204 protein-coding genes, 3 tRNA genes and 3 pseudogenes (2 of these 210 cut by a window edge) are annotated in these 227539 nt (G+C 65.0%); 117 read left to right on the top strand and 93 right to left on the bottom strand.

The features are described from left to right. From CL52_RS05995 to trmJ, 21 genes are all read right to left on the bottom strand, one after another. Nucleotides 1–195 carry the 5' portion of an amidohydrolase gene (locus CL52_RS05995; RefSeq protein WP_043219097.1) on the bottom strand. It extends 600 nt beyond the left edge of the window, so only the first 195 of its 795 coding nucleotides appear in the window; it begins with the start codon at nt 193–195; the stop codon falls past the left edge of the window. Beyond that, nucleotides 183–1331, bottom strand: a complete 1149-nt coding sequence (locus CL52_RS05990) for a pyridoxal phosphate-dependent aminotransferase (RefSeq protein ID WP_043219096.1) — start codon at nt 1329–1331, stop codon at nt 183–185. The genes CL52_RS05995 and CL52_RS05990 overlap by 13 nt, the downstream gene beginning before the upstream one ends. A gap of 71 nt (nt 1332–1402) precedes the next feature. Beyond that, entirely contained in the window at nt 1403–2884 is a 1482-nt protein-coding gene (gene der, locus CL52_RS05985) for a ribosome biogenesis GTPase Der (RefSeq protein ID WP_041107158.1), read from the bottom strand. A gap of 102 nt (nt 2885–2986) precedes the next feature. After that, nucleotides 2987–4135 carry an outer membrane protein assembly factor BamB gene (bamB, locus tag CL52_RS05980; protein WP_043219095.1) on the bottom strand — a complete coding sequence of 383 codons (1149 nt, stop codon included), beginning with the start codon at nt 4133–4135 and terminating at the stop codon, nt 2987–2989. After that, the gene (locus CL52_RS05975) at nt 4135–4776 is read right to left on the bottom strand and encodes a YfgM family protein (protein WP_043219094.1); all 642 of its coding nucleotides are present in this window, start codon (nt 4774–4776) and stop codon (nt 4135–4137) included. The genes bamB and CL52_RS05975 overlap by 1 nt, the downstream gene beginning before the upstream one ends. Before the next feature lie 26 nt (nt 4777–4802). Continuing rightward, nucleotides 4803–6092 (bottom strand): histidine--tRNA ligase, encoded by a 1290-nt coding sequence (hisS, locus tag CL52_RS05970; RefSeq protein ID WP_043219092.1) that lies wholly within the window; start codon nt 6090–6092, stop codon nt 4803–4805. A 15-nt stretch (nt 6093–6107) separates the two neighbouring features. Further along, the gene (gene ispG, locus CL52_RS05965) at nt 6108–7220 is read right to left on the bottom strand and encodes a flavodoxin-dependent (E)-4-hydroxy-3-methylbut-2-enyl-diphosphate synthase (RefSeq protein ID WP_041107167.1); all 1113 of its coding nucleotides are present in this window, start codon (nt 7218–7220) and stop codon (nt 6108–6110) included. A gap of 2 nt (nt 7221–7222) precedes the next feature. After that, on the bottom strand, nt 7223–8269 hold the full coding sequence (locus CL52_RS05960; RefSeq protein ID WP_043219091.1) for a RodZ domain-containing protein: 1047 nt from the start codon (nt 8267–8269) through the stop codon (nt 7223–7225). After that, nucleotides 8266–9024: a type IV pilus biogenesis/stability protein PilW gene (gene pilW, locus CL52_RS05955; protein ID WP_043219090.1), complete on the bottom strand. Its 759-nt coding sequence runs from the start codon at nt 9022–9024 to the stop codon at nt 8266–8268. Before pilW ends, CL52_RS05960 begins: the two co-directional genes overlap by 4 nt. Nucleotides 9025–9034: 10 nt before the next feature. Next, on the bottom strand, nt 9035–10183 hold the full coding sequence (gene rlmN, locus CL52_RS05950) for a dual-specificity RNA methyltransferase RlmN (RefSeq protein ID WP_043219089.1): 1149 nt from the start codon (nt 10181–10183) through the stop codon (nt 9035–9037). Between the two features lie 19 nt (nt 10184–10202). Further along, on the bottom strand, nt 10203–10634 hold the full coding sequence (gene ndk / locus CL52_RS05945; RefSeq protein WP_041107174.1) for a nucleoside-diphosphate kinase: 432 nt from the start codon (nt 10632–10634) through the stop codon (nt 10203–10205). Between the two features lie 123 nt (nt 10635–10757). Further along, nucleotides 10758–10958: a Fe-S cluster assembly protein IscX gene (gene iscX, locus CL52_RS05940; RefSeq protein ID WP_043219088.1), complete on the bottom strand. Its 201-nt coding sequence runs from the start codon at nt 10956–10958 to the stop codon at nt 10758–10760. A 13-nt stretch (nt 10959–10971) separates the two neighbouring features. Beyond that, complete coding sequence (gene fdx / locus CL52_RS05935; RefSeq protein ID WP_043219087.1) at nt 10972–11310, bottom strand: ISC system 2Fe-2S type ferredoxin; 339 nt, start codon at nt 11308–11310, stop codon at nt 10972–10974. Nucleotides 11311–11312: 2 nt separating this feature from the next. Further along, on the bottom strand, nt 11313–13175 hold the full coding sequence (gene hscA, locus CL52_RS05930; protein ID WP_043219086.1) for a Fe-S protein assembly chaperone HscA: 1863 nt from the start codon (nt 13173–13175) through the stop codon (nt 11313–11315). A 40-nt stretch (nt 13176–13215) separates the two neighbouring features. Continuing rightward, nucleotides 13216–13737, bottom strand: coding sequence for a co-chaperone HscB (gene hscB, locus CL52_RS05925; RefSeq protein WP_043219084.1), 522 nt, complete (start codon nt 13735–13737; stop codon nt 13216–13218). A 7-nt stretch (nt 13738–13744) separates the two neighbouring features. Beyond that, the gene (gene iscA, locus CL52_RS05920) at nt 13745–14068 is read right to left on the bottom strand and encodes an iron-sulfur cluster assembly protein IscA (protein ID WP_041107183.1); all 324 of its coding nucleotides are present in this window, start codon (nt 14066–14068) and stop codon (nt 13745–13747) included. A gap of 10 nt (nt 14069–14078) precedes the next feature. Further along, nucleotides 14079–14465 (bottom strand): Fe-S cluster assembly scaffold IscU, encoded by a 387-nt coding sequence (iscU, locus tag CL52_RS05915; protein WP_041107185.1) that lies wholly within the window; start codon nt 14463–14465, stop codon nt 14079–14081. Between the two features lie 35 nt (nt 14466–14500). Further along, entirely contained in the window at nt 14501–15715 is a 1215-nt protein-coding gene (locus CL52_RS05910) for an IscS subfamily cysteine desulfurase (RefSeq protein ID WP_041107187.1), read from the bottom strand. A 30-nt stretch (nt 15716–15745) separates the two neighbouring features. Beyond that, the gene (gene iscR / locus CL52_RS05905; protein WP_041107189.1) at nt 15746–16237 is read right to left on the bottom strand and encodes a Fe-S cluster assembly transcriptional regulator IscR; all 492 of its coding nucleotides are present in this window, start codon (nt 16235–16237) and stop codon (nt 15746–15748) included. 166 nt (nt 16238–16403) lie between these two features. Further along, on the bottom strand, nt 16404–17180 hold the full coding sequence (gene cysE, locus CL52_RS05900; protein ID WP_041107567.1) for a serine O-acetyltransferase: 777 nt from the start codon (nt 17178–17180) through the stop codon (nt 16404–16406). Continuing rightward, the gene (gene trmJ, locus CL52_RS05895) at nt 17180–17956 is read right to left on the bottom strand and encodes a tRNA (cytosine(32)/uridine(32)-2'-O)-methyltransferase TrmJ (RefSeq protein ID WP_041107191.1); all 777 of its coding nucleotides are present in this window, start codon (nt 17954–17956) and stop codon (nt 17180–17182) included. The genes cysE and trmJ overlap by 1 nt, the downstream gene beginning before the upstream one ends. A 154-nt stretch (nt 17957–18110) precedes the next feature. On the opposite strand from trmJ, the gene suhB reads away from it, so the two are divergent. Continuing rightward, on the top strand, nt 18111–18926 hold the full coding sequence (gene suhB, locus CL52_RS05890) for a type III secretion system regulator SuhB (RefSeq protein WP_041107193.1): 816 nt from the start codon (nt 18111–18113) through the stop codon (nt 18924–18926). Between the two features lie 97 nt (nt 18927–19023). On the opposite strand, the gene CL52_RS05885 is transcribed toward suhB, so the two are convergent. The 6 genes from CL52_RS05885 to queA form a co-directional block, all read right to left on the bottom strand. Next, complete coding sequence (locus CL52_RS05885; protein ID WP_041107195.1) at nt 19024–19557, bottom strand: glycine zipper 2TM domain-containing protein; 534 nt, start codon at nt 19555–19557, stop codon at nt 19024–19026. 67 nt (nt 19558–19624) lie between these two features. Next, nucleotides 19625–20533 (bottom strand): protein translocase subunit SecF, encoded by a 909-nt coding sequence (secF, locus tag CL52_RS05880; protein WP_043219083.1) that lies wholly within the window; start codon nt 20531–20533, stop codon nt 19625–19627. A 12-nt stretch (nt 20534–20545) separates the two neighbouring features. Further along, complete coding sequence (gene secD, locus CL52_RS05875) at nt 20546–22414, bottom strand: protein translocase subunit SecD (RefSeq protein WP_043219082.1); 1869 nt, start codon at nt 22412–22414, stop codon at nt 20546–20548. 65 nt (nt 22415–22479) lie between these two features. Beyond that, a complete protein-coding gene (gene yajC / locus CL52_RS05870; protein WP_041107200.1) occupies nt 22480–22809 on the bottom strand; it encodes a preprotein translocase subunit YajC in 330 nt (109 codons plus the stop codon). Between the two features lie 43 nt (nt 22810–22852). Further along, nucleotides 22853–23968, bottom strand: a complete 1116-nt coding sequence (tgt, locus tag CL52_RS05865; protein WP_162483741.1) for a tRNA guanosine(34) transglycosylase Tgt — start codon at nt 23966–23968, stop codon at nt 22853–22855. Nucleotides 23969–23985: 17 nt separating this feature from the next. Further along, nucleotides 23986–25032: a tRNA preQ1(34) S-adenosylmethionine ribosyltransferase-isomerase QueA gene (gene queA / locus CL52_RS05860; RefSeq protein WP_043219081.1), complete on the bottom strand. Its 1047-nt coding sequence runs from the start codon at nt 25030–25032 to the stop codon at nt 23986–23988. Nucleotides 25033–25139: 107 nt separating this feature from the next. Here queA and CL52_RS05855 point away from each other — a divergent pair. The 3 genes from CL52_RS05855 (at nt 25140) to CL52_RS05845 (ending at nt 26490) form a co-directional block, all read left to right on the top strand. Next, nucleotides 25140–25226 (top strand) — tRNA-Leu (locus CL52_RS05855). A gap of 458 nt (nt 25227–25684) precedes the next feature. Continuing rightward, a complete protein-coding gene (locus CL52_RS05850) occupies nt 25685–25897 on the top strand; it encodes a cold-shock protein (protein ID WP_003298189.1) in 213 nt (70 codons plus the stop codon). Nucleotides 25898–25992: 95 nt separating this feature from the next. Further along, nucleotides 25993–26490 (top strand): RDD family protein, encoded by a 498-nt coding sequence (locus CL52_RS05845; protein WP_043219079.1) that lies wholly within the window; start codon nt 25993–25995, stop codon nt 26488–26490. Between the two features lie 32 nt (nt 26491–26522). Here the strand turns inward: CL52_RS05845 and lptG are convergent, their stop codons facing one another. Then, on the bottom strand, nt 26523–27584 hold the full coding sequence (lptG, locus tag CL52_RS05840; RefSeq protein WP_043219078.1) for an LPS export ABC transporter permease LptG: 1062 nt from the start codon (nt 27582–27584) through the stop codon (nt 26523–26525). Further along, nucleotides 27577–28695, bottom strand: coding sequence for an LPS export ABC transporter permease LptF (gene lptF / locus CL52_RS05835; RefSeq protein ID WP_043219076.1), 1119 nt, complete (start codon nt 28693–28695; stop codon nt 27577–27579). Before lptF ends, lptG begins: the two co-directional genes overlap by 8 nt. Nucleotides 28696–28870: 175 nt before the next feature. Here lptF and CL52_RS05830 point away from each other — a divergent pair, with 175 nt between their 5' ends. The 9 genes from CL52_RS05830 to rlmF all read left to right on the top strand — a co-directional run bounded on the left by CL52_RS05830 (nt 28871) and on the right by rlmF (nt 40388). Then, nucleotides 28871–30358, top strand: coding sequence for a leucyl aminopeptidase (locus tag CL52_RS05830; RefSeq protein WP_043219075.1), 1488 nt, complete (start codon nt 28871–28873; stop codon nt 30356–30358). 38 nt (nt 30359–30396) lie between these two features. Next, complete coding sequence (locus CL52_RS05825) at nt 30397–30816, top strand: DNA polymerase III subunit chi (RefSeq protein ID WP_043219074.1); 420 nt, start codon at nt 30397–30399, stop codon at nt 30814–30816. Between the two features lie 34 nt (nt 30817–30850). Beyond that, a complete protein-coding gene (locus CL52_RS05820) occupies nt 30851–31219 on the top strand; it encodes a hypothetical protein (RefSeq protein ID WP_043219073.1) in 369 nt (122 codons plus the stop codon). A 136-nt stretch (nt 31220–31355) separates the two neighbouring features. Further along, on the top strand, nt 31356–34190 hold the full coding sequence (locus tag CL52_RS05815) for a valine--tRNA ligase (protein WP_043219071.1): 2835 nt from the start codon (nt 31356–31358) through the stop codon (nt 34188–34190). 338 nt (nt 34191–34528) lie between these two features. Then, nucleotides 34529–35911 (top strand): sodium:proton antiporter NhaD, encoded by a 1383-nt coding sequence (gene nhaD / locus CL52_RS05810; protein ID WP_043219069.1) that lies wholly within the window; start codon nt 34529–34531, stop codon nt 35909–35911. 25 nt (nt 35912–35936) lie between these two features. Then, on the top strand, nt 35937–36233 hold the full coding sequence (locus CL52_RS05805; RefSeq protein ID WP_043219068.1) for a winged helix-turn-helix domain-containing protein: 297 nt from the start codon (nt 35937–35939) through the stop codon (nt 36231–36233). A 3-nt stretch (nt 36234–36236) separates the two neighbouring features. Next, a complete protein-coding gene (locus CL52_RS05800; RefSeq protein ID WP_043219066.1) occupies nt 36237–38063 on the top strand; it encodes an SLC13 family permease in 1827 nt (608 codons plus the stop codon). Between the two features lie 80 nt (nt 38064–38143). Beyond that, a complete protein-coding gene (locus tag CL52_RS05795) occupies nt 38144–39313 on the top strand; it encodes a YbfB/YjiJ family MFS transporter (RefSeq protein ID WP_043219063.1) in 1170 nt (389 codons plus the stop codon). A gap of 79 nt (nt 39314–39392) precedes the next feature. Then, nucleotides 39393–40388: a 23S rRNA (adenine(1618)-N(6))-methyltransferase RlmF gene (rlmF, locus tag CL52_RS05790; protein WP_043219061.1), complete on the top strand. Its 996-nt coding sequence runs from the start codon at nt 39393–39395 to the stop codon at nt 40386–40388. A gap of 3 nt (nt 40389–40391) precedes the next feature. On the opposite strand, the gene CL52_RS05785 is transcribed toward rlmF, so the two are convergent. Both CL52_RS05785 and CL52_RS05780 read right to left on the bottom strand, forming a co-directional pair. Beyond that, complete coding sequence (locus tag CL52_RS05785) at nt 40392–40583, bottom strand: hypothetical protein (protein WP_041107232.1); 192 nt, start codon at nt 40581–40583, stop codon at nt 40392–40394. Between the two features lie 262 nt (nt 40584–40845). After that, nucleotides 40846–42060, bottom strand: coding sequence for an MFS transporter (locus tag CL52_RS05780; RefSeq protein ID WP_043219060.1), 1215 nt, complete (start codon nt 42058–42060; stop codon nt 40846–40848). A gap of 121 nt (nt 42061–42181) precedes the next feature. On the opposite strand from CL52_RS05780, the gene yejK reads away from it, so the two are divergent. The 3 genes from yejK to CL52_RS05765 are packed head-to-tail and all read left to right on the top strand — an operon-like array spanning nt 42182 to nt 44920. Further along, nucleotides 42182–43189 (top strand): nucleoid-associated protein YejK, encoded by a 1008-nt coding sequence (gene yejK / locus CL52_RS05775; RefSeq protein WP_041107235.1) that lies wholly within the window; start codon nt 42182–42184, stop codon nt 43187–43189. A 7-nt stretch (nt 43190–43196) separates the two neighbouring features. Further along, complete coding sequence (locus tag CL52_RS05770; protein WP_043219059.1) at nt 43197–44018, top strand: polyphosphate kinase 2 family protein; 822 nt, start codon at nt 43197–43199, stop codon at nt 44016–44018. After that, on the top strand, nt 44015–44920 hold the full coding sequence (locus CL52_RS05765) for a DUF4344 domain-containing metallopeptidase (RefSeq protein WP_082041973.1): 906 nt from the start codon (nt 44015–44017) through the stop codon (nt 44918–44920). The genes CL52_RS05770 and CL52_RS05765 overlap by 4 nt, the downstream gene beginning before the upstream one ends. Here the strand turns inward: CL52_RS05765 and CL52_RS05760 are convergent. Both CL52_RS05760 and CL52_RS05755 read right to left on the bottom strand, forming a co-directional pair. Beyond that, nucleotides 44838–45776 (bottom strand): glutathione S-transferase family protein, encoded by a 939-nt coding sequence (locus tag CL52_RS05760; protein WP_043219057.1) that lies wholly within the window; start codon nt 45774–45776, stop codon nt 44838–44840. The two genes, CL52_RS05765 and CL52_RS05760, sit on opposite strands and share 83 nt — an antisense overlap. Nucleotides 45777–45832: 56 nt before the next feature. Next, a complete protein-coding gene (locus tag CL52_RS05755; RefSeq protein ID WP_041107241.1) occupies nt 45833–46132 on the bottom strand; it encodes a GIY-YIG nuclease family protein in 300 nt (99 codons plus the stop codon). 287 nt (nt 46133–46419) lie between these two features. Here CL52_RS05755 and mltF point away from each other — a divergent pair, with 287 nt between their 5' ends. Further along, nucleotides 46420–47880 carry a membrane-bound lytic murein transglycosylase MltF gene (gene mltF / locus CL52_RS05750; protein ID WP_041107243.1) on the top strand — a complete coding sequence of 487 codons (1461 nt, stop codon included), beginning with the start codon at nt 46420–46422 and terminating at the stop codon, nt 47878–47880. Between the two features lie 7 nt (nt 47881–47887). Here mltF and ybaK read toward each other — a convergent pair whose 3' ends face one another. After that, nucleotides 47888–48358, bottom strand: a complete 471-nt coding sequence (gene ybaK, locus CL52_RS05745) for a Cys-tRNA(Pro) deacylase (protein ID WP_041107245.1) — start codon at nt 48356–48358, stop codon at nt 47888–47890. Between the two features lie 119 nt (nt 48359–48477). Between ybaK and glpD the strand changes: the two genes are divergently transcribed. Beyond that, entirely contained in the window at nt 48478–50022 is a 1545-nt protein-coding gene (glpD, locus tag CL52_RS05740) for a glycerol-3-phosphate dehydrogenase (protein WP_043219054.1), read from the top strand. Nucleotides 50023–50035: 13 nt separating this feature from the next. Here the strand turns inward: glpD and metE are convergent, their stop codons facing one another. Then, nucleotides 50036–52342, bottom strand: a complete 2307-nt coding sequence (gene metE, locus CL52_RS05735) for a 5-methyltetrahydropteroyltriglutamate--homocysteine S-methyltransferase (RefSeq protein WP_043219053.1) — start codon at nt 52340–52342, stop codon at nt 50036–50038. Nucleotides 52343–52578: 236 nt separating this feature from the next. Between metE and metR the strand changes: the two genes are divergently transcribed. Continuing rightward, nucleotides 52579–53505 (top strand): transcriptional regulator MetR, encoded by a 927-nt coding sequence (gene metR, locus CL52_RS05730; RefSeq protein ID WP_043219052.1) that lies wholly within the window; start codon nt 52579–52581, stop codon nt 53503–53505. Between the two features lie 2 nt (nt 53506–53507). Here metR and CL52_RS05725 read toward each other — a convergent pair whose 3' ends face one another. From CL52_RS05725 to CL52_RS05715, 3 genes are all read right to left on the bottom strand, one after another. Then, on the bottom strand, nt 53508–54479 hold the full coding sequence (locus CL52_RS05725) for an SDR family oxidoreductase (RefSeq protein WP_041107253.1): 972 nt from the start codon (nt 54477–54479) through the stop codon (nt 53508–53510). A 75-nt stretch (nt 54480–54554) separates the two neighbouring features. Next, a complete protein-coding gene (locus CL52_RS05720; RefSeq protein WP_043219050.1) occupies nt 54555–55385 on the bottom strand; it encodes an aldo/keto reductase in 831 nt (276 codons plus the stop codon). A gap of 91 nt (nt 55386–55476) precedes the next feature. Beyond that, nucleotides 55477–56112 carry a LysE family translocator gene (locus CL52_RS05715; RefSeq protein ID WP_043219049.1) on the bottom strand — a complete coding sequence of 212 codons (636 nt, stop codon included), beginning with the start codon at nt 56110–56112 and terminating at the stop codon, nt 55477–55479. Between the two features lie 243 nt (nt 56113–56355). On the opposite strand from CL52_RS05715, the gene CL52_RS05710 reads away from it, so the two are divergent. The 10 genes from CL52_RS05710 to rloA3 all read left to right on the top strand — a co-directional run bounded on the left by CL52_RS05710 (nt 56356) and on the right by rloA3 (nt 63906). Beyond that, a complete protein-coding gene (locus CL52_RS05710) occupies nt 56356–57009 on the top strand; it encodes a helix-turn-helix transcriptional regulator (protein WP_043219048.1) in 654 nt (217 codons plus the stop codon). Further along, nucleotides 57006–57389, top strand: a complete 384-nt coding sequence (gene csgE, locus CL52_RS05705; protein WP_041107260.1) for a curli production assembly/transport protein CsgE — start codon at nt 57006–57008, stop codon at nt 57387–57389. Before CL52_RS05710 ends, csgE begins: the two co-directional genes overlap by 4 nt. Then, nucleotides 57386–57805, top strand: coding sequence for a curli assembly protein CsgF (locus tag CL52_RS05700; RefSeq protein WP_041107262.1), 420 nt, complete (start codon nt 57386–57388; stop codon nt 57803–57805). Before csgE ends, CL52_RS05700 begins: the two co-directional genes overlap by 4 nt. A gap of 22 nt (nt 57806–57827) precedes the next feature. Beyond that, nucleotides 57828–58664: a CsgG/HfaB family protein gene (locus CL52_RS05695; RefSeq protein ID WP_043219047.1), complete on the top strand. Its 837-nt coding sequence runs from the start codon at nt 57828–57830 to the stop codon at nt 58662–58664. Between the two features lie 257 nt (nt 58665–58921). Beyond that, nucleotides 58922–59404, top strand: coding sequence for a hypothetical protein (locus CL52_RS05690; protein WP_041107266.1), 483 nt, complete (start codon nt 58922–58924; stop codon nt 59402–59404). A 41-nt stretch (nt 59405–59445) separates the two neighbouring features. After that, the gene (locus tag CL52_RS05685; protein ID WP_043219045.1) at nt 59446–60801 is read left to right on the top strand and encodes a hypothetical protein; all 1356 of its coding nucleotides are present in this window, start codon (nt 59446–59448) and stop codon (nt 60799–60801) included. Nucleotides 60802–61158: 357 nt separating this feature from the next. Continuing rightward, nucleotides 61159–61947: an outer membrane protein OmpK gene (locus tag CL52_RS05680; RefSeq protein WP_043219044.1), complete on the top strand. Its 789-nt coding sequence runs from the start codon at nt 61159–61161 to the stop codon at nt 61945–61947. A 179-nt stretch (nt 61948–62126) separates the two neighbouring features. Beyond that, a complete protein-coding gene (locus CL52_RS05675; RefSeq protein ID WP_043219043.1) occupies nt 62127–62798 on the top strand; it encodes a TetR/AcrR family transcriptional regulator in 672 nt (223 codons plus the stop codon). 93 nt (nt 62799–62891) lie between these two features. Next, nucleotides 62892–63338: a DUF305 domain-containing protein gene (locus tag CL52_RS05670; protein WP_041107274.1), complete on the top strand. Its 447-nt coding sequence runs from the start codon at nt 62892–62894 to the stop codon at nt 63336–63338. A 55-nt stretch (nt 63339–63393) separates the two neighbouring features. After that, nucleotides 63394–63906 carry a retropepsin-like aspartic peptidase RloA3 gene (gene rloA3 / locus CL52_RS05665; RefSeq protein ID WP_234292955.1) on the top strand — a complete coding sequence of 171 codons (513 nt, stop codon included), beginning with the start codon at nt 63394–63396 and terminating at the stop codon, nt 63904–63906. Here the strand turns inward: rloA3 and CL52_RS05660 are convergent, their stop codons facing one another. After that, nucleotides 63907–64848: a class I SAM-dependent methyltransferase gene (locus CL52_RS05660; RefSeq protein ID WP_043219040.1), complete on the bottom strand. Its 942-nt coding sequence runs from the start codon at nt 64846–64848 to the stop codon at nt 63907–63909. A 164-nt stretch (nt 64849–65012) separates the two neighbouring features. On the opposite strand from CL52_RS05660, the gene CL52_RS05655 reads away from it, so the two are divergent. From CL52_RS05655 to CL52_RS21605, 13 genes are all read left to right on the top strand, one after another. Beyond that, nucleotides 65013–66221, top strand: a complete 1209-nt coding sequence (locus CL52_RS05655) for an MFS transporter (RefSeq protein ID WP_043219039.1) — start codon at nt 65013–65015, stop codon at nt 66219–66221. Between the two features lie 63 nt (nt 66222–66284). Continuing rightward, on the top strand, nt 66285–68246 hold the full coding sequence (locus tag CL52_RS05650; RefSeq protein ID WP_043219037.1) for a TonB-dependent receptor plug domain-containing protein: 1962 nt from the start codon (nt 66285–66287) through the stop codon (nt 68244–68246). 58 nt (nt 68247–68304) lie between these two features. Beyond that, complete coding sequence (locus CL52_RS05645) at nt 68305–69339, top strand: FecCD family ABC transporter permease (protein WP_102847934.1); 1035 nt, start codon at nt 68305–68307, stop codon at nt 69337–69339. A 4-nt stretch (nt 69340–69343) separates the two neighbouring features. Further along, nucleotides 69344–70390, top strand: coding sequence for a FecCD family ABC transporter permease (locus CL52_RS05640; protein WP_043219036.1), 1047 nt, complete (start codon nt 69344–69346; stop codon nt 70388–70390). Continuing rightward, nucleotides 70390–71229 carry an ABC transporter ATP-binding protein gene (locus CL52_RS05635; protein ID WP_041107286.1) on the top strand — a complete coding sequence of 280 codons (840 nt, stop codon included), beginning with the start codon at nt 70390–70392 and terminating at the stop codon, nt 71227–71229. Before CL52_RS05640 ends, CL52_RS05635 begins: the two co-directional genes overlap by 1 nt. Beyond that, complete coding sequence (locus CL52_RS05630) at nt 71226–72176, top strand: ABC transporter substrate-binding protein (protein WP_043219034.1); 951 nt, start codon at nt 71226–71228, stop codon at nt 72174–72176. Before CL52_RS05635 ends, CL52_RS05630 begins: the two co-directional genes overlap by 4 nt. A 137-nt stretch (nt 72177–72313) precedes the next feature. Beyond that, a complete protein-coding gene (locus CL52_RS05625; protein ID WP_043219033.1) occupies nt 72314–74449 on the top strand; it encodes a type VI secretion system Vgr family protein in 2136 nt (711 codons plus the stop codon). Beyond that, the gene (locus CL52_RS05620; protein WP_043219031.1) at nt 74446–75291 is read left to right on the top strand and encodes a DUF4123 domain-containing protein; all 846 of its coding nucleotides are present in this window, start codon (nt 74446–74448) and stop codon (nt 75289–75291) included. Before CL52_RS05625 ends, CL52_RS05620 begins: the two co-directional genes overlap by 4 nt. Then, nucleotides 75288–76016, top strand: a complete 729-nt coding sequence (locus CL52_RS05615) for a hypothetical protein (protein WP_043219030.1) — start codon at nt 75288–75290, stop codon at nt 76014–76016. Before CL52_RS05620 ends, CL52_RS05615 begins: the two co-directional genes overlap by 4 nt. Before the next feature lie 65 nt (nt 76017–76081). Then, on the top strand, nt 76082–76813 hold the full coding sequence (locus CL52_RS05610; RefSeq protein ID WP_043219028.1) for a hypothetical protein: 732 nt from the start codon (nt 76082–76084) through the stop codon (nt 76811–76813). 6 nt (nt 76814–76819) lie between these two features. Then, nucleotides 76820–77740, top strand: coding sequence for a hypothetical protein (locus CL52_RS20590; RefSeq protein WP_235366401.1), 921 nt, complete (start codon nt 76820–76822; stop codon nt 77738–77740). Between the two features lie 6 nt (nt 77741–77746). Beyond that, a complete protein-coding gene (locus CL52_RS20585) occupies nt 77747–78511 on the top strand; it encodes a hypothetical protein (RefSeq protein WP_074519871.1) in 765 nt (254 codons plus the stop codon). A 238-nt stretch (nt 78512–78749) separates the two neighbouring features. Beyond that, the gene (locus CL52_RS21605) at nt 78750–78875 is read left to right on the top strand and encodes a hypothetical protein (RefSeq protein WP_256363843.1); all 126 of its coding nucleotides are present in this window, start codon (nt 78750–78752) and stop codon (nt 78873–78875) included. Between the two features lie 86 nt (nt 78876–78961). On the opposite strand, the gene CL52_RS05605 is transcribed toward CL52_RS21605, so the two are convergent. The 7 genes from CL52_RS05605 to CL52_RS05575 are packed head-to-tail and all read right to left on the bottom strand — an operon-like array spanning nt 78962 to nt 92492. After that, complete coding sequence (locus CL52_RS05605) at nt 78962–80407, bottom strand: amino acid adenylation domain-containing protein (RefSeq protein WP_043219027.1); 1446 nt, start codon at nt 80405–80407, stop codon at nt 78962–78964. Beyond that, complete coding sequence (locus CL52_RS05600) at nt 80394–84947, bottom strand: non-ribosomal peptide synthetase (protein WP_043219025.1); 4554 nt, start codon at nt 84945–84947, stop codon at nt 80394–80396. Before CL52_RS05600 ends, CL52_RS05605 begins: the two co-directional genes overlap by 14 nt. An 8-nt stretch (nt 84948–84955) precedes the next feature. Next, a complete protein-coding gene (dhbA, locus tag CL52_RS05595; protein ID WP_043219024.1) occupies nt 84956–85708 on the bottom strand; it encodes a 2,3-dihydro-2,3-dihydroxybenzoate dehydrogenase in 753 nt (250 codons plus the stop codon). Between the two features lie 13 nt (nt 85709–85721). Then, entirely contained in the window at nt 85722–88823 is a 3102-nt protein-coding gene (locus CL52_RS05590) for a non-ribosomal peptide synthetase (protein WP_043219023.1), read from the bottom strand. Next, nucleotides 88820–89686: an isochorismatase family protein gene (locus tag CL52_RS05585; RefSeq protein WP_043219022.1), complete on the bottom strand. Its 867-nt coding sequence runs from the start codon at nt 89684–89686 to the stop codon at nt 88820–88822. The genes CL52_RS05590 and CL52_RS05585 overlap by 4 nt, the downstream gene beginning before the upstream one ends. A gap of 11 nt (nt 89687–89697) precedes the next feature. After that, nucleotides 89698–91323: a (2,3-dihydroxybenzoyl)adenylate synthase gene (locus tag CL52_RS05580; protein ID WP_041107311.1), complete on the bottom strand. Its 1626-nt coding sequence runs from the start codon at nt 91321–91323 to the stop codon at nt 89698–89700. Continuing rightward, nucleotides 91320–92492, bottom strand: coding sequence for an isochorismate synthase (locus CL52_RS05575; protein ID WP_235366400.1), 1173 nt, complete (start codon nt 92490–92492; stop codon nt 91320–91322). Before CL52_RS05575 ends, CL52_RS05580 begins: the two co-directional genes overlap by 4 nt. A gap of 212 nt (nt 92493–92704) precedes the next feature. On the opposite strand from CL52_RS05575, the gene CL52_RS05570 reads away from it, so the two are divergent. Continuing rightward, a complete protein-coding gene (locus CL52_RS05570) occupies nt 92705–94168 on the top strand; it encodes a sialate O-acetylesterase (protein ID WP_043219020.1) in 1464 nt (487 codons plus the stop codon). 84 nt (nt 94169–94252) lie between these two features. Here the strand turns inward: CL52_RS05570 and CL52_RS05565 are convergent, their stop codons facing one another. The 3 genes and pseudogenes from CL52_RS05565 to CL52_RS05555 all read right to left on the bottom strand — a co-directional run bounded on the left by CL52_RS05565 (nt 94253) and on the right by CL52_RS05555 (nt 97421). Further along, a complete protein-coding gene (locus tag CL52_RS05565; protein WP_235366399.1) occupies nt 94253–95242 on the bottom strand; it encodes a potassium channel family protein in 990 nt (329 codons plus the stop codon). 153 nt (nt 95243–95395) lie between these two features. Continuing rightward, entirely contained in the window at nt 95396–96097 is a 702-nt protein-coding gene (locus CL52_RS05560; RefSeq protein WP_043219018.1) for an SDR family NAD(P)-dependent oxidoreductase, read from the bottom strand. Between the two features lie 17 nt (nt 96098–96114). Beyond that, nucleotides 96115–97421, bottom strand: a pseudogene (locus tag CL52_RS05555) (ABC1 kinase family protein). 193 nt (nt 97422–97614) lie between these two features. On the opposite strand from CL52_RS05555, the gene CL52_RS05550 reads away from it, so the two are divergent. The 13 genes from CL52_RS05550 to guaD all read left to right on the top strand — a co-directional run bounded on the left by CL52_RS05550 (nt 97615) and on the right by guaD (nt 116433). After that, entirely contained in the window at nt 97615–98613 is a 999-nt protein-coding gene (locus CL52_RS05550; RefSeq protein ID WP_200889410.1) for a DMT family transporter, read from the top strand. Between the two features lie 161 nt (nt 98614–98774). Then, nucleotides 98775–99608 (top strand): class I SAM-dependent methyltransferase, encoded by an 834-nt coding sequence (locus CL52_RS05545; protein ID WP_043219017.1) that lies wholly within the window; start codon nt 98775–98777, stop codon nt 99606–99608. Nucleotides 99609–99834: 226 nt separating this feature from the next. Further along, nucleotides 99835–101382: an ABC transporter ATP-binding protein gene (locus CL52_RS05540; protein WP_043219016.1), complete on the top strand. Its 1548-nt coding sequence runs from the start codon at nt 99835–99837 to the stop codon at nt 101380–101382. Nucleotides 101383–101393: 11 nt separating this feature from the next. After that, nucleotides 101394–102491 (top strand): ABC transporter permease, encoded by a 1098-nt coding sequence (locus CL52_RS05535; protein ID WP_043219015.1) that lies wholly within the window; start codon nt 101394–101396, stop codon nt 102489–102491. 92 nt (nt 102492–102583) lie between these two features. Continuing rightward, complete coding sequence (locus CL52_RS05530) at nt 102584–103510, top strand: ABC transporter permease (protein WP_041107323.1); 927 nt, start codon at nt 102584–102586, stop codon at nt 103508–103510. A 71-nt stretch (nt 103511–103581) separates the two neighbouring features. Next, a complete protein-coding gene (locus CL52_RS05525; protein WP_043219013.1) occupies nt 103582–104262 on the top strand; it encodes an SDR family oxidoreductase in 681 nt (226 codons plus the stop codon). A 1641-nt stretch (nt 104263–105903) separates the two neighbouring features. Continuing rightward, nucleotides 105904–107259, top strand: coding sequence for an 8-oxoguanine deaminase (locus CL52_RS05520; protein WP_043219011.1), 1356 nt, complete (start codon nt 105904–105906; stop codon nt 107257–107259). Between the two features lie 569 nt (nt 107260–107828). Then, nucleotides 107829–108911: a BMP family ABC transporter substrate-binding protein gene (locus tag CL52_RS05515; RefSeq protein WP_043219010.1), complete on the top strand. Its 1083-nt coding sequence runs from the start codon at nt 107829–107831 to the stop codon at nt 108909–108911. A gap of 140 nt (nt 108912–109051) precedes the next feature. Continuing rightward, nucleotides 109052–110026, top strand: coding sequence for a 2-oxoglutarate and iron-dependent oxygenase domain-containing protein (locus CL52_RS05510; protein ID WP_043219009.1), 975 nt, complete (start codon nt 109052–109054; stop codon nt 110024–110026). A 175-nt stretch (nt 110027–110201) separates the two neighbouring features. After that, nucleotides 110202–111650 carry a xanthine dehydrogenase small subunit gene (xdhA, locus tag CL52_RS05505; protein ID WP_043219008.1) on the top strand — a complete coding sequence of 483 codons (1449 nt, stop codon included), beginning with the start codon at nt 110202–110204 and terminating at the stop codon, nt 111648–111650. Next, nucleotides 111643–114042 carry a xanthine dehydrogenase molybdopterin binding subunit gene (gene xdhB, locus CL52_RS05500; protein ID WP_043219007.1) on the top strand — a complete coding sequence of 800 codons (2400 nt, stop codon included), beginning with the start codon at nt 111643–111645 and terminating at the stop codon, nt 114040–114042. Before xdhA ends, xdhB begins: the two co-directional genes overlap by 8 nt. Before the next feature lie 100 nt (nt 114043–114142). After that, a complete protein-coding gene (xdhC, locus tag CL52_RS05495) occupies nt 114143–114991 on the top strand; it encodes a xanthine dehydrogenase accessory protein XdhC (RefSeq protein WP_043219005.1) in 849 nt (282 codons plus the stop codon). A gap of 137 nt (nt 114992–115128) precedes the next feature. After that, nucleotides 115129–116433 (top strand): guanine deaminase, encoded by a 1305-nt coding sequence (gene guaD, locus CL52_RS05490; RefSeq protein WP_043219003.1) that lies wholly within the window; start codon nt 115129–115131, stop codon nt 116431–116433. 532 nt (nt 116434–116965) lie between these two features. Here guaD and CL52_RS05485 read toward each other — a convergent pair. Continuing rightward, on the bottom strand, nt 116966–117709 hold the full coding sequence (locus CL52_RS05485; RefSeq protein WP_043219002.1) for a GntR family transcriptional regulator: 744 nt from the start codon (nt 117707–117709) through the stop codon (nt 116966–116968). A 340-nt stretch (nt 117710–118049) separates the two neighbouring features. On the opposite strand from CL52_RS05485, the gene CL52_RS05480 reads away from it, so the two are divergent. Next, nucleotides 118050–119396 carry an NCS2 family permease gene (locus tag CL52_RS05480; RefSeq protein WP_041107342.1) on the top strand — a complete coding sequence of 449 codons (1347 nt, stop codon included), beginning with the start codon at nt 118050–118052 and terminating at the stop codon, nt 119394–119396. 64 nt (nt 119397–119460) lie between these two features. Beyond that, nucleotides 119461–120087, top strand: a complete 627-nt coding sequence (locus tag CL52_RS05475; RefSeq protein WP_043219000.1) for a LysE family translocator — start codon at nt 119461–119463, stop codon at nt 120085–120087. Nucleotides 120088–120942: 855 nt separating this feature from the next. Here CL52_RS05475 and uraH (CL52_RS05470) read toward each other — a convergent pair. Beyond that, nucleotides 120943–121296, bottom strand: a complete 354-nt coding sequence (gene uraH, locus CL52_RS05470) for a hydroxyisourate hydrolase (protein ID WP_041107346.1) — start codon at nt 121294–121296, stop codon at nt 120943–120945. 293 nt (nt 121297–121589) lie between these two features. Between uraH (CL52_RS05470) and puuE the strand changes: the two genes are divergently transcribed. From puuE to CL52_RS05430, 8 genes are all read left to right on the top strand, one after another. Next, nucleotides 121590–122519: an allantoinase PuuE gene (gene puuE / locus CL52_RS05465; protein ID WP_041107348.1), complete on the top strand. Its 930-nt coding sequence runs from the start codon at nt 121590–121592 to the stop codon at nt 122517–122519. Then, nucleotides 122519–123034: a 2-oxo-4-hydroxy-4-carboxy-5-ureidoimidazoline decarboxylase gene (uraD, locus tag CL52_RS05460; protein ID WP_043218999.1), complete on the top strand. Its 516-nt coding sequence runs from the start codon at nt 122519–122521 to the stop codon at nt 123032–123034. Before puuE ends, uraD begins: the two co-directional genes overlap by 1 nt. A gap of 65 nt (nt 123035–123099) precedes the next feature. Further along, nucleotides 123100–124095, top strand: a complete 996-nt coding sequence (alc, locus tag CL52_RS05455) for an allantoicase (protein WP_043218998.1) — start codon at nt 123100–123102, stop codon at nt 124093–124095. 168 nt (nt 124096–124263) lie between these two features. Continuing rightward, the gene (locus CL52_RS05450) at nt 124264–124776 is read left to right on the top strand and encodes an ureidoglycolate lyase (RefSeq protein ID WP_043218997.1); all 513 of its coding nucleotides are present in this window, start codon (nt 124264–124266) and stop codon (nt 124774–124776) included. A gap of 83 nt (nt 124777–124859) precedes the next feature. Next, a complete protein-coding gene (locus tag CL52_RS05445; protein ID WP_041107354.1) occupies nt 124860–126089 on the top strand; it encodes a urate hydroxylase PuuD in 1230 nt (409 codons plus the stop codon). Between the two features lie 186 nt (nt 126090–126275). Then, nucleotides 126276–129029, top strand: a complete 2754-nt coding sequence (locus tag CL52_RS05440; protein WP_043218995.1) for a cation-transporting P-type ATPase — start codon at nt 126276–126278, stop codon at nt 129027–129029. 70 nt (nt 129030–129099) lie between these two features. Continuing rightward, on the top strand, nt 129100–130650 hold the full coding sequence (locus CL52_RS05435) for a cation:proton antiporter domain-containing protein (protein ID WP_041107358.1): 1551 nt from the start codon (nt 129100–129102) through the stop codon (nt 130648–130650). Between the two features lie 435 nt (nt 130651–131085). After that, a complete protein-coding gene (locus tag CL52_RS05430; protein WP_043218994.1) occupies nt 131086–131898 on the top strand; it encodes an outer membrane protein OmpK in 813 nt (270 codons plus the stop codon). A gap of 682 nt (nt 131899–132580) precedes the next feature. Here the strand turns inward: CL52_RS05430 and CL52_RS05425 are convergent. Next, nucleotides 132581–134512 (bottom strand): methyl-accepting chemotaxis protein, encoded by a 1932-nt coding sequence (locus CL52_RS05425; protein WP_043218993.1) that lies wholly within the window; start codon nt 134510–134512, stop codon nt 132581–132583. A gap of 229 nt (nt 134513–134741) precedes the next feature. On the opposite strand from CL52_RS05425, the gene CL52_RS05420 reads away from it, so the two are divergent. Continuing rightward, nucleotides 134742–135356: a TetR/AcrR family transcriptional regulator gene (locus tag CL52_RS05420; protein ID WP_041107363.1), complete on the top strand. Its 615-nt coding sequence runs from the start codon at nt 134742–134744 to the stop codon at nt 135354–135356. On the opposite strand, the gene CL52_RS05415 is transcribed toward CL52_RS05420, so the two are convergent. The 4 genes from CL52_RS05415 to CL52_RS05400 all read right to left on the bottom strand — a co-directional run bounded on the left by CL52_RS05415 (nt 135353) and on the right by CL52_RS05400 (nt 139595). Next, nucleotides 135353–136591, bottom strand: a complete 1239-nt coding sequence (locus CL52_RS05415; RefSeq protein WP_043218992.1) for a sensor domain-containing phosphodiesterase — start codon at nt 136589–136591, stop codon at nt 135353–135355. The two genes, CL52_RS05420 and CL52_RS05415, sit on opposite strands and share 4 nt — an antisense overlap. 100 nt (nt 136592–136691) lie before the next feature. Continuing rightward, nucleotides 136692–137489, bottom strand: a complete 798-nt coding sequence (gene xth, locus CL52_RS05410; RefSeq protein WP_043218991.1) for an exodeoxyribonuclease III — start codon at nt 137487–137489, stop codon at nt 136692–136694. Nucleotides 137490–137565: 76 nt separating this feature from the next. Further along, nucleotides 137566–138924 carry a heavy metal sensor histidine kinase gene (locus CL52_RS05405; RefSeq protein WP_043218990.1) on the bottom strand — a complete coding sequence of 453 codons (1359 nt, stop codon included), beginning with the start codon at nt 138922–138924 and terminating at the stop codon, nt 137566–137568. Continuing rightward, nucleotides 138921–139595 carry a heavy metal response regulator transcription factor gene (locus tag CL52_RS05400; RefSeq protein ID WP_043218989.1) on the bottom strand — a complete coding sequence of 225 codons (675 nt, stop codon included), beginning with the start codon at nt 139593–139595 and terminating at the stop codon, nt 138921–138923. Before CL52_RS05400 ends, CL52_RS05405 begins: the two co-directional genes overlap by 4 nt. Before the next feature lie 176 nt (nt 139596–139771). Between CL52_RS05400 and CL52_RS05395 the strand changes: the two genes are divergently transcribed. Then, entirely contained in the window at nt 139772–140275 is a 504-nt protein-coding gene (locus tag CL52_RS05395) for a GlcG/HbpS family heme-binding protein (RefSeq protein ID WP_043218988.1), read from the top strand. Nucleotides 140276–140291: 16 nt separating this feature from the next. Next, complete coding sequence (gene uraH / locus CL52_RS05390) at nt 140292–140702, top strand: hydroxyisourate hydrolase (protein WP_043218986.1); 411 nt, start codon at nt 140292–140294, stop codon at nt 140700–140702. A gap of 5 nt (nt 140703–140707) precedes the next feature. Here uraH (CL52_RS05390) and CL52_RS05385 read toward each other — a convergent pair whose 3' ends face one another. Next, entirely contained in the window at nt 140708–141616 is a 909-nt protein-coding gene (locus tag CL52_RS05385; protein WP_043218985.1) for a LysR family transcriptional regulator, read from the bottom strand. A gap of 198 nt (nt 141617–141814) precedes the next feature. Between CL52_RS05385 and gcl the strand changes: the two genes are divergently transcribed. From gcl to CL52_RS05355, 6 genes and pseudogenes are all read left to right on the top strand, one after another. Further along, on the top strand, nt 141815–143596 hold the full coding sequence (gene gcl, locus CL52_RS05380) for a glyoxylate carboligase (RefSeq protein WP_043218984.1): 1782 nt from the start codon (nt 141815–141817) through the stop codon (nt 143594–143596). 179 nt (nt 143597–143775) lie between these two features. Continuing rightward, nucleotides 143776–144558 carry a hydroxypyruvate isomerase gene (gene hyi, locus CL52_RS05375; RefSeq protein ID WP_043218983.1) on the top strand — a complete coding sequence of 261 codons (783 nt, stop codon included), beginning with the start codon at nt 143776–143778 and terminating at the stop codon, nt 144556–144558. A gap of 64 nt (nt 144559–144622) precedes the next feature. Further along, on the top strand, nt 144623–145513 hold the full coding sequence (locus CL52_RS05370; RefSeq protein WP_043218982.1) for a 2-hydroxy-3-oxopropionate reductase: 891 nt from the start codon (nt 144623–144625) through the stop codon (nt 145511–145513). A 331-nt stretch (nt 145514–145844) separates the two neighbouring features. Next, nucleotides 145845–147116 (top strand): glycerate kinase type-2 family protein, encoded by a 1272-nt coding sequence (locus CL52_RS05365; RefSeq protein ID WP_043218980.1) that lies wholly within the window; start codon nt 145845–145847, stop codon nt 147114–147116. A gap of 20 nt (nt 147117–147136) precedes the next feature. Beyond that, nucleotides 147137–147451, top strand: a pseudogene (locus tag CL52_RS05360) (pyruvate kinase); the annotation flags it as partial. Nucleotides 147452–147525: 74 nt separating this feature from the next. Next, nucleotides 147526–148563, top strand: coding sequence for an IS5 family transposase (locus tag CL52_RS05355; protein ID WP_043218549.1), 1038 nt, complete (start codon nt 147526–147528; stop codon nt 148561–148563). Between the two features lie 116 nt (nt 148564–148679). On the opposite strand, the pseudogene CL52_RS20580 reads toward CL52_RS05355, so the two are convergent. After that, a pseudogene (locus tag CL52_RS20580) lies at nt 148680–148868 on the bottom strand (L-serine ammonia-lyase, iron-sulfur-dependent, subunit alpha); the annotation flags it as partial. A gap of 161 nt (nt 148869–149029) precedes the next feature. Between CL52_RS20580 and CL52_RS05350 the strand changes: the two are divergent. From CL52_RS05350 to pncB, 8 genes are all read left to right on the top strand, one after another. Further along, nucleotides 149030–149650 carry a glutathione S-transferase family protein gene (locus tag CL52_RS05350; protein ID WP_043218978.1) on the top strand — a complete coding sequence of 207 codons (621 nt, stop codon included), beginning with the start codon at nt 149030–149032 and terminating at the stop codon, nt 149648–149650. Nucleotides 149651–149704: 54 nt separating this feature from the next. Continuing rightward, entirely contained in the window at nt 149705–150373 is a 669-nt protein-coding gene (locus CL52_RS05345) for a cupin domain-containing protein (RefSeq protein ID WP_043218977.1), read from the top strand. 149 nt (nt 150374–150522) lie between these two features. Continuing rightward, on the top strand, nt 150523–151089 hold the full coding sequence (locus tag CL52_RS05340; RefSeq protein WP_043222961.1) for a TetR/AcrR family transcriptional regulator: 567 nt from the start codon (nt 150523–150525) through the stop codon (nt 151087–151089). A 144-nt stretch (nt 151090–151233) separates the two neighbouring features. Further along, the gene (locus tag CL52_RS05335; protein WP_043218975.1) at nt 151234–152040 is read left to right on the top strand and encodes a dienelactone hydrolase family protein; all 807 of its coding nucleotides are present in this window, start codon (nt 151234–151236) and stop codon (nt 152038–152040) included. Between the two features lie 85 nt (nt 152041–152125). Further along, complete coding sequence (locus tag CL52_RS05330) at nt 152126–153163, top strand: IS5 family transposase (protein ID WP_043218549.1); 1038 nt, start codon at nt 152126–152128, stop codon at nt 153161–153163. A gap of 357 nt (nt 153164–153520) precedes the next feature. After that, nucleotides 153521–153697 (top strand): con-10 family general stress protein, encoded by a 177-nt coding sequence (locus CL52_RS05325; protein ID WP_041107398.1) that lies wholly within the window; start codon nt 153521–153523, stop codon nt 153695–153697. Nucleotides 153698–153851: 154 nt separating this feature from the next. Next, nucleotides 153852–154037: a hypothetical protein gene (locus CL52_RS20575; RefSeq protein ID WP_074519956.1), complete on the top strand. Its 186-nt coding sequence runs from the start codon at nt 153852–153854 to the stop codon at nt 154035–154037. Nucleotides 154038–154079: 42 nt separating this feature from the next. After that, the gene (gene pncB / locus CL52_RS05320; protein WP_043218973.1) at nt 154080–155279 is read left to right on the top strand and encodes a nicotinate phosphoribosyltransferase; all 1200 of its coding nucleotides are present in this window, start codon (nt 154080–154082) and stop codon (nt 155277–155279) included. Here pncB and CL52_RS05315 read toward each other — a convergent pair. Then, on the bottom strand, nt 155247–156452 hold the full coding sequence (locus CL52_RS05315; protein WP_052264518.1) for a GGDEF domain-containing protein: 1206 nt from the start codon (nt 156450–156452) through the stop codon (nt 155247–155249). The genes pncB and CL52_RS05315 overlap by 33 nt on opposite strands. Before the next feature lie 327 nt (nt 156453–156779). Continuing rightward, nucleotides 156780–157661 carry a hypothetical protein gene (locus tag CL52_RS05310; RefSeq protein WP_043218972.1) on the bottom strand — a complete coding sequence of 294 codons (882 nt, stop codon included), beginning with the start codon at nt 157659–157661 and terminating at the stop codon, nt 156780–156782. A 326-nt stretch (nt 157662–157987) separates the two neighbouring features. Here CL52_RS05310 and CL52_RS05305 point away from each other — a divergent pair, with 326 nt between their 5' ends. Continuing rightward, entirely contained in the window at nt 157988–158254 is a 267-nt protein-coding gene (locus CL52_RS05305) for a hypothetical protein (protein ID WP_041107403.1), read from the top strand. A 7-nt stretch (nt 158255–158261) separates the two neighbouring features. Here CL52_RS05305 and CL52_RS05300 read toward each other — a convergent pair whose 3' ends face one another. Further along, the gene (locus CL52_RS05300; protein WP_041107405.1) at nt 158262–159152 is read right to left on the bottom strand and encodes a LysR family transcriptional regulator ArgP; all 891 of its coding nucleotides are present in this window, start codon (nt 159150–159152) and stop codon (nt 158262–158264) included. A gap of 93 nt (nt 159153–159245) precedes the next feature. Between CL52_RS05300 and CL52_RS05295 the strand changes: the two genes are divergently transcribed. The 3 genes from CL52_RS05295 to CL52_RS05285 all read left to right on the top strand — a co-directional run bounded on the left by CL52_RS05295 (nt 159246) and on the right by CL52_RS05285 (nt 163094). Next, nucleotides 159246–159857: a LysE/ArgO family amino acid transporter gene (locus CL52_RS05295; RefSeq protein WP_043218969.1), complete on the top strand. Its 612-nt coding sequence runs from the start codon at nt 159246–159248 to the stop codon at nt 159855–159857. Between the two features lie 338 nt (nt 159858–160195). Further along, entirely contained in the window at nt 160196–160774 is a 579-nt protein-coding gene (locus CL52_RS05290; RefSeq protein WP_041107408.1) for a superoxide dismutase, read from the top strand. A 268-nt stretch (nt 160775–161042) separates the two neighbouring features. Beyond that, entirely contained in the window at nt 161043–163094 is a 2052-nt protein-coding gene (locus CL52_RS05285; protein WP_043218966.1) for a putative bifunctional diguanylate cyclase/phosphodiesterase, read from the top strand. Between the two features lie 4 nt (nt 163095–163098). On the opposite strand, the gene CL52_RS05280 is transcribed toward CL52_RS05285, so the two are convergent. Together CL52_RS05280 and CL52_RS05275 are read right to left on the bottom strand one after the other, a co-directional pair. Next, entirely contained in the window at nt 163099–163989 is an 891-nt protein-coding gene (locus CL52_RS05280) for a GIDE domain-containing protein (RefSeq protein WP_041107412.1), read from the bottom strand. 1 nt (nt 163990) lies between these two features. Then, nucleotides 163991–164563, bottom strand: a complete 573-nt coding sequence (locus CL52_RS05275; protein WP_043218965.1) for a LemA family protein — start codon at nt 164561–164563, stop codon at nt 163991–163993. 171 nt (nt 164564–164734) lie between these two features. Here CL52_RS05275 and CL52_RS05270 point away from each other — a divergent pair, with 171 nt between their 5' ends. The 5 genes from CL52_RS05270 to CL52_RS05250 all read left to right on the top strand — a co-directional run bounded on the left by CL52_RS05270 (nt 164735) and on the right by CL52_RS05250 (nt 171556). Continuing rightward, nucleotides 164735–166069, top strand: a complete 1335-nt coding sequence (locus tag CL52_RS05270) for an imelysin family protein (RefSeq protein ID WP_043218963.1) — start codon at nt 164735–164737, stop codon at nt 166067–166069. Nucleotides 166070–166198: 129 nt separating this feature from the next. Further along, nucleotides 166199–167617, top strand: coding sequence for a di-heme oxidoreductase family protein (locus CL52_RS05265; protein ID WP_043218961.1), 1419 nt, complete (start codon nt 166199–166201; stop codon nt 167615–167617). Nucleotides 167618–167681: 64 nt separating this feature from the next. Next, the gene (locus CL52_RS05260) at nt 167682–168758 is read left to right on the top strand and encodes an imelysin family protein (protein ID WP_043218959.1); all 1077 of its coding nucleotides are present in this window, start codon (nt 167682–167684) and stop codon (nt 168756–168758) included. 2 nt (nt 168759–168760) lie between these two features. Then, nucleotides 168761–169855, top strand: coding sequence for a DUF1513 domain-containing protein (locus tag CL52_RS05255; RefSeq protein WP_043218958.1), 1095 nt, complete (start codon nt 168761–168763; stop codon nt 169853–169855). Between the two features lie 78 nt (nt 169856–169933). After that, the gene (locus CL52_RS05250; protein ID WP_043218956.1) at nt 169934–171556 is read left to right on the top strand and encodes a methyl-accepting chemotaxis protein; all 1623 of its coding nucleotides are present in this window, start codon (nt 169934–169936) and stop codon (nt 171554–171556) included. 19 nt (nt 171557–171575) lie between these two features. Here the strand turns inward: CL52_RS05250 and CL52_RS05245 are convergent, their stop codons facing one another. The 5 genes from CL52_RS05245 to CL52_RS05225 all read right to left on the bottom strand — a co-directional run bounded on the left by CL52_RS05245 (nt 171576) and on the right by CL52_RS05225 (nt 175486). Then, on the bottom strand, nt 171576–171806 hold the full coding sequence (locus CL52_RS05245; protein WP_041107419.1) for a hypothetical protein: 231 nt from the start codon (nt 171804–171806) through the stop codon (nt 171576–171578). Nucleotides 171807–171962: 156 nt separating this feature from the next. Beyond that, nucleotides 171963–173603 carry a chaperonin GroEL gene (gene groL, locus CL52_RS05240; protein WP_041107420.1) on the bottom strand — a complete coding sequence of 547 codons (1641 nt, stop codon included), beginning with the start codon at nt 173601–173603 and terminating at the stop codon, nt 171963–171965. 48 nt (nt 173604–173651) lie between these two features. Then, complete coding sequence (locus tag CL52_RS05235) at nt 173652–173945, bottom strand: co-chaperone GroES (protein ID WP_041107421.1); 294 nt, start codon at nt 173943–173945, stop codon at nt 173652–173654. Nucleotides 173946–174189: 244 nt separating this feature from the next. Next, the gene (locus tag CL52_RS05230) at nt 174190–174648 is read right to left on the bottom strand and encodes an FxsA family protein (protein ID WP_041107422.1); all 459 of its coding nucleotides are present in this window, start codon (nt 174646–174648) and stop codon (nt 174190–174192) included. Between the two features lie 97 nt (nt 174649–174745). Further along, nucleotides 174746–175486 (bottom strand): HugZ family pyridoxamine 5'-phosphate oxidase, encoded by a 741-nt coding sequence (locus CL52_RS05225; protein ID WP_043218954.1) that lies wholly within the window; start codon nt 175484–175486, stop codon nt 174746–174748. An 87-nt stretch (nt 175487–175573) separates the two neighbouring features. On the opposite strand from CL52_RS05225, the gene CL52_RS05220 reads away from it, so the two are divergent. Next, a complete protein-coding gene (locus tag CL52_RS05220) occupies nt 175574–176332 on the top strand; it encodes an SDR family oxidoreductase (RefSeq protein ID WP_043218952.1) in 759 nt (252 codons plus the stop codon). A 73-nt stretch (nt 176333–176405) separates the two neighbouring features. On the opposite strand, the gene CL52_RS05215 is transcribed toward CL52_RS05220, so the two are convergent. Continuing rightward, nucleotides 176406–177410, bottom strand: a complete 1005-nt coding sequence (locus CL52_RS05215; RefSeq protein ID WP_043222957.1) for a DUF481 domain-containing protein — start codon at nt 177408–177410, stop codon at nt 176406–176408. A 131-nt stretch (nt 177411–177541) separates the two neighbouring features. Here CL52_RS05215 and CL52_RS05210 point away from each other — a divergent pair, with 131 nt between their 5' ends. Continuing rightward, nucleotides 177542–177901: an MGMT family protein gene (locus tag CL52_RS05210; protein ID WP_043218951.1), complete on the top strand. Its 360-nt coding sequence runs from the start codon at nt 177542–177544 to the stop codon at nt 177899–177901. Between the two features lie 38 nt (nt 177902–177939). Next, nucleotides 177940–179640: an AmpG family muropeptide MFS transporter gene (locus CL52_RS05205; protein WP_041107426.1), complete on the top strand. Its 1701-nt coding sequence runs from the start codon at nt 177940–177942 to the stop codon at nt 179638–179640. Between the two features lie 59 nt (nt 179641–179699). Here CL52_RS05205 and CL52_RS05200 read toward each other — a convergent pair whose 3' ends face one another. Together CL52_RS05200 and CL52_RS05195 are read right to left on the bottom strand one after the other, a co-directional pair. Next, nucleotides 179700–180524 (bottom strand): mechanosensitive ion channel family protein, encoded by an 825-nt coding sequence (locus tag CL52_RS05200; RefSeq protein WP_043218947.1) that lies wholly within the window; start codon nt 180522–180524, stop codon nt 179700–179702. A gap of 75 nt (nt 180525–180599) precedes the next feature. Continuing rightward, entirely contained in the window at nt 180600–181079 is a 480-nt protein-coding gene (locus CL52_RS05195; RefSeq protein ID WP_041107429.1) for a YajQ family cyclic di-GMP-binding protein, read from the bottom strand. 154 nt (nt 181080–181233) lie between these two features. On the opposite strand from CL52_RS05195, the gene CL52_RS05190 reads away from it, so the two are divergent. Genes CL52_RS05190 through CL52_RS05170 form a run of 5 tightly spaced genes read left to right on the top strand, consistent with a single transcriptional unit; the run spans nt 181234 to nt 186789 of the window. After that, nucleotides 181234–182199 (top strand): GGDEF domain-containing response regulator, encoded by a 966-nt coding sequence (locus CL52_RS05190; protein WP_041107431.1) that lies wholly within the window; start codon nt 181234–181236, stop codon nt 182197–182199. Beyond that, nucleotides 182196–183107, top strand: coding sequence for a putative 2-dehydropantoate 2-reductase (locus CL52_RS05185; RefSeq protein ID WP_043218945.1), 912 nt, complete (start codon nt 182196–182198; stop codon nt 183105–183107). The genes CL52_RS05190 and CL52_RS05185 overlap by 4 nt, the downstream gene beginning before the upstream one ends. Before the next feature lie 45 nt (nt 183108–183152). Next, nucleotides 183153–185168, top strand: coding sequence for a sensor histidine kinase (locus tag CL52_RS05180; RefSeq protein ID WP_041107435.1), 2016 nt, complete (start codon nt 183153–183155; stop codon nt 185166–185168). A gap of 12 nt (nt 185169–185180) precedes the next feature. Next, the gene (locus CL52_RS05175; protein WP_041107437.1) at nt 185181–185768 is read left to right on the top strand and encodes a cob(I)yrinic acid a,c-diamide adenosyltransferase; all 588 of its coding nucleotides are present in this window, start codon (nt 185181–185183) and stop codon (nt 185766–185768) included. A 19-nt stretch (nt 185769–185787) separates the two neighbouring features. Further along, nucleotides 185788–186789, top strand: coding sequence for an ion transporter (locus CL52_RS05170; RefSeq protein ID WP_235366397.1), 1002 nt, complete (start codon nt 185788–185790; stop codon nt 186787–186789). 2 nt (nt 186790–186791) lie between these two features. Here CL52_RS05170 and CL52_RS05165 read toward each other — a convergent pair whose 3' ends face one another. From CL52_RS05165 to secA, 7 genes are all read right to left on the bottom strand, one after another. Then, nucleotides 186792–187580 (bottom strand): alpha/beta hydrolase family protein, encoded by a 789-nt coding sequence (locus tag CL52_RS05165; RefSeq protein ID WP_043218943.1) that lies wholly within the window; start codon nt 187578–187580, stop codon nt 186792–186794. Next, nucleotides 187567–188688, bottom strand: a complete 1122-nt coding sequence (locus tag CL52_RS05160) for a DUF3182 family protein (protein WP_043218940.1) — start codon at nt 188686–188688, stop codon at nt 187567–187569. The genes CL52_RS05165 and CL52_RS05160 overlap by 14 nt, the downstream gene beginning before the upstream one ends. Nucleotides 188689–188900: 212 nt before the next feature. Beyond that, nucleotides 188901–190466 (bottom strand): alkyl hydroperoxide reductase subunit F, encoded by a 1566-nt coding sequence (ahpF, locus tag CL52_RS05155; protein ID WP_043218937.1) that lies wholly within the window; start codon nt 190464–190466, stop codon nt 188901–188903. Nucleotides 190467–190575: 109 nt separating this feature from the next. After that, a complete protein-coding gene (gene ahpC / locus CL52_RS05150) occupies nt 190576–191139 on the bottom strand; it encodes an alkyl hydroperoxide reductase subunit C (protein WP_041107447.1) in 564 nt (187 codons plus the stop codon). Between the two features lie 158 nt (nt 191140–191297). After that, nucleotides 191298–192239, bottom strand: coding sequence for a Nudix family hydrolase (locus CL52_RS05145; protein ID WP_043218936.1), 942 nt, complete (start codon nt 192237–192239; stop codon nt 191298–191300). Nucleotides 192240–192304: 65 nt separating this feature from the next. Beyond that, nucleotides 192305–193522: a bifunctional glutamate N-acetyltransferase/amino-acid acetyltransferase ArgJ gene (argJ, locus tag CL52_RS05140; protein WP_041107450.1), complete on the bottom strand. Its 1218-nt coding sequence runs from the start codon at nt 193520–193522 to the stop codon at nt 192305–192307. A gap of 112 nt (nt 193523–193634) precedes the next feature. Beyond that, the gene (secA, locus tag CL52_RS05135; protein WP_043218933.1) at nt 193635–196376 is read right to left on the bottom strand and encodes a preprotein translocase subunit SecA; all 2742 of its coding nucleotides are present in this window, start codon (nt 196374–196376) and stop codon (nt 193635–193637) included. A gap of 193 nt (nt 196377–196569) precedes the next feature. Between secA and CL52_RS05130 the strand changes: the two genes are divergently transcribed. From CL52_RS05130 to CL52_RS05115, 4 genes are all read left to right on the top strand, one after another. Next, nucleotides 196570–197025, top strand: a complete 456-nt coding sequence (locus CL52_RS05130) for a DciA family protein (RefSeq protein WP_043218932.1) — start codon at nt 196570–196572, stop codon at nt 197023–197025. Between the two features lie 62 nt (nt 197026–197087). Next, complete coding sequence (locus CL52_RS05125; protein ID WP_043218931.1) at nt 197088–197552, top strand: hypothetical protein; 465 nt, start codon at nt 197088–197090, stop codon at nt 197550–197552. Nucleotides 197553–197648: 96 nt separating this feature from the next. Next, nucleotides 197649–197906 carry a YebG family protein gene (locus CL52_RS05120; RefSeq protein ID WP_041107458.1) on the top strand — a complete coding sequence of 86 codons (258 nt, stop codon included), beginning with the start codon at nt 197649–197651 and terminating at the stop codon, nt 197904–197906. A gap of 98 nt (nt 197907–198004) precedes the next feature. Then, nucleotides 198005–198280, top strand: a complete 276-nt coding sequence (locus CL52_RS05115) for a DUF3509 domain-containing protein (protein ID WP_043218929.1) — start codon at nt 198005–198007, stop codon at nt 198278–198280. Between the two features lie 65 nt (nt 198281–198345). Here the strand turns inward: CL52_RS05115 and CL52_RS05110 are convergent, their stop codons facing one another. The 4 genes from CL52_RS05110 to CL52_RS05095 form a co-directional block, all read right to left on the bottom strand. Then, complete coding sequence (locus CL52_RS05110) at nt 198346–200967, bottom strand: LuxR C-terminal-related transcriptional regulator (RefSeq protein ID WP_041107462.1); 2622 nt, start codon at nt 200965–200967, stop codon at nt 198346–198348. Nucleotides 200968–201179: 212 nt separating this feature from the next. Then, the gene (locus tag CL52_RS05105) at nt 201180–202541 is read right to left on the bottom strand and encodes a DUF1329 domain-containing protein (RefSeq protein WP_043218927.1); all 1362 of its coding nucleotides are present in this window, start codon (nt 202539–202541) and stop codon (nt 201180–201182) included. Nucleotides 202542–202633: 92 nt separating this feature from the next. After that, nucleotides 202634–204514: a DUF1302 domain-containing protein gene (locus CL52_RS05100; RefSeq protein ID WP_043218925.1), complete on the bottom strand. Its 1881-nt coding sequence runs from the start codon at nt 204512–204514 to the stop codon at nt 202634–202636. Between the two features lie 431 nt (nt 204515–204945). Beyond that, nucleotides 204946–205503: a hypoxanthine-guanine phosphoribosyltransferase gene (locus CL52_RS05095; protein ID WP_041107468.1), complete on the bottom strand. Its 558-nt coding sequence runs from the start codon at nt 205501–205503 to the stop codon at nt 204946–204948. Nucleotides 205504–205727: 224 nt separating this feature from the next. Here CL52_RS05095 and upp point away from each other — a divergent pair, with 224 nt between their 5' ends. Next, complete coding sequence (gene upp, locus CL52_RS05090; RefSeq protein WP_041107470.1) at nt 205728–206366, top strand: uracil phosphoribosyltransferase; 639 nt, start codon at nt 205728–205730, stop codon at nt 206364–206366. Nucleotides 206367–206368: 2 nt separating this feature from the next. Then, nucleotides 206369–207628: a uracil-xanthine permease family protein gene (locus CL52_RS05085; protein ID WP_041107472.1), complete on the top strand. Its 1260-nt coding sequence runs from the start codon at nt 206369–206371 to the stop codon at nt 207626–207628. Nucleotides 207629–207679: 51 nt separating this feature from the next. On the opposite strand, the gene CL52_RS05080 is transcribed toward CL52_RS05085, so the two are convergent. The 6 genes from CL52_RS05080 to hemA form a co-directional block, all read right to left on the bottom strand. Continuing rightward, nucleotides 207680–208198, bottom strand: a complete 519-nt coding sequence (locus CL52_RS05080; protein ID WP_043218922.1) for an acyloxyacyl hydrolase — start codon at nt 208196–208198, stop codon at nt 207680–207682. Between the two features lie 75 nt (nt 208199–208273). Beyond that, on the bottom strand, nt 208274–209077 hold the full coding sequence (murI, locus tag CL52_RS05075; protein ID WP_043218921.1) for a glutamate racemase: 804 nt from the start codon (nt 209075–209077) through the stop codon (nt 208274–208276). Continuing rightward, nucleotides 209067–209822, bottom strand: a complete 756-nt coding sequence (locus tag CL52_RS05070; RefSeq protein WP_041107477.1) for a molybdopterin-synthase adenylyltransferase MoeB — start codon at nt 209820–209822, stop codon at nt 209067–209069. Before CL52_RS05070 ends, murI begins: the two co-directional genes overlap by 11 nt. Then, on the bottom strand, nt 209812–210669 hold the full coding sequence (prmC, locus tag CL52_RS05065; protein WP_043218920.1) for a peptide chain release factor N(5)-glutamine methyltransferase: 858 nt from the start codon (nt 210667–210669) through the stop codon (nt 209812–209814). The genes CL52_RS05070 and prmC overlap by 11 nt, the downstream gene beginning before the upstream one ends. Nucleotides 210670–210672: 3 nt before the next feature. After that, nucleotides 210673–211755, bottom strand: a complete 1083-nt coding sequence (gene prfA, locus CL52_RS05060; protein WP_043218918.1) for a peptide chain release factor 1 — start codon at nt 211753–211755, stop codon at nt 210673–210675. Beyond that, nucleotides 211752–213020 (bottom strand): glutamyl-tRNA reductase, encoded by a 1269-nt coding sequence (gene hemA, locus CL52_RS05055; RefSeq protein ID WP_043218916.1) that lies wholly within the window; start codon nt 213018–213020, stop codon nt 211752–211754. Before hemA ends, prfA begins: the two co-directional genes overlap by 4 nt. 183 nt (nt 213021–213203) lie before the next feature. On the opposite strand from hemA, the gene CL52_RS05050 reads away from it, so the two are divergent. The 11 genes from CL52_RS05050 to CL52_RS20570 all read left to right on the top strand — a co-directional run bounded on the left by CL52_RS05050 (nt 213204) and on the right by CL52_RS20570 (nt 222285). Continuing rightward, the gene (locus tag CL52_RS05050) at nt 213204–214934 is read left to right on the top strand and encodes a tetratricopeptide repeat protein (RefSeq protein ID WP_043218913.1); all 1731 of its coding nucleotides are present in this window, start codon (nt 213204–213206) and stop codon (nt 214932–214934) included. Nucleotides 214935–214937: 3 nt separating this feature from the next. After that, a complete protein-coding gene (gene lolB, locus CL52_RS05045) occupies nt 214938–215558 on the top strand; it encodes a lipoprotein insertase outer membrane protein LolB (RefSeq protein WP_043218909.1) in 621 nt (206 codons plus the stop codon). Next, a complete protein-coding gene (gene ispE / locus CL52_RS05040) occupies nt 215558–216421 on the top strand; it encodes a 4-(cytidine 5'-diphospho)-2-C-methyl-D-erythritol kinase (RefSeq protein ID WP_043218908.1) in 864 nt (287 codons plus the stop codon). Before lolB ends, ispE begins: the two co-directional genes overlap by 1 nt. Nucleotides 216422–216439: 18 nt before the next feature. Beyond that, nucleotides 216440–216514: transfer RNA gene (locus tag CL52_RS05035), tRNA-Gln, on the top strand. A 49-nt stretch (nt 216515–216563) separates the two neighbouring features. Then, a tRNA-Gln gene (locus tag CL52_RS05030) sits at nt 216564–216638 on the top strand. A 78-nt stretch (nt 216639–216716) separates the two neighbouring features. Next, a complete protein-coding gene (locus CL52_RS05025) occupies nt 216717–217658 on the top strand; it encodes a ribose-phosphate pyrophosphokinase (RefSeq protein ID WP_041107585.1) in 942 nt (313 codons plus the stop codon). Nucleotides 217659–217766: 108 nt separating this feature from the next. Continuing rightward, a complete protein-coding gene (locus CL52_RS05020) occupies nt 217767–218381 on the top strand; it encodes a 50S ribosomal protein L25/general stress protein Ctc (protein ID WP_041107491.1) in 615 nt (204 codons plus the stop codon). Nucleotides 218382–218412: 31 nt separating this feature from the next. Next, on the top strand, nt 218413–218997 hold the full coding sequence (pth, locus tag CL52_RS05015) for an aminoacyl-tRNA hydrolase (protein ID WP_041107494.1): 585 nt from the start codon (nt 218413–218415) through the stop codon (nt 218995–218997). Between the two features lie 24 nt (nt 218998–219021). Further along, nucleotides 219022–220122 (top strand): redox-regulated ATPase YchF, encoded by a 1101-nt coding sequence (ychF, locus tag CL52_RS05010; RefSeq protein ID WP_043218907.1) that lies wholly within the window; start codon nt 219022–219024, stop codon nt 220120–220122. 221 nt (nt 220123–220343) lie between these two features. Continuing rightward, a complete protein-coding gene (locus tag CL52_RS05005; RefSeq protein WP_043218905.1) occupies nt 220344–221540 on the top strand; it encodes a tyrosine-type recombinase/integrase in 1197 nt (398 codons plus the stop codon). Then, a complete protein-coding gene (locus CL52_RS20570) occupies nt 221518–222285 on the top strand; it encodes a hypothetical protein (RefSeq protein ID WP_185833527.1) in 768 nt (255 codons plus the stop codon). The genes CL52_RS05005 and CL52_RS20570 overlap by 23 nt, the downstream gene beginning before the upstream one ends. 16 nt (nt 222286–222301) lie before the next feature. Here the strand turns inward: CL52_RS20570 and qatD are convergent, their stop codons facing one another. The 5 genes in view from qatD to CL52_RS04980 are tightly spaced (at most 25 nt apart) and all read right to left on the bottom strand, a layout consistent with a single transcriptional unit that may run on beyond the window. Next, nucleotides 222302–223039, bottom strand: a complete 738-nt coding sequence (qatD, locus tag CL52_RS20565) for a Qat anti-phage system TatD family nuclease QatD (protein ID WP_073651910.1) — start codon at nt 223037–223039, stop codon at nt 222302–222304. Then, nucleotides 223039–224301: a Qat anti-phage system QueC-like protein QatC gene (gene qatC / locus CL52_RS04995; protein ID WP_043218901.1), complete on the bottom strand. Its 1263-nt coding sequence runs from the start codon at nt 224299–224301 to the stop codon at nt 223039–223041. Before qatC ends, qatD begins: the two co-directional genes overlap by 1 nt. Continuing rightward, on the bottom strand, nt 224298–225161 hold the full coding sequence (locus tag CL52_RS04990) for a Qat anti-phage system associated protein QatB (protein ID WP_043218899.1): 864 nt from the start codon (nt 225159–225161) through the stop codon (nt 224298–224300). The genes qatC and CL52_RS04990 overlap by 4 nt, the downstream gene beginning before the upstream one ends. Next, nucleotides 225161–227002, bottom strand: coding sequence for a KAP family P-loop NTPase fold protein (locus tag CL52_RS04985; RefSeq protein WP_043218897.1), 1842 nt, complete (start codon nt 227000–227002; stop codon nt 225161–225163). Before CL52_RS04985 ends, CL52_RS04990 begins: the two co-directional genes overlap by 1 nt. A gap of 25 nt (nt 227003–227027) precedes the next feature. After that, a protein-coding gene (locus tag CL52_RS04980; RefSeq protein WP_043218896.1) for an HsdR family type I site-specific deoxyribonuclease crosses the window boundary here: on the bottom strand, nt 227028–227539 show its end. It continues 2587 nt past the right edge of the window; the window shows 512 of its 3099 coding nt (coding positions 2588–3099); the start codon falls outside the window, past its right edge — the gene reads right to left on this strand; the stop codon is at nt 227028–227030.

Genomic DNA, 227539 nt, shown 5'->3' with positions numbered 1-227539 from the left:
CTCCGGTTCGGCCAGCGCGGCCGAATCCATCGAGAAGCCGGTGGTGAACATCTCGGGCAGGACGACCAGATCGGCGCCGCGCGCCTGCTCCAACAGCGTGGCAAAGCGCTCGCGATTGGCCTTGGCGTCCTGCCAGGCCAGTTCGGTCTGGATCAGCGCCAGTTCGAGGTCGGGCAAGTCGTTCAGATCGCGCATAGTCGTTGCGCTGCCTCACGCAGCGTCTCCTCCCGTTTGGCAAAGCAGAAGCGTACCAGTCGCAGGCCTTCCGGCGGCTGCTGGTAGAACACCGAGATGGGGATGGCTGCCACGCCGTGCTCGCGGGTCAGCCACTCAGCCATGGTGACGTCATCGAGCTCGGGGCGAATCGCCGAATAGTCGGCGAGCTGGAAATAGGTGCCCGCCGCCCGGGTGAAGGCGAAGCGCGAGCCAGCCAGCAGGTCGCAGAACAGGTCACGCTTGGCCTGGTAGAAGGCCGGCAGCTCCTGCACATGCTCGGGATGCGCCAGCATGTAATCCGCCAGGGCCCATTGCAGCGGGGTCACCCCGGTGAAGCTGACATATTGGTGGATCTTGCGCAGCTCGGCCGTGAGCGGCGCGGGTGCCACCACATAACCGGTCTTCCAGCCGGTGACGTGATACGTCTTGCCGAACGAGCTGACCACGAAAGCGCGCTGGTACAGTTCCTCGTGGCGCAGCACGCTGGCATGTTCGCGGCCGTCGAACACCAGATGCTCATAGACTTCGTCGCTGAGCAGGTAAAGATCGCGGCCACGCACCAGCGCAGCGAGGCGATCCAGGTCTTCAGTCCCGATCAGCGCGCCGCTGGGGTTGTGCGGCGTATTCAGCACGATCATCCGCGTGCGCGGGCCGATCGAGTCGGCCAGGCGCTGCCAGTCGATGGCGAAGTCCGGCAGCGCCAGCGGCAGGTGGATACAGGCGCCGCCAGCGAGGCGGACGGCCGGATCGTAGCTGTCATAGCAGGGGTCGAAGACGATGACCTCGTCGCCGGGCCTGACCACGGCCTGGATCGCACAGAAGATCGCCTGGGTCGCGCCTGGCGTGACAGTCACTTCGGTCGCGGCATCGACACGACGGCCGTACAGACGCGCGACCTTGCCGGCTATCTGCTCACGCAGCTGCGGCAAACCGGTCATTGGCGCGTACTGGTTGTGCCCGCTCATCACGTGCCGCCCGACCGCCTCACGCAGAGCGTCCGGCCCGTCAAAATCGGGGAAGCCCTGGGAGAGATTGAGCGCACCGGTCTCGGCGGCCAGCTGCGACATGGTAGTAAAGATGGTCGTGCCGACGTCCGGCAGCTTGCTGCTGATCATCCGTCAATCCAGAGGCGGGCAATGCCCGCCAGCAAGGTTGCGCGTGCGCCCGGCAACCGCCGGGCCGCCTCTCACCGCTTCTTGTCGCGGCGCTTCTTCTCGGCCTTCTTGTGGTGCGACATCAGCCGGCGCTTCTTGTTGACCTGGCGGTCGGTCAGCGTGTTCTTCTTGCCCTCGTAGGGGTTCTCGCCGCCCTTGTAGTCGATACGAATTGGCGTGCCCACCAGCTTGAGCACCCGCCGATAGGTGTTTTCAAGATAGCGGGTGTAGGACTTGGGTACCGCTTCGACCTGGTTACCGTGAATGACGATCAGCGGCGGGTTGGCTCCACCGAGGTGCGCATAGCGCAGCTTGATGCGCCGACCGTTGACCATCGGCGGCTGGTGCTCCTGAACCGCATCCTCGAGGATTTGCGTCAGCCGGCTGGTCGGCCAGCGAGTGACCGCAGACTTGAACGCGGCCTGTACCGACTTGTACAGGTGCCCGACGCCGGTCCCGTGCTTGGCGGAAATGAAATGGATGTCGGCGAAGTCGACGAAGAACAGCCGGCGCTCCAGCTCGGTCTTCACGTAGTCCTTCTCGCCCTGGTCCATGCCGTCCCACTTGTTCAGCGCGATGACCAGCGCCCGGCCGGTCTCGAGCACGAAGCCGAGCAGGTTGAGGTCGTGCTCGACCACACCTTCGCGGGCATCCATGACGAAGATCACCACGTTGGCGTCCTGGATCGCCTGCAGCGTCTTGACCACGGAGAACTTCTCCACCGCCTCGAAGATCTTGCCGCGGCGGCGCACGCCGGCGGTGTCGATCAGCGTGTACTTTTCCTCGTCGCGCTCGAAGGGGATGTAGATGCTGTCGCGCGTGGTGCCGGCCTGATCGTAGACGATCACCCGCTCCTCGCCGAGCATGCGGTTGACCAGCGTCGACTTGCCGACGTTGGGGCGGCCGACGATGGCGATCTTGATGCCTTCCTTCTCGCTTGGCCCCGGTTCCAGACGCGGACGCGGCTCGACTTCACCCGTTTCGCCTTCCAGTTCGCCTGGCGCTTCTTCACCGGCATCGTCTCGAGGAAACATGCCCAGCGCCTGCTCGAGCATCTGGCCGATGCCGCGGCCATGCGCAGCGGCAATCGGCAGTGCATCGCCCAGCCCCAGCGGACTGAACTCGGCGCGCGCGATGTCCGGGTCGACCGTGTCCACCTTGTTGGCCACCAGGAAGCAACGCTTGTTGCGCTTGCGCAGGTGCTCGGCGATCAACTGGTCGGCTGCGGTCAGGCCGGCACGTGAGTCGACCATGAACAGCACGGCGTCGGCCTCTTCGATGGCCTGCAGCGACTGCTCGGCCATCTTTGCGTCGATGCCCTCTTCATCGCCAGAGATGCCACCCGTGTCGATGACGATGTAGGTGCGCCCCTGCCATTTGGCCTCGCCGTACTGGCGATCCCGGGTCAGGCCGGCGTACTCGGCAACGATGGCGTCACGGCTCTTGGTCAGCCGGTTGAACAGGGTGGACTTGCCGACGTTCGGCCGCCCCACCAGGGCTATTACGGGAACCATGCGGCTCTCCACTACGATATTTCAGAAAACACGAAGGCCGCTGCAAGGCAGCGGCCACAAAATTCGGTGGCCGCCGTTTACCGGCGGCCAGCACTCGACCGATCAGTCGGCGCGGCGGATGGTCATTGCAACGAGCTTGCCCCCGTTACCGTAGACGTACAGCCAATCGCCATCGACCACCGGACGTGCGCGCACGCCATTGCTGTCGATCCGCTCGCGGGCCACGAAACGCCCGTCCACCTGGCTCAGCAGGTGTATGTAACCTTCCTTGTCACCCACCACCACATAACTGGAAAACACCGCCGGCGCCGACAGCTGCCGGCGGGCCAGCGATTCGTTACGCCACAGCGCGGTGGTCGAGCGTTCGTCGACACTCTCGACCGTGCCATCGGCCAGGCTCAGATAGACACTGCCATAACCCAGCGCCACGCCCGAATAAGTCGAGGCATCACGCTGCCAGAGCACGCGACCACTCTCCACATCGAGCGCCGCCGCGCGCCCCTGATAGGTGCCGACATACAGCGTACCGCCGGAAAGCAGCAGGCCGCCGTCGATGTCGACGACGCGCTCAAGCTCCGAACGGCCCTGCGGAATGGCAACGCGCTGCTCCCAGACCGGCAGCCCGCGTCGGGTATCCAGCGCAATGACCTTGCCGGTGGAGAGACCGGCAATAGCCAGCTGATTGGTCAGCAGCGGCGCTCCGGTACCGCGCAGAGTCAGCACAGCCGGCGCGCTCTCATAGCTCCAGCGCTGCGCGCCGGTGTCCATTTCCAACGCGATGAGGCGATCGTCCTGGGTTTGCACCAGCACGATGTCGCCGTTGATTGCCGGCGCCGACAGTACCTCGCTGCTGACCTTGCTGCGCCAGCGCTCCTCGCCGGTGGAAACATCCAGCGCAATCACGTCGCCGGAAAGCGTGCCCACCAGCACCAGGCCGTAGCCAGCGCCCACCGCTCCGGAAATGGATACGTCCAGGTCCTGCTTCCAGTTGACCTTGCCCGTCGTGCGATCCATCGAGACCACCAGGCCATCGACGTCGGCGGCGTAGATCTGCTCGCCGTACACCGCTGGCACCAGCAGGTTGTAGGTGTCCCCCTGCCCGTCCCCGATGCTGCGACTCCACACCTTGTCAAGCTGGATTTCGGCATCGAACTTGACCAGCTCGGCCGGCTCCGGCTCCTTGCTGCTGTTGCTGCTGCAACCGGCCGCGAATACGGCAGCCGCCAACAGCGCGGCAATCTTAAAGCGCATCACGCGTCTCCCTTGGCCAGATCGTCGAGCTTCAATTGCAGTCCGCCGATGGCACCGTCTTCGGCGGCCGCCTGCTTGGCCTTGGTGTAGGCAGCATGGGCTTCGTCGTCACGACCAAGCTGGACCAGCAGGTCGCCACGCAATTCTTCTCGGCTGGCGGCGAAACCGGTCGCCGCGTCACCATCGAGCAGGCGCAGCGCGTCCTCGGCCTTTTTCTGCGCCGCTAGCACACGAGCCAGACGCTGGCGCGCCAGCTCCTCGAGAGTTTTGTCGACCGGCTTGTCGACAACGCTACGCAGCTCGCTGGCCGCTTCATCCAGGCGCCCGCTCTCAACCGCCACCTTCGCCATGAACAGGCTGGCGAATTGCGCGTAATGGGTACCGCCGAATTCGTTCTTCAGTTCGCCTCCCAGACGCGCCACTTCGGCGGTATCCGGCTCGGCCGTTTCAAGCGCAGCGACCAGAAGCTGCTGATAAAGTGCAGACGCGGCCTCGGCTTGAGCGACCTGGCGGTTCTGCCAGGCCTGCCAGCCAAACACCAGCACGAGGGCCAGCGCACCACCGAACAGCAGCGGTTTACCGTTGCGCTGCCACCATTCCCTGATCTGCGCGAGTTGTTCTTCTTCGGTACCCGAGGTCACACCGTCACTCCTTCCATTCGCTTAGTTCAGCCCTGCTCGAGGCAGGCAGCCAGACGCTCGGGCAGAGCATCCCAGGCAATGTTCTGTTGTTCGCTGTCGTCGCGCAGCGGCTTGAACCCTACCATGCGTGACGCCAGTTCGTTCTCTCCGAGAATCAGCGCAAAACGTGCGCCGCTCTTGTCGGCCTTCTTGAACTGGCTCTTGAAGCTGCCACCGCCGGCATTGACCAGCAGGCGCAATCCGGGCAGCGCGTCGCGCAACCGCTCCGCAAGCGCCAGGGCGCTCAGCTCGGCTGCTTCGCCGAAGGCGCAGATGTAGGCGTGGGGTTCACGGCAGAGGCTCGCCGGGACCAGCTCCAGCGTCTCCAGCAGGAGCACCAGGCGCTCTACCCCCATGGCGAAACCCACACCTGGAGTCGGCCTGCCGCCGAACTGGCCGACCAGCCCGTCGTAGCGCCCGCCCGCACAGACGGTCCCCTGGGCGCCGAGCTTGTCGGTGACCCACTCGAAAACCGTACGGCCATAGTAATCCAGGCCACGCACCAGCTTGGGATTGATCTCATAGGCGATACCAACGGCGTCGAGGCGTGCCTTGAGTCCCTCGAAGTGCGCCCGCGACTCTTCGTCCAGGTAGTCGGCCAGAGTTGGCGCATCGGCCAGCAGCGCCTGGGTCTGGGCGTTCTTGCTATCGAGGATGCGCAGCGGATTGGTGCTCAGCCGGCGCTGACTGTCCTCATCCAGCTGATCGAAGCGTTGCTGCAGATAGGCGACCAGAGCATCGCGGTAACGTGCACGCGCCTCGCTGGAACCAAGACTGTTGAGCTGCAAGGTGACCGCATCGGCCATGCCGAGGCGCTGCCACAGCCTTGCCGTAAGCACGATGAGTTCGGCGTCGACATCAGGGCCGGGCTGATTGAACACCTCGACACCGATCTGGTGAAACTGGCGATAACGACCCTTCTGGGGCTTCTCGTAACGGAACATCGGCCCGGTGTACCAGAGCTTCTGGACCTGACCGCCACCGGTCATGCCATGCTCGAGTACAGCACGCACGCAGCCGGCGGTGCCTTCCGGCCGAAGGGTCAACGACTCGTCGTTGCGATCGCGAAAGGTGTACATCTCTTTGTCGACGACGTCGGTCCCTTCACCGATGCCGCGCGCGAACAGCTCGGTGTACTCGACGATCGGCAGACGGATCTCGCTGTAGCCGTACGCTTCCAGCAGCTCGGCGAAAGTGCCCTCGAGGTAACGCCAGACCGGAGTCTGGGCAGGCAGGATGTCGTTCATGCCACGAATGGCTTGCAGGGTCTTGCTCAAAGGTAATCCTTGAAATCAGCTGCGGGCGATCAGCGCCGCGTCGGCTTCCAGCTTCTCCGCGGCCTTGCGCCGGATCAGCTGCTCCAATTCGTCCACCAGGGCCTCGTTACCGAGCTTCTGGGCCGGCTTGCCATCGATGTAGACAAGGTTGTTCGGGCTGCCGCCAGTCAGGCCGACATGGGCCTCCTTCGCTTCGCCGGGCCCGTTGACCACGCAGCCAATGACCGCCACGTCCAGCGGAACCAGCAGATCGTCCAGCCGCCCTTCCAGCTCGTTCATGGTCTTGACCACGTCGAAGTTCTGCCGGGAGCAGCTCGGGCAGGCGATGAAGTTGATGCCACGCGAGCGCAAACGCAGCGACTTGAGAATGTCGAAGCCGACCTTGATCTCCTCGACCGGGTCGGCCGCCAGCGAGATGCGAATGGTGTCACCAATGCCTTCGGCGAGCAGCATGCCCAGGCCGACGGCGGATTTCACCGTACCCGAGCGCAGGCCACCGGCCTCGGTGATGCCCAGATGCAGCGGCTGTTCGATCTGCGTGGCAAGTAACCGGTAGGCTTCTACGGCCATGAACACGTCAGAGGCCTTCACGCTGACCTTGAAGTCCTGGAAGTTCAGACGGTCCAGGTGCTCCACGTGGCGCAAAGCCGATTCCACCAGCGCCGCGGGAGTCGGCTCACCGTATTTTTTCTGCAGGTCCTTTTCCAGCGAGCCCGCGTTCACACCGATACGAATCGGAATGCCCTTGTCACGTGCCGCCTCGACCACGGCACGCACGCGCTCTTCGCGGCCGATGTTGCCAGGGTTGATGCGCAGGCAATCGACGCCGAGTTCGGCCACGCGCAAGGCGATCTGGTAATCGAAGTGGATGTCCGCCACCAGAGGAACCCGAACCTGCTGCTTGATCTTGCCGAAGGCTTCGGCCGCGTCCATCGAAGGGACAGATACGCGCACGATGTCCGCGCCGGCGTCTTCCAATCGACGGATCTGCGCCACGGTGGCGTCAACGTCGCAGGTCTCGGTATTGGTCATGCTCTGCACGGAGATGGGGGCATCCCCTCCGACGGCGACATTGCCGACCCAGATCTTGCGCGACTGGCGGCGTTTGATTGGCGACTCACTATGCATCGTTACTGTCCGAGCGTGAGGCGAGCAGTCTCGCCACGAATGAACGGGCTGACGTCGACGGGGTTGCCGTTATAGGTCAATACCGCGCCACGCGCAAAGCCCAGGTGCACGTTCAACGGCGCCGTTCCGACGACGGTACGCTCGCTGCCGGCCTTGCCTACCGTGCTGAGCAACTGGCGACCGTCCGCTGCGGTCACGCGGACCCAGCAGTCAGCGACGAAGCGAAGCTCCAGACGGCCTTCACCATCCTCCAACTGTGCAGCACCGGACTGCTGCGCGCCCTCTGCTGCAGCCATTTCGGCCTGCGCCGGCGAAGCGGCTTCAGCTTGTTCAGCCGGCTGGGGGGCGACCGGCTGTGAAGGCGAATCTACCGCGGAGCTCTCGACGCTGGATGGCTCCGCCGCAGCCTCGGCGCTTGCGGCCTGTGCCTGGTCATTGGCCAGTTCCTCCACGGCGCCGGGGACAGCGAGCACTTCGGCGTCGTCCGTTGCGGGCGCAGGCGACAGAGGCAACGCGCCCTCGTCAACCTCCTGATCGTCCGGGTCTTCGAGCACATGGACCTGGGTCGTGCCGTCGGCACTCTCGACTTCGATGCGTTCCAGGGCACTTACCGGTGCTGCCGCGTCGTCACGTCCCGAACGTTCCTGCCACCAGTAGAGACTGGCGCCGACCAGCAACAGAAGAAGAAGAAAACCGAACACACGCATGACACTGCGCGAGAGACGGCCGGGCTCTTCGATGCGCCCCAGGCTCTGCACCGTGCTGCTGCCGGTGGCCTCGGTGCCGGTGTAGCGGTCGAACTCGTTGACCAGGCGATTGGGATCAAGCTCGAGCAACTTGGCGTAAGCCCGGACGTAGCCGCGGGCGAAGGTATGCCCGGGCAGGCGACCAAAGTCGCCAGCCTCGATGTGCTCGACCGACCGCGTAGGCAGGTTGAGCCGCTGGGCCACCAACTGCAGGGACCACCCTTTCTGCTCGCGAGCCACTCGCAGGGTTTCGCCCGGGTTGCCCCCCATCTGGCTCATGGGTTCGTGTTCAGGCGCACTCATCGTTGCTCCGATAGGAATTGCTTGTACTCGGATGTGCCTGGATACAGTCGTTTCAACTGCAAGGCCAGACTGGCGGCGCGATCCCGGTCACCATGGATGTTTGCCAATCGAATGCCGAGCAAAAGGCTGCGGGCGTTCTGCTCGGACAGCGCACTGAAATCATCGTAATAGCGCTTGGCCGGCACGTACTCGCCGGACTCGTAGGCAAGCATCGCCAGCTCGAGCAGAGCCCCGGGTTGGCGGCTGTCCAGTCGCAGCGAGCGGTTGAAGTACATCTCCGCCTCCTCTGGCTGCGACAACCTGAGCGCGGTCATCCCCATGTTCTGGAATACCCGCGCGCGCTCGGGATACATGTTGTCCTCGGAGGCCTGGCTGAAGCGCTCCATGGCGTCCTGGTAGCGGCCCTGCTCGAACAGAAAGCTGCCATAGTTGTTGAGGATGCGGGCATCGCGCCGGGCCGACAGCGCTTCGCGATAATGCTTGTCGGCCAGCGCGTTCTCCATCTCGGTCTGGAACACCAGCGCCAGCGCAGCATGCGCGTCAGCACTATGCGGGTCTATCTCCAGCGCCTTGCGTAGCGGGGTCTTGGCGCGGGCGGTAGCGCCCTGGCGAAGATAACCCAGGCCAAGCTGGATATAGGCGTCACGGGCCTGGCTACGGCCCTCTTCGGTTTTCAGCGGGTCGACGCTTCCCGTCGACACGCAGCCGGCCATCCAGCCGGCGAACAAAATGATCAGCGCAAGGCGCAGAGCCATCGATATCCCCTCAGGATCGATTCGAAACAGAACGCGCGGTAGCGGAGTCGTCGTGGAGTTCACGCACGGCAATGTAACGCTCGCTGCGACGCGTGCGGTCGAGTACCTGACCGACCAGCTGCCCGCAGGCGGCGTCGATATCCTCGCCACGGGTGGTACGCACGGTCACATTGTGCCCACCTTTGTGGAGGATGTCCTGGAAGCGGCGAATCGCATTGTTGCTCGGCCGCTCATATCCCGAATGAGGGAACGGATTGAATGGGATCAGATTGATCTTGCAAGGGATATCCGCGAGCAAGATGATCATCTGCTCGGCATGCTCGGGCTGATCGTTCACGCCCTTGAGCAAGGTGTACTCGATGGTCAGTACACGCTTTTCGCCCAGCCGCGAGATATAGCGCTTGCAGGCTGCCAGCAGCATGTCCAGCGGATACTTGCGATTGATCGGCACCAGCTGGTCGCGCAGCGGATCATTCGGTGCGTGGAGCGACAAGGCCAGCGAGACGTCGATCACCTTCGCCAGCTCGTCGATCATCGGCACCACGCCCGACGTGGACAAGGTGACCTTGCGCTTGGAAATGCCGTAGCCAAGGTCATCCATCATGATCTGCATGGCTGCCACGACATTGTCGAAATTGAGCAACGGCTCCCCCATTCCCATCATCACCACGTTGGTGATGGCGCGATCGATCTTCGCCGGAACGGTGCCGAAGGATTTGTTGGCAATCCAAACCTGGCCGATCACTTCGGCAGCGGTAAGGTTGCTGTTGAAGCCCTGCTTGCCGGTGGAGCAGAAGCTGCAATCCAGCGCGCAGCCGGCCTGCGAGGACACACAAAGCGTGCCGCGGCCGTTTTGCGGGATGTAGACCGTCTCAACGCAGCTGCCCGAGGCCACGCGAACCACCCACTTGCGGGTGCCATCGCTGGAAATGTCCTCACTGACGATCTCGGGCCCACGTATCTCGGCACAGGCCTTGAGCTTTTCGCGCAAGGCCTTGCCGAGGTTACTCATGGCGTCGAAATCATCGACGCCAAAATGGTGAATCCACTTCATGACCTGGCCGGCCCGGAAGCGCTTCTCGCCGATCGACTCGAAGAACTGTTCCAGTTGCAGCTGGGTCAGGCCCAGCAGATTGGTCTTGCCGGTTTCGCTAGTCATTGGATTCACCTGCGCTCACTCAGCGAATGCGATCGCACAGCTCGGTGGCGGAGAAGAAGTAAGCGATCTCGCGAGCAGCCGAGGCCTCGGAGTCGGAGCCATGCACGGCGTTCTCGTCGATGGAAACGGCGAAATCGGCGCGAATGGTGCCGGCGGCAGCTTCCTTCGGGTTGGTGGCGCCCATCAGCTCACGGTTCTTGGCGACAGCGTTCTCACCTTCCAGAACCTGAACGATGACCGGACCGGAGGTCATGAAAGCGACCAGATCCTTGAAGAAGCCGCGCTCCTTGTGCTCGGCGTAGAAGCCGGCAGCCTCGCGCTCGGACAGCTGAACCATCTTCGAAGCGACGACGCGCAGGCCGGCCTTCTCGAAACGAGTGGTGATTTCACCGATAACGTTCTTGGCGACAGCGTCCGGCTTGATGATGGAGAAGGTGCGTTGCAGGGCCATTTATGGACTCCAGAGAGATGGGTTGATGCAAATGAATAAACCCGCGAATCATACGCGGGTTCAGGTCAAAACATAAGGGCAGGCGACTGACCGACTGCGACGTCGGCGGCTGCCCTGCTCCGACTAATCGGCTTCCTCGATCCAGGCCGCCTGGATCGCCTCGAGGACTTTTTCGCCGCCGCGCTGCGGATCATCGGCGAATTCCGGGAGCGCCAGGACCCATTGATGCAGCTCGACGAAATTGGCGTAGCGAGGATCTACCTCAGGGCGCGTTTCGGCCAGCTGGATGGCGATTTCCAGCACGTCGTTCCATTTCAGACTCATCTTGCGCCCTGCCTCAGTGACCTTCGGAAACCTGATTGATGGTGTACTTGGGAATCTCGACTACCAGGTCCTTCTCGGCGACCACCGCCTGACAGGAAAGACGCGAGTGCGGCTCCAGCCCCCAGGCCTTGTCCAGCATATCGTCCTCAAGCTCGTCGGACGGCTCAAGGGAGTCGAACCCTTCGCGGACCACCACATGACAAGTGGTACAGGCACAGGACTTCTCACACGCATGCTCGATGTCGATGCCGTTGCGCAGCGCGGCATCGAGCACGGTCTCACCGGCACTGGCCTCGATGACAGCGCCCTCAGGGCAGTGATCGGCATTGGGCAGAAATACGATCTGCGGCATCATCATTCCTCGATATCGTTGAGCCGCCGGCCGGCCAGCGCCGCCTTGACGGTGGAATCCAGCCGACGCGCGGCGAAGGCATCAGTAATCTGCGTCAGGCGCCGGGTCTGCTGCTCGATCGCGGCGGCGTCCTGACTATCGAGCAGCGCACGCAACTCGGCCATCTGCGCCTCGATCGCCACGCGCTCTTCGTCATCAAGCAGGCGATCGCCGTCGGCCGCGACCGCCGCCTCGACCGCCTCGAGCAGGCGCTGGGCATCAACCTGGTGTTCACGCAGCGCTCGTGCCTGCTTGTCGCTCCCCGCACTGCGGAACGAGTCTTCGAGCATCCGCGCGATCTCGCCATCCGTCAGCCCGTACGACGGCTTGACCTGAACGCTTGCCTCGACACCCGAGGACAGCTCGCGCGCCGAGACGCTCAGCAGGCCGTCGGCATCCACCTGGAAGGTCACACGAATCTTCGCCGCCCCTGCCACCATTGGCGGAATTCCGCGCAATTCGAAACGCGCCAGGGAGCGGCAATCGGCGATCAGCTCGCGCTCACCCTGCAGCACATGGATCATCATGGCCGTCTGGCCATCCTTGTAGGTGGTGAAATCCTGCGCGCGGGCGACGGGAATCGTGGTATTGCGCGGGATGATCTTTTCCATCAGCCCGCCCATCGTTTCCAGCCCCAGGGAAAGCGGGATGACGTCCAGCAGCAGCAGCTGGTCGCCATCGCGATTGTTGCCAGCCAGCGTTTCGGCCTGAATGGCGGCGCCGATGGCCACGACCTCGTCGGGATCGATGTCGGTCAGGGGCTCGAGACCGAACAGCTCGCCGACCATGCGGCGAACATAGGGCACACGCGTCGAGCCGCCGACCATGACGACAGCGGTAACCTCTTCAAGCTCGACCCCAGAGTCGCGAACCGCACGACGACAAGCCTTGAGGCTGCGCGCCACGAACGGCTCGATCAGCGACTCGAAGGCCTGACGCGTCAGCACGCCCCGCCAATCACCATAAGCGACCTCGACGGCAGCCGAGTCGCTGAGCTGCTCCTTGGCGTCGCACGCCACCCTGAGCAAAGCCCGTTGCGCACTGGGCGGCAGATCGGAGGAACCACCTGACTGCTGCAGAATCCAGCCAGCGATCGCGTGATCGAAGTCGTCGCCACCGAGCGCGGTGTCTCCGCCGGTCGCCAGCACCTCGAAGACACCCTTGGTCAGCCTGAGGATGGAGATATCGAACGTGCCCCCACCCAGGTCGTAGATCGCAACGACGCCCTCAGCCTGACGATCGAGTCCGTAGGCGACCGCGGCGGCCGTCGGCTCATTGAGCAGACGCAGGACATTCAACCCGGCGATACGCGCGGCATCCTTGGTTGCCTGTCGCTGGGCATCATCGAAATAGGCCGGAACGGTAATGACGGCACCGACCAGGTCACCGCCAAGTGTCTGCTCGGCCCGCTGACGCAAGCTGCGAAGAATCTCGGCGGAAATCTCGACAGGACTCTTCGGCCCCTGAACCGTCTCGATGAACGGCATCTGCGACTCGCCTTCGGCAAAGCGATAAGGCAGCTGGACGCCCAATTGCTTGACGTCGGCCAATCCGCGCCCCATCAGGCGCTTGACCGAGATGATCGTGTTGAACGGATCGATGGCCGCCGCCTGACGTGCAACGGCACCGACCTCCACGCCATCAGGACGGTAACGCACCGCCGACGGCAGGATCACCTCGCCTTGCGAATCAGGCAGCGGAGCCGTGACACCGCTACGCAAGGCAGCAACCAGCGAGTTGGTGGTTCCAAGGTCGATACCGACGGCCAGCCGGCGCTGGTGCGGCTGCGGGCTCTGTCCGGGCTCAGCAATCTGAAGTAGGGCCATAGCTATCTGATGTCGGGCACGGCGACGAGCGCCGTGCGGGTTAATCGTCGAGACGCTCTTCCAGTTCGCGTACTTCCTGGGAAAGCTTGTCGAGAAACTGCATGCGTCGAACCATGCGCTCAGCGGCTTCGCGCTGGGCCGGCTCCTGCCAAAGCGCAGCGAAGCGCTCATTGAGCGCCGCCTGAGCCTGCCTGAGCTGTGCCTTGAAGGCGGCCACCCCGGCAAGGTCGGCGCTATCCTGCAGATCCTCAAGCTCTTCGCGCCATTGCATCTGCTGCATAAGAAACTCGGGATCCTGAACCGTCGTTTCCAACGGCACCTCGTGACCTTCCAACGCCAGCAGGTAGCGAGCCCGACGCGTCGGACTCTTGAGCGTCTGGAAGGCGTCGTTCAGGTTCGCCGAGCGCTCCAGTGCCTGACGCTGCTCAGCCTCGCTCGCATCGGCGAAACGATCCGGATGCATCTGTCTGGCCAGCTCGCGATAACGGGCTGCGAGTTGATCCAGGTCGAGATCGAAGGCGGGGCTGAGATCGAACAGCGCAAAATGGCAGGGTCTACCCACAGGCGCCTCAGACATTGAAGCTCTCACCGCAACCGCACTCGCCGCGCACGTTGGGGTTGTTGAACTTGAAGCCCTCGTTCAGCCCTTCACGCACGAAGTCGAGCTCGGTGCCGTCCAGATAGACCAGGCTCTTGGGGTCGATGATCACCTTCACGCCGTGACTCTCGAACACCACATCCTCCGGCGCCGCCTCGTCAACGAACTCGAGCACGTAGGCCAGACCGGAGCAGCCAGTGGTTCGCACACCCAGCCGAATACCGTCGCCCTTGCCACGCCCATCCAGGGAGCGCCGGACGTGGGATGCCGCCGCAGGCGTCATGGTGATAGCCATCGATACCTCCTCAGAGCAGACCTTTCTTCTCGCGATAGTCGCGCACGGCCGCCTTGATCGCGTCTTCTGCCAATACCGAGCAATGGATCTTCACCGGCGGCAGGGCGAGCTCTTCGGCAAGCTGAGTGTTCTTGATCAACTCGGCCTCTTCCAGGGTCTTGCCTTTCATCCACTCGGTGGCCAGGGAACTGGAGGCAATCGCCGAGCCGCAGCCGTAGGTCTTGAACTTGGCGTCTTCAATCACGCCTTGCTCGTTGACCTTGATCTGCAGGCGCATGACATCACCACACGCGGGCGCGCCGACCATACCGGTACCGATGTTGGGGTCTTCCGCATCGAACTTGCCGACGTTGCGCGGATTCTCGTAGTGGTCGATGACCTTGTCACTGTAAGCCATGGTGCAATCCTCTCTCTAAGACGCTCGCGTTCCGCTCAGTGGGCTTGCCACTGCACTTTGGAAATGTCGACGCCGTCTTTGTACATATCCCAAAGCGGCGAAAGCTCGCGGAGCTTGTTCACCGCCTCGCAAACCTTGCTTGCTGCGTAGTCGATTTCCTCTTCGGTCGTGAAGCGACCAAACGAGAAGCGAATCGAACTGTGCGCCAGCTCGTCGTTACGCCCAAGGGCGCGCAGTACATAGGAAGGCTCCAGCGACGCCGAGGTACAGGCAGAACCGGACGACACCGCAAGATCCTTGAGCGCCATGATCAGCGACTCGCCTTCGACGTAGTTGAAGCTCAGGTTGAGGTTGTGAGGCACACGGGCCGTCATGCTGCCGTTGATGTAGAGCTCTTCCAGCGCCTCGACCTTGCGCAGGAACCGATCGCGCAGGCCGCGGAGCCGCTCGTTCTCCTGTGCCATCTCCTCCTTGGCGATGCGAAAGGCCTCGCCCATGCCGACCAACTGGTGGGTCGCCAGGGTACCCGAGCGCATGCCGCGCTCATGGCCACCGCCGTGCATCTGCGCTTCGAGGCGAACACGCGGCTTGCGACGCACATACAGAGCGCCAACCCCTTTGGGCCCGTAGGTCTTGTGTGCCGAGAACGACATCAGGTCGACCTTCATCTTTTCCAGGTCGATCTCGACCTTGCCAGTGGACTGGGCCGCATCAACATGGAAGAGAATCCCGCGCGACCGGGTCAGTTCGCCGATGGCAGTGATGTCGTTGATCGTGCCGATCTCGTTGTTCACATGCATGACCGAAACCAGCACGGTGTCGTCACGCAGCGCTGCCTCGACCATCGCCGGCGTGATGATGCCGTCCTCGCCCGGCTCGATGTAGGTTACCTCGAACCCCTCTCGCTCGAGCTGGCGAGTGGTGTCCAGAACTGCCTTGTGCTCGATCTTCGTGGTAACGATGTGCTTGCCCTTGGAGGCGTAGAAGTGCGCCACACCCTTGATGGCCAGGTTATCCGACTCGGTCGCACCGGACGTCCAGACAATCTCCCGCGGATCGGCATTGACCAGCTCGGCAACCTGCCGACGCGCATTCTCCACCGCCTCTTCGGCCTTCCAGCCGAACAGGTGGGAGCGCGACGCCGGGTTACCGAAGTTACCCTCGGTGGTCAGGCATTCGACCATCTTGGCGGCGACGCGAGGATCGACCGGTGTTGTCGCGGAATAATCCAGGTAAATCGGCAACTTCATGGAGTGTCTCCTATCAGGCGAACGCCCGGCTCATTCAACGGCCGACGTTTCGATCTTATCCAGAGGCGCAGCGCCCCCGTTGGCCCGGCGCATATCTTGACGCAGGGCAACCTGCTGTACGTCTTGGCGATTGACCAGGTCCGCCAGGCTTATGCCACTCAAGAACTCATGGATCCGCTGACTGAGGTCGCACCACAGATGATGAGTGAGGCAGGTATCGCCAGAGTGGCATCCGCCCAACCCCTGGCAGCGAGTGGCATCGACAGACTCGTTGACTGCATCGATCACTTGCGCGACCTGAATGCCGGCCATGTCTCGCGACAGCTGATAACCGCCACCGGGGCCGCGGACGCTCGTCACCAGACTGCCGCGGCGCAACTTGGCGAACAACTGCTCAAGGTAGGAAAGCGAGATCCCCTGCCGCTCGGAAATATCGGCAAGGGATACCGGACCATGCTGCGCATGCAGCGCCAGATCAAGCATGGCGGTAACGGCATAACGGCCTTTAGTGGTCAATCGCATCGGCTTGCACCAGGCATCACGGTTTGGTGCGATTATGCTATTCCCGAGTATTAAGGTCAACTATAAGACCTATTACCATAGTCGGGTATTGAACGAGCCGGGCCGCTCAATCACCACTCGCCCTATGCAGGCGGCGCGCATGATAGCAGCCCAGCGCCGGCGATGCTCAAGCCGACGGACCGTTTTCCTTTGGCTGAACTTCAGCAAAATCCTCGTCACGCAGCTCCGGGAGCTCTTTGGCGCAATAGTCGCTGCCGAGGGCCTTCAGCGCACCGCACATACCCTCGAGGCGCTCCTCGACGGCCTGCATGTGATCGAGCAGCTGGCCGATGGCCCGTGAGACCGGGTCCGGCATATCGCCACTGACGCCATAGGCATCGAAGCCGATCTTCTCAGCCATGGCCTTGCGCCGTGCTTCCTGCTCGTCATCGGCCTTGGCGATAATGCGCCCGGGAATGCCGACAGCCGTCGCGCCGGCCGGAACTGCGCGCGTCACCACCGCATTGGAGCCGATCTTCGCACCGGCCCCAACCGTGAACGGACCGAGGATCTTCGCACCGGCCCCGACGATGACTCCATCCTCCAGGGTCGGGTGGCGCTTGCCCTTGTTCCAGCTGGTACCCCCCAGCGTGACCCCGTGGTAGAGCGTGACATCATCGCCGATTTCGGCCGTTTCGCCGATGACGATGCCCATACCATGGTCGATGAAGAATCGGCGCCCGATTCTTGCGCCCGGATGAATCTCGATGCCGGTCAACCAGCGCGCAAGATTGGAGGACATGCGCGCCAGCCACTTCCAGTCATGCTGCCAGAGCCAATGGGACGCGCGATGGATCCAGATGGCATGCAACCCCGGGTAACAGGTCATCACTTCGAATGCATTACGTGCCGCCGGGTCGCGATGGAATACGCTCTGGATATCTTCACGCATGCGTTCGAACATCATTCCTTTCTCCGCTTGTGCGGCTCGCCGCGGGCCGCCTTCTGTGTCTCGGTCAGGATACCGCGCAAAATGTTCATTTCCAGCTTGGTAATGCCGCTTCGGCCATAGAGCCGACGCAGCCTGGGCATGAGGTGGCGCGGCTTTTGCGGATCGAGAAAGCCAATCTCGATCAGCGTCTGCTCGAGATGCCCGAAGTAGTGCTCCAGCTCATCCACGGTCACCGGTTGCGTATCGAGCATGGCCGTCGTTTCCAGCTTTTCGCTCTTGGTAGGCCGCCCCTGGGCTGCCAGCCAAGTCATGCGCACCTCGTAGGTCAGAACCTGCACCGCTGCCGCAAGATTGAGCGAGCCGAACTCGGGATCGGACGGGATGTGCACGTGGTACTGACAGCGCTGCAGCTCCTCGTTGGTCAGCCCGGCGTACTCGCGACCGAAGACGAGCGCGACCTCCCCCCCCTGCCCCGCCTGCTCCAGACTGACCGAAGCGCACTCGCGCGGATCGAGCAACGGCCAGGGAATACGCCGGTCGCGCGCGCTGGTGCCGAGCACCAGACTGCAGCCCGCCAGAGCCTCCTCAAGCGTATCGACCACCTGGGCATTGTCGAGGATATCGGTTGCACCAGAGGCGCGGGCAATCGCATCGGAGCTCGGAAAGTCCTCTGGCTGCACGAGCACCAGGCGCGACAGCCCCATGTTCTTCATGGCGCGCGCAGCGCCGCCAATGTTGCCGGCATGACTGGTATTGACCAGCACCACTCGAATGTTGTGTAACGACACCTTCGTTCCCGCCCGAAAAAGAAGCGCTGCAGCTTACCGCAAAGCGTCGGCCTCACGCACCGCGTACCGCACCGACCACCTCGTTGGGCGCTACATGTACGGAGCCTTTCCTGATATGATTTCCGGCTTTCTTTAAACGACCAGGTAAAGTTTCATGCAGCCCATGCTGAATATCGCGCTGCGCGCCGCCCGCAGCGCTGGCGAACTGATTGTCCGTTCCACCGAGCGCCTGGACGTGATCTCGGTGAACGAGAAGGAAGCCAAGGACTACGTGAGCGAAATCGACCGCGCCGCTGAGCAGGTCATTGTCAACGCGCTGCGCAAGGCCTATCCGAACCACGGCATTCTGGCCGAAGAAGGCGGCGCGCTCGAAGGCAGCGGCGACGGCGCCGACTACCAGTGGATCATCGACCCACTCGACGGCACCACCAACTTCGTGCGCGGCGTCCCTCACTATGCAGTCAGCATCGCGTGCAAATATCGTGGCCGCCTGGAACATGCAGTGGTGCTCGACCCGGTGCGCCAGGAGGAATTCACGGCGAGCCGTGGACGTGGCGCCGCGCTGAATGGCCGCCGCCTGCGGGTCAGCTCACGCAAGAGCCTGGAAGGCGCCCTGCTGGGTACCGGCTTTCCCTTCCGCGATGGGCAGCTGGACAACCTCGACAGCTACCTCAACATGTTCCGTGCCCTGGTTGGACAGACCGCCGGCCTGCGCCGTGCCGGCGCTGCCAGCCTCGACCTGGCCTACGTGGCGGCCGGCCGCTTTGACGCCTTTTGGGAGTTCGGCCTGTCCGAGTGGGACATGGCCGCTGGTGCCCTCCTGATCCAGGAAGCAGGCGGACTCGTGAGCGACTTCGCGGGCGGCCACGAATTCCTCGAAAAGGGCCAGATCGTCGCCGGCAACGTCAAATGCTTCAAAGCTGTGCTGACGGCTATCCAGCCGCATCTCACGCCCTCAATGAAGCGCTGATCTCCATACAGAAGCGTTAGCGCAGAAACAGAAAGCCCCGGCCAAGTGACCGGGGCTTTCTGTTTACAGCAGCCTCGCCGAAGCGACCTGCCATCGATCACTGTTGTGCCAGCACCAACTGGCCATCCTTTACCGGAATCTGTGCGCCGGGCTCACGATCCATGCGGACCTGGCCCACTTTGCCATCAAGGTCATAACGGACGTTATAGCCGACGACCTTGTCGTGGCTGTCCATGACCGTATCGCAGCGCGTCTCCGTCGTGGTGTAGGTACTGTTGCGCTGCATCCGTTCCTGCACCTGGTTGCCGGCGTAACCGCCGCCTACCGCGCCCGCGACCGTGGCGATCTTCTTACCGGTGCCGCCACCGATCTGGTTACCCAGCAGGCCGCCCACCACAGCCCCGACGGCCGTACCGGCGATACGATGCTGATCCTGAACAGGCTTCTGCCGTGTAACGGTTACATCGCGACAGACTTCGCGCGGCGTTCTGACAGTTTCCTTGATTGGCTCGACCGCGAGCACCTCGGCAAACTGCGGTCCCCGATCAACCAGGCTGTAGGTGGCGAACGCACCACCTGCCGTCGCCACCACCGCGCCCAGCGCGGCACCCACCATCATCGACTTGTTCATCGCAACTTCTCCTGCGCCATATGGCGGCGCCCTGCTCGCCGCTAGGACAAGCAGGGCAGCGAGAAGTTCATGGACGCTCGTCGACTTCCTCCACCGCAGGCGGTATCAGGTCATCGCGCGTGAGCTTGAGCCAGATGAGGAACAGGCTGGCGATATAAACCGACGAATAGGTACCCGCGCCAACGCCCACCATCAACGCCAGCGAGAAACCCCACAGGTTCTCGCCACCAAAGACCATCAGCGCAAGAATTGCGAGCATGGTCGAGATCGAGGTCGCCAACGTCCGCAGCAGCGTCTGCGTCGTGGAAATGTTGATGTTGTCGATCAGCTCGGTCTTGCGCAGCACGCGAAAATTCTCGCGGATACGGTCGAACACCACGATGGTGTCGTTTAGCGAATAACCGATCACGGCCAGTACCGCGGCGAGCACGGTCAGATCGAACGTGATCTGAAACAGCGAGAACACCCCAAGCACCACGATGACATCGTGAAACAGCGATACCACCGCGCCGAAACCGAACTTCCACTGGAAGCGGAAGGCCACGTAGACCAGGATCCCAGCCAGCGCGAGCAGCATGCCGAGCCCACCCTGGTCACGCAGCTCCTCGCCAACTGCAGGCCCGACGAACTCGACCCGTTTGACCGCCACCGAGGCACCGGCATCGGCCCGCTGCAGCGCCTCGGCGACACGCTGACCAAGCAGCGGGTCATCGCCAGGCATGCGAACCAGCACATCGGTGGTCGCACCAAAGCTCTGCACGACCGCACTTCCGTAGCCAGCCTCCCCCAACTGCGCACGGACAGTGTCCAGCGCAACGGGCTGTTCGTAGCTCAGCTCGATGAGCGTGCCGCCCGTGAAGTCCAAGCCGAAATTCAGCCCTCTCGTCACCAGACTAACGAGCGAGACAATGGTCACCAGCACCGTCAGGGCGAACGCCACGTGACGAATACCCATGAAGTTGATTACGCGCTTCATCGTCACAACCCCTTAGATCCACAGCTTCTTGAGATCGCGGCCGCCATAGATCAGGTTGACCATGGCGCGCGTCACGATGACAGCGGTAAACATCGACGTGAGAATGCCCAGCGACAGCGTCACCGCGAAGCCCTTGATCGGCCCGGTTCCCATCGCGAACAGAATGGCCCCAACCAACAGGGTAGTGACGTTGCCGTCGACGATGGCCGAAAGGGCCCGATCGAAACCTTCATGGATCGCGCGCTGCACCGACATGCCATTCGCCAGCTCTTCGCGAATGCGCGAGAAGATCAGCACGTTCGCATCGACCGCCATGCCCATGGTCAGCACGATGCCGGCGATACCCGGCAGGGTGAGCGTTGCGTTGAGGATCGACATCAGCGCGGTCAGTACGATCATGTTGAACAGCAGGGCCGCCGTTGCGAGCAAGCCGAAGAACTTGTAGATCGCCACGATGAACAGCGCGACGAACAGGAAGCCCCATAGAGCCGCCTCGACGCCGAGCTCGATGTTCTCGGCGCCCAGGCTCGGGCCGATGGTGCGCTCCTCGGCGAAGTACATGGGCGCCGCCAGACCGCCGGCGCGCAACAGCAAAGCGAGCTCGGACGACTCACCCTGGCCGTCCAGACCGGTGATCCGGAACTGACTGCCGAGCGGCGACTGAATCGTTGCCAGGCTGATGATCTTCTTTTCTTCCTGGAAGGTCTCGATGCGCTTTTCCTGCTCGACGCCATCCACCACCTCGCGCACATAGCGCGTGACCGGCTTCTGCTCGATGAAGATAACCGCCATGCTGCGTCCGACGTTGTTGCGCGTCGCACGGTTCATCAGGTCACCACCGTGACCGTCGAGACGAATATTTACCTGCGGCCGGCCGTTCTCGTCATAGCTGGCCTGAGCATCGGTCACCTGGTCGCCGGTGATGATCAGGGTGCGTTCGAGATCCACCGGCGGCCGGCCCGGCTCGCGGAATTCGAAGCTCTCGGTGGACGCACGCGGCGCATCCGGCTCCGCCGCCAGGCGGAACTCGAGGTTGGCCGTCTTGCCGAGGATGCGCTTGGCTTCCGCCGTGTCCTGCACACCAGGGAGCTCGACAACGATCCGATTGGCACCCTGGCGCTGCACCAACGGCTCGGCGACGCCGAGCTCGTTGACCCGGTTGCGAACCGTAGTGAGGTTCTGCTTGATCGAGTATTCACGAATCTCGGCGAGCTTTGCCTCGGAGAGGTTGAGCGTAAGCACCTGCAGATTGTTGCGCGGCGCAACATTCATCTGGAAGTCGTTGTAGTTCTTGCGAATCAGGCCCTGCGCTTCGCTCGCGGTCGCCTCGTCAGCGAAGCCGAGCTGAATGACGCCTTTCTGGCCCGGCAGGCTGCGATAGCGCACACGCTCCTTGCGCAGCAGGCTCTTGATCTCACCCTCGTAGACATTCAGCCGGGTATCGATGGCCTTCTGCATGTCCACCTCGAGCAGGAAGTGCACCCCACCAGAGAGATCCAGCCCGAGTTTCATCGGGCTCGCCCCGAGGTTGCGCAGCCATTCGGGCGTGGTCGGGGCCAGGTTCAGGGCCACCACGAAGCTATCGCCCAGTGCGCGCCGCACGATGTCCTTGGCCGGCAGCTGATCATCCTGCTGCTGCAAGCGCAGCAGCCCCTGGCTGCCGGTCTCGGAAAGCTTGGTCGCCTTGACGACGATTCCCGCCTCGGCGAGCGCCTTGCTGGCCCGTTCCAGATCCGCAGCCTGCACGGCCTGGGCAGTGCTCGCACCAGTGATCTGGATTGCAGGATCGTCAGGGTAAAGATTGGGTGCCGAATAGATGGTGGCCACCGCAAGCACCACCAGGATCAGCAGGTATTTCCAGAGAGGATATTTGTTGAGCATGGAACAGCCCGTCTAATGACGCGGGGCGCCTTGCGCGCCCCGTCGTAGATGTTGAGTAAGTCAGCTCAGATGGCTTTCAGCGTGCCCTTGGGCAGGGTCGCGGCAACCGCCGCCTTCTGGAACTTCAACTCGACATTGTCGGAGACCTCGAGCACGACGAAGTCGTCGGCAACCTTGGTCACCTTGCCGGCGATGCCGCCGGAGGTCACTACCTCATCGCCCTTCTGCAGCCCACCGAGGAGATTCTTGTGCTCCTTGGCGCGCTTGGCCTGTGGCCGCCAGATCATCAGATAGAAGATGACCAGAAAGCCGACCAGGAACACCCACTCGAAACCGGTGCCGGCAGGTGCGGCGGCGGCCTCTTGGGCATGGGCGACGGGAATCAGAAAGCTCATGTAGCACTCCTGTTGCAGAAAGGATCTTTTCTAGTGGGATCTGTCATGCGAGCGGCGGCGTTGGCAGGCCGCGCCGGGCATAGAAGGCGTCGACAAAGGCAGCCAATGTACCCTCTTCGATGGCGCCGCGTAAACCAGCCATCAACCGCTGATAATGCCTCAGGTTGTGGATGGTGTTGAGCATGCTACCGAGCATTTCGCCGCATTTGTCCAAGTGGTGCAGATAGGCTCGCGAGAAGTGTTTGCAGGTGTAACAGTCGCATTCAGCGTCGAGTGGCGAATTGTCGTGCTTGTGCACCGAGTTGCGAATTTTCACCACACCGTTTTCGGTGAACAGATGCCCATTGCGCGCATTGCGCGTCGGCATCACGCAGTCGAACATGTCGACACCGCGCCGCACGCCTTCGACCAGGTCCTCCGGCTTACCGACGCCCATCAGATAGCGCGGCTTGTCAGCCGGCATCTGCGGCGGAAGGAAATCCAGTACCCGGATCATCTCCTCCTTGGGCTCGCCGACCGAAAGCCCGCCAATCGCCAGGCCATCGAAGCCGATCTCGCACAGCCCTTCGAGCGATCGCATGCGAAGCGACTCATGCATGCCGCCCTGGACGATGCCGAACAGCGCCGCCGAGCTATCACCATGGGCGACCTTCGAGCGCTTCGCCCAGCGCAGCGACAGCTCCATGGAGCGGCGCGCGGTCTCTTCATCCGCCGGATAGGGCGTGCACTCATCGAAGATCATCACGATGTCTGAGCCGAGATCACGCTGAACCTGCATGGATTCTTCCGGCCCCATGAACACCTTTGCGCCATCGACCGGAGAGGCGAAATAGACGCCCTCCTCCTTGATCTTGCGCATCGCGCCCAGACTGAAGACCTGAAAACCACCAGAGTCGGTCAGGATCGGGCCATTCCACTGCATGAATCCATGCAGGCTGCCATGCTCGCGAATTACATCCATCCCCGGGCGGAGCCAGAGATGGAAGGTATTGCCAAGAATGATCTGAGCGCCAATTCCCTCGACGTCGCGCGGCAACATGCCCTTGACGGTGCCATATGTGCCCACCGGCATGAACGCCGGTGTCTCCACGACCCCGCGCGGAAAGCGCAGACGGCCGCGGCGGGCCTTGCCCTCGGTGGCCAGAAGTTCGAAGGTCATGCGACAGGTACGGCTCATCAGCGATCCTCGGGGCCGCGCGCGGCAGGGTTGCGGGTTATGAACATGGCATCTCCATAACTGAAGAAGCGGTAGCCTTCGCGGACCGCCTCGGCGTAGGCGGCCATCGTCTCGCGATAACCGGCAAAGGCGGAAACCAGCATCAGCAGGGTGGACTCGGGTAGATGGAAGTTGGTCACCAACGCATCGACCACATGAAAGGGCTTGCCCGGATAGATGAAGATATCGGTCTCGCCCGCGAACGGCTGCAACTGACCTGAGCGCGCCGCAGTCTCCAGCGATCGCACACTGGTGGTGCCGACGGCAATCACCCGCCCGCCACGCGCCCGGCATTCGGCAACCGCATCGACCACTGCCTGCCCCACCTCCAGCCACTCGCTGTGCATATGGTGGTCCTCGATGCGCTCGACACGCACCGGCTGAAAGGTCCCGGCACCGACATGCAAGGTGACGTAGGCGGTTGCGACGCCTTGCTCTCGCAACGCAGCGAGCATGGCCTCGTCGAAATGGAGGCCCGCAGTGGGTGCAGCGACGGCACCGGCGCGCTGCGCGTAAACGGTCTGATAACGCTCCCGGTCGCTGCCCTCGTCGGGCCGATCTATATAAGGAGGCAGAGGCATATGACCGACGCGCTCGAGCAGCGGCAGAACGGGCTCGCTAAAGCCCAGCTCGAAAAGACTCTCCTGACGCCCCAGGACCTGCGCCTCGCCACCGCCGTCGATGAGGATGCTGGAGCCGGCCTTTGGCGACTTGCTGGCACGCACATGAGCCAGCACACGCTGCGTGTCCAGCACACGCTCTACCAGTATCTCGAGCTGGCCGCCCGTGGCCTTGCGCCCGAACAGCCGCGCCGGAATGACCCGCGTATCGTTGAACACCATCAGATCGCCCGGCCGCACATAGTCAAGCAGATCAGCAAAGCGGCGATGACTAAGGGCACCGCTCGGCCCTTCGAGAACGAGGAGACGGCTGGCGCGGCGCTCGGCAAGCGGAAAGCGAGCGATCAGCGATTCGGGAAGCTCAAAAAAGAAATCGGCGACTTGCATAACGATCGGGTTGGCAACGGGGCGCAAAGCTTAGCCGAAACGCACCGCGCTGACCACGGCAGGCGATTGACCCTGACTGGCAACGTCCCTATACTGCGCCGCCTCGTGCCTCGATGGCGGAATCGGTAGACGCAGCGGATTCAAAATCCGCCGCTGGCGACAGCGTGAGAGTTCGAGTCTCTCTCGGGGCACCATCAGATTCATGGCAGCACCGCTGCCTGGCATCAACGATCGTGGTAGATCGGGTCGAACAATCGACCCAGGCGGTCGAGTCAGTACGCCGTTCAGGCAAATGCAGTTGTAACGCGCCTCTCGAGGTTTGCGATGAGCATCGGGCAGATCATGCCCGCACCATCGCCCGATCGAGCATGGCGCACTGCGACGAGCGCCAGCCGCCGTCTGCAGCCCAGTCACATAGCGCCGACGAAGCGCAGTCTTATCGGGCAAATTCCATCGCTCCGAGGGGTTGGATTGCCCGAAGACTTGGCGTAGAGTGTGCCCACTGTGTTTGCATGGGTCGCTGTTGAATCGTGACCTGGTGCAGTAGATCTGAAGATCCGCTCTCCGCTCGACTCTCTTACTCCTTGCAACCAGTTCCAGCTTCCTGCACGCGGGAAGCACATCTACTTTTGAGTTCCAAGGATACAAAGATATGTCGAATCGTCAGAACGGTACCGTCAAGTGGTTTAACGACGAGAAAGGTTTTGGTTTCATCACTCCCGAGAGCGGTCCGGATCTGTTCGTGCACTTCCGCGCGATCGAAGGCAACGGCTTCAAGAGCCTGAAAGAAGGCCAGAAAGTCAGCTTCGTCGCAGTGCAAGGTCAAAAGGGCATGCAGGCCGACCAGGTTCAGATCCTGGGCTAAGCTTCAGCTCCGAAAAGCCCCTGATGGCAACATCAGGGGCTTTTTTGTGCCTGGTTTTCGTACACTACGCGCCGTCCAGCCTTTCGAGACCCGACATGCGCAAACACATGCTCACCCCGCAGGGACAATTCCCTGCCGCCGGCATCGTCCGCCGATTCGCGGCGATGTTCTACGACAGCCTGCTATGCATCGCCCTGATGATGGTGGTCACCCTGTTCTATCAGCAGGTACTGCTGCGCCTGTTCTATGGCAGCGTACAACTCAAAGCGCTGGCGGATACCGGGGGGCTTGATATCGATCCGCTACTGTCGACGCTTCTCTTGTTCAGCCTTTTTGGCTTTTTCGCCAAGTTCTGGACCCACAACGGCCAGACGCTCGGCATGCAGGTCTGGGGCATTCGCATCCAGAACAAGGATGGCAGCGCCATCGACCTTTGGCAGGCGTTATTGCGCTTTCTGCTGGCGATTCTCTCCTGGCTCTGCCTTGGCCTCGGCTTCCTTTGGATGCTATGGGACAAGGAAAAGCGGACCTGGCATGACATCTATTCGGAAAGTCAGGCCGTGCAGCTACCGAAGAACATCCACAAGAAGTAAGCCCCGCCGCCGACCGGAGACGGGGCCTGCCATCACCCCGCCCGCCGCAACAGCCAGGCGCCGATCAAGGCACAAAGCGTCGCTGGCAGCACGACTGCCAGCAACGGAGAGAAGCCGAATACCTGGCTCGCCGGCCCCAGCAGATCCTGAATGATGCGGAAGACGAAACCGACGACCACGCCGGTAAAGATGCGCTGGCCGAGCGTGACCGAACGCAGCGGCCCGAAGATGAAGGAGATCGCCAGCAGCACCAGCGAGACGGTCACCAGTGGCTGCAGCGTCTTGGTCCAGAATGCCAGCCAGTAGCGACCATTGTTCAATCCCTGGTCGGCCAGATAGTGGATGTAACGCCACAATCCGGTGATGGACAACGCCTCCGGCTCGACCACCACCGTGCCCAGCAATTGCGGGGTCAATTGGACGTCCCAGCGCTCTTCTGACGCCTTGCGTACCTCGGTGTGGTCACCCAAAAAATGCGTGGTCGCGATATCGGTCAGTTGCCAGTATTCGCCCTGGTATTCGGCACGACGGGCAAAGCTGGCCGACAACAGCCGGCGCTCGTCGTCGAAGCGGTAACGCGTCACACCCAGCAATACACCGCCGGGCTGTACTGCGTTGACGTGGACGAACTCGTCGCCCTGTCGATGCCAGAGACCGCGCTTGCTGCTTTGTGCCTCGCCCGCACTCTGCGCGAGCGAGCGGCGTGCCTGAGCCACATCCTCGCTGCGCGGCGCGACATATTCGCCAACGAGCACGCCGATCAGAAGCAGCACCAGCATCGGCTTCATTACCGCGACGACAATGCGCCCCAGCGACACACCCGCCGCGCGCATGATGGTCAGCTCACTGTTGCTGGCAAGCGTGCCCAGGCCGATCAGACAGCCGATCAGCGCGGCCATCGGCAACATCTCGTAGAGCCTGCGCGGCGTTGTCAGCAGCACATACTCGAGCGCCTGCAGCAGCCCGTAGCCGCCCTCGACATCGCCAAGCTCGTCGATGAAGGCGAACAGCAAAGCCAACCCGACGATGACGCCGAGCACCGAGAGAATGGCGAGAAAGACGTGCACACCGATGTAGCGATCCAGCTTAGCCACCGATCACCTCCACCGCGCGGCGCTTCTTGAACCTGAGCCGCAAAGGCTCCCAGAACAGCATCAAAAGACCGATGCCGAGGAACACGCCGTGCACCCACCAGAGCCCGAGCGCCATGGGAATACGCCCCTTGTCCAGCGCGCCCCGCGCCGCAATCAGCAACGCCAGGTAGGACATGTATAGAAGGATTGCCGGCAGGAGCTTGAGGAAGCGCCCCTGGCGCGGATTGACCCTGGCCAGCGGCACGGCGAGCAGTGTCACGATGAAGACCAGCACGGGTAATGACAGCCGCCACTGCAATTCAGAGCGCAAACGGACATCGTCCTGACCGAGCAGCTCGCGAGTCGGCATCGCCTCGCGCTCGCTCAGCTCGAGACTGACCTCGGGCCTGGGCAACAGGACGCCATAGGTGTCGTACTGGATCTTTCGATAGTCGGCCTGGCCGGGTTTGCCGTCATAGCGATAGCCGTTCTCCAGAATCAGGTAACGACTACCATCGTCCTGCACCTCCTGACGGCCTCGCTCGGCCACCAGCACCGATACCCCACGATCCTTGGCGGCACGGGTTGCCGTGGTCGTTTCGGAGATGAAGACGCCGGAGAGCTCGCGCCCATCGGCCGACAATTCGCGCGTATAGGTCACTCGCGAACCATCGCGCAGCGTCTGGAAGCGCCCCGGCATCAAGGTGTCGAACTCGGTCAACGAATCCTGCTGATTGAGGATCCGGTCGACCTGGGCGATGCCCTGCGGCGCCAGGCCCAAGCTCAGCCAGCCGACCAGCGCAGCGACCAGCGCAGCCGGCGCCATGCTGTAGAGCACCAGACGACGCTGACTCATGCCGGTCGCCGACAGCACCGTCATTTCGCTGTCCAGATACAGCCGGCCGTAGGCCAGCAGAATGCCGAGGAACAGCCCCAGCGGCAGGATGAGCTGCAGGAAACCCGGCAACCGGAACGCCATGATCAGCAGTAGCACGCCCGGATCGAGCAGGCCTTGTGCAGCCTGCGCCAGGTATTTGATGAAGCGGCCGCTCATGATGATCACCAACAGCACGGCACTAACGGCACTGAGGGTTATCAACAGCTCGCGGGACAGGTAGCGAAAGACGATCAAACCGGACACTCCAGGGTTGTCAGGCTCCGGCGGCTACGCTCAAACTAGCCGCCGTAACCGGCCCGCCGCGGCAGGCCGCCGGGCACGATGCGCCGACGACCCGGCAGACGAACCACCGGAAAACAAGCCCGGCATTATCCTGCAAACCCGACTCTTTGTCTTGGGGACACCCGTCATGGAATTCGTTGTAAAGACCGTCAAAGCGCCTTCGCTGAAAACTGCCACGCTGGTTCTGCCCGTTGGCGACGACCGCAGCCTTGGCGAGCACGCCCGCAGCGTCGATCTCGCGACAGGAGGCGCCATCTCGGCCATCCTCAAGCGCGGCGACCTCGGCGGCAAGGCTGCCCAGACGCTGCTGTTGCACGACATCCCCGGGCTCAAGGCCGAGCGCCTGCTGCTGGTCGGCACCGGCAAGACGGAAGACCTGGATACGCGCCAGTGGCGCAAGATCGTCGGCGCGATTGCCGGTGCGCTGAAAGGCCTCGGCGGCAGCGACGCCGCGCTCGCGCTGCATGACGTGCAGGTGAAGAATCGCGATGCCTACGCCGCCACACGCCTGCTGGTCGAGATCCTCGCTGACGGCGAGTACCAGTTCGATCGTTTCAAGAGCAAGAAGGCCGATCCGCGCGCACTGAAGAAGGTCATCCTGCTCTGCGAAAAATCGCAACAAGACAGCTTCGAGCGTGCCGCCCGCCAAGCCAGCGCCATCGCCGCCGGCATGGCGCTGGCCCGCGACCTGGGCAACCTGCCACCGAACCACTGCCACCCGAACTTCATGGCCGAGCAGGCTCGTCAACTGGCCAAGAACCACAAGTCGCTGAAGGTCGAGGTGCTCGACGAGAAGAAGCTGCGCGAACTCGGCGCCGGTGCCTTCCTCGCCGTGGCCCAGGGCAGCGAGCAGCCGGGCTGCCTGGTGGTATTGCAATACAACGGTGCGAAGAAGAATGAGCAGCCCTATGCGCTGGTCGGCAAGGGCATCACCTTCGACACTGGCGGCATCAGCCTCAAGCCCGGGCTGGGCATGGACGAGATGAAGTACGACATGTGCGGTGCTGCCAGCGTGCTTGGTACCTTCCGTGCCGTCGTAGAAATGCAGCTGCCGATCAACCTCGTCGGCCTGCTGGCTTGCGCCGAGAACATGCCCAGTGGCGGCGCTACGCGGCCGGGCGACATCGTCACCACCATGAGCGGCCAGACGGTCGAGATTCTCAACACAGATGCCGAAGGGCGCCTGGTGCTCTGCGATACCCTGACCTACGCCGAGCGTTTCAAGCCACGCGCGGTGATCGACGTGGCCACGCTCACCGGCGCCTGCATCGTTGCGCTGGGCAGCAACACCTCCGGCCTGCTGGGCAACGACCAGAACCTGATCGACCAGCTGCGCGAGGCAGGTGAAGCCGCAGCGGATCGCGCCTGGCAATTGCCGCTGTTCGATGAATACCAGGAGCAGCTCGACAGCCCGTTCGCCGACATCGCCAACATCGGCGGCCCGAAGGCGGGCACCATTACCGCGGCCTGCTTCCTTTCGCGCTTCGCCAAGGCCTACCCCTGGGCGCACCTGGACATCGCCGGCACCGCATGGGTCAGCGGCGGCAAGGAGAAAGGCGCGACCGGCCGGCCGGTACCGCTGCTCACCCAATACCTGCTGGACCAGGTGGGCTGAATGCTTAACCGGATCGCCGCGCGTTCCGGCGCACGACCATGACGCGCGTCGAGTTCTACGTGCTGCCCGATGCCGAACCGGCCAGCCGCCTGCGCGTGGCTTGCCAGCTCGCCGCCAAGGGCTGGCAGCATGGCATGCGGGTCTTCGTGCGCTGCGAGAATGACGCGCAGCGCGACGCGCTCGACGATCTGTTGTGGCACTTTCGCGCCGAACGCTTCATCCCGCACGATCGCTTCATCGACGATCCGCAATCGCCGGTCGTGCTCGGAGGTGATGAAGTACCGGCACAGCCTCAGGGCCTGCTGGTGAACCTGGCACCCACCCTGTCGACACATCTGGACCAGTTCAGCCGGGTGATCGAAATCGTCAACCAGGAACCGGAACGCCTGGCGCTCAGCCGTGACAACTTCCGCCAGTATCGGCGGCACGGCTATGACCCCAAAAGGGTCGAACTCTGAACCCGCTCGGACGCGCCACCCGGACCGCACTGCGATGACACCTAAAACGCCCAGCAAGCCTGCCGAACTGCTCCACGACCTCGAGTCGATTCGCGCCCTGCTCGACAGCGACGACGTTGCCCCGAGCGAGTTCGATGCCGACGCCATCCCGACCCTGCGCGACGTCGTCGAGCCTGCCCAGCCAGCGCAGCCGGCCGCCGCGCAAGCCACGGAGCCCCGGGAGCCGGCCGTACGTACCGCGTTTCGCTCGCTCGCCGAACGCCATCTCGACCATGAGCTGCGCACCGCTGCAAATCTGATCCTGCAGGAGGTCATCGACGACTTCGTGCCGCAGATCGAAGCCGAGCTCAAACGCCGCCTGCAAAGCCGAGTCGATCAGCTGATCCGCGCGCCGCGCTCCTGAGCCAGGGCGACGTTCGACTCTCGCGCCGCATTCGCGGCGCCCGCTCGGCAAAAAGCGCCTCCAAGAACTGCGCCGGGGCGTTTTGCCTTTATACTTGCGCGTTTTTCCGATCAGCCGTTCTTAAGGGTCCCGCCGCATGGACAAGACCTACCAGCCGCACGCCATCGAGACCTCCTGGTACCAGACCTGGGAATCGAACAACTACTTTGCGCCCCAGGGCTCGGGCGAGCCGTACACCATCATGATTCCGCCGCCGAACGTCACCGGCAGCCTGCACATGGGCCACGGCTTCAACAACGCGATCATGGACGCGCTGATTCGCTGGCGTCGCATGCAAGGGCGCAAGACGCTGTGGCAACCGGGAACGGACCACGCCGGGATCGCCACGCAGATGGTGGTCGAGCGCCAATTGGCCGCGCAGGGTGTCAGCCGTCATGACCTGGGGCGCGAGAAGTTTCTCGAAAAGGTCTGGCAGTGGAAGGAGGAGTCGGGTGGCAACATCACCCGGCAGATCCGCCGTCTGGGCTCCTCGGTCGACTGGTCCCGCGAGCGCTTCACCATGGACGCCGGTCTTTCCGAAGCGGTCAAGGAAGCGTTCGTCCGCCTGCACGAGGACGGGCTGATCTATCGCGGCAAGCGCCTGGTCAACTGGGATACCAAGCTGCACACCGCGATCTCCGATCTGGAAGTGGAGAACCACGACGAGAAGGGCCACCTCTGGCACCTGCGCTATCCGCTGGCTGACGGTGCGCGCACCGCCGATGGCAAGGACTACCTGGTGGTCGCCACCACCCGCCCGGAAACCGTGCTCGGCGATGCCGCCGTCGCCGTTCATCCCGAGGACGAGCGCTACAGGGATCTGATTGGCCGCCACGTCATGCTGCCGCTGGTCAACCGCCTGATCCCCATCGTCGCCGACGACTACGTCGACCTCGAGTTCGGCACCGGCTGCGTGAAGATCACTCCGGCCCACGACTTCAACGACTACGAAGTCGGCAAGCGCCACCACCTGCCGCTGATCAACATCTTCGACCAGAACGCCTGCGTACTGGCCCGCGCGCAGGTGTTCAACATCGACGGCAGCGTCAACGACCGCATCGACCCGAGCCTGCCGGATGGCTATGCGCACATGGACCGCTTCGATGCGCGCAAGGCCATCGTTGCCGAGTTCGAGGCCATGGGCCTGCTGGAAAAGATCGACGACCACGCACTGAAGGTACCGCGCGGCGATCGCTCGGGCACCATCATCGAGCCCTGGCTGACCGACCAGTGGTACGTATCGACCAAGCCGCTCGCCGAAAAGGCCATCCGCGCGGTTGAGAGCGGGCAGATCCAGTTCGTGCCCAAGCAGTACGAAAACATGTACTTCAGCTGGATGCGCGACATCCAGGATTGGTGCATCAGCCGCCAGCTGTGGTGGGGCCATCGCATCCCCGCCTGGTATGACGAAGCCGGCAACGTCTACGTTGGCCGCGACGAAGTGGAAGTGCGCAACAAGTACAACCTGTGCAACGACGTCGAGCTGCGCCAGGACGAGGACGTGCTGGATACCTGGTTCAGCTCGGGCCTGTGGACCTTCTCGACCCTCGGCTGGCCGCAGCAGACCGACTTCCTCAAGACCTTCCACCCGACCGACGTACTGGTCACCGGTTTCGACATCATTTTCTTCTGGGTCGCCCGGATGATCATGCTGTCTACCCACCTGACCGGGCAGATCCCGTTCAAGACCGTCTACGTCCACGGCCTGGTGCGTGATGCGCAAGGCCAGAAGATGTCCAAGTCCAAGGGCAACGTGCTCGACCCGTTGGACATCGTCGACGGCATCGAGCTGGAAACCCTGCTGCAAAAGCGCACCAGCGGCATGATGCAGCCCAAGCTCGCCGAGAAGATCGCCAAGCAGACGAAGGCCGAATTCCCCGAAGGCATCGCCAGCTACGGTACCGACGCCCTGCGCTTCACGTTCTGCTCACTGGCCTCTACCGGCCGCGACATCAAGTTCGACATGGGCCGTGTCGAGGGGTATCGCAACTTCTGCAACAAGATCTGGAACGCGGCCAACTTCGTCTTCGAAAACACCGAAGGCAAGGACACCGGGGTGGGTGGCGAGGCGGTCGAACTGTCCTCGGTCGACCGCTGGATCATCTCTTCGCTGCAGCGCACGGAAGCCGAGGTCAATCGTCAGCTCGAGGCCTTCCGCTTCGACCTGGCCGCCCAGGCACTCTATGAGTTCATCTGGGACGAGTACTGCGCCTGGTACCTGGAGCTGGTCAAGCCGGTACTGTGGGACGAGAACGCTTCGGCCGAGCGCCAGCGCGGCACCCGTCGCACCCTGGTCCGCGTGCTGGAGACGGCACTGCGACTGGCTCACCCGTTCATGCCGTTCATCACCGAGGAAATCTGGCAGCGCGTTGCACCGTTGGCTGGCAAGTCCGGTCCGACCCTGATGCTGCAGCCCTGGCCGGAGTTCAACCCGGAGCGCCTCGACGAAGCCGCCGAAGGCGACATCGAGTGGGTCAAGGCCTTCATGCTGGGCATTCGCCAGATCCGCGGCGAAATGAACATCTCCATGGCCAAGCGTATCGACGTGGTGCTGGGCAACGCCTCGGCCGAAGACCAGCGACGCCTGGCCGACAACGAGCCGCTGCTCAAGAAGCTGGCCAAGCTGGAGAGCATTCGCGTGCTCGGCCAGGGTGAAGACGCCCCGTTGGCTGCCACTGCCCTGGTCGGCGACCTGCAGGTGCTGGTGCCGATGGCCGGCCTGATCGACAAGGATGCCGAGCTGGCGCGCCTGGACAAGGAAATCGCGCGCCTGGACGGCGAGGTCCAGCGTGTCGGCGGCAAGCTGGCCAACGCCGGCTTCGTCGACAAGGCGCCGCCGCAGGTCATCGACAAGGAGCGCGCCAAGCTGGCCGAGGCCGAGCAGGCGCGTGCCAAGCTGGTCGAGCAGCGCGCGCGTATCGCCAGCCTGTGACCTCGCACGGGCGAGCCCTCCGCCGGGGCTCGCCTGGCAAACACGGCGGTCTTGATCGATGACAAGTAACAGCCGCTCCGGCTGTTACACTATGCCGCCGCACCCGAAACACCCTATTGCATCTGGTAGACGCACGGCATGCACAGCCGCTCGGCAACCTGAAATGAGCTCCGACTCAACGACAACGCCTCTTAGACGTCGCTGACTCCATAACCGTTTTCGCCGGCCCCGGCCCGCAACCATCGGTTCCGACTTGTTTCGCCAGCCAGCCATCGGCCGCAGGTCTGCCAGCATCGAGTGAAACGCTCGAGCCGGTTCTTGGAAATGGAGACCCACCGATGTATGTGCTCATGGCAGTAGTGTTCGTCATCGGCTATCTGTGCATAGCCTTCGAACACCCCCTGAAGATCGACAAGGCCGCGGCCGCCATCCTCACCGCCGTTCTTACCTGGACCGTACTGGTACTGGGAGCGGACCAGATCCTGCCGCTGCTCGAGCACGGCAGCCATGACCCGGCCGATTCGTCGGTGGTAGTCGTCGAAGCCCTGCGCCACCACCTGGGCGAGGTCTCCGAGATCCTGTTCTTCCTGCTCGGTGCCATGACCATCGTCGAGCTCATCGATTCGCACGAAGGCTTCAAGGTCATCACCGACCGCATCCAGACCCGCAAGCGCGTCAATCTGCTGTGGATCATCGGCCTGATCACCTTTTTCCTGTCCGCCGTGCTCGACAACCTGACGACCACGATCGTCATGGTCTCGCTACTGCGCAAGCTGATCCGCGGCCGTCCCGAGCGCTGGCTGTATGTCGGCGTCGTGGTGATTGCCGCCAACGCCGGCGGCGCCTGGTCGCCGATCGGCGACGTCACCACCACCATGCTCTGGATCGGCACGCAGATCTCGGCGACCGGGGTGATTACCGGGCTGTTCCTGCCGAGCCTGATCTGCCTGCTGGTGCCCCTGCTGATCCTCACTTTCAGCCTGCGCGGCGAGGCCCCGCGCCCGCGCCCGCGCGCGCACCTGGCCGAGAAGCAGCCACCGTCGACCACCGTCTTCGAGCGCAACCTGGTTCTGGCGCTGGGCCTGGGCTCACTGCTCTTCGTGCCGGTATTCAAGACCGTCACTCATCTGCCGCCGTACATGGGCATCCTGTTCGGCCTGGGCGTGCTCTGGGTAGCGACCGAAATCGTGCACCGCAAGAAGAACGCCGAAGACAAGCATCCGCTGTCGGTGGTCGGGGTCTTGCGCAAGGTCGATACCCCGAGCGTACTGTTCTTCCTCGGCATCCTGCTCGCCGTCTCCAGCCTGGCGACCGCCGGCCATCTGACCCAGGTCGCTACCCTGCTGCGCGAATCGCTGGGCAACGTCTATGCCATCAACTACGCGATCGGTCTGCTCTCGGCAGTGGTGGACAACGTGCCGCTGGTGGCCGGCGCGATGAAGATGTACCCGCTGGTCAGCCCGCAAATACTTGCAGCCGCTGCGCCGCATGAAACCGGCTGGCTGAGTCAGTTCGTCGTCGACGGCACCTTCTGGGAGCTGTTGGCCTACTGTGCCGGTACCGGCGGTAGCAGCCTGATCATCGGCTCGGCCGCCGGTGTGGCCGCCATGGGCATGGAGAAGATCAGCTTTATCTGGTATCTCAAGCGTGTCAGCCTGCTGGCCTTCCTCGGCTATACCGCCGGCGCGGCGACCTACATCGGCATGCTGTTGCTGAGTTGAGCGTCAACCGGCCAGGGACACGATCATGACCGTCAGCAAGACTCGTACGAGCTTCTACCGCCGTCTCTACGTCGCCTGGCTGATCGACAGCGGCACGGCGACCAGCGTACCGGCGCTGACCGAGGCGACCGGCATGCCGCGGCGTACCGCGCAGGACACGCTCGCCGCCCTGGCGGAACTGGATATCGACTGCCGGTTCCACCAGGACGCCGGCGAGCGACACAACGCCGGACACTACGAGATCCGCGACTGGGGGCCGATCGATCGGAGCTGGGTCGAAGCCAATCTGGCACAGATCAAGGCCCTGCTCGGCTACCCCTGAGCCATGAACGGCGATCTGCTACTGGTCCTCGTCCTGCTCGCCACCTGCGTCATCCTGTTCGTTCTGAATCGACCGCGCATGGATGTGGTGGCGCTGCTGGCCATGATCGCCCTGCCGTTGTCCGGCGTGCTTTCGGTCAACGAGGCACTGGCCGGTTTCAGCGACCCGAGCGTGGTGCTGATCGCCGCGCTATTCGTGATTGGCGATGGCCTGGTGCGCACCGGCATCGCCTATCGCCTAGGCGCCTGGCTGGTGCGCAGCGCCGGCAGCAGCGAGGCCCGTCTGCTGGTCCTGCTGATGCTCGCCGTCGCCGGGCTCGGCTCGGTGATGAGCTCCACGGGCGTGGTCGCGATCTTCATCCCCGTGGTGCTGGGGATCGCCGCACGCACGCAGTCGGCAGCCAATCGCCTGATGATGCCGCTGGCCTTCGCCGGCCTGATCAGCGGCATGCTCACTCTGGTGGCCACGCCGCCCAACCTGGTGGTCAACAGCGAGCTGCGGCGCGCAGGCCTGGAGGGCTTCGGCTTCTTTTCCTTCACTCCTCTGGGGCTGGCGGTGCTGGCGCTCGGCATCGTGTACATGTTGCTGGCCCGACGCTGGCTGGACCGGCCAGCCCAGCAACGTGCGGCCACGCCGCGCCTGTCGCTCGCCGATCTCTGCGACGCCTATCACCTGGCCGAGCGCGAACGCCGTCTGCGGCTGCGGCCAGGCTCGGTGCTGGCCAATCGCATCCTCGACGGCCTCGAATTGCGCAAGCAGTACGGCATCAACGTCATCGCAATCGAGCGCCAGCATCGCTTTCGCCGACTGCTGTTGATGGCCACCAGCAACACCGAACTGCTCGTCGGCGACGTGCTGCTGGCCGATATCGCCAGCCCCGCCATCGGTTTGCTCGGCGCCTTTGACGAACTAGGGCTGGAGCCGCTGCATCTGTCGAACTCCTACTACCGCGACCACGCTCAGGAACTTGGCCTCGCCGAAGTGGCTCTGCCTCCTGACTCGCGTCTGCCGGGCAAGACCATTCAGGAGCTCGGCTTTCGCAGCCGTCACAAGCTCAACGTCGTGGGGCTGCGTCGCCAGCAGCGGGCGCTGGACGGTCTGCTGGTGGACGAGAAGCTCAAGGCGGCCGACACCCTGCTGGTGGCCGGCAGCTGGAAGCACATCCATCGCCTGCAGGGGCTGAGCCGCGACTTTCTCGTGCTCAGCCTGCCGGCAGAGGTCGACGATGTCGCGCCGGCGGCGCGGCAGGCGCCGTTCGCCCTGCTTGCGGTCGCGGTGATGGTGGGCCTGATGGTCAGCGGCACGCTGCCCAACGTGCTCTGCGCGCTCATCGGTTGCCTGCTGATGGGCCTGTTCCGCTGCATCGACATGGACAGCGCCTACAAGGCCATCCACTGGCAGAGCCTGGTGTTGATCGTTGGCATGCTGCCCTTTGCGCTGGCGCTGCAGAAGACCGGCGGCATCGCCCTAGTGGTCGACGGTCTGATTGGCCTGTTCGGCGATGCAGGCCCGCTGGCACTGCTCGCCTGCCTGTTCATCATCACCGCGCTGACCGGCCTGTTCATATCCAACACGGCGACGGCGGTGCTGATGGCGCCCGTGGCCATCTCTACTGCCGAGCACCTGGGGGCCTCGCCTTACCCCTTCGCGATGACCGTGGCGTTGGCGGCCTCGGCAGCCTTCATGACGCCCATTTCATCACCAGTGAATACCCTGGTACTGAACCCGGGCGGCTATCGCTTTGCCGACTTCGTCCGGGTCGGCGTGCCGTTCACCCTCCTCGTGCTGTTGCTCGCAGTGGGGCTGATACCGCTGTTGTTCCCGTTCTAAGGCCGCGCACCGCGAAAGTGGCATGGCCGCTGGGACCGGGCACGCGGTAAGCTCGGCCGAAAAACGGATAAGAACGAACGATGTCTCAACGCCCTGCTCTTTTCCCGGTGCTGCTTGCCGGGGCCATCCTGCTGCTCGTCGTGCACGGCCTCGGCCGTTTCGTCTATACCCCGCTGCTGCCCTGGCTCGTCGAGGACGGCCTGCTGACGATCCAGCAGGGCGCCAGCATCGCCAGCTGGAACTATCTGGGCTATCTGATCGGTGCGTTGCTCGCGCTGCGCTGGCACAGCGTCGCGCAGATCCGCCGCTCGCTGCCCTGGGCTCTGCTGCTGCACGTGTTGAGCAGCTTGTTGCAGACCCAGGCCGACTCGGCCGACGCCCTGGCCGCCCTGCGGCTGGCCAACGGGATCGCCAACGGCCTGGTGTTCGTACAGGGCCCTTCACTCATTCTCGAATGGCTGGCGCGCCAGCAGCGTGCCTCGTCCAGCGGCCTGGTGTATCTCGGGGTCTGCGTCGGCCTGATCCTCTCCAGCCTGCTGGTCAGCCTGAGCGATGGCCTGCTGTCCGGCGCCGATCGCTGGTGGCCGGCCGCGTTGCTGTCGGTGCCGCTGGCCTGGTGGGGCTGGCGACAGCTGGCGCGGCTGGACATGCCCGACCAGGCGCCCCAAACGACCAGCCATGCGAGCCCCAGCGGTCGTCTGCTCGATCGCTCGAGCACGCCGCTGTTTCTCTCCTATGCCGGCGCCGGCATGGGCTACATCCTGCCGATGACCTTTCTGCCGATGGTTGCGCGCCTGCAAGTCGAGCCGGGCGACTTTCTGATCGACAGCAGCTGGCTGGTGGTCGCCGTCGCCACCCTGCCCTCACCCTGGCTATGGAATCGACTGGGCGTACGGCTGGGCGACGACATCGCGCTCAGGCTGAGTTATCTGGCCCAGCTGATCGGCGTGCTCGCCGCCCTGTTGCTGCCCGGCGCTCTCGGCATCCTGCTCTGCGCGGTGCTGGTCGGCGGGACCTTCCTCGGCACCGTGCTGCTGACCCAGCGCCTGGCCCGCACACTGCATCCTCATCAGGGGCCGCGCCTGTCGGCGGCCCTGATTGCACTCTATAGCCTGACCCAACTGGCGGCCCCCTGGCTGACCAGCCTCTGGGTCGGTCAGGGCGGTAGCCTGCACAGCGCCTTCTGGCTCGGCGCCGGTGCGCTGCTCTGGGGGCTGCTGTGGATGCTCATGGTGCCGCGCGTTCGCTAGCCCCGACAGGCCGCAGGCGGGCGTCGACAGCCGTCGGACATATGGGACAATAGCCGCCCGCTCCGTACCGCCGACGCCCATGCCTGCCAGCAAATCACCCCGCCCGACCAGCAAGGCCGCCCTGCATCCGCGTAACCGCCACAGCGGCCGCTATGACTTTGCCCGCCTGATCGCCGCCTGCCCGCCACTGGGCGACTACGTCATTCTCAACCCCTATGGCAAACCGAGCATCGATTTTGCCGATCCGGAAGCGGTCAAGGTGTTCAATCGAGCGCTGCTGCGGCTGTTCTATGGCATCGAACACTGGGATATACCGCCCGGCTATCTCTGCCCGCCGGTACCGGGACGGGCGGACTATCTCCACGGCCTGGCCGATCTGCTGGCCGAAGACAACGGCGGCGACATACCGCGTGGCAAATTCATTCGCCTGCTGGATGTCGGCACCGGCGCCAACTGCATCTTTCCGCTGATCGGTCATCGTGAATATGGCTGGCGCTTCACCGGCTCGGACATCGATGCCACGGCGCTGGCATCGGCGGACAACATCATCCGCGCCAATCGGCTCACCGGGGCAGTCGCGCTGCGCCGGCAGGCCGAGCCCAAGCAGATTTTCACCGGGCTGCTCGCCGCCGGCGATCGGTTCGAGGCGACGCTCTGCAACCCGCCGTTCCACGCCTCGGCGGCCGAAGCCAGCAGCGGTAGCCGGCGCAAATGGCGCAATCTCGGCAAACTCGATCCCAAGCGCAAGCTGCCGGTGCTGAACTTCGGCGGTCAGGCGGCAGAGCTCTGGTGCGATGGCGGCGAAGCGGCATTCGTCGCCCGCCTCGCCGACGAGAGCCGGGCCTTTGCCGATCAGGTGTTGTGGTTCAGTACGCTCGTCTCGAAGGGCGGCAATGTCGAGCCGCTGGCGACCCGCCTGAACAAGCTGGGCGCTCGGGACGTTCGCGTGGTCGACATGGCTCAGGGCCAGAAGCGCAGCCGTTTCGTGGCCTGGAGCTATCTCGATGCCGGCCGCCGGGCAGCGTGGCTCGCCAGCCGCACGCGCGCGCCGAAGGCTGACGTCGGGCGAAGCTGACGATCAGACGGCGATTTCCCAGCGCTGCGGGTTTTTCAGCGCCAGGGTCTGGATGTAACGCGGCTCGCCGTTGATCTCTTCGAGTTCGGTCATGCCGGCCAGCTCGCCTACCACGCGGTAGCGCTTGCCGGCCTGCTTGTCCTGCAGCGGGTAGAGCTTGGCGATGTGTTGGGCGAGTTCGGTGAGGGTGGACATTTCTGGCTCCAAAAAACTGCTCGGCAGCTTTTTACATGGCTTCGGTTACGATTCGACGACAGCTCCGCTGCCCGTCTCGCTTGTTGGAGCCCATGAACCCCGATTGATTCCCGTCCTGACGCGTTTTTCGCCCAATGGCGACGAACTGCTCAGCAAGTACCGAGCCCCAACTGCAGCAGCGCCAAGCCGCCGCGCTGCCAACCCCACCAGGCCAGCAGCGCCAGCAAGGCCAGGGCCGCGGCCAGCAGCGGCCAGAACAGCCTCACGACGCCAGCTCCGGCTCGCGCAGGCGGGCCACCGGCTGCTCACGTATCGGCCAGTTGAGCAGCGTCGCCATCAGGCTCAGCGCAATCGCGATCTGCCAGACGAGGTCGTAGCTGCCGGTGCGGTCATACAGCCAGCCACCGAGCCAACCGCCGAAGAACGAACCCAACTGATGGAACAGAAATGCGATGCCGCCGAGCATGGACAGGTTGCGCACCCCGAACAGCGTCGCCACCGTGCCGTTGGTCAGCGGCACGGTCGACAGCCATAGCAGCCCCATGGCGATCCCGAAGGCATAGGCCGACCACTCCGTCAGCGGCGCCAGCAGGAACAGGCTGATCACCACCGCGCGAATCAGGTACAGGCCGGCAAGCAGCCGAGGCTTGGAATAGCAGCTGCCCAGCCAGCCGGCGGTGTAGGTGCCAACCACGTTGAACAGCCCGACAAGCGCCAGCACGGTGGTGCCGACCTGCGCCGGCAAGTGGTTGTCGACCAGATACGCAGGCAGGTGCACGCCGATGAACACCACCTGAAAGCCGCAGACGAAAAAGCCCAGCGCCAGCAGGCGAAAGCCCGAGTGCCCCGCCGCTTCGCGCAAAGCCTCGCCAAGCGACTGCTGCACACCGGGCGCTCCCGGAGCCTCACGCTGGCCGCGCATCATCGCTGCGAGAGGCACGATCAATGCCACCAGCATGCCGAGCGCGAGCAAGGCGGTAGACCAGCCCAGCCACTGGATCAGGCCGAGACTCCCCGGCAGCATGACGAACTGCCCGAAGGAGCCGGCTGCACTGGCGATACCCATGGCCATGCTGCGCTGCTCGGCCGGTACGGCGCGGCCGACCGCACCGAGAATCACCGAGAACGATGTACCGGAAAGCCCCAGGCCGATCAGCACGCCTGCGCTGAGGCTCAGCGAGGCCGGAGTATCGGCCGCCGCCATCAGCGCCAGGCCCGCCGCGTAGAGCAGCCCCCCGATCAGCACGGTGCGCGCTACACCGAAGCGATCGGCTGCCGCGCCGGTGAACGGCTGCACCAGTCCCCAGACCAGGTTCTGCAGGGCGATGGCGAAGGCGAACGTTTCCCGCCCCCAGCCAAACTCGGCGCTCATCGGCGCCAGAAACAGGCCAAAGCCATGCCTCACGCCAAGCGAGATCGCCAGAATCAGGGAAGCCCCGAGCAGCAACCAGCCGCACGTACGCCAGTTCATTGCCATGATCGTTTTCCTGAGAAAAAGACGACCAGTCTACTCGGACATCCCGGCCAGGGAACACTCATCCGCCGCCGGTCAGCTCGGTTAAACTGCCCGCATCTGATTTGCCCAACATGAGATCACCATGCCGATCCGCCATTGCATCGTCCACCTGATCGACAAGAAACCCGACGGCTCAGCCTCGACCCTGCATGCCCGCGATAGCGAGCTCGGCGAGTCGCAGGCGATGGAGAACCTGCTTGCCGACCTCAACGAGAGCTACAACGCCAAGCAGGGCAAGGCCTGGGGCCTGTTCCACGAGGAGTCCGGCGCCTATCCGTTCAGCGGCTGGCTGGCCCAGTACCTGGACGGCGCCCAGGACTTCACTGCCTTCAGCCGGCAGGCGGTCGAGCATCTGCAGAAGCTGATGGACGAGTCGAACCTGTCTACTGGCGGCCACGTGCTGTTCGCCCATTATCAGCAGGGCATGACCGACTACCTGGCCATCGCGCTGCTGCACCACAGCGAAGGAGTGACCGTCACCGACGCGCTGGACGTGGCACCAGCCAAGCACCTGGACCTCGGGCAACTGCATCTCGCCGCGCGGATCAATATCTCCGAATGGCGAAACAACCAGCAGTCAAAGCAGTACATCTCCTTCATCAAGGGCAAGAACGGCAAGAAGGTCTCGGAATACTTCCGCGACTTCATCGGTTGCCAGGAAGGCGTCGACGCCCCGAGCGAGACCCGCACCCTGCTCAAGGCCTTCAGCGACTACGTCGAAAGCGAAGACCTGCCGGAGGAACAGGCGCGCGAAAAGACCAGCGCGCTGGTGGACTACGCCAGCGCCCAGGCCCGGCTCGGTGAGCCGATGACGCTCGAGGAACTGTCCGGCGTGATCGACGAGGAGCGCCCACGGGCCTTCTACGAGCACATCCGCAACAAGGATTACGGCCTGTCGCCAGAGATCCCGCCGGACAAGCGCACCCTCAACCAGTTCCGTCGTTTCACCGGGCGCGCCGAGGGGCTGTCGATCAGCTTCGAGTCGCACCTGCTGGGCTCCAAGATCGAGTACGACGAGGCCCGCGACATGCTGATCATTCGCCAGCTGCCCACTCAGCTGAAGGATCAGCTCAAGCGGCGCAAGGAATAGATCGCCCGTGGCGCGCCTGCCCGATGACGTGCTCGACGCCTGCCGGCTGGACCCGGCGGCACCGTTCGCCGGCGATCCGGCACGCCGCTTCGGCCTCGACCGTGAGCAGGCACTCGAACGGCTCGCCCGGCTAAAACCCTGGCTGCGCGAACAGCAGACCATGCTCTGGGCCAATCGTCGGGACGCCCTGCTGTTGGTCCTGCAGGGGCCCGATTGTGCCGGCAAGAACGGCGTGATCCGGCGGGTGCTGGCCGGACTCGACCCGATCGCCCTGAAGGTCACGGGCTTTCAGCCACCGACGCCGGACGAACAGGCCCATGGCTTTCTCTGGCGCTATCGCCACGCACTGCCGACGCCCGGGCAACTCGGCGTCTTCAACCGCAGCTACTACGAGAGCCTGGTCAGCGACCGCCGTGACGGCCTGTGCCGCGCCGAGGACGTACCGCTGCGCCTGGAGCAAGTGCGGCACTTCGAACAGCAGCTGGCAACCGCGGCCATCCGCCCACTCAAGTGCTATCTGCAGATTTCCCATGCCGAGCAGAAGCGCCGCTTGCACCGCCGGCTGGATGCGCCCGACAAGCGCTGGAAGCTCAGCCCCGGCGACCTGCTCGGCCATCGCAGCTTTGCCGCGCGCCAGGCCGAATGGGCGCAGGTGCTGATCGAAAGCGACAGCCACGCCGCGCCCTGGTACGTGATACCCGCCGACCACCGCTGGCTACGCGACCTGCTGGTCGCCAGCCTCCTGGCCAAGGCCTTCGAGCAGTTGGCGCTCGACTGGCCCAGGCGCCCGGCACCGTTCGACCACCACGACCTGGACGCCATTCCATGAGGCGCCCGCTGGCTGTCCTGTTGCTGGCGACGGGCTGGCTGTTCTGCAGCGCAGGCCAGGCAAGCGAAGCCGACGAGGTGCGCTTCACCGTGGCCAACGCCGAATTCACCCTGATGCACGAAATGGGACATCTGCTGATCAGCGAGCTGCAGATTCCAGTCCTCGGCCGCGAGGAGGACGCCGCCGACCAGCTCGGGTTCATGGGGCTGTTTCTGTTGCAACGCGAGCAGCACGAGGCCGATTTCTACAACAAGCTGATGGATGTCGCCGACTACTGGCGCCTGGAGTGGCAGAACGCCAAGGGCAGCGCGGACGAAGTTCCGCTGTGGGACAGCCACGCCCTGGACGCGCAGCGCTTCTACAACATCGCCTGCCTCGCCTATGGCAGCGACCCGGATCGGCACGAATGGGTGCTGGAGGTCAGCGGCCTGCCGATCGACCGGGCCCTGTATTGCACGGACGAATACCAGCAGGTCGCGCAGGCGGTCGCGTGGTTTCGCGACTACTATCGGCGGCCGGTCGATGAGCCGGTACGCCATCGCATCACGGTGATCTACGACCCGCCACCCGGACATCTGGCCGGCGGCGCCGAGCTGTTGGCCAAGGTGCGGGCGTCAGGCGAGCTCGAAGCGGTCGCGCGCCGGGCCAGCGAGACCTTCGAACTGCCACGCGACCTGGTCTTGCGTCTGACCAGCTGCGGCGCACCGGACGCCTGGTTCAACCGCATCGGCGGCGAGCTGACGCTGTGCTACGAGCGCCTCGCCTACTTCCGTCAGCTCGCGGCGCAACGCAGCCGGCAGCAGGCGGCCTCGCCAGGTGTCAGCGCGCCTCCAGCCGATAGCCGACGCGGGGGAAATGCACCTGCACCTGCCCGGCCCGCGGGTCCTCCCGCCGCACGATGATCTCTTCGTCCCCGGCGAACACCAGCTCGCCTTCGACCGGGTCGACCCCATAATCGACCGGCGCCACGGCCACCCGCTGGCCCAGGGTGAACCCATTGGGCTCGCTGAACGCCTGCTCGGGCAGTGCAGCCGGCTCGGCCGCTGCCGCCACGTCGACGGCCTCGGCCGAAGACATCTCGCTGAATGAGCCGTGACCGACCGCCAGCACCTTGTCCAGCCAGCTGACGACGTCCGCATGCTCGTCGACCAGCACCGAGGTCACCGGCGTAGCGCGCAGGAACCACAGGCAGTGCGCAACGGCGAAATCCGCCAGCGACGGCGCCGAGCCGAACAGGAATTCGCCTTCCTCGCGCGCCAGTTGCTGCTGCAGCCGGGCCATGAAGGTCGGCCAGTCGTTCTTTGCCTGCTCCAGCGGGATCCGGCTCACCGAACCACTGCTGAACAGCTGCGCACGATCCTTGCTGAACGCCTCGGCAAAGGCCTTGGGCACCTCGGCAAAGCGCAGCGCCAGGGAGGCCGGCTGGAACATCAGGCTCACCGCGTTGAGGAACAGCACCGAGTCAGCCCACTGCGCCAGCGCCGCGACAACGAACTCCTGGCCTTCGGGGAACAGCGCCGGCGTGGCCTTTTCCGCTTCGAGGCGACGCGCGATCAGGGCGGTGTCGCAATAGATATCCGCGCCGATCTGCAGCACCGGCGTGCGCCGATAACCGCCGGTCAGGGCGGTCAGGTCCGGCTTTGGCATCACCGGCGGAATGGTTACCGAGCGCCACGACAACTGCTTGAAGCCCAGCAGAAGACGCGCCTTCTCGGCGAATGGCGAGGTGGGATAGTGGTGCAGGATGAGTTCGTGCATGGCCGGCTCCGCCGATGGATGAGTCGTCAGAGCTTAGCCGCCAGGTCCGAACGAGCCTAGCCGTTGTGCTGATTGCCCGGGCATTCACCGGACGAAGCCGGCCGGGCCAGTGCTTCCTTGGCCGCCTTGGTCAGCCGCTTGATCGCCAGTTCGCGGCGCAGGGCTTCGCCCTTGCTCGCACAGCGCTCGGTGTAGACAAGGGCAACGGCCGGGCTCGAACGAAAGAAACGCGCCCCCCGGCCTTGCCGATGGGCGGCGAAGCGACGCTCGGCATCATCGCTGATGCCGCAATAAAGCGCTCCGTTAGCCGCGCGGACCAGATAGACGTACCAGGGTTTGAGTTGCTCGCCGCTCATTGTTCGCGCGTGTCGCCTGCCGGATGGACGGGCGCGATTGTCGCCACTCGGCCCGGGTCGGACAAGGCGAAACACTTCCAGGCAAAGCCACCGTCACCTCCGGTTACGAGGTGCGCGTCACGCTTCGCCGCATGCGCCTATCCGCAGCCAGGCCCGCCGCGCCCCGCCACAGGCGGGAATTGTCGCCGCTCCGGCAGCGCCGCGCGCCTTGCCGGCCGCCTGCACTAGCAGACGCGCGCCCGGCTGTCCAGATATGGTGGCCGATCGCCTTTGCGTATACTGCGCCGATGTTTGCTCAAACCGCGTTCCGCAACCGCTGGGCCTCCTGGCTGCTGGCGACCGGAATCCTCCTGATGCTCGGAAGCTGCGCCGAAAAGCCCAGCGATCTGGAGCGCGTTCGGGAGGAAGGCGTGCTGCGCGTGATCACCCGCAACAGTCCCGCCACCTACTTCCAGGACCGCAACGGCGAAGCCGGCTTCGAGTACGAACTGGTCAAGCGCTTCGCCGACGACCTGGGCGTCGAGCTGCAGATCGAAACCGCCGACAACCTCGAAGACATTTTTACCCGCCTCAACCGCCCCGGCGGCCCGTCGCTGGCCGCCGCCGGCCTGACCGCCACCGAAGGCCGCCAGCACCTGGCCCGTTTCACCCACCCGTATCTGGATGTCACCACCCAGGTGGTCTACCGCAACGGCCAGCGCCGCCCGACGCGAGCCGAAGACCTGGTCGGCAAGCGCATCATGGTGCTCAAGGGCAGCAGCCAGGCCGAGAAGCTCGCCGCCATGCAGGCCCAGCTGCCGGAGCTGCGCTACGAAGAGTCCGACGCCGTGGAAGTCGTCGACCTGCTGCGCATGGTCGACGAGGGCCAGCTCGACCTGACCCTGGTGGAGTCCAACGAGCTGTCGATGAATCAGGTCTACTTCACCAACATCCGCACCGGCTTCGACGTCGGCGAGCCGAACAGCCTGGCCTGGGTATTCGGCAAGGGCGAGGACGACAGCCTGCTGCAGGCGGCCAATAGCTTCATCGACAAGGCCAAGCGCAACGGTACGCTGCAGCGCCTGCGTGAACGCTACTACGGCCATGTCGACGTGCTCGGCTACGTCGGTGCCTATGCCTTTGCCAAGCACCTGCAACAACGCCTGCCGCGCTACGAAAAGACCTTTCGCGAAACCGCCCGGGAAGTCGGCATCGACTGGCGCCTGCTCGCGGCGATCGGCTATCAGGAGTCGCACTGGCAGCCCGAGGCCACCTCCAAGACCGGGGTGCGCGGCCTGATGATGCTGACGCTGCGCACGGCCAAGGCAATGGGTGTGACCAACCGCCTTGACCCGATGCAGAGCATTCGCGGCGGCGGCAAGTATCTGCTGAAGGTGCGCGACAACCTGCCCGAGAGCATCCAGGAGCCCGACCGCACCTGGTTCGCCCTGGCGGCCTACAATGTCGGCGCCGGCCATCTGGAAGACGCCCGCAAGCTCGCCGAAGCCGAGGGGCTGAACCCCGACAAATGGCTCGACGTCAAGCAGATGCTGCCGCGCCTGGCGCAGAAGCAGTGGTACAGCAAGACCCGCTACGGCTATGCCCGTGGCGGTGAGCCGGTGCACTTCGTCGCCAACATCCGCCGCTACTACGACATCCTGACCTGGGTAACCCAGCCGCAGATGGAAGGCCAGCAACTGGTGCAGAGCGACCTGCACATTCCCGGCATCTATGCGACCGACCTGAGCGAGCAGCTGCCGCCGCTCTGAGCCATGCTCAGCTACGGCCGATGTCGGCGAAGCTGGCCGCGGTGTGCTCGGCCAGCACCTCGGCGGCCAGCTCCACTTCCAGACCACGGCGCCCGGCGCTGACATAGACCGTCGGGTGCGCGCGCGCCGAAACATCGATGAAGGTACGCAGGCGCTTCTTCTGCCCCAGCGGGCTGATGCCGCCAACCAGATAGCCGGTCGCCCGCTGGGCCGCCGCCGGGTCGGCCATCTCCATCTTCTTCGCGCCCGCCGCCTGCGCCAACGCCTTCAGGTCGAGCGTGCCGGCCACCGGCACCACGGCCACCACCAGCTCGTTGCGCTCCGTGCTGGCGAGTAGCGTCTTGAATACTCGCGCGGGATCCAGGCCCAGCTTTTCAGCGGCTTCCAGACCATAGGACGCGGACTTGGGGTCATGCTGATAGCTGTGCACGCGGTGCTCGGCGCGGTTCTTTTTCAACAGGTCGATCGCCGGTGTCATGTTCTGTAATGATCCATCAGGTCAAATGCCGCTACCTTAGGCGTTGAGCCCAGCCGCGTCGAGCCGGCATCGGCGCCGCGTTGCCCGGCCATGGCCATCGGACACAAAGGAGACGGACCATGCAGCACAAGCTCCTCGCACCGGTAGCCGAGGTCTACGACCTGGCCGTGATTGGCGCAGGCATCAATGGCGTCGGGATCGCCGCCGATGCCGCTGGCCGCGGGCTGGCCGTGTTTCTCTGCGAACAGGGCGACCTGGCGCAGCACACGTCGTCGGCAAGCAGCAAGCTGGTGCATGGCGGGCTGCGCTATCTCGAACACTACGAGCTGCGCCTGGTGCGCGAGGCACTGGCCGAACGCGAGGTGCTGCTCGCCAAGGCCCCGCATCTGGTCACGCCGTTGCGTTTCATCCTGCCCTATCGCCCGCACCTGCGCCCCTCCTGGCTGATCCGCACCGGCCTGTTTCTCTACGATCATCTGGGCAAGCGCGAGCGACTGGCCGCTTCACGCAGCCTGCGGTTCGGCGCCGACAGCCCGCTCAAACCGGAACTCGACCATGGTTTCGAATACTCCGATTGCTGGGTGGACGACGCACGACTGGTGGTCGTCAATGCGATTGCCGCCCGCGAGCACGGCGCTCATGTGCACAGCCGCACCCGCTGCGTCAGCGCACGCAGCAGCAAGGGGCTCTGGCACCTGCACCTGGAGCGCGCCGATGGCAGCCGCTACTCGATTCGCGCCCGCGCCCTGGTCAACGCCACCGGCCCCTGGGTCGCGCAGTTCATCGAAGACGACCTGCGGCTGTCGTCGCCGCATGGCATCCGCCTGATTCAGGGCAGCCACCTGATCGTGCCCCGGCTGTACGACGGCGAGCATGCCTACGTCCTGCAGAACCGCGATCGCCGCGTGGTGTTCGTGATTCCCTATCTGGACCGCTTCAGCCTGATCGGCACCACCGACCGCGAATATCACGGCGACCCGGCGCAGGTTCGCGTCACCGAGCAGGAGATCGACTACCTCCTGGCTGTGGTGAACGAGCATTTCAAGCGCCCGCTGCAGCGTACCGACATCTGCCACAGCTATGCCGGGGTACGCCCGCTGTGCGATGACGAGTCGAGCGAGCCAGCGGCGATTACCCGTGACTACACCCTCGAGCTCTCGCGTCAGGCGCACGACGCGCCACTGCTGTCGGTGTTCGGCGGCAAGCTGACCACCTATCGCAAGCTGGCCGAAGCGGCGCTCGCCGAACTCGCGCCCTGGTTCCCGCACATGCAGCCGGCCTGGACCCGCCATGCGCCGCTGCCCGGCGGCGAGGACATGCGCAACGTGCGCGAGCTGACCGAAGCGCTGTGCCTGAGCCACGCCTGGCTCGACGAGCGCCTGGCCGAGCGCTGGGCGAGCAGCTACGGCAGTCGCAGCTGGCTGCTGCTCAAAGGGGTCGATGGCGTGCAGGACCTGGGCGAGCACTTCGGCGCCGGCCTGCATGCGCACGAAGTCGACTATCTGATGGCCGAAGAATGGGCACAGACCGCCGAGGACATTCTCTGGCGGCGCAGCAAGCTGGGTTTGTCGATCGACCGAAGTGGCCGCGATCGGCTGCAGCATTACCTGGACAGCCAGACCGCGGCGCATCTGGTCAGCTTCGATCAGAGCCTGCGCGCCTGACGCGCGGCGCGTTTCAGGCCGCCGCGCCGGCCAGCCGCCCGCGCAGCTGACGCGCTGCGGCGACCATGTTGACCAGCGCCGCTTCGGTTTCCGGCCAGCCGCGCGTCTTCAGCCCGCAGTCGGGATTGACCCACAGCCGCTCGGCAGGAATCCGCTCGGCCGCCTTCTCCAGCAGGGCGACCATCTCGCCAACGTCCGGGACGCGCGGCGAATGGATGTCGTAGACGCCCGGGCCGATGTCGTTGGGGTAGTCGAAGGCGCGAAACGCTTCAAGCAGCTCCATCTGCGAGCGTGAAGTCTCGATGGTGATCACGTCGGCATCCATCGCGGCGATCGACTCGATCACGTCGTTGAACTCGCTATAGCACATGTGCGTGTGAATCTGCGTGCGGTCGCCTACCCCGCTGGAGCAGAGGCGGAAGGCATTCACCGCCCAGTCCAGGTAGCCCTGCCATTGCGCCCGGCGCAGCGGCAGACCTTCGCGGAACGCCGCTTCGTCGATCTGCACGATACGAATGCCCGCCGCTTCCAGGTCGCAGACCTCGTCACGGATCGCCAGCGCCAGTTGTCGGGCCTGCACTTCGCGGCTGACATCCTCGCGCGGGAACGACCACATCAGCATGGTCACCGGGCCGGTCAGCATGCCCTTCATGACCTTGCTGGTCTGCTGCTGGGCGTAGCGGATCCAGTCCACCGTCATCGGCGCCGGGCGGCTCAGGTCACCGTAGATGATCGCCGGCTTGACGCAGCGCGAGCCGTAGCTCTGCACCCAGCCGAAGCGGGTGAAGGCATAGCCTTCGAGCTGCTCGGCGAAGTACTCGACCATGTCGTTGCGTTCGGCCTCGCCGTGCACCAGCACATCCAGCCCCAGCTGTTCCTGAATGCTGACGGCATGGCGGATCTCGGTTTGCATGGCCTCGGTGTAATCACCGGCCGAGAGCTTGCCCTGCCGGTAGGCCTGGCGTGCCAGGCGAATCGCCGCAGTCTGCGGGAACGAACCGATCGTGGTGGTGGGGAACGGCGGCAGCTTCAGCTGCTCGCGCTGCTGCTCGATACGGCTGGCGAATGCCGACGCACGACGGTAGTCGCTGGGCTGGATCGCCTGCAGGCGCGCCTGCACATCCGGGCGATGGATCCGGCTGGACGCCGCACGGCTGGCCTGCACGCGGCGGCTGCGGTCCAGGGCCGCCTGCACCACGGCAGCGTCGGGCTGCAGCAACGCCTGCTTGAGCACCGCCACCTCCTCGCACTTCTGTACGGCAAAGGCGAGCCAGCTGCGCAGCTCCTCGTCCAGATGCTGCTCACGCGCCAGGTCTACCGGGCTGTGCAGCAGCGAGCACGACGGCGCTACCCACAGGCGCTCGCCCAGCCGGGCATGCGCCTCGCGCAGCAGCGCGAGGGTGCGCTCCAGATCGCAGGCCCAGACGTTGCGCCCGTTGACCACGCCAAGCGAGAGCACCTTGTAGGCCGGCAGCCAGTCGAGAATCAGCGGGAACTGTTCCGGCGCTCTGACCAGGTCGATGTGCAGCCCGTCGACCGGCAGCCCCGCGGCGAGACCGAGATTGTCTTCCAGACCACCGAAATAGGTCGCCACGAGTTTCTTCAGCGGCGCCCGCTGCAGCAGGTTGTAACCGCGCTCGAAGGCGTTCTTCCAGGCCTGCGGCAGGTCGAGGGCGAGGATCGGCTCGTCGATCTGCACCCACTCCACGCCCTGTCCGGCCAGACGCTCGAACAGCTGGCCATACAGTGGCAGCAGGCGCTCGAGCAGCTCGAGCCGATCGAAGGCCTCGCCACCCCGTACCTTGCCCAGCCACAGATAGGTCAGCGGGCCGATGACCACCGGCTTGACCCGATGCCCGAGCGCAAGCGCCTCGTCCACTTCCTCGAACAGCTGCTCCCAGGACAGCTCGAACTGCTGCTCGGCGGTGAACTCGGGCACCAGGTAGTGATAGTTGGTATCGAACCACTTGGTCATTTCCTGTGCTTGCGCGCCACCCCCGCAGCAGCTCTTGGAAACGCCCCGGGCCATGGCGAACAGCGTATCCAGGCCTGGCTTGCCACTGGCCGGGCGGAAGCGCTCGGGGATCACACCAAACATCAGCGAATGGGCCAGCACGCCGTCGTACCAGGCGAAGTCGCCGACCGGCAGCAGATCGAGCCCCGCTTCGGCCTGCAGCTGCCAGTGTGCGGCGCGCAGCTCGCGACCCACCGCCTGTAGCCCCGCCTCGTCCAGCTCGCCCTTCCAATAGCTTTCCAAAGCTTTTTTCAGTTCCCGATCCTTGCCGATGCGAGGAAAGCCGAGGGAATGCGCAACAACCATGACCAACTCCAATTCCGTCCAGATGAATGCGCAAATTCTCGGCCGCCTGCCAAACTGAAACAAACTCAACTTACTAAACATGAACTTCGATTCCATTCATGACGCTGGCGGCGCTCGACAGCGCCCCGAGGCTGCGACACACTTTCAGCCCCGTTGAGCTCTATTCATGAAGGCGCGCGCCGCGCGACGGCCCGAGAACCGCGTGCAGCCTCGCTCGCATAGCAAGGACAGGCTTTATGCTCGAGATCCGTCACCTGAGAACGCTTCATGCGCTGCGCGAAACCGACAGCCTGGTCGAGGCTGCCGAGCGGCTACACCTGACGCAGTCAGCCCTGAGCCATCAGTTCAAGGAGCTCGAGGAACGGCTCGGCCTGCAACTGTTCGTGCGCAAGACCCGCCCGGTGCGCTTCACCAGTGCCGGTCTGCGCCTGCTGCAGCTGGCCGACTCACTGTTGCCCCAGTTGCGTGGCGCCGAGCGTGACCTCGCGCGACTGGCCGGCGGAACGGCCGGGCGCCTGCACATGGCGATCGAATGCCACAGCTGTTTCCAGTGGCTGATGCCCACCATCGACCAGTTCCGCGACGCCTGGCCGGAAGTCGAGTTGGACCTGGCCTCGGGCTTTTCCTTCGCGCCGCTGCCGGCGCTGGCACGCGGCGACCTGGATCTGGTGGTCACCTCCGATCCGGTCGACCTGCCGGGCATCACCTACGTGCCGTTGTTCACCTACGAAGCCCTGCTGGCGGTGGCCAACCAGCACCCGCTCGCCAGCCGCGCCTATGTCCAGCCGCAGGACCTGGCCAACGAAACGCTGATCACCTACCCGGTCGAACGTGACCGGCTGGACATCTTCACGCGCTTCCTCGAACCGGCCGACGTCGAACCGGCGCAGGTCCGCACCTCCGAGCTGACCGTGATGATGATGCAGCTGGTGGCCTCGGGGCGCGGCGTGTGCTGCGTTCCCAACTGGGCGCTGCACGAGTACAGCGCGCGCGGCTACGTCACCGCCAAGCGGCTGGGCGAGCGCGGCCTGTTCGCCACGCTGTACGCGGCAATCCGCGCCGACATGCTCGATTCGCCGTTCATGCGCGACTTCCTGTTGACCGCCAAGGACACGTCGTTCGCCACCCTCGAGGGTGTGAGCGCCGCCACACGCGCGCGCTGAGCTCAGCGTCGCCTGCGCAGCAGCAGCGCCCCGACCACGCCGAACAGCAGGCCGCCTGCCAACAGCAGGCGTTTGTCGGGCCCTTCGGCCGTCCGCCAGCCGCCATCGATGCGCCGATCCCCGCCCGGTGGATCGAACAGATTGCCGGATGAGCGCGCAGCCTGATTCGCCCGCCGCAGCGCCATCCCGGTAAGCAAGCCGTTCAGGCGATCGAAGCCCGGAGTCAACGCGTGAGCGAGCCGCAGCAGGCTGGCAGTGGCCCCCACCGGCGTGGTGTCACGCGGGTGCAAGGCGCGCCGAACCATGGCTTCGGCGACACGCCGCGGATCGTAGCGCGGCGGCGGCGGCACCAGGGCGCGCCCGGTGTAGTTGCCGCCATCACGAAAGCCTGGCGTGTCGACCACGCCCGGATAGATGTCGCAGACATGAATGCCTGGCCACTGCACCAGCTCGCCGCGCAGTGCCTGGGTCAGGCCGCGCAGGCCGAACTTGCTCGCCGAATAGGCCACCGCGTAGGGCTGCGCGACCCAACTGCCCACCGAAAGCGTATTGATCAGCACCCCGCCACTCTGCTGCTTGAAGTAGGGCAGCACCGCATGCGCGCCGCGCAGGTAGCCGAGCAGATCGGTCTGCACCACTTGCTCGTGTGCCTCCAGCGGCGTTTCGTCGAAGGCGCCGACGGCACCGATACCAGCGTTGTTGATCCAGACGTCGATGCGCCCATGGCCGAACTCCGCCGCGGCCGTGGCCAGCCGCTCGACCTCGTCGGCGACGCCAACGTCGGTCGGCACCACCAGGGCGTCGGCACCTTCGCCACGGCATTCAGCGGCGACTTCCTCCAGGGCCTGGCGGTCGCGCGCCGCCAGGACAACGCGCGCGCCCTGCCGGGCGAAAGCCTGGGCCGCGGCGCGGCCGATGCCGCTGGAGGCGCCGGTGATCACCACCACGGTGCCGTCGAGTGAAGGGGACGTCATGCGTGTTCCTCCTGCCGTTGATTGGTCTTAGGCTGACCACCCGGCACCGGCAAACACTCACGCCGCCCGTCGCTCTCAGACCATTTGCAGCGGCACCTTGCGCTGCGGCGCGGCGAACGCGGCGTCGATCGTGGCCAGATCCTCATCGCTCAACTGCAGGCGCGCCGCGTGGGCATTGGCGCGCACATGCTGCGGATCGCTGGCCTTGGGAATCACCAGCACGCCCGGCTGACGCAGCGCCCAGGCCAGCGCGACCTGCGCCGGTTGCGCACCCAGGCGCCGGGCGACGGCCACGATCGCCGGATTGCGCAGCAAGGCACCGCCCTGGCCGAGTGGGCAGTAGGCCATGACCGGCATATCGTGTGCCTGGCACCAGGGCAACAGGTCGAACTCGATACCGCGCTCGGCCGGGTTGTAAAGAACCTGGTTGGTAGCGCACCGGCTGTCGTGTGGCAGTTCCAGCAGATCCTCGACGTCGAAGTTGGACACGCCCCAGGCGCGGATGCGCCCGGTCGCACGCAGCTGTTCGAAGGCTTCCACGGTTTCGGCCAGCGGGTAGCCGCCGCGCCAGTGCAGCAGATAGAGGTCGATGCAATCGGTGCCCAGCCGCCGCAGGCTACGCTCGCAGGCCTCGATGGCACCGCGGCGGCCGGCGTTGTGCGGATAAACCTTGCTGACCAGATAGACGCGTTCACGACGGTCGCGAATCGCTTCGCCGACCACCGTCTCGGCACCGCCTTCGCCATACATTTCGGCGGTATCGATCAGCGTCATGCCCAGCTCGATGCCGAGCTTCAGCGCGGCGACCTCGCGATCGCGCTCGGCGCGCACCTCCCCCATATGCCAGGTGCCCTGGCCAACCGGCGACACCGGAGTGCCGTCGAGAAGACAGAACGGGCGCGTCATGCCTGCCCCTCCCGGCCGAACGGCCAGGGTGAAGCGAGCATCGCCGGTGTTGCGGAACCATTGCAGGACATGCTCTTTCCTCTGTTTGACCTCAGATGCGCTCGCTCAGGCCCAGGCGTACGCCGAGCCCCACGAGCACCGAACCGAGCAGCCGATCGAGCCAGGCCGCCACGCGCTGCTGGCCGCGCAGCAGGCGGCTGGCCCGCGCGGCCAGCACGACCAGCGAGCCCTCGACGACGATCGCCACCACGACCACCAGAAAACCCAGCCAGAACAGCTGCAGCGCGGTCGTGCCATGGCCGGGCCGCACGAACTGCGGCAGAAAGGCCATGAAGAAGATTGCCGCCTTCGGATTCAGCAGATCCACCAGCACGCCCTGGCGATAGGCCTGCCAGGCGCTGCTGGCGCCCCGTGTCTCGGGCAGGCGCGTGATGCCTTTGCCCGCCGAGCGCAACGCCTGGACGCCCAGATAGATGAGATAGGCCGCGCCGAGATACTTGACCACCGAGAACGCCAGCGCCGAGGTCGCCAGGATCGCCGACAGGCCAAAGGCAGCGGCAGACACATGGACCATCGCCCCGCTGCACACGCCCAGGGCACTGACCATGCCCAGTCGACGGCCACCGGTGAGGGTGCGCGAGAGCACGTAGAGCAGATCGGGCCCGGGCGACAGGTTCAGCGCCAGCGCCGCGGAGAAGAACACGCCCCAGAACACCGGGTCAGACATGGCTGCGCCTCCTTGAACGAACCGACTGCAGAGACTAGCAGCAGCTCACTGCGGTACGGGCGAATCAATCCTTGGATTGATTGACCGGCCATCACGCTCGTCGGAAAACTGACGAACAGACATGAAAAAGCTGATTTATTGTCACAGCCGTGAACTAAGCTGCATTTCGTAATGTCAATGAGCCACCTCCAGCGGACCGGAGGTGCAAACAATCGATCGTCCGATTCGACAAGGGACATGCGAATGAACGACTCCAACGCCTTCCCGGCGGCCATGCCGGCCTGCCCACGTCTGCTTCTGCTTTCGGGTAGCGAACTGCTGGAAAGCGCCATGCGTCAGCACCTCCAGGGCACCCTCGATCATCGACTGCAGCGCTGCACCTCGCCACGCGCCGACCAGTTGCGCTGCGACCTGGTGCTGCTCGATCCGGCCAGCTACACACCGGACGAGGCGATGCGCCTGTTGCGCCGCGCCGAGTACACGCCGCTGGCGCTGGTCAACGCCGCGCCGGAGCAGGCCGAAACGCTGGTCGAGGCCCACCCCTGGGTGCGCGGCGTGTTCTACCGGGGCACCTCGCGACAGGGCTTCACGGTCGGCATTCACAAGCTGCTCGGCGGCAACGACTGGCTGCCGCGCGGGCTCACCGAGCGCCTGGTGTCGCGCTATCGCCAGCTGACCCCGATCAGCCAGGGCATCGACCAGCTGACGGTGCGTGAGAAGCAGATCCTCGCGCTGGCCGGCAAGGGGCTGTCGAATGCCGAGATCGGCCGCTCGCTGCACCTGAGCACCCACACCATCAAGAGCCATATCCACAACGCCCTGCGCAAGCTCGGTGCCAGCAATCGCGCCCAGGGCGCCTCGATGGTGCTGGCCTACGTCTGCGAGCCAAGCCTGTGAAACGCCTGCTCCTGCTGCTGACGCTGCTCGGCGCGCTCGGTGCCCAGGCCGACGAGGCCGAGCTCCAGGGGCTGATCACCAACGGCACCATCACCCGCTCGGGCCAGGAGTTCTACGTCAAGTTCTGCGAACGACTGAACGACACCAGCCGGATGGACTTCAACCTGGCGGTCAAGGAACGCCCCTCGGCGCGCTGGGGCGTGCTGATCTGGGTCGAGCACGAGAACCAGACGTTGTACCGCCGCTTCCTGCAGCCCAACGTGGCGGACATGGAAGCGACGGCCTATGCCGCGGCGGATTTCGTCCTCGAGGAAATCAACCGCCGAAAGATCGAAGCGCTGTTCGACGACAACATTGACCTAGCCAAGGACGAGTTATGAAACGGCACATCCCACTTGCCGGCACCCTGCTTGCCGGTCTGCTGCTGGCCAACGGCGCAAGCGCCACGGAACTGGTGTACACCCCGGTCAACCCCTCGTTCGGCGGCAGCCCGCTCAACGGGGCCTGGCTGCTGGGCAACGCCCAGGCACAGGACGACCACAAGGACCCCGACGCGATCGACCGCTCGGCGCTGTCCGGCAGCGCGCTGGATCGCTTCACCAGCCAGTTGGAGTCGCGCCTGCTGTCGCAGATGCTGAGCAATATCGAGCAGGGCAAGGAAGGCGTGCTGACCACCGACGACTTCATCATCCACATCGTCAACGACGACCTGGGCAACCTGACGGTGAACATCACCGACAAGCTGACCGGAGAGATCTCCGAGATCATCGTCGACGGTTACAGCGACTATCGCTAACGCGCACGGAGAGCCAAAGGCCATGAGAAGCCTGTTCATTGCCATCGGGATGATGGCGCTACTTCAGGGGTGCTCGGTACGCGAGCCGATGCCGGCCGACGCCCAGGCACCAACCCTCACACCACGCACCTCGACCTATCAGGATCTGCTCGCCCTGCCGCGCCCGAAAGGGCCGCTGGTTGCCGCGGTCTACGGTTTCCGTGACCAGACCGGCCAGTACAAGCCGAACCCGGCAAGTTCGTTCTCCACCGCCGTGACCCAGGGGGCGGCGAGCATGCTGGTCGATGCCATGCAGGCCAGCGGCTGGTTCGTCGTGCTCGAGCGCGAAGGCCTGCAGAACGTGCTGACCGAGCGCAAGATCATTCGCGCCTCGCAGGCCAAGCCGGACGTGGCCCCCAACATCCAGGCCGAGCTGCCGTCCTTGCTGGCGGCGAACATCATCATGGAGGGCGCCATCGTCGCCTACGAGACCAACGTGCGCAGCGGCGGCGCGGGCGCGCGCTACCTTGGGATCGGCGTCTCGCAGGAGTACCGGGTCGACCAGGTGACGGTCAACCTGCGGGCAGTGGACGTGCGCAGCGGCCGCGTGCTGTCCAACGTGATGACCACCAAGACGATCTTCTCGGTCGGGCGTAGCGCCAACGTCTACAAGTTCATCGAGTTCAAGGAGCTGCTCGAGGCCGAAGCCGGCTACACCACCAACGAGCCCGCACAGCTGTGCGTGCTCTCGGCGATCGAGTCGGCCGTCGCCCACCTGATTGCCCAGGGCGTCGACCGCAGGCTGTGGCAGACCGCCGACGGCAGCAGCACCGAGCACCCGGCCCTGGCCAAGTACCTGGGCAAACCGGCGGCCATCTGAGCGCAGCGGTCGGCGCCGCCAGCCCCGACCGCGACCCCGGCTGCAACAGGCATCTCGCGAAACCCCATCCCCCTCGGGGATTTTTCGGAAGGCGGCTGCGACCGGACCTCATCGTCCGGTTCGCAGGCCGCCTTCTGTCGTTTCGGCCGGGCCCGGCAAAGCGTCTTTCGGCATGCATTTTCAATCATTGGATGGATTTTCCGATTGGCGCCCCCGGTCAAGGATTAACCACATCAGGTTTTTGCCAGGGATGCCTCATGAAAACCGCGCAAGGGATTGCCCAACGCCTCCTGCTGCCCGCGTTGCTGGCCGCAGGCTTCGCCACCTGCCAGGCAGTGTTCGCCGCCGATCTGGATCTGGCCCCCAGCGAACTGGCCGGCAGCCGCCACACCTCCGCCAGCCAGCCGGGCGCCGCCTTGGCCATGGTCGATCAGCGCGGCAGCGAACTGCTCGCCGAGATCGCCCAGCGCGGCTCGGACCTGGAGGCCTACATCCTGCAGAGCGGCTACGCCAACACGGCGTCCGTCGACCAGCTCGGCCACGGCAACAGCGCCTGGGTCTCCCAGGCCGGCAGCTTCAACAACGCGGAAATCGACCAGTTCGGTTCCGACAACACCGCGCACGTCTCGCAACGGGGCAACGGCAACCAGGCGCAGATCGAACAGTTCGGTTCGGGTCACGGCGCCAGTGTCGACCAGCGCGGCTCGGGTCTGACGGTAATGGTTCGCCAGTACCGCTGATAGGGAAGTACCGCAGCACCTCAATCCATGGAGAGATAACAATGTTCAAGATCAAACCCCTCGTTGCAGCCATGCTGGCCCTCGCCGCAACCCAGGCCCTGGCGGCGGGCAACACCTCCGAGCAGAACCAGCTCGGGATCGACAACGTCGCCGAGGTGATGCAGGACGGCGGCTTCGGCAACATGGCCCGCCAGAACCAGTCCGGCTATGCCAACGACGCGCTGATCGAGCAGACCGACTCCACCGGCTCGAGCGCCAGCCAGACTCAGCTGGCCAACTTCAACGAGGCCACCGCCAGCCAGACGCACACCCTCGGCACCAGCTCGGTGCAATTCCAGACCGGCCACGGCAACGAGGCCAATGTCGACCAGGCATTCAGCACCGGCAGCCTGGCGGATCAGAAGCAATCGGGTAGCCACAACCTGGCCAACACCCGGCAGAGCGCTGACCTGGGCAGCGTTGCCACCAGCGATCAGAACGGCAAATTCAACGACTCGCGCATCGACCAGACGGCGACCGCGTTCACCCGCGCCAACATCGACCAGCATGGCATCGGCAATGACGCCTTCAGCTCGCAGACCGCGGCCCAGGGCAGCGAAACCCGGCAGGAGCAGAATGGCGCCTGGAACGACTCGCAGGTCGTCCAGACGCTGAGCTGGGATGACCGCGCCTCGGTGTTCCAGGATGGCGACATGAACACCGCCTACGTGCAGCAGGCCGGCAGCCGCTACTCGACCGCTGAAGTCGAGCAACTGGGCAACCTCAACGACGCCGAAGTCCTGCAGACCGGCGCCCGCCAGGAAGCCTACGTCAGCTCCATCGGTGACGAGAACGTCGCGCGCGTCGACCAGAGCGGCAACGACCAGAACGCCTTCATCAATCAGTCCGGCACCGGCAACGACAGCAGCATCGTGCAGACCAACGGCTGGTTCGGCGGCAATAACACCGCCTACACCAACCAGAGCGGCGAGGACAACGAGGCCGATGTCTATCAGAACGGTCGCAACCAGTACGCGAACCTGGTTCAGGACGGCCACAGCAACGAGGCCGACGTCGAGCAGCGCGGCAAGGCCAACAGCCTGAACTTCCTGCAGGACGGCGGCCACAACGACCTGGTGGCGACCCAGGAAGGCAGCGACAACCGCATCGAGGGCCACAGCCTGGGCCATGGCAACGACGTGGACATCGCTCAGGATGGCGAACTGAACCTGGCGCGCGTGTACCAGAACGGCGTATGGAACGACGCAAACGTGACCCAGAACGGCGAAAGCCATCTGGCCAATGTCGTCCAGGCTGGCCACGGCAACGATGCCATCGCCATGCAGAGCGGCTACGGCAACAGCGCCTACATCAACCAGAACGGCACCAACAACCTGGCGATCGTCACCCAGAACTGATCGCATCTCCCCAGACGAACTGCCGGCCTCGTGCCGGCAGTTTCGTTTCTGCCAACCCGGTGGCGAAGCACTTGCGCCCGCCCCGCCTCGACACCGGCGCGGCGCCGCAAGGGCCTGCTGCTGCGATATCAGCGTGCAGGCACCATCCACGGCGCGCCAAACTGAAGCAAACTGACCAAGCGGTCAGCTAAAGGCACCCGCGCACGCATTCCAGCGAACTCAATTTCACCTTTCGATTCAGCAGGTTGACTGCACAACGAGACCATCGGGACCGATCTGGCGTGGCGCTTGCTAACAGACCAAAGCCTGACCGCTCGGACAACTATCAGAGCGGCACAACACGCCAAAGGAGCCCCGATGAATCGATACCTCGCCACCGCCACCCTTGCCGCCGGCCTGCTGGGCGGCAGCCAAGCCATGGCCAGCCCCCTGCTGTGGCAGAACAACAGCCTGACCTACCTGTACGGCAAGAACTTCGCCGTCGATGCCGGCGAGATCCAGCAGACGCTCACCTTCGAGCACGCCAGCGGCTGGACCTGGGGCGACGTGTTCCTGTTCGTCGACAACAAGTGGTTCAACGGCCTTTCCGGCAGCGACGGGCACACCTATTACGGTGAATTCAGCCCGCGGCTGTCGCTGGGCAAGCTCAGTGGGCGCGACCTGTCCTTCGGCCCGGTCACCGACATCCTGCTGTCGGCCACCTACGAACGCGGCGAAGGGCGCAATCGCAACTACCTGCTCGGCCCGGCGGTGGACCTGGCGCTTCCCGGCTTCGACCGCTTCTCGCTGAATACCTACTATCGCAAGCCCGACGGCATCACCGGCCAGCCCGGTGGCCAGTGGCAGCTCACACCGACCTGGGCGGTGACCATTCCGCTCGGCAAGTCCGACCTGCTGTTCGACGGTTATATCGACTGGGTGGTGAACGACGCGGGCTCCAAGGCCAAGGGCGATTACCTGGCGAAGAACTTCCACTTCAATCCGCAGCTCAAGTACGACCTGGGCAAGGCCCTGGACTATTCCCCGGGCAAGCTCTACGTCGGTATCGAGTACGACTACTGGTCGAACAAGTACGGCATCGAGGACAGCAGCGCCTTCAACACCGACAACAACGTCACCAACTTCATCGTCAAGGCGCACTTCTAGCAGCCATCGCCGCCGGCCCTGCGGCGCCGCGTCAGACCGTAACGGCTGCAGGGCGCGGCGAAACCGTGCAGAATCCTCGCGCTCGGCCACAAGGCGAACAGGCCGAGAATGGCCGCGGCCCACCGGGCCTGCGGCAACCTGCAACGGCGGGCCGGGCCCGCGCTCTGGGACGAGGGACGATGAACAACAACAACGCTTCCGCGCCGCTCTACGCTGCGAGCGGCAAACCCGCCGGCCGCATCCGCCAGCAGAACGAGGAAACCATCCTCGCCGCCGCGGCCGAGGAATTCGCCCGCTACGGATTCAAGGGCACCAGCATGAACGCCATCGCCCTGCGCGCCGGCCTGCCGAAGGCCAACCTGCACTATTACTTCAGCAACAAGCTGAACCTCTACATCGAGGTGATGCGGCACATCCTCGAACTGTGGGATACCGCGTTCGACGACCTCACCGTCGATGACGATCCCGCCACCGCTCTGGCGCGCTACATCCGCCTGAAGATGGAATTCTCGCGGCGCCACCCGCAGGCCTCGAAGATCTTCGCCATGGAAGTCATCAGCGGCTGCGAATGCCTGTCCGAGCACTTCAACCAGGACTATCGCAACTGGTTCCGCGGCCGTGCTTCGGTGATCGACGCCTGGATCGCGGCCGGCAAGATGGATGCGATCGACCCGATGCACCTGATCTTCCTGATCTGGGCCGGCACCCAGCACTACGCCGACTTCTCCGACCAGATCCGCCGCGTCACCGGCAAGCGCATGACCAAGGCCGATTTCGCCCATGCCACCGAGACGCTCGTTCACGTCGTGCTCAAGGGCTGCGGCCTGACGCCGCCGGCCTCGGGCCGCTGAGCGATCGCGCCGCCGGTCGCCAGGGGCAGCGAACGTCGGCGCGCTTTAGGGGTCGTCTTAAGCAAGTGCAGCCAAACGGCACAGGAGACGACCATGCAGCCCTACCTACGCTTCGGCGCGATGATCGCCACGTCGACACTGGTGATGTTCGGCCTGATGTACCTCAACACCTACCGCCTGGAGCACGTGCTGTTCAGCGAGACGCGCGCCTACATGGCGCTGCTGATGGGGGCGACCATGGCGATCGTCATGCTGCTGTTCATGCGCGGCATGTACCGCAATCGCAACCTCAACATCGCCATTCTGCTCGGCAGCGCGGCGGTGTTCGCCGTCTCGCTGGGGCTGGTCCGCAGCCAGGCGACCGTCGACCAGGTGTCGTGGATGAAGGCCATGATCCCGCACCACTCGATCGCGATCCTCACCAGCGAACGCGCCGACATCGACGACCCGCGCGTGCGTGAACTCGCCGACGGCATCATCAAGACCCAGCGCGAGGAAATCGCCGAGATGAAGGCGCTGATCGCCGAGCTGCAACACTGACGCTTCCCCTCCACTCCGAAGAGACGAACTATCGATGCCATCCAGACGACGCCCCTTGAGCCAAACCCTGTTTTTCGCCGCCGGTTTCGCCCTGGCCTGCCAGAGCACCGCCTTGTCGGCTGCACCGCTCACGCCCCTGGGCTGGGTCGAGCGCGGCCTCGTCTACCCCGAGCAGGTCATGGTGAAGTTCAAGCTCGACACTGGCGCGCTGACGTCCTCGCTGCATGCCGAGGATGTCGAGTACTTCGAAAAGGACGGCCAGAAGTGGGTGCGCTTCGACATGGACCTGGAAGACATCGAGAAGGGCAAGCTGGTGAAGTCGCGCATCGAGCGCAAGCTCGAGCGCGAGCTGACCGTACGCGGCGCCGGCGGCACCGAGGATCGGCCGGTTGTGCGAATGAAAGTGTGCATCGGCGACCAGCTGCTCAACGAGCAGTTCTCGCTGAACGACCGCGACGACATGAACTACCCGGTACTGCTCGGTCGCCGCACACTGGAAAAGCTCGGCCCGGTGGATTCGGGCAAGACCTTTACCGTCGAGCCGAACTGCGCCCGCGCGCAGGATTGATCAGTCGCGACGGCAGAAGACCAGCGCCTTCATCCCGCTGTCGGCGCTGATATCCGGAAACTCCGGCGGATTGGCCAGGCGCTCCTGGAACTCGAACGCCGGCGCTTCGGCCTGCATGCAGTCGATGAGAAAGCCCGGCGCCACCTCCGGATCGTTGATGCAGGCCAGTACCCGCCCGCGTGGTGCCACCAGTTCCGGCAGGCGCCGCAGCACCTTGGCGTAGTCGCGGCCGAGCGCAAAGCTGCCTTTCTGGAAGGATGGCGGGTCGATGATCACCAGATCGTAGGGACCGAGCTTGCGCACCCGCCCCCACGACTTGAGCAGATCATGTGCGAGAAAGCTGACCTGCGATAGCGCCTGGCCGTTGAGCCGGTGATTTTCCCGCCCACGCGCCAGAGCCGCGCTGGCCATGTCCAAATTCACCACGTGCCGCGCGCCACCGGCCAACGCCGCAACCGAGAAGGCGCAGGTATAGGCGAACAGGTTGAGCACGCGCTGCTGCGCCGCATGCTCGCGCACCCAGCAGCGGCCCAGTCGCATGTCCAGAAACAACCCGCTGTTCTGCTTGCGCCCCAGGTCGAGCAGATAGCGCAGGCCATGCTCGGTCACCGGCCACTGCTCGCGCGGCTCACCGACGAGCCAGTCGCACGGGCTGTCCGGCCGGTAGCGGTGCTGCAGCAGCAGCGTATGGGCGCCGCGGCGCTGCCATTCGGGCGACTGCGCGAAGGCCAGCAGCATCGCCTGCAACGCCTGCAGCTGTTCGCTGGCGGGCTCGCGATACAGCACCACCAGCACGATGCCCTGCAGCCAGTCCACGGTGATCTGCTCGAGCTCCGGCCAGCAACGGCCGCGACCGTGAAACAAGCGCCGGGCCTCGTCGGGGGCAGCGTCCAGCGCGCCAACCAGGTGCTGGCGCAGGGTTTCGAGGGCCGTTGGGGTCATGCTGCTGCTCGGTGCGTTGCCAGGAAGGGCGCGCATTGTACCGCCCGGACCCGCCAGGCCAATCGGCTCATATCGATTATTTGCTAATGCGAAATATTTGTATTTGAAATCGTATTAACCTCGCCCTACCATACGGCGCCACTCCAAGGAGCGAAGGGAAGCCGATGAATCCGGGATCTACCCAGCCCGTCCAGCTGGCCATGCTGATCAACATGCTGTCGATCGGCAGCCTGATGATGGTGATGCCGCTCGGCCCGGATTTCGTCCGCGAACTGGGCATGGCCGCCGAGCACATCGGCTACATCGCTGGCGGCGCTACCCTGGCCTCGGCGCTGAGCGCGGCCGCCTGCGCAGCCTGGCTTGATCGGCTGGAGCGCAAGCGCGCGCTGGTGGTGCTGCTGGCACTGCGTTTCGCCCTGCTGCTCGCCTGCGCCGGGGTGACGAGCGCCGGGCAGCTGATCCTGCTGTTCGTGCTCTCCGGTCTGGTCGCCGGCCCGATGGGCGCCGTGCTCATGGCGAGCATGCTCGACCTGATCCCGCCAGCCGAGCGCGGCCGCAAGCTCGCCCATGTCGCGATGGGCTTCTCCCTGGCGGCGATCCTGGTGACGCCCGCCGCGCTGGAGCTGTCCCGCCTGTGGGGCTGGCGCATGCCCTTCCTGCTGTTCGGCGGCCTGGGCCTGGCATTGGCGGTCGCCTGCATCGCGCTGTTCCCCTCGCCGCCACGCCACCCGCGGGCTGCCGCCAGCCTGCTGCCGCTGCTGCGCACACCGCTGTGCCTGGGTGCGCTGGCCCTGGTGGCGCTGCAGATGGCCGGACACTTCCTGCTGGTGCCGCACTTTGCCAATTTCTTCGAGTTCAACCTGGGGTTCGCCCGCGACCAGCTCGGGCTGCTGTATCTATGCGGCGGGCTGGCCAGCATCGCCTCGATGCGTATCGGCGGCGGGCTGATCGACCGTGGCCATGCCGCCGCCGTCGCACTCACCAGCAGTGGCCTGCTGGCGCTGGTCACACTGCTCGGCTTCGTACTGCTCGCCCCGCTGCCGCTGTTCGTGACCTTTGCCCTGTTCATGGCGCTCAGCGCGCTGCGTACCAGCAGCACCACGACGATCCTCGCCGGCATACCCGCACCCAACCAGCGGGCTGCCTTCATGGCCCTGCAGGGCACCGTCTCCAACGTCGCGGCCGGGCTCGGCAGCCTGGCCTCGGCCCGTTACCTCGGCACCGACGCCACTGGCGCGCTGCTGGGCTTCGAACGACTCGCCGGGCTCAATGCCCTGGCGGGCCTGGCGGCAGGCGCGGGCGTCCTGGCGCTGCTCGACGCACTGCGCCGCAGGGCGCAAGCAACCGCCCCTACAACGACAAGCCAGGCCTGAGCCTGCAGCAGCACACCTGATGAGCCTTACATCCGCATCATTCGAACCGCAACGGAGTATGCAATGCCCTTTGTAAGCACTATCAGCCGCCCCCGGCACCTGTCCCTGACCCTGCTCGGCGGCCTGCTGCCGATGCTCGCCCTCGCCGACGGGCCCGTAACGCTGCAGAACGAAGTCATCACCGCCACCCAGACCGCCCACAGCGAGCTCAGCGCCCCGGCCAGCGTTTCCGTGGTCACCCGCGAAGAGCTGGACAAGCTGCCGGTGTACAGCCTGGCCGACGCGGTGAAATACCTGCCGGGCGTGCACATCAACCCGTCGTCTACCTATGGGCGCAAGGAGATTCGCCTGCGCGGCCTGGATTCGGACTACACGCTGCTGCTGGTCAATGGCCGGCGGGTCAACTCGCGTGACGCCCTGACCTCCAACTACGCCAACGACTTCGACCTGTCCTCGATTCCGATGGCCGCCATCGAGCGCATCGAGGTGATCCGGGGGCCGATGTCCTCGCTGTACGGCGCTGACGCGCTGGGCGGTGTGGTCAACGTGATCCTGCGCCAGCCGACCGAGCGGACCGAGGCCGGGCTTGCCTACACCTATGAACACCCGACCGAGGGGCAATCGGGCGATAGCCATACCGTCAGCGCCTACACCAGCGGCGCACTGATCGAAAACAGGCTGCGCGGTAACCTGATCGTGGAGAAGACCGACCAGGCCGCCTGGCTGTCCGAGCAGACGGTCAACCCGAACACCGATGCCGCCGAGCAACGCCAGAACGGCAGCCTGTTCGGGTCGCTCAACTGGCTGCTGGACGAGCGCCAGACGGTCGACCTGGACCTGACCTACCGCAAGGACGACCGCGAGGCTGACTGGAACAACTACGGCAGCGTCGTCACCAACGTGCAGGAAATGGAGCGCTGGAGCCTGGGCATTGGCCACAGCGGCAAGTGGGACGGCTTCGACACCCGCGTGCGCTACTACTACGAGGACGTCGACCTGATGGACGACTCCGCGATCATGACCAACCTGCGCGGCGTCAAGGGCGACGTGCAGCAGCGCAACCACACGCTCGACGGCCAGGTCAGCGCCTTTCTCGGCGACCATCTCGTGACCCTGGGCAGCGAATATCGGCGCACGACCCTCGAGCACAACCAGAATCTGGGCACACAGACCGAGGTCGACCAGAAGGCCGTCTACCTGCAGGACGAATTCTCGCTCGGCAGGCTCGACGTGACCCTCGGCGGCCGCTGGGACGACCACGACAGTTTTGGCGGCGAATTCAGTCCTCGCGCCTACGGCGTCTACAACCTGACCGACCACTGGGTGATCAAGGGCGGCGCCGGCAAGTCGTTCCGTGCCCCCAGCATTTACCAGTTCGACGAGTCCTACGGGGTGCTGGCCTGCCGCGGCATGTGCACCCTGGTCGGCAATCCGGACCTCAAGCCCGAGACCGCCACCAGCTACGAGCTCGGCACGCTGTTCCAGAACGAGCGCATCGAGGCGGGCATCATGTTTTTCCACAACGACATCGAGGACATGATCGTCACCGATAGCTGGCGCGCCGGCTATCGGCCGAGCGTGATGACCTACAGCAACGTCAGCAAGGCGCGCGTCCAGGGCTATGAGCTGCAGGGCCGCTATGCGCTGAGCGACCGCATCGGCCTGCGCGGCAACTACACCTACTCCGACGCCGAAGACCGCGACACCGACGAGCAACTGCGCAACACCCCGCAGCATGTCGCCAACCTGGGCGTCGACTGGCAGGTACGAAACGACCTGGCGATGAACCTCGACTACCAGTACACCGGCAGCCAGCTGCTCTACGTCTCGGCCGCCGAGCCGAACGTGGAAAGCGCAGCCTTCCATGTACTCAACCTCGGCGCGCGCTATCAGGCCACTCCGCAGCTGGCATTGCGCGCCGGTATGAACAACCTGACCAACGAGAAGCGTGACGACGTGGCGCAATCCATCGACAACATCCTGATGGGCCGCACGCTGTTCGTCGGCTTCAGCTACGACCTCTGACCCGCCATCGCCCGGCCGCCAAGGTCGCCGGGCTTCGGCACAACCCGAGCGCCGCCCGATGACCCGTACCGACTCGATGCCCGCCTTCCAGCGATTCGCCCTGCTCTGTGCCGCCGGGCTCGTGCTGTTGCTGCTGGCCGCATCACTGAGCATCGGTGCCGGCGTCTACGGTGCCGGCGAGGTGTTCGGCTATCTGCTCGGCCAACCCGAGCGGCTGGCCGATGACAAGCTCGCCATGGTCGTCGACAGCCTGCGCCTGCCGCGCACCCTGGGCGCGCTGGTAGTCGGCGGCAGCCTGGCGATCGCCGCCTCCTTGCTGCAGAGCGCGACGCGCAATCCGCTGGCCGAACCCGGCCTCCTGGGCGTCAACGCCGGCGCGGTGCTGGGCCTGGTAGTGGGCCTGATCTACTTCGGCGTCGAATCCACCCAGGGCTACCTGCTGTGGTCCGGCGCCGGCGCCCTGGCCGGCAATCTGGTGGTGCTCGGCGTTGGCCTGCTGCTCGGCCAGGCCAGCCCGCTCAAGCTGATCCTCGCCGGCGTGGCGCTGGGCGCGGTATTCGGCGGCCTGTCGAACTACCTGCTGCTGTCCACCCGCGTGGCGCTGGAGCAGTTCCGCTTCTGGAACCTCGGCTCGCTGTCGGCCACCAGCCTGCAGGCCGTCTCGGTCGTGGCGCCCTTCGCGGCCGCCGGCCTGGCACTGGCCGCGCTGCTCTGCCGGCAGTTGACGCTGATGCAGATGGGCGACAGCCAGGCCCGCGCGCTGGGCATTTCCACCACCTGGGTACGGCTGGGCGTGCTGCTCGCCTCGACCCTGCTGACCGCCTGCGCCATCTCGCTGGCCGGGCCGATCGGCTTTCTCGGTTTCCTCGCCGCCTACTGCGCACGTCTGCTCGAGCCGGTGGCACTGCTGCGCCAACTGCTGTTCTCGACGCTGTTCGGCATGCTCCTGCTACTGGCCGCAGACGTCCTGGCGCGCTGGCTGATCCAGCCGTTCGAGCTGCCGGTGGGCACGCTGCTCGCCGCCCTTGGCGCGCCGGCGCTGATCGCCATCGTGCTGCGTGGCGGTTTCCGTTCTTTGCTCACGGTGAGGTAAAGCCATGTCCCGCCTGCCCGCGCCGACCGGCACCTGGAACCCGCGCATCGCCTCCATCAACGTGTTGCTGCATCGCCGCAGCTGGCTGCTGACGCTGGCGATCCTGGCCCTGCTCGCTGGCCTGGCGCTGCTCGCCCTCAGCCTGGGCAGCGGTCAGCTCGGCCCGCGCGAGGCGCTGGCGACGCTGCTGGGCCAGGGCAGCCGGATGCAGGAAATCCTGCTGTTCAAGATTCGCTTGCCGCGCGTGGCCGCCGCCATCGTTGCCGGGCTGGCAATGGGCATGGCCGGCTGCCTGATCCAGACCCTGGTGCGCAACCGCCTGGCCACGCCGGACATGGTCGGCGTCAATGAAGGCGCCTCGCTCGCCGTGATCGGCTTCGCCCTTTACCTCACCCTCGGCGACTGGCCGTGGTGGGCGTCACCCTTGGGGGCACTGCTGGCGGCGGCCGCGCTCTTCACCCTCTGTCGCCGCCCCGGCGAACAGGGCTACCTGTTCATCATCATCGGCATTGCCGTCTCCGAGTTGCTCGGTGCCATCGGCGACTTCGCCATGTCCACCCGGCCCCTGGTGCACCTGGGCAGCATCTATCTCTGGTCGATGGGCCATTTCGCCGGCACCGGCTATCGCACCGTGCTGCCCATCGCCGCGCTTCTCCTTGCGCTGTGCCCGCTGATGGCCTGGCTGGCACGGCCACTGGCGCTGCTGCGCTTCGGCGACGCCACCGCGCAGAACCTTGGCGTTCGCGTGCCGCTGATCCAGCTCGGCGTGCTTGGCCTAGCCATTCTGGTGGCAGCACTGGGCACCGCGATCGGCGGACCGGTGGTATTCATCGCCATGGCTGCGCCGATCCTGGCCAGTTGGCTGGCGCGCGGCAATCTCGCGCCGATCTGGCTGGCCGCACTGTGTGGCGCCCTACTGTTGCTGGGCAGCGACACCCTGGTGCGTCTGCTGGCGCAGCCTGAAGAAATCCCGACCGGAACCATGACCCGCATGCTCGGTGGCCTGTTGCTGCTGGGCCTGCTGCTCAGGGACAGACGCGAGTCCGACTGATGACGATTCTCCACGCACACCACCTGCACTTCGCCTACCGCGATAAAGCGGTGCTCGACGATGTGTCATTCAGCCTGCCACGCGGCAAGCTGATCGGTATCGTCGGCCCGAACGGCAGCGGCAAGTCCACCCTGCTCAAGTTGCTGGCCCGCCAGTTGCCCCTGCAGCGCGGTGAGGTTCGGGTGAACGACAAGCCACTGGCGAGCTATTCGACCAAGGCCCTGGCCCGGCAACTGGCCTTTCTGCCGCAGCGGCCGGTCATGGTCGAAGGGATTCGCGTCGAACAACTGGTGCAGTACGGTCGCCACCCGCATCAGGGCTGGTTCAACCAGTGGAGCGAAGAAGACGCCCGCCAGGTCGCGCGTGCCCGCGAGGCGATGCAGCTGGCGCCGATCTGGCAGCGCAGCGCCGCTTCGCTCTCCGGCGGCCAGGCGCAGCGCGCCTGGCTGGGGATGATCCTGGCGCAGAACACCGACCTGATCCTGCTCGACGAGCCCACCAGCGCACTGGATATCGGCCACCAGGCCGAGGTGATGGAGGCCGTGCACGGCATCGCCGCGGCCGGGCGCACCGTGCTCATCGTCATCCATGACCTGGGTGTCGCCGCGCGCTACTGCGACGAAGTGATCGCCTTGGCCGACGGCCGTATCCAAGCCATCGGCCCGGCCCGCGAAGTGATGACCAAGGCACTGATCGATCGCCTCTACGGCACCGATGTCGACGTGGTGCCCGCGCCAGACGACGGCGCACCGGTGATCGTGCCGCGTCGGCGGCGCGGCACGGCAGCGCGCACCGAAGCCACCCTGGAACCTGCAAGAGAAGAGGAACCGCTGCCATGAAGCACCACCCGCTCCCGTATCTCGTCACCGTGCTGCTCGCCGGCCTGCTCGCCCTGCCCGCCCAGGCCCGACAGGTCACCGATGCGCTGGGCAACCAGATCGAGGTACCCGATCGCCCTGAACGTATCGTCACCCTCAGCGAGATCGATCTGGACACGACGTTGAGCCTGGGCCTTACACCTGTGGGCACCAGCAACGGTCGCGGCCAGGCCGCGGCGCCGCGCTATCTGAGCGACAGGCTGCCGGCCGAGCTGCCCACGGTCGGCGAACTGGACAACCCGAATCTGGAAACGCTGCTCGAGCTGCAGCCGGACCTCATCCTCACCGGGCCGGCCAAGCCCGAACAGCTGGCGCTGCTCAACGAAATCGCCCCTACCGTGGTCAGCTACAGCTGGGGTGAGCCCTGGCAACAGAGCATGCGGCGCACCGCCAGCATCCTCGGGCGCGAGGCCGAGGGTCGGGCGGCGCTGGCGCGCTACGATGCGCGGGTCGCCGAGGCACGCGCCAGGCTCGCGGCGCACCAGGGCGAAACCGTCAGCATCGTGCGCTGGAATCCCAAGGGCCCGTCGTACATGTTCAAGGATGCCTTCGCCAGCACCATCATCGAAGACCTCGGCCTGCGTCGCCCGGCGCACCAACAGGACGCCGGCCATACACACTCGATGGCCCTCAGCCTGGAATCGCTAGAACTGCTCGACGCCGACTGGCTGGTCATCGGTACCCTTGCCACCCGCGGCGAGGCGGTAGAAGCCATGCGCCAGGCCGAGCGGACGCCTGCCTTCGGGCGGCTGACGGCGATCCAGGCAAAGCGCTTCGGCACGGTCGACGGTTCGCTGTGGACCTCTGTCGGCGGTCCGCTGGCTGCCCTGCAGGTGATCGAAGACGTCGAGACTCTGCTCGGCAAGGAGGACGCCCAGCCAGTCGAGGATGCATCGGCGGGCCGGTGACAGCCCTGGCTTTGTGCGACAGGTCACGGATCGGCCTGCGGGAGCCGCGCAAACCTCGACCGGTACGCTCTGCCGCTGCCGTCCCGCCGTAAAAAGCTGGCCGCTTACCGCTCAACGGACTGACGGAGGAACAAGGAATGTTCAACCCGGCCAACCACCCCCATTTCAGCCTGCAGCTGCCTGTCGAGCATGACCTGCAGGTGCTCGAATTCCGCGGCCGCGAGGCGCTCTCGACGCCCTTCGCCTTCGAGGTCGAACTGGTCAGCGAACGCCCCGACCTGGAGCTGGAGTCGCTGCTGCATCAGCCGGCGTTTCTCGCCTTCGCCCCGGACGGCGGCGGCATTCACGGCCTGGTCCATCGCATCGCCCAGGGTGAGTCCGGCCGGCGCCTGACCCGTTATCGCCTGACACTGGTGCCGCAGCTCGCCTACCTCGCACACCGCAGCAACCAGCGCATTTTCCAGCACCTGACCGTGCCGCAGATCGTCGCCCGGGTGCTCGAGGAGTACGGCATCCTCGCCGGCGTCGGCCATCGCTTCGACCTCGGCCCGGTGGTCTATCCCGAACGCGAGTACTGCGTGCAGTACGACGAGAGCGACTTGCATTTCATCCAGCGCATCTGCGAAGAGGAAGGCATCCACTATCACTTCCAGCACAGCGCCGACGGCCATGTGCTGGTGTTCGGCGACGACCAGACGGTGTTCCCCACGCTGGCGCCAGTGGCCTATCAGCAGGATTCCGGGCTGGTCGCCGATCAGCCGGTCGTCAAGCGCTTCGGCCTGCGCCTGGAGACTCGCACCAGCCGCGTGACCCGTCGGGATTACGACTTCGAGAAACCGCGCCTGACCATGGAGGCCGCCTTTCAGAGTGACTTCCAGCCGGACCTGGAGGATTACGACTACCCCGGCCGCTTCGTCGACCGCAGCCGCGGCAAGCACCTGGCCCAACGCGCCTTGGAACGCCACCGCCACGACTACGAACGGGCCGAGGGCGAGAGCGATCAGCCCTCGCTGGTCAGCGGTCACTTCCTCGAGCTGACCGAGCATCCGAGGGCCGACTGGAACCAGCTCTGGCTGCTGGACGAGGTGCTCCACGAAGGCAAGCAGCCGCAGGTGCTGGAGGAATCGATCACCAGCGCGCCCAACTTGCACAGTGCAACCCCCTCTCCCCGCCGGGGAGAGGGCTGGGGTGAGGGGAAACTGGCCGCCACCGAGTTCCACCAGGGTTACCGCAACCACTTCACCGCCACGCCCTGGACCGTTCCCTACCGTCCGGCCCTGCGCCACACGAAACCCAAGGTCCTCGGCAGCCAGACCGCCGTCGTCACGGGACCTGCCGGCGAAGAGATCCACTGCGACGAGTACGGCCGGGTGAAGGTCCAGTTCCACTGGGACCGCGAAGGCCAGGCCGACGACAAGACCAGCTGCTGGCTGCGCGTCTCCTCCAGCTGGGCCGGCGACCGCTACGGCGGCATCGCGATTCCGCGGGTCGGCATGGAAGTACTGGTGACCTTTCTCGAAGGTGATCCCGATCAACCGCTGGTGACCGGCTGCCTGTATCACGCCGAGCACGTCGTGCCCTACGAGCTGCCGGCGAACAAGACCCGCACCGTGTTCAAAACGCTGAGCTCACCCGGCGGTGGCGGCTACAACGAACTGCGCATCGAAGACCGTAAGGGCCAAGAGCAGATCTACCTCCACGCCCAGCGCGACTGGGACGAGAACATCGAGCACGACCAGAAGATCCGCGTCGGCCACGAACGCCACGACACCGTCGAGGCCAACAGCCACAGCGAGTTCAAGGCCGAAGAACACCGCACCACCCACGCCGACCGCAAGACCGAAGTCCGCGCCAACGACCATCTCACCATCGGTAACAGCCAGCACCTGAAGATCGGCGCCGGGCAATTCGTCGAAGCCGGCAACGAGATTCACTACTACGCCGGCAGCAAGGTCGTCATCGACGCCGGCATAGAACTCAGCGCCTCAGGCGGCGGCAGCTTTCTCAAGCTCGACCCCAGCGGGGTGACGCTAAGCGGCTCGACCATCCGGATGAACTTCGGCGGTGCCGCCGGGAAAGGCGCAGGCATCCAGGTACAGGCTCCCGCAAGGCCCAACGCCGCCGATACGGACCAGGCCGGCGCTCGTCCGAAGCTCGCACTGGCCAATGCCCAATTGCAGATCGCCCGCAAGGCCCGCCAGCTCGGCGCCAGCCGCTGCCCGCTCTGCGAGGCGTGCCGCGAAGGCCTTTGCGACACGGGAGCGGCCCGATGAACGACTACGTGGATCGGTGGCTGGATGAACAACAGCAGCAACAACGGCAACTGCTGTTGATCGTCGACAGCCTGGCGGAACCCGACCCCATCAGGGAGCTGTTCGCGGCCGACCTGATGCACGACTACCTCAACCTATACAGAGGCACCGCATTCGCCGACCTGGCGGACGCCGGTCCCTGGCTGATCCAGCTGAGCGAAGCGGACGTCGCTGCACTCCAGCCGCTGCTCGATGCCCCGGAACGCAACTGGGGGTGGCTGGCCAGTGCCGACCGGATCGACCTTCACACCCTGCAGGACCACTGGCAGGCACGCATGCTGATCGAAGACCAAGGCCAGCGTGCCCTGTACCGGTTTCAGGACAACCGCGTCATCGCCCGACACCTCGGCGCCCTGGCACCCGAACAGCGCGCTCCGCTGCTGGGACCGCTAGCCAGCGCACTGTGCTGGGACGGACACGCGTGGACGACATTCGACAACCCCAGCCCCGGCCCCTGCCCCGCCCCGTTCGCAATACCCTGGCTCGAACTCCCAGAGCCCGCGGACGTCTCGCGGCAAATCCGCCATCACAACCTGTTGCAGTGGCTCTGGCAGGAGCACCCCGCCCATACCACGACGCTGGCCGAGCAGGTCATGCTGGATGACTGGCTCGACGAGCAATTGACCCAGGCCGAGCAGTGGGGATGGCACACGCCCGAGCAGCAACGCTTCCTGCTGCAGTGCCGCGTGCAGCCAGCCCTGGCAGCGCAACCGTTCTGGACGCCTCAAGCCACCGAGTCCCCCGCGCAACACTTCGATCGCTGCCAGAGATCGGTCGCCCGCCTGGAGCCAAGTCACCCATGACCCACCATGCCCCGCAGTTGACGACCATCGGCCTAGTCGCCTGCCTCCTCGCCGGCTGCGGCTCGTTCGCCCCCCTTGCAGGCGAGAGCTTCACGCTCGAAGGCCAACTGCCCGCCAACTTCGCAATCAGGGCCCAAGCACATTACGGCGTGGCCAATAGCTGCGACGGCCGCAGTCAAACACGCTCCTTCGTGCGCGACTTCGAGGACGCGCCTCATGAGTATCGATTCCGGATCCCGGTCAGCTACCGCGAGGGCCTCTGCGAAATGCAGCTGGTGCGTGTCGGTCTGTTCATTCACGGTCGCTACGGCGACAAGGATTGGCAGCGCACCTACGACAACGGCGGCCTGGTGCTGGTCGACACCCTGCCTAAGGGCGCTCCAGGCTTCGACGCGAGCGGTACATTGAGCAAGACGGCGGAATGTACATGGCTCTTTCAACTCAGCAGAGCCCGTTCTAGAGAAGGCGAGATCAGTAAATTGCTGAACTGCAAAAATGCGGGAGCTTACTTAGCAAGCAATGATCTCCCTAACAAAATGGTTCGCCTGATTTTCACCGTAAACGCAGAAGAAGAGCCATCAGTTAACCGCAGGTGGATAAAAACAGATAATGGCTGGCGCCCATGCAAGGGGACCGAGCAGTCAGAACGCTGCCAAGCCACCCCAAATTTTAAAAAATTCCAGCTAAACGGCCATGAATGCATTTTTTATCCAAACTGCACATAACTATTAGGCAATTTAAAGATAGCCGCGAGCACAGAAACCTGGTCACTTATACGAAAACTCTGCATATGTCCCCCCCTTTCCGACACGTGCTCGTAGCCAGCTTAATCGGCAGCTTGCTCACCGCCTGCGGAACGCTGCCCTCATTCTCAGGCGACAGCTTCACGTTCGAAGGCCAGTTACCTGCCAACTTCGCAATCAGGGCGCAAGCACATTACGGCGTGGCCAATAGCTGCGACGGCCGCAGTCAAACACGCTCCTTCGAGCGCGACTTCGAAGACACACCTCACTCGTATCAATTCCGGATCCCGGTCAGCTACCGCGATGGCCTCTGCGAAATGCAGCTGGCGCGTGTTGGCCTGTACATTGACGGTCGCTATGGAGACAAGGATTGGGAGCGCACCTACGACAACGGCAGCCTGGTACTGATCGACACCTTACCTAAGGGTGCTCCAGGCTTCGACGCGAACGGCACCTTGAGCAAAACGGCGGAGTGCACATGGCTGTTCAAAATGAGCACGGCGATATCGCGCAAGGGCGAAATTGACAAATTACTATCTTGCAAAGGCGCCGGCGCATTCCTAGTTACAAGCGAATTACCGGACAAAATTGTTAGCTTGTCATTTAAGTTAAGCCAGAACGAAGAACCAGCAAAAGTTAACACCTGGATAAAAACTCGCGGAGGCTGGAAGCCCTGCCTGCCTAAACTAGGTTGGCAAAGCTGTCAAAGCCCACCAACCTTCCAAAAATTTAAAATGCAAAGCCGGGAATGCTCCGTCTATCAAAACTGCACGGAATAATCAGGGATGACAATAAGCATCATCGAGACGGGTTACTTCTTTTTTAATATGTTGTGGATCTCCTGTCGATCAACAGGCACACAGCGCCAGTACTCTCCATATTTTTTCAATCAATACGAGCAGGAGATTCGTCGCGTAACTTCGGATCTAATCAATACTGCCGTCGCACCGAAACCGCGGCCAGTCTCGCCAAACCCCCTCCGCCATGTCCATTCACTACTCGTAATCGGCCTGAGCTACAGCATGCTAGCCGGCTGCGCCTCGCTTACTGGCAACCGCTTCACGCTCGAAGGCCAACTGCCCGCCAACTTCGCAATCAGGGCCCAAGCACATTACGGCGTGGCCAATGGCTGCGAAGGCCGCAGTCAAACACGCTCCTTCGAGCGCGACTTCGAGGACGCGCCTCATGAGTATCGATTCCGGATCCCGGTCAGCTACCGCGATGGCCTCTGCGAAATGCAGCTGGCACGCGTCGGTCTGTTCATTCACGGTCGCTACGGAGACAAGGATTGGCAGCGCACCTATGACAACGGTGGCCTGTTACTGGTCGACACCTTGCCCAAGGGTGCTCCAGGCTTCGACGCGAGCGGCACCTTGAGCAAAACGGCGGAGTGCACATGGCTCTTTCAACTAAGCAAGGCGCGCTCCAGAAAGGGCGAAGTAAGCAAACTATTGAGTTGCAATAACGCAGGAGCCTACCTGGAATATAGTGAATTAACTAACAAAACCGTTAAGCTCAACATAGAAACCAACACTAAAGAAAAACCTTATTTGCGAGGGTACTGGTTAGAAACATCACACGGCTGGAAACCCTGCACTGGACGATGGGGCACACATTACGAAGAACTGTGTACAGCACGCCCCCTCTTTCGAAAATTCAGGATGAATAACCGTGAATGCACCGTTTACCCAAACTGTACAGAGTGATCACGGATGAAAAAAACCAACAGCACCCGTCAGCCCCCTATACACCGCCCTATACCGGACCTGCTGACAATTGGCCTGCTCGCCAGTTTTCTCTCCGGCTGCGGCTCGCTCGCCCCGCTTACAGGCCAGAGTTTCACGCTAGAAGGCCAACTTCCTGCCGACTTCGCAATAAAGGCGCAGGCCCATTACAGCGTCACCAACGGCTGCGATGGCCGTAGCCAGACGCGTTCCTTCCAGCGCGACTTCGAAGACACACCTCACGCGTATCGATTCCGGATCCCGGTCAGCTACCGCGATGGCCTCTGCGCAATGCAGCTGGCACGCGTCGGTCTGTTCATTCACGGTCGCTACGGCGACAAGGATTGGCAGCGCACCTATGACAACGGTGGCCTGTTACTGGTCGACACCTTGCCTGAGGGCGCTCCAGGCTTCGACGCAAGCGGTACATTGAGCAAGACGGCGGAATGTACATGGCTCTTTCAACTTAGTAGAGCGCAATCCAGACAAGGCGAGATCAGCAAACTGCTGATCTGCGAAAATGCAGGGGCGTATTTACCCCGCCTTGAACTTCCAGCAAAACATGTTCAGCTGTCATTTAAAGTCAACTCAGCGGAGCGCCCATCTCGGAAAAACACTTGGATAAATACGCCAACAGGATGGAAGCCCTGCCTACCCAAAACAGGATGGCAACGATGCCAAAAACCACCTGTATTTAAAAAATTCAAAATGAACGGCCTAGATTGCACCGTATACCCAAACTGCAAGGAGTAAACAGGGATGAATAGCACGGCCAAGGAGGGCCTCGAATGTCCGCTACAGAATCACAAGGTCAGCTTTCGATTGGTAGATGAACACGGAGATGGCCGCCCCTTTGCCGGCCTACGGTATCTGCTTCACGATAGGCATGATCAGACATTGGAAGGTAATTTAGACGGCGAGGGATTTGCGCTAATAGCCAGTACTCATTGCGCCCCCTTAGTTCTTGACCTTTCGGACAAGCTGTCGCGATATGCAGATCCTTGGTATGAAGAAGGATGTGCCGGCCCTGGTTTCCGACTGGCTTGCGCTGGACGCCAACCGTGAGGCCGCGCGCCTGGCGGCTCAAGACGGCGCGCCGAGACCGGCCTTCGTCTGACGCCCGAACGCGCCTCGAAGCCAGGCCGAACGACCACGTCATCGAGGCGGGCGCCGCCAGTTCGGCTCCGCCTCGATTTCTTCTTCTCATACTTGTTCCGGCAGGCGCTTGCGATCGATCTTGCCGCTGGCCGTTCTCGGCAGGTCGTCGAGCAGCATGATCTTCGCCGGAACCATATAGGCCGGCAGCTGCTGCAGCAGCGCCCGGCGAATGCCAACCCGCGTGAGTTCAGCGCCCGCCACCGGCACCACGTAAGCGACCAGCCCGGCCTGTTCGCCGCGGCCGAGCAGCCTCACCGCCGCGTCACGAACGCCGGCAATTGCCCGTAATGCGGCCTCGACCTCGCCGAGTTCGATGCGAAAGCCGCGCAACTTGATCTGGTCGTCCTGGCGGCCGCGATAGGCGAAACGGTCCGCACCGAGCCATTGCACGCGGTCGCCGGTGCGATACAGCCGCCGCCCCGCGTGATCGATGAAGGCGGCGGCAGTGAGTTCGTCGCGCGCCCAATAGCCTTCGGCCAGCGAGCGACCGGCAATGCACAGTTCACCTTCGTCGCCGATCTGCACCTCGCAGCCGGCCTCGTCGAGCACCAGATGACCATAGCCGTCGAGCGTGCCGGCCAGGGGCACGCCGCCGGTGGCCGGTGGCGACTCGACCCTGGCCATCATCGACCAGACCGTTGCTTCGGTCGGCCCGTAGCAGTTCCACAGCTGCCCGACACAGCCGGCCAGGCGCTCGGCCAGGGTCGCGTCCAGGGCCTCGCCACCGCAGAGCGCCAGCAGCCGCCGGTTGCCCGGCCAGCCCGCCGCCAACAGCATCCGCCAGAACGCCGGGGTGGCCTGCAACACGTCGAGGTCACTGCGCGCGGCTAGCAGCGCGGCCAGCGCGACCGGGTCCTTGTTTCCGGGCGCACAGGCCACCTCCACGTAGCCGCCGACCCATAGCGGGCCGAGCATCTCCAACAGCGAGATATCGAACGCCGGCGTGGTGATGAACAGCCAGCGCGCGGCAGGCGACAGGTCGATGCGCCGCGTCGCCGCATCGAGGAAACCGGCCAGCGCGGCGCGGCCGATGACCACACCCTTGGGCCGGCCGGTCGAGCCAGAGGTGAACATCATGTAGGCCGGCAGCCCCTCGTCCTGCTCGGGCCATTCCAGTTCGCCCGACAGCCCCGGACGCAGCCGCCAGGTCGGCACCGGAAATGCCACTGGCTCGTCCTGCAGCACCAGCGCCAGTTGCGCTTCGGTGGCGATGGCGTGCAGCCGGCGCAACGGGAATTCCGGCTCCAGGGGGACGAAGCACAACCCTTCGCGCAGGCAGGCCAGCACGGCGGCGACCAGGTCGGGCGAGCGCGCCAGATGCAGGCCGACGCGATCACCGGCCACCAACCCGCACCCGCGCAGCTGCACGGCGATGGCGGCCACTCGCGCCTGTAGTTCGGCATAGCTGAAGCAGGCGCCCAGGCAGCCCAGGGCCGGGCGGCCGGCGCTGTGCAGGAAGCGCTCGCTGAATTGCCGCTCAAGCACAGGCATGGGACGGCTCCTCGGACTCGGCAAGCGCCAGCAGATTGCCGCGCAGACGATCGAGCAGGCGCTCGCTCGCCTCCGCCTGCAGGCAACCGATCTGCCGCAGCACCAGACAGCCATCGAACAGGCCGCCATGCAGGCTGACCAGCTCGGCCGACGGGTTGTCCGTAGCGCTCGGCCGCCCCGGCGCCAGCGGCAGCGCTTGCCAGTCGCCGCCACCGCTACCGTAGCTGCCCAGGTAGTTGAGCGCGATCAGCGGCAAGGGCAGCGTCTCGCGCCAGCGCTGGCGCAGCGGCAGATAGCCCACGCCCTTGTCAGGCACCGCGCGCACGCAGGCCACCGCCTCGGCAACCAGCGCCGCCCAGTCCGGCCGGTCGTCGAGGGCGACGGGAAACTGGCTGGTGAACCAGCCCAGGGTACGGCTGAGGTCCAGGCTCGGGTCGATGGGTTCGCGCCCGTGGCCCTCGAGCATGATCCACTGCCGAGGCCCGAAGCCCAGCTCATGCAGGGTCCGGGTCAGCGCCGCCAGGAGCAGCTCGCGCAGGTCGGCACCGTGGCGGCGCGCGATGTCCCGGCTCAGCCGCGCGCTGAGCGCCGCATCGAGCCTGAGCGCATGCTGCTGCGCCTGCGTGGTACGGGGCCAGCCGGGGGGCGCCTGGCGTGGCATGCCCGCGACCAGGGCACGCCAGTAGTCGAGCTGATGTTCGGCACGCTGCGCATAGGCCTCCAGCGCTCGGCCCCACTGGCGGTAGCTGCTGGTCTTCGGCGGCAACGCTTCGCCGCGGGCCAGGCGAGCCAGGTCGTCGAGCAGGATGCGCCAGGACACGGCATCGATCACCAGGTGATGAAAGGCGACGAACAGCCCGCGGCCGCCACCGGGCAGCTGCTCGATCAGCGCCCAGGCCAAGGTGCGCCCCTGCTCGGGCTGCATCCGGCTCTGCAGCGCACTAAGGGCCGCCTGCAAGCCTTCCGCACCGAGCTCGGCGGCGTCCAGCTCGGCCGGGCGCCGAAGCGGTACATGCGGCAGGTAACGCTGCCCGTCCGGAGTGACCGCCAGGCGCAGCGCATCGTGTTGCTGCAGCAGGGCTCGCATCAGGTCCATCAGCTCGGCGACGCCGACTGCCGCCGGCAGGCTGACCACCACGCCCTGGTTCCAGTGCTGGGGCGAGGCGAAGGGCTGCTCGAAAAACCACTGCTGAATCGGCTGCAGGGCAAAGGGCTGGTCATCGAGCACGCCCTGTTCGGCGACCACCGCCTGCACCTCGCGCGGTTGCCCCAGCACGCGGCACAGTCGCCGTACCGTGCGCGCCTCGAACACTTCGCGCACGCTGCAGGCATGCCCAGCCTCGCGCAGGCGGGTAGTCAGCTGGATGCTCAGAATCGAGTCGCCACCGAGGGCAAAGAAGTCGCACTCCACGCCGCAGGGGCGCTCCAGCACCGTTTGCCAGAGCCTGAGTACCTCGGCCTCCAGCGCGCCGGCCGCTGGCACCGCCGGCTCGGTGTCGAGCGTGACGGCGGGCAGGCGACGCCCGTCCAGCTTGCCGTTGGCGGTCAGCGGCAGCTGCTCGAGCAACACCAGGCGCGCCGGCACCATGTAGTCGGGCAGACGGCGCGCCACGTCCTGCAACAGCGCATCGGCCGACGGGCGCTGCGTGGCATCGACCGCCGCGTAGGCCACCAGCGCCTGGCGCCGCCCTTCTCCGGCCAGCACCACCTTGACCTGCCGCAGGGCCGGGCAGGCGGCAGTCAGTTGCGCCTCGATCTCGCCAGGCTCGATGCGATAGCCGCGCAGCTTGATCTGCTCGTCGAGCCGCCCGAGGTACTCGAAGCATCCATCGCTTCGTTGCCGTGCGCGGTCGCCGCTGTGGTACAGCCGCACCTCACGACCGGCGAGCCGATGCATGCGAAACGCCTGCGCCGTGCGCTGCGGCTGGTTCAGATATCCGCGGGCCAGGCCCAGCCCGGCCAGGCACAGCTCGCCAGGCACGCCCGGCGGGCAGGGTTGGCCCTGCTCGTCGAGAATCAGCGCCTGCATGCCGTCGATCGGCTGGCCGATGCTCGGCCGCGCGCCCACAGCCAACTCGCAGGTCAACGCCGTGACGGTCGCCTCGGTCGGCCCGTACATGTTGATCAGGCGGAACTCCCCGGCCCAGCGCTCGACCAGCGCGGCCGGGCACGCCTCGCCGCCGAAGCCCACGGCCTTTAGCGTGGGCAAGCGTCTGTAGGGCAAGGCTGCGAGCACGGCGGTGGCGAAAATCATGTGCGTGGCGCGGCTCGCCGCGATGGCATCGAGCAGGCGCTCGTCCGGCTCGGCCCAGAGCAACGCCGCGCCGTGCACCAGCGGCAGCAGCGCACACATGTTGCCGGCGTCGAAGGACAGCGACATGCAGTCGAGCATGCGGTCGCCGGGGCCGATCTGCAGGCGCCGGCCGTGATCGCGCAAGAGATTGAGCAAGGCGCCGTGCTCGATCATCACGCCCTTCGGCTGGCCGGTGGAACCGGAGGTGTAGATCACCTGCGCCAACGCCTGCGGGTCCGCCTCGAGCGCTGGCGAACGAGACGGATAGCTCGCCAGCTGGGCCAGCAGGGCCGGCGCGCCAATGTCGACCCAACGCACCGCGACGGACGGGAACACCGCCTCGCCGGTGCCAAGCACCAGGGCCAGCTCGGCGTCGGCGACGATATGAGCGATGCGCTCGGCCGGCTGCGCAGGGTCGAGCGGCACATAGGCCGCCCCCGCCTTCCAGACCGCCAGCAGCGCTTCGGCAAAGGCGTTCTCGCGACGTGCCAGGATGCCGACCCGACGCCCCGCGGCGCCCTGCCCGACCAGCCAGTGCGCCAGCCGGCCGGCTCGCGCATCCAGCTCGGCATAGCTGATCGGCTCGCCAGCGAACAGGGCTGGCGCATCCGGCTGCGCGCGCACCCTCGCCTCGAACGCGCCCAGCGCGGTCTGGCCTGCCGGGTAGCCTCTGGGCAATGCCTGCACGCGGGCGTCGAGCGCGGCCAGATCCGCCGCGCGGGTCATCGGCAGGCGCCAGATATCGGCCTCGGGGTCTTCCAGCACCGCATCGAGCAGGCACAGCAGCCGCGCGGCATAGTCTTCGATGGTGGCGCGTTCGAACAGCGCCGTGGCGTAAAGCCAGTCGATGCGCACCTCGTCCATCAGCTCGGTCACCTTGACCGAAATATCGGTCTTGGCCGGCAGCGCCGGAGAGGTTTCCTCCAGCGCGCTGCAACCGGGGATCAGGTCGTCGAAATCCACCCGTGCCTGGTACACCAGCATGATCTGGAAGACCGGATTGATCGCCGTGTGGCGCGCCAGCCCCAGCGCCTCGATCAGCGCCTCGAAGCGGAACAGCTGGTGGTCGAAGGCAGCCAGATCGTCTTCCCGGCATTGCAGCAGGTAATCGCAGAAGCGCTGGCGCTCCGGCAAGCGGGTGCGCAACACCAGCGTGTTGACGAAAAAGCCCAGCAGCCCCTCGATTTCCGGGCGTTCACGGTAGGCCAGCGGCGTGCCGACGACGATGTCGCGCTCGCCGCTGTGGCGCGCCAGCAACAGGGCGAACAGCGCATGCAGGCCAATGAACGGCGAGGTGTTGTAGCGCCGGCACAGGGCGCACCAGCGCGCCCAGCGGGCGTTGTCCAGGCGGCTGAAGACCACGGCCCCGGCGCTGCCCTGGCGCGCCGGGCGTGGGTGATCGAGCGGCAGGCTGTGCACCTCGGGGATGCCCTGCAGGCGCTCGACCCAGAACGCGCGGTATTCATCGTGGTATTGGCGAAAGCTCGGCGAATTGAACCAGTGCGCGTAGTCGATGAAATTCAGCGCCGGCTCGCTCCAGCTCAACGGCTCGCGGTTCTGATAGGCGAGAAACGCGGTTTTCAGCTCGGCGAAGAGATTCTTCACCGACCAGCCGTCGGAGATGATGTGGTGCTGGTTGATCAGCAGCACATGCTCGCTTTCGGCCAGGCGCAGCAGGTGTACGCGGGTCAGCTCGCCACTGGCGAGGTCGAACGGCCGCTCGATTTCCGCCCGCACCCGCTCGGCGACCCGCGCCTCGCGAACCGCTTCGGGCAGCGCGCGGTAATCCTCCTGCTGCAAGGCGAAACCGCGGTGCGGCAGGATCTCCTGCCGGCCGTGCCCGGCCTCGTCGCGCACGAAGCGCGTCCTCAGGCTGGCATGACGGGCAACCAGTGCATCGAAGGCAAACGCGAGCGCCGCCACATCGAGCGCGCCGCGCAGACGAAAGAACACCGGCATGTTGTACAGGTGCGAGCGCTCCTCGTACTGCTCGATGAACCACAACCCGCTCTGTGACGAGGACAACGGCCCACCAGTGGCTCCGCGCGCGGCGATCGGCGCCTCGAACGCCTGGCGCGCCCGCAGGCAGCGCACGATGGCGTCGCGATGGCGGCGGATGAGTTCGCCCAGCTCGGCGGTGATTGCCTCGCGCGCCGATTGCGAGACCAACTGGCCCTGCGCATTGAGCGCCAGTTGCACGCCGTTTCGTTGCAGGTGCTTGAGCAGCCCGACGATGTTCTCTTGCATGAGGTCTCCTAGAAGGTGGCGCCGCCGTCGATGACGATGTCCTGCAGGGTGATGTGGCTGGCGAGTTCCGAGGCGAGGAACAGCACCGCGTGGGCCACTTCCTCGGGCGTGGCGATCTTTTGCAGCGGGATGCCCAGCTTGAACTGCTCGGGAAAGCCGGCGATCGTCCGGGCCCGGCCGCGGTCGTCGGGCCACATGGCCCGCTGCATCGGGGTATCGGTCGAACCTGGCGAGACCAGGTTGCAGCGCACGCCGTGCGGCGCCAGCTCCAGGCCGGCGGTGCGCACCAGGCTGGTCAGCGCCGCCTTGGAGGCGGCGTAGGCGGCCATCTGCATGCGTGGCACGCGCGCCGCGTTGCTGCTGACCGCCACCACGGCGCCGCGGCCGCGGGCCTTGAAACGTGGCATCAACTCGCGCAGCAAGTAGAACGGCCCGCTGAGGTTGACCCGCAGCGAGTCATCCCAGTCCTCCAGGCTCAGGGCCTCGAGCGCACCCAGGCGCAGGATGCCGGCGACGCTGGCCAGCACGTCGATGCCCTCGCGCTCACCGAGCAGGTCCCGGCAGGTCTGTTGCACCGCCTGCGGATCGCCGACGTCGAGCCGATAGGTGGCGAAGCCATAACCGGCCTCGGGAAACGCCAGGTCGAAGCCCTCGACCTCGCCGCCCAGGCGGGCAAAGCCCTCGGCCACGGCGCGACCGATGCCGCGGCCGGCACCGGTGACCCAGATGCGGCGCCCCGTGAAATCCATCCGTTCGTTCATGCGCGGCGCTCCTTCACCAGACCAGCTCCACCTGCTCCTCGGGCTGTCGCAGGCGGCCATCGAGGAACCGGCAGAAGTCGCCCAGCACCGGGTGATCAAAGACATCCGAAACCTTGACCGCCATGCCGAACTCGGCGGCCAGGCGATTGACGATCTGGATGGTTTGCAACGACTGGCCGCCGAGCTCGAAGAAGTTGTCCTGCACGCCGAGGCCGCCGACGCCGAGGATCTGCTGCCAGATCGCCGCGACCCGGCGCTGGGTGGCATCGTCGAGCGTCTCGCCACGCGCGCCTTCGAGGTAGTCGGCACGCAAGCGCCGGCGATCGAGCTTGTTGCTGGCCGTGCGCGGTAGCAGCCGGTAGTGACGCCAGTCGCTCGGCACCATTGCCGCCGGCAGGCGCCCGGCGAGCGCCCGGCGCAGGCCGCGCAGGTCGTCGCATGGCCCGCCGACAAAAGCCACCAGGCGACGCAACCCGCCTTCGAGTTCGAGGCCGATCACGCAGGCCTCGTCGACACCGTCGAGCGCCAGCAGCGCCGCCTCCACCTCGCCGGGCTGGATGCGGTATCCGCTGATCTTGAATTCGTTGTCCAGCCGGCCGAGGTAAACCAGCCGTTCGCCGACGCGCCGCACACGGTCGCCGGTGCGATATACGCGCTGCGGCCGATCGCCGATGTGCAGCTCGCCGAACGCCGGCGAGTCGCTGTTCAGGTAGCCCTCGGCAAGCTGGGCACCACACAGCACCAGCTCGCCCTCGCCAGCCGGACGATTCCCGCGCTCGAGCACCAACGCCGCAACAGCGGCCAGCGGATAGCCGATGGGCAAGGCCGAGCCGTCGGCCGGGTAGCCCTGCAGATCACAGCTGGTGGCCACCACCGTGGCCTCGGTCGGGCCATAGGTGTTGATCAGCCGGACGCGCCCGCCCGCCACCTGTTGCCAGGCCACCAGCTGTTCGGGGTGCACCGCCTCGCCACCGATGATCAGTGTCGACAGCGCGGCCGGCACGCCGACCTGGCCGCTGCGCAGGGCGACCACCCATTCGTTCCAGAAGGCCGTGGGCAGGTCGGCAACATCGATCGCCAGCGTTTCGAGCCCTTCGACGAAGGCGCCGACCGATTCGAGCAGGGCGTCGTCGCGCAGCACCAGCGTGGCGCCGGCAGCGAGGCTGACAAAGATCTCCTCGATGCTGGCGTCGAAGTTGAACGGCGCGAACTGCAAGACGCGCAAGCCGGCCTGGATGCCATAACGCAGGCGCGCGCCCTGCACGAAGCTCGCCAGCGCAGGGTGCCCTACGGCCACCGCCTTGGGCGTGCCGGTAGAGCCGGAGGTGAACATCAGGTAGGCCAGTTCGCTCGCGGCCGGGGCGAGCGGGCGCCGCCCACCCTCGGCCAGCGGCCCGAAGAGGTCGATGGGGCCGTCGAAGACCGTGGCCAGGCGGTGCTGGTAAGCCGCTTCGGTCACGACCCGCGCGAGCGCTGCCGCCGAGCAGATCAGCCGTTGGCGCTCGTCAGGCTGCGCCGGATCGAGCGGTACATAGACGGCGCCGGCGAGCATCACCGCCAGCGTTGCGACGATGGCCGCCGGGGTGCGCGAGAGCATCACCCCGACCCGCTCGCCCGGCTGCACGCCCGCCGCCTGCAACGCCGCAGCGACCTGCTCGCTCCTTGCCAGCAGCTCGGCGTAGGTCAGGCGCACGTCGCCCTGCTCCAGCGCGATGCGCCCGGGGGCGGCCTGCGCCTGCCCGCGCACGGCATCGAGCACCGGCAGCGCGGCATCGAGCGCGGCACGTTCGTCAGCCGGCGCGCACAACAGGTGCCCGGCACGGCGCGCGGCGAAGAAGCGCTGCAGGGCCTCTCCGTGCGCCAGCTGCGGCTCGCTCAGCCAGTAAGCCAACAGGCCGAACAGCTCGTCCTGCAGCTCGCCGAGCTGAGCCTGGCAATAGCAGGCGGGGTTGGCGTCGTAGGCGAACTCCGGCACGCCGTCGGCGCCCACCAGCACTTCCAGGGTGAGGTCTTCGACCGGGCCGGCACTGAGGTTCAGCGTCCGCGCAGCCAGGTCGCCGTATTGCAGCGGGCGGTCGAACGGCATGATGTTGACCAGCGGCCCGAACAGCCGCTGCTCGCCGCCGACCCGGCCGAGATCGCGCCGCAACGCCTCGTAGCGATAGTGCTGGTGACGGCGGTCGCGGCGTCGTTGCCGGGCGACCTGGCGCACACAGGCTGCCAGGTCTGCCGTCTCTGGCAGCGCCAGCACCAGCGGCGCGATGTTCATCTGCATGCTGGGCACGTTGCATGAGGCCGAGCCGATGCGATTCATCACCATCAGGCCCAGTACCTGCACCGGGCTGCCGCTGGCCTGGCCGAGCTGGGCGGCGAGCACGGCCAGCAACAGATCGGCCCAGCCGATGCCCTGTTCCGCGGCGTAGGCCTGCAACCCTTCCCAGAGCGGCGCGGGAAGGCGTTGCGTGTGACGCAGGAAGGCCGCGGCGATCGGCGCGACGCGGTCACTGAAGCTCGCCGGCTCGGGCAGCCCGGCCAGCTGCTCGCACCAATAGTGCCGCGCCTGCTCCAGCTGCCCGCCGGCGCTGCGCGCGGCCTCCTCGGCGTGCACCTCGGCCAGCTGGCCGAAACGGCTGGCCGGTACCGCTACGCCGCGCAGCCGCGCGTCATAGTGCTCGGCAATGCGCTGGAACAGCAGGTTGCTGCCGTAACCGTCGAGCGCAATGTGGTGCACACAGCTGTAGAGGTAGTCGCCCGCCTCACCCTGCAGCAGGGCGAAGCGACACGGCCGGCCGCTTTCCAGCTCGAGCGGCCGGCGAATGTCGGTCAGCGCCCAGGCGCGTACCCAGGCCTCGGCGTCCGCCTCGGCAGGGATGGCGAGGCGCTGCACCTCCAGCGGCAGCGCAGCGGGCTGGAAGAAGGCGGCGTCGCCGCTGCGCACGAAATGTCCGCAGAGCGCCTCGCAGTCGTCCACCGCCGCCCGCAGCGCCTCGAGCAAGACCTCGGTCCGCACCTTGCCGGCAAAGGCGATGCACTCGGCGGTGTTGAACATCGCCCGGTCCTCGTTCAGCAGGTAGGCCGACCAGAGCCCCTGCTGCGGCACGCCGAGCGCAATCATGCGGCACCTCCCTGCGCCTGGATCAGCGCCCACCAGCCATTGAGCGTCGGCGTGCGCGCCAGGTCGGTGAAGGTCAGCTCCAGGCCGCGCTCGCGCCATTCGCTGAGCAGGGTCATGACCTGAATCGAATCGAGCCCATAGTCGAGCAGGTTGGCATCGGCATCGAACGGCTCGTCCACCTCATCGAGCAGCTCGAGCAGGCGCGCCTGCAGCGCCTCGCGACTGAATGCGCCCCTGCTGCCGAGGCTCAGCACTTCGCGGCAGGCGAGCACCTTGCCGCAGCGCCCGGCGACATAGTCCAGCGCCATGCGGTGCTCGGCCGCGCTGAAGTCGGCGATGCCATCGGCCAGGAGAAAGGGCTGCACGTCGCGCATGAAGGCGTCGCAGGCGGTCATCAGGCAGCCGATGTGGCCATAGACGCCGCCGATGATCAGCTGGTCGCGACGCAGCTCGGCGAGCAGGTGCTCGAGCGGCGAGCGCTGGAAGGCGCTGTAGCGCCACTTGGCGAGCACCGTATCGCCGGCCTGCGGGGCCAGCCCGGCGACGATACCCTGGCGCGTGGGTGCACGCGTCAGGCCCGGGCCCCACAGGTCGTTGAGCAACGCGCGGTCGGCGGCCGCCTGCTCGCCCGGCTGCGCGGTGTAGATCACCGGAATGCCGAGCGCCCGGCAATGCGCGCACAGCGCCGCCAGGCGCTCGACCAATGCGGCGACGAAGGGGCTGTCCGCGCCCCAGAAGTCGAGGAAGTAGTCCTGCATGTCATGAATCAGCAGCGCCGCGCGCGCCGGTTCCAGCGTCCAGTCGACGCGGTTGGCCGCCCATTCGGTAGGCACGGCATAGGGCATGAGCGAGGGAATGGCCATCAACGAAATCCTTATTCGGGGGTACAACGCCGGGCAGCGAGCAGCCGGCGCAGCTGGGTCTTGTCGAGCTTGCCCACCGCCGTGGTGGGCAAGGTTGCGAGGCGCTCGAAGCGGTCGGGGAGCTTGTAGTCGGCCAGCCCCTGCTCACGCAGGAAGCGGCGCAGTTGTGAGCCCTTGAGCGCAGGGTCGGTACTGGCGATGAATGCGCAGCTCTTCTCGCCCATGGCCTCGTCGGGCATGGCGACCAGCGCCGCATGGGTGACGGCCGGATGGGCCAGGAGCAGGTTTTCCACCTCTTCGGCCGCGATCTTTTCGCCGCCGCGGTTGATCTGGTCCTTGATGCGCCCGACCACCACCAGATAGCCGTCGGCCCGCTGCTGCACCAGGTCGCCGGAACGATAGAAGCCCTCGGCATCGAAGGCGCTGGCGTTGTGCGCGGGCGCCTGGAAGTAGCCACGGATGGTGTAAGGGCCGCGTGTCAGCAGCGCGCCGGTCACGCCGGGAGGCACCGGCTGGCCATCGCGATCGACCACCCGCAGCTCGTCGTCCGGGCTCATCGGCTGCCCCTGGGTGGCGAAGACTCGTTCGTCGTCGTCCTCCAGCCGGGTGTAGTTCACCAGCCCTTCGGCCATGCCGAAGACCTGCTGCAGGCGGCACCCCAGACGCTCCGGCACCTGCCGCGCCTGAGCTTCGGGCAGGCGCGCGCCGCCGACCTGCAACAGCGAAAGCGAGGCCAGCTCCGCCCGATGGCGTGGCGCGGCCTGCAGCCAGAGCGACAGGGCCGGCGGCACCAGTGCGGCGACGTTTACCCGGTGCCGCGCAATCAGCGGAAAACAGGTCGCCGGCCCGGGGTCGGGCGCAAGCACCACGCAGCCACCGGCAACGAACACACCGAGCGCGCCCGGCGAACTCAGCGGGAAGTTGTGCGCGGCGGGCAGCGCGCAGAGGTAGCGCGTGTCGGCATCGAAGCCGCAGATCTCCACGCTGCGCCGCACGCTGTAGTAGTAGTCATCGTGCGTGCGCGGGATCAGTTTCGGCGTGCCGGTGCTGCCGCCGGAAAGCTGGAAGAACGCGACCTCGCCGGCCGGCGTCGGGCACGGCGCCCGCTCGGGCACCACCGGGTCGAGCCAGGCGCGCAGGTCGATCATCGCGTCGTCGGCACCGGCAAGCAGCACGCTGTCGAGGGTCGGCACCCGCGTCATCAGCGCGTCGAGAAAGGCGTCGTCGGCGAACAGCGGGTGCGCGCGGCTGGCGATCAGCAGGCGCGGCTGGATCTGCTCGGCATAGGCACTGAGCTCCACGCGGTTGTGGCTGAACAGCGCATTGACCGGCACCACACCGACCTTGAGCAGGGCGAAGAACACCACATAGAACTCCGCCTGGTTGCCCAACTGCACCAGTGCGCGGTCGCCCCAGCCCAGCCCCTGGTTGGCCAGGCGCTGGGCGAGGTTGCCGGACAGCGCCTCGAGTTCGGCGTAGCTGAGCCGGCGCTCGCCGTCGAGCACCGCGGTCGCTGCAGGCCGCTGTTGCGCCTGGCGGCTGAGCAGGTGGCAGAGCGGCTCGCCGAGCCAGTAGCCGGCGCGGCGATACCGCTCGGCAAAGGCCTGCGGCCAGGGCGTGAAGGGCACCAGGCTCATGCCGCGCCCCCCTCGAGCCCGAAGGCCGCCAGCATGGTGCCGAGCTTGGTCGTGGTTTCCTGCCATTCCTGTTCCGGCGAGGACGCGCTGACCACGCCGGCGCCGGCGAACAGCCGCACCTGGCGCCGCTCGATCACGCCACAGCGGATCGCCACGGCCCATTCCCCGTTGCCGGCGGCATCGCACCAGCCGACGATGCCGCCGAACACGCCGCGGTCGAACGGCTCCAGTTCGCCGATCAGACGCTTGGCGACGTCGGTGGGAAAGCCGCACAGCGCAGGCGTCGGGTGCAGGCGACAGGCCAATGTCAGCGCCGACTGCTCGGCCTGCAGCTGGCCTTCGATACGGGTCGCCAGGTGCCACAGCTTGCTCGTCGCGAACAGCGACGGCTGCGCCGGAATGACCAGGCGCTCGCACAGCGGTGCCAGTTGCCGGCGGATCTGCTCGATGACCAGGCGATGCTCGTGGCGATCCTTGGCCGAGGCCAGCAGGCGATCGGCCGCGGCGTCGTCGGCATCGACGTCGCGCTGGCGCCGTGCCGAACCGGCCAGCGGATGCGTCAGCACCTGCCGCCCGTCCTTGCGCAGCAGCAGCTCCGGGCTGGCGCCGACCAGCACACCGCCTTCGGGCAGCCCGACGCAGAAGTGATAGGCCTCCGGGTTCTGCCGGCGCAGGCGCTGGAACAGCGTCGGCACACAGGGCGCGCGCTCGAACTCCAGGCGCAGCAGGCGCGCCAGCACGGTCTTGCTCAAGGTGCCGCGCTGCAGGTGCTCGAGCGCCTGGCGCACGCCGGCCTCGAACCCGGCGCGATCGGGCTGCGCCTGGCAGCTGCGCGGCTGCCCGCAGGGCAAGCCGCAGACTGCCGTCGGCGCGGGGCTCGGCGGTAGCCTGACCAGATGTTCGGGAATGAACAGCCGCGAGGGCTGCGTCTTGTCGAAGGGGATCACACCGACGGCGGTCGGGTTGTCGAGCCCGGCAGCCCGGGCCCGGCCGAAGGCGTCATGCAGGGCCGCGCCGAGCGCCTCGCCTGCGTCGCCGGCCGGCTGGTCGATCGTCTCCAGGCAGCCCGCGGCTTCGAGACCGCCGACCGGCGAATAGAATCTGAAACCAAGCGCCACTGTCGGCCCTGCCTGGGCCATCGGGGCAACCGCGTGAGCGAGTGCGTTCACCGCTTCCTCCACCATTAATCTAAATTAGAATTGTTCTCATTAGTGATACGGGAAGCGAATCTAGACCTGCCTGGCGGATGCGTCAAATTGTTTCTGAGGTTGATTTGCACCCATTCGGTGCAGGCCAATAGCCATCAACAAGGCCAGCAGCAATCGAACTAGTGCCAGCGAAAAGCGTCGAAAAACACCCGATCATTCGACAAGGTTGCTTTATGGATCGCTGCAGCCCGCCCCTTGCCCTCACCCTTTCGCTGTTGCTCGCCGCGCCGCTCGCGGCCAGCGCCGACGACCTGCGCACGCGCGATGCGCGCAACAAACGCGAAACCGCCGAGCGCCTCGCCGCCGAGAATCGCTACAGCGAGCCGCTGACCAGCCGCTACAACCACGTGATCACCTACGGCCAGTCGCTGGCCTCGGCCGCCGAAGGCTGGCCGGCCCTGTCGGTCGAGCCGCGCTACGACAACCTGATGCTGGGCCAGGCGACCCGCTCGGCGGCGTTCAGCGGGGCGAAGTTCGCGCCTGTCGGCCAACCGACCTTCACGCCGCTGCGCGCGGTGGTTCAGCGCAAGAGCGACGCCGCGCAGCTGCTGGCCAGCGCGGAGGTGCGGCAGCTGGACGCGCATGCCCAGGAAGAGGGTGAGTCGGTGGAAGTCGGCGCACTCAACCTCGCGCGCCGCCTGTATCTGCAGCAGCACAAGCTCAAGGCCGACCCGCAGCACCTGTTGCTGGCGAGCAACGCGGCCACCTCGGGCCGCTCGATCGCCCAGCTGTCCAAACGCGACGGCACCGGCGAGTACGAGCGCGCCACCCAGGCCATGCGCGAAGCCAAGCGCGTCGCCGGTGCCGAAGGCGGCAGCTACGCGGTCAGCGCGATCTTCTGGCTGCAGGGCGAGTACGACTACAGCGAGACCAATGGCGGGCGCAACGACAAGGCCTACTACAAGGACAAGCTGCGCCGGTTGCGCGACGACCTGGACATGGACGCCATGGCGATCAGCGGCCAGCAGCGCCCGCCGGCGTTTCTCAGCTACCAGACCGATGCCAAGTCGTCGGTGAAGGACGGCTCGCTGGCGGTCGGCATGGCCCAGTGGGAGCTGTCCAAGGAAGAGCCGGGCTGGTACCTGGTCGGGCCGGTCTACCCCTACACCGACAAGGGCGTGCACCTGTCGGCGAACGGCTATCGCTGGTTCGGCCAGATGCTCGGCAAGGTCTATCAGCGCGTGGTCGTCGAGCGCAAAGGCTGGGTGCCGCTGGCCCCACGCAGCGCGACCGGCTCGGCTCGCCAGGTGCTGATTGACTTCCAGGTGCCGCATCCACCGCTGGTGTTCGACGAGCCCTACCTCGGCCACCAGGCGCGCGAAGTGAAGAACAAGGGCTTCATGCTCCACGACGACAAGGGCGAGGTGCCCATCGAGGCGGTGGACCTGGCCGCCGACACCATCGTGCGCCTGCGCACCGCGCGGCCGATGGTCGGCCAGCCGCGCGTCAGCTATGCCAGCTTCGGTGTCGGCGGCGCCGGGCAGCTGCGCGACAGCGACACGCTGCGCGCCGAATCGAACTATGAGTTCCGCCCCGGCATGCAGCCCGAGGAAAACATCCCCGCGCTGGTGGACAAGCCCTACCCGCTGCACAACTGGAGCATTGCCTTCGAGATCCCGGTCGGCAGCGACACCTGACCGTGCAGGGCGCGGCGCCGGTGTCGGCTGGCATGCCGCCCGGCGCTCGTCATTGGCCTCTGGCAAAACGCGACCGCGATCGCCTCAGCCTGGCGCAGCGGCCTGCCGGTAGATGTGCCGCCAGTTCCAGCCGTCGGCGACGAGCAAGGCGCCCAGCGCCTCGCGGCGTGCCGCTGCCGCCTGCTCGCATGGCCGATAAGCCGACTCGTCGATGGGGATGCCAGCGGCCTTCAGCGGCGCCAGGTCCGCTGGCGGCTCTGCCCGAACGGCCTGCGGATCGGCCGGGTGGCTCTGCAGCATTTCGATATGGCGGTCGAGCGCCTTGCGCAGCATCCGGCGCTTCAGGCGGTTCTGCGGCACCTGTGGCGGAAGGCTTTCGAGCATTCGCACCGCCTCGTCGAGGATCACCAGCGCCGGAACGACGCTCCTTTGTGCATCGCAGTTGTGGAAGCAATGGATGACGGGATAGGCATGGTGGTTGAGCGTGTGCTGTACCAGCAGTTCGCGCAACTTGTCCGCGTTGTCGTAGAAGCCGGAGAAATCCGCGCCGTTCCAACTGTTGATCAGCAGCTCCTGCGGCGATCGCCCCAGGCTGTTGATCAGCAAGCCGAGCTGATTCTGCAGGTTTACCGCCGACAGCACCGGAACGATGTAGGTGATCGCGGCGGTGATGAAGGTCAGGCCGCAGAACGCCGCAGCACTGGACAGTACCCGCCAGCCATCGCCGGCTGCGACATAGTCGCCGACACCCAGTGTCGAAAGGGTGAAACCGGCGTAATAGAGCGTTTCCCACAGGTCCGCCGGCATTCGGGTGTTGCTTGAAATCACCGAGCCGGGGCTGGACGCCAGGACCAGGAACAGACTCGCCCAGAGCGCCAGAATCCAGCTGGCCAGCACCGCCAGCAACACGCATTGCCCGCTGTACTCGAGCAGTCTCGACTCTCCCCTGCAGTCCGCAGCGACGAAGAAACAGGCCCTGACCGAGCGGGCGACGGCGTTGGTAAGCAGGCCACCGCCACGCGTGGACAGCGTGGTCTTGGTGATATCCATCGCGGTGAACAGAAACAGCAGCACGCCAAGCAGAAAAATCCTGGGAAACCGCACAGGCTCCAGTGGACCGGGTTTCCATTAGGGAGCGGCGGCGCGGCACAAGTTCAGCTCACCGGCCGCACGTGGCCGGCGAGGCGCCATGCCCGCCGGCTCTGCCAGCGGATACCGGCATGGCCGCTACCAGGGCAACGGCTGCCCGTCATAGGCGTGAAAACTGCCGCTCGCCTCGGGGCCAAGGCTGTCGATCACCCGCAGCAGATCGTGAGCCGCCACGGCCGCCGGCCGGCCGATCTCGGCGCCACGAAACGGCTGCGAGAGGGCCGAGTTCACCGTACCGGGGTGCAAGGCCAGCAGCACCGCGTTCGGCTGGCTGCGCCGCACCTCGATGGCTGCCGTTTTGATCAGCATGTTCAGTGCGGCCTTCGAGGCGCGGTAGCTGTACCAGCCACCGAGGCGGTTGTCGCCGATACTGCCGACCTTGGCCGAAAGCATCGCCAGCACACCGCGCTGACGGTCGAGCAACCCGCAGAAGTAGCGCAGCAGCAGCGCAGGGCCGAAGGTGTTGACCTGGAACGTGGCCAGCAACTGCGCCGGGTTCAGATCGGCCAGGCGCTTCTCCGGCATGAAGGATTCGCCGTGCAGCACGCCGGCAGCATTGACGATCAGCTGGAACGCCCCCTGCCCGGCCAGCTCCGCCGCGGCCCGCTCGATGCTCGCCGGCTCGGCGAGGTCGAGCGCCGGCTGCGTCGCGCGACCGAGTTCGACCACCTGCGCACAACGCGGGTCCTCGCGCAGGGCCGCGACCAGCGCCGCGCCGATGCCACCGGATGCACCGATGACGAGGGCGCGATAGCCCGAAGGAAAAGACTGCATCTGCATTTCGTGCTCCAGTGTCATCAGGTTTGCGGGTGCCGTGCGTCCTGCTGCCAGCGTTCGATATGTCCGGCCAGGATATCGGCGATGGGCAGGCGGGCGCCCAGGCGGTAAAGGTTCCAGTAGTGGCCTTCCAGCGTGCGATTGATCAGCAGCGTGCCGGAGGCCGGTTGCAGGCTGCCGAGCGCAGACATCAGCAGCGGAAACAGCTCGGAGAGGCGCTGGTGCAGCGCCGCCTGGCGGAAGTCCCAGTGCACGCCGGGTTGCAGCAAGGGGTGCAGCATCAGGTGGATGCGGCGATACAGCCCGTGCGGCGGCGCACTACCGGGCTGGCGGCCGCCGAGCAGCTGAAAGCCCGCTTCCAGTGCCTCGCCCGACGGCCCGCGCAGGGCCTCGAAGATCCGAACATAACCCTCCAGCAGGCGCGGCTCGACGCACAGCACGCTGCCGAAATCGTAGACCAGAAGCTCACCCGCCTCGCGCCAGGCGAGGTTGCCCGGGTGCGGATCGGTATGCAGCCGCCGCAGGCCGAAGGCCTGCTCGGCCAACCAGCGACACAGCGTCTCGGCCAGGCGCTGGCGCAGCTCGGCCGGTGCCTGCTCGATGTCTGCGAACGAGCGGCCCGGCAGCTCCTCGAGCGCCAGTACGCCCGGCCGGCAGAGTTCTGCCACGGCGAACGGCATACGGACATCCGGCCAGCTTTCGAAGTGGCGGCCGAAGGCCTCGAGGTGGCAACGCTCGCGGTCGTAGTCCAGCTCCTCGTCGATGGCTCGCTGCAGCTCGGCGTAGACGGCCTCCAGCCGCGCCGGCGGCGTGCCGAACAGACGGCCGAGCGGCATCAGCCGACGCAGCTGCCGCAGATCGGCGTCGCAGATGCTGCGGATGCCCGGATACTGGATCTTCAGGATCAGCGCCCTGCCCTGCCGATCGCGCGCGCGATGCACCTGGCCCAGCGAAGCGGCCGCGCACGGCTGTGCCTCGATCGTCTCGAACAGCGCGTACAGCTGCCCCTCATAGAGCCGCTGCAGGTTTGCCTCCAGCGCGCCGAACGGCAGCGCCGGCACCTGATTCTGCAGGCGCGCCAGCGCGGCGCTGACCGGCCCGGGCAGCACGTCCTGCCACTGCGAAGCCTGCTGGCCGAGCTTGAGGACCGGCCCCTTCATCTGCCCGAGCGCATCGCCCAGCAACGCGCCGACCGGTTCCCAGTCGACCCGCGCCCGCCCGGGCGTAATGCGTTGCACGAGCAGGCCCCGGCGATCCGCGCCCCGGTGCCGCCCAGCTGCAGGAAGCGCCCGAGCGCCGACGCCGAGGGGCGTGAAAATCGAGACATGCAGGCCACCAGGCGACAGGCAAAGGCTGATCATGAAACAGCCCGGGCAACGATCCAAGCGGCAATGCTTGCCGCTTGTTGCGCGGCGGAAAGCCGAGTTCATCGAGCGCCTGGCCATCCCGGTACAGGCGCCCGGTTTACCACCAGGTGGCCACCGCGGCGCCAGCGGCCGCAGCGGCTCAGGCCGCCGTTCATGGAACCGAACGGACGCCAGGCCCCACTCAGAGAGAACACCCCGCCGCTGCTGCGCCGGGAAGTTGAGCTGAAAACACGGGGTTACATGATGACGCAGCACTCACCCGCCACCGAACGCAGCGCCTCGGCGAGCCGCGGGCCGCTGCTGGTCGTGCTGGCGGCGCTATGCTGGGGGCTGTCGGGCGGCATGGGCGGCATGCTCACGGCGCAAGGCTGGAGCCCGCTGGTGGTCTCGCTCTACCGCGGCGCGATCGGCCTGCTGGTGGTCCTGCTCTGGCTTGCCCTGCGTCCGGGCGGAAGCGGCCTGACCAGCGGGCGCCTGTGGTGCTGGGCGGTCGTCGCCGGGCTCGGCGTCGCCGGCAACTTCTCGTTCTATTTCCTGAGCATCGCGCACGGCAGCGTCGCGGTGGCGGCGACCCTGATGTACTCGGCTCCCGTGTTCGTCTACCTCGTTTCCTTCGCCTGCCGGCTCGAGCGACCCACGCGCGGCAAATGGGCCGCGATTGCCATGGTCATGCTTGGCATCGTGCTGCTCACGGGGATCCACGAGGCCGGCGCCGCAGAGGTCACGCCCATCGCCGCGGGGGCCGGCCTGCTTTCGGGGTTGTCCTATGCCGTGTTCATTTTCGGCTTCAAGTACGCCGCGCCACACGGCAGCCCACAGGCGATCCTGGCGATAGCCTTCGCGGTGCTCGTCGGGCTGCTCGTCTGGCCCGCCGACGCGGCACAGATCGCCGCCGTGCCGGCGGCCCCCAGTTGGCCGCTGTTCATGACGCTCGGCGTGCTGGGCGCCGGGCTGTCGTTCGTGCTCTACCTCCAGGGGCTCCAGCACACAGCCCCAGCGGTAGCCTCCGTGGTGGCCATGGTCGAACCCGTCACCGCTGCGCTGTTCGGCGTGCTGGTGCTGAGCGAGCGCCTGGAGCTCGCGCAGGTACTGGGCACGACGCTGATCCTGATCACGGTGACCGCGCTGAGCCTGCAAGCCAGGCGCGACTGACCAGCCGGCATTCGAAGCAAGGCTGCGCCCGCCGCTTCGCCGAGCCGCCGTAGCGGCACCCTCAATGGCGCCGCCACCAAGCGCTCGACACGGCTGTGATAGACGCGCCAGGCTACGCTTTAACGGCTCATAGCCATGCCAGCCAGCGAGGAACCCTGGCCATGTCGAACCCGATCCACGATGCCGTCCAGGCGCACTACCGCGCCGCCGACCTGGGCGATGCCATCCTCGCGGCACTGGAAAAGGCAGGCAAGGACAGGGATCGGCTGAAGCCCGAGGACCTGGCGCCTGTCGATGCCTTTCACATCCGCGGGAGGGCGGCGACGCTCGAACTTGCCCGGGCGGCCGGGCTGCACGCCGGACAGCAGGTGCTGGATGTCGGCAGCGGCATTGGCGGCACCGCGCGCTGCCTGGCCAACGAGTTCGGCTGCCGGGTCATCGGCGTCGATCTCACCGAGGAGTACTGCCGTGCCGCCACCCTGCTTTCGGCAACCGTAGGGCTTGGCGATCTCGTGCAGTTCCGCCAGGGCGACGCGACCGCCCTGCCATTCGAAGACGCCACCTTCGACGTGGTCTGGAGCGAGCACGCGGCGATGAACATCGCCGACAAGCCGCGCCTGTACCGCGAGATGCACCGTGTGCTGAGGCCCGGCGGCACGCTGGCGATCTACGACATTCTCGCCGGCCCAGGCGGGCCGGTGCTGTTTCCCGTGCCCTGGGCACGCACGCCGGAGACCAGCTTCCTGGTACCGCCCAACGAACTGCGGCACCTGCTCGAAGATGCCGGCTTCAGGATCGCCGACTGGGTCGACACCACCGATACCGCACGTGCCTGGTTCACCGCGCTGGCCGAACGGATCGCGCGCGAAGGCCTGCCGCCGCTGGGTTTTCACCTGCTGCTGGGCAGCGATTTCCAGGCGATGGCACAGAACCAGCGGCGCAACCTCGAAGACGGGCGGATCGAGCTTGCGCAGGTCGTCGCCGTCCGCGACTGAGGCATCGCTGCGCAGGCGCGGCCGCCCGCTGCTCGGCCGCTGAACGCCCTGCACCGTCCGGGTGCAGGGCCGCCCCGCGCCCCGCACCAGCAGGCAGCACGCCAGCGGCAAGTGCCGGTCCGCTCCTGCACGCCGCCCAGGCCGGAGTGCCCCTGCTCCGGGATTTCCTGACCTTGTGGCCAGCTTTTTGCTTTTGTCGGCTCATCCTCTGTCACGAGCGCCGACCATGTCTGCCACATCCACCGCCCGCCTCGACCTGCGCGGCATTACCAAGCAATACCCCGGTTGCCTGGCCAACGACCGTATCGACCTGACGATCCAGCCCGGCGAGATCCACGCCCTGCTCGGCGAGAACGGTGCCGGCAAGAGCACCCTGATGAAGATCATCTATGGCGTGGTGCAGCCCGACGCCGGGCGCATTGTCTGGGAAGGCGAGCCGGTGAGCATGCGCGACCCGGCCCAGGCGCGCGCCCGCGGCATCGGCATGGTCTTCCAGCATTTTTCCTTGTTCGAGACGCTGACCGTGGCCGAGAACATCGCCCTCGCGCTGGGCCCCGACGGCGGTACGCCGCGCCAGCTCGAAGCCCGAATCCGCGAGGTTTCACAACGCTACGGCATGCCGCTGGAGCCGCAGCGGCGGGTGCACAGTCTGTCGATCGGCGAACGCCAGCGCGTCGAGATCGTGCGCTGCCTGATGCAGGACATCCGCCTGCTGATTCTCGACGAGCCGACCTCGGTGCTCACCCCGCAAGAGGCCGAGGAGCTGTTCGCCGTGCTCCGACGGCTGGCCGCCGAGGGCTGCAGCGTGCTGTTCATCAGCCACAAGCTGGGCGAGGTTCGTGCGCTCTGCGGGCGTGCCACGGTGCTGCGCGGCGGGCGTGTCTCCGGCAGCTGCGTGCCGAGCCAGTGCAGCGACCTGGCGCTGGCCCGGCTGATGGTCGGCGACGCCGAAGGACTTGAGGCCGAATACCCCAAGGCCGAGGGGCGCGCGCCCTTCCTGCGCCTGGAGCGCCTGGCCTGGACCAATGCCGATCCGTTCGGCGTCTCGCTCGAGGACGTCGACCTGGAGGTCTGCGCCGGCGAGATCGTCGGCATCGCCGGGGTCGCCGGCAACGGTCAGGACGAACTGCTCGCCCTGCTCAGCGGCGAGCGCAGGCTGCAGGGTACGGATGCCGAACGCATTCGTTTTCTCGGCGAGCCGGTCGGCCACCTGCGCCCCGACCAGCGTCGGCGCCACGGGCTGGCGTTCGTCCCCGCCGAGCGCCTCGGACACGGCGCCGTGCCGGGCATGAGCCTGGCCGACAACGGCCTGCTCAGCGCCTACCAGCAGGCCGGCATGCTGCGTCACGGGCTGATCCAGCGCACGCAGGTGCGCGCCTTCGCCGAGCAGGTGATCAGCCGGTTCGCGGTAAAGACGCCGGGCGCCGACGCCCCCGCGGCCAGCCTGTCGGGCGGCAACCTGCAGAAGTTCATCCTCGGCCGCGAGATCCTTCAGCAGCCCAGGCTGCTGATCGCCGCCCACCCGACCTGGGGCGTGGATGCCGGCGCCGCGGCCGCGATCCATCGCGCGCTGATCGCGCTGCGCGATGCCGGCGCGGCGATCCTGGTGATCTCCGAGGATCTGGACGAGCTGTTCCAGATCAGCGACCGCCTCGCCGCCCTGTGCGAGGGCAGGCTTTCGCCGCAACACCCGACACGCGCCTGCACGCCGGCCGACGTCGGGCGCTGGATGGCCGGCCAGTTCGACCAACCCACCCTTTTCAACGCTGCCTGACGAGCCCCGCCATGCCCATCACCCTTCAACCGCGCGGGGCCGAGTCCCGCGCCATGCTCTGGCTTTCCCCGCTGCTGGCCGCCCTGCTCACGCTCGCCAGCGGCGCCCTGCTGTTCGCCCTGCTCGGCCACCCCCCGCTGCAAACGCTCAAGGTGCTGCTGCTCGACCCGGTCAGCGATCTTTACGGGGTTTCCGAACTGCTGGTCAAAGCGCTGCCGATCCTGCTCTGCGCGCTGGGCCTGGCGGTGGTCTACCAGGCGCGCATCTGGAACATCGGCGCCGAGGGCCAGCTGCTCATCGGCGCGCTGGCCGGCAGTGCGCTGGCCGTGCACATCACCGACTGGGATTCGCGCCTGGCGCTGCTGCTGACGCTGCTGCTCGGCATTCTCGGCGGCGCCGCCTGGGCCGGCCTCTGTGCCTGGCTGAAGACGGCCTTCAACGCCAACGAGATCCTCACCAGCATCATGCTCAACTACATCGCGCTGAATCTCTTGCTGTTCGCCGTGCACGGGCCGCTGAAAGACCCGGACGGCTACAACTTCCCCGAGTCGGCGATGTTCGGCGACGCCACGCGCCTGCCCGAGCTGATCGACGGGCTGCGCGTACACGCCGGTTTCTGGTTTGCGCTGCTGGCGCTGGTTGCGGTCTGGGTGCTGCTGCACAGGAGCTTTCTCGGCTTCCAGATCAAGGTGCTCGGCCTGGATCGCAAGGCCGCCGGCTTCGTCGGCTTCCGTGACAGCAGGCTGGTATGGATTGCGCTGCTGATCAGCGGCGGCCTCGCCGGGCTGGCCGGCGTCGCCGAAGTCACCGGGCCGATCGGCCAGCTGGTGCCGCAGGTGTCACCGGGCTACGGCTATGCGGCGATCACCGTGGCCTTTCTCGGCCGGCTCAACCCGCTCGGCATCGTCTGCGCCAGCCTGCTGATGGCGCTGCTCTACCTCGGCGGCGAGAACGCGCAGATGGCGGCCAACCTGCCGCAATCGATCACCCAGTTGTTCCAGGGCATGGTGCTGTTCTTTCTGCTCGCCTGCGACGTGCTGATTCGCTACACGCCGCGGCTGAAGTGGAGTTGGACGAAGCGCGCGATTGCCACCGAGGCCCCGGCCTGAACACGAATCTGCGGGCGCGGCCCTGCACGCGACCGCTGTTACCGCTTCGCAAGCAAGCGCACGCCTGCCACGGCCCACACATAGGATTCCCCATGGATCTCGACCTGCTGACCAACATCCTTTACGCAATGATCCGCACCGGCACGCCACTGCTGCTGGTCGCACTCGGCGAGCTGGTCTGCGAGAAGACCGGCGTACTCAACCTCGGCCAGGAGGGCATGATGCTGTTCGGCGCGGTGGTCGGTTTCATCGCCGCCTTCGCCACCGGCAACCTCTGGCTTGGCGTGCTCATGGCCTGCCTGGCCGGCGTGCTGCTGTCGCTGCTGTTCGCCTTTGTCGCCCTCGGCCTGGCCGCCAATCAGGTCGCCACAGGCCTGGCGCTGACCATTTTCGGCGTCGGCCTGTCGTCGTTCGTCGGCGCCGCCTGGGTCGGCAAACCACTGGCCGGCTTCGAGCCGATCGCCATTCCACTGCTCGGCGACCTGCCGCTGATCGGCCGCATGCTGTTCGGCCAGGACCTGCTCGTGTACCTGTCGTTCGCACTCTTCGCCCTGGTCGCCTGGGTGCTGCTCAGAAGCCGTATCGGGCTGATCATCCAGGCCGTCGGCGAAAACCCGGACGCCGCCAGTGCCATGGGCCTGCCGGTGTTGCGCGTGCGCACCCTGGCGGTGATGTTCGGCGGCGCCATGGCAGGGCTCGCCGGTGGCTACCTGTCGCTGGCCTATACACCGATGTGGGCGGAAAACATGACCGCCGGGCGTGGCTGGATCGCCCTCGCCCTGGTGGTGTTCGCCAGCTGGCGCGTCGGCCGCGTGCTGCTCGGCGCCTATCTGTTCGGCCTGGCGAGCATCCTGCACCTGGTCGTGCAAGGCATCGGCCTGGCGATCCCGGGCAATCTGCTGGCGATGCTGCCCTACGTGGCGACCATCCTGGTGCTGGTGCTGCTCTCGCGTGATGCGATCCGCACGCGGCTGTTCGCGCCGGTCTCCCTTGGGCAGCCGTGGAAGATCGGGCACTGACGGCACCCGGCTCGCCAAAGCCGCGGTGCTGGGCCAGACTGCCTGACCGAGCCTTTTTCAGGAGACCCAGCATGACCCGAACCGTCCTCATCATCGGCGCCTCGCGCGGCCTCGGCCTGGGCCTGGCCCGGCAGTTCAGCAGCGAAGGCTGGGAGGTGATCGCCACCGTGCGCGACCCGGCGCGTGCCGAGGCGCTGCGTGCGCTGGGCGGCGTGCGCATCGAGGCACTGGACATGGACGATGCCGCCAGCCTCGAACGCCTGGCCGAACGCCTCGCCGGCACCCGCCTGGATGTGCTCTACGTCAACGCCGGCATCGCCGGCCCGCAGGGCAAGCCGGCTACCGCGGCGAGCCAGGCGGAAGTCGGCGAGCTGTTCTTCACCAACGCCGTGGCCCCGGTACGCCTGGCCGAACGCCTGCTGCCGCTGGTCGACCCGGCGCAGGGCGTGGTCGTGTTCATGAGTTCGATCCTCGGCAGCGTCGAAACCGGCCCCGGCATGGGCATGGACCTCTACGGGGCGAGCAAGGCGGCGCTCAATCACCTGACGCGCACCTTCGTCGCCGGGCTGGGCGAAACCCGCCTGACGGTGCTGTCGATGCACCCGGGCTGGGTGAAGACCGACATGGGCGGCGACCAGGCACCGCTGGACGTGGAGACCAGCGCCCGCGGGATGGTCCAGCAGGTGACCCAGGCGATCGGGCAAGGGGGGCATCGGTACATCGATTACCAGGGGGAGCGACTGGCCTGGTAGGACGCGCTGCGCCTGCGCTGACGGCGCGGCCGATGCCGGGTTGGCCGTGCGTGCTGGCAGTGCTGTGGCGCGAGGGGCCGCGCGCTGTGGCAATGCGCGCGGCCTGCGCTGTGGGTCGCGCCTCTCGTGGCGACTCGTCTTCGGCGGGCTGGATGAGAGCCGGAGGGTGGAAAACCGCGCAGCGTTTCCCACCACAGGCGGCATTCAGGTTCATGACTAACGCCGCGCTTTCCTCGCGCGTGCTACAGGTTGCAACGAGGAAAGCGCCCCCTGCATCCGGCCCTGCACGCGCAGGGTTCGTTCGCTCATCGCCGCTCCGGGAGTCGGTTCACAGGGCCATCCGTGGCCCTTTAAGCGGGGCACCTCAGCCCTTTCGCAACGATTCCGCTCACCCTCCTGAAGGGGGAGTCGGGTGCTGCCCGCCAGGCCGTGCAGTAAAGCGAAAGGCAAAAGCAAACCGAGCAAAGCCAGCCGCATTCCTTCAGGCGACTCGGCCCCCCCTCCCCCTTCAGGAGGCCGAACGCCGGCGTTGCGCAGGGGGACGCGAGGCATGGACGCCGAGCGAGGAACGAAGGGGCAGGGACGCCCCTTCGTGACGTGCCCCCGGAGCAATGCCGGCGTGAGGGGAGTCTGGTCGCATAGCGACCAGACCCGGATGCAGGGGTGGCCTTCTGTTTGGTTACTTTTTCTTGGCCAGACAAGAAAAAGTGACGCGCCGTGAGAGGCGCAACCTGTACTCCCCGCCGAGGAAAGCGTTACGCCAGGCGCTCAGATACACGCCACCCCGGTGGAAAACGCTGCGCGGTTTTCCACCCTACGGTTCTCACCCTCCTGAAGGTGGACTCGGGTGCAGCCCGCCAGGCCGCGCAGTAAAACGAAGAGCAAAAAGGCAAACCGAGCAAAGCCAGCCGCATTCCTTCAGGCGACTCGCCCCCCCTACCCCTTCAGGAGGCCGAACGCAGGCGTTGCGCAGGGGGACGCGAGGCATGGACGCCGAGCGAGGAACGAAGGGGCAGGGACGCCCCTTCGTGACGTGCCCCGGAGCGGCGCCGGCGTGAGGGGAGTCTGGTCGCAAAGCGACCAGACCCGAATGCAGGGGTGGCCTTCTTTTTGGTTACTTTTTCTTGGCCAGACAAGAAAAAGTGACGCGCCGTGAGAGGCGCAACCGGTAGTCCCCGCCGAGGAAAGCGTTACGCCAGGCGCTCAGATACGCGCCACCCCGGTGGAAAACGCTGCGCGGTTTTCCACCCTACGGCTCTTCTGACCAGAAAAGAGAACGTGACGCGCCGTAAGAGGCGCAACCGGTAGTCCCCGCCGAGGAAAGCGCTACGCCAGGCGCTCAGATACGCGCCACCCCGGTGGAAAACGCCGCGGTTTTCCACCCCACGAGAGCTTGCTGGCGAGATAAAACGAGGCGCCCGAGCCGGTACGTCCTATCGCCCATGCCGGGCGAAAGCGCCGCCCCCTGAGCAAACACCGCACGCCACCATTCGCGGGCAGAGACTCAACCCCCTGTGACAAACCCACCCCAAACCCTTTATCTTCCTCCCCGGCGCACGGCTTGCCCGCGCCCCCTGGATCAGCAGACAGGGCATAACTGAGCTGGCTACTCTGAACTCAACCCTCAGGAGAAAGCCGGCCATGCCTGCTGACCGTATCTGGATCAAGAATCCCCTTGCCCTGTTCACCGCCAACGACACCCACGCCCCCGGCGGGCTGGTGGTCGAGAACGGCGTCATCGTCGAAATGCTCGCCGCCGGGGCCTCGCCCGCGCAGCCGGTGAGCGAGACGTTCGATGCCCGCGAGCACGTCGTGCTGCCGGGGCTGGTCAATACCCACCACCACTTCTACCAGACGCTCACTCGCGCCTGGGGCCCGGTGGTCAACGAGCCCTTGTTCAACTGGCTGCTGACCCTCTACCCGGTCTGGGCGCGGCTGACGCCGCGGGCGCTGGAGCTGGCGAGCCAGGTGGCGCTGGCCGAGCTGCTGCTGTCGGGCTGCACCACTGCCGCCGACCACCACTACCTGTTCCCCGCCGGCCTCGAGGAAGCGATCGACATCCAGGTCGAGGCAGTACGCGCGATGGGCATGCGCGCGACCCTGACGCGCGGCTCGATGAACCTGTCCAAGGAAAACGGCGGCCTGCCCTGCAAGAGTGTGGTGCAGGACGCCGAAACCATCCTCGCCGACAGCGAGCGGCTGATCGACCGCTACCACGAGCGCGGCGACGGTGCGCAGATCCAGATCGCCCTGGCGCCCTGCTCGCCGTTCTCGGTGACTACCGACATCATGCGTGCCTGCGCGGAGCTGGCCGAGGCGCGCGACGTGCGTCTGCATACCCACCTGGCCGAAACGCTGGACGAACAGGAGTTCTGCGCGCAGCGCTTCGGCATGCGTACCGTGGACTACCTGCAGAGCGTCGGCTGGCTCGGCCCGCGGACCTGGCTGGCCCACGGCATCCACTTCAACCAGGTGGAGATCCACCGCCTGGGGGCGGCCGGCGTCGGCATCTGTCATTGCCCGAGCTCCAACATGCGCCTGGCCTCGGGCATCTGCCACACGCTGGAACTCGAGGACCAGGGCGCCATCATCGGCCTGGGCGTCGACGGCTCGGCCTCCAACGATGCTTCGAACATGATGCTCGAGGCGCGCCAGGCGCTGTTCATCGGGCGCCTGCGCTACGGCGCCGAGAAGATCACGCCAGAGAAGGTGCTCGGCTGGGCGACCCGCGGTTCGGCACGCCTGCTCGGGCGCCGCGACATCGGCAAACTGGCGGTCGGCAAGCAGGCCGATCTCGCCCTGTTCAAGCTCGACGAACTGCGCTTCTCCGGTAGCCACGACCCGATCGCCGCGCTGCTGCTGTGCGCGGCCGACCGGGCCGACCGGGTGATGGTCGGCGGGCGCTGGCGGGTGATCGACGGCCAGATCGAAGGGCTCGACGTGGCCGCCCTGATCGCCGAGCACAGCCAGGCGGCCCGGCAACTGATCGCCGGCTGAAGCGGCGGCCCGCGTGGAAAAGCGCTTCGCGCATTTTCCACCCTACGGGGTGGCACCCTCATGTCCGTAGGGTGGATGGCCGAAGCCATCCACGCGGATGCCACATCCTGCCAAGCAGACAAGGCCTATCCGTAAACGTCCCACGTGGAAAAGCGCTTTGCGCGTTTTCCACCCTACGGGGTGGCACCCTCATGTCCGTAGGGTGGATGGCCGAAGCCATCCACGCGGATGCCACATCCGGCCAAGCAGACGAGGCCTATCCGTAAACGTCCCGCGTGGAAAAGCGCTTCGCGCGTTTTCCACCCTACGGGGTGACACGTTCATGCCCGTAGGGTGGATGGCCGAAGCCAGCCACGCGGATGCATGGCATACGCCCACCCTGCGCACCCTCCCTGGGCACGGCTGGAGCCTGACGCACCAAGGCGAACCTCTCATGCGGCGGAGGGTCCGGGGCAGTCGCCATTCCTGGCCGCGCGCCAGCGATTTTTGTCCGGTTGGTCAGCTTTTTGCTACAGCGCTCCCAGTCATAAACGAGCTTTGCCAGCAAAGCCATCAGGAGCGCCACCCCCATGCAGAAACACACCCGAAAAACCCTGTTGCGCGCCCTCGCCGCAGCCATCGGCCTGACGGCCAGCCTCAGCGCATCGGCCGCCGCCCCGCTGAAGGTTGGTTTCGTCTATATCGGCCCGATCGGCGACCATGGCTGGACCTACCAGCACGAGCAGGGCCGCCAGTACATGGAAGAAAAACTGGGCGACAAGGTACAGACCAGCTTCGTCGAGAACGTACCCGAAGGCGCCGACGCCGAGCGGGTCATCCGCAACATGGCCAAGGGCGGCTACGACCTGATCTTCACCACCTCGTTCGGCTACATGAACCCGACGATCAAGGTCGCCAAGCAATTCCCCAAGGTCACCTTCGAGCACGCCACCGGCTACAAGCAAGCGAAGAACGTCGGCACCTACCTGACCCGCTCCTATGAGGGCCGCTACGTCGGCGGCTTCCTCGCGGCGAAGATGACCAAGACCAAGAAGGTCGGCTACATCGCCTCCTTCCCGATTCCGGAAGTGATCCGCGACATCAACGCGATCCAGCTGGCGCTGGACAAGTACAACCCCGGCACCGAGATCAAGGTGGTGTGGGTCAACACCTGGTTCGATCCGGGCAAGGAAGCCGATGCCGCCAACGCGCTGATCGACCAGGGCGTGGACGTGATCTTCCAGCACACCGACAGCCCGGCACCGATCCAGGCCGCCGAGCGCCGTGGCGTCTATTCCGTCGGTTACGCCTCGGACATGCAGCACTTCGGGCCGAAGGCCGTGCTGACTTCCATCGTCAACGACTGGGGCCCGCACTACACCAAGTCCGCCGAAGCGGTAATGGCCGGCAACTGGAAATCCGAGGACTTCTGGGGCGGTCTGGCCCAGGACAGCATCAGCCTGCCGATCAGCGATCTGGTGCCCGCGGATGTGAAGTCCGAAGCCGAGCAGATCATCGCCCGCATCAAGAGCGGCGAGTTCCACCCGTTCACCGGCCCGATCAAGGACCAGGCTGGCGAAGTGCGCATCGCCGAGGGCGAAACCGCCAGCATCAAGGACCTCGCCTCGATGAATTACTACGTCGAAGGCGTGAAGGCTGAAATGCCGAAGTAAGCGTCACCTGCGCCGGTCCGGCCGGCGCACTGCGAACTCTCGCGAGCCGTCCCGCCACCTGGCGAACCGCACGCAGGGGGCATTGCCCTCGAAGGCCGCCGGTACGAGAAGACCGGCGGCGCCGTTCCCTGGAGTCATCCATGAACTCACTGCCCATCATCGACATCGCCCCGCTGTACCACGCCGACGAGGCCGGCCATCTGGCCGTTGCCGAGGCGATCGACCGCGCCTGCCGCGAGTGGGGCTTCTTCTACATCACGGGCCACCCGATCAGCGCCGCACGCATCGCCCGGCTCGACGACTACGCCCGGCGCTTCTTCGCCCTGCCCGCCGAGATCAAGCTCGAGATCGACATCACCAAGAGCCCGCACCACCGCGGCTACGGTGCCATCGCCACCGAGCAGCTCGACCCGGCCCAGCCGTGCGACCTCAAGGAAACCTTCGACATGGGTTTCCATATGCCTGCCGACCATCCCGAGGTACTGGCCGGCAAACCGCTGCGCGGGCCCAACCGGCACCCGGCCCGGCTCGACGGCTGGGCCGAGCTGATGGAAGCGCACTACCGCGACATGCAGGCGCTGGCCTGCACCTTGCTGCGCGCGCTGGCTCTGGCGCTCGGCCTCGAGCGGGACTTCTTCGATAAACGTTTCGTCGAGCCGATCAGCGTGTTCCGCATGATCCACTACCCGCCCCGGCAGACCGCCACCAGCGCCGATCAACAAGGCGCCGGCGCACACACCGACTACGGCTGCGTCACCCTGCTCCATCAGGACCAGGCCGGCGGGCTGCAGGTACGAAACGTCCGCGGCGAGTGGATCGACGCGCCGCCCATCGAGGGCACCTACGTGGTCAACATCGGCGACATGATGGCGCGCTGGAGCAACGACCGTTACAAGTCGACGCCCCATCGCGTGATCAGCCCGCTGGGCGTGGACCGCTACTCCATGCCGTTCTTCGCCGAGCCGCATCCGGATACCGAGATCAGTTGCCTGCCCGGCTGTCACGCAGCCGATAACCCGCCGCGCTACCCTGCCACCACCTGCGCGGCCTACATGCTCTCGCGCTTCGCCGATACCTATGCCTACCGTCGCCAGACGAGCGCCGAAGCGGTCTGAGCGGGCTTTACTTGAGACTGGGGACCGCTGCCTGCGGGCGTGGCGCACCGCCGTCAGGTGCGCTCGTCCGCCACATTGACTTTTGAGTCAATTTTTCTTGACCACGAAGTCAGATATGACTAAGTTCCCGGCTCAGGCGATACCCGAGCCAAGAACAAGAAAACGGAGGTCTACCTTGATCCAGTTTCTCCTCAATCGAGAACTGCGCAGCGAGCGCGCGCTCGATCCCAACACCACGGTGCTGCAGTACCTGCGCGAGCATCGTGGCAAGACCGGAACCAAGGAGGGCTGCGCCTCCGGTGACTGTGGCGCCTGTACCGTGGTGGTCGGCGAACTGGTGGGCGACCGCCTGCGCTATCGCACCCTCAACTCGTGCCTGACCTTCGTTTCCGCGCTGCACGGCAAGCAGCTAATCAGCGTCGAAGACCTCAAGGACCAGGGCCGGCTGCACAGCGTCCAGCAGGCGATGGTCGACTGCCACGGTTCGCAATGCGGCTTCTGCACGCCGGGCTTCGTCATGAGCCTGTTCGCCCTGCAGAAGAACGCCGGCGCGGTGAACGAATACGACCCGCACCAGACGCACGAAGCCCTGGCCGGCAACCTCTGTCGCTGCACCGGCTACCGGCCGATCCTCGAAGCGGCCGAGCAGGCCTGCTGCAGCAAGCAGCCGGACCAGTTCGATGCCCGCGAAGCCGAGACCATCGCCCAGCTCAAGGCCATCGCCCCGCGTGAAATGGCCGAGCTCAGCGACGGCGAAAAGCGTTGCCTGTCGCCGCTGACCGTCGCCGAACTGGCCGAGGTCTACGCCGCCAACCCCGAAGCCCGACTGCTCGCCGGCGGCACCGACCTGGCGCTGGAGGTGACCCAGTTCCATCGCGCGCTGCCGGTGATGATCCACGTCGGCCAGATCGCCGAGATGAAGCAGGTCCAGCTCACCGACCGCCATATCGAAATCGGCGCCGCCGCACCGCTGACCGACTGCTACGCAGCACTGGCCGCCGAGTACCCGGATTTCGGCGAGCTGCTGCAGCGCTTCGCCTCCTTGCAGATCCGCAACCAGGGCACGCTGGGCGGCAACATCGGCAACGCCTCGCCGATTGGCGACTCGCCGCCGCTGCTGATCGCCCTCGGCGCCGAGATCGTTCTGCGCCACGGCGCCAACGTGCGCACGCTGCCGCTCGAGGATTTCTTCATCGACTACAAGGTCACCGCACGCCAGCCCGGCGAGTTCATCGAGAAGGTGCGGGTGCCGCGCGCGACGGCGGATCGCCTGTTCCGCGCCTACAAGGTATCCAAGCGCCTGGACGACGACATTTCCGCTGTCTGTGCCGCCTTCGACCTGAAGATCGCCGACGGCGTGATCGCCGAAGCCCGCGTCGCCTTTGGCGGCATGGCGGCGATCCCCAAGCGCGCCGCGGCTTGCGAGGCGACGCTGACCGGCGCGCCGTGGAACCAGCAGACCGTGGAGGCCGCCTGCGATGCGCTGGCCGAGGACTTCACCCCGCTGACCGACTTCCGCGCCAGCCGCGAATACCGCCTGCTGGTCGCACAGAACCTGCTGCGCAAATGCTTCCTCGAACAACAAGCGCCGACGACCGAGACGAGGGTGACCGCTTATGTCTAACCACAGCCTTGCACGCACTCAAGAAGAAATCGCCGCCCTCTTCACTGCGGACCTGGTCACTGGCGTGGGCAAGAGCGTCAAGCACGACAGCGCGCCCAAGCACGTCTCCGGCGAGGCGGTGTATGTCGACGACCGCCTGGAATTCCCCAACCAGCTGCACGTCTATGCCCGCATGAGCGAGCGCGCCCATGCCCGCATCGTCGGCATCGACACCGCGCCCTGCTACCAGATTCCGGGGGTGGCCATCGCCATCACCGCGAAGGACGTGCCGGGCCAGCTGGACATTGGCGCCGTGATGCCCGGCGACCCGCTGCTGGCCGACGGCAAGGTCGAGTTCATCGGCCAGCCGGTGCTCGCCGTGGCTGCCGACAGCCTGGAAACCGCACGCCAGGCGGCCATGGCCGCGATCATCGAATATGAGGATCTGGAGCCGGTGCTCGATGTGGTCGAGGCGTTGCACAAGAAGCATTTCGTGCTGGAAAGCCACACCCACCGGCGCGGCGACTCGGCCAGCGCACTGGCGGCCGCGCCGCGCCGGCTGACCGGCTCGCTGCACATCGGCGGGCAGGAACACTTCTACCTCGAGACCCAGGTGTCCTCGGTGATGCCCACCGAAGACGGCGGCATGATCGTCTACACCTCGACGCAGAACCCCACCGAGGTGCAGAAGCTGGTGGCCGAAGTGCTCGGCGTGCCGATGAACAAGATCGTCATCGACATGCGCCGCATGGGCGGCGGTTTCGGCGGCAAGGAAACCCAGGCCGCGGGCCCGGCATGCCTGTGCGCGGTGATCGCGCGCCTCACCGGCCGGCCGACCAAGATGCGCCTGCCGCGCATGGAAGACATGACCATGACCGGCAAACGCCACCCGTTCTACGTCGAGTACGACGTCGGCTTCGACGATGACGGTCTGCTGCACGGCATCGAGATCGATCTGGCCGGTAACTGCGGCTACTCGCCGGACCTTTCCGGCTCGATCGTCGACCGCGCCATGTTCCACTCCGACAACGCCTACTACCTCGGCGACGCCACCATCAATGGCCATCGCTGCAAGACCAACCTCGCCTCGAACACCGCCTACCGCGGCTTCGGCGGCCCACAGGGCATGGTCGCCATCGAGGAGATCATGGACGCCGTGGCCCGCGAGCTGGGCAAGGACCCGCTCGAGGTGCGCAAGCGCAACTACTACGGCAAGACCGAGCGCAACGTCACCCACTACTACCAGACCGTCGAGCACAACATGCTCGAGGAGATGACCGCCGAGCTGGAAGCCAGCAGCGACTACGCCAAGCGACGCGAAGAGATCCGCGCGTTCAATGCCAGGAGCCCGGTCCTGAAGAAGGGCCTGGCGCTGACGCCGGTGAAGTTCGGCATCAGCTTCACCGCCAGCTTCCTCAACCAGGCCGGCGCGCTGGTGCACGTCTACACCGACGGCAGCATCCACCTGAACCACGGTGGCACCGAGATGGGCCAGGGCCTGAACACCAAGGTCGCCCAGGTGGTGGCCGAGGTGTTCCAGGTGGATATCGAGCGCATCCAGATCACCGCCACCAACACCGACAAGGTGCCCAACACCTCGCCGACGGCGGCCTCCAGCGGCGCCGACCTCAACGGCAAGGCGGCGCAGAACGCGGCGCAGACCATCAAGCAGCGGCTGGTGGAGTTCGCCGCACGCAAGTGGCAGATCTTCGAGGAAGACGTCGAGTTCAAGAACGGCCAGGTGCGCCTGCGTGACCAGTACATCAGCTTCGAGGAGCTGATCCAGCAGGCCTATTTCGGCCAGGTCTCGCTGTCGTCCACCGGCTTCTACCGCACGCCGAAGATCTACTACGACCGCAGTCAGGCGCGCGGGCGGCCGTTCTACTACTTCGCCTATGGCGCGGCCTGCTCGGAAGTGATCGTCGATACCCTGACCGGCGAATACAGGATGCTGCGCAGCGACATCCTGCATGACGTGGGCGCCTCGCTGAACCCGGCGATCGACATCGGCCAGGTCGAGGGCGGCTTCGTCCAGGGTCTCGGCTGGCTGACCATGGAAGAGCTGGTCTGGAACGACAAGGGCAAGCTGATGACCAACGGCCCGGCCAGCTACAAGATCCCGGCGGTGGCGGACATGCCGCTGGATCTGCGGGTCAAGCTGGTGGAGAACCGCAAGAACCCCGAAGACACCGTGTTCCACTCCAAGGCCGTGGGCGAGCCGCCATTCATGCTCGGCATTTCGGTCTGGTGCGCGATCAAGGATGCGGTGGCGAGCCTGGCAGACTACAAGGCGCAGCCGCAGATCGACGCGCCGGCGACCCCCGAACGCGTGCTCTGGGGCGTGGAGCAGATGCGCAGGTTGAAGCAGGCGGCGGTGTCCCCAACGGAGCCCGCCGTGGAAACCGCGCACTGACCCGTAGGGTGGACAACGCTCTGCTTGTCCACCACGGCCGCATTACGAATGTTCCGGTGGAAAACGCTTCGCGGTTTTCCGCCCTACGAAGAGTCAAGCCATGAGCAACCTGTCCTGGATCGAAGCACTCGCCGAGCTGCAACAAAAAGGCGAACCCAGCGTGCTGGTGACCATCATCGAGGAGCGCGGCTCCACGCCGCGCAATGCCGGCTCGAAGATGGTGGTCAGCCGTGAGCGCCTGTACGACACCATCGGTGGCGGCCACCTGGAGTACAAGGCCCAGGAGATCGCCCGCGAAATGCTGGAAAGCCGCAGCCGCGACACCCGCCTCGAGCGCTTCTCCCTCGGCGCCAGCCTCGGCCAGTGTTGCGGTGGTGCCACGGTGCTGCTGTTCGAGCCCATGGGCCAGCCGCAGGCGCATATCGCCGTGTTCGGCGCCGGGCATGTCGGGCGCGCGCTGGTGCCGCTGCTGGCCAGCCTGCCGTGCAAGGTGCGCTGGATCGATTCGCGCGATAACGAGTTCCCCGCCGAGATTCCGCGCGGCGTGGAAAAGGTGGTCAACGACGATGTGGTCGAGGAAGTGGATAACATGCCCGCCGGCAGCTACTTCATCGTCATGACCCACAACCATCAGCTCGACCTGGAACTGACCGCCGCGATCCTTTCGCGCAACGATTTCACCTACTACGGGCTGATCGGCTCCAAGAGCAAACGCGCCAGGTTCGAACACCGCCTGCGGGACCGCGGCTTCCAGCCGGAGACCGTGCAGCGCATGCGCTGCCCGATGGGCATCGCCGAGGTGAAGGGCAAGCTGCCGGTGGAGATCGCCGTGTCCATCGCCGGCGAGGTGATCGCCACCTACAACGCCAGCTTTGGTGAGAAAGCCGACGACGGTGAAAAGCCGGTACCCATGCTCGTGCCGGCATCACGGCGTTCGCAGGCAGGTTGAACCGCGACGCCGCTGTAGGAGCGAGCTTGCTCGCGAATGGCCCCCTTCGCCAGCGAGCTGGCTCCTACAGGTGAAGCCTTTGCGCATACCACGACCTGCCGCACAGCCAACACATAACGATCTTTCGAGAAATCTTCATGCCTCAAGCCAAAGCCTACCGTGCCGCCCTGCTCCACTGCCTCGCCGACCCGCGCGAGGTGGGTATCGAGCGGTCCCATGAGTACTTCGAGGACGGTCTGCTGGTCGTCGCCGACGGCAAGGTCGCGCAGATCGGCCCCGCCGCCGAGCTGCTGCCGACGCTGGCGGCCGGCACCGAGGTGGTCGAATACCCGAATGCCCTGATCACCCCCGGCTTCGTCGACACCCACATCCACTACCCGCAGACCGGCATGATCGCCTCCTATGGCGAGCAGCTGCTCGACTGGCTTGACACCTACACCTTTCCCACCGAACGCGCCTTCGCCGACAAGGCCCACGCGGGCGAGGTCGCCGAGGTCTTCCTGAACGAACTGCTGCGCAACGGCACCACCACGGCGCTGGTATTCGGCAGCGTGCACAAGGAGTCGGTGGACGCCTTCTTCGAAGCCTGCGAAAAACGCAACCTGCGGATGATCGCGGGCAAGGTGCTGATGGACCGCAACGCCCCGGACTACCTCACCGACACCGCCGAAACCGGCTACGCCGACAGCAAGGAATTGATCGAGCGCTGGCATGGCAAGGGCCGCCTGCACTACGCCGTCACCCCGCGTTTCGCGCCAACCAGCACCCCGGAGCAGCTCGCCCTGGCCGGCCAGCTGTTCAAGGAATACCCGAACCTCTACATGCACACTCACCTGTCCGAGAATCGCAAGGAAATCGAATGGGTGCGTGCGCTGTTCCCCGAGCGTAAGGGCTACCTGGATGTTTACGACCACCACGGCCTGATCGGCGCGCGCTCGGTATTCGCCCACGGCGTGCACCTGTGCGACGAGGAATGCCAGCGTCTGGGCGAGACCGGCTCGGCAGTGGCGTTCTGCCCCACCTCCAATCTGTTCCTCGGCAGCGGGCTGTTCGATCTGGAAAAGGTCGAGGGCTTCGGCGTGCGCGTCGGCCTGGGCACCGATGTCGGCGCCGGCACCAGCTTCTCGCAGCTGCAATCGCTGAACGAGGCATACAAGGTGATGCAGCTGCAGGGCAAGAAGCTCGACCCCTTCAAATCCCTGTATCTCGCCACCCTGGGCGGCGCCCGCGCGCTTTATCTGGACGATCGGATCGGCAACCTGCAGCCCGGCAAGGACGCCGACTTCGTGGTGCTCGACTACCAGGCCACGCCGCTGATCGACTACCGCCTGCGCCAGGCCAGGCCCCTGGAAGAAAAACTCTTCGCCCTGACCATCCTCGGCGACGACCGCGCGGTGAAGGAGACCTTCGCCGCCGGCGAATCGGTGCACCGCAAGGGTTAGCACGAGCCGGACGTAGGGTGGAAAACCCGCAACGCGGTTTTCCACGCGGACGCATCAGCCGGATATAGAAGCCAGACCGACCACCGAACCGCGTGGATGGCTGCGGCCATCCACCCTACGATGCCGCGCCATCGGCGGATTTGCGCCGGATGTAGGGTGGAAAACCCGCAACGCGGTTTTCCACTCGGGGGCATCAACCGGATATCGAAGCCAGACCGACCACCGAACCGCGTGGATGGCTTCGGCCATCCACCCTACGACGCCGCGCCATCGGCGGGTTTGCGCAGGATGTAGGGTGGAAAACCCGCAAAGCGGTTTTCCACGCGGGGGCATCAACCGGATATCGAAGCCTGGCCGACCACCGAACCGCGTGGATGGCTGCCGCCATCCACCCTACGATGCCGCGCCATCGGCGGATTTGCGCCGGATGTAGCGTGGAAAACCCGCAACGCCGTTTTCCACGCGGGGGCATCAACCGGATATCGAAGCCAGACCGACCACCGAACCACGTGGATGGCTGCGGCCATCCTCCCTACGCGCGGGTCTTTTTCTTCGCGACGATGTGGGAGAACACCGCGTGCAGGTCGCCCGAAGCGCCCTCTTCCTCGAGGTTGAGCTTGCTGTCGATGTGGTCCATGTGGTGCATCATCAGGCGCACCGCCTTGTCGCTGTCGCGCGCAGCGATGGCATCGATCAGCTCGTTGTGCTCGTCGTAGGAGCAGTGCGAGCGACTGCCGCCTTCGTACTGGGCGATGATCAGCGAGGTCTGTGAGACCAGGCTGCGCTGGAAGCTCACCAGCGGCGCGTTCTTCGCCGCCTCGGCCAGCTTGAGGTGGAACTCGCCGGACAGACGGATACCAGCGCCACGATCACCACGATCGAAGCAATCACGTTCGTCCTCGACCATCTGCCGCAGCTCGGCCAGTTGCTCGGTGGTGGCATGCTGCACGGCGAGCTCGGTGATGGCCTTTTCCACCAGGCGGCGAGCAAAGAAAATCTGCCGCGCCTCGTCCACACTCGGGCTGGCGACCACCGCGCCGCGATTGGGCCGCAGCAACACCACGCCCTCATGGGCCAGGCGCGACAGGGCGCGCCGGATGATGGTGCGGCTGACGCCGAAGATCTCGCCGAGCGCCTCCTCGCTGAGCTTGGTCCCCGGCGCCAGGCGCTGCTCGAGAATGGCATCGAAGATATGGGCGTAGACGATGTCGTCCTGCGTCCCGGTTCGCTTCGTGGCGCGCGTCGGCTTTTTCAGGGGCTGCAGCTGGTCATTCATCGAGGGCTCGCATCCGAGGGGTCGAGAGGTCATCACTTTACTGTGTCTGCGAACGAACCGGCAGCCGATCGAAGCGAAATTTTGTCGCAACCCTCTGTTTTGTTGTGCACAACCGCGTATGCACATTCACCCTCCACAGCCCTTGAATGGCGCTATTCACGCCAAACGAAAGGATCAATGGCCCGATATCTGTTTGCATTTTTTGTATACAACTCCATAATCGCCGAGAGCCTTTTCTGACCTCTTGGTCAACTAACCAGGAAGCGAAGGGCGCGCACGTCACCCAGCCCTCGGGAGCACCGCTCCGGGTGATCGACAACAAGAACGATGAGGAACACCCATGCAAAGCACCAAGTCGCAGCACCAGAGCGCTGCCCTGCCGCACTCGTCCCCGCGCCTGCTCGATCGCCTGTTCAAGCTCAGCGAACACGGCACCAGCGTGCGTACCGAACTGCTCGCCGGCCTGACGACCTTCGTCACCATGGCCTACATCATCTTCGTCAACCCGAACATCATGGCCGATGCCGGCGTCGATCATGGCGCCGCCTTTGTCGCCACCTGCATCGGCGCGGCGCTGGGCTGCTTTCTCATGGGGCTGTATGCCAACTGGCCGGTCGGGCTGGCGCCGGGCATGGGCCTGAATGCCTTCTTCACTTACACCGTAGTCGGCGAGATGGGCTACAGCTGGCAGATCGCGCTGGGTGCGGTGTTCATCTCCGGCGTGCTGTTCGTCTTCATGAGCCTGTCGCGGATCCGCGAATGGCTGCTCAACAGCATCCCGATGAGCCTGCGCTTCGCCATGGGCGCCGGGGTCGGCCTGTTTCTCGGGCTGATCGGCCTGAAGACCGCCGGCATCGTCGTCGACAGCCCGGCGACCCTGTTGACGCTCGGCTCCTTCGGTGAACCTTCTGCGCTGCTCGCCGGCATCTGTTTCCTGCTGATCGCCGTGCTCAGCCACCGCAACGTGTTCGGCGCGATCCTGCTGGCCATGCTGGTCGTCACCGGCATCGGCTGGGCGCTGGGGCTGGTCGAATACAACGGGCTGGTGTCGATGCCGCCGAGCCTGGCGCCGACCTGGCTGGCCATGGACATCGCCGGAGCCTTCGACGTGGCGATGATCAGCGTGATCCTGGCCTTCCTCTTCGTGAACATGTTCGACACCGCCGGCACTCTGATGGGCGTCGCCCACCGGGCCAACCTGGTAGACGAGGACGGCCGGATCCAGAACCTCTCGCGGGCACTGAAGGCCGACAGCACCTCCAGCGTGGTCGGCGCCTTCGTCGGTTGCCCGCCAGTGACCAGCTATGTGGAAAGCGCCTCGGGCGTCGCCGCCGGCGGCCGCACCGGGTTGACCGCGATCACCGTCGGCGCGCTGTTCCTCGCCGCGATGTTCTTCGCCCCGCTGGCCGGCATGATCCCCGCGTACGCCACCGCCGGCGCGCTGATCTACGTCGCCATGCTGATGATGAGCGGCATGGCCCACATCGACTGGAAGGACCATACCGATACCATCCCGGCGATCGTCACCGTGGTGATGATGCCGCTGACCTTCTCCATCGCCAACGGCATCGCCCTGGGCTTTCTCACCTATGCCACGCTGAAGCTGCTGACCGGGCAGCGCGACAAGGTATCGCTGAGCCTGTACGTGCTGTGCGTGGTGTTCATCGCCAAATTCGCGTTCCTCTGAACGAGGCGCGCATCGCCGCCCCGTCGCATTGCGGCGGGGCTTTTTCATTTGTCAGGAGGGTGTGATGAGTCTGGAAACCTGGTTGTTGTATGCGAGTGCGGCGCTGGTGGTGATCCTGATCCCCGGCCCGCTGTCGCTGTTGATGATCAGCAACAGCCTGAACTACGGGGTGCGCCGCTCATGGCCGGCGTTCCTCGGCGGGGTCACGGCCTCGATCCTCCTGCTCAGCGCCTCGGCGCTGGGCCTTGGCGCCATCCTGATGGCCTCGGAAAGGCTGTTCAGCACACTCAAGCTGATCGGTGCGCTGTACCTGTTCTACCTGGCCTGGCAGAGCTGGCAGGAGGCCCGCCAGGCGCCGGCCGCGCGGGAAATCGAACCCCCGGCCCTCGCTCCGCGTTTCAGCCGGCTGTTCGGCCGCGCGTTCATTCTCGGCGGCAGCAACCCGAAGGACATCCTCTTCTTCGCCGCCTTCCTGCCGCAGTTTCTCAGCGCCGGGCAGCCGTTGCTGCCGCAGCTGCTGGTGATGATCCTGACCTGGGCGGTGCTCGACCTCTGCTGCAAGCTGGCCTATGGCCTGGGCGCGCAAGGGGCGGCGCGCTATCTGCGCACCGGCCGCGGGCACGTGTGGTTCAACCGCACCAGCGCGGCGCTGTTTGGCGGCGCGGGGGCGGCTTCATTGATCAGCCGCTGAGGGGCGGGTGCCGAAGAGATCCGCAGGGTGGAAAATTGCATAGCGTTTTCCACCACCGGTGACGTGTAGGTTTGTGTCCGGCACGGCGCTTTCCTCGGCCCGAGCTACAGGTTGCGCCTTGCACGGCGCGTCACTTTCTCTTGTCTGGCCAAGAGAAAGTAACCAAAGAGAAGGCGACCCCGACATCCGGGTCTGGTCGCTGCGCGCCCAGACTTCCCTCACTCCGGCACCGCTCCGGGGGCACGTCACGAAGGGGCATCCCTGCCCCTTCGTGACTCGCTCGGCGTCCATGCCTCGCGTCCCCCTGCGCAACGCCTGCGTTCGGCCTCCTGAAGGGGGTTCCGATCCGAGTCGCCTGAAAGAGCAGCGGCTGGCTTCGCTTTGCTTTTTCATGCACGGCCCAGCAGGCGACACCACTCTTCCCCTTACAGACGGCCGAGTGGGGCCAGCACGCAGGGGAGCGAGCGGCATGGATGCCGCGAGAGAACTAGGCGTCCCCGCGATAAAGGGCCAGGGATGGCCCTTTACGCCGGTCCTCGGAGTGCTGGCGGAAGGAGGGAAGTCCGGGAGCGTAGCTCCCGGACCCGGATGAAGGGGCGCGCTTTCTTTTGCTTACTTTTCTTTGCGCCGGGCGGCGATCCGCGTGCAAAGAAAAGTGAGGCGCCGTGCGAGGCGCAACCTGTAGCCCGAGACGAGGAAAGCGCCTTGCCAGACACAAGCGTGCGCGCCGCCCCAGGAGCCAAACGCTGCGCGGCTTTCCATCCCCTGGTTTTTCCCGGCGACATTACTCCCCATAAAAAACCCGCCATAAGGCGGGTAAAGGGACTCCAGAGAGTCTGCACTGAAGGGAACCGGTCAGCTGCCCCGATAGGTCGAGTAGCTATAGGGGGAAATCAGCAACGGCACATGGTAATGATCCTGCCCGGCATCGATACCGAACCTGAGCACCACTTCATCGAGAAACGCCGGCTCGCCGAGTGTCACACCGCGACGGCGGTAGTAGTCCCCCGCCTGGAAATGCAGCTGGTAGACGCCCGAGCGGTAGTCATCGCCCTCGAGCAGCGGTTGGTCGCAGCGGCCGTCGGCGTTGGTCTCGCGCGTCGCCACGGCAGTCAGCTGCTGATCTTCGACGCGAAACAGCGTCACCTTGATACCACTGCCCGGACAGCCGTGAGCAGCATCGAGTACGTGAGTGGTCAGACGTCCCACGGGCACCTCCGCTTGTTTGTAATAGCCCGAGCATAGCCAAAGCGCCCGACCATACTCAAGACAATAATCGATATTTTTGTATACATAAATTACTTCCACGCCTGCCGTGCTTCCTGCTTCACTACAAGGCGAACACCACCCGCCTTACGGGCTTGATGGAAAAGCAGGCGAGGCAGGGCCGGTAGCTAAAAGACGAAATGAAGCCCTTTAGTGGTTTACAGAGCGCATTTCATTTTGTATACAATCAAGCCATCCGGTCGCACCCAAGCGACCCGCCACATAGGAACCCTGCCGTGAGCGCCGACTACCCACGCGACCTTATCGGTTACGCCAGCAACCCGCCCCACCCGCAGTGGCCGGGCGAGGCCCGTATCGCCCTGTCCTTCGTGCTCAACTACGAGGAAGGCGGCGAGCGCTGTGTGCTGCACGGGGACAAGGAATCCGAGGCCTTCCTGTCGGAGATGGTCTCCGCGCAACCGCTGCAGGGCGTGCGCCACATGAGCATGGAATCGCTCTACGAATACGGCAGCCGCGCCGGCGTCTGGCGTCTGCTCAAGCTGTTCAAGCAGCACGAGATTCCGCTGACGATCTTCGCCGTGGCCATGGCCGCGCAGCGCCACCCCGAGGTCATCAAGGCGATGGTTGCCGACGGCCACGAGATCTGCAGCCACGGTTATCGCTGGATCGACTACCAGTACATGGACGAAGCCCAGGAGCGCGAGCACATGCTCGAGGCCATCCGCATCCTCACCGAGCTGACCGGCGAGCGCCCGCTGGGCTGGTACACCGGCCGCACCAGCCCCAACACCCGGCGTCTGGTGCGCGAGGAAGGCGGCTTCCTCTACGACTCCGACACCTATGACGACGACCTGCCCTACTGGGACCCGGACTCGGCGCCGGTCAAGCCGCACCTGGTGATCCCCTACACGCTGGACACCAACGACATGCGCTTCACCCAGGTGCAGGGCTTCAACACCGGCGACGATTTCTACAGCTACCTGAAGGACGCCTTCGACGTGCTCTACGCCGAGGGCTGCGAAGGCGCGCCGAAGATGCTCTCGATCGGCATGCACTGCCGGCTGCTCGGCCGCCCGGCGCGCATGGCCGCGCTGGCCCGTTTCATCGACTACGTGAAGGGTCATGAAAAGGTCTGGTTCGCCCGCCGCGTCGACATCGCACGCCACTGGCACGCCACCCACCCCATGACCGCGGAGCGCAGCTGATGACCCCGTTCAAGACGATCAAGCCCTCGACCCTTGACCGCGACGCCTTCGTCGCCGCCTTCGCCGATGTCTACGAGCATTCGCCCTGGGTCGCCGAGACGGTCTACGGCGCCGGCGTCGACGAGACGCTGGACTATGTCGAGGTGATGCACACCCGCCTGTCCCAGGCGATGCTCGCCGCCGACCACGACACCCAGCTGAAGCTGGTCAACGCCCACCCGGATCTCGCCGGCAAGGCCGCCATCCGCGGCGAGCTGACCGCATCGAGCACCTCCGAGCAGGCCGGTGCCGGCATCCATGAATGCACACCAGAAGAGTTCGCCCGCTTCACCGAACTGAATGACGCCTACAAGGCGAAGTTCGGCTTCCCCTTCATCATGGCGGTCAAGGGCAGCAACCGGCACCAGATCCTCGCCGCGTTCGAAGAACGCATCCACAACAGCCCCGAACAGGAATTCACCCGGGCGTTGGCGGAAATCAACAAGATCGCCCTGTTCCGCCTGCAGGCGATGTAACGAGCACCAACCGCAACAAAGGCAGTAATGACAGAAACCGCTTCTCATCCAAGGCAGACGAGTCCATGAAAGCTTACGCCGTACCCTTCGAGAAATACGTCAACCTGGCCGACGCCCGCCTGGGCACCCGCGCCATTTCCGTCACTGACGACTGGTTCGCCGACGTCAACCGGCTGTTCCAGCCGACGCCGGCCGTATGGAAGGAGGGCGTGTTCGATGACAACGGCAAGTGGATGGACGGCTGGGAGTCGCGCCGCAAGCGCTTCGAAGGTTACGACCATGCGGTGATCCGCCTCGGCGTACCGGGCTGGATCAAGGGCGTGGACATCGACACCAGCCACTTCACCGGCAACTACCCGCCGTCGGCCTCGCTGGAAGCCTGCTTCGTCGCTGAAGGCGATCCGAACGACGACACCGTCTGGACCGAAGTCCTGCCGGCCGTCGAGCTCAAGGGCAACAGCCATCACTACCACGAGATCGCCTTCGACAAGCCGGTCAGCCACCTGCGCTTCAACATCTACCCGGACGGCGGCGTCGCCCGTCTGCGCGTGCACGGCATTCCGTACCGCGACTGGAGCAGCATCGGCGACAACGAGCAGATCGACCTCGCCGCCGCCCTCAACGGTGGCCGCGCGCTGGCCTGCTCCGACGAGCACTTCGGCCGCATGAGCAACATCCTCAACCCCAACCGTGGCGAGAACATGGGCGACGGCTGGGAAACCGCCCGCCGTCGCACCCCCGGCAATGACTGGGTGATCGTCGCCCTCGGCCACCCGGGCGAGATCGAGCGCATCGTCGTCGATACCCTGCACTTCAAGGGCAACTACCCGGACAGCTGCTCGATCCAGGCGGCTTACGTCAAAGGCGGCACCGACAGCCAGATCGAGACCCAGAGCCTGTTCTGGCGTGAACTGCTGCCGAGCCAGAAGCTCTCCATGCACGCCGAGCACGAGTTCGTCGAGCAGATCGCCAAGCTCGGCCCGGTGACCCACGTGCGCCTGAACATCTTCCCGGACGGCGGCGTCAGCCGGCTGCGCTTGTTCGGCAAGGTGGCGAAGTAAGGAGCGGGATCGGATCCCCTCACCCTGACCCTCTCCCCAGAGGGGAGAGGGAACTGGCGCGGCGCAGGGCTCAACCTTGTGCCCCCTCTCCCGCTTGGGGAGAGGGCCGGGGTGAGGGGGCGGCCCCGGCGAATAATGAAAAGCATCCACTAACTGAACGAGCAAACCATGCGCACCCTGACCATCGAGCCACTGACCAAGGAAGCCTTCGCCCCCTTCGGCGACGTCATCGAGACCGAAGGCAGCGAGTTCTTCATGATCAACAACGGCTCGACCCGCCGCTATCACAAGCTGGCCACGGTCGAGACGGCCGAACCCGAGGACAGGGCGATCATCAGCATCTTCAGTGCCGAAGCGCTGGAAATGCCGCTGGTCATCCGCATGCTGGAACGTCATCCGCTGGGCAGCCAGGCCTTCGTGCCGCTGCTCGGCCACCCCTTTCTGGTCGTGGTCGCGCCACTTGGCGATGCACCTGTACCGGGCCACGTCCGCGCCTTCCGCAGCAACGGCAGGCAGGGCGTCAATTACCACCGCGGCGTCTGGCACCACCCGGTGCTGACGATCGAAAAGCGGGATGAATTCCTGGTGGTCGATCGCAGCGGTTCTGGCAACAACTGCGACGAGTACTTCTTCACGGAGGATCAGCAACTCCTCCTCGACCCCCAACAGGTTTCGCGCTGAGCCCAACCGCGCGCGGTGACTCGGACCGATACCCATAAGAAGAAAGGACGGCAGCTGCAGCCGCCGTACAAGAGGTAATCAACGTGGACGCACATCTGACCGAATGGCTGAACCTGGGAATTCGCTGGATACACATGATCGTCGGCATCGCCTGGATCGGTGCCTCCTTCTATTTCGTCTGGCTGGAGAACAACCTCAACCGCAGCAATCCGCGCGAAGGGCTGTCGGGTGACCTCTGGGCCATCCACGGTGGCGGTATCTACCACCTGGAGAAATACAAGCTCGCCCCGCCGCAGATGCCGGAGAACCTGCACTGGTTCAAGTGGGAGGCCTACACCACCTGGCTGTCGGGCGTGGCCCTGCTGCTGGTGGTCTACTACCTCAACCCGAGCCTGTACCTGATCGCACCGGGCAGCGAGCTGGCGCCCGCCACTGCCGTGGCGATCGGCTTCGGCTCGCTGATCGTCGGCTGGTTCGTCTACGACCTGCTGTGCGACTCGCCGCTGGGCAAGACCCCCGCGCTGCTCGGCCTGGTGCTGTTCGTGCTGGTGATCGCCGCCTGCTGGGGCTATTCGCAGATCTTCAGCGGCCGCGCGGCCTACATCCACACCGGCGCGCTGATGGGCACCATCATGGTCGGCAACGTGTTCCGCATCATCATGCCGGCCCAGCGCGCCCTGGTCGCCGCCATCGAGCAGAATCGCACGCCCGACCCGGTGCTGCCGGCCAAGGGCCTGCTGCGCTCGCGGCACAACAACTACTTCACCCTGCCGGTGCTGTTCATCATGATCAGCAACCACTTCCCGAGCACCTACGGCAGCCAGTACAACTGGCTGATTCTCGCCGGCCTGGCCGCGCTCTCGGTGCTGGTGCGCCACTTCTTCAACACCCGCCACGAGAGCAACCGCTTCGCCTGGGCATTGCCCGCCGCCGCGGTGGGGATGATCTGCCTGGCCTTCGTCACCTCGCCGAACCGCCCGAACAGCGCGCCGAACCTGGCCGCCACCTCGCCGGAGCAGGCCAGCGTCACGGTCGAGGCCCAAGGCCAGGCGCCGAGCTTTGCCGAGGTCAACAAGGTCATCGAAGAGCGCTGCGCCGTCTGCCACTCGGCCAAGCCGAGCAGCCCGATGTTCGCCAGCGCACCGGCCGGGGTGATGTTCGACACGCCCGAGCAGATCCGCCAGCAGGCCGCGAAGATCCACGCCCAGAGCGTCGCCAGCCAGATCATGCCACTGGGCAACATCACCCAGATGACCCAGGACGAGCGTGACCTCATCGCCAGCTGGATCGCCACGGGCGCCCACATCGACTGAGCGCAAGCGCCGGGGTCACGCCCCGGCGCCTCCCTCGCAGCACCCCGCCCCCCGCCGCGTTCGTCGGCTGTTACAAATTCACCGCCTCGAAAATGCCCCCGGTTTGCCTGAAGTCAGCCATCGCCAGTCACGCTTGGCTAGGCTGGAGACGTCTGCGATCACGCCGTTGCCGCCCAGGGTGTCTCGATGAAAGACCGCTCCAGCCAGGATGCAAGCCGCGCTCCACGCACCGATTGGCACAGCCTGCCCACCGAGGAAGTCGCCCGGCGACTGGACACCGGCCCAAGCGGCCTGAGCGAGAACGAGGCGCGCGCACGCCTGCAGCGCTACGGCGCCAACCGCCTCGCCCCGCCGAAGACCCGCAGCCCGCTGATGCGCCTGCTCGCGCAGTTCCACAACATCCTGCTCTACGTGATGCTCGCCAGCTCGGTCATCACCGCGCTGCTCGAGCACTGGGTGGACGCCGCCGTGCTGCTGGCGGCCGCGGTGATCAATGCCGTGATCGGCTTCATCCAGGAAGGCAAGGCCGAAGCGGCGCTGGATGCCATTCGCGGCATGCTCTCGACCCAGGCCACCGTCATCCGTGACGGCAGCCGCCGACAGATCGACGCCGCCGAGCTGGTGCCCGGCGACCGTGTGCTACTGGCCTCCGGCGACCGCGTGCCGGCCGACCTGCGCCTGCTCACGGTCAGGGAGCTGCGTGTCGAGGAGGCGGCGCTGACCGGCGAATCGCTGCCGGTGGAAAAACACATCGAGGCGGTCGCCGCCAGCGCACCGCTCGGTGATCGCTACGACATGGCCTATTCCGGCACCCTTGTGGTGTACGGCCAAGCGACGGGCCTGGTGGTCGGCACCGGCAGCGATACCGAACTCGGCCAGATCAATCGCCTGCTGACCGACATCCGCCAACTGGCCACGCCACTGCTGCGCCAGGTCGACCGCTTCGGCCGCGTGCTGGCCTTTGTCATCCTCGCCGTCTGTGCCCTCACCTTCGCCCTCGGCACGCTCTGGCGCGGCCACGGCGCCGAGGACATGTTTCTCATGGTCGTGGCCCTGGCGGCTGCCGCCATTCCCGAAGGCCTGCCGGCGATCATGACCGTTACCCTGGCGCTCGGCGTGCAGCGCATGGCCCAGCGCAACGCCATCATCCGGCGCCTGCCGGCGGTGGAGACGCTCGGCTCGGTCACGGTGATCTGTTCGGACAAGACCGGCACCCTGACGCGCAACGAGATGACCGTGCAACGCGTCGTCTGCGCGGCGCACCGCTTCGAGGTCGGCGGCGTGGGCTACGCGCCGGTTGGCGACTGCACCCTCGACGGGCGCATCATCGACCCGGACCACTACCCGTCCCTGGCGCTGGCGATTCGCATCGGCGTGCTGTGCAACGATGCGCGGCTGCACGAACGCGACGGCCACTGGCAGGTCGACGGCGACCCCACCGAAGGCGCGCTGCTGGTGCTCGGCGGCAAGGTCGGCTTCACCCAGCACATTGCCGATGCCGCCTGGCCACGCCTCGACTCGATTCCCTTCGAGTCCCAGCACCGCTTCATGGCCAGCCAGCACCGCGACAGCGACGGCGCCTGCTGGCTGTTCGTCAAGGGCGCACCGGAACGGCTGATGGAGATGTGCGACCACCAGCTCGGTGACAGCGGCGCGCAGCCGCTCGACGCGGACTACTGGCGGCGCATGGCCACCGACATCGCCGCGCGCGGCCTGCGCCTGCTGGCCCTGGCCTGCAAGCGTGCCGAACCGGCAAGCGGGCATCTGCAGGCGAGCGATATGCACGGCGGCTTCGGCCTCGTGGCGCTGGTCGGCATCATCGACCCGCCGCGCGAGGAAGCCATTGCCGCCGTCAACGAATGCCACCGCGCCGGCATCCAGGTGAAGATGATCACCGGCGACCACGCCGAAACCGCCCGCGCGATCGGAGCGCAGCTGGACATCGGCCATGGCAGTGCGGCAATCACCGGCGCCGAGGTGGCGCTGATGGAGGACGCCGAGCTGCGTCGCGTGGTGCGCGACGTCGACGTCTTCGCCCGGGCCAGCCCCGAGCACAAGCTGCGCCTGGTCGAGGCCCTGCAGGCCAGCGGCGAAGTGGTCGCCATGACCGGCGACGGGGTCAACGATGCACCGGCGCTCAAGCGCGCCGATGTCGGCGTGGCGATGGGCCTCAAGGGCACCGAGGCGGCCAAGGAAGCCGCCGCCATGGTGCTGACCGATGACAATTTCGCCACCATCGCCGCAGCCGTGCGCGAAGGCCGCGCGGTGTACGACAACCTGAAGAAGTTCGTGCTGTTCTCGCTGCCGACCAACGGCGGCGAGGCGCTGGTGGTGATCGCCGCGATCCTCTTCGAGCTGGCGCTGCCGATGACCCCGGCACAGGTACTGTGGGTCAACCTGGTCACCTCCAGCACGCTCGGGCTGGCGCTGGCCTTCGAGCCGGCCGAACGGGGCATCATGACGCGCCCGCCCCGGCCACCGAGCGAGCCTTTGCTCAGCGGCTTCTTCGCCTGGCGCGTGGTCATGGTCTCGTTGCTGATGATGATCGGCGCGCTGGGCGTGTTCCTCTGGGAAATGCAGCGCAGCGGCGACGTGCAGACCGCACGCACCCTGGCGGTCAATGCCGTGGTGATGGCCGAGATCTTCTACCTGGTCAGCAGCCGCTCGATCTTTGCCTCGGTGCTGAATCGCCGCGGGCTGACCGCCAACCCCTACGTGCTGCTGTCGATCGCAGCGTGCCTGCCGCTGCAGCTGGCGTTCACCCACGCGCCAGCGATGCAGGCGCTGTTCGGTTCGGTCGACCTGACGCTCCTGCAGTGGCTGCAGGCGCTCGCCGCGGGGTTGCTCGTGCTGCTGGTCGCCGAGCTGGAAAAACTGGTGATCCGCCGCACGTCGCTGGGCCGTCGGCTCGGCCAGCGCCCGAACGCGGCGGACCGGTAGGCCGCTCGTACTCGACAACCGGCGTCCGGCCGTTACAATTCGGCGCCCCGCCCGTCCCGGAAGCCCCTCGATGATTGAAGCCAGCTGGATCGCCTTCGCGTTCGTTCTGGGCCTCGTGGCCCGGTCCATCGGCCTGCCGCCGCTGATCGGCTACCTCGGCGCCGGCTTTGCCCTGGCCGCGGCCGGCGAGCGCATCGGCGTCGGCCCGGACGACAGCGAGATCCTTCAGCACCTGGCCCACCTCGGCGTGCTGCTGTTGCTGTTCACCGTCGGCCTCAAGCTCAAGCTCAGCAACCTGGCCAGGCGCGAGGTCATTGGCGGCAGCCTGCTGCACTTCGCCATTTCCAGCCTGCTGGTGTTGCCGGCGGTGGTGTTCATCTTCGATGCCAGCTGGCGCGACAGCCTGTTGATCGCCGTCGCGCTGTCGTTTTCCAGCACCGTGCTGGCGGCCAAGGTGCTGGAAGGCAAACGGGAGCTGAAGGCCTTTCACGGGCGGGTCGCGATCGGCGTGCTGATCATCCAGGACCTCATCGCGCTGGTGGTCATGAGCCTGGCCGCCGGCCAGGTCCCCTCGCCCTGGGCGCTGCTGGTGTTCCTGCTGCCCCTGCTGCGCCCGCTGCTGTTCCGCCTGCTCGACCATTCCGGTCACGAAGAGCTGCTGGTGCTGCTCGGCCTGATGCTGGCGCTGGTGGTCGGCGGAGTCGGCTTCGAAAGCGTCGGTCTGAGCTCCGAGCTCGGTGCGCTGGCGTTCGGCGCCATGCTGGCCAAGCACAAGCGCGCCACGGAGCTATCCAACTCGCTGTGGGCGATCAAGGAAGTCTTTCTCGTCGGTTTCTTTCTGCAGATCGGCATCCGCGGCCTGCCCGACAGCGACGCGATGATCTTCGCCGCCGTCGTCGCACTGCTGCTGCCTCTCAAGGGCGTGCTGTTCTTCTTTCTCTTCCTGGGCTTCCGCCTGCGCGCGCGCAGCGCCTTTCTCAGCGCCACGAGCCTGACCAACTACAGCGAGTTCGGCCTGATCGTCGCCAGCGTGGTATTGCCGCAATGGCTGACGCCGCTCGCAGTCGCCGTGGCGCTGTCGTTCGTCGTTTCCGCGCAGCTCAACCGCCTCTCGCACCCGCTCTACGATCGCCTGGCGCGCCGCCTGATCCCGCTGGAACGCAACATCCGCCACCCGGACGAGCAGCCGGTGTCGCTCGGCGCCGCGCAGATCCTGGTGATGGGCATGGGGCGCACCGGGCGCGCGGCCTACGATCACCTGCAAGGCAAGGGCTTCCGCCTGGTCAGCCTCGACTCGGACCCGGTGATGGTCCAGCGCAACCTCACCGAAGGCCGCAATATCTTCTTCGCAGACGCCGAGGACCAGATGTTCTGGCAGACCCTGGAAATGAACCAGGTCAAGGCGGTGGTACTGGCGATGAACGACGCCGAGGCAAAGATCATCTCGACCACCAAGCTGCGCGACATCGGCTTCACCGGGTTGATCGTCTCGCATGCGATGTACGAAGACATCGCCGAGCGCATCCAGGCTGCCGGTGCAGATCGGACCTACCTGACGATGACCGAGGCCGGCACGGGCCTGGCGGAGAACGTCGCGCGCGAACTGCAGCCGGACGCCTGAATCATTGTGTACAAAATGCAATTCAATTGTTCGCATAGCTGAATACAGCCTGCTATAGTCCAGCACGTTATCGGCACCGCGCCGCTGCCTCGTGCAGCGGTGGCCGTGCCCCGCAAGCCCACGACCACACAACAACAACTGGCAGGCTTAGCAATGACTCCACACCCTTGGCAGATCCCTGCCAGCCGACGCATGTCGCCCCTTTCGCGAACCTCGCTCGCCCGTCCAGCGCCCGCCCGACGTCACGGTCCGCCGCCTGCGCTGCAGGACAATCCTCAGCCGCCTGACGCCACCGGCCCGTCGCCTGCGACGCCATGCCTCAGCCGAACCGACGCAGGTTCACCGGGCTGACGCCGCAGCACGCTTCCCGCCTCGCTGCGCTTGCAAGACAATGCGAGGCAAAAAACGACACTTGGCAACCACAGGAACCTCCCCATGCACCTGAAGACCGCTCCCCTCGCTCTGGCCCTGGCGGGCAGCACGCTGGCCGCGCCGGCGATGGCCGAAGGCCTGCTGTACTGGCAGAACAACAGCCTGACCTACCTGTACGGGCACAACTACAAGATCGACTCGCCGATCCAGCAGACCGTGACCTTCGAACACGTCAATGGCTGGAAGTACGGCGACACCTTCTTCTTCGTCGACTCGATCCACTACAACGGCAAGGGCAACGACAACGGCAACGACGACAGCAGCTTCTACGGCGAATTTTCCCCACGCCTGTCGTTCGGCAAGATCTTCCAGCGCGACCTGAGCGTCGGTCCGGTCAAGGACGTCTTGCTGGCCATGACCTACGAGTTCGGCGAAGGCGACGTGGAGAGCTACCTGATCGGCCCCGGCTTCGATCTCGACATCCCGGGCTTCGACTACTTCTCGCTGAACATCTACAACCGCAACACCGACGGCGATCGCGCCGGCGATGGCGTCTGGCAGATCACCCCGGTGTGGGGCTACACCCTGCCGGTGGGCAACTCGGACATCCTCATCGACGGCTTCATCGACTGGGTGGTGGACAACGACCGCAACTCGCGCGGCGAGGAATACCACGCCAACTTCCACTTCACCCCGCAGATCAAGTACGACCTGGGCAAGGCGCTGAACTGGGGCGAGAAGCAGCTGTACGTCGGTATCGAGTACGACTACTGGAGCAACAAGTACGGCATCGAGGATGGCGGCTTCGTGAGCCGCAACTTCGTGGGCAAGACCGACCAGAACACCTTCAGCGCCATCGTCAAGGTGCATTTCTGAGTCTGCGGCAACACCGAAAAGGGCGGCCCGCGGGTCGCCCTTTTTTGTGGTTGAAGACTGATGTGGCAGCGAGACGGGTAGCGGACCGGCGAGCGTTGCGCCGCAGCCGGCCTGATGGATCGGACGCGTGCCGAGCGGGCTGCCAACCCGGATCTCGGCTCTGCGGCCGAGCCACTTGCGCATCGCTCCGGATCGCCGGCCGGCGCGAAACGAGCAAACGCCCGACAGCACGATCTCGCCATTTCACGGCCCGATTGCCCGCTCCGGCGCTGCACAGGGGCCCCTTCACGAAGGGACGTCCTTGCCTCGCGGCGCCGTCCATCGTCACTCGCTCGGCCTCCACGCCTCACGTCTTCCGTGCACAGCACCACCCGGCCTTCTGGCGCGGGCGCGGCCGCGTCACCGAGAAGTTCGAGCAGAGCACTTCGCCAGGCTCCGCTCTGTTTTGGCTTCACCTCACCTTGCAAGGTCTGACAGGCAACGCCAACGGCCCCTCGGAGGCCGAATGGAGCCCGCGCGGAAAGAAGCCAGCGACATGGGGTCGGCGATTGGAAAACGCGCATCGCCCGCCAGGCTCCACCAGGCCGGCAGGCGCCTCGCCAATCGCCATCACGCTGCGCGAACCGCAGTGGCCAAACCAGGCGCGCAAGAAACGGAGGTTCTGCGCCACGGCCGCTGCCCCTTACAACCGGAAACTTCCCATCTGCCGCCCCAGGTCCACGGCCAGTTGCGAGAGCGCCTGACAGTCGCTGCGGCAGGCCTGAACATCGCGCGCGGTGGCCTGCGCCAGGTCGGCGATACCCTGCACATTGCGGGTGATCTCCTCGGTCACGCTGCTCTGCTCCTCGGTCGCGGCAGCCACTTGGGTGTTCATGTCGCTGATCGACTCGACCTGCTCGGTGATTGCGCCGAGCGACTGCCCGGTACGCTGGCTGGCCGCCACGCCGGTGCCGGTGGCCGCCTGGCCGGCGTGCATGGCGCCGACGGCGGTCTCGGCACCGCTCTTCAGCCGCGCGATCATCTGCTGGATCTCGTCGGTGGAGGCCTGGGTGCGACTGGCCAGGGTCCGCACCTCGTCGGCGACCACGGCAAACCCTCGGCCCATGTCGCCGGCACGGGCGGCTTCGATCGCCGCGTTCAGCGCCAGCAGGTTGGTCTGCTCGGAAATGCTGCGAATCACCGCCAGCACCTGATCGATGGAAGCCACCTGCTGCGCCAGCTCGGTCACCGAACCGGCTGCCTGGCCGATCTGCCCGGACATCCGCTCGATATGGGCAATGGACTCGCCAACCACCTGGCGCGCCTCCAGCGCTTCGCTGCGCGCGCCCTGCGACGCCTGCGCGGCGTTGCTGGCATTGCGCGCGATCTCCTGCACGGTCAGGCCCATCTCGTGCACGGCGGTAGCCACCATGTCGGTCATCTCGTGCTGTCGCCCGGCGCGCATCGCGGTGTCGTCGACCACCCGCGCAACCTGGCCGACCGCCGTGCGCAACTGCTCGCCGGTCTTCAGCACGTCGCCGATCAACCCGCGCAGGCTGGCAATGAAGCGGTTGAACCCTCGCGCCAGGTCGCCAAGCTCGTCGGCCCGGCTCTCGTCGAGCCGACGGGTCAGGTCACCGCCACCGCCGCCGATCTCGACCAGCGCGGCCGTGACCTGCCGAATCGGCCGTACCAGTCCGCGAGCCAGCAGCACGATCACGCCGAGAAAGGCCAGGCCAATGGCCGCGCCGATCAGGCTGGTGGTCCACAGGGTGCGCCGTGCCTCGCCGAAGATCTCGGCCTCCGGCACCTCGGCGACCAGCTGCCAGCCGAGGCCTTCGAGCGGCTTGGCCATGGCCAGAAAGGTCTCGCCGTCGCGCTCGAAGCGCACCACCCCGCCGCTGCCGGACTGCAGTTGCCCGGCCGCCTCGGCGCCGGTCAGCTCGGTGAGCGCGGCACGCCCGTTGCGCTCGCTCTGCGGATGGATCTTGACCTGTCCGTCACTGCCGACGAGGTATACCTCGCCGCGCTCGCCAAAGCGGAAGTCGGCGATCAGCGCGGACATGCTGCTCAGGCTGTAGCCCAGCCCGGCGACGCCGAGCACACGCCCGCCGGCGCTGATGCGCTGATTGATGAACAGCGTCGGCTGGCGGGTCGCCTTGTCGATGTCCAGCTCCAGCCGGCGCTCCTGACTGCCGTCGACCAGGCTGTAGAACCAGGCGTCGGCGGCTGCCGAGCGCGACAGCGTGCGGCTGAGCCCCGCGTCGGAATAGTAGTGCCCGCTGTCGAGCACGGCGATGGAGGTGGCCAGTGCGTTCTGCTGCGTCTTGACGCCGTGCAGGTAGCGGGCAATGGCGGCGGCCTGCTGCGGGTCCTCGCCCTGGCCGAGCCAGTCATGCACCAGCGTGTTGCCGGCGATCGCCGCGGTCGCGGTGATCGGGCCGGCCAGGGTGCGTTCGATGTCATGCGCGATGGCGTTGATGTTGGCCGGCAACGCCTCGTCGAGCAGGTAGCGCTCGGCCAGCCGTTCGACGGCAGAGGCGTAGACCAGAATGACGATCAGCAGACTCGTCAGCAGGGCAGCGCCCATGCTGAGGATCAACTGCCACTGGATGCTGCGCTTGAAGAACGGCATGGAGGCAACCTCGTGCGGGTAATTTCGTACACATCATTTGGCCATCACTGTACACAATTTTCAGTACAGGCAAACAGGCTTAGCGGCCTGCCGCCGCTGAACTTGATAGCGGAACCGCCGACCGACGCGGCGCCCGACGAGCGGCGGTGCGGTTGAGAGGCCGAAGAAGCGGGTGCTAGCATGCCGCGCAACGCCGCCTGGCCGGGCGGTGCCAGCCAAGCAGGTCCGCATGTCGAGCATTCGTGAGCGCAACAAAGAACTGATCCTGCGTGCCGCCAGCGAAGAATTCGCCGAGAAGGGCTTCGCCGCCACCAAGACGAGCGATATCGCGGCCCGCGCCGGGCTACCCAAGCCCAACGTCTACTACTACTTCAAGTCCAAGGAAAACCTCTACCGAGAGGTGCTGGAAAGCATCGTCGAGCCGCTGCTCGAAGCATCCGCGCCGTTCAACGAGCCCGGCGAACCGGGCGATGTGTTGCGCGCCTACATCCGCACGAAAATCCGCATCTCGCGCGACCACGCCTACGCATCGAAGGTCTTCGCCAGCGAGATCATGCACGGGGCGCCGCATCTGTCGCCGGAACGCGTGGCCCAGCTCAACGCCCAGGCGGCGCACAATATCGCCTGCATCCAGCGCTGGATCGACGCCGGGCTGATGGCCAGGGTCGACCCCAACCACCTGCTGTTCAGCATCTGGGCGGCCACCCAGACCTACGCCGACTTCGACTGGCAGATTTCCACCGTGACCGGCAAGGCGGCGCTCGAAGACAGCGACTACGAGGCGGCGGCCGAAACCATCATCCGCCTGGTGCTCAAGGGCTGCGAAGTCACCGAGCGCACCTAGCTGGCCGCGCCCAGCGGCGCCGGGCGGCCGAGCAGATAACCCTGGGCCTTTTTCACGCCGAGCGTGCGCAGCACGGCCAGCTCCTCCTCGGTTTCCACCCCTTCGGCAACTACCTTGCTGCCGGTTTCCGCGGCGAAGCGGATCAGCGCGGCCGCCAGCGCCCGGCAGTTGCTGTCGCCGTCCAGGTTATTGATCAGGCTGCCGTCGAGCTTGATGACGTCCGGCCGCAGCCTGAGGATGTGGCGGAAACTCGCATAGCCGGCACCGGCATCGTCGACCGCCAGGCGCAGGCCGCGCTCGCGCAGCGGGCGCAGTTCTTCCTCGACCCGCTCGTAGTCGCAGATGCAGGCATGCTCGGTGATCTCCAGCATCAGCCGCGCCAGCGGCTGCTCTTCCAGCACCGGCCTCAGCTGGCCGCCGATGATGGTCTCCGGCGAGACGTTGAGCGAGATATAGCTGTCGCCTGGCAACTGCTCGAGCCCCTTGAGCGCCTCGACGATCAGCGCGATCTCCAGCTCGCGCTGCAGGCCGACCTCGCCGGCCTCGAGAAACCAGCGGTCCGGCGAGCGCAGCGGTTCGCCGCTGAAGCGCGCGAGCGCCTCGTAGCCCAGTGCCGTACCGGCTTCGAGCTGGACGATGGGCTGGTAGACCACGTGGTAGGCCTGCGAGCGCAAGGTCTCTTCGATCCGCGCCAGCTTGCTTCGCTGCACTCGCGCACGGCTGGTCTGGCGTTGCAGCAACTTGCCGGCGAAACCGGCGAACAGGCGCAGCGTGTGCAGGTCACGCACGTTCAGCGTGTGGTCGGGCTGGCTGCTGAAGCAGCAGAAGGTGCCGAACAGGCTGCCGTCGCTGAAACGGATCGGCACCCCGAGGTGTGCGCCGACTACCACGCCAGGCGTATGCGGAAAGGCGCTGGCCGGCAGCTGGCCGGTATCGGGAATGAGTTCGGGCAGGCGGCCGTCGACGACACGCTGGCAATAGGTCTCGTCCAGCGGGCTGCCGGTGTTCTCGGCGATCGGCAGCGGGCTGGCGCGGCCATCCACATAGCGGAAGATCCGCTGGCCTTCACGAAACTCGCCGATAAAGGCCACATCCATATCCAGGTGCAGCCTGACCGCATGCAGGGCCTCTGCGAGCATCTCGCTTATGGTCATGTTGCTGGACTCGAACTCCAGCACCGAGAAAGGCCCCCGTCGCTCGGTCGCCTCCTCCGGATTCGATTCCTCACCCACCATGATTCCCTCCTGCGCTGCCTCGAACGGGTCGGCACTTTACGTAGCGCTTCTGATTGCAAGGGGCCACTGCACCCTCGAAGTTCAGACCACCCGTTTGGCGCTATCGTTTCCCTGGCGCAGCCTCGAGTAAGACCCAGGTCGGCGCGTGGTCACTGGCATGTTCCTGCCCGCGCACCCAGCGATCCACGCCAGCGTCCTGCAGGCGCGGCGCGAGGTCCGGGCTGAGCAGCAGATGGTCGATGCGCAGCCCGGAGTTCTTCTGCCAGTGCTGTCGAAAGTAGTCCCAGAAGGTGTAGATGCGCTCGTCCGGGTATCTGGCGCGCAACGCGTCGGTCCAGCCCTGCGCCAGCAGGCGCTCGAAACATTCGCGGCTTTCCGGCTGCAGCAGCGCGTCCTTCAGCCAGGAGCGCGGGTTGTAGATGTCCTCGTCGGTCGGCACCACGTTGTAGTCGCCGGCCAGCACCACCGGATGCCCGCTGGCGAGCAAGCCGGCGGCGTGCTCGATCAGCCGCTCGAACCAGGCCAGCTTGTAGTCGAACTTCGGCCCGGGCTGCGGGTTGCCGTTGGGTAGATAGAGGCTGGCGACGATCACCCCGTGCACCGCGGCCTCCAGATAGCGGCTGTGGCTGTCGTCCGGGTCGCCGGGCAGGCCGCGGCGGATCTCCAGCGGTTCGCTGTCACGGGCAAGAATGGCCACGCCGTTCCAGGACTTTTGCCCGTGCCAGATGGCGCCGTAGCCGGCGCCACGGATGTCATCGATGGGGAAGTCGGCATCCTGCGCCTTGAGCTCCTGCAGGCAGACCACATCGGGCTGCTCGCGCGCCAGCCACTCGAGCAGGTTGGGCAGGCGCGCACGGATGCCGTTGATGTTGAAGGTGGCGATTTTCAAGCGGTCCACAAGCGCCTCGCTGCTCAGCCGATAGTGTTCACCTTAGCTGTGACCGCACAGGCCCGCATCCGTCCGCCCCATGTCGTCAGTCGGGACCGAGCGGCAAGCGCAGGGTGAACACGGTGGCCTGCGCGTCGCTGCTCACCTCCACCTCGCCGCCGTGCAGCTGCGCGATCGAGCGCACGATGGCCAGCCCCAGGCCGCCGGAATCACCCGGCTCGGCGCGTGACGGATCGCAGCGGTAAAAGCGGTCGAACAGCCGCGGCAGGTGCTCGGCGGCAATCGCCGGCCCCAGATTGATCACGCTGACCATCCGCCAGCCGTCCTCTGAGCCGCTGACGATGCGCACCGGGCTGTCGGCCGCGCCGTAGCGCAGCGCGTTGGCCAGCAAGTTTGCCAGCGCCCGGCGAATCAGTTCGGGGTCGCCGCACAGCTCACCCTCGGTCTCGTCGAGCAGCTGGATGCCGCGCTCTTCGGCGACGCCTTCGAAGTAGTCGCACAGTTGCTCGACCAGTGCCGGCAGTGCAAAGCGCTGCCGCTCGATGGCCGCCGCCGGCTGCTCGGCACGGGCGAGAAACAGCATGTTGTCGATCATCCGCGCCAGGCGCTCGTACTCCTCCTGATTGGAGGCCAGCAGTGCCTGGTAATCCTCCGCCGCGCGGGCACGGTGCAGCAGTTGCTGGGTCTGGCCCATGAGGTTGCCCAATGGCGTACGCATCTCGTGGGCCAGGTCCTCGCTGAAGCGCGACAGCCGGGCGAAACCCTGTTCCAGCCGGTCGAGCATCTGGTTCAGCGCCACGCGTAGCGGTTCCAGCTCGTTCGGCACGGTCGAGTCGTCCAGGCGCAGGTGCAGATGCTGCACATTGATCGCCAGGGCCTGACGCGTCAGCTGGCGCACCGGGCGTAGCGCGCGCCGGCTGATCAGCCAGCCGAGCACGGACGCCAGCAGCGCACCGAGGCTCAGCGCCCACCACAGCTTCACACGGTAGGCCGCGAGCATCTGTTCGCGCTCGGCTAGCAGGCGCCCGGCCACCAGCGTCAACCCCGCCTCGCCCGGCAGCCGCCGCCAGGCCAGCCGCGCCTCGCCGATATCCTGCAGCGCCGCAGCGTCGCCGGCCGGCAGTGGCGGAATGGGCAGCCGCGCCGGGTTGATCTCGATCAGCGCGCGCCCCTGGGCATCCAGCAGCCAGAGCAGGCTGTCGCGGTTGCCCAGCATGTTCTCGTAGAGCTGCGGCCGCTGGCGCAGCGCGTCGATGCTGGCGCTGTCATCCAGCAGTGCCTGCATGCGCTCCAGCCGGCCGAGCAGCGCCTGGTCGTCGCGCCAGACGATCTCGCGCGCCAGCGAGCGGTACAGGTAGAGGCCGATGGCCCCGAGCAGCACCACCGCGACGAGGGCGAAGGCCAGCGCCAGGCGCAGGCTGAGCGAGCGTGGCAACAGACTCATGCCGAGAGGTCCAGCACGTAGCCCATGCCGCGCACGGTGTGGATGAGCTTGAGCGGATAGGGATCGTCGACCTTGGCGCGCAGCCGGCGGATCGCCACGTCGACCACGTTGGTGTCGCTGTCGAAATTCATCTGCCAGACCTGCGAGGCGATCTGCGCGCGGGACAGCACCTCGCCCTGACGGCTGAGCAAGAGGTGCAGCAAGGCGAACTCCTTGTTGGTCAGGTTGATGCGCTCGCCCTGACGGGTGACGCGGCGGCGCAGCAGGTCCAGCTCCAGGTCGGCGACGTGGAAACGTTCGACCTCGCGCGGCGGGCCGCGCCGCAGCAGGGTGCGTACCCGCGCCAGCAGCTCGGCGTAGGAAAAGGGTTTGATGAGGTAGTCGTCGGCGCCCAGTTCCAGCCCGCGCACCCGGTCTTCCACCGCATCGCGGGCGGTGAGGAACAGCACCGGCGTGTGCGCCGAGCGCTGGCGCACCACCTGCACCAGCTGCCAGCCATCGAGCCCGGGCAGCATGACGTCGAGGATTACCAGATCGAACGTTTCCTCCTCGATCAGGTGTTTGCCGTCGACGCCGTTGCGCGCGACCTCCACCCGGTAGCCGGACTCCTCCAACCCACGCTTGAGGTAGTCGGCCGTCTTGGCCTCGTCCTCCACCACCAGAATTCGCATCGGATTACCTCATTGATGGCGCATAGGTTATGGGGCCAAGGACTTGTCAGCCATTACAAAAGCGTAATGCGCAGGCAACGGTTCTGACGGGCGGCGGGCGGCGGGCGGCGGGCGGCGGGCGGCGGGCGGCGGGCGGCAGCATGCGCCTCGAAGCTCAGCCACCCAAGGAAACCGATATGCGTATCGCCGCCACACTGTCACTGCTGGCCCTGGCAGTGCTTACCCCGGCCCTGAGCGCCAACGCCGCCACGCCGACACCGATCACCCAGCAGAACGTCTCGCTGGCGCTGGCCGACGGCCTGATCCAGCAGACTCTGGACGCCTGCCATGCGCAGAACCGCACCGCGGTGGTCGCCGTGGTCGATCGCGGCGGCAACCTGGTTGCCCTGCGCCGCGACGACAACGTCGGCCCGCACAACACCCTCGCGGCGCAGCGCAAGGCCTACACCGCGCTGTCGAGCAAGACACCGACCCGCCTGTTCGCTGAGCGCGCCGCCGCCACGCCGGATGCCGCCAACCTCAACACCCTGGACGAACTGCTGCTGCTCGGCGGTGGCGTGCCGCTGAAAGTCGGCGACGAGCTGATCGGTGCCATCGGCGTGGCCGGTGCCGGCGGTGCCAGGAACGACGAGGCCTGCGCCGTGGCCGCCATCGAAAAACTGCTGCCCTCCTCCCACTGAAGAAAAGGAAAACACCATGAAAGCACTACGTTCCATCGCCGCCGGCTTGATGCTCAGCGGCCTGTCCGGTCTCACCCTCGCAGCTGGCAACCCACTCAGCGTGCACGTGCTGAACCTGGAGAACGGCCTGCCCTCGCCGGACGTGCGCGTCACCCTGGAACAACGTCAGGGTGACACCTGGAAATCACTCAACAGCGGCGAGACCAACGCGCAGGGTCGGATCACGGCGCTCTACCCGGAAGGCAAGGCGCTGGAGAAAGGCACCTACCGCGTCACCTTCAAGACCGGCGACTGGTTCGCCACGCAGAAGGCCAGCACCTTTTTCCCCGAAGTTCCGGTGATCTTCGAAGCCGATGGCAGCGTCGAGCACTATCACATCCCGCTGCTGCCGAGCCCCTACGGCTTCTCCACCTACCGCGGCAACTGAGCCGCTCAGCGCACTTCCCAGTAGCCCGGTGCGTTGTAGATGTCCTTCAGGTAGTCGATGAAGAAACGCACCTTGGCCGGCAGGTAGCGCTGCTGCGGGTAGACGGCCTGGATGTCGTAGGCCGGCAATGCGTACTCGTCGAGTACCGTGACCAGCTCGCCGCGCTTGAGCTCGGTCTGGATCTCCCAGGTCGAGCGCCAGCCGATGCCCAGGCCCTGCTTGACCCAGTCGAACAACAGCTCACCGTCATTGCAGTCCAGATTGCCGGCCACGCGTATGGCCACCTGCCGGCCGTCGCGCAGAAAAGTCCAGCCGCGCTGCTGACCGCCCTGCAGGTTGAAAGCCAGGCAGTTGTGCTCGGTCAGTTCCTCCAGCGTCGTCGGCGTACCGTGGCGGGCGAAGTACTCGGGCGAGCCGCAGACCACCCGCCTGTTCGGGAACAGCCGCACCGCCACATAGTTGGGGTCGGTCACCTCGCCGATGCGAATGCCCATGTCGTAACCGTGGCGCACCAGGTCGACCACGCTGTCGGTGAAGTTGAACGACAGTTGCAGGTCCGGGTAGCGCGCCTGGAACGCCGGTGCGTGCGGGCCGATATGCCGCCGCCCGAATGCCGCCGGCGCCGACACCACCAGGTGGCCGCGGACCGAGGTGCGGTCGTGGCTGATGCTGGCGTCCACCTCATCGAAGTCCTTGAGCAGCCCGCGGGCGCGCTCCAGATACTGCTCGCCCAGATCGGTCAGCGACAGGCCGCGGGTGGAGCGGTGCATCAGCTTGACGCCCAGATGCCGCTCCAGCGCATCCAGCCGCCGCCCCATGACCACCGGGGTGACGTTCTCCTTGTGCGCGGCGGCGGCGAAGCTGCCGCAGTCGGCCACCAGCACGAAGCTGCGCAGGGTCGTATAGCGATCCATTCGATACTCCTGATATCGACAGAACTGAAGTCTCGGCCAATTCCGCCACAGAATACAGGGCGGCATGCTTGGGCCACGTAGAAAAACTATCGAATAAAAAGACAGCCACGATCCAGCGAGCTAGCGATCTGCTCCTAACGCAGCAGGGCCGACGCGCAGCAGATCGTGAACAGATTCCAAGAATCAGGAGGAAGAACCATGGCCCGCATGAGAGCAATCGATGCCGCCGTCGCGGTAATGCGCAAGGAAGGCATCGATACCGCCTTCGGCATTCCCGGCGCGGCGATCAACCCGCTGTATTCCGCCCTGCGGGCCGATGGTGGCATCCGTCACGTACTTGCCCGTCACGTCGAGGGTGCCTCGCACATGGCCGAGGGCTATACCCGTGCCAAGCCAGGCAACATCGGCGTGTGCATCGGCACCTCCGGCCCGGCCGGCACCGACATGATCACCGGCCTGTACTCGGCTTCCGCCGACTCCATTCCGATCCTCTGCATCACCGGGCAAGCACCGCGTGCCCGCCTGCACAAGGAAGATTTCCAGGCCGTGGACATCGAGTCCATCGCCAAGCCGGTCACCAAGTGGGCGGTCACCGTACTCGAGCCGGCACTGGTCCCGCGCGTGTTCCAGCAGGCCTTCCACGTGATGCGCTCAGGCCGCCCCGGCCCGGTGCTGATCGACCTGCCGTTCGACGTGCAGATGGCCGAGATCGAGTTCGACGTCGACACCTATGAGCCGCTGCCGGTCTATAAGCCGGCGGCAACCCGCAAGCAGATCGAGAAAGCCATCGACATGCTCTGCGCCGCCGAGCGCCCGCTGATCGTCGCCGGTGGCGGCATCTACAACGCCGCAGCCGAGGCCTTGCTGGTGGAGTTCGCCGAGACCGTCGGCGTGCCGGTGATCCCGACGCTGATGGGCTGGGGCTCGATCCCCGACGACCATCCGCTGATGGCCGGCATGTGCGGGCTGCAGACCAGCCACCGCTACGGCAACGCGACCCTGCTCGAATCCGACTTCGTGCTCGGCATCGGCAACCGCTGGGCCAACCGCCACACCGGTTCGCTGGAGACCTATACCAAGGGCCGCACCTTCGTTCACGTCGACATCGAGCCGACCCAGATCGGTCGGGTGTTCGCGCCGGACTACGGCATCGTCTCCGACGCCCGCGCCGCGCTGGAGCTGTTCGTCGACGTGGCCAAGGCGCGCAAGGCCGAAGGCCGTCTGCCGGATCGCCGCGCCTGGGCCGCCGACTGCCTGGAACGCAAGCGCACGATGTTGCGCAAGACCAACTTCGACAGCGTGCCGATGAAGCCGCAGCGCGTGTACCAGTGCATGAACAATGCCTTCGGCAAGGACACCTGCTACGTCAGCACCATCGGCCTGTCGCAGATCGCCGCCGCGCAGTTCCTGCATGTCTACCAGCCGCGCAACTGGATCAACTGCGGCCAGGCCGGCCCGCTCGGCTGGACCATTCCGGCGGCGCTCGGCGTGGTCGCCGCGGACCCGGCGCGCAAGGTGGTGGCGCTGTCCGGCGACTACGACTTCCAGTTCATGATCGAGGAACTGGCCGTCGGTGCGCAGTTCAAGCTGCCCTACCTGCACATCCTGGTGAACAACGCCTACCTCGGGCTGATCCGCCAGGCGCAGCGCGGCTTCGACATGGATTACTGCGTGCAGCTCGGCTTCGAGAACATCAATGCCGACCAGAGCGGCATGGAAGGCTACGGCGTCGATCACGTCGCGGTGGTCGAGGGCCTGGGCTGCAAGGCGCTGCGCGTGTTCAAGCAGGAAGACCTGCGCCCGGCCATCGAGCAGGCCCAGGCCTGGATGGCCGAACACCAGGTGCCGGTGGTGATCGAGGTGATCCTCGAGCGGGTGACCAACATCGCCATGGGCACCGAGATCGACGCAATCAACGAGTTCGAGGCGCTGGCCAGCTGCCGCGAGGACGCGCCGACGGCGGTTGGGTTGCTGGATTGAAGCCATGCGACACGGTGGGTAAGCCGCAAGCGGCGTTATCCACCCTACGCCACGCCAGCGCAGTGCAACCGTAGAGTGGATATCGCGAAGCATATCCACCGCAAACGCAACACCCAGGGTGGCCACCACGCCACCGCAATGCAGAACCGAATGTGATCCCTACAGATCAGGAGAAAACCATGCCCCGCTTTGCCGCCAACCTGTCGATGCTGTTCACCGAGCAGGACTTCATGGACCGCTTCGCCGCTGCCGCCCAGGCCGGCTTTTCCGGTGTCGAGTACCTGTTCCCCTACGATTACCCGGCCGAGCAGATCAAGGCCCGGCTGGATGCCAACAAGCTGACCCAGGTGCTGTTCAACCTGCCGGCCGGTGACTGGGCCGGTGGCGAGCGTGGCATCGCAATCTTCCCCGAGCGGGTCGAGGAGTTCCGCGCCGGCGTGGACCAGGCCATCGCCTACGCCAAGGTACTGGGCAACACCCAGGTCAACTGCCTGGCCGGCATCGTTCCCAAGGGTGCCGACCTCGGCAAGCTGGAAATCACCTTTATCGAGAACCTGCGCTACGCCGCGCAAAAGCTCGAGGAGGCCGGCATTCGCCTAGTGATGGAGATGATCAACACCCGCGACATCCCGCGTTTCTTCCTCAACAACACCTCACAGGCGCTGGAGCTGCGCGACAAGGTCGGCCACGCCAACCTCTCGCTGCAGTACGACATCTATCACATGCAGATCATGGAAGGCGATCTGGCGCGGACCATGGAAAGCAACCTGGCGGCGATCAACCACGTGCAGCTGGCCGACAACCCCGGCCGCCACGAACCGGGGACCGGCGAGATCAACTACCGCTTCCTGTTCGAGCACCTGGACCGCATCGGCTACCAGGGCTGGGTCGGCTGCGAATACAAGCCGGCCACCACCACCGAGGCCGGCCTCGGCTGGCTGAAGAGCCACAACGCCATCTGACACGCTCACCCGGCAACGCAGGCCGCTGCGCGGCCTGCCCCCTACAGAATCGAGGAGAACACTCATGGCTAAAATCGGATTCATCGGCACCGGCATCATGGGCAAGCCCATGGCAATCAACCTGCAGAAAGCCGGCCACCAGATCTTTCTGTCCCAGCACCACGATCAGGCCCCGGCCGAACTGACCGAAGCCGGCGCCATCGGCCTGGCCAACCCGCAGGAAGTCGCCCAGGAAGCCGAGTTCATCATCGTCATGGTGCCGGACACCCCGCAGGTCGAAGACGTGCTGTTCCGCGCCGACGGCGTGGCCGCCGGCGTCGGTGCCGGCAAGGTGGTGATCGACATGAGCTCGATCTCGCCTACCGCCACCAAGCAGTTCGCCGAGAAGATCAAGGCCACCGGCGCCGAGTACCTCGACGCTCCGGTATCCGGCGGCGAAGTGGGTGCCAAGGCCGCCACCCTGTCGATCATGGTCGGTGGCAGCGAAGCGGCCTTCGAACGTGCATTGCCGCTGTTCCAGGCGATGGGCAAGAACATCACCCGCGTCGGCGAGAGTGGCGACGGCCAGACGGCCAAGGTGGCCAACCAGATCATCGTCGCGTTGAACATCCAGGCGGTCGCCGAGGCGCTGCTGTTCGCCGCGAAGAATGGGGCTGATCCGGCCAAGGTGCGCGAGGCGCTGATGGGCGGCTTCGCCGGCTCGAAGATCCTCGAGGTACACGGCGAGCGCATGATCAAGGGCACCTTTGATCCGGGCTTCCGCATCGCCCTGCACCAGAAGGATCTCAACCTCGCCCTCAACGGCGCGCGTGAGCTGGGCCTGAACCTGCCCAACACCGCGAATGCCCAGCAGGTATTCAGCACCTGCGCGGCGATCGGCGGCAGCGGCTGGGACCACTCGGCGCTGATCAAGGGCCTGGAGCACATGGCCAACTTCTCGATCCGCAAGGACTGACCCGCTTCGAGCCCGCTGCACCCGAATCTGCGACGACCGCCTTCAGACAGACAGCAATCCATCCGGCGGTGGTAGTCGCGGCACAAGGTGCCGCGGTGCTCAAAGGGTTGAGCCAGCGCTGCGCGGGGCCGGAATCACAGCGTCCCCCCACGACCAGGAACCTGCGCAGCGCCTGGTTCATCCGCCACCTCCGGGTGGCACCTCGACCTGCCCGGCAGGAGATGTCACGGCTCGAATGCCGGGCGCGGTCGATTTCAGTCCTCAGCGCTTGCGTGCCCGAGCGTTAAGGTCTGCAATCGGCCCTCTGCAAGAAAAGACCAAGGAGCCAGAGATGCCCATCGATCCCCAAGCCCTGCTGCGCCAGCTGTTCGACAGCGCCATCGAAGCCGCCCATCCGCGCCATGTGCTGGCCGACCATCTGCCCGAAGACCGCAGCGGCCGCGCCATCGTCATCGGCGCCGGCAAGGCGGCCGCGGCCATGGCCGAAGCCATCGAAAAGGTTTGGGAGGGCGAGCTGTCCGGGCTGGTGGTGACCCGCTACGAGCACCACGCCGACTGCCGGCGCATCGAGGTGGTCGAGGCCGCGCACCCGGTGCCGGACGACGCCGGCGAGCGCGTCGCCCGCCGCGTACTGGGCCTGGTCAGCAACCTCGAGGAAAGCGACCGGGTGATCTTCCTGCTCTCCGGCGGCGGCTCCTCGCTGCTGGCATTGCCGGCCGAAGGCATCTCGCTGGCCGACAAGCAGGCGATCAACAAGGCGCTGCTGCGCTCCGGCGCCCACATCGGCGAGATGAATTGCGTGCGCAAGCACCTCTCGGCGATCAAGGGCGGGCGCCTGGCCAGGGCCTGCTGGCCGGCCAGCGTGTACACCTATGCGATTTCCGACGTGCCCGGCGACGAAGCGACGGTGATCGCCTCCGGCCCCACCGTCGCCGACCCGACCACGTCGGCCGAGGCGCTGGCGATTCTCGAGCGTTACCACATCGAGGTGCCGGCCAACGTGCGCACCTGGCTCGAGGACCCGCGCTCGGAAACCTTGAAGCCCGGCGACCCGATGCTCTCGCGCAGCCACTTCCAGCTGATCGCCACGCCGCAGCAGTCGCTCGATGCGGCAGCCGAGGTGGCCCGTGCCGCCGGTATCACCCCGCTGATCCTCGGTGATCTGGAAGGCGAAGCGCGCGAGGTGGCCAAGGTGCATGCCGGCATCGCCCGCCAGGTGGTGCTGCACGGCCAGCCGATCGCCGCACCCTGCGTGATCCTCTCTGGCGGCGAGACCACCGTCACCGTGCGCGGCAACGGCCGCGGCGGGCGCAACGCCGAGTTCCTGCTCGGCCTGACCGAAGCCCTGCAAGGCCTGCCCGGCGTTTACGCGCTGGCCGGCGACACCGATGGCATCGACGGCTCGGAGGACAACGCCGGCGCGCTGATGACCCCGGACAGCTTCGCCCGCGCCGAGGCGCTGGGCCTGCGCGCGGCCGATGCACTGGCCAACAACGACGGCTATGGCTACTTCGCCGCGCTGGACAGCCTGATCGTCACCGGCCCGACACGCACCAATGTCAACGATTTCCGCGCCATCCTGATCCTGCCACCGAGCGCCTGAGGCGCTCCTGCGAGCCTGCCATGACACCCGACAAGAAGGTCAAGATCCTCGCCACCCTCGGCCCGGCCACCCGCTGCGCCGACGATGTGCGCGCGCTGGTCGAAGCTGGCGTGAACCTGTTCCGCCTGAATTTCAGCCATGGCGAGCACGCCGACCACGCCGAGCGTTTCGGCTGGATCCGCCAGGTCAAACGTGAACTGGGCCGCCCGATCGGCATCCTCATGGATCTGCAGGGCCCCAAGCTGCGCGTCGGCCGCTTCGCCGAGGGCAAGGTGCAGCTGGCGCGCGGGCAGGCCTTCCGCCTGGATCTCGACGAGACGCCGGGTGACAACAGGGCACCTCGAAAAACCTCGGCCCCCCTGCGATTGGTAAAATTGCGTTGTCCTGATTTCGTTCTCTGACACCAGCCATGAAGAAGCGCACTGCCATCAAGACGGACCTGTTCGCTGACGAACATCATCGGAAGAAGATCGACACGCTTGGAGATCCGCTGGCCGAGATCGAGTCGTACATCGATTTTGCGGCACTTGCGGCGGAAGTCGATCGGGTAGCGCCGCGTCCGGTGAGTCCGCAAGGCGGTCGCCCGCCGTATCCGACCGAGACGATGGTGCGGATTCTGGTATTGAAGCGGCTGTACAACCTGTCGGATGAACAGATGGAGTACCAGTTGCTTGACCGGATGAGCTACAAGCGATTCTGCGGGTTGGCCAGCGCGGTCAATATTCCGGATCGAACGACCGTGTGGACGTTCGAGAACCGCATCGGCGACGCCGGCGCGAAGGTCCTGTTCGACGGTGTCACGGCCCAACTGCTCCGGCACGGATTCATCGCCCGCGGCGGCCAAATCGTCGATGCCACGCTGGTGCCTGCTCCCAAGCAACGTAACAGCCGTGAGGAGAACAAGCTGGTCAGGGAAGGCGCGATGCCGGCTGACTGGAAGCCGGCCAAACGGCGCCAGAAGGATACGGATGCCACCTGGACGCAGAAGCACGGCAAGAACCACTTCGGTTACAAGCTCTCGATCAACGTGGACAAGAAGTACAAGATCATCCGCAAAGTTGAGACTGATACGGCCAGCGTCCATGACAGCAAGCACTTCGATGCGCTCATCGACCGGAGCAACACGAGCCGCGATGTCTATGCGGACCGAGGCTACACCAGCGCAGACCGGGAGGGCTGGCTCAAGGATCACGGCTATCGTAATCAGATCCAGAGGAAGGGGTACCGCAACAAGCCCCTTTCCGAGTGTCAGCAACGGCGCAACCACCGCATCGCCAAGACGCGTGCCCGAGTGGAGCACGTGTTCGCGAGCATCGAGCAGATGGGCGGCAAGTTGATCCGTACCATCGGACAGGGGCGCGCGAACTTTGCGATGACGATGATGGCGGCCTGCTACAACTTGAAGCGGCTGGTGTACTTCCAGAAGGCGGGAATCAAGGCCTTCTGACGCCCGGAGTGGGCCGAATCGCCGCTGCAGAGGGCGATTCGGAAGAAAAACGGGGCGACACCGCCCAGGAAAGCGGTGATTCGCCGCAGAAATCGAACCGAATTCGATCATGGCCATCATTTGGCGGTCGGATTCACTGAAAACCTCGCGTTATTCGAGGTGCCCTTCACCGCCAGCCCGCCGCGGGCGGTTTCCTTGTACTTGCTCTTCATGTCGGCGCTGGTCTGGCGCATGGTGCGGATCACCTTGTCCAGCGAGATGAAGTGGCTGCGGTCGCCACGCAGGGCCATGCGCGGGGCGTTCAGATAATCTCCACTCAAGAGATAGCCCAACCTATCCAAACTACGATGCATGTCTAACTTCTTTGTAGGTAGTCCTGGCAAAGCACCATGCTGTTTCTCTTGTTTATCTACCTGCTGATAGGTAATATGCTTCTGGTCTATTAAACCCGACAGAGGTCAATTCCATGAAAATCTACGATACCGAAGGCTTCCCAAACCCGCTCCGCGTTCGCATCGCCCTGGCAGAAAAAGGCGCAACGAATCAGGTGGAATTCATCCCGGTGGATGTGATGGGCGGCGAGCACCGTTCCGAGGCATTCAGAACAAAGAACCCGGATGCCACCGTGCCCTTGCTGGAGCTAGACGACGGCACCTGCATCGCCCAGTGCAACGCCATCACGGAATATATCGACGGCGTTTTCGAGGGGCCGTCACTCATGGGCACAACCCCGAAGGAGCGTGCTCGTATCTCGATGATGAATCTGCGCGCAGAGAACGGTCTGATGAACGCGGTGGGCGCCTATTTCCATCACGCGACCCCGGGGCTTGGTCCGGTTCTGGAGACCTGGCAGTGCCCTGAATGGGGCAACAAGCAGAAGGAAGTCGCCTGCGCAACCATGGCCTACCTGGACCGCGTTCTGGCGGACAATGAGTTTATTGCTGGCGACAGCTTCTCGATCGCGGACATCACCGCCTTTGCCGGCCTGGGTTTTGCGGAGTTCGCCAAGATTGAAATCCCCGAGTCCCTGAACAATCTCCAGGCCTGGCGCGCAAAAATCGCAGCCCGTCCGTCGATTGCCGGGTGATCCGAGTCCTTCGGCTTGAATACAGGCGTGGAAGACGTGAAAGGAGGCGATCTCATGGAGATCAATGCGGATTTCTCTAAGCCGGTTGTCATGCATTCAGAGCAGCTTGAATGGCAACCCTCGCCAATGAAAGGGGTGGAACGGCGCATGCTGGACCGGATCGGGGGTGAAGTGGCCCGCGCCACGACCATCGTGCGTTATGCGCCGGGCAGCCATTTCTCGGCGCATAGTCATGCCGGGGGTGAGGAGTTCATCGTCCTGGATGGCGTGTTCCAGGACGAGCACGGCGACTTTCCGGCCGGCACCTATGTGCGCAATCCCCCGACCACTTCCCATACGCCAGGCTCTGACCAGGGATGCACGATCTTTGTAAAACTCTGGCAGTTCGATCTGGTCGACCGCGCACAGTTCAGCAAGAATATGGAAGCCGAACTGGACGCCCCGGTGGATGGCGTTGCCACTGCCAGGCTGCATGAGGATGACCGTGAGATCGTCACCTATAGCCAACTCGAGGCGGGTGCGACGCTCACCTCGGGGGCACGTGGCGGGATCGAGCTGCTGGTGATCAATGGCGTGGTCACGGTGGACGGCGTGGTGCTGGGCAAGCATGACTGGTTGCGGCTGCCCGAAGGGCAACGGCTGTCCGCGCGGGCCGGGGGCGACGGCGCGAAGCTCTGGATGAAGACCGGGCATCTGCGATTTGCCAGGGCACCGTCTGTATAGCAGCCCGGATCAGGGTTGGCGGGGGCTGTGCACTCGCGATATAGGCAGAGAGTTCCTGGGCATGAGGCAGCCCCTCTCGGTTAACGCCCAAGGGGGGGGCTTCAGGCCCGGAAACGGCGAGAGCGAACCACATAGACAGGTAAATGACCATGAATCGGGATACCAGAACCGCTCTGATGGATCTTGCCGAACACAGCGTCCGGTCACGGGGCTTTGACGGGTTCAGCTATGCGGATCTGGCTGAGGCTATCGGCATTCGAAAGGCTTCCATCCATTATCATTTTCCCACCAAGGCGAAACTCTCCGAAGCCTTGATCGAGCGCTATCGGACCCACCTGCAGCATGGCCTGGCCGAGATAGAGGTAGCTCATGCCAACGCCGGCGCACGCCTTGAGGCGTTGATTGCCCTGTATCGCTCGGCGCTGCATGATGGCCAGACCGTGTGCCTGTGTGTTGCCTTTTCAATCAGTCGCGCAAGCCTGTGCGATGCGGTTATCGCCAAAGTCGGCGATGTCCGAGCAATGGTCCTACGGTGGTTGATGGCCACGTTCGAACTTGGGCAAAGGGATGGGTCAATCTCGGCCATCCAGGATCCGACCGATGAGGCGCACGCCACCCTGGCCACACTGGAAGGTGCTCATCTCGCAGCGCGGACAGAAGAAAAGCCCGCCGTGTTTGATGCCGCAACACGACTGCTGCGCGCCCGCTGCCAGTAACGACGGGACAGGAATCGCGCTTTGAGCGAGCGATTAAATTCGTGTTCGCTCACCCGGCGACATTTCCTGTGAGCTTTGGTCGATATCTACCCGTACATAATCGTTACGCAAATTGACTCATAACGAGCGAAAAGGAGCAAACAGATGATGAGCACCCTGAAAACAGCACTGGCAGCAGCCACGCTGTCACTCACTGTTGCAAGTACGCAGGTACTGGCAGAAACGCAAACCAGAACCATCGAATATCAAGTCGGCGACGAGACCTTCACCGGCTACATGGCCTGGGATGATGAATTCGGGCAGAAGCGTCCGGGGGTTCTGGTTGTCCATGAATGGTGGGGGCACAATGAATTCGCGCGAAATCAGGCAGAACGGCTTGCTTCCGCCGGCTATACAGCGTTTGCACTGGATATGTATGGCTCTGGCAAACAAGCCGACCACCCTGATACTGCCCAGAAATTCATGCAGGAAGCCACCAGGGACATGGACCAGGTTAAGGCACGCTTCATGAAGGCGATGGACATCCTGAAGAACCACGAAAGTGTTGATGCGTCCCGAATTGCAGCACAAGGTTACTGCTTTGGCGGTGCCGTTGTTCTCAACATGGCGCGCATGGGTGTTGATCTGGACGGCGTTGTCAGCTTCCACGGTGCGCTCGGCAGCCCCCTCCAGGCTGAGCCCGGGTCCGTAAAAGCCAGGGTCCAGGTGTATACCGGCGGTGCCGACAAGCTGGTCCCCTCGGATCAGGTGGCGAGCCTGGTCAAAGAGATGCAGGATGCCGAAGTCGATTTGACACTGGTGAGTTTCCCCGGAGTACTGCACTCATTTACCAACCCGGGTGCCGACAAGATCGCCGAGGAGTTCGGCATGCCGGTTGGTTATGACGAAGAGGCTGCCGCCCGCTCCTGGGATGGCGCTATGCGTTTCTATAAGGCCATCTTCGCCGAGTAACACAAGTGAAGGGCACTTCGAAAAACCTCGGCCCCCTGCGATTGGTAAAATTGCGTTGTCCTGATTTCGTTCTCTGACACCAGCCATGAAGAAGCGCACTGCCATCAAGACGGACCTGTTCGCTGACGAACATCATCGGAAGAAGATCGACACGCTTGGAGATCCGCTGGCCGAGATCGAGTCGTACATCGATTTCGCGGCACTTGCGGCGGAAGTCGATCGGGTAGCGCCGCGTCCGGTGAGTCCGCAAGGCGGTCGCCCGCCGTATCCGACCGAGACGATGGTGCGGATTCTGGTATTGAAGCGGCTGTACAACCTGTCGGATGAACAGATGGAGTACCAGTTGCTTGACCGGATGAGCTACAAGCGATTCTGCGGGTTGGCCAGCGCGGTCAATATTCCGGATCGAACGACCGTGTGGACGTTCGAGAACCGCATCGGCGACGCCGGCGCGAAGGTCCTGTTCGACGGTGTCACGGCCCAACTGCTCCGGCACGGATTCATCGCCCGCGGCGGCCAAATCGTCGATGCCACGCTGGTGCCTGCTCCCAAGCAACGTAACAGCCGTGAGGAGAACAAGCTGGTCAGGGAAGGCGCGATGCCGGCTGACTGGAAGCCGGCCAAACGGCGCCAGAAGGATACGGATGCCACCTGGACGCAGAAGCACGGCAAGAACCACTTCGGTTACAAGCTCTCGATCAACGTGGACAAGAAGTACAAGATCATCCGCAAAGTTGAGACTGATACGGCCAGCGTCCATGACAGCAAGCACTTCGATGCGCTCATCGACCGGAGCAACACGAGCCGCGATGTCTATGCGGACCGAGGCTACACCAGCGCAGACCGGGAGGGCTGGCTCAAGGATCACGGCTATCGTAATCAGATCCAGAGGAAGGGGTACCGCAACAAGCCCCTTTCCGAGTGTCAGCAACGGCGCAACCACCGCATCGCCAAGACGCGTGCCCGAGTGGAGCACGTGTTCGCGAGCATCGAGCAGATGGGCGGCAAGTTGATCCGTACCATCGGACAGGGGCGCGCGAACTTTGCGATGACGATGATGGCGGCCTGCTACAACTTGAAGCGGCTGGTGTACTTCCAGAAGGCGGGAATCAAGGCCTTCTGACGCCCGGAGTGGGCCGAATCGCCGCTGCAGAGGGCGATTCGGAAGAAAAACGGGGCGACACCGCCCAGGAAAGCGTTGATTCGCCGCAGAAATCGAACCGAATTCGATCATGGCCATCATTTGGCGGTCGGATTCACTGAAAACCTCGCGTTATTCGAGGTGCCCGTATATATAGGCAAAGGCAACTTCGAAGATCCAATTGCATTGCGCCATACCGGCACGATAACTAAGGAAAACCACTCGTCTGCCGCCTGCGCTTGTAGTGAAACTCCTGTGAGGGTGCTTGCTCTGACTCCATGTAGGCCGGGAAACACTTCCCGGCCCTGCAAGTCTCTCTATCCATCGAGGAGAAAAGACATGGCTAACAACAATCCGGGCAACTTCGCTAACGACCGCGAAAAAGCGTCAGAAGCCGGGCGCAAGGGCGGCCACAACAGCGGCGGCAACTTCGCCAACGACCGGGAAAAGGCGTCCGAAGCCGGGCGCAAAGGTGGCCAGAACAGCCACGGCGGCGGTCGCAGCAGCAGCAAGTAACACCTGTTGATAAACATGGGGCATGAGTATCGACTCCTGCCCCATGTTTATTTATGGCCGCACTTTCCTTAATTAGCGCAGCGGCAAGCAGTCAAGTTATAAGCGCTAATTATTCGACACGTTTAAGCGAAACTTTGGCGAGCACTATCAAGGCATGCAGAAGACAATTCGCAACGCCCCTCCTGCACTGCTCAAGCCGGGCGACCAGAGCGCACCGGGCACGCCGGGAAGCGGTGAAAACCTTTGCCTCGCCTGCCAGGGCAGCGGCACCTGTAACGGTACGACTTGCGCAACCTGCGGCGGAACCGGCAAGGTCATCGAAGGCATCGGCGGCGGCTGAACGCTGACGGCGCCGGCCATTCACTCCCGCACGGAGGCTTCGATGCCCAGCGCGTTTTCCGACCAGATCGTGCCGAGCCTGCTCGACACCGACTTCTACAAGCTGACGATGATGCAGGCCGTGCTGCATCACTACCCCAATGCCGAAGTCGAATGGGCCTTCCGCTGCCGTTCGGATGAGGATCTGACGCCCCACCTGGGCGCCATCGCCGAGCAGATCGAGCGGCTGGCCGACCTGAGCATGCAGCCTGAGGAGCTCGCCTTTCTCGAGCGTATCCCCTACATGCAGCCGGACTTCATCCGTTTCCTCGGCCTGTTTCGCTTCGACCTGCGCTACCTGGGCATCGAAACCCAGGGCGGCGAACTGATCATCCACATTCGCGGGCCGTGGCTGCATGTGATCCTGTTCGAGGTGCCCTTGCTGGCGATCATCAGCGAGGTGCGCAATCGCGCCGCCTACCCGCACGTCAGGCTCGAACAGGTGCGCGACCGCCTGGTGGAAAAGTGCGACTGGCTGCGCGAGCAGGCCAGCGCCGAGGAACTGGCGGGCTTCACACTGGCCGACTTCGGCACCCGGCGACGCTTTTCCCACGCCGTGCAGCAGATGGTGGCCACCGAACTGCCAGGACTGTTTCCCGGGCACTTCGTCGGCACCAGCAACGTCCATCTGGCGCGCACGCTGGGGCTGCGGCCGATGGGCACCATGGCCCACGAGTGGATCATGGCGCACCAGCAGCTCGGCCCGCGGCTGATCGACAGCCAGCGAGCCGCGCTGGACTGCTGGGTCCGTGAATACCGCGGTGCGCTGGGTATCGCGCTGACCGACTGCATCACCATGGACGCCTTCCTGCGCGATTTCGACCTGTTCTTCGCCAAGCTCTTCGATGGCCTGCGCCACGACTCCGGCGACCCGCTGGAATGGGCGGAAAAGGCCATCGCCCACTACCACAAGCTGGGGATCGACCCACGGACCCGCCAGTTGGTGTTTTCCGATGGCCTGGACTTCGCCAAGGCCCTGCAGATCTACCGCGCGCTGGCCGGGCGCTGCCGGCCGAGCTTTGGCATCGGCACCGGCCTGACCTGCGATGTACCCGGCGTGCGGCCGACGAACATGGTGATCAAGATGACCGCCTGCAACGGGCAGCCGGTGGCGAAAATCTCCGACTCGCCCGGCAAGACCATGTGTCGCGACCCGGCCTTCGTCAGCTACCTACGCCACGTGTTCGGATTGCAGGCAGGCTGACTCGGCAGCGAGCAGCGGCTGACCGCCGGGCTGCAGGCAGTTGCGCCCGGCGCGCTTGGCTTCGTACATGCGCCGGTCGGCCAGCTCCAGCAGCTCGCGGCAATCGGTGATGCGGTCGGCGCGTCGCTCGGCCAGGCCGATACTCGCAGTCAGCGGCGTGCCTTCCGGGCGCAAGCCGAGCCCACTGCGCATGACCCGGGCCAACGCCTGCTGGGCCTGGAGCATGTCGGTCTCGGGCATGATCAGCAAAAACTCCTCGCCGCCCCAGCGCACCAGGCTGTCCGAACCGCGCAGCGTGCCGAGCAGCGCGCGCGCGGCATCGCGCAGGACCTCATCGCCGGCCTCATGACCGTAGCGATCGTTGATCGCCTTGAAGTGATCCAGATCGATGAACGCCAGCGCCAGCGCGCTGTTGTTGCGCCGCGCCGAGTCCCATTGCAGCTTGAGAATCTCCTCACCGCTGCCGCGCGAGAAGATGCCGGTGAGCGGATCGCGGATGGCCTGGCGTACCAGCGCGACCATGAAGGCGAGCTGGCTCATACCGGCCAGGCTCGCCACCCCGGCGATCAGGATCAGCAGCCAGAACGCGCCGGCGAACGAAGGCCAGTTCAGCGTCGCCCAGCTGAGGTAACCCGCCAGCGCCTGTGCCAGCAGCAGCACCACACCCAGCAGCAGGCTTTCGAGCAACGTCAGGGGAAAGATCGTCAGCCCGGCCATCAGGACGAACGGCAGGAAGGCATAGCCGGCGCCGACCACCGCCGAGAACTGCACGAGCTGATAGGAGCCGAGCAACGTATGCGAGGCGATGTAGAACACCGTGGGAATGGCAAGCAGAATGGCAATGGCCCGATACGCATCGAGCAGGTTGCCGCTCGGCCGGTAGAACACCAGCAGCGAGGTGAAGGCCAGGCAGGCCGCCAGGCGGAATCCGGCCAGGCGCAGCCACAGCTGGGTATCGAACACCATCAGGTCGATCACCGACCACAGCGGTGTCAGCACAGCGAAGAGAAAGGCGAACAGCCGTACCCGGTCGACGATCATCATCGCGCGCCGCTGGCAGAGCAGCAGCGGGTGGCGGTTCGGCACCAGCAAGTGGCGCAGTTCGGAGGTCTTGAGCTCACCCGGCAGCAGGGTGGCCAGACTGGTACGCAGCAGATCGCTCAGCGAAGTCATTTTATTGTTCTACCCACGGCAGGGAATAACGCAAAGGGGCCTTGCCAATTTCGTAACACTCCCTGTTACGCATACACGGGTCTCGCATGATGGCATCCGGCCAGCGTGCGATCGTAACGGAGCCACCAGCCGTTTCATTGAGCCAGGACAAGAAGATCGGCATTTGCCGTCCGCTCAACTGACAAAAGGGATAACGCGGGATGTTGGAGTGCGCTGACTGAGACCTGCTCTATCGCGGCAACGACAACCGTGATCAGGGCCTGAACCTGTCGATCAGCTGGGATCTGTAAGCCAGTCGGGGCAGCCTGCCGGCTGCCCCGACCGGCCTCAGCGGGCGTCGATCTGGCCTTGCAGGTTGGCGATCTGGCTCTGCAGGGTGTTGATGTGGCGGGTCATCTGCGCGCGGAAGGCGTCGAACTCGCCAGTCGTCGGGCCCTGCGCAGCGGCGGGCCGGTTGTCCAGCTCGCTACGCAGTACCAGCAGATCCTGCTCGAGCCGGCTGATCGCCTGGCTGGGATTGCCCCGTTGCTGCAGAGCCTCGACATCCTTGCGCAGCGCGTCGACGGCTGCGGCGAGTTTCGTCTGCCCGTCCAGTGCCGTTTTCAACGAAGCCTGTTCGCTGGCGAGCGTCTTGAGCGTATCGCCCTGGCGGGCCAGCTCGGTCTGCTGGCTGCGCAGCCCGGTGGCGGCCGTCTCCAGCTTGGCACCCTGCTCGTCCAGGCGCTTGTCCTGGTTGCCCTGACGCCCCAGCAGGCTCTGCTGCTCCGTCGCAAAGGCCTGCTGCTTGCGGCCGAGTTCGACCATCTGATTTTCCAGTTGCTTGATGCGCAGCTTCACCGCTTCGCTCTCGGTGGTGACGCTCGACTCGGCGGCGACGACCTTGCCGCTGATGTCCTGCAGGCGTCCGACCGCATCCTCGCTGATGCGCGCAAAGCTCTCCTGCGTGGCCACCAGTTGCAACTCCAGCGCCCCGATACGCTGGTTGCTCCACCAGCCCAGCCCCGCCAGGCCGATCAACAGCGCCACCACCAGAGCCCACAGCGGTGCGGTGCTCGCGCCGCGGCGGCGCTGGCGACTGCGCGAACCCTCATCCTGCATGGCAGGGCGCGGCATCGGCTCGAGCGCCGGCGGTGGATAGGGCGTCTCGCGCTCTCGCGCGGCGGTCAGGCTGGTGATCGGGTCCACTTCATCGTGAGCATCGTTGCGCATGGAATACCTTCGTCGCGCGGAAAAAATCGACGCGCAGTATAACGGTTAGTCAAGGCCCGGGCAGTGCCGAGGCCGCCGCCTCGCCCTGCACCGAGATAAGGCAGATCAAGGCCCGCATTGCTCATCGCGGTGCGTACAACCGACAGCCCGCTCGTCCGGGCTATGGAGCATCAGCCAGGCCAGGCCGCATGCCGCGCGGCTTCGACCGCGGTGCTGCCGCCGATCCTTGCAGCCCTCGCGGCTGGTACGCCCTTTGCTGTAGCCACCTTGCCAGCGGACAGCACCCTCGACAGGGATGTCGGCCCACCGGGCCCACGGAGAAATACATGGAACTGAACAAAGCGGTTCTCGACTGCATGCGCCAACTGCGGCGCCGACTGCGCGACGAGCAGCAGATCGAGATTCACCTGAACCAGCCCGATGCGATCGCAGCCATGCTTGCCGCCTGCCTGCACTCGGCCGATGAGCAGACCCAGGCACTCGGCCGCCAGCTGGCCAGCCTCACCGACAGCGCCCCAAGGGCGCGCCCGGCCGAACCGCCGGCAACTGCCGGTACGGTACGCATCTACCGCGGCCAGCGCGTACTGGCCTGAGCGGCGCTCAGCCGAGCACCAGCCAGCTGCCAGCGCAGCGCACCAGGTGCCGGGTCAGCTCGTCCAGCAAGGCGCCGCCGTTGCGCCAGTGGTGCCAGTACAGCGGAACGTCGATCGGCGGCCCGGACAGCACATCGACCAGCTCGCCCCGTTCAAGTTCGCCGCGCACCTGCAGCTCCGGCACGAGCCCCCAGCCCAGCCCGCTCTGCAGCATGCGGACAAAGCCCTCCGACGACGGGCAGAGATGGTGGATAAAGCCGTCCGAGCCCCCCACCGCCGTGATGTAGCGGTGCTGCAGGCGATCATCCGGCCCGAAGACGATGGCCGGCGCCTTGGCCAGGGCTTCGGCCGAGGGCCGTCCTGCCAGGTGCCGTTCGATGAACGCCGGGCTGGCCAGTGCGCGGTAACGCATCGCCCCCAGATACTGGCTGCGCGCGCCTGCCAGCGGCCGCTCGGCGGCACACACGCAAGCGGCGACCTCGCCGGCGCGCATGCGCTTGAGCCCGACCGCCTGATCCTCGACCACGTGGTCGAGCAACACCCGATGCCCGGCGCAGAACGGCGCGACCGCTGCGGCCCACCAGGTCGCCAGGCTGTCGGCGTTCAGCGCGATGCGCAGCCGCTCGGGCAGGTCGCTGTCGTCCAGCGCCGGGACCTGGCTCTGCAGGTCCCGCTCGAGCAATCGCACCTGCTGCACGTGATTGAGCAGGCGCTGGCCCAGCTCGGTCGGCCGGGGCGGCATCGAGCGCAGCAACACCGGCTGGCCGACGCGCGCCTCCAGGAGCTTGATGCGCTGCGAAACGGCCGACTGGGACAGGCCCAGGACCTGGGCCGCACGCTCGAAGCCGGCCTGCTCGACAACGGCCGCGAGCGCGGCGAGCAGCTTGTAGTCGAACATCAGCTTTCCTAATGAGGGTTAACGAATATTCGTTTCTCTTATACGGCGGCGCCACCCAGACTGCCAGCCTTCGTTTCGTGCAAGGTCTTCATCATGGGAACCCTCTGGAGCAGTTATCTGAACGGGCTGGCCGTGACCGCCGGCTTGATCGTCGCGATCGGGGCACAGAATGCCTTCGTCCTGGCGCAGAGCCTGCGCCGCGAGCACCACCTGCCTGTGGCCGTGCTGTGCATCTTCTGCGATGCCGTCCTCGTCAGCCTGGGGGTGTTCGGGCTCGCCGCGCTGCTCGCCGAAAGTCCGACACTGCTCAGCGTGACCCGCTGGGGCGGCGTGGCATTCCTGCTCTGGTACGGCCTGCAGGCATTGCTGCGTGCGCTGCGGCCACAGGCCCTGCAACAGGGCGACGAGCCGCGGCCGCGTTCGCTGCGCGCGGTGCTGCTGACAGCCCTGGCCGTCACCCTGCTCAATCCCCATGTCTATCTCGACACGGTGCTGCTGATCGGCTCGCTCGGTGCGCAGCAGCCGGAGCCCGGTGCCTACACCGCGGGAGCTGCCAGCGCCTCGCTGGCCTGGTTCACGATGCTCGCGCTCGGCGGCGCCTGGCTGGCGCCCTGGTTGGCGCGGCCGCTGACCTGGCGGCTGATCGACCTGGGGGTAGCCGGCATGATGTTCGCGGTCGCCGCGCAGCTGGCCTTCGCCGGCTGACGCTTCGGCGGGAACGTCTGCCGGTGGCCGAGGTCCACGCTGGGTGCAGTCGGCATCGCTATCGGCGCTGCCGATTGCAGCTGGTTTCCCATACAGTTGCCGCGTGGTTTTGCCGCAGGTCGGGTGCTATGATCCCTGGCCTGCGGGTCGGAGCGCCGCGCTCCAGCCCGCCTGTTCGGCCGCCGTGACGGCCAGAGATTGCGCAATCCGTGTGGCGAGCGAAGGAACGCCGGACGAGCCCAGGAAGCTACAGACTTCCGCTTGATCGGTCGACGCGCAGGCGTCGCCTCGTCTTCCAAGCTGCCGCATCCAATCCTCACCTGAGTAGGAGATACAACATGGCTTTCGAATTGCCGCCGCTGCCTTACGAAAAGAACGCTCTCGAGCCGCACATGTCCGCCGAGACCCTGGACTACCACCACGACAAGCACCATGCCGCTTACGTGACCAACCTGAACAACCTGGTCCCGGGCACCGAATTCGAAGGCAAGGATCTGGAGAGCATCATCAAGACCTCTTCGGGCGGCATCTTCAACAACGCCGCGCAGGTCTGGAACCACACCTTCTTCTGGAACTGCCTGTCGCCCAACGGCGGCGGCCAGCCCACCGGCGCCCTGGCTGATGCCATCAACGCCTCGTTCGGCTCCTTCGACAAGTTCAAGGAAGAGTTCACCAAGACCGCCATCGGCACCTTCGGCTCCGGTTGGGCCTGGCTGGTGAAGAAGTCCGACGGCAGCCTGGGCCTGGCGAGCACCATCGGTGCCGGCAACCCGATGACCGCCGGCGACAAGCCGCTGCTGACCTGCGACGTGTGGGAGCATGCCTACTACATCGACTACCGCAACGCCCGTCCGAAGTTCGTCGAAGCGTTCTGGAACCTGGTCAACTGGGACTTCGTCGCGAAGAACTTCGCCTGAGTCCTCGGCGTCGCGCCGCGACGCCAGCGTCCGAAAAATGCCCGTTTCGTCAGAACGGGCATTTTTCGTTTAAGAACCAGCGCTTGATTGCCGCTAACAGGACTGGTCACAGAAAACTTTACCCTGCATCCTGCCCGGGTATCGCCTTGCGCCAAACACATAACAACAAGAGGTTTTCCCATACGAACCATTGCCGTGCTTTTGACGAGACGAACCGCTCTGCCAATACTCGTCTCTGTGCACAGGCGCGGAAATTAAGGTCACTCCCTTGAAGTTGGAACTGCGCAACAGCCTGTCAAGAAAGCTACTGCGAGTAGTACTGCTGTCGGCATTGGCCGTCGGCCTTGCCTTGAGCTGTGCGCAGATCATCTTCGGCGCCTACAAGACGCGCCAGCTCATCAGCGACGACGCCCAGCGCATCCTGCGCATGACACGCGCCCCCTCCACCCAGGCGATCTACAGCCTGGACCGCGAAATGGGCCAGCAGGTCATGGAAGGGCTGTTCGAGCACGAATCGATTCGCCGGGCCATGATCGGGCACCCTGGCGAGGAACCGCTGGCCAGCAAGAGCCGGCCGCCCATGAAGCTGGCCACCCGCGAGCTGACCGATGCGATCTTCGGCGCCGACCAGCAGTATTCGGTGCCGCTGATCGGCCAGCCGCCCTACAACGAGTATTACGGCGATCTGCAGATCACCCTGGACACGGCGCGCTACGGCGAGGAATTCGTCAGCGACTCGGTGGTGATCTTCTTTGTCGGCATCCTTCGCGCGCTGACCCTGGGCATCATCCTCTACCTGATCTACGAGTGGCTGCTGACGCGCCCGCTGACCAAGCTCATCGAACACCTGGCGCATATCAACCCCGACCACCCCGGCGAGCACAAGCTGCCGCTGCTCAAGGGTCACGAGCGCAACGAACTGGGGCTTTGGGTCGAAACCGCCAACGGCCTGCTCGGCGCCATAGAGCACAACATGCGCCTGCGCCAGCAGGCCGAAAGCAGCCTGCAGCGAATGACGCTGTACGACGCGCTCACCGGGCTGCCGAACCGCCAGCAACTGCAACGCCAGCTGGACCATATCCTCGACGAGGCACGCCGCACACAGCGCAAGGTCGCCGTCCTCTGTCTCGGGCTCGATGACTTCAAGGGCATCAACGAGCGCTACAGCTACCAGGCCGGCGACCGCCTGCTCGTCGCCCTGGCCGAGCGGCTCGGCAACCTGAGCGGACATCTGGGCACGCTGGCGCGCCTGGGCGGCGATCAGTTCGTCATGGTGCTCGACGACCTCGACGAGCCCTACGAGGCAGCCGAGCTGGCGCAGAAAGTGCTCGACAACCTGGAAACGCCGATCGACCTCAACGATCAACGGGTCAGGCTCCGCGCGACGCTTGGCATCACCCTGTTTCCGGAAGATGGCGACAGCCCGGAAAAACTCCTGCAAAAGGCCGAGCAGACCATGACGCTGGCCAAGAGTCGCGCGCGCAACCGCTACCAGTTCTATGTCGCCAGCATCGACAAGGAGATGCGCCAGCGCCGCGAGCTGGAGACCGAGCTGAGCGAAGCGCTCAAGCAGGGCGAGTTCTACCTCGTCTACCAGCCGCAGGTGGACTACCGGCAGCAGCGCATCACTGGCGTCGAAGCGCTGATTCGCTGGAAACGTCCCGACGGCAAGCTGGTTCCGCCGGACGTGTTCATCCCGCTGGCCGAGCAGAACGGCAGCATTCTCGCCATTGGCGAGTGGGTGCTCGAGGAAGCCTGCCGACAGCTGGCAGAGTGGCGTAGCCAGGGGCTGACCTGGTTGCGCGTGGCCGTCAATCTGTCGACCGCCCAACTGCACCACCCGGAGCTGCCGACACGGGTCGAGCAGTTGCTCAGTCGTTATGCGCTGCCGGCTGAGACACTGGAGCTGGAAGTGACCGAGACGGGGCTGATGGAAGATATCCAGGCCGCCGCCGAGAACCTGCACAGCCTGCGCCGCTCGGGTGCCCTGATTTCCATCGATGATTTCGGAACTGGCTATTCATCGCTCAGCTATCTGAAGAGCCTGCCGCTGGACAAGATCAAGATCGACAAGAGCTTCGTCCAGGACATCCATTGCGACGAAGGCGGCGCCACCATCGTTCGCGCGGTTATCCAGCTCGGCAAGAGTCTGGGTATGAAGGTGATCGCCGAAGGCGTGGAAACCGCGGAGCAGGAGGCCTACCTGATCGGCGAAGGCTGCCATGAAGGCCAGGGCTACTACTACAGCAAGCCCATCACCCCGCAGGAACTGACTCCGCTGCTGCAGCGTACCGCCACGCTCGGCGCGCTGACGACCTGAGCGCTCAGTAAACGCTCCCCAGGTGTACGGCCAGCCAGACTGCGCCGGCCAGGCAGAGCAGCAGCCCACCGGCAGCCTGCAGATAGAAGCGCCGGGCGATCACATCCTCGCCATGACTGGAAAGCACGAACGGCAAGCCATCGCCCGGTTTGCCCAGGCGATGCAGCAGCGGCTCCTGACTCGCCTGCCGCTGGCGATCCTCCGCCTCCAGGCCTGCCGCCAGCCGTACCCGACGCCATTCCTGCTCGTCCAATTGGCCGTCGGCATTGCTGTCGAAACGCGCGAGCAGGCCGGCAAAATCACCCTTCCATTGCCGAATGACCTCCGCGCGCAGGGCATCCAGATTCATCGCCTGCCGCCCACCACCAGCGCTGCGGAACTCGCCGATGGCGTAGAGCGGCTCACCGGCGTGCAGGCGCTCTTCGGTATAGCGATAGCGGCTGCCCATCCCCAACAGCTGCAGCAGGCCGCCCGGTGCGCCGCCCCGCGGGTGCCGACGGTCGCCGGTCCAGCGTCGCCGCCAGGCCGGCAGCACTTCCGCACCACGCGGATCGATCAGGCACTCGCCGGTCGCATCGGTCAGGCGCAACCAGCCCTCGCTTTCTCCCCGCTCGATCACGGCCCAGCTGCTGCGCTTCCCGCTGGCACGGTATTCCTCGATGCAGTAACGCCACCACAGGCACGGCTCGCCGGTCAGCGGGGCGAACAACGGGCTCTCACTGGCCGCGCCGAGCACTCCGACCAGTTCGGTATACCCCTGCGCCGCCGAGCGGATCCGCGACGTCGGCGTGTCCTGCAGATGGCGCACACGCGACCAGCGACCAATGCAAAGAACCGCGCCGCCCACGCAGAAGGAGGCGCCCATGGCCAGGCTCAGAAACGCGCCCAGGTCCATATCAGCCGAACAGCGTCTTGAGATTGACGTCGGCCTTCTCCGCCTCGCCGAACTCGAGCAAAGACGCCGGCTTGAAGCCGAACAGCCGCGCCAGCAGCACATCCGGAAACTGCTCGATGCGTACGTTGTTCAGGTTTACCGCTTCGTTGTACAGCTCCCGGCGATCGGCGATGCCGCTTTCCAGGCCGGAGATGCGTTGCTGCAGGTGCGCGAAGCTACTGTCGGCCTTCAGCTGCGGGTAGTTTTCAGCCAGCGCAAAGAGCCGCCCCAGACTGCTCCGCAGGCCGGTTTCGGCCCGTCCCAGCGAGCCGATGTCGCCCAGCTCGCGCGCACTGGCCACTTCGCCACGCGCACGGATCACCTGCTCGAGCGTGTTGCGCTCGTGCTGCATGTATTGCTTGCAGGTTTCGACCAGCTTGGGCAGCTCCTCGTGTCGCTGGCGCAGCAGCACATCAATGTTCGCCCACGCCTTGCCGACCCCGTGTTTCAGCCTCACCAAGCCGTTGTAGAGAATCACCGCATACGCGGCGATGAAGAATCCCGATACGAGAACGATTACCGTGGTCAGACTCATGGGGGCGCCTCCAGCGCAGTCGAATGGCCAGCATTCTAACGGTCGGCCGGCAAGATGACGGAGAGGCGGCTCACGCATTGCCTTTGCACAAAATGCAAATCTTTCGCATTATTACTGTCCCTACGGCATCCTCGACTGAGGCCGATGTTCGAACGCAAAAGGACCCCGCTCATGCTACGCACCCCCACTTGGGCAACCGTTACCCTGCTGGCCGTTGCTGTCTCCCTGGCAGGCTGCGAGAAGGAAGAGCCCTACAACCAGACCGCTGCGCCCGAAGCGACCACCCAGGCACCGGCCGCCGACCAGGCCGCCAAGCTCGACCAGGCCGCAGCCAAGGCCGTGGTCGAACATTACGCCGATCTCGCGCTGGCGATCTTCAGCGATGCGCATGCCGCCGGCGTGAAGCTGCAGGACGCGGTCGACGCCCTGCTCGCCAACCCCAACGAGCAGGCGCTGGATGCCGCCAAGCAGGCCTGGCTGGCCGCGCGCGTGCCCTACATGCAGACCGAGGTGTTCCGCTTCGGCAACCCGGTGGTCGATGACTGGGAAGGCCAGCTCAATGCGTGGCCGCTGGACGAGGGGCTGATCGACTACGTGCAAGGCGACTACCAGCATGCCCTGGGCAACCCGGGCGCCACCGCCAACATCATCGCCAACCGCGAGATCCAGATCGGCGAAGACAAGATCGACATCAGCGAGATCACCGGCGAGAAGCTGGCCAGCCTCAATGAACTGGCGGGGTCCGAAGCGAACGTCGCCACCGGCTACCACGCCATCGAATTTCTGCTCTGGGGCCAGGACCTCAACGGCACCAACCCCGGCGCCGGCCAGCGTCCGGTCAGCGATTTCGTAGAGGGCGAAGGCTGCACCGGCGGCAACTGCGACCGTCGTCGCGCCTACCTGAAAGCGGCGACCGAGCTCCTGGTCAGCGACCTGGCCGAAATGGTCGAGCAATGGAAGGCTGGCAACGATGGCAACTACCGAGCCTCTCTGCTCGCCGAACCTGCCAAGAACGGCCTGCGCAAGATGCTCTTTGGCATGGGCAGCCTGTCGCTCGGCGAGCTCGCCGGCGAGCGGATGAAGGTGGCGCTGGAGGCGAATTCCACCGAAGACGAGCATGACTGCTTCAGCGACAACACGCACAACTCGCACTTCTACAACGCCAAGGGCATCCGCAACGTGTATCTGGGCGAGTATCAGCGTATCGATGGCAGCACCCTGACCGGCCCGAGCCTGTCGTCGCTAGTAGCCGCCAACAGCCCGGAGGTCGACAGTACATTGAAGACCGATCTGGAGAGCACCGAAGCCAAGCTTCAGGTTCTTGTCGCCAGCGCCGAGCAAGGCGAGGCCTTCGACCAGCTGATCGCCGCAGACAACGCCGAGGGCCAGGAAAAGGTGCGTAACGCCATCGCCGCGCTGGTCAAGCAGACTGCCGCCATCGAGCAGGCCGCCGCTGCGCTGGGCATCTCCGACCTGAATCCGGATACCGCCGACCATCAGTTCTAACCGCCAGGGGGTGCGGGCAATCCGCGCCCCCGCTTGCCCCGCGCAAGCCCTGGATAAATGAAAACAGCTCTTATTCAAGCTCGCTTAGCCTGCTAAGATTAAGCCTTCGTTTCGCCATCCCCGATCGTCATGCCCCTCCTCGCTCGTCTGTCTCTCGCCGCTCTCGTCACCCTCGGAATCAGCGCCTGCGATAAAGCGCCCGATCGCTTCGCCGCGGCCGAACCCGGCGAGGCCTTCAGTGGCGGCGCGACCAGCGTCAGGCAGTACGATCAGAACGCCTTCTCGCAGCCGTCGGCGAATCTCTCTCCCATGCGCCGGCTGGACTTCAGCGTCGGCAACAGTTTCTTCCGCAACCCCTGGGTGATCGCACCGGCGTCGACGACAGCGCGCGACGGACTGGGCCCCCTACTGAACACCAATGCCTGCCAGAGCTGCCACATCAAGGATGGTCGCGGGCATGCACCGGATGAAACCGCGACCAGCGCCGTGTCGATGCTGGTGCGCCTGTCGATACCCGCCGGGCCCGAGCACAGCGAGGTCGTGCGCCAGCGGGGCATTGCACCGGAGCCGACCTACGGTGGCCAACTACAGGACATGGCCATTCCCGGCATCGCCCCCGAGGCTCGCGTGCGCCTGCGGTACGAGACCCGGCGGGTTCGCTTCGCCGATGGTCACGAGGTCGAACTGCGCTCACCGATACTGCAGCTCAGCGAGCTGGGTTATGGCCCGCTGCACCCCGACACGCTGTTCTCGCTGCGCACCGCCCCGCAGATGATCGGCCTGGGCTTGCTCGAGGCAATTCCGGAACAGGCGCTGCTGGCCAATGCCGACCCGGAGGACCGAGACGGTGACGGAATCTCCGGGCGACCGAACCGGGTCTACGACCAGGTCAGCGGTGACACCGTGATCGGTCGCTTCGGCTGGAAGGCCGGGCAACCGACGCTGAACCAGCAGAATGCCGACGCCTTCTTCAACGACATGGGCCTGAGCACCAGCCTGTTCAGCGGCAGCAGCTGCACCGATGCGCAGAGCGCCTGTGCCGAGATGCCGCATGGTGGCGAGCCGGAGGTCAGTGACTCTATTCTGGCGCAGGTTCTGTTCTACACCCGCAACCTCGGCGTACCGATGCGACGCGACGTCGATCATCCCGAGGTTCTGGCCGGCAAGCGCCTGTTCCATCGCGCCGGTTGCCAGAATTGCCATACGCCGCAGTTCACCACCGCCAGCAGCGGTGTCGAGCCGGAGTTGGCAGGACAGGTCTTTCGCCCCTATACCGACTTGCTGCTGCATGACATGGGCGATGGGCTCGCCGATGGCCGCCCGGAGTTCGAGGCCACCGGCCGCGAGTGGCGCACCCCACCGCTCTGGGGAGTCGGCCTGACCCAGGCGGTCAGCGGACATACCCGCTTTCTCCATGATGGTCGTGCGCGCAATCTCATGGAGGCGATTCTCTGGCATGGTGGCGAAGCCGAAGCGGCGCGCCAGACCGTGCTGACCTTCGACCAGACCGAACGCGCCGCACTGCTGCGCTTTCTGGAATCGCTCTGACCCACCCGCCGCAGCCCGCTCGCTGCGGCACAGCCCGCCGGAAACACCGGCCTGAAGAGGAACCATGGCACTCAGACCCGTACTTGGCGGTATCACCGGCGCCCTGCTCGGCAGCCTGTTGCTCACTGCCTGCAGCCCTGCCGACCCGTTCGCCGAAACCAGCAAGGCGCTGACCGAACAGGTGCTGCTGCCGGCCTACGTCGATTGGGCGGAAACCGACCGCCGCCTGGCCGCCAGTGCCATCGCCTTCTGCGCCGAAAACGAACCGCTGGATCAGGCGCGGCAGGCCTTCGTCGAGGCACAGACCGCCTGGGCCGGGCTGCAACCTTTGCTGATCGGCCCGTTGGGCGAAGGCAATACGGCCTGGCAGGTGCAGTTCTGGCCGGACAAGAAGAACCTGGTCGCACGCCAGGTCAATCGCCTGCTGGATGACAAGCCGGACCTGACGCGCGCCGATCTCGACGAAGCGAGCGTGGTCGTCCAGGGGCTGACCGCCTACGAATACATCCTGTTCGATCCCGATCTGGCCATTTCCGAGCCTGCCACACGGGCGCGCTATTGCCCCTTGCTGGTGGCCATCGGCGAGCACCAGCAGCGCCTCTCGGCAGGCATCGTCGAGCAGTGGAAGGCCAAGGAAGGCATGGCCGCTCAATTGCTGGAGTTTCCCAGCAGCCGCTATGCCGAGCCACGCGAGGCGGTCGCCGAGTTGCTGCGCGTGCAGGTCAATGCGCTCGACGGGCTGAAGAAGAAGCTCGGCGCCCCGCTCGGCCGGCAGACCAAGGGACACCCGCAGCCGTTCCAGGCCGAAGGCTGGCGCAGCGACACCACCCTCGCCAGCCTGGATGCAGCGCTCGCCGCAGCGCAGCGACTCTGGCAAGGCGACCAGGGCAATGGCCTGCGCGCCTTGCTCGACGACAGCCAGAGCCCGCTCGCCGAACGCATCGACCAGGGTTACGCCGAACTGCGAGCCGGGATCGCCGCCGTGCAGCCCCCCTTTGCCGAGCGCCTCGCCGAGGCCGAAGGGCGTGATCAGCTGTCCGCGCTGTACAAGCAGCTCGACGCGCTGCATCGCCTGCACCAGACCGAGCTGGCCCGCGCCCTCGGCGTGCAGATCGGCTTCAACGCCCACGACGGAGACTGAGCATGAAGCGCCGCACCCTGCTCGGCCTTGGCTCGGCCCTGCTCGCCGCAGGCGCCGTCGGTGGCTGGACGCTCTCGCGCCAGGGCCACGCACCGACGCTCTTCTCCGCTCGCGACGGCGCGGACGGTCGCCACTATGCCGTTGGCTATCGCCTCGATGGCAGCCGCGTGTTCGCCACGCCGGTCAAGGAACGTTGCCACGACGTCTACGCCCATCCGCACCTGCCGCTGGTGGTGTTCGTCGGGCGCCGGCCCAGCCGTGAAAGCTACCTGCTCGACAGCCGCGACGGCACCTTGCTGCAGGTGCTTGCCGCCCCCGCGGACCGGCATTTCTACGGCCATGGCGTGTTTCATGCCAGCGGCGACTGGTTCTACAGCACCGAAAACGACACCACCGATGCCGGCCGCGGCGTGCTTGGCGCCTACCGGGTCGAGGAACGGCGCCTGCAACGCGTCGGCGAGCATGCCACCCACGGCATCGGCCCGCACCAGCTGCTCTGGATGCCGGACGGCGAGACGCTGGTGATCGCCAACGGCGGCATCCGCACCGAAGCCGACAGCCGCGAGATGATGAATCTCGACGCGATGGAGCCCAGCCTGGTGCTGCTGCGCCGGGACGGCACCCTGGTCAGCAAGGAACAACTGCCGGAGCGGATGAACAGCGTACGACACCTGGCCGTGGCCGCCGACGGCACTGTGGTTTCAGGCCAGCAATACGAGGGCGACCCACTCGATCACGCGCCGCTGGTCGCGATCAAGCGCCCCGGCCAGGCGTTTCAGCCCTTCCCGCTGGGCGAGGACGTGCGCCAGACCATGCGCCAGTACACCGCGAGCCTGGCGATCCACGACGAGCTGCGCCTGCTGGCGGTCACCGCGCCGCGCGGCAATAGCGTGTTCTTCTGGGACCTCGACAGCGCGACGCTGCGCCAGCAAGTGCACCTGCCGGACTGCGCGGGCGTTGCCGCCGTTGCCGACGGCTTCGTCGTCAGCTCCGGGCAAGGCCGCTGTCGACTGTTCGATTGCCGAGGCGAGCGCATCGCCGCCGAGCCACTGGCGCTGCCAGCCGGGCTCTGGGACAACCATCTGCGGCTGGCCTGATTCAAGTTCCCGCCTGCCCGGCCGACCCATTCTGCGTCGGGCAGCCGCCCCTCCAAGACGTATCGAGGTCTCGTTTCCATGTTCCAAACGTCGCTGCGCGCGAAGTTGCTCGGCCTGATCGCCGGCAGCTTGCTGGTGCTGCTCTGCATCGCCCTGCTGTGTACCCAACTGCTGTCGCGCCAGGTGAGCGAGTTCGCCGAGCTGCTTGACGGCCCGATCCGCGAATCGCAGCTGATCGAGCAGGTCAACCTCGAATTCAAGACGCAGGTTCAGGAGTGGAAGAACGTGCTGCTGCGTGGCCAGGACGACGCCCAGCGTACCCGCTACTGGCAGCAGTTCCAGGATCAGGAGGCAAAGGTCCAGCGTTTGCTCGGCGAGCTGTTGCAGCAGGTCGCCGACGACCCGGCACTCAGCGCCACCGTGAGTTCACTGCGCGACGAGCATGGCCGGCTGGGCCAGGCCTATCGCCAGGGGCTGGATGCGTTCGCCGCCGCCGGCAATGATCCACGGGCCGGCGATCGAGCGGTCGCCGGTATTGACCGTGCCACCAGCAGCCAGCTGAGCGAGCTGGTCGACAAGCTCGCCGCCAAGGCCGCGCAATCCTCAAGCGCCATCCGTGACAGCGCCGAGACAGCCGCCCTGGCCGGCCCGCTGCTGATGCTGATCGCCAGTGTGCTGGTCGCCCTGCTCAGCCTGTGGCTGGTCAACCGCAACCTGATCGCCCCCATTGGCATGCTCATCGGCCATGTCACCGAACTCAGCCACGGTCGCTTCGGCGCACGACTTGACGTCTCGCGGCGCGACGAGCTTGGGCAACTGGCCCGGGCCGCCAATACGCTGCGCGATTTCCTTGCCGACACCTTTGCCCAGCTGCGCAAGAGTTCCGCCGACCTGGATGGCGCGAGCGGCGAGCTGAGCGGCATCGCCGCGCAGATGGCCGGGGGTGCGCGCGAGCAATTCAGCCGTACCGACCAGGTCGCGACGGCGATGCACGAGATGTCCGCGACGGCGCAGGAGGTCTCCCGTCATGCCGCCGAAGCCGCCCAGGCAGCCGACGCCGCCGATGATTCGGCGCATCGCAGCGAGGCGGTGATGAACGCGACCATCGACACCATCAGCCGTATGAGCAGCGAGATCGCCGCCACCAGCGCGGTCATCGGCCAGCTGGAAGACGATACCGGCCGTATCGGCAAGGTGCTCGACGTGATCCGCGGGATCGCCGACCAGACCAACCTGCTGGCGCTCAACGCGGCCATCGAAGCGGCGCGTGCCGGCGAGGCCGGACGCGGCTTTGCCGTGGTCGCGGACGAGGTACGCACCCTGGCGCAGCGGACTGCCGAGTCCACCGCGGAGATTCACCAGATCATTGCCGCCGTCCAGAACGGTGCGACGGATGCCGTGAGCGCGATCGACAACACGCGCCAGCACAGCGACGCTGGCCTCGCGCAAGTGACCGAAGCGGGCCAATCGCTCCAGCAGATCAGCCAGGCGGTCGAAGCCATCCGCGACATGAACCGGCAGATCGCCACGGCGGCAGAAGAGCAGACGTCGGTGGTCGAGGACATCTCGCGCAATCTGACCGAGATCACCGCCATCGCCGACGCCAACCAGCACAACGTCGAACGCACCGAGAGCGCCAGCCGCAACCTCCACGGCCTGGCCACGCAGCTCAACGAGGTCACCGCCCGCCTGGGCGGTTGATCGCCGCGCGCAGGCTGGTTCAGCCGCGCACGCCCAGTTGCTGGGACATGCCGTAGAGGAACAGCAGCAGGTCGGCGTCGGGGCGAACCTGCAGCGTCTCGACCCGCATGCCGGCGGGTATCGGGCAATGGTCGCGGTCCAGGTTGCCGCGCACCACGCCCGGCGAGGGCTGGTTCCACGCCGCGAAGCACAGCGATGCGACGCCAAGGGCGCCGACGAGGAAAACTCCTCGTGCAATTTCAAGCTTCATCGCGCAAGTCCTTGAGAGTGGGGCTTTATTGACCCTAGCCCAGGGGTTTTCGTGCCGCCAACTTTGCGACCGACGGTCGTCTGCCTGAAAACAATCCGCCACAAAAAGAAAAACCCCGCACGAGGCGGGGTTCTTCTGGAGCGAGGGCTCAGCGACTTACATCATGCCGCCCATGCCACCCATGCCGCCCATATCCGGCATCGCCGGGGCCGGCTTGTCTTCTACCACTTCGGCAACCATGGCTTCGGTGGTGACCATCAGGCCGCCGATGGAGGCAGCCGCCTGCAGCGCGGAACGGGTGACCTTGGCCGGATCGAGGATACCCATCTCGATCATGTCGCCGTAGGTGTCGGACGCGGCGTTGAAGCCGTAGTTGCCCGAACCCTGCTTGACCTTGTCGACCACCACGCTCGGCTCGCCACCGGCGTTGGCCACGATCTGACGCAGCGGAGCCTCGACGGCGCGACGCAGCAGCGCGATACCGACGTTCTGGTCTTCGTTGTCACCCTTGAGCTCGGAGATGGCCTGCAGGGCACGCACCAGCGCCACACCACCGCCAGGCACCACGCCTTCTTCGACGGCCGCACGGGTCGCGTGCAGGGCGTCTTCGACACGGGCCTTCTTCTCTTTCATCTCGACTTCGGTACCGGCACCGACCTTGATCACGGCAACACCGCCGGCCAGCTTGGCCAGACGCTCTTGCAGTTTTTCCTTGTCGTAGTCGGAAGTGGTGTCTTCGATCTGCTTGCGGATCTGCGCCACGCGAGCTTCGATGTCGACCTGGGCACCAGCGCCGTCGATGATGGTGGTGTTTTCCTTGTTCAGCACGACGCGCTTGGCGTTACCCAGGTGCTCCAGGGTAGCGGTTTCCAGGCTCAGGCCGACTTCTTCGGAAATCACGGTGCCGCCGGTCAGGATGGCGATGTCCTGCAGCATGGCCTTGCGGCGATCACCGAAGCCCGGTGCCTTGACAGCCGCGACCTTGACGATGCCACGCATGTTGTTCACGACCAGGGTGGCCAGCGCTTCGCCTTCGACGTCCTCGGCCACGATCAGCAGCGGACGACCGGCCTTGGCGACACCTTCCAGCACCGGCAGCAGTTCGCGGATGTTGGAGATCTTCTTGTCGACCAGCAGCAACAGCGGGTTGTCCAGTTCGGCCACCATGGTGTCCGGCTTGTTGATGAAGTACGGCGACAGGTAGCCGCGGTCGAACTGCATGCCCTCGACGACGGACAGTTCGTTCTCGAAGCCCGAACCTTCCTCGACGGTGATCACGCCTTCCTTGCCCACGCGCTCCATGGCCTCGGCGATGATCTGGCCGATGGACTCGTCGGAGTTGGCGGAGATGGTGCCGACCTGGGCGATGGCCTTGGAGTCGGTGCACGGCTTGGCCAGCTGCTTGAGCTCGGCGACGATGGCGATGGTCGCCTTGTCGATACCGCGCTTGAGATCCATCGGGTTCATGCCGGCAGCGACGGCCTTCAGGCCTTCGTTGACGATCGCCTGGGCCAGAACGGTAGCGGTGGTGGTGCCGTCACCGGCCTCGTCGTTGGCCTTGGAGGCAACGTCCTTCACTAGCTGGGCGCCCATGTTCTCGAAGCGATCCTTCAGCTCGATTTCCTTGGCAACGGAAACGCCGTCCTTGGTGATGGTCGGAGCGCCGAAGCTCTTTTCCAGCACCACGTTGCGGCCTTTCGGGCCGAGGGTGGCCTTGACCGCGTCGGCCAGGACGTTCACGCCAACCAGCATCTTCTTGCGTGCGGAGTCACCGAACTTGACTTCTTTAGCAGCCATTTTGATTGATCCTCAATTCTTGAATTATCAGACGGAGATTTGCGCGAATCAGGCTTCGACGACGGCGAGGATTTCGTTCTCGCTCATCACCAGCAGGTCTTCGCCGTCGACCTTGACGGTGTTGCTGCCCGAGTAAGGGCCGAATACCACCTTGTCACCAACCTTGACGGTCAGCGGACGAACTTCGCCGTTGTCCAGCAGACGGCCAGCGCCGACAGCGACGACCTCACCCTGATTCGGCTTCTCGGCAGCGGAACCCGGCAGGACGATACCGCCTGCAGTCTTGGTTTCTTCTTCGCTGCGACGAATCACGACGCGGTCATGCAGAGGACGAAGCTTCATTGTCGATCTCTCCTAGTAGAGTGGTTCCATGCCGATGATCTTCATCGGCGGGTTGGCAAATACCGGCTTCGCCGGTTGCGACTCGCCAGGAGCGAGCCGCGAAAAACGGACTGTCGGTACGACAGCGACCTTGCGGTGACCGCTACATGCGGGCGCGCCAGGGTATTTCAAGGGCTGCCGATGAAAATTTCGTGGCGCGCAAAAGAAAACCGGCATGCCAAGGCATGCCGGTCGGACGGGACGATCACTGGTCGCGATCGCGGCGTTCGTACTCGCCCTCGATCACATTCGGTCGCTGTGGCGCGGAGCGTGCCTGCAGGTCGTCGGCAAAGGCGCGCCGGCGCTCGGCCTGAGCCTCGAGCCGCCGGACAAAGAAGCCGAACAGCAGCTTGCGGGTCGGCGGGAAAAGAATGACCAGCGCCAGCACGTCGCTGATGAAACCGGGCAGGAACAGCAGCCCACCACCGACCGCCATCATCAGCCCCTCGAGCATCTCGCGCTCGGGCAGCTCGCCACGCGCCAGCCGTTCGCGGGCGCGCCAGGCGGTGGCAAAGCCCGCCAGGCGCATCAGCAGAATGCCGGCCAGGCCGCTAATGATCAGCAACAGAATGGTGGCCAGCGCGCCGATTTCACTGCCGACCTTGATCAGCAGAAAAAGCTCGGCGAGCGGAAACAGCAGGAACAGCAACATGAATATTCGCATCGAGAATCCTTGACGGAAGCAACCGGCTTCCAGTGAGCGATAGATGACGGCGGCAGCGGGTGAATTCAAGCCGACGCCCCTGCAGCCTGTAACCGGATTATTCCTCGCCAGCCTGAAGCCCAGCTGAACGACTCGCGCGCGCCATTGCCACCAGCGCCTGACGTACCGCCTGGGGCGTCGCGCAGGGCTCGGCAAAGGCGAGCCAGAACAGGCGCTGGCCGATGCGCAGATGGAAGCCCTCGCTGTCGATGCCCACCAGGCTGGCCTTGGGCTCCTGCGGCAGGCCAGCCTCGCGCACGTAATGGGCGATGGCCGCCGCATGGTCTTCGTTCATATGCTCGACCATCGAGCGTTCCACCGCGCCGCCCTCACCGGCAAAGGGATTGGCCAGGGCGACCTGCTCGAGCCAGTGAATGGCACCGAAACCACCGATGTAGCGCCAGCGCACCGGCTGCAGTACCCAGAAATCGAAGTCGTGCACCCGATGGTAATCCCGCGAATCGGGGAAATACCGGTAGTAGCGCTGTGCGGCCACGTCGATGGCGTCGGCCTCGACCAGCTGACGGGCCTCGGCGAGCAGGGTCAGACGGCCGGCGGCCTGCACGTCCTCGGCGTCGCGCTCGCCAACCAGCAGCGAACAGCGCGGGTCGGCCTTGAGATTGCGCGTGTGCTGAGCGATCCGACTGATGAGAATCAATGGCCTGCCCTGCTCGTCGAGGCAGTAGGGCACCACCGAACCGAAGGGAAACCCGGGCATTGTCTGCGACTGCGTGGACAGCACGCCGCGGTATTCCTCGAGCAACAGATGTCGGGCATGCTTGGCGGATTCTGCGCTCAAGGCGGGATCCTCACGAAAGGTCTGAAGCCGCCAGCATAACGGTTTCGGCGCGTGCAGGCTTGGAACGAACAACAACAGGAGGCTCGGATGCAGCTCAAAGACAAAATCATCATCATCACCGGCGGCGGCCAGGGCCTGGGACGCGCGATGGCCGAACACCTGGCCGGCCAGGGGGCCCGCCTCGCGCTGGTCGACCTGAACCAGGAGCGCCTGGGCGAAGCCGTCGCCGCCTGTCAGCAGGCCGGCGGCGAGGCACGTGCCTATCTGTGCAATGTCGCCAGCGAGGAGCAGGTCGAAGCGATGGTTGCCCAGGTGGTGAACGACTTCGGCGCGCTGCACGGGCTGGTCAACAATGCCGGAATCCTGCGTGATGGCCTGCTGCTGAAGGTCAAGGATGGGCAGGTCAGCAAGATGAGCCTGGCCCAATGGCAGGCGGTGATCGATGTCAATCTGACCGGCGTATTTCTCTGCACCCGCGAGGTGGCCGCGAAGATGGTCGAACTCAAGTGCGAAGGCGCAATCGTCAACATCTCTTCGATTTCCCGCGCTGGCAACATGGGCCAGACCAACTATTCGGCGGCCAAGGCGGGCGTCGCCTCGGCCACGGTGGTATGGGCGAAGGAACTGGCGCGCTATGGTATTCGCGTGGCCGGCGTCGCGCCTGGCTTCATCGAGACCGAAATGGTCGCCAGCATGAAGCCCGAAGCGCTGGAGAAGATGACCGCCGGTATTCCGCTCCGGCGCATGGGCAAGCCGCTGGAGATCGCCCAGGCAGTGGCGTTCATCTTCGAGAACGACTACTACAGCGGACGCATTCTCGAACTCGACGGCGGCTTGCGCCTGTAATCGATGTCACCACGCGAGCCAGCCAGCCCGCCGCAGGCGGGCCTGGCCGCAAGAGCGCAGAGACCCGCCGCGCTTACCAGCCGACACCAAAGCCGAGGCTGTAGCGGGTCTCGTCCAGGTCACTGTCGGCACCGCTGATGATGTCCTTTTCGGCCTTCATGTTCAGCGAGGCCCAGTCGGTGACCTTGTAGCGCAGGCCGACCTCGGCATCGAGCGAGTAGTCGGCCACGTCCTCCAGCGGCTTGCCCAGTTCGCCGGTGCTGAACAGCTCAAAGGTCTTGCCGATCAGGTAACGGTTGTAGTCCCACTTGCCGGCCAGCAGGTAGAAATTCTCCTTGCTGCCATCGGCGAACTCGTAGTCGCTGCGGTTGATCAGCCCGGCCAGCGAGAAGGCGCCCAGATCGTTGTCCCAGAACTGATAACCCGGACCGGTACCCACGGTGAGCTGGCGGCGCACGTCCTCGATCTGGTCACGCTTGTAGTCCAGGCGGCCCTGCCAGAACCACTTGTCATCGAGAAAACGGTCCAGCGCATACTCGGCGTCCCAGTTGTCGGTCACCGTCACGCCATCGCGGTACTCGCGGTTGTAGCTGGCCTTGCCGTTGTGCCGCCAGAGGCCGTGGCGCGCCTTCGTATCGAACGCTATGTCGTAGTCGTCGGTGTCGTTCTCGGCGCGCTTGTAGTCGAGCGCGACATCGACGTTGCCTTCCCAGAGGAAATCCTGGATCAGTGGCTTGGGATGAATGATCTGCGAGATGTCGGCAAGCGCGACGGTCTGCGGCTCGCCACCGTTGGTCAGCGTAACCTTGCCGTCCTCGGCCGCCTGCATCGACTGCGCCACCTCGCCGGTGACCTCGTCGAGCTTGATCAGCAGCTTCTGGTCGCTCTGCAGGGTTCGCACCTTTTTCCACTGGACCGGAATGGAACCGCCATAGTCGGTCTCGATGAGCAGCTTGCCGCCGTCGAGCACACTGATCTTGCCGGTCAGGCGGTCGCCGTTCTTCAGCCAGATGGTGTCGGAAAGAGCAGGCAGGGAAAACGCACAAAGCGAAACGCACAGCAGGGTTCTGGAAAACATATCGAAGTACGGCAACTTGTTGGGGGCAATGGAAAAGCGAGGCATTATCCCTATGCACACAGCTGCAGCAATCAGAGACCGCCGGGCGGCATGCGAGTTCAGCGAGCGGCGACCGATCGAAGCGAGGCCCCATGCCTGACAACTTCTCTGCTTTTTCCTCGCCGGACGACCCGGCCGGACGGCGCAGCGCCGTCTACGCGATCATGGCGCAGATTCCGCCGGGCAAGGTGATCAGCTACGGTGAGCTGGCGGCACTGGCCGGCCTCGGACGCGCCGCACGCTGGGTGGGGCGGCTGATGTCGCAACTGCCGGACGACACCACCCTGCCCTGGCATCGGGTGATCGCCGCCGGCGGCCGACTCAGCCTGCCGGCCGGCTCGGCGGCCGGTGCCGAGCAGCGGGCGCGGCTGCGCGCCGAAGGCCTGACCATCGTCAAGGACCGCGTGGACATGCGTCGGCACGGCTGGCGTTCGACGGAGTCGAGCGGTTAGAGTGCGCGCTTCGCCCGATCGTCGTAGAAAACCGCTGTATGTCCCGTGAGTCCTGGCGTTCTGCCATCCTCGCCTACGCCAGTCCCGCCAGCATTGCCCTGCTCTTGCTCGGCTTCGCGGCCGGCCTGCCGGCAATCCTCGTGTTTTCCACGCTGTCGGTGTGGCTGCGCGAGGCGGGCGTGTCGCGCGAGACCATCGGCTTCGCCAGCTGGATCAGCCTGGCCTACGCGTTCAAGTGGGTGTGGTCGCCGATGCTTGATCAATGGCGCCTGCCCTGGCTCGGCCGGCTGGGCCGGCGGCGCTCCTGGCTGGTCCTTTCGCAGGCGGTGATCGCGCTGGGGCTGGTAGGCATGGCGCTGTGCAATCCGCAGCACAACCTCACCCTGCTGATCGCCCTGGCCGTGGCGGTGGCCTTCGCTTCGGCGACCCAGGACATCGCGATCGACGCCTATCGCCTGGAAATCGCCGAAGACCGCTTGCAAGCGACGCTGGCAGCCAGCTACATGACCGGTTATCGCGTCGCCATGCTGCTGGCCAGCGCCGGCGCGCTGTTTCTTGCCGAGTGGCTGGGCTCGAGCAGCCTCGGCTATGACCATGCGGCCTGGGCAGCCACCTATGTCGCCTTCGCCCTGCTGATCGTGCCCGGGCTGATCACCAGCCTGGTGATCAGCGAGCCGGAGGTCGCCACGCCGCTGCCAAGCACTCCGCCGCGCTACAGCTTCAACCACCAGCTGGCTGCCGTCGGCCTGCTGCTGGTGTTGCTGATCTCGGTTCCGGCAATGATCAACGCCTTGATCGCCCAGGCCTGGCCGCGCGCCACGCTGTACGCACTGTTCATCATCGGCAGCCTGTCGCCGATGGGGCGGATGCTGCTGGTACCGGTCCGGGTGATGCTGCACCAGGCCTCGCAGCGCGAGCGCCCCGCCCGCTTCGACTTTGTCCACCAGGCGGTGTCGGTGATCGTACTGATCATCCTCATCGTCTCCACCACCGGCATGTTCCAGTCCTACTGGGGCGGCTACTGGCCGCGCGGCACCATGTATCTGTTGATCTGCGCGGGCTGTCTGTCGGCGCCCGGGCGCATCCTGATGGGCCCGGTGCTGACGCCGATCACCGACTTCATCCTGCGCTATCGCTGGCAGGCCCTGCTGCTGCTCGGGCTGATCGCCACCTACCGCATGTCGGATACGGTAATGGGCGTGATGGCCAACGTTTTCTATATCGACCAGGGCTTCTCCAAGGACCAGATCGCCAGCGTCAGCAAGCTGTTCGGCCTGGCGATGACCCTGCTTGGCGCGGCCTTCGGCGGTCTGCTGATCGTGCGTTTCAGCATCCTGCCGATCCTCTTCATCGGTGGCCTGGCCTCGGCAGCGACAAACCTGATGTTCATGCTGCTGGTCGAAATGGGCGCCAACCTGAACATGCTGATCGTGACCATTTCCTGCGACAACTTCAGCGGAGGCCTGGCCTCGACCGCGTTTGTCGCCTACCTGTCGAGCCTGACCAACGTGAAGTTCTCCGCCACGCAGTACGCGCTGCTCAGTTCGCTGATGTTGCTGCTGCCACGCCTGCTGGGCGGTTATTCGGGCGTGATGGTCGAGCAGCTCGGTTATCACGACTTCTTCCTGGTGACCGCCCTGCTCGGTATCCCGACGCTGGTGCTGATCCTCTGGCAATGGCGGCGCGGCAACCTGCCACCGAACGAGGCAGAAACCGCGGCGGTGTCCGAACGCAGCTGAAAAAAAGCCCGCACTCGATGCGGGCTTTTTTTAATCCGACCTGGGGCTCGGGCGCCAGCTCACTGCTGGACCAGATGCACCACCCGCTGCGGAAACGGAATGCCGATGCCGACCGCTTCCAGTTTCTCCTTGGCCTGCTCGAGAAACTCGGCATTCACCGCGCCCCAGTCGGCGGTGGCGACCCAGACGCGCAGCGCCAGGTTCACGGAGTTGTCGCCCAGCCCGGTCACCACGACCACCGGCGCAGGCTCACGCAGGACGCGCGGGTCCTCGGCGATACCCAGCAGCACCTGGCGTGCGGTCTTGATATCGGCGCTGTAGTCGATGCCGACAGCCGTCTCCACGCGGCGCTGGGGCTGGCGCGAGTAATTGATGATGTTGCCGTTCGACAGGCTGCCGTTGGGCATGATCACCGTCTTGTTATCGAGCGTGCGCAAAATGGTGTGGAAGATCTGGATCGAATCCACCGTGCCACTGATCCCCTGCGCCTCGATGAACTCTCCGACCCGGAACGGACGGAACAGCAGGATCAGCACGCCGCCAGCGAAGTTCGACAGGCTGCCCTGCAGCGCCAGGCCGATGGCCAGGCCGGCCGCACCGATGGCTGCGACAAAGGACGTGGTTTCGATCCCGACCATCGACGCCACGCTGACCAGCAGCAGCACCTTGAATACGATGCTGGCCAGGCTGCCGATGAAGCCGTGCAGCGTCGGGTCGACCTGGCGTCGCTGCAGCAGTCGCCCGACGCGGCTGGTAATCACGTTGATCAGCCACCAGCCCAGCGCCAGCGTGATCAGCGCCAGACCCAGCTGCCCCGCATACTGCAGGACCAGCGGCAGCCAGGACTCGGATAGATCGATCAGGTAGTCGACGTTCAATTCCAAAAGGTTGCTCCTTCAATGCAAAAACGCCGGCATCGATACCGGCGCCTGGCAGGGCATCGCGCCCCGCCGAGGTCATCAGTCGCGGAAGTTGTTGAACTGCAGCGGCATGCCCAGTTCCTGGCTGCGCAGCAGGGCGATGGCCTCCTGCAGATCGTCACGCTTCTTGCCGGTGACGCGCACCTGCTCGCCCTGGATGGCGGCCTGGACCTTGAGCTTGGCGTCCTTGATGAGCGCGACGATCTTCTTCGCCAGCTCCTTGTCGATGCCTTCGCGCATAGTCACTTCCTGCTTGACGACCTTGCCCGAGGCATAGGGATCCTTGAACTCCAGGCACTGGATATCCACTTTGCGTTTGACGAGGCTCAACTTGAGAATCTCGATCATCTGCTCCAATTGGAAATCGGCTTCGGCCGTGAGCTGGACGGTCAGATCCTTCAGCTCGAACGAGCCTTTGCCACGCAGGTCGTAGCGACGGTCCAGTTCCTTGATGGCGTTATCGACCGCATTGGTCACTTCGTGCTTGTCCAATTCGGACACCACGTCGAACGAGGGCATTGAATCTTCTCCAATTCAGTAGCGCGACGGTTGGCAAAGCCCCTCGCGCCTGGCTTGACGGTTGAGAATGCGCCGTCATTATAACTGCTCGACACGAGACCGCTGGCCCCGCGGCGAAGCGACAAGGATGTCACCCCTCTCGATGAGTCTGCCCATGCCCAACCCCCAACTCGGAATCCTGGTCGTCGACGACGCCAAGTTCTCCAGCGTCATGATCGGTCGCGTGCTCAACAAGGCCGGCTACCGGGATGTCCGCTTCGCCAGCAGTGCCCAGGACGCCCTGCGTCAGCTGGCCGAACGCCCGACCCACGTCCTGCTGGCCGACTGGCTGATGCCGGAAATGGACGGTTTGCAACTCACCGCTCGCGTGCGCCAGCTCGACGGCGGCAGCGGTCACTACACCTACATCATCCTGCTGACCGGGCGCGACGGCGTCGAGGTGCTGGCCCAGGCATTCGATCAGGGCGTCGACGATTTCATCAGCAAGGCCGCGATGCATGAACAGCTGCTGCCGCGCGTGCTCGCCGCCGATCGCCTGTGCGGCTCGCTGCAGCAGCTCAAGCAGGAGAACCGCCAGCTGGCGGCCGACGTCGCCACGCTGGAGCGTCACAATCAGGTCGATGCGGTTACCGGGCTGGGCAACCGCCGGTATCTGGAGCAGCGCCTGGCGGCCACGTTGCGCCAGATGGAAAGCCGCAACACCGCCCTGTGTTACCTGCACATCGGCCTGCAGAACGGCCCCGAGCTCCGGGCGCAGCATGGCGAGGCAACCTATGAGGAGCTGCTGCAAGCGATGGCCCGGCACCTGCAGCAGCTGGTCCGCCCGCTCGATACGCTGGTGCGCATCGACGACCGGCATTTTGGCGTGCTGGCCCAGGTCGACAACCTGCAGAACTGCTCGCCGAGCAGTTTCAAGCGTCTGCATGAAGGGCTCAATTTCAAGGCCTTCAAGACCCAGGAAGGCTTCATTTCGGTAAAGGCAGGGGTCAGCCTGGTCACCCTGGATGCCTCCGGCCTGCCGACCAATGCCGAACAGCTGTTGCAACAGGCCGGCGCACTGCTGCCCAGCGCCTACAGTACCGGCCGTATCGTCCCGCTACGCCTGAAGCAACCGGCATGACCTGGCATGTGCTGGGCGCCGGCAGCCTCGGCAGCCTCTGGGCGTGCCGGCTGGCCCAGGCCGGTGAAGCCGTGCAGCTGATCCTGCGCAACGAGGCGCGACTGGTAGCTTATCGCGCTGCTGGCGGGCTCGCCCTGCAGACGGGCGGTCAATGGCAGCGGCACAACCTGCCGGCGGAGCTGCCGAACGCAGAGTTCCCCATCGCACGCCTGCTGGTCGCCTGCAAGGCCTATGACGCCGAAGCGGCGGTCGCCTCGGTTGCTCATCGCCTCGCAGCGGGCGGCGAAATCCTGCTGTTACAGAACGGGCTCGGCAGCCAGCAGCGCATCGCCGAGCGCTGGCCGCAGGCGCGCAGCCTGTTCATCTCGAGCACCGAGGGCGCCTACCGCCAGGCGCCCTTCGAAGTCGTATTCGCCGGCAAGGGACAGAACTGGCTGGGCGATCCGCAGGACGCACAGCCGCCTGCCTGGCTGAACACGCTGGAACAGGCGCAGATCAGCGCGCACTGGACGCCAGACATCCTCGCCCGGCTCTGGCGCAAGCTGGCGCTGAACTGCGCCATCAACCCGCTGACCGTGCTCTACGACTGCCGCAACGGCGGCCTGCTCGAGCATCGCAGCGAAGTGCTGGCGTTGTGCGAGGAGCTCGGGCACCTGCTAACGGCGATCGGCCAGGCGGAGGCTGCCGACGCGCTGGCCGATGAGGTCTTGCGGGTGATCGAGGCGACTGCCGCCAACTACTCATCCATGCAGCAGGATGTGGCCGCGCGGCGACGCACGGAGATCGGTTACCTGCTCGGCCATGCCTGCCGCACCGGTGCGCAGCAGGGCCTCGCCCTGCCTCGTCTGCAGGCGCTCGCGCGGCGCCTGCAGACGAAGCTGATCGCGCTTGGATTGCCGCCCGACTGACACAGCCGGTACCCTGCAGGCTCCCTCCGCAACCCGGCCAAGCCGATGAACCTGCGTCAGCGTCTCGCCAATCTGCCGGTCGGCCGCAAGCTGCTCACCGCGCTGCTGGTCCTGCTCGCCGCCGTGCTGCTGGTGTCCAATCTCGCCTTCATCAGCGCCGCCTACTGGATCTCCCGCCAGAGCGTCGCGCCCCAGGCGATGCACACCATCGGCGCGCTGTCCTCGATGCCGCACCTGAGCCAGGACATCCTTACCTCTGCCGAAGACGCCCAAGCCTTTCTGCAACGCCTCGGCGGCTATCCCCCGCTGCGGGCTGCGGCCATCTATGACGCCCGTGGCAACCGCTACGCCCAACTCCAGCGCGGTGAAGCCTTGCCGCTGCCGGAACGCATGGACGAGGTCGCCAGCTGGCGCGCCGGCGAGATCCGCGCCAGCTTTCTCAGCGAGCTGCCCCAGGCAGCGGGCGCACCCGGCCATCTGCTGCTGGTGATCAGCAGCGAACTGCCGGGCGCCTTCTACACCGGCACGCTTACCGCCAGCGCGGCGATCCTGGTGATCAGCCTGCTGCTCTGGCTGCTGGTCGCACGACAGATCCGTCGGCTGATCACCCAACCGATCCGTGACCTGGAGGCGCTGTCCAGACAGGTCACGCGCGAGGAAAACTATGCCCTGCGTTCGGCGCCGGGCAACGGCGACGAGATCGGCCGCCTGGGCGATGCGTTCAACACCATGCTGTCGCGCATCGAGGCACGCGAACAGCAGCTCAAGCGTGCCCGCGACGATGCCCAGGAAGCTTTCAGTCAGGCCCAGGGGCTGGCCGAGGAAACGCGCAACTCCAACCGCCGCCTGGAGCTGGAGGTTCAGGTACGCAGCAAGATCGAGCAGAAACTCACCGGTTTCCAGAACTACCTCAACAGCATCATCGACTCGATGCCGTCCGCACTGATCGCCCTCGATGAACAGCTCTACATCACGCAGTGGAATCGCGAAGCCAGCGTGCTGTCCGGCACCCCCCTGGACGATGCGCTGAACCAGCCGATCTTCATCGCCTTCGAGCCGCTCAAACCCTACCTCGCGCAGATCCGCCGGACCGCCGAACGCCGCGAGGTGGAGGTCATCGAGCGGGTCACCTGGACGCGCAACGATGAAATGCGGCATTACACCCTTACTTTCTATCCGCTGAGCGGGGCCGCCGGACGCGGCGTGGTGATCCGCATCGACGACATCACCCAGCGCATCGGACTGGAAGAAATGATGGTGCAGTCGGAAAAGATGCTGTCGGTCGGCAGCCTGGCGGCGGGAATGGCGCACGAGATCAACAATCCGCTGGGCGCGATCCTGCACAACGTGCAGAACATCCGCCGGCGCCTGTCGCCCGAACTGGAGCGTAACCGCGAGGTGGCCGAGGAGACCGGCGTGCACCTCGATGCCGTCAACCGCTACCTGCACAAGCGCGAAATCCCGCTGATGCTCGACGGCATTCAGCAGGCCGGCTCGCGCGCGGCCAAGATCGTCAGCCACATGCTCAGTTTCAGCCGCATGAGCAACCGCCAGCTCGCCGAATGCCAGCTCACCGGGCTGATCGAGCAGGCGCTGGAGATCGCCGGCAACGACTTCGCCCTGCTCGACAGCTTCGACTTCAAGGCCATCCGTATCGTCCGCGACTTCGACCCTCGGGTCGACCGGGTGCCCTGCATCGGCAACGAGCTGGAGCAGGTGCTACTCAACCTGCTGAAGAACGCGGCGCAGGCGATTCACCAGAAGCAGGACCGCGACCGCCCGGGACAGATTATCCTGCGCACCCGGTTCCACCCGCCGTGGGCGGAGATCCAGGTCGAGGACAACGGCGGCGGCATTCCCGAGGCGGTGCGCAAGCGCATCTTCGAGCCGTTCTTCACCACCAAGGAGGTCGGCCAGGGAACCGGACTGGGCCTTTCCGTTTCGTATTTCATCATCACCAACAATCACAAGGGGCAGATGGAAGTCCAGTCGCAACCCGGCCAGGGCGCCATCTTCACCCTGCGTTTACCGCTGGCCACAGCCGAGCCGGCCAACAGCTGACAAGGACATGCAATGGGCAACCGACTTTCCAAGATCTACACCCGCACCGGCGACCGCGGTGAAACCGGCCTGGGCGACGGCCGCAGGGTGGCGAAAGACCATCCGCGCGTCGAGGCCATGGGCGAGGTCGACACCCTCAACAGCCACCTCGGCCTGCTGCTGGCCGAACTGGCCGAAGCGCAGATCCAGTGGCCGGCGCTCGATGAGCTGATTCCGGTGCTCGCGCCCTGCCAGCACCGCCTGTTCGACCTCGGCGGTGAGCTGGCGATGCCCGAGTACCAGGCACTCGACGAGGCGGAAGTCGCCCGCCTGGAGGCTGCGATCGATCGCTGGAATGCCGAACTCGGCCCGCTCAAGGAATTCATCCTGCCGGGGGGCTCGCGCCTCATCGCGCAGGCCCATCTGTGCCGCAGCCTGACGCGTACCGCCGAGCGACGCTGCCAACAGCTCAGTTCCAGTGAGCCGTTGCGGCCCGTGTTGCTGGCTTACCTGAATCGCCTGTCCGACCTGCTGTTCGTCGCGGCTCGCCTGATCGCGCGCCGCCAGGGCTGCGCCGAGGTACTCTGGCAGGCCGCCACGCCCGATGCGACGCACGCCTGATTCACCGCTCGACCGGCGCATGCGGACCCGCGAGGGCCTGCATGCGGCCTGGGAAGCGCTGGTCGTGGCGCTGGTTTGCCTCAACCTGGGGCTGATCCTGTTCGACAGCCTGTTCGCGGTGCCGCAGATCAACCAGCTGATCGCCGAGGTGGCGCCGGCTGCCCACCGCCTCTACGACCAGCGTGTTCACGCCCACTTTCCGCTCATCGACCTGGCCTTCGTGGCGGTGTTTCTGTTCGATGTGCTACTCGGCTGGACCATCGCCCTGTTCGAGCGCCGTTATGCGCGCTGGTACTACTACCCGTTCGCCCATTGGTACGACGTGCTCGGCTGCATACCGCTCTCCGGTTTCCGCTGGCTGCGGGTGCTGCGCGTGGGCGCCCTGCTGATTCGCCTGCAGCGCCTGGGCGTGATCGACATGCGCACTTGGGCGCTGTACGGGGTGATCAACCGCTATTACCTGCTGCTGATCGAGGAACTCTCCGACCGGGTGATGGTGCGCCTGTTCGGCCGCATGCAGCAGGAGCTCGGCAGTACCGACGACCTGTCGCGCCGGCTGATCGAAGAGGTGATCCGGCCGCGCAAGCAGCGGCTGATCGCCGACATCGCGCGCCGCGTGCAGAGCATGCTGGAGAGCGGCTACCGCGATAACCGCGGCGACATCGACGGGTACGTCAGCCAGCTGATCCACCAAGCCATGGAAGACACCCCGGAGATTCGCCGCCTGCGTCGCCTGCCGCTCGGTGGCCATCTGGCCGACAGCCTGGACACCGCCCTCATAGACATTGTCACGCGGCTGATCAGGGCAGCTGTCGAGGGCTTGCGCGGCGAGCAGTTCCAGGCGCTGGCCAATCGCCTGGCCGACGAGTGCTTCGACGCCTGGGTGTATCAGGACGAAAACACCGACCTGGCCCTGGAGGGGGTTCTCGTCGATGTGCTCGAGGTGCTCAAGCAACAGGTGCTGGACCGGCGCTGGAGCCGCTTCGTCGGCCCCAACCCACCGCCTACGCCGCCGCGCTGAACTCAGTCCGGCGGCGGCTCGCCGACCGGGCGGAAGCCACCGGCAGAGCGCTCGTGTAGGCGCGCGCCGATGACCATTTCGGTCGTCCAGTTGACCAGGATCGAGGTGTAGGCCTCCTGGCAGCGCTCATGGCTCAGCGCATGGTCGGCGCCGAAGATGATCCTATGGGTCAGCGAGTGGGTTTTCTGGAAGGCGGCCCGGTAGTTCATGATCGTCTGGTGCGGCACCAGGTGGTCCTTCTCCGACTCGACCAGCAGCACATCGCCCTCGAACCGCGCGCAAGCCGCCAGGGCCCGGTTCTCGGTCGGCAGCACGCGACTGGTGCGCAGCTCATTGAGCACTGCGCGATCGAGCTGGCGCTTGGGCACCGCCCAATCCTCGTCGCGATACAGCGCCGGCACTCGCAGGGCCAGCCACTTCACGGGGCGCAAGCCGGTCAGCAGCGCAGCCAGGTAGCCGCCATAGCTGGTCCCGACCACGGCGATGGCCGCCGGGTCGATATGCGGGTGAGCCGCCAGCATGTCGTAGGCAGCCAGAACGTCGTTGAGATTCTGCTCGCGCGTCACGGTCTGCTGCTGCGCGAAGGTCTGACCGTGCCCGCGCAGGTCGAACGAGAGACATACGCAACCGAGCCCGGCGATGCCCCGCGCGCGCTCCAGGTCGCGCTGCTGGCTGCCGCCCCAGCCGTGCACGAAGAGCACTCCAGGCATACGCGGCGGTGGCGTCAGAAAGGTCCCGGCGATGTGCTCCTCATCGACCAGGATGTCGATTGCCTCGCTATGCGCTGCCATGCCGCACCACCACGCACTTGGTCACGAAACCGATTTCGCTGTCTTCACCACGAAACAGCACTTCGGCATCCGATGGAATCGCTTGGCTCTCGCCATACAGCTCGCGGGTCGCCGCGTGAACGACCCGGTCGGGGTCAGCGCGCAGCGCCTGCAGCGCCGCGATTTCCGCACCGCTGGCGCCGCCGATGCGCCACGATTGCTCGAGCACGCCGGAACAGGCCCGGCCTCGGGCGTCCACACCGCGGGCGATGTCGTAGTTGCGCCGCGAGGCGACCAGGCCCCGAAAGCAGCTGCGCGCCGCCCGGTCATAGACCCGGGCCTGCTCCACGGCCAGACGAGTCGCCTCGTCGAGATCGCAGCGCAGCAGCGCATCGAAATCGCCGCTGACCACCACCAGATCGGAACCACCATAGACCTGCTGACCGTTGTTATCCGGCGTCAGACACTGGGTGCCGTAGTAGCTGGCCAGCTGATCGCCGACTTGCACTTGCCCGACGCTGAACGTGGTCACCTGTGCGAGATTGCTTTCCAGCACCAGCCCATAGGTTTCCAGTTCTCGCTCGTCGAGTTCCGCCAGCGCCTGATCCAGCGCCGCCACGTCGTGGATCTCGACCTGCCCGCGGCCGCCGGTGGCGCGCACCGGTTTGATCCGCACGGGGCCTTCATGCAGCAGGCGCAACCCGGCATCCCGGGCATTATCACGGGTGAATGCGCTGTAACCGGGCAGGACGCTGTCGCGCACCTGCGCACAGAAGTCCCTGGACCAGCCCACCGGCGCATCGGCCTCGCTGCGCACCAGCGGATGGGTAATCGCCTTGGTCTGCACGAAGGGATGCGGAACGAAGCCGCCAAACAGGTCGGTTTCAGCCTCCAGGCCGAGCTCGCGCGCCTCCTGGCTGCCGACAATGGTTCCCGAAGGCACCAGGTAGATGTGCCCGCCCGGTACCGTTCCGGGGCGGTAGTCGCCGCCGTAGTGGTAACCCAGCAAGTCCGCCAGCCGCTCGGCCAGCGCGGCGTGGACGCTTCGTTCGTGCTGGGGCTCGTGATGTCGGTTGGGATAGGTCAGCACCACCCCGCGCGGCGCCCGCACCGAACCTTCTTTGCTCATCGAGACAGCTCCATGGACTGCGTAAAGACGAGGTGCACGGCCCATCGTGGCCGGCATGCGCTTTCACCCGAGCCGCTGTTGGGGCCGGTGTAGCCATCTAGACCGCAGGCGGCGGTTATCTATCCGGTGGCGGGACTGCGCCGGGTTCCCGGCTCGACGAAAAAGGGAGCAGCCTTGCGGTCCGCTCCCTTTTTTCATGCCGCTTTCGCGCCTCAGATCACCGGGGCACTGCTGCGGATCAAGTGGTCGAAGGCCGACAGCGAGGCCTTGGCGCCTTCGCCGAGGGCGATGACGATCTGCTTGTAGGGCACCGTGGTCACGTCACCGGCGGCGAATACGCCGGGGATGTTGGTCTGGCCCTTGGCGTCGACCTCGATCTCGCCGAAGCGCGACAGGTTGACCGTGCCCTTGAGCCAGTCGCTGTTGGGCAGCAGGCCGATCTGCACGAAGATGCCTTCGAGTTCGAGGTCGCGGACCTCGTCGCTGTGGCGGTCCTTGTAGACCAGCCCGGTGACCTTCTGCCCGTCGCCCTTGACCTCTGTGGTCTGCGCCATGGTCAGGATGGTCACGTTCGGCAGGCTTTTCAGCTTGCGCTGCAGCACCGCGTCGGCCCGCAGGCTTTCGCCGAACTCCAGCAGGGTGACGTGGGCGACGATGCCGGCCAGGTCGATCGCCGCCTCGACGCCGGAGTTGCCGCCGCCGATCACCGCCACGCGCTTGCCCTTGAACAGCGGACCATCGCAGTGCGGGCAGTAGGCGACGCCGCGGCCACGGTATTCCTGCTCGCCGGGCACGTTCATCTCGCGCCAGCGCGCCCCGGTGGCGAGGATCAGGGTCTTGGCCTTGAGCTCGCCGCCGTTGTCGAACCGCACGGTGTGCAGGCCGTCGTCGCCCGCCGGGATCAGCTGGCTGGCACGCTGCAGGTTCATCACGTCGACCTCGTACTCGCGCACGTGTTCTTCGAGCGCGCGGGCCAGTTTCGGGCCTTCGGTTTCCTTCACCGAGATGAAGTTCTCGATGGCCATGGTGTCCAGCACCTGGCCGCCGAAGCGCTCGGCGGCGACGCCGGTGCGGATGCCCTTGCGCGCGGCGTAGATCGCCGCCGCAGCGCCGGCCGGGCCGCCACCGATGACGAGCACGTCGAAGGCACTCTTGGCCTTGAGCTTCTCGGCATCACGCGCACCGGCGCCGGTGTCGAGCTTGGCGAGGATCTCCTCGACGCCCATGCGGCCCTGGCCGAAGGGTTCGCCGTTGAGGTAGAGGCTCGGCACCGACATGATCTGCCGCGCTTCGACCTCATCCTGGAACAGCGCGCCGTCGATGGCCACGTGGTGGATGTTGGGGTTGAGCACGGCCATCAGGTTCAGCGCCTGGACCACGTCCGGGCAGTTCTGGCAGGACAGCGAGAAGTAGGTTTCGAAGCGGTATTCGCCCTCGAGCGCCTGGATCTGCTCGATCAGCTCTGGCGCCAGCTTCGACGGATGGCCGCCAACCTGCAGCAGCGCGAGCACCAGCGAGGTGAACTCATGGCCCATGGGCAGGCCGGCGAAACGCAGGTCGATCTCGCGATCATGGCGCACCAGGGCAAAGGACGGCCGGCGCGCATCGTTGCCGGCGGTATTCAGGCTGATCTTGTCGCTCAGGCCGTTGATGTCGTTCAGCAGCGCGAGCATTTCCTCGGACTTGGCGCTGTCGTCCAGCGAAGCGACGATCTCGAACGGCTGGGTGACCTTTTCCAGGTAGGCCTTCAGTTGGGTCTTGAGATTGGCATCGAGCATCAACAGCACCTCATCGGGTAACAGGTAGCAAAACGCCCGGACGGGTCGCGTCCAGGCGTCATAGGGAAGGCACCCGGAGGTGCCTTCTACAGCAGGCGAGGCGTAGGCCTTAGATCTTGCCGACCAGGTCCAGCGAAGGAGCCAGGGTCTTCTCGCCTTCCTTCCACTTGGCCGGGCAGACTTCGCCCGGGTGAGCGGCGGTGTACTGGGCGGCTTTCAGCTTGCGCAGGGTCTCGGAGACGTCGCGAGCGATCTCGTTGGAGTGGATCTCGACGGTCTTGATCACGCCTTCCGGGTTGATCAGGAAGGTACCGCGCAGCGCCAGGCCTTCTTCTTCGATGTGCACGTCGAAGGCGCGGGTCAGCTGGTGAGTCGGGTCACCGATCAGCGGGAACTGGGCCTTGCCAACGGCCGGCGAAGTTTCGTGCCAGACCTTGTGCGAGAAGTGGGTGTCGGTGGTGACGATGTACACCTCGGCGCCGGCCTTCTGGAACTCGGCGTAGTTGTTGGCAGCGTCTTCGATCTCGGTCGGGCAGTTGAAGGTGAAGGCAGCCGGCATGAAGATCAGCACGGACCACTTGCCCTTCAGGGACTCCTCGGTAACCTCGATGAACTTGCCGTTGTGGAAGGCGTTGACTTTGAACGGTTGGACCTGGGTGTTGATCAGGGACATCTGCTAACTCCTTTAGGGGGTTCAGAAATTTGACGGGGCCTACGATAACGCAGCCCACGGCATGTCGTTAATTGATTAAGGGCATAGCGCCGATTGTCTTTGCCTATCGAACGCCCGCGCCAGTGGCCGGCTATCGACTCCGGCAGCAGCGCGGCAGTTCAACCCGGCCAGAATGCCCGCACCGCGGCGATGCCCTGAGCGCCGACGCGCCGTGCCTGGTCGGTATCGGACAGCTGCAGACCGCCCAGCACATAGGCGGGCCCGTTGAAGCCTAGCAGCAACTCCGCCACGCGCGGCCACCCGAGCGGCTGCGCGTCCGGATGGCTGGCCGTTGCGTGCACCGGCGACAACGTGACGAAATCTACCGCCAACGACGCGGCCGCCGCCAGCTCGTCCGCATCATGACAAGACGCCGCCAGCCAGCGCTCAGCCGCCAGGGGGCGCGCCTGGCCAATGCACTCGCGCAACTGGCGGGCTGTCAGGTGCCAGCCGGCGTCCGGGAACTCCTCGGCCCATTCCAGCGGCCCCTTGAGCATCAGCTGGGCACGCCCGGCGCACAGTGCCTGGGCGCGCTGCGCCAGCGCCCGGTAGTCGTGCGCCGAGAGCGACGGAGCTCGCAGCTGGACCAGCTCGATGCCCGCCTCCAGCGCCCGGGCCAGGCCGTCGAGCACTTGCTGCGGCGCGAGGCCGTCCGGGGTGATCAGGTAACGCCGAGGCAGCCGCGCGGCGGCAATGATCGGCTGGTTCGCCGCTGGAAACTGGTAACGCACCAACTCGCCCGGCTCGACCCATGCCAGTGGCTGTCCCTCGGCGCCGTGAGGCTCGCCGGCAAACGCAGTGACTTCCCACACGTCCAGCAGAACCCGCTTGTCCGGGTAGTCGTGCCGCACCTGAATCAGGGGCTGCGCCTGCGTGATGTTGATGCCCAGCTCCTCGAGCAGCTCACGGGCGAGTGCCACCTCGACGCATTCATCGGCCTCGACCTTGCCACCGGGAAATTCCCAGAGCCCGCCCTGGTGCTTGTCCAGGGGGCGCTTGGCGATCAGGACGCGCCCTCGTGCGTCACGAATGACAGCGGCGGCCACGTGGATTCGTTGCATCGCTTGTGACTCCAGCCTGCCGGCCTCGGTCCGGTCGGCAGGCGCTAGCTGAGCGGCCGGATTGCTCAGGTGCGGTACTCCGCGTTGATTTTCACGTACTCGTGGGACAGATCGGTGGTCCAGATCGTCTCGCTGCAGTCACCACGGCCCAGCTCGATCCGGATGGTGATCTCTTCGCGGGCCATGACCGCCGCGCCCTGCTCTTCCGTATAGCTGGCGGCACGCCCGCCCTGGCTGGCGATGCAGACCTCGCCGAGATACACGTCGATCAGGCTGACATCCAGGTTCGGCACGCCGGCATAGCCAACCGCGGCGAGGATGCGCCCCCAGTTCGGGTCGGAAGCGAACAGCGCGGTCTTGATCAGTGGCGAGTGAGCCACGGCGTAGGCGACATCCAGGCATTCCTGATGGTTGCCGCCGCCGTTGACCTGCACGGTGACGAACTTGGTGGCACCCTCGCCATCACGGACGATGGCCTGGGCCACCTCCATGAACACCTCGAACACGGCCTGCTTCAGCTTGCCGAACAGCTCACCGGAGGCCTCGGTAATCTCAGGCAGCGCGGCCTGGCCCGTGGCGATCAGCATGCAGCAATCGTTGGTCGAGGTATCGCCATCGATGGTGATTCGGTTGAACGACTTGTTTGCCGCATCACGCACCAGGTCCTGCAGCACTTCGCGGGCGACCTTGGCGTCAGTAGCGATGTAGCCCAGCATGGTGGCCATGTTCGGACGGATCATGCCGGCGCCCTTGCTGATGCCAGTCACGGTCACGGTCACGCCGTCGTGCTGGAACTGGCGGCTGGCGCCCTTGGGCAGCGTGTCGGTGGTCATGATGCCGCTGGCGGCCTGGGCCCAGTGATCCTCGTCCAGGTCGTCCAGCGCGGCCTGCAGAGCGGCCTCGATCTTCTCCACCGGTAACGGCTCGCCGATGACGCCAGTCGAGAACGGCAGCACCGCCTCCTCCGCTACGCCCGTCAGCGCGGCCAGCGCCGTGCAGGTCCGGCGCGCATTGGCCAAGCCCTGCGGACCGGTGCCGGCGTTGGCGTTACCGGTGTTGGTCAGCAGATAGCGAACTTCGCCCTGCATACGTTCGCGGGTGACGATCACTGGCGCCGCGCAGAACGCGTTGGTGGTCGTCACGCCGGCAATGCGCGAGCCCTCAGCGCAGCGCATGACCACCACGTCCTTGCGGCCGGGACGTTTGATGCCCGCCGAGGCGATCCCGAGCGCAAAGCCTGGAACCGGATGCAGTTTGGGTAGAGGACCGAGACCGACAGCCATTGAACGCACTCCTCAACTTGTGGCGACCCACCCGGACCGCCCGATCAACAGAGAAAAACGCCGCGAGCGGCGGTTGGCCGGTCGCGGCGCGGATACCTGCCTGGCAGGGGGGCTATTGCACCTGCCCGTGACAGTGCTTGTACTTCTTGCCGGAGCCACAGGGGCACGGCTCGTTGCGGCCGATCTTCGGCTCGCTGCGAATCGGCGTGACGTTCGACGCGCCGTCCTGCTCGCCTTCAGCCGGCTCGTCCTGCGATTCCTCGAGCGCTGACACCTCGGCGTGCTGGAACTGCATGCGTTGCGCCAGCTCCTCGGCTTCGCGGCGCAGACGCGCTTCCTCTTCGGCCGGGTCCTCGCGGCGCACCTGCACATGGGACAGTACGCGGATGCTGTCGCGCTTGATCGATTCCAGGAGCTCCTGGAACAGCGCGAAAGACTCGCGCTTGTACTCCTGCTTCGGGTTCTTCTGCGCGTAACCGCGCAGGTGAATGCCGTGACGCAGGTGATCCATGGTGGACAGATGGTCCTTCCACAGGTCATCCAGCACGCGCAGCACGATCTGCTTCTCGAACGTGCGCAGGGCCTCGGCACCCGCCAGCTCTTCCTTCTCGCGGTACGCCTCGAGCAGCGCCTGCATGATCTTCTCGCGCAAGGTCTCCTCGTAGAGTTTCTCGTCTTCGTCGAGCCACTGCTGGACCGGCAGGCGCAGACCGAAATCGCTGTAGAGCACCGCCTCGAGACCGGGGATGTCCCACTGCTCAGGTAGCGACTGCGGCGGGATGTGCGAGCTGATGGCGTTGCTCAGCGCGTCCTCGCGGAACTCGGCAATGGTCTGCCCGATGTCGTCGGCCGCCAGCAGGCTGTTGCGCATGTGGTAGATGACCTTGCGCTGCTCGTTGGCCACGTCGTCGAACTCGAGCAGCTGCTTGCGAATGTCGAAGTTGCGGCCTTCGACCTTGCGCTGGGCCTTTTCGATGGCATTGGTGACCATGCGGTGCTCGATCGCCTCGCCCGCTTCCATACCCAGCGCCTTCATGAAGTTCTTCACCCGATCGGAGGCGAAGATGCGCATGAGGTTGTCTTCCAGCGACAGGTAGAAGCGGCTGGAGCCCGGGTCCCCCTGACGGCCGGCACGGCCACGCAGCTGGTTGTCGATACGACGGGATTCGTGACGCTCGGATGCAATGACGTGAAGGCCACCCGCCTCGATCACCAGCTGGTGACGCTTCTGCCAATCGGCCTTGATCTGCGCAATCTGCTCTTCGGTCGGGGCCTCGAGTTTGGCGACTTCGACCTCCCAGTTACCACCGAGCAGGATGTCGGTACCCCGACCGGCCATGTTCGTGGCAATGGTCACCGAACCCGGCTTACCCGCCTGGGCGATGATCTCAGCTTCCTTGTCGTGATACTTGGCGTTGAGTACCTGGTGGGCGATGCCTTCCTTCTGCAGCAGCTGCGAAACGTATTCGGAGCTTTCGATCGAGGCCGTGCCGACCAGTATCGGTCGACCCTGCGCCTGGCATTCCTTGATGTCGGTGATGATCGCCGCGTACTTCTCGGCCTGGGTCAGGTAGACCAGATCATTGTAGTCCTTGCGCGCGATCGGCCGGTTGGTCGGAATGACCACCACCGGCAGGTTGTAGATCTGCTGGAATTCGAAGGCTTCGGTATCCGCCGTACCGGTCATGCCGGACAGCTTGGCGTAGAGACGGAAGTAGTTCTGGAAGGTGGTCGAAGCCAGGGTCTGACTTTCGGCCTGGATGTTTACACCCTCCTTGGCCTCGATCGCCTGGTGCAACCCCTCGGAGAGGCGACGCCCCGGCATGGTACGGCCGGTGTGTTCGTCGATCAGGATCACCTGACCGTTCTGCACGATGTACTCGACATTGCGATGGAACAGCTTGTGCGCGCGCAGACCGGCATAAACGTGGGTCAGCAGGCCGAGGTTGTGCGCCGAATACAGGCTCTCGCCCTCGCCGAGCAGACCGGCCTGGGTCAGCAGTTCCTCGATGTACTGGTGCCCGGCCTCGTTGAGTTCGACTTGCCGTGTCTTCTCATCGATCGAATAGTGGCCTTCCTGCGTGACGACCCCCTCTTCTTCTTCGATGTGCTGCTTCAGGCGCGGAATCAGCTGGTTGATCTGCATGTACAGCTTGGAGCTGTCTTCGGCCTGACCGGAGATGATCAGCGGCGTGCGCGCCTCGTCGATGAGGATGGAGTCCACCTCGTCGATCACGGCAAAGTTCAGTTCCCGCTGGAACTTGTCGGCCATGCTGAAGGCCATGTTGTCGCGCAGATAATCGAAACCGAATTCGTTATTGGTGCCGTAGGTAATGTCGGCGGCGTAAGCGGCGCGCTTTTCCTCCGGCGGCTGGAACGGCACCACGATGCCGACCGACAGGCCGAGGAACTCGTACAGCGGGCGCATCCAGTTGGCGTCTCGCCGGGCCAGGTAATCGTTCACCGTGACCACATGCACGCCCTTGCCAGACAACGCGTTGAGGTACACCGCCAGCGTGGCCACCAGCGTCTTGCCCTCGCCGGTGCGCATTTCGGCAATGCGCCCTTCATGCAGGGTCATGCCGCCGATGAGCTGGACGTCGAAGTGACGCATGCCCATGACGCGCTTGCCCGCCTCGCGGCAGACGGCAAAGGCTTCGGGAAGAATCTTGTCGAGGGTCTCCCCCTTTTCCAGACGCGCCTTGAACTCCTCGGTCTTGCTTCGCAGCTGCTCATCGCTAAGCGACACCATCTGCTCTTCGAGCGCGTTGACGGCCTGCACCGCCTTGAACATGCGCTTGACTTCACGCTCGTTCTTGCTTCCAAAGAGTTTCTTCAATAAAGGCGCAAACATATCGAAAAGGGTTTCCATGCTGGGGATGGAGGCACGACGGCGCCGGCTGGCCCCGCGTGCAAAGGGGGCATTCTACTCGGAAACGTACTCGTGAAAAGCGGCACGGTTGCGCAGCGGCAGCCCGCCGCCAGCCTGCGACGCCCCATCCCTTTTGCTACCATCCAGAGCCCGGCAACCTCGAGACGCTACCGTAATGGCATTGCGCCCTCTCACCGCACGCCCCCCGCTGGTTCTTCTGCGCGAAGCCAAGCCGCTGCGAGCGCTTTTCGGCGAAGCGCAACGACTCGACCGGCTGCAGCAGATCGTCGAAAGCCAGCTGCAACCCGCTGCGCGTCCTCACTGCCGGGTAGCCTCGTGGCGCGAGGGCTGCTTGCTGCTGATCATCACCGATGGGCACTGGGCGACGCGCCTGCGTTATCAGCAGCGTCGCCTGCAGCGCCAGCTGGAGACGCACGAGGCATTTGCCGGCCTGCAACGTATTCTGTTCCGCGTGCAGCCTCCGCAACCGACAAGGCCGGCTCCTCGTCAGCCGACGCAGATTTCCCAAGCGTCGGCGGAACACATAAAAGCCAGCGCCGAAGGTATCGACGACCCGCGACTGCGGGCCGCACTGGAGCGCCTTGCGGCGCATGGCCTGCCACGCGACTAGTCTGTCGGCGCGAACGTTGCCCGCCCCTCATGCGGGCCACTGCTCTGGCCAAAGGAGCGCTCATGCTGATCGGTGCCTTGCTCATCCTCCTGTGGTTCATCCTGTTGCTGCGCTACCCGCTGCGCGCGCTGCCCATATCGCTGGGCGCTGCGGCGGCCTTCGCGCTGGTGGTTGGCTGGGCAATCCTGCAGGACCGCCAGCAGGCACGGCTGCTCGAACGGCTCGAGGTGACGATAAGTTACGAGCCCAGGCAATGCCCGGCCGCCCGCCCCTTGCTGGCACGGTTGACCAATCACAGCGACAGGCGCGTTAGCCAGCTCAGCTGGCGCATTGCCGCCTACGTACCGAATTCACGCCTGAATGTCGCCCAAGGCAGCTTCGAGAAACCGGACTACTCGCTTCCGGCCGACCTGCAGGCAGGCGCCAGCTGGCAGAGCTGCCTGCCACTTCCCACCCTGCGCAGCGGCTATCGCGCCAGTACCCTCAGCTTTGGCGCCACGGACCTGGAGGGCGAATTTACCGATTGAACCGAGCAGCCCCGGCACGCAGCGGCTTCCCAACTGCCAGCAAGGCCATTAAGCTGTATATACAAACAGTATTTGCCAACCTAACCGAGGTAGCCAATGGCCGTCGAAGTGGTCTATCGCAGTAGCCGGGATGTGGAGCGCCTGTTCATGGATAAAGCCGAAGCCGATCGTCATGACAAGATGCTGGAACTGGCCGAAGCGCTCACCGCAGTGCTTCATGCCGCCGCGCCATCGCTCGAGGAGCGCCATGCCGAGGAGCTCGGCATCTTCATGGCGAAGAATCGAGAGGTGTTCGCCAAGGCCTTCAAGGGCAACCCCGATGTTCTGACGGAGCTTTCCAGCACAGCCGACTGAGGTGCGACATCCGTGCAGGACCACTCGGCAGCCGGCGATGAAACTGTCTCGACTGCCGCAGGTCTCTAGTCGCAGCCACTACACACAGGTACTGCGCAATGAAAAGCTCGTTTCAGGAGATCAGCGACGCCTTTCAGCCAGGCTACAACGTCAATTTCAGTATCGAGAAACCCGACGGCAGCATTCTGCTGACGCTGACCGGGGCGCAAGGCGTGGCGGTCAAACGGTATATCAGCGCTGCGCAATGGCGCGATCAGACGCAACTGCAGCGCCTGATCACCAGCCTGAAGTTCAGCCTGGCGATCGAGTACGGCGAGCCTCCCTTGCCCACGGCGGGCGAACTGCGCCCCGCCCTCTGGCGTCCCCGCCCGTAAACCAATAACAACAGAACGGATTTTCGCGGCCGTCGATACCTCGGGCGGCCTGGCTTGCTGCGCGCTCAGAGCCAGGCGAGCGCCTTGGCCTTGGCAACTGCCTGGGTACGGCGCGCCACGCCGAGTTTCGTATTGATCCGTCGTGCATGGGTCTTGACGGTATGCAACGAGATGAACAGCTGCTCGGCGATCTCCTGGTTGGAGCAGCCCTGGGCGATCAGCCGGAGCACCGTCAGCTCGCGGTTGCTCAGCAGCATGTCATCGTTGGCAACGACCATGTCCTCCGGCGAACGCTCGTACTGCAGCAAACGATCCCGCAGGCTCTCACCCTTGGTTGCGGCGGGCAGGATTCGCGCCAGCCACTGCGGCTGCCGATGATGGAGTTCGTACAACGGCTTGACCAGTTGTTGGCGCAGCGCCTCGCCAAGGGCTTTGCGCAACTCCTGCTCGGCCTCGCTCAGCGCGCCCTGGTCAAACAAGGCTTCGGCCAGGGTGAAGCGGCATTCACAGGCAAGACCGAGTCGTTGCGCCTGCAGGTTCTCGTCGATCAGCTGCCGCAATGCGGCCGCCGCCTGCTCGGGGCGCCCTTCGAGAAGATCCAGCAGTGCCAGGTAACGCCTCGCGCGTGGCAGCAACTCGTAGAAACCGGAAGGCGCCAGGTGCCCACCCTCGGCGTACTGCTCGCATACCTGCTGCATGGCGCTGCGCGCCTTGGCCAGATCGCCCTGGTGCAGCCAGGCGACACCATTCATCAAGCGCAGAATGCCGCGAAAGCGGGCCTCCGGAACGTGACGCCATTGGGTCAGCCGCTCGGCCTCCCGCAGCCAGTGATAGGCATCAGTGAATTCGTGGTTGCGTGCAGCCAGCTCGGCAAGCCCGACATAACCGAAGAAGGTGTAGGAGTCGCCACAGGTCTCGGTTTCCACCCGCCCCTTCTGGAATGCTTCGCGCGCCGGATCGTCGAGCCCCTGATACGCGAGCAGGTGTCCCTGCAGCAACTGCAGGCGCCCAATAATCGGGCTGTGACGCACGGTGTCGCGCAGCATTCTGATGGCCTCGTCCAGCACCCCGACAGCCCGTTCGAACTCGCCGGTCAGCTCCAGCAACTGGACACGGTCCACATTCAGCATGGTCTCGTAGATGACGCTGCCCTTGAGCCGCGCCAGCTTCATGCCCTCGCTGTTGTAATGCTGTGCCAGCTCCAGACAGCCCTCGGCCATAGCCTGCTGGCACAACGTCTGATAGCAGAGCACGCGCTGGGCCCAGGCATGATCGGTCAGCACCTCCAGCGCCTGCAAGCAATGCTCGCGGGCGGCGGGGTCGCCCCTCAGGCGCGCCACGAAACCGCGCAGGGCCTGCCAATGCGCCAGCAGCTGGGCCTGGCGACGCGCATCCGGCTGCGGAAAGAACTTGGCCAGTTCGGCGAGGCATTCATCTACTTCATCCAGGCGCGCCGAAACGATCAGCGCCCAGCCTTGCAACACGATCAGGCGCGTTGTGCTGACGAACAGATCCTGCGGCAACTGGCTGCGCCATTTCAGAAAATGCGACACGTTGTCGCCGATCAGCAGTTGCTCCTGGCCGTAGCGCTGCAGATAGTTGGCCGCCACTTCCGGCTGGCCAGCCCACAGTGCGTGCTCGACCGCCTCGCGCATTTCGTCGCGGCTGGCGAACCATTGGCAGGCGCGCAGATGGATGTGGCTGGACGAAACCGCTTCGGGCAGCCGCTGCAGCAGTAGAGCCAGCGGCCGCCACAGGCGAAACCACTCGCCGCAGTTATCGATCTGGCGCACGAACAGCTGGTAGGTGCTCAGGGTTTCCAGAATCCGCCCATCGATACCGTCGAGCACGTGATCGCACAGCGTGGCGGAAAAGCGTGGCAAACGCGCCAGCGCGAACAGCGCACGCCTGATCTCGTCACTCTGTCCATCGAGCACTTCGCGTTGCACGTAGTCACGCAGCAATGGCGTGCCGGCTACCAGGCGTTCGCGCACGGCTTGTTCATCGGCATTGAGCAGCAACAGGCAGACACCTGCCGGCCAGCCCTCCGTCCCCTGCAGCAGCTGCTGGAAACTGTCCCCCGGCAGCTGCAAACGATGCGCTCGCAGCAACTGCCCGAGCTCATCGGGGGTAAAGGCGAGTGCCTGGGCTTCGCACTCGAACAGATGCCCCTGAAGCAGAAGGCGCGGCAATTTCCAGGCGGGTTGGCGGCGACTGGTTACCCACCAGCTGATCGACTCGGGACCGAATTCGAGCAGCATATCGAGGCACTCGTCCAACTCGGGGCTTGGCTGGCGCGGATAGTCGTCGAGCATGATCCAGAGCGGCTGGCGCACATGGCCCAACAGCCGCAGGACATCCTCGCGTGACTGCCCCGCCGCTGGCGGGTGTCCCAGTGCGGCAGCAAGCCGCGCGTAGAGTTGGTCGACGGAAAGAGCGCGCCCGCCGATATCGAGCCACACCAGCAAGGTGTCGCCGGGCACCTGTCGGGCGCACTCGCTCATCAGCACGCTCTTGCCAAAGCCGGCCGGCGCACAGACCAGTCGCAAGCGGCAATCACAGGAAAGCAGCGCATCGGATAGTCGCGGACGCGCGACGTGAACAGGCGGCAGCCTTGGAATCACCGGCCCCGGCACCTGTGCTGGCGCCTCGCCAGTCATGGCATCCGGCAGGAAGCTTACGGACATGGCAGCATCTCTTGTTGGAATTGTTCAGTCCATCGAACCGACGGCGCTGGGCGCCGATCAAGCTGTCGTCCTTGGCAAAACTGCCGCAAACGAAAGGGTTTGTCGATCACAGCCGCAACCTGGGGCTCTTGCGAACCTAGCACCGCTGGCTCAGCACAACAAAAAAAGGCGGCCGATTGGCCGCCTCGATTCATCAGCGCGATACCTCGCTATCAGCGAACACCTGCGTTGCGCAACGCTGCAGGAGTAAAGTCGCCGGCCGATGCCTTGTAGCCCCAGTCGAACGGCTTCTCCTCGTTGCTCATGCCGATCGCGATATAGCGGCCGGAAATGATGTCGTACAGCGCCTCGAAGGCGTAGGCCGGAACCTTGTGCTGGTAGTACTGCAGCATATGGCCCTCACCCACGCGCCAAAGCTGACCACGCCCGTCGTAAAGCTCGGACTGGACGATCGTCCAGGTGTCCTCGTCCACGAAGAAGCGACGCTTGGCGTAGATGTTGCGCTCACCGCTCTTGAGGTTGGCCTCGATCTCCCATACACGGTGCAATTCGTAACGCGCCAGGTCCTGGTTGACGTGGCCTGCCTTAATCACATCGTCGTATTTGAGGTCGCTGGAGGCGATATCGAAGCTGTTATAGGGGATATACAGCTCCTTCTTGCCGATCAGCTTCCAGTCGTAGCGATCCGGCGCGCCGCTGAACATGTCGAAGTTGTCGGTGGTACGCATGCCATCCGAAGCGGTACCCGGGCCGTCGTAGGCGACTTGCGGGGCGCGACGAACGCGACGCTGACCTGCGTTGTAGATCCAGGCCTGACGTGGGTCCTTTACCTGATCGAGCGAGTCGTGCACGAGCAGCACGTTACCGGCCAGACGCGACGGAGCGGTCACGCGCTGCTTGAAGAACAGCAGCGCATTCTTGGCGCGTTCCGGATCCAGATCGGACATATCGCTGGGGAACGCGACTTCGTCTTCGAAGTGCACCAGCGTGTAGCTGCCATTCGTCTGCGGGGTCGCCTGCACGATGTTGCGGCGCACATTGCCGCCGCGGTAACGGGTGATGTGGTTCCAGATGACTTCCAGGCCGTTCTTCGGAATTGGGAATGCGTAGTAGCGGCTCTCCGTGAAGTTGGCGATACCGTTGCCACCTTCCACCAGCTCGGCGTTCAGCGCACTCTTCTTGGCGGCTTCGTAGATCGAATCGGGCAGCGCTGCGCTGCGGTGGGTTTCGAATACCCGGATTTTGTAGGTTTCCGGATAGCGCTTGAACATGGCCAGCTGACCGGCAGTCAGCTTGTCCTTGTACTGATCGACGTTCTGCGCCGTGATCACGAACTTCGGCTGCTCATTCTTGAACGGATTGGTGAGGTGCCCGCCCTTGAGTGGCGCCGCATCGGTTGAAAGGCCACCCGTCCAGGCCGGAATCGTGCCGTCGGCATTACCCGCCTTCTCCGCGCCCAGCGGGGTTAGCGAGTCGCCGAGTTTCGCGGCCTCTTCCTGGGATACCGCCGCCATCACGCTGCTCGCGAGCAGGGAAAAGGCCAAGACACTGAATAGCTTTCTTGTTGTTTTCATAGGTTCCAGTTCCTCTTGATCGTGTTCGACAACCGGGCCGAAAATTTTTAGGCCGACGACCGGGCATCGGCCGCCGGCAGCACACTGTCTCCTTAGAAGTTGACGCCTACGCTGAAGGCCAGGAAGTCACGGTCGGTAAGCATGTTGTAGTCGCCACCGAAGAAGTCGGTATAGGACAGGCTGGCGGTGTAGGTATTTTGATATTCAGCATCTAGCCCTACGCTGACTGCCTTGGCGCCCTCATTGAAGAGGCCGTTCGGGCCGTAGCCGTCGACGTCATGCGAGAACGACAGGTTCGGCTTGAAGTTGATGCCGGCGAAGACGTTGTTGTAGTCGGCGATGGCGCGCAGGCGATAGCCCCAGGAGTTGGCGGTGACGAAACCATGCCAGCCGTTGGCAGCCAGCGCGGCAGCGTCGGTAGGCGTACCGAAGTTGGGGTCGCGGCCATAGCGAACCTCGCTTGTACTCTCCAGTCCGCCAACATGCGCGTAACCAATCTCGCCCACCACAGTCACGCGCTCCGCCCCCAGCACCTGGTCGAAGAAATGCGTGAAGGTAGTTTGCAGTTGGGTGATTTCCTTGCGGTTATAGCCGCGATTATCTAGCCCTGCCCGAGTGGGGTCAGTTAGCTCAAGCGTGACGTCGGTGGTATTGATCTGGATAGGCGCGTTAGGCCGGTAACTCATTTCACCGGACCAGGCTGTGCCGGTGGGCAACGTCGTAGAGAAGCTCAAACCGTAAAGCTGGATGTCTTCAGGATATTCCAAGTAGTACTGACCGTTGCCGAGCAACACCGCGCCGCCGATCGCGGTGCCGGCCTGAGCAGCGAGTCCTCCCGCCATCTGCTGAGCCATCGGAATTGCTTGAGCCAACGGAATCCCTGCCTGCACGAGCTGCGCCACAACCGACTCGATTACCGCTTGGCCGGCTGCAGCTCCAGCCCCTTGGGCAGCAGCAAAGGTCCCAAGGCCGGCAGTATGGGTGCTCACGATCGGCGTACGACTGTGATAGTTCATGAAATAGGCACCGTACTCGGTGCTGTCGCCAAGCCAGCGCAATGCCAGGCCATACTGACCGGAGTCACGAGCATCACGGTCACCACCGCGCGGGATCATCACGCCCTCGTCGGAATAGGAAACGCCGGCGGCCGTGGCGAAGCCTCCCAATGGCCCGTTCAATGTCGAGGCAAGCGCAGCCGGCCCGACGTTGTAATTATTGTCACAGCCATCCGCCGCGACATCAGCTCCCGAGAAGAACGTTCCGCAGTTATCGACAATCGTCTGATCCCATTCCAGCTGATAGAACGCCTCCATGCTCAGGCGGTCGGTCAGGCTCTGCGAGACGTAGAGCATGTTGACCGGAATCAGGCCTTCCTTGATCTCCGCGCCCGGGCGACGGAACGCCGCGGCGTCCAGCGGGTTGATCGAGTTGATGGAGTTGCCGATGAAGGTGCTCTCACCCCAACTCACCACCTGCCGGCCGATCCGCACGGTGCCCGGCAGCTCGCCCAGGTAATAGTTGTGATAGAGGAACGCATCGAGGATCTCGGCGCCGGAAGACTGGGCGGCTTCCTTGCGGTTGCTGTCGCTGATGTCCTTGAACAGGCGGCTCTCGTCCTTAAGCTCGAAGTCGTACCAGTACTTGCCGCGCACGAACGCGCCGCTGTCGCGATAGCGCAGCTCCAGGTCGTGCACGCCCTTGAAGATCTTCGAGAAGGTCTCGCCCTTCTTGAAGTTCAGACGACCATCATCGCCAGTCTGAGTAAAGCCAGTTCCTCCATTGGCTGCACCAACCAGATCCATGTCCGGATCGTCCATCGCCCAGCTGGCGCCAATCGACATGGAGGAGTCGAACTGCCCCTCGATCTCGCCGATATTGAAGGTAACCGCGTAAGCCGGTGCAGCAGTGCTCAGCGCGATTGCGAGAGCAAGGGATGTGGGCCGGAAGATTCCTTGCCTTGTTGTTTTTGTCATGAGGCGCTCCTGGTTGGTTCGAAGTACGTCAACCCTACCCAGACGCAAAGAGTGGGTTAAGCGCACTAAGGTTTGATTTGCTTTGTCATCCTTAAGTATGAAAAGCCCGCTAGGCGCTGGCTTTGCGGGCAATATCAAAATGCCGCGACTAGGCGACTGCGCTTGAGCTTAGCCGCACTCTTTCGAACGGGAAAGCCCGCCGCAGAGCGGTCGGATGCAAGGTCGCGGTTTCTGTGACGAAAGTGGCGAGGAGAGCAATATCGGTGAGCGCCACCCCCAACCAAGGTCGCAGGGCAAGGACCACAGAGGGCAGCCAAACAGGGGGACGAACTGCGACCGTTACGTTTCGCATGGCCACAGGTGGGGAGAAAGGAAACAGGCCTGCCGGCCCAACGGCCCCGCCCGGAAGGGGCGGAGCGGGAAACCAGCCGTTACAACCCCTTGACCGCGTAGATACCCGGCGCGTTGCGCCAGTAGCCCTTGTAATCCATGCCATAGCCGAAGATGTAGCGATCGATGCAACTCAAGCCGACGTAATCGGCCTTCAGATCCGGACGCGCCTTGCGCTGGTGATCCTTGTCGATCAGCACGGCGGTGTGCACGGCAGCTGCGCCCGCGTGGCGGCAGAAGTCGATGATGGCGCCAAGCGTGTGCCCTTCGTCGAGGATGTCATCGATGATCAACACGTCACGGTCGATAAACGAGATTTCCGGCTTGGCCTTCCAGAACAGCTCACCGCCGCTGGTCTCGTTGCGGTAACGGGTCGCATGCAGGTACGACAGCTCGAGCGGAAAGTTGAGCTTGGTAACCAACTTGCCGGAGAAGATCAGCCCTCCGTTCATGACACAGAACACCACCGGATTTCGCTCGGCCAGTTCCGCGTTGATCTTTTCGGCGACCGCATCGATGGCAGCCTCCACCTCGGCTTCGCTGTAAAGGCAGTCGCTCTCTGCCATGACTTGACGGATATGTTCGAGATCGACAGGCATCGCGATTCCCCACTGAAATTGATGTGCGCCACGGCCGGTAAAAGACGCTGCTCCATGGCTGACCAAGCGGTCAGGAAAGCCATCGAATCCAGCCGACCAGGAAGGGGCGGCAAGATACCCACCCGAACCTCACGCGGCAAGTCGCGCGGATGAGCCAAGCCACATAGCCCGTGGCCCGGCGATGCTTTACTCTACGCCGGTTAATCACCCCGCCGGAGCCCCCCATGCCTATTCGAGAGATCCGCCACCCGCTGATCCGTCACAAACTCGGCCTTATGCGCAGAGCCGATATCAGCACGAAGAACTTCCGGGAGCTGGCCCAGGAAGTCGGCTCGATCCTCACCTATGAAGCAACCCAGGACCTGCCGCTCGAGCAATACAGCATCGACGGCTGGTGCGGCCCGGTCCAGGTGGAAAAGATTTCCGGCAAGAAGATCACCGTGGTGCCGATCCTGCGCGCCGGCATCGGCATGCTCGACGGCGTGCTCAGCCTGATCCCCGGCGCCAAGGTCAGTGCTGTCGGCATCGCTCGCAATGAACAGACCCTGCAGGCGCAGACCTACCTGGAAAAACTGGTTCCGGAAATCGAACAGCGCCTGGCGATCATCATCGACCCCATGCTGGCTACCGGCGGCTCGATGGTCGCCACCATCGACATGCTGAAGAAGGCGGGCTGTCGCGAGATCCGTGCACTGGTCCTGGTCGCCGCACCCGAGGGCATCGCCGCCGTGGACAAGGCGCATCCCGACGTCACCATCTATACCGCTTCAGTGGACGAGCGACTCGACGAGCACGGGTATATCGTGCCGGGGCTCGGTGACGCCGGCGACAAGATCTTCGGCACCAAGCAGAAGGACGTCTGAGCATGACAGGCACTCAGGAGCCCTTGGCCCGCCAGGTACTGGCTGGCGCACAGATGCTGTTCGTCGCCTTTGGTGCGCTGGTCCTCATGCCGCTGATCACGGGCATGGATCCAAACGTCGCCCTCTTTACTGCAGGCCTGGGCACCTTGCTGTTTCAGTTGGTCACCCGGCGGCAAGTTCCGGTGTTTCTGGCCTCGAGCTTTGCCTTCATCGCGCCGATCATCGCGGCCAAGGGCGAATTCGGCCTACCCGCCGTGCTCGGCGGCGTGGTTGCGGCGGGCCTGGTCTACGTGTTGCTGGGCTTCGCGGTGCGCATCAAGGGCGCAGGTTTCATCGACCGCCTGCTGCCGCCGGTGGTGATCGCCCCGGTGATCATCTCGATCGGCCTCGCGCTGTCGCCGGTGGCCGTCAACATGGCCATGGGTAAATCCGGCGACGGCGCGACCGAACTGGTGCCTTACGGCACGGCCATGCTGATCTCGATGCCGGCGCTGCTTACCACGCTGCTGGTGGCCGTCCTGGGCAAGGGGCTGTTCCGCCTGGTACCGATTCTGGCCGGCGTATTCGTCGGCTACTCGCTGGCACTGGCGTTCGGCGTGGTCGATACCAGCGGCATGCTCGCCGCACCCTGGCTTGCCGTCCCCAACTTCGTCGCGCCGGAGTTCCACCTTGGCGCCATTCTGTTCATGGTGCCGGTCGCGCTGGCTCCCGCCATCGAGCACATCGGCGGCGTGGTCGCCATCGGCGGCGTCACGGGCAACAACTATCTGAAAAACCCCGGGCTGCACCGCACACTGCTGGGCGACGGGCTGGCCACATCGGCCGCGGGACTCTTCGGCGGCCCGCCGAACACCACCTATGCCGAGGTTACCGGCGCGGTAATGCTGACGAAGAACTACAACCCGAAGATCATGACCTGGGCGGCGGCATTCGCCATCGTGCTGGCCTTCATCGGCAAGTTCGGCGCAGCCCTGCTGAGTATTCCGGTGCCGGTGATGGGCGGCATTCTTTGCCTGCTGTTCGGCTCCATCGCGGTAGTCGGACTGAGCACGTTGATCCGTCACCAGATCGATCTGTCCGAGGCACGCAACCTCATCATCGTCTCGGTGACCCTGGTGTTCGGGATTGGCGGGATGGTCGTCGGCAACGGCGAGTTCAGCCTTTCCGGCATCTCCCTCGCCGCCATCGTGGCGCTCTTGCTGAACGTGCTGCTTCCCGGTGCCGAAGGCTGGAAGAACAAGCAGCTGGACGAAACGCTTTGAGTTGAGGCACCCGGCGAGCGGCATCCGCTCCGCTCGCCGGCTGAACGCTGATTAGAAATCCATGCGGTAGTGAACCGCGTAGCTCTCCACGCCATCGTTGGGGTTCTTCAGCCCCGCATTCGAATAATGCAGCGCCCGGATGCCGACCTCATGGCCACCGGCAAAGCGCAGGCCGAGGCCGATCCGATCCTCGAACTGAAAGGACGAGCCCAGGTCGCGATCCTCGATTTCGGTGCTCTCGAACCCGGCGATACCGATACCCGCCTCGATGTACGGGCGAACCGAGTCACCGTTGAATTCGTAAACGAATACCGGCGCCAGCGACAGGCTGTGGTTGGCGGAGGTTTCGTCGCCCTCCCAGTAGGTATATGCGGCATCCCAGTAGCCGGTGAGCCGGCCGGTGGAACTCTGGAACCAGCTCTTGCCGAAATCGTGCTGGAGGCCCAGACGATAGGTCATCGTCGATTCGCCCGTAGCGCCCACGGCGCCGGTAATGCCCATCGCATGAGCACCGGCGAACGGCATGACACCCAGCGCAGCAGCCAGCCCGAGAGAGATCAGCTTGTTCATCCGTAACTTCCTTATTTCTATAACCGTTGGTTTTAGGTTAGCTCTGATTCTGAGGCGTCGCGTCGGCAGGAGTTCCTAGACCGGGCAAACCTGTACGTCTGCCTCATCGCCCCAGAGCAAAGGCAATACCTCGGCCAGCCTGCCCGGCGCACCGCTGGAAAAGAAGCGCGCCGGCTGCTGCCGTTGAGAGTGGTTCAGCAGGCCACTGGAAGCAAGCAACTGCTCGAGCCGGCGCGCCACCGCCGCACCGGTATCGACCAGCTGAACATCCTGCGGTACCAGCTCAGTGAGCAGCGGCCTGATGAATGGGTAGTGCGTGCAACCGAGAATCAGCGTGTCGCAGCCTTGCGCCAGCAGCGGCTCGACCCAGCCGGCAAGCAGCGCGCGTGTGACCGGTCCCTGCAGATCGCCCGCCTCGATGCGCTCCACCAAGCCCGGACAGGGCTGGGTGATCACCCTGACATCGCTGGCAAAGCGGTCGAGCAAGGCGGCGAAACGCGCGCTTTTCAGTGTTCCGGTGGTAGCGAGCACACCCACCACGCCGCTACGTGTCGCCCGCGCGGCAGGCTTGACCGCTGGCTCCATACCGACGATGGGCACCTCCGGATACAACTCGCGCAACTCGGCCACGCCGGCCGCGGTGGCCGTGTTGCAGGCGAGCACCAGCGCCTTGGCCCCCCGGTCGAGGAGAAAGCTGGCAATGGCACGACAGCGCTGGCGGATGAAATCGGGTGTCTTTTCGCCATAGGGAACGTGCGCACTGTCAGCTACATAGAGCAACGCCTCGTGCGGCAAACGCTGCCGAATCTCGCGCAGCACCGAGAGGCCACCAACACCGGAGTCGAAGACCCCGACGGGCGCGGCCGCATCAGCCGGCATGGCTACCGCAGACCGTACAGGCCGGGTCCCGGCGCACCTTCAGCTCGCGGAAGCGCGTCGAGAAGGCATCGATCAACAACAACCGCCCCACCAACGGCTCACCGAAACCGACCAGCAGTTTCAGCGCCTCGAGCGCCTGCAGGCTGCCGACCAGCCCCACCAGCGGGCCCAGCACGCCGGCCTCGCTGCAGGTCAACTCGGCCTCGCTGCCGTGGCCGTAAAGGCAGTGATAGCAGGGGCTCGAAGCGTCACGCGGATCGAACACCGACAACTGGCCCTCGAGGCGAATCGCCGCGCCGCTGACCAATGGCCTGCGCGCAGCCACGCACGCCGCGTTCACCGCCTCGCGAACGGCGAAGTTGTCGGTGCAATCGAGCACCAGATCGACCGCCTCCACGGCAGCCGTCAGGGTATCGGCATCCATCGCGACGCGATGCGCGACGAGAGTGATCTCGGGGTTGAGCCGCTCGAGCCGGGCCATGGCCGAGTCGACCTTGTGCTGTCCCAGCGCGGCGCTGTCATGCACGATCTGGCGCTGCAGGTTGGTCAGGTCGAGGCGGTCGAAATCGGCCAGGTGCAGTTCACCGACGCCGGCGGCCGCCAGGTAGAGCGCCACCGGCGAACCGAGCCCGCCGAGCCCGACCACCAGCACCCGGCTGGCCTTGAGCCGCAGTTGGCCCTCGACATCGACCTGCTTGAGCAGGATCTGCCGACTGTAACGCAGCAGTTCTTCGTCACTGAGCATGCGGTGCCTCGCTAGGTTGCCCAATCAAACGGCCAAGGCTGACACGCTCGTGCCCACCGAGATCACGACAGCTGCGGACCTCGACGAAGCCGGCGCCCTGCAGCAGCGCACGCACGGCGTCGCCCTGATCGTAGCCGTGCTCGAGCAGCAGCCAGCCACCCGGCAGGAGATGCTGCGCAGCACCGCCGATGATGCTACGAATGTCGTCCAGCCCGTCGGCGCCTGCGACCAGCGCGCTCGGCGGTTCGAAGCGCACGTCGCCTTCGCCCAGGTGCGGATCGCTCGCCGCGATATAGGGCGGATTGCTGACGATCAGCGAGAAGCGCTGCCCGGCCAGTGCCTGATACCAATGGCTCTGGCTGAAGGCGACGTTGCCCAGGCGCAGGCGCAGGCGGTTGCGCTCGGCCAGGGCCACGGCCTCGGCAATTCGATCCACACCGACAACCTGCCAGCTTGGCCGCTCGCAGGCCAGGGCCAGGGCAATCGCCCCGGTACCGGTGCCAAGGTCCAGCGCCCGTGCGGCCTCGTCCGGCAGCAACGCAAGGGCAGTCTCGACGAGCAGCTCGGTATCTGGCCTGGGTATCAGCGTATGTGGCGCGACCTCCAGATCCAGGCTCCAGAAGCCCTGGCGGCCGAGGATATAGGCCACCGGCTCGCCCTGGCGACGCCGGGCGAGCATGCCAGCGAAGCGCTCGGCGCACTCGGCAGGCACCTCACGCTCAGGCCAGGTCCGCAGGTAGGTCGCGGGCTTGCCCAGCGCGGCGGCGAGCAACCATTCGGCATCGAGGCGCGCGCTCGGCGAGCCGGGCAGCTCGGCGTTCTGTAGCAGCGACTGAATCGAGGCCATCGCTCAGTCGCCGATAGAGGCCAACTGGTCGGCCTGGTACTCGAGCAACAGCGGCTCGATCACCTGCTCCACCGCACCGGCGATCACCTCGCTCAGCGAGTAAAGCGTCAGGTTGATGCGGTGGTCGGTCACCCGCCCCTGCGGGAAGTTGTAGGTACGAATACGCTCGGAACGGTCACCGGAGCCGACCAGCAGCTTGCGGGTCTCGGAGATGTCCTTGTGCGCCGCCGCATCCTGGCGGTCCTGCAGCTTGGCTGCCAGCCAGGCCATGGCCTTGGCGCGGTTCTTGTGCTGCGACCGCTCTTCCTGGCATTCGACGACGATGCCGGTCGGCAGGTGAGTGATGCGGATTGCCGAGTCGGTCTTGTTGACGTGCTGACCACCGGCGCCCGAGGAGCGATAGGTATCGATGCGCAGCTCGGCCGGGTTGATTTCCACCGCCGCCTGCTCGTCGGGCTCGGGCAAGACCGCCACGGTGCACGCCGAGGTATGGATGCGCCCCTGCGACTCGGTCTCCGGCACACGCTGCACGCGATGCGCACCGGATTCGAACTTCAGCTTGGCGTAGACGTTGTCGCCTTCGACCCGTGAAATGATTTCCTTGTAGCCGCCATGCTCACCCTCGCTTTCGGAGAGTATTTCGACGCGCCAACCCTGCTTTTCCGCATAGCGCGAATACATGCGGAACAGGTCGCCCGCGAAGATCGCTGCCTCGTCCCCGCCAGTACCGGCGCGGATCTCGAGGAACACGTTGCGTGAATCGTTAGGGTCCCTGGGCAGCAGCATGCGTTGCAGGCTGGCCTCGAGCACGTCCAGCTGTTCGCGTGCTTCACCGACTTCCTGCTCGGCCATCTCGCGCAGATCCGGATCGCTGTCCTTGAGCAGCGCCTGCGCGCCCTCGAGATCGGCCTGGACCTTGCGCAGCTGGCGATAGGCACCGATCACCGGTTCGACCTCGGCGTACTCCCGCGAATAGGCGCGAAAGCGCGCCTGATCGCTGATCACCTCGGCATCGCCGAGCAGCGCCGTCAGTTCCTCAAAGCGATCCTGCAGCCCGTCGAGTTTGTTGAGCAGAGAAGGTTTCATCGATTGTCCGTGCCGTCGCCAAGTGCGAAAAGCTCCTGGACCACGCCCAGTGCCTCCACGCGACCTTCGGCGGAGAGTTTCTTCAGCTGCACGCTCGGCGCATGCAGCAACTTGTTGGTGAGCCCACGCGCCAGCTGCGCCAAGGCCTCCTCGGCGCTCGCCCCGTTGGCCAGCAGGCGCTGCGCCTTGCCGAGCTCCTCGTCGCGGATGCGCTCGGCGTTCTGCCGGTAGGCCTTGAGCACGTCCACGGCCGCCAGCTCGCGCAGCCTGAGCATGAAGTCGCTGGTGCCGGCCGCCACCAGCTCCTCGGCGGCCTGAGCCGCGCCCTGGCGACTCTTGAGGTTCTCGGCGACCACTTCGTGGAGATCATCGACGCTATAGAGATAGACGTCGTCGAGCTCGCCGACCTGCGGTTCGATGTCGCGCGGCACGGCGATGTCGACCATGAACATGGGCTTGTGCTTGCGCTGCTTGAGCGCCTGCTCGACCGCGCCCTTGCCCAGGATCGGCAGTTGGCTGGCGGTAGAGCTGATGACGATATCGCTGTTGTGCAATTCCTGCGGGATATCCGCCAGCAGGATCGCCTGTGCGCCGAACTCAGCCGCCAGGGCGCTGGCGCGCTCGAGCGTACGGTTGGCGACGACGATCTTCTTCACCCCCTGCTCGTGCAGATGCCGGGCGACGAGCGTGATGGTTTCGCCGGCGCCGATCAACAGCGCCTGGCTACGTTGCAGATTGCTGAATATCTGCCGCGCCAGGCTCACCGCCGCAAAGGCGACGGAAACCGGGTTCTCGCCAATGGCGGTATCGGTACGCACGGTCTTGGCCGTGCTGAAGGTGGCCTGAAACAGCCTCCCCAGCAGCGGACCGACGCTGCCTGCCTCACGCGCCACGGCATAGGCGGATTTCATCTGACCGAGGATCTGGGGCTCGCCGAGCACCAGCGAATCGAGACCCGAGGCCACGCGCATCATGTGTCGCACGGCCTGTTCATCGACGTGGACATAGGCGCACGCCTTGAGTTCGTCCAGGTTCAGCCGGTGATAATTGGCCAGCCAGGCCAGCACGGAGTCAGCCTCGGCCTGATCCTGATGCAGATAGAGCTCGCTGCGGTTGCAGGTCGACAGAATGGCGGCTTCTCGCGTCGGCGTGACGCGGCAGAGCTGCTGCAGCGCCTCGACCATCTGCTCCGGGGTAAAGGCCACGCGCTCGCGCACGTCCACCGAAGCGGTCTTGTGATTGATACCAAGCGCGAGAAAAGCCATGCGGGGTCGCTGATCAGAAAACGGAGCGCGCAATTCTCCTACTTCGCCCGAGCCAGAACAACCTGTGTCCGGGATTGTCGAACGCTGCGTACTGCGCGCTCGGGCCGCCCCGTGCCGCCCCATGTGCTTGCCCTGTCGCTTGTGTCATCATGCCGCGACCGCATTAAAGCCGCCCCCGCACCTATGAATAGACTCCTCGCCCTCTCTGCCCTGCTGTTTCTCGGCGGCTGCCAGACGCTACTCCACGACGAGCCGCAAAGCGGCCCGCCGGTGCAGGAGCAGTCCGAGCCAGGCCCGGCCCGCTCTTCACAGGCCGCTGCGGGCTCGTTCAGCGAAGACACGCTGTATGCGCTTCTGGTGGCCGAGCTGGCAGGCCAGCGCAACCGCTTCGACATCGCGCTGGGTAACTACGTCCAGCAGGCGCATGCGACACAGGATGCAGGCGTCGCCGAGCGGGCGTTTCGTATAGCCGAATACCTGGGAGCCGATCAGGCGGCGCTGGACACCGCCCTCGTCTGGGCGCGCAACGCACCGGAGAATCTCGACGCGCAGCGGGCCGCCGCCATCCAGCTGGCCCGCGCCGGGCGCTATGAAGAATCCATGGGCTTCATGGAAAAGGTGCTGCAGGGCCAGGGCAGCACTCATTTCGACTTCCTTGCCCTGTCGGCTGCCGAAAGCGACCCGGACACACGGGCCGGGCTGCTACAGAGCTTCGATCGCCTGCTGGCGCGCAACCCTGGCAACGAGCAGCTCGCGTTCGGCAAAGCCGTACTGCTCCAGCAGGACGGTCGCCAGGAGGAGGCGCTGAGCCTGCTTGAACAGCAAACCAGCGAGCAGCAACAGGTCCCGTCGATACTGCTGCGCGCCCGCCTGCTGCAGAGCCTGGACCGCAGCAAGGAGGCCCTGGCCGTGCTCGAGCGGGCGCTCGAACAGTACCCCGAAGACAAGCGCCTGCGCCTGACCTACGCACGGCTGCTGGTCGAGCAGAATCGCCTGGAAGCGGCAATGGGCGAATTCGCCACCCTCGTGCAGCAGAACCCCACCGACGATGACCTGCGCTTCTCCATGGCACTGGTCTGCATGGAAGCCGAAGCCTGGCGCGAGGCCATCGTCTACCTCGAAGAGCTGGTCGAGCGTGGCAGCCATGTGGATGCCGCACAGTTCAACCTGGGCCGGGCCTATCAGGCACTGGGGCGCACGACCAAGGCACTCGCAGCCTTCGAGCAGGTCGGCCCGGGCAATGAATACCTGCCGGCCAAGCTGTTGCAGGCGCAGCTGCTGTTTGGCGCCAAGCGCGACCGCGAGGCCTCGACCGTACTCGCCAAGGCCCGGGACGAGCAGCCCGACTATGCGATCCAGCTCTACCTGATCGAAATCGAAGCACTCTCCGAGCATGACCGGGTCGAACAGGCCTGGACGCTTGTCGAGCACGCCCTGGAGGCCTACCCGGACGATCTGAACCTGCTCTATACCCGTGCGATGCTGGCGGAAAAGCGCGGCGACCTGGCCGGGCTCGAACGCGACCTGCGGGCGATCATCGAACGCGAGCCGGATAATGCGATGGCGCTCAATGCGCTGGGCTACACCCTCGCCGATCGCACCGACCGCCATGAGGAAGCGCGGCGCCTGATCGAGCAGGCCTACCAGATCAACCCTGACGACCCCGCCATCCTCGACAGCCTCGGCTGGGTCAACTATCGCCTCGGCAACCTGGACGAAGCCGAGCGCCTGCTGCGTCGTGCCTATGCCGAATTCCAGGACCACGAAGTAGCCGCCCACCTCGGCGAGGTGCTCTGGGCGCGCGGCAAGCACCAGCAAGCCCGCAAGCTCTGGAGCGAAGCTCTGAAAAAGCAGCCCGACAGCCAGATCCTGCGCGACACCATCCAGCGCCTGACCGATTCGGAGAAGCCCTGACCCATGCCCCTGTTTCGCTACCTGCTGCCCGCGCTTCTCAGCCTCCTGCTCGCCGGTTGCGCCGGCATCGGCCCGCGCGAATCCGTCGAGGGCGCCGGCAATACGGCGGACTGGCGTCACCACAAGGCCCAGATCGCCAGGATCGATGGCTGGCAGATCAGCGGCAAGATCGGTATTCGCGCCCCGCAGGACTCAGGCAGCGGCACCCTGTTCTGGCTACAACGTCAGGACTACTTCGATATTCGTCTGTCCGGCCCGCTCGGTCGTGGCGCCACCCGCCTGACCGGACGGCCGGATGCCGTGACCCTGGAGATCGCCGGCCAGGGTCGCTATCAGGCCGACTCGCCCGAAGCACTGGTCGAACGCCAGCTGGGCTGGCAGCTGCCGGTTTCCAACCTGCTTTGGTGGGTTCGCGGCCTGCCCGCACCGGACAGCCGCAGCCGCCTGAGCCTGGACGGCGCGAGCCGCCTGGCGCGCCTGGAGCAGGATGGTTGGCAGGTCAACTACCTCGCCTACCGCAACGAGGACGGCTACGCACTGCCCGAGCGCATACGCCTCGAGGGCCGCGACCTGCAGGTCACACTGGTCATAAAGGACTGGCAGCCGCGCCAGTTGGGCCGCTGATGCCGACGCCCCTCACCCTCCCGGCGCCGGCAAAGCTGAACCTGATGTTGCACGTCCTCGGCCGGCGCGAGGACGGCTATCACGAACTGCAGACGCTGTTCCAATTCCTCGACCATGGCGACGAACTGACCTTCGCCAGACGCGAAGATGGCCAGATTCGACTGCTCAGTGACCTGCCGGGCGTCGATCACGAGAGCAACCTGATCGTCCGCGCCGCCCGTCTCCTTCAGCAGCAAGGTGATGATGTACCGGGCGCCGACATCACCCTCGTCAAGCGCCTGCCCATGGGCGGCGGTATCGGTGGCGGCAGCTCCGATGCCGCGACCACCCTGCTCGGCCTGAATCGGCTCTGGAATCTGGGGCTCGACCTGGATCGCCTCGCGCAACTGGGCCTTTCGCTTGGCGCCGACGTGCCGGTCTTCGTACGGGGCCATGCGGCATTCGCCGAAGGGGTCGGCGAGCGCCTGCAGCCCGTTGAGCTGCCGGAGCCGTGGTATCTCGTCGCCGTACCGCAAGTCTCTGTTAGTACAGCAGAAATTTTTTCCGACCCGGAGTTGACACGTAATACCCCGCCAATTACAGTTCGCAGCCTTCTTGCAGGGGGTGGTCATAACGACTGCCAGCCGGTCGTCGAGAAGCGTTACCCCCAGGTGCGTAACGCGTTGAGCCTATTGAACAAATTCGTTCCGGCTCGGATGACTGGCACTGGAGCTTGTGTGTTTGGGAGCTTCCCAAACGAAGGCGAGGCTGATAAAGTCCGCCGCCAACTTCCAGCCACTTTGCCAAGCTTCGTGGCGCGAGGCAGCAACGTTTCGATGCTGCACCGCATGCTCGAGAAATTGGAGCAGGAAGGGGATGCCTAGCATCCGGTTGTACGTTACAGGGGCGTCGCCAAGCGGTAAGGCAGCAGGTTTTGATCCTGCCATGCGTTGGTTCGAATCCAGCCGCCCCTGCCATTAACCCCTTCGGGAAACGTACAGCTGCAGCGCATCCAGTTGACATCACAGGGGCGTCGCCAAGCGGTAAGGCAGCAGGTTTTGATCCTGCCATGCGTTGGTTCGAATCCAGCCGCCCCTGCCATATTCCCGAAGCTGTTCAAGAGCTCGCCTTTTGAACAGCTTTTTATTCATCGGACCCACCCTCAGGCAGGTACTGCGCGTGTCCAAGATGATGGTCTTCACGGGGAACGCCAACCCCGACCTGGCACGGCGCGTCGTGCGTCAGCTGCATATTCCCCTCGGTGATGCCTATGTCGGAAAGTTCTCCGACGGCGAGATCAGCGTAGAGATCAACGAAAACGTTCGCGGCAAGGATGTCTTTCTCATCCAGCCGACCTGCGCGCCGACAAACGATAACCTGATGGAACTGGTGGTCATGGCCGATGCCTTCCGCCGCTCCTCGGCGACTCGCATCACGGCTGTCGTGCCCTACTTCGGTTATGCGCGCCAGGATCGCCGCCCGCGTTCGGCCCGCGTACCGATCAGCGCCAAGGTCGTCGCCGACATGCTCGACGTCGTCGGAGTCAACCGCGTACTGACCGTCGACCTGCACGCCGACCAGATCCAGGGTTTCTTCGACATGCCGGTGGACAACATCTACGGCTCGCCGGTGCTGGTGGACGACATCCAGGCCCAGCGCTTCGAGAATCTGCTGGTGGTCTCGCCCGACATCGGCGGCGTGGTCCGTGCCCGTGCCGTGGCCAAGTCGCTCGGCGTGGATCTGGCAATCATCGACAAGCGTCGACCGAAGGCCAACCAGTCCGAAGTCATGCACATCATCGGTGACGTCGACGGTCGTACCTGCATCCTGGTCGACGACATGGTCGATACCGCCGGCACCCTGTGCCACGCCGCCAAGGCGCTCAAGGAGCACGGGGCGGCAAAGGTCTACGCCTACTGCACCCACCCGATCCTGTCCGGTCGCGCCATCGAAAATATCGAGGGCTCGGTGCTCGACGAACTGGTGGTCACCAACACCATTCCGCTGTCTGCCGCCGCGCAAGCCTGCACCCGCATTCGCCAGCTGGACATCGCGCCAGTGGTGGCCGAAGCGGTCCGCCGCATCAGCAACGCCGAATCGATCAGTGCGATGTTCCGCTGAGGCGGAGCGCGCACCGATGTATGTGCCCCGCATCCGCGGGGCTTTTTGCCCAACAGCCCGCGCGCTGGTCGCAAGCGCCACGGGACCTGTTGTTACTGGAGAACTGAAATGACCGATTTCACCCTGAATGCCCAAGTGCGTTCCGACCTGGGGAAAGGTGCGAGCCGCCGCCTGCGTCGTAACGCCAGCCTGGTTCCCGCCGTGATCTATGGCGGCGACAAGGCCCCGCTGTCCATCAGCATCCTCGCCAAAGAGCTGGCCAAGCTGCTGGAAAACGAAGCGTCGTTCAGCCACGTGCTGAGCCTGAACGTCGACGGCCAGAACGAGTCCGTGCTGATCAAGGCACTGCAGCGTCATCCGGCCAAGAGCTTCGTCCTGCACGCCGACTTCGTTCGCGTCGTTGCCGGCCAGAAGCTGACCGCTACCGTTCCGCTGCACTTCATCAACCAGGAAAGCTCCGTGGGCGTGAAGCAGCAGGGTGGCGAAATCCTGCACAACATCAACGAAGTGGAAGTGTCCTGCCTGCCGCAGGATCTGCCTGAGTTCATCGAAGTCGACATGGCCAACGTCGAAGTCGGCCAGGTCCTGCACATGACCGATCTCAAGCTGCCGAAGGGTGTCGAGCTGGTTTCCCTGGCCCACGGCAGCGACCTGCCGGTTGCCAACGTTCATGCTCCGCGCGTGAACAAGGATGACACCAAGGAAGAAGGCGCTGCCGAGTAATCTCGCGCACGCCTGAGGAAGGGCCCCTGTCGTGACTGCCGTGAAACTGATCGTCGGCCTGGGTAATCCAGGCCCTGAATACGACCAGACCCGGCATAACGCGGGGGCCCTTTTCGTTGAGCGCCTGGCGGCCCGCGAGGGCGTGCACCTGGGTGCCGACAAGAAGTACTTCGGCCTGGTCGGCAAGTTCAGCCACCGCGGCGAAGACATTCGCCTGCTGATTCCCACCACCTACATGAACCGCAGCGGTCAGGCGGTGGCGGCATTGGCTGGCTTCTACCGTATTCCTCCCGAGTCCATCCTGGTCGCCCACGATGAACTCGACATGCCCCCCGGCGTTGCCAAGCTCAAGCTCGGTGGCGGCCATGGCGGGCACAACGGGCTACGCGACATCATCGCCAAGCTCGGCAACCAGAACGGCTTTTACCGCCTGCGCCTGGGCATCGGCCACCCCGGCCACGCCAGCCTGGTCAGCGGTTACGTGCTCGGTCGCGCGCCGCAGGCCGAGCGCGAAAAGCTCGACGCCAGCATCGATTTCGCGCTGGACATCGTGCCGGAAATCCTGGCCGGCGACTGGACGCGCGCCATGCAGCGCCTGCACAGCCAGAAGGCCTGAACCTAACTCCGAGGCAAGATCACCATGGGATTCAACTGCGGCATCGTCGGTCTGCCCAACGTCGGCAAATCCACCCTGTTCAACGCGCTGACCAAGTCCGGCATCGCAGCGGAGAACTTTCCGTTCTGCACCATCGAGCCGAACAGCGGCATCGTGCCGATGCCCGATCCACGCCTCGACGCGCTGGCCGCCATCGTCAAGCCGGAGCGGGTAATCCCGACCACCATGGAGTTCGTCGATATCGCCGGCCTGGTCGCCGGTGCCTCCAAGGGTGAAGGCCTGGGCAACAAGTTCCTCGCCAACATCCGCGAGACCGACGCCATTGCCCACGTGGTGCGCTGCTTCGAAGACGAGAACGTCATCCACGTCGCCAACAGCGTCGACCCCAAGCGCGACATCGAGATCATCGACCTCGAACTGATCATGGCTGACCTCGACAGCTGCGAGAAGCAGCTGCAGCGCGTCGCCCGCACCGCCAAGGGCGGCGACAAGGAAGCAGTGGCGCAGAAGGCGCTGCTGGAAAAGCTGATCCCGCACCTGACCGAGGGCAAGCCGGCCCGCTCCCTGCTGAAGAACTTCAGCGACGAAGAGAAGCGCCTGGCCAAGTCCTTCCACCTGCTGACCACCAAGCCGGTGATGTACATCGCCAACGTCGCCGAGGACGGCTTCGAGAACAACCCGCACCTGGACGTGGTCAACGCCATCGCCGAGGAAGAAGGCGCCATCGTCGTGCCGGTGTGCAACAAGATCGAGGCCGAGATCGCCGAACTGGACGATCTGGAAGAGATGCAGATGTTCCTCGAGACCATGGGCATGGACGAGCCGGGCCTGAACCGCGTGATCCGTGCCGGTTACGAGCTGCTCAACCTGCAGACGTACTTCACCGCCGGGGTCAAGGAAGTCCGCGCCTGGACCGTCAAGGTCGGCGCCACGGCTCCGCAGGCCGCCGCCGTGATCCACACCGACTTCGAGAAAGGCTTCATCCGCGCCGAAGTCATCGCCTATGACGACTTCATCGCCTACAAGGGCGAAGCCGGCGCCAAGGAAGCGGGCAAATGGCGCCTGGAAGGCAAGGAGTACATCGTCAAGGACGGCGACGTGATGCATTTCCGCTTCAACGTCTGACCCAAACAAGCCATTTCTCAGGATTTCACAAGATTACTTTGAAGCCCTGAAGCAGCGACAGAACCCCGGAAAATCCGGGGTTCTTCGTTTCCATGGGTTGCATGAGATCGCCCGGCCTTGCCCGCGGAAAGTGACTACGTAGGTGTATACGAAAATTAGACCTAGCAAAATAAGGTGTATATGATCCATCCATCACCCCTTCTTGCCGACCCCGTGACACCATGCTTACAGATGCTCACTGCCGTGCTGCCAAACCGAAGGAGCAGCTCTACCGCCTGAATGACCTTCGCGGCCTTTACCTTGAAGTGAAGCCCAATGGGGTGAAGGCTTGGCGCTACCGCTTCAAGCTGGGCGGCAAGGGGTCGTGGTTCGCGCTGGGCGACTACCCTGCCGTCAGCCTTGCCGAAGCGCGGGACAAGTGCGAGGAAGCGCGGAAGCTGGTCAAGCAGGGCATCAACCCCGTCCAGCACCGGCAGCTTGAGCGCCTCAAGCGCGAAGAGGATTCCGCCAATACCTTCGAGACCGTCGCCAAAGAGTGGCTGGCTCTGCGGGACTGGGAGGACATCACCAAGAAACGCCGCCTGGACATGCTGGAGCGGGTGGTCTTCCCCAGCATCGGCAAGCTCCCGGTGCGCGACATCACCCCTGCGCACGTTCTCGACATCCTTACCAAGACCGTGAAACGCGGTGCGCCGACTGTCGCTGCGGAAGCCAAGCGCACCATGTCCGGTGTCTTCGAGCTGGCAGTTGCCACCTTGCGGGCAGACAACGATCCCGTCTGGCCCGTCCGCAAGGCTTTGCCCGCCAACAAGACGCAACACAAGACGGCACTGACCACCGCGCAGATCGGCAAGCTGCTCAACGACTTCGACAACCACCGTTGCGGCTATCAGGTCAATTTCTGCATCCAGTTGATGTGGTGGACACTGGCGCGTCCCAGCGAAGCGGCAGAAGCGGAATGGGCTGAATTCGATCTCGATGCCGCGCTTTGGACGATCCCAGCCCGGCGCATGAAAGCCCGCCGTGAACATGTAGTGCCGTTGCCAACGCAGGCCGTAGAGATGTTGCGCCGCCTGCACGCCATCAGCGGTGATCGGACGCACCTATTTCCCGGCAGGGATGACCGCAACAGGCCGATGTCGGTGCATTCGATCCGGCAGGCGCTCAAGGTGCTGGGCTGGAGCGGCACCTACAGCCCGCACGGCACCAGATCCACGGGCAGCACCCGGCTGAATGAAATAGGCTATCGCGCCGACGCCATCGAAGCGCAGCTTGCCCATGCGGAACCCAACTCGGTACGCCGCACCTATAACCATGCCACCTACCTCGAAGAGCGGCGAGACATGATGCAGGCATGGGCAGACAAGCTCGAAATCTGGAAGCGGGAGAGCACAGGTGAAGTCAGTAGAACACAGTGAATACCTGCCGGACACGGAGGCAGGACGCTCACTATTCAGAGAGCGCCTGATTGCAAAAATTCAGCAACATCGCGATTTCAAGGCGCTGCCACAAGAAACTCAGTCGAGCTTCTTTGAGGAATTAGCTGAACTCACCCTCTTCGGCACCAACAACTGTTCGGTGGAGACACATAGCCCTAGGATACGCAAGCTCGAAAAACTGGCCGATAGTTATCGCCGGGTTGCCAATAGCATTGCACTGCTTTCGGAAATAGATGAACTGCTGCTCGATGATGCCTTTCAACACAGCATGCCTTTGCAACAGCAAAAGAAACTGATGCGACAGCTGGCTGCTGATATTAATGGCCTGATAGGCGCTATGCGTCAGACGCCCGCTGGCACATCTGAGCGGTTTTTGCTACGACTGCAGGGCGCGATCTTTCTGAAGAAATTGGAAAAGCTGGGAGTCGCCTGCAAGATCAACAATGATTTTCAGAAAATCGACCAAGATGATGTGTCGCACCGCGAGGAAAGCGAGGGCGTGCAACACTTTCTGCCGGATCTTTCGCAAAGTATGACTCTTGCCATGCTCTGTACCATGCTGACTATCCTCAACAATGGCCAGGTCGTTGAATGGAGCCATTGCCGAAGGCTACTAAAGGAAGGCAAAAAAGCGCTTGCTTTTGAACGTCGACTCGCTGAATCACTACCAAGATCAGACGAGTTATTAGTGTTAAAAAACCAAATTCTCCAACATGGCCAATGATGCTAAAAGCTGGAAATTAGTATTGCCGTATTAGTCTCAAAAGACGATGAGAGTTTTCGCTCAGCAAAATTGCTGCTTCCTGGGTGGAAATGCCCCATGCTTGTCCTAGGTGCCTAGCTGTGAGGTCTGCGCTCCAGGGTGGAACTGGCTTGTCATCGACCTGTGCAAACGGGCCGTCACTTTCGGGAACAACAAAGTGCCGCGGTAGCTTCGCCGCCAAAGCCCGGCCACTACTCGATGCAAATGCCGCCGGCCCGATGCTGAACCAGCAGCCACGCTCTTCCGCAGCTCGCAGCTCCTTCACCGTCCCTGTGAACCAGTGCATTACTGCGGTTCCAAATCTGGCATGTCGATCCAAAACAGCCAGTACGTCATTTACAGCTTGGCGTGAATGAATGCTGAGCACACGACCGCCCAGTGCCGAGCTACGTTCAATGATGGCCTCAAATAGGCCGCGCTGAACATCGTAGCTCTTGCGGTAGCGAGACGAGCCATCAAGGCCCACTTCGCCAACGGCTGTGACATCGCCCATTTGCGTCAACAGAAGGTCGAGCTCGCCGGCACGCTCGTGCGCAATCTCTGGATGAAGTCCTGGGGTGACGAGTACATTCGCTGCGCCGGTAAGCACACGCGCAGTCGCAACAAAGGCCTTTGGGCTGGTAGTCACCAGCCATGTGAATTCATTCTTTTGCGCAGCTTCCTTGAATACCTCGCGAGCGTTCGGATAGAGGTCAAGGTGGCAGTGGAAATCCATCACAGTACGCCATCCCTCTGTAGCAAGGCTTCAAGCTCATTCAGGCCATTAGCAAGTACGTTCCTGTATGCCAATCTGGCAGCGGGCTCGGCAAATGCCAGAGAGGCCCCCAGGAATCGGTCCAAGCCCTTCTGCCGGGCCGTGAGTACGGCAAGGGCTGCAGCCATCGCGTCATCAGGTCCGCTAGTCTTGTTCGCGTCGGCCAACGAGCGGTGTACGTACTCGGTTGTATCGCGGGCAGGGTCCCAGGCGATAAAAGCGGCTTTGCGAATCATGCAAGGAACACACCGGCCGCAGTGCTTTCGGTTGTAGGTGCGAAAACGGCCGCAACTCGTGGAGTCCGCCGCCAACTGCTGAAGCAGAGGCTGGTTGAGACACTCGTTGAGCATCTGGCCTTTGGTTTTGAACTGATAGGGAAGTTCAAGCCGAACAGGCACATCCAATCCGTCCAACACGCTCTGCAACATTGCGATGAACTGCGGGTGCGTGGTCCGGGTGCTCAAACTAGAGACGCGTCCTGGCACCAAAGGCGGATTGATGCAAATGAATCCATTTTCTGGAACAAACACCTGGACAGGATCGGCGGCAACCCGCGAGGCAGCCAGCACCGCGAACGCGTAAAAGGCCAGAGACCGAGCGCGCGTTGAAGTCTCACGTTGGCCGCTAAAGCTGATCCCATGGCTCCATTGCCAGTGAGACCCCACACCGCCAAGCTGCGCTGCGTAATTCCTCTGACGCTGAGAATCCTCATGGGCCAGCTGCGACACAAACATCGGGCGGCGACCTTGTGCAACGAGGTCTATCCCCCCGATGAGGCTATCGAGGCCGCCTGATAGCAGGGACACGCAGTCGTGCGCAGTCGCGACGGGCCTGCCATCCGGTGGCGCTGCTCCGCCAGCTACGAAATGGAGCTTCCAGTAGTCGCCAGTGAGAACCTTGAGAAGTGCTTCAAGTTGTTCTTGGAAAGGCAGCCAGCGCAGTGGCTCATGCAGGCCGACAGTGAGCTCAATCACGCGCGTCCAGCCATCCGCACTCGTGCTTCGAAGACAGGCCAAGTCGGCGGCGCAAACTGCTAGGCAGAACTGAACGAAGTCCCAGACCTGAGCGCTCGGTGCGAACCCGCGCCGCTTCAACGAACCTCGCCATCCTTTCGCGATGGTGCCAACCCCAGGGCGTCGGGCGCTCTTGAAGTAGGTAAATGCGAGTTCTCCAGCATCGAGGTGCGCAGGCAAGAAGTCAGGTGTTGTACATAGAACTTTCATTCGACAAATACCTCAAGGGTTGAGGCCAAGACTTCACTGGCAAGTCGTTGATGGTCAATCCCGCGTGGTCCTTGTCGGTCAAGAACCACCTTGACTTGCGCGTTGACATATTCCTTGATGTCGTTCCGATACAGCTGGATTTGCCGCGTGTCGAACTTAAGCTTCTCGTATGTTTGACCCAGTTGCAGGTCAACGCGATTACATAGGTCGTTGGCGACGATGTAGCCGATGAGGTCGCCGATTTGTGCATCTGTCAGATTGAAGATGTCGACTTCAGGGGCTACCTCATACAGCTGACCAAGCGCTTCTGCCGCAGCGTTCCGAATGGATTCTTCGTCGACACTTCCTGTGTTCGGAAGAACTTCTTTGACCACCTCCAGGACGAGGTCGTTTGCTGAAAGGTTCTGGGCGCGAACCCGATGGACCCAGTCGACAACTCGTGGGTCCGTGGCATCCCGTGCGGACGCAAGAAATTGCCCCAGTTGGCCGGCCCCCTGAGCCGTCGCTCTCATGGTGGCCGCTGCTCGTCGCGGGCCGCCCATTCCCTTGCTGACCATGCTCTTGGTCGCACTGCGCAAAGCTTCGCGCCCCCCGCCACCAAGGAATGCCGACATGCCAGAACGTGCGGGTGCAAAACGGCGATCAGGTGCTAGTGCAGGCCCGGTCACATCACCTTCTTCACCGCCAGCCGCGTCGCCCTGCCCGTCAGCGTTGGCGTCGTTGGCATCAGCTGTAGGAGGGCCTTCGCCATCACCAGGCGCAGGACTGTCTCCGCCATTGCCGCCTTCGGGCGGCGACAGCCACTCAGGATCAAATGGGGAGCGGGAGCCACCACCTTTGCTTGATGTTGACGTTCCCATCAGCGCGCTCCTTTCCTGGCTTGTTCAATGGCTTGCTTGACCGGTCTGGAAGCATCACCGGAGGCATGCCACTGATCGAGCACAGGGCGAGCCCACGTCTGCTCATAAAGGAGAGGGACGAGCCCTGGACCGACCTCCTTGATGGGCGCCTGGGCCAGCAACGCGGCGGCCTTTGCACCAAGGTCAGGAAAGATCTTGGAGATTTCCAGCAATGGCACAACATCTTCGGTTTGTCGCCAGTTTCGCTTTGGTGACTTCAGCTGCCACACCTTGGCCATTACCGCGTCAGCCTGACTCATTCCAGCTGCTCGAATTGCCTGTGTCAGCGGCTCATTTGCGCTGGTCGCAACCATCAGCGCATCCCGCAAAGCACGGCCTTCGGTCGTCAAGCTGTCGTCACCGAAGTCCCGCATCGCGGAGTCCCTGCTCAGGTGGAGCAATGGGCGCAGGTCCATTTCGCCGAGCGCAGGCGCAAGCCCAAGCCACTCCCTATGGAAGAACTCATCCTTGAAGGGCTCAGGCAAGGCTCCACCTTCTCGGGCGGCCTGTTCAGCCAGTCGAATGGCATCAACACGTCCTTCCGTCGCGGAAGTGACCCGGCCTGCAAGTGCGTTTGCCAAGGCTTCGTCGCAGCGCTCCAACAGGTGCCATTTGGCCAAAGCCTTGAGGTCCAATTCAATCCCCTGAGGCTTGGCCAAGGCTGACCGGAGAAAGACAGTGTTGAGGAACCGCTTCATCAGGCGCGGATTGGCGTTTACCTTGCTCGAACTCGTGAGCAGCGGTGCCAACCCCTCGGCCAATTCCATCAGCTCGACCAAGTGAGCGTTCTGAGGGTTGATGAGGCCCTTCAAAAATTCCAGCGTCACCGCATCACCGCGCCAACTGGTCTTGAGGCGTTCAGCGACGGCCTGAACCGCGCGAGTGAACTGACCATCGACGAACTGGCCGTCAGCAACGGCCCGCTCCAGCAGCAACAACGCCAGGTAGGCCTTTGCCTCGTTCACCCCTAGCCTTGGCACATGCAGCGGGACCTGGATAAGCTTGTCGAAGTAGTTCGTCGCAACCTCATCGCTGATGCCCGTCCCCGCAAAGTGCACTCGCACAGCACCTCGGATGAACTCGTTGTCGGCAGCGACAACAAACGCACTGCGTTTCAGGAACAGCAGCAGGCGAATGGACTCAAGTGTCGAAATGGCCGTCTGCGGGAGACAACGATCAAGGTCGTCCACGAACACGACAAGGGTAATCTTCAGCTCCTCCAGAAGCTCCTCAAGTGCGTCTCGAAATGCCTGAATTTCGCCTGGTAGAGAGACCGGCTCGGCAGGCTTCAGTACCCCCCAATCCTCATCCTTCTCGGCCCGGTCGTCGCCAGCCTCTCCCTGTTCGTCGCTCAAGCCAAACTTTGCGAGCGCACGTCCAATCAAGCCAATCGGAATGCCTGTGGCGATCGTTGCCGCCGCTTCGCCCCCGAGTTGAACAACTCGCAACAGATTGATGCGCTGAAGAAGCCTTTTGGCTTTCTTCACCAGTCCCTCGTCAGCGGCAGCTCGGCGCAACACTTCATCACCGACCATTTGAAGAAGAGCACTACGTGCGCCCTCAAAGTCCTGATACAGCCAAGGATTGAAGGTGACCACCACGTACGTATTCTTGTCGGGATCTGCGTCGACGTTCAGCCGTGACGCGACCATGCGTACCAATGAGGATTTCCCAACGCCCCAGCCGCCGGATACGCCAATAGAAATGGGCTGGCCGTTGGCCTGCTGCAGAAGCTTTGCGCAGGCATCCGCAACGACGCCGAAGTTCAAGTAGTCCGTGGTTGTTTCGTTGTCATGCCACATGTTCTCCTCCCTGATAATCGAGTGCTTATAGTTGCCCGCCTACACCCTTGAACTTCTCAACAAAGGCAGCGATCTTCTGGAAGACAGTCTGCTTCTTGGTCAGGAATTGCGGGTTCAATGGGCTCATCTTAGGCAGAACCGCATTGAGCTCCGTGCCATTCTCGGTGGCGAACTCGCGCTTCAGTGAGTTGGTGATATAGCGTTTGGCGGCTTCTGCGTTCAGGCCCTCGTCGCTAATCAGCTCTGCAGCCTCTCGCTGCTGTTCCGCTTGAGCGAAAGTGAAGAAGGCCTCAATTACGCTGGCCTTGTCGCCGATCTGGTCCAAATCGGTCTGGTTGATGAAGTCCACCACCAGACTTTCTTTCGCGCGGTTGCCCAGGCTGGCGCGAATCACACGCCGCACTTCATCCACCAGCTCAGACTTGCTTTTGGTCTTCTTGTTGTGCTCGAAAATCAGTTCCAGGATGTAGTCCAGGTTGATTTCCTGAGACTTCAATAGGTCCACCTCAAAGACCACGTCATCCCAGTCGATGGTGG

This window comes from Stutzerimonas balearica DSM 6083 (assembly GCF_000818015.1).
In the GTDB taxonomy this organism is placed as follows: Bacteria; Pseudomonadota; Gammaproteobacteria; order Pseudomonadales; family Pseudomonadaceae; genus Stutzerimonas; species Stutzerimonas balearica.
This window is presented reverse-complemented; position numbering and strand designations above follow the sequence as displayed.

What these genes read in the sequence shown, in the direction of transcription:
- CL52_RS05585 (WP_043219022.1), bottom strand. Translation starts at nt 89,686, where the DNA reads ATGGCCATTCCCTCGCTCATGCCCTATGCCGTGCCTACCGAATGGGCG.
- CL52_RS05680 (WP_043219044.1), top strand. Translation starts at nt 61,159, where the DNA reads ATGAATCGATACCTCGCCACCGCCACCCTTGCCGCCGGCCTGCTGGGC.
- iscA (WP_041107183.1), bottom strand. Translation starts at nt 14,068, where the DNA reads ATGGCTATCACCATGACGCCTGCGGCGGCATCCCACGTCCGGCGCTCC.
- CL52_RS05530 (WP_041107323.1), top strand. Translation starts at nt 102,584, where the DNA reads ATGGATCTCGACCTGCTGACCAACATCCTTTACGCAATGATCCGCACC.
- CL52_RS05710 (WP_043219048.1), top strand. Translation starts at nt 56,356, where the DNA reads ATGAACGACTCCAACGCCTTCCCGGCGGCCATGCCGGCCTGCCCACGT.
- hemA (WP_043218916.1), bottom strand. Translation starts at nt 213,020, where the DNA reads ATGGCTTTTCTCGCGCTTGGTATCAATCACAAGACCGCTTCGGTGGAC.
- CL52_RS05800 (WP_043219066.1), top strand. Translation starts at nt 36,237, where the DNA reads ATGAACGGCGATCTGCTACTGGTCCTCGTCCTGCTCGCCACCTGCGTC.
- CL52_RS05535 (WP_043219015.1), top strand. Translation starts at nt 101,394, where the DNA reads ATGCCCATCACCCTTCAACCGCGCGGGGCCGAGTCCCGCGCCATGCTC.
- CL52_RS05645 (WP_102847934.1), top strand. Translation starts at nt 68,305, where the DNA reads ATGACCCGTACCGACTCGATGCCCGCCTTCCAGCGATTCGCCCTGCTC.
- CL52_RS05615 (WP_043219030.1), top strand. Translation starts at nt 75,288, where the DNA reads ATGACCCACCATGCCCCGCAGTTGACGACCATCGGCCTAGTCGCCTGC.
- cysE (WP_041107567.1), bottom strand. Translation starts at nt 17,180, where the DNA reads ATGTTCGAACGCATGCGTGAAGATATCCAGAGCGTATTCCATCGCGAC.
- CL52_RS05145 (WP_043218936.1), bottom strand. Translation starts at nt 192,239, where the DNA reads ATGCAACGAATCCACGTGGCCGCCGCTGTCATTCGTGACGCACGAGGG.
- CL52_RS05540 (WP_043219016.1), top strand. Translation starts at nt 99,835, where the DNA reads ATGTCTGCCACATCCACCGCCCGCCTCGACCTGCGCGGCATTACCAAG.
- ychF (WP_043218907.1), top strand. Translation starts at nt 219,022, where the DNA reads ATGGGATTCAACTGCGGCATCGTCGGTCTGCCCAACGTCGGCAAATCC.
- dhbA (WP_043219024.1), bottom strand. Translation starts at nt 85,708, where the DNA reads ATGAACGAACGGATGGATTTCACGGGGCGCCGCATCTGGGTCACCGGT.
- CL52_RS05600 (WP_043219025.1), bottom strand. Translation starts at nt 84,947, where the DNA reads ATGCAAGAGAACATCGTCGGGCTGCTCAAGCACCTGCAACGAAACGGC.
- iscR (WP_041107189.1), bottom strand. Translation starts at nt 16,237, where the DNA reads ATGCGATTGACCACTAAAGGCCGTTATGCCGTTACCGCCATGCTTGAT.
- secD (WP_043219082.1), bottom strand. Translation starts at nt 22,414, where the DNA reads ATGCTCAACAAATATCCTCTCTGGAAATACCTGCTGATCCTGGTGGTG.
- CL52_RS05430 (WP_043218994.1), top strand. Translation starts at nt 131,086, where the DNA reads ATGCACCTGAAGACCGCTCCCCTCGCTCTGGCCCTGGCGGGCAGCACG.
- prmC (WP_043218920.1), bottom strand. Translation starts at nt 210,669, where the DNA reads ATGGCCTCGATTCAGTCGCTGCTACAGAACGCCGAGCTGCCCGGCTCG.
- pncB (WP_043218973.1), top strand. Translation starts at nt 154,080, where the DNA reads ATGCCCAGCGCGTTTTCCGACCAGATCGTGCCGAGCCTGCTCGACACC.
- CL52_RS05440 (WP_043218995.1), top strand. Translation starts at nt 126,276, where the DNA reads ATGAAAGACCGCTCCAGCCAGGATGCAAGCCGCGCTCCACGCACCGAT.
- CL52_RS05545 (WP_043219017.1), top strand. Translation starts at nt 98,775, where the DNA reads ATGTCGAACCCGATCCACGATGCCGTCCAGGCGCACTACCGCGCCGCC.
- uraD (WP_043218999.1), top strand. Translation starts at nt 122,519, where the DNA reads ATGACCCCGTTCAAGACGATCAAGCCCTCGACCCTTGACCGCGACGCC.
- ahpC (WP_041107447.1), bottom strand. Translation starts at nt 191,139, where the DNA reads ATGTCCCTGATCAACACCCAGGTCCAACCGTTCAAAGTCAACGCCTTC.
- CL52_RS05400 (WP_043218989.1), bottom strand. Translation starts at nt 139,595, where the DNA reads ATGCGAATTCTGGTGGTGGAGGACGAGGCCAAGACGGCCGACTACCTC.
- CL52_RS05275 (WP_043218965.1), bottom strand. Translation starts at nt 164,563, where the DNA reads ATGAGTCTGACCACGGTAATCGTTCTCGTATCGGGATTCTTCATCGCC.
- uraH (WP_043218986.1), top strand. Translation starts at nt 140,292, where the DNA reads ATGAAAGCACTACGTTCCATCGCCGCCGGCTTGATGCTCAGCGGCCTG.
- CL52_RS05120 (WP_041107458.1), top strand. Translation starts at nt 197,649, where the DNA reads ATGGCCGTCGAAGTGGTCTATCGCAGTAGCCGGGATGTGGAGCGCCTG.
- CL52_RS05590 (WP_043219023.1), bottom strand. Translation starts at nt 88,823, where the DNA reads ATGATTGCGCTCGGCGTGCCGCAGCAGGGGCTCTGGTCGGCCTACCTG.
- CL52_RS05850 (WP_003298189.1), top strand. Translation starts at nt 25,685, where the DNA reads ATGTCGAATCGTCAGAACGGTACCGTCAAGTGGTTTAACGACGAGAAA.
- rlmN (WP_043219089.1), bottom strand. Translation starts at nt 10,183, where the DNA reads ATGACTAGCGAAACCGGCAAGACCAATCTGCTGGGCCTGACCCAGCTG.
- iscX (WP_043219088.1), bottom strand. Translation starts at nt 10,958, where the DNA reads ATGAGTCTGAAATGGAACGACGTGCTGGAAATCGCCATCCAGCTGGCC.
- CL52_RS05420 (WP_041107363.1), top strand. Translation starts at nt 134,742, where the DNA reads ATGTCGAGCATTCGTGAGCGCAACAAAGAACTGATCCTGCGTGCCGCC.
- groL (WP_041107420.1), bottom strand. Translation starts at nt 173,603, where the DNA reads ATGGCTGCTAAAGAAGTCAAGTTCGGTGACTCCGCACGCAAGAAGATG.
- CL52_RS05160 (WP_043218940.1), bottom strand. Translation starts at nt 188,688, where the DNA reads ATGAGCAAAGAAGGTTCGGTGCGGGCGCCGCGCGGGGTGGTGCTGACC.
- CL52_RS05255 (WP_043218958.1), top strand. Translation starts at nt 168,761, where the DNA reads ATGAAGCGCCGCACCCTGCTCGGCCTTGGCTCGGCCCTGCTCGCCGCA.
- secA (WP_043218933.1), bottom strand. Translation starts at nt 196,376, where the DNA reads ATGTTTGCGCCTTTATTGAAGAAACTCTTTGGAAGCAAGAACGAGCGT.
- CL52_RS20585 (WP_074519871.1), top strand. Translation starts at nt 77,747, where the DNA reads ATGAAAAAAACCAACAGCACCCGTCAGCCCCCTATACACCGCCCTATA.
- CL52_RS05260 (WP_043218959.1), top strand. Translation starts at nt 167,682, where the DNA reads ATGGCACTCAGACCCGTACTTGGCGGTATCACCGGCGCCCTGCTCGGC.
- argJ (WP_041107450.1), bottom strand. Translation starts at nt 193,522, where the DNA reads ATGGCTGTCGGTCTCGGTCCTCTACCCAAACTGCATCCGGTTCCAGGC.
- CL52_RS05295 (WP_043218969.1), top strand. Translation starts at nt 159,246, where the DNA reads ATGGGAACCCTCTGGAGCAGTTATCTGAACGGGCTGGCCGTGACCGCC.
- metR (WP_043219052.1), top strand. Translation starts at nt 52,579, where the DNA reads ATGCTCGAGATCCGTCACCTGAGAACGCTTCATGCGCTGCGCGAAACC.
- CL52_RS05720 (WP_043219050.1), bottom strand. Translation starts at nt 55,385, where the DNA reads ATGACGCGCCCGTTCTGTCTTCTCGACGGCACTCCGGTGTCGCCGGTT.
- CL52_RS05475 (WP_043219000.1), top strand. Translation starts at nt 119,461, where the DNA reads ATGAGTCTGGAAACCTGGTTGTTGTATGCGAGTGCGGCGCTGGTGGTG.
- CL52_RS05515 (WP_043219010.1), top strand. Translation starts at nt 107,829, where the DNA reads ATGCAGAAACACACCCGAAAAACCCTGTTGCGCGCCCTCGCCGCAGCC.
- CL52_RS05230 (WP_041107422.1), bottom strand. Translation starts at nt 174,648, where the DNA reads ATGCGAATATTCATGTTGCTGTTCCTGCTGTTTCCGCTCGCCGAGCTT.
- CL52_RS05280 (WP_041107412.1), bottom strand. Translation starts at nt 163,989, where the DNA reads ATGGACCTGGGCGCGTTTCTGAGCCTGGCCATGGGCGCCTCCTTCTGC.
- CL52_RS05405 (WP_043218990.1), bottom strand. Translation starts at nt 138,924, where the DNA reads ATGAGTCTGTTGCCACGCTCGCTCAGCCTGCGCCTGGCGCTGGCCTTC.
- bamB (WP_043219095.1), bottom strand. Translation starts at nt 4,135, where the DNA reads ATGCGCTTTAAGATTGCCGCGCTGTTGGCGGCTGCCGTATTCGCGGCC.
- CL52_RS05990 (WP_043219096.1), bottom strand. Translation starts at nt 1,331, where the DNA reads ATGATCAGCAGCAAGCTGCCGGACGTCGGCACGACCATCTTTACTACC.
- CL52_RS05845 (WP_043219079.1), top strand. Translation starts at nt 25,993, where the DNA reads ATGCGCAAACACATGCTCACCCCGCAGGGACAATTCCCTGCCGCCGGC.
- CL52_RS05340 (WP_043222961.1), top strand. Translation starts at nt 150,523, where the DNA reads ATGAATCGGGATACCAGAACCGCTCTGATGGATCTTGCCGAACACAGC.
- CL52_RS05265 (WP_043218961.1), top strand. Translation starts at nt 166,199, where the DNA reads ATGCCCCTCCTCGCTCGTCTGTCTCTCGCCGCTCTCGTCACCCTCGGA.
- CL52_RS05820 (WP_043219073.1), top strand. Translation starts at nt 30,851, where the DNA reads ATGACACCTAAAACGCCCAGCAAGCCTGCCGAACTGCTCCACGACCTC.
- CL52_RS05335 (WP_043218975.1), top strand. Translation starts at nt 151,234, where the DNA reads ATGATGAGCACCCTGAAAACAGCACTGGCAGCAGCCACGCTGTCACTC.
- CL52_RS05425 (WP_043218993.1), bottom strand. Translation starts at nt 134,512, where the DNA reads ATGCCGTTCTTCAAGCGCAGCATCCAGTGGCAGTTGATCCTCAGCATG.
- CL52_RS05290 (WP_041107408.1), top strand. Translation starts at nt 160,196, where the DNA reads ATGGCTTTCGAATTGCCGCCGCTGCCTTACGAAAAGAACGCTCTCGAG.
- iscU (WP_041107185.1), bottom strand. Translation starts at nt 14,465, where the DNA reads ATGGCTTACAGTGACAAGGTCATCGACCACTACGAGAATCCGCGCAAC.
- CL52_RS05005 (WP_043218905.1), top strand. Translation starts at nt 220,344, where the DNA reads ATGCTTACAGATGCTCACTGCCGTGCTGCCAAACCGAAGGAGCAGCTC.
- ispE (WP_043218908.1), top strand. Translation starts at nt 215,558, where the DNA reads ATGCCGACGCCCCTCACCCTCCCGGCGCCGGCAAAGCTGAACCTGATG.
- hscA (WP_043219086.1), bottom strand. Translation starts at nt 13,175, where the DNA reads ATGGCCCTACTTCAGATTGCTGAGCCCGGACAGAGCCCGCAGCCGCAC.
- fdx (WP_043219087.1), bottom strand. Translation starts at nt 11,310, where the DNA reads ATGCCGCAGATCGTATTTCTGCCCAATGCCGATCACTGCCCTGAGGGC.
- CL52_RS05325 (WP_041107398.1), top strand. Translation starts at nt 153,521, where the DNA reads ATGGCTAACAACAATCCGGGCAACTTCGCTAACGACCGCGAAAAAGCG.
- CL52_RS05395 (WP_043218988.1), top strand. Translation starts at nt 139,772, where the DNA reads ATGCGTATCGCCGCCACACTGTCACTGCTGGCCCTGGCAGTGCTTACC.
- CL52_RS05350 (WP_043218978.1), top strand. Translation starts at nt 149,030, where the DNA reads ATGAAAATCTACGATACCGAAGGCTTCCCAAACCCGCTCCGCGTTCGC.
- CL52_RS05960 (WP_043219091.1), bottom strand. Translation starts at nt 8,269, where the DNA reads ATGAGTGCGCCTGAACACGAACCCATGAGCCAGATGGGGGGCAACCCG.
- CL52_RS05210 (WP_043218951.1), top strand. Translation starts at nt 177,542, where the DNA reads ATGCCTGACAACTTCTCTGCTTTTTCCTCGCCGGACGACCCGGCCGGA.
- CL52_RS05550 (WP_200889410.1), top strand. Translation starts at nt 97,615, where the DNA reads ATGGAACCGAACGGACGCCAGGCCCCACTCAGAGAGAACACCCCGCCG.
- mltF (WP_041107243.1), top strand. Translation starts at nt 46,420, where the DNA reads ATGTTTGCTCAAACCGCGTTCCGCAACCGCTGGGCCTCCTGGCTGCTG.
- CL52_RS05825 (WP_043219074.1), top strand. Translation starts at nt 30,397, where the DNA reads ATGACGCGCGTCGAGTTCTACGTGCTGCCCGATGCCGAACCGGCCAGC.
- CL52_RS05805 (WP_043219068.1), top strand. Translation starts at nt 35,937, where the DNA reads ATGACCGTCAGCAAGACTCGTACGAGCTTCTACCGCCGTCTCTACGTC.
- CL52_RS04990 (WP_043218899.1), bottom strand. Translation starts at nt 225,161, where the DNA reads ATGGGAACGTCAACATCAAGCAAAGGTGGTGGCTCCCGCTCCCCATTT.
- CL52_RS05480 (WP_041107342.1), top strand. Translation starts at nt 118,050, where the DNA reads ATGCAAAGCACCAAGTCGCAGCACCAGAGCGCTGCCCTGCCGCACTCG.
- CL52_RS05220 (WP_043218952.1), top strand. Translation starts at nt 175,574, where the DNA reads ATGCAGCTCAAAGACAAAATCATCATCATCACCGGCGGCGGCCAGGGC.
- CL52_RS05485 (WP_043219002.1), bottom strand. Translation starts at nt 117,709, where the DNA reads ATGAATGACCAGCTGCAGCCCCTGAAAAAGCCGACGCGCGCCACGAAG.
- suhB (WP_041107193.1), top strand. Translation starts at nt 18,111, where the DNA reads ATGCAGCCCATGCTGAATATCGCGCTGCGCGCCGCCCGCAGCGCTGGC.
- CL52_RS05355 (WP_043218549.1), top strand. Translation starts at nt 147,526, where the DNA reads ATGAAGAAGCGCACTGCCATCAAGACGGACCTGTTCGCTGACGAACAT.
- CL52_RS05695 (WP_043219047.1), top strand. Translation starts at nt 57,828, where the DNA reads ATGAGAAGCCTGTTCATTGCCATCGGGATGATGGCGCTACTTCAGGGG.
- CL52_RS05830 (WP_043219075.1), top strand. Translation starts at nt 28,871, where the DNA reads ATGGAATTCGTTGTAAAGACCGTCAAAGCGCCTTCGCTGAAAACTGCC.
- CL52_RS05315 (WP_052264518.1), bottom strand. Translation starts at nt 156,452, where the DNA reads ATGACTTCGCTGAGCGATCTGCTGCGTACCAGTCTGGCCACCCTGCTG.
- tgt (WP_162483741.1), bottom strand. Translation starts at nt 23,968, where the DNA reads ATGACCTTCGAACTTCTGGCCACCGAGGGCAAGGCCCGCCGCGGCCGT.
- xdhC (WP_043219005.1), top strand. Translation starts at nt 114,143, where the DNA reads ATGAGCAACCTGTCCTGGATCGAAGCACTCGCCGAGCTGCAACAAAAA.
- CL52_RS05195 (WP_041107429.1), bottom strand. Translation starts at nt 181,079, where the DNA reads ATGCCCTCGTTCGACGTGGTGTCCGAATTGGACAAGCACGAAGTGACC.
- CL52_RS20575 (WP_074519956.1), top strand. Translation starts at nt 153,852, where the DNA reads ATGCAGAAGACAATTCGCAACGCCCCTCCTGCACTGCTCAAGCCGGGC.
- prfA (WP_043218918.1), bottom strand. Translation starts at nt 211,755, where the DNA reads ATGAAACCTTCTCTGCTCAACAAACTCGACGGGCTGCAGGATCGCTTT.
- CL52_RS05105 (WP_043218927.1), bottom strand. Translation starts at nt 202,541, where the DNA reads ATGAAAACAACAAGAAAGCTATTCAGTGTCTTGGCCTTTTCCCTGCTC.
- CL52_RS05165 (WP_043218943.1), bottom strand. Translation starts at nt 187,580, where the DNA reads ATGGCAGCGCATAGCGAGGCAATCGACATCCTGGTCGATGAGGAGCAC.
- CL52_RS05170 (WP_235366397.1), top strand. Translation starts at nt 185,788, where the DNA reads ATGCGGACCCGCGAGGGCCTGCATGCGGCCTGGGAAGCGCTGGTCGTG.
- CL52_RS05660 (WP_043219040.1), bottom strand. Translation starts at nt 64,848, where the DNA reads ATGACCCCAACGGCCCTCGAAACCCTGCGCCAGCACCTGGTTGGCGCG.
- CL52_RS05700 (WP_041107262.1), top strand. Translation starts at nt 57,386, where the DNA reads ATGAAACGGCACATCCCACTTGCCGGCACCCTGCTTGCCGGTCTGCTG.
- rlmF (WP_043219061.1), top strand. Translation starts at nt 39,393, where the DNA reads ATGCCTGCCAGCAAATCACCCCGCCCGACCAGCAAGGCCGCCCTGCAT.
- yajC (WP_041107200.1), bottom strand. Translation starts at nt 22,809, where the DNA reads ATGAGCTTTCTGATTCCCGTCGCCCATGCCCAAGAGGCCGCCGCCGCA.
- ispG (WP_041107167.1), bottom strand. Translation starts at nt 7,220, where the DNA reads ATGCATAGTGAGTCGCCAATCAAACGCCGCCAGTCGCGCAAGATCTGG.
- CL52_RS05620 (WP_043219031.1), top strand. Translation starts at nt 74,446, where the DNA reads ATGAACGACTACGTGGATCGGTGGCTGGATGAACAACAGCAGCAACAA.
- CL52_RS05020 (WP_041107491.1), top strand. Translation starts at nt 217,767, where the DNA reads ATGACCGATTTCACCCTGAATGCCCAAGTGCGTTCCGACCTGGGGAAA.
- metE (WP_043219053.1), bottom strand. Translation starts at nt 52,342, where the DNA reads ATGGTTGTTGCGCATTCCCTCGGCTTTCCTCGCATCGGCAAGGATCGG.
- yejK (WP_041107235.1), top strand. Translation starts at nt 42,182, where the DNA reads ATGCCGATCCGCCATTGCATCGTCCACCTGATCGACAAGAAACCCGAC.
- CL52_RS05185 (WP_043218945.1), top strand. Translation starts at nt 182,196, where the DNA reads ATGACCTGGCATGTGCTGGGCGCCGGCAGCCTCGGCAGCCTCTGGGCG.
- CL52_RS05215 (WP_043222957.1), bottom strand. Translation starts at nt 177,410, where the DNA reads ATGTTTTCCAGAACCCTGCTGTGCGTTTCGCTTTGTGCGTTTTCCCTG.
- qatD (WP_073651910.1), bottom strand. Translation starts at nt 223,039, where the DNA reads ATGGATTTCCACTGCCACCTTGACCTCTATCCGAACGCTCGCGAGGTA.
- pilW (WP_043219090.1), bottom strand. Translation starts at nt 9,024, where the DNA reads ATGGCTCTGCGCCTTGCGCTGATCATTTTGTTCGCCGGCTGGATGGCC.
- CL52_RS05675 (WP_043219043.1), top strand. Translation starts at nt 62,127, where the DNA reads ATGAACAACAACAACGCTTCCGCGCCGCTCTACGCTGCGAGCGGCAAA.
- CL52_RS05235 (WP_041107421.1), bottom strand. Translation starts at nt 173,945, where the DNA reads ATGAAGCTTCGTCCTCTGCATGACCGCGTCGTGATTCGTCGCAGCGAA.
- CL52_RS05250 (WP_043218956.1), top strand. Translation starts at nt 169,934, where the DNA reads ATGTTCCAAACGTCGCTGCGCGCGAAGTTGCTCGGCCTGATCGCCGGC.
- hyi (WP_043218983.1), top strand. Translation starts at nt 143,776, where the DNA reads ATGCCCCGCTTTGCCGCCAACCTGTCGATGCTGTTCACCGAGCAGGAC.
- CL52_RS05765 (WP_082041973.1), top strand. Translation starts at nt 44,015, where the DNA reads ATGAGGCGCCCGCTGGCTGTCCTGTTGCTGGCGACGGGCTGGCTGTTC.
- CL52_RS05365 (WP_043218980.1), top strand. Translation starts at nt 145,845, where the DNA reads ATGCCCATCGATCCCCAAGCCCTGCTGCGCCAGCTGTTCGACAGCGCC.
- CL52_RS05330 (WP_043218549.1), top strand. Translation starts at nt 152,126, where the DNA reads ATGAAGAAGCGCACTGCCATCAAGACGGACCTGTTCGCTGACGAACAT.
- CL52_RS05070 (WP_041107477.1), bottom strand. Translation starts at nt 209,822, where the DNA reads ATGCTCAGTGACGAAGAACTGCTGCGTTACAGTCGGCAGATCCTGCTC.
- CL52_RS05435 (WP_041107358.1), top strand. Translation starts at nt 129,100, where the DNA reads ATGATTGAAGCCAGCTGGATCGCCTTCGCGTTCGTTCTGGGCCTCGTG.
- CL52_RS05755 (WP_041107241.1), bottom strand. Translation starts at nt 46,132, where the DNA reads ATGAGCGGCGAGCAACTCAAACCCTGGTACGTCTATCTGGTCCGCGCG.
- ahpF (WP_043218937.1), bottom strand. Translation starts at nt 190,466, where the DNA reads ATGCTCGATGCCAATCTCAAGACCCAACTGAAGGCCTACCTGGAAAAG.
- CL52_RS05180 (WP_041107435.1), top strand. Translation starts at nt 183,153, where the DNA reads ATGAACCTGCGTCAGCGTCTCGCCAATCTGCCGGTCGGCCGCAAGCTG.
- CL52_RS20590 (WP_235366401.1), top strand. Translation starts at nt 76,820, where the DNA reads ATGACAATAAGCATCATCGAGACGGGTTACTTCTTTTTTAATATGTTG.
- glpD (WP_043219054.1), top strand. Translation starts at nt 48,478, where the DNA reads ATGCAGCACAAGCTCCTCGCACCGGTAGCCGAGGTCTACGACCTGGCC.
- CL52_RS05570 (WP_043219020.1), top strand. Translation starts at nt 92,705, where the DNA reads ATGGATCGCTGCAGCCCGCCCCTTGCCCTCACCCTTTCGCTGTTGCTC.
- upp (WP_041107470.1), top strand. Translation starts at nt 205,728, where the DNA reads ATGCCTATTCGAGAGATCCGCCACCCGCTGATCCGTCACAAACTCGGC.
- nhaD (WP_043219069.1), top strand. Translation starts at nt 34,529, where the DNA reads ATGTATGTGCTCATGGCAGTAGTGTTCGTCATCGGCTATCTGTGCATA.
- CL52_RS05610 (WP_043219028.1), top strand. Translation starts at nt 76,082, where the DNA reads ATGTCCCCCCCTTTCCGACACGTGCTCGTAGCCAGCTTAATCGGCAGC.
- CL52_RS05100 (WP_043218925.1), bottom strand. Translation starts at nt 204,514, where the DNA reads ATGACAAAAACAACAAGGCAAGGAATCTTCCGGCCCACATCCCTTGCT.
- CL52_RS05310 (WP_043218972.1), bottom strand. Translation starts at nt 157,661, where the DNA reads ATGCGCAACGATGCTCACGATGAAGTGGACCCGATCACCAGCCTGACC.
- CL52_RS05510 (WP_043219009.1), top strand. Translation starts at nt 109,052, where the DNA reads ATGAACTCACTGCCCATCATCGACATCGCCCCGCTGTACCACGCCGAC.
- CL52_RS05685 (WP_043219045.1), top strand. Translation starts at nt 59,446, where the DNA reads ATGTTCAAGATCAAACCCCTCGTTGCAGCCATGCTGGCCCTCGCCGCA.
- queA (WP_043219081.1), bottom strand. Translation starts at nt 25,032, where the DNA reads ATGCAAGTCGCCGATTTCTTTTTTGAGCTTCCCGAATCGCTGATCGCT.
- CL52_RS05300 (WP_041107405.1), bottom strand. Translation starts at nt 159,152, where the DNA reads ATGTTCGACTACAAGCTGCTCGCCGCGCTCGCGGCCGTTGTCGAGCAG.
- CL52_RS05525 (WP_043219013.1), top strand. Translation starts at nt 103,582, where the DNA reads ATGACCCGAACCGTCCTCATCATCGGCGCCTCGCGCGGCCTCGGCCTG.
- CL52_RS05095 (WP_041107468.1), bottom strand. Translation starts at nt 205,503, where the DNA reads ATGCCTGTCGATCTCGAACATATCCGTCAAGTCATGGCAGAGAGCGAC.
- CL52_RS05085 (WP_041107472.1), top strand. Translation starts at nt 206,369, where the DNA reads ATGACAGGCACTCAGGAGCCCTTGGCCCGCCAGGTACTGGCTGGCGCA.
- CL52_RS05560 (WP_043219018.1), bottom strand. Translation starts at nt 96,097, where the DNA reads ATGCAGATGCAGTCTTTTCCTTCGGGCTATCGCGCCCTCGTCATCGGT.
- qatC (WP_043218901.1), bottom strand. Translation starts at nt 224,301, where the DNA reads ATGAAAGTTCTATGTACAACACCTGACTTCTTGCCTGCGCACCTCGAT.
- ybaK (WP_041107245.1), bottom strand. Translation starts at nt 48,358, where the DNA reads ATGACACCGGCGATCGACCTGTTGAAAAAGAACCGCGCCGAGCACCGC.
- CL52_RS05345 (WP_043218977.1), top strand. Translation starts at nt 149,705, where the DNA reads ATGGAGATCAATGCGGATTTCTCTAAGCCGGTTGTCATGCATTCAGAG.
- CL52_RS05655 (WP_043219039.1), top strand. Translation starts at nt 65,013, where the DNA reads ATGAATCCGGGATCTACCCAGCCCGTCCAGCTGGCCATGCTGATCAAC.
- xdhB (WP_043219007.1), top strand. Translation starts at nt 111,643, where the DNA reads ATGTCTAACCACAGCCTTGCACGCACTCAAGAAGAAATCGCCGCCCTC.
- CL52_RS05885 (WP_041107195.1), bottom strand. Translation starts at nt 19,557, where the DNA reads ATGAACAAGTCGATGATGGTGGGTGCCGCGCTGGGCGCGGTGGTGGCG.
- ndk (WP_041107174.1), bottom strand. Translation starts at nt 10,634, where the DNA reads ATGGCCCTGCAACGCACCTTCTCCATCATCAAGCCGGACGCTGTCGCC.
- CL52_RS05385 (WP_043218985.1), bottom strand. Translation starts at nt 141,616, where the DNA reads ATGGATCGCTATACGACCCTGCGCAGCTTCGTGCTGGTGGCCGACTGC.
- CL52_RS05270 (WP_043218963.1), top strand. Translation starts at nt 164,735, where the DNA reads ATGCTACGCACCCCCACTTGGGCAACCGTTACCCTGCTGGCCGTTGCT.
- CL52_RS05785 (WP_041107232.1), bottom strand. Translation starts at nt 40,583, where the DNA reads ATGTCCACCCTCACCGAACTCGCCCAACACATCGCCAAGCTCTACCCG.
- gcl (WP_043218984.1), top strand. Translation starts at nt 141,815, where the DNA reads ATGGCCCGCATGAGAGCAATCGATGCCGCCGTCGCGGTAATGCGCAAG.
- CL52_RS05630 (WP_043219034.1), top strand. Translation starts at nt 71,226, where the DNA reads ATGAAGCACCACCCGCTCCCGTATCTCGTCACCGTGCTGCTCGCCGGC.
- CL52_RS05760 (WP_043219057.1), bottom strand. Translation starts at nt 45,776, where the DNA reads ATGCACGAACTCATCCTGCACCACTATCCCACCTCGCCATTCGCCGAG.
- murI (WP_043218921.1), bottom strand. Translation starts at nt 209,077, where the DNA reads ATGCCGGCTGATGCGGCCGCGCCCGTCGGGGTCTTCGACTCCGGTGTT.
- alc (WP_043218998.1), top strand. Translation starts at nt 123,100, where the DNA reads ATGAAAGCTTACGCCGTACCCTTCGAGAAATACGTCAACCTGGCCGAC.
- CL52_RS05205 (WP_041107426.1), top strand. Translation starts at nt 177,940, where the DNA reads ATGTCCCGTGAGTCCTGGCGTTCTGCCATCCTCGCCTACGCCAGTCCC.
- CL52_RS05650 (WP_043219037.1), top strand. Translation starts at nt 66,285, where the DNA reads ATGCCCTTTGTAAGCACTATCAGCCGCCCCCGGCACCTGTCCCTGACC.
- CL52_RS05640 (WP_043219036.1), top strand. Translation starts at nt 69,344, where the DNA reads ATGTCCCGCCTGCCCGCGCCGACCGGCACCTGGAACCCGCGCATCGCC.
- CL52_RS05520 (WP_043219011.1), top strand. Translation starts at nt 105,904, where the DNA reads ATGCCTGCTGACCGTATCTGGATCAAGAATCCCCTTGCCCTGTTCACC.
- CL52_RS05625 (WP_043219033.1), top strand. Translation starts at nt 72,314, where the DNA reads ATGTTCAACCCGGCCAACCACCCCCATTTCAGCCTGCAGCTGCCTGTC.
- CL52_RS05050 (WP_043218913.1), top strand. Translation starts at nt 213,204, where the DNA reads ATGAATAGACTCCTCGCCCTCTCTGCCCTGCTGTTTCTCGGCGGCTGC.
- CL52_RS05635 (WP_041107286.1), top strand. Translation starts at nt 70,390, where the DNA reads ATGACGATTCTCCACGCACACCACCTGCACTTCGCCTACCGCGATAAA.
- der (WP_041107158.1), bottom strand. Translation starts at nt 2,884, where the DNA reads ATGGTTCCCGTAATAGCCCTGGTGGGGCGGCCGAACGTCGGCAAGTCC.
- CL52_RS05795 (WP_043219063.1), top strand. Translation starts at nt 38,144, where the DNA reads ATGTCTCAACGCCCTGCTCTTTTCCCGGTGCTGCTTGCCGGGGCCATC.
- CL52_RS05690 (WP_041107266.1), top strand. Translation starts at nt 58,922, where the DNA reads ATGAAAACCGCGCAAGGGATTGCCCAACGCCTCCTGCTGCCCGCGTTG.
- CL52_RS05415 (WP_043218992.1), bottom strand. Translation starts at nt 136,591, where the DNA reads ATGGTGGGTGAGGAATCGAATCCGGAGGAGGCGACCGAGCGACGGGGG.
- CL52_RS05130 (WP_043218932.1), top strand. Translation starts at nt 196,570, where the DNA reads ATGGCATTGCGCCCTCTCACCGCACGCCCCCCGCTGGTTCTTCTGCGC.
- CL52_RS05670 (WP_041107274.1), top strand. Translation starts at nt 62,892, where the DNA reads ATGCAGCCCTACCTACGCTTCGGCGCGATGATCGCCACGTCGACACTG.
- CL52_RS05080 (WP_043218922.1), bottom strand. Translation starts at nt 208,198, where the DNA reads ATGAACAAGCTGATCTCTCTCGGGCTGGCTGCTGCGCTGGGTGTCATG.
- secF (WP_043219083.1), bottom strand. Translation starts at nt 20,533, where the DNA reads ATGAAGCGCGTAATCAACTTCATGGGTATTCGTCACGTGGCGTTCGCC.
- CL52_RS05110 (WP_041107462.1), bottom strand. Translation starts at nt 200,967, where the DNA reads ATGTCCGTAAGCTTCCTGCCGGATGCCATGACTGGCGAGGCGCCAGCA.
- CL52_RS05605 (WP_043219027.1), bottom strand. Translation starts at nt 80,407, where the DNA reads ATGCCTGTGCTTGAGCGGCAATTCAGCGAGCGCTTCCTGCACAGCGCC.
- CL52_RS05245 (WP_041107419.1), bottom strand. Translation starts at nt 171,806, where the DNA reads ATGAAGCTTGAAATTGCACGAGGAGTTTTCCTCGTCGGCGCCCTTGGC.
- CL52_RS05725 (WP_041107253.1), bottom strand. Translation starts at nt 54,479, where the DNA reads ATGACGTCCCCTTCACTCGACGGCACCGTGGTGGTGATCACCGGCGCC.
- lolB (WP_043218909.1), top strand. Translation starts at nt 214,938, where the DNA reads ATGCCCCTGTTTCGCTACCTGCTGCCCGCGCTTCTCAGCCTCCTGCTC.
- CL52_RS05715 (WP_043219049.1), bottom strand. Translation starts at nt 56,112, where the DNA reads ATGTCTGACCCGGTGTTCTGGGGCGTGTTCTTCTCCGCGGCGCTGGCG.
- guaD (WP_043219003.1), top strand. Translation starts at nt 115,129, where the DNA reads ATGCCTCAAGCCAAAGCCTACCGTGCCGCCCTGCTCCACTGCCTCGCC.
- CL52_RS05115 (WP_043218929.1), top strand. Translation starts at nt 198,005, where the DNA reads ATGAAAAGCTCGTTTCAGGAGATCAGCGACGCCTTTCAGCCAGGCTAC.
- CL52_RS05175 (WP_041107437.1), top strand. Translation starts at nt 185,181, where the DNA reads ATGGGCAACCGACTTTCCAAGATCTACACCCGCACCGGCGACCGCGGT.
- CL52_RS05125 (WP_043218931.1), top strand. Translation starts at nt 197,088, where the DNA reads ATGCTGATCGGTGCCTTGCTCATCCTCCTGTGGTTCATCCTGTTGCTG.
- CL52_RS04985 (WP_043218897.1), bottom strand. Translation starts at nt 227,002, where the DNA reads ATGTGGCATGACAACGAAACAACCACGGACTACTTGAACTTCGGCGTC.
- CL52_RS05910 (WP_041107187.1), bottom strand. Translation starts at nt 15,715, where the DNA reads ATGAAGTTGCCGATTTACCTGGATTATTCCGCGACAACACCGGTCGAT.
- CL52_RS05190 (WP_041107431.1), top strand. Translation starts at nt 181,234, where the DNA reads ATGCCCAACCCCCAACTCGGAATCCTGGTCGTCGACGACGCCAAGTTC.
- CL52_RS05305 (WP_041107403.1), top strand. Translation starts at nt 157,988, where the DNA reads ATGGAACTGAACAAAGCGGTTCTCGACTGCATGCGCCAACTGCGGCGC.
- CL52_RS05780 (WP_043219060.1), bottom strand. Translation starts at nt 42,060, where the DNA reads ATGGCAATGAACTGGCGTACGTGCGGCTGGTTGCTGCTCGGGGCTTCC.
- CL52_RS05370 (WP_043218982.1), top strand. Translation starts at nt 144,623, where the DNA reads ATGGCTAAAATCGGATTCATCGGCACCGGCATCATGGGCAAGCCCATG.
- CL52_RS05580 (WP_041107311.1), bottom strand. Translation starts at nt 91,323, where the DNA reads ATGAGCCTGGTGCCCTTCACGCCCTGGCCGCAGGCCTTTGCCGAGCGG.
- CL52_RS05450 (WP_043218997.1), top strand. Translation starts at nt 124,264, where the DNA reads ATGCGCACCCTGACCATCGAGCCACTGACCAAGGAAGCCTTCGCCCCC.
- CL52_RS05815 (WP_043219071.1), top strand. Translation starts at nt 31,356, where the DNA reads ATGGACAAGACCTACCAGCCGCACGCCATCGAGACCTCCTGGTACCAG.
- CL52_RS21605 (WP_256363843.1), top strand. Translation starts at nt 78,750, where the DNA reads ATGCAGATCCTTGGTATGAAGAAGGATGTGCCGGCCCTGGTTTCCGAC.